This is a genomic window from Sphingopyxis sp., assembly GCF_035686825.1.
Taxonomy (GTDB): domain Bacteria; phylum Pseudomonadota; class Alphaproteobacteria; order Sphingomonadales; family Sphingomonadaceae; genus Sphingopyxis.
In genome coordinates, this window is sequence record NZ_DASRYZ010000001.1 from 1 (window position 1) to 230,686 (window position 230,686).

General features: G+C 64.8%; 199 protein-coding genes (1 of these 199 cut by a window edge). 112 read left to right on the forward strand and 87 right to left on the reverse strand.

The window, feature by feature from the left end; all coding sequences use genetic code 11:
- Nucleotides 1-140 precede the first annotated feature (140 nt).
- Nucleotides 141-2,141, forward strand: coding sequence for a TonB-dependent receptor (locus VFG17_RS00005; protein WP_325027635.1), 2,001 nt, complete (start codon nucleotides 141-143; stop codon nucleotides 2,139-2,141).
- An 89-nt stretch (nucleotides 2,142-2,230) separates the two neighbouring features.
- Nucleotides 2,231-3,616: an MFS transporter gene (locus tag VFG17_RS00010; RefSeq protein ID WP_325027428.1), complete on the forward strand. Its 1,386-nt coding sequence runs from the start codon at nucleotides 2,231-2,233 to the stop codon at nucleotides 3,614-3,616.
- 204 nt (nucleotides 3,617-3,820) lie between these two features.
- Here VFG17_RS00010 and VFG17_RS00015 read toward each other — a convergent pair whose 3' ends face one another.
- The 3 genes from VFG17_RS00015 to VFG17_RS00025 are packed head-to-tail and all read right to left on the reverse strand — an operon-like array spanning nucleotide 3,821 to nucleotide 5,901.
- Nucleotides 3,821-4,603, reverse strand: a complete 783-nt coding sequence (locus VFG17_RS00015; RefSeq protein WP_325027429.1) for a molybdopterin-dependent oxidoreductase — start codon at nucleotides 4,601-4,603, stop codon at nucleotides 3,821-3,823.
- The gene (locus VFG17_RS00020; RefSeq protein WP_325027430.1) at nucleotides 4,600-5,502 is read right to left on the reverse strand and encodes a cytochrome b/b6 domain-containing protein; all 903 of its coding nucleotides are present in this window, start codon (nucleotides 5,500-5,502) and stop codon (nucleotides 4,600-4,602) included. The genes VFG17_RS00015 and VFG17_RS00020 overlap by 4 nt, the downstream gene beginning before the upstream one ends.
- Nucleotides 5,503-5,520: 18 nt before the next feature.
- A complete protein-coding gene (locus VFG17_RS00025) occupies nucleotides 5,521-5,901 on the reverse strand; it encodes an EthD domain-containing protein (protein ID WP_325027431.1) in 381 nt (126 codons plus the stop codon).
- 376 nt (nucleotides 5,902-6,277) lie between these two features.
- On the opposite strand from VFG17_RS00025, the gene VFG17_RS00030 reads away from it, so the two are divergent.
- The 11 genes from VFG17_RS00030 to VFG17_RS00080 all read left to right on the forward strand — a co-directional run bounded on the left by VFG17_RS00030 (nucleotide 6,278) and on the right by VFG17_RS00080 (nucleotide 21,785).
- Entirely contained in the window at nucleotides 6,278-7,036 is a 759-nt protein-coding gene (locus VFG17_RS00030) for a glucose 1-dehydrogenase (protein ID WP_325027432.1), read from the forward strand.
- 88 nt (nucleotides 7,037-7,124) lie between these two features.
- Complete coding sequence (locus tag VFG17_RS00035) at nucleotides 7,125-7,529, forward strand: hypothetical protein (RefSeq protein ID WP_325027433.1); 405 nt, start codon at nucleotides 7,125-7,127, stop codon at nucleotides 7,527-7,529.
- Nucleotides 7,526-8,374, forward strand: a complete 849-nt coding sequence (gene yghU / locus VFG17_RS00040) for a glutathione-dependent disulfide-bond oxidoreductase (protein WP_325027434.1) — start codon at nucleotides 7,526-7,528, stop codon at nucleotides 8,372-8,374. Before VFG17_RS00035 ends, yghU begins: the two co-directional genes overlap by 4 nt.
- A gap of 46 nt (nucleotides 8,375-8,420) precedes the next feature.
- Nucleotides 8,421-9,086, forward strand: coding sequence for a glutathione S-transferase family protein (locus VFG17_RS00045; RefSeq protein WP_325027435.1), 666 nt, complete (start codon nucleotides 8,421-8,423; stop codon nucleotides 9,084-9,086).
- A 22-nt stretch (nucleotides 9,087-9,108) separates the two neighbouring features.
- On the forward strand, nucleotides 9,109-10,524 hold the full coding sequence (locus VFG17_RS00050; RefSeq protein WP_325027436.1) for a glycine cleavage T C-terminal barrel domain-containing protein: 1,416 nt from the start codon (nucleotides 9,109-9,111) through the stop codon (nucleotides 10,522-10,524).
- Between the two features lie 467 nt (nucleotides 10,525-10,991).
- Nucleotides 10,992-12,584, forward strand: coding sequence for an FAD-dependent oxidoreductase (locus VFG17_RS00055; protein ID WP_325027437.1), 1,593 nt, complete (start codon nucleotides 10,992-10,994; stop codon nucleotides 12,582-12,584).
- A gap of 75 nt (nucleotides 12,585-12,659) precedes the next feature.
- Nucleotides 12,660-14,825 (forward strand): TonB-dependent receptor, encoded by a 2,166-nt coding sequence (locus VFG17_RS00060; RefSeq protein ID WP_325027438.1) that lies wholly within the window; start codon nucleotides 12,660-12,662, stop codon nucleotides 14,823-14,825.
- 66 nt (nucleotides 14,826-14,891) lie between these two features.
- Nucleotides 14,892-16,214 (forward strand): MFS transporter, encoded by a 1,323-nt coding sequence (locus VFG17_RS00065; protein WP_325027439.1) that lies wholly within the window; start codon nucleotides 14,892-14,894, stop codon nucleotides 16,212-16,214.
- Nucleotides 16,215-16,230: 16 nt separating this feature from the next.
- Nucleotides 16,231-17,223, forward strand: coding sequence for an ABC transporter substrate-binding protein (locus tag VFG17_RS00070; RefSeq protein WP_325027440.1), 993 nt, complete (start codon nucleotides 16,231-16,233; stop codon nucleotides 17,221-17,223).
- 408 nt (nucleotides 17,224-17,631) lie between these two features.
- On the forward strand, nucleotides 17,632-19,842 hold the full coding sequence (locus VFG17_RS00075) for a TonB-dependent receptor (RefSeq protein ID WP_325027441.1): 2,211 nt from the start codon (nucleotides 17,632-17,634) through the stop codon (nucleotides 19,840-19,842).
- Nucleotides 19,842-21,785 carry a glycoside hydrolase family 3 protein gene (locus VFG17_RS00080; RefSeq protein WP_325027442.1) on the forward strand — a complete coding sequence of 648 codons (1,944 nt, stop codon included), beginning with the start codon at nucleotides 19,842-19,844 and terminating at the stop codon, nucleotides 21,783-21,785. Before VFG17_RS00075 ends, VFG17_RS00080 begins: the two co-directional genes overlap by 1 nt.
- Before the next feature lie 59 nt (nucleotides 21,786-21,844).
- Here VFG17_RS00080 and VFG17_RS00085 read toward each other — a convergent pair whose 3' ends face one another.
- The 5 genes from VFG17_RS00085 to VFG17_RS00105 form a co-directional block, all read right to left on the reverse strand.
- Nucleotides 21,845-22,159, reverse strand: coding sequence for a transposase (locus tag VFG17_RS00085; protein WP_325027443.1), 315 nt, complete (start codon nucleotides 22,157-22,159; stop codon nucleotides 21,845-21,847).
- A gap of 51 nt (nucleotides 22,160-22,210) precedes the next feature.
- Entirely contained in the window at nucleotides 22,211-23,071 is an 861-nt protein-coding gene (locus tag VFG17_RS00090; protein ID WP_325027444.1) for a bifunctional methylenetetrahydrofolate dehydrogenase/methenyltetrahydrofolate cyclohydrolase FolD, read from the reverse strand.
- A gap of 1 nt (nucleotide 23,072) precedes the next feature.
- The gene (purU, locus tag VFG17_RS00095; protein ID WP_325027445.1) at nucleotides 23,073-23,927 is read right to left on the reverse strand and encodes a formyltetrahydrofolate deformylase; all 855 of its coding nucleotides are present in this window, start codon (nucleotides 23,925-23,927) and stop codon (nucleotides 23,073-23,075) included.
- A gap of 22 nt (nucleotides 23,928-23,949) precedes the next feature.
- Nucleotides 23,950-24,792: a methylenetetrahydrofolate reductase gene (locus VFG17_RS00100; protein ID WP_325027446.1), complete on the reverse strand. Its 843-nt coding sequence runs from the start codon at nucleotides 24,790-24,792 to the stop codon at nucleotides 23,950-23,952.
- A gap of 69 nt (nucleotides 24,793-24,861) precedes the next feature.
- Entirely contained in the window at nucleotides 24,862-26,295 is a 1,434-nt protein-coding gene (locus VFG17_RS00105) for an aminomethyl transferase family protein (RefSeq protein ID WP_325027447.1), read from the reverse strand.
- Nucleotides 26,296-26,664: 369 nt separating this feature from the next.
- Between VFG17_RS00105 and VFG17_RS00110 the strand changes: the two genes are divergently transcribed.
- The 5 genes from VFG17_RS00110 (at nucleotide 26,665) to VFG17_RS00130 (ending at nucleotide 32,623) form a co-directional block, all read left to right on the forward strand.
- Nucleotides 26,665-27,393, forward strand: a complete 729-nt coding sequence (locus VFG17_RS00110) for a class II aldolase/adducin family protein (RefSeq protein ID WP_325027448.1) — start codon at nucleotides 26,665-26,667, stop codon at nucleotides 27,391-27,393.
- Between the two features lie 195 nt (nucleotides 27,394-27,588).
- Nucleotides 27,589-28,809, forward strand: coding sequence for an aromatic ring-hydroxylating dioxygenase subunit alpha (locus VFG17_RS00115; RefSeq protein ID WP_325027449.1), 1,221 nt, complete (start codon nucleotides 27,589-27,591; stop codon nucleotides 28,807-28,809).
- A 201-nt stretch (nucleotides 28,810-29,010) separates the two neighbouring features.
- Entirely contained in the window at nucleotides 29,011-30,192 is a 1,182-nt protein-coding gene (locus VFG17_RS00120) for a multidrug effflux MFS transporter (RefSeq protein WP_325027450.1), read from the forward strand.
- A gap of 207 nt (nucleotides 30,193-30,399) precedes the next feature.
- The gene (locus VFG17_RS00125) at nucleotides 30,400-31,572 is read left to right on the forward strand and encodes a hypothetical protein (protein WP_325027451.1); all 1,173 of its coding nucleotides are present in this window, start codon (nucleotides 30,400-30,402) and stop codon (nucleotides 31,570-31,572) included.
- A 34-nt stretch (nucleotides 31,573-31,606) separates the two neighbouring features.
- Nucleotides 31,607-32,623 carry an aldo/keto reductase gene (locus VFG17_RS00130; protein WP_325027452.1) on the forward strand — a complete coding sequence of 339 codons (1,017 nt, stop codon included), beginning with the start codon at nucleotides 31,607-31,609 and terminating at the stop codon, nucleotides 32,621-32,623.
- Nucleotides 32,624-32,669: 46 nt separating this feature from the next.
- On the opposite strand, the gene VFG17_RS00135 is transcribed toward VFG17_RS00130, so the two are convergent.
- The gene (locus VFG17_RS00135; protein WP_325027453.1) at nucleotides 32,670-33,599 is read right to left on the reverse strand and encodes a LysR family transcriptional regulator; all 930 of its coding nucleotides are present in this window, start codon (nucleotides 33,597-33,599) and stop codon (nucleotides 32,670-32,672) included.
- 319 nt (nucleotides 33,600-33,918) lie between these two features.
- Between VFG17_RS00135 and VFG17_RS00140 the strand changes: the two genes are divergently transcribed.
- Both VFG17_RS00140 and VFG17_RS00145 read left to right on the forward strand, forming a co-directional pair.
- Complete coding sequence (locus VFG17_RS00140) at nucleotides 33,919-35,199, forward strand: hypothetical protein (protein WP_325027454.1); 1,281 nt, start codon at nucleotides 33,919-33,921, stop codon at nucleotides 35,197-35,199.
- Between the two features lie 90 nt (nucleotides 35,200-35,289).
- Nucleotides 35,290-35,649 carry a dihydroneopterin aldolase gene (locus VFG17_RS00145; RefSeq protein ID WP_325027455.1) on the forward strand — a complete coding sequence of 120 codons (360 nt, stop codon included), beginning with the start codon at nucleotides 35,290-35,292 and terminating at the stop codon, nucleotides 35,647-35,649.
- A 331-nt stretch (nucleotides 35,650-35,980) separates the two neighbouring features.
- Here VFG17_RS00145 and VFG17_RS00150 read toward each other — a convergent pair whose 3' ends face one another.
- The 9 genes from VFG17_RS00150 to VFG17_RS00190 all read right to left on the reverse strand — a co-directional run bounded on the left by VFG17_RS00150 (nucleotide 35,981) and on the right by VFG17_RS00190 (nucleotide 50,085).
- Nucleotides 35,981-36,919 (reverse strand): LysR family transcriptional regulator, encoded by a 939-nt coding sequence (locus VFG17_RS00150; protein ID WP_325027456.1) that lies wholly within the window; start codon nucleotides 36,917-36,919, stop codon nucleotides 35,981-35,983.
- Nucleotides 36,920-37,100: 181 nt separating this feature from the next.
- On the reverse strand, nucleotides 37,101-38,375 hold the full coding sequence (locus tag VFG17_RS00155; protein WP_325027457.1) for an MFS transporter: 1,275 nt from the start codon (nucleotides 38,373-38,375) through the stop codon (nucleotides 37,101-37,103).
- A gap of 108 nt (nucleotides 38,376-38,483) precedes the next feature.
- Nucleotides 38,484-39,761 carry a serine hydrolase domain-containing protein gene (locus tag VFG17_RS00160; protein WP_325027458.1) on the reverse strand — a complete coding sequence of 426 codons (1,278 nt, stop codon included), beginning with the start codon at nucleotides 39,759-39,761 and terminating at the stop codon, nucleotides 38,484-38,486.
- Nucleotides 39,762-39,908: 147 nt separating this feature from the next.
- Entirely contained in the window at nucleotides 39,909-41,129 is a 1,221-nt protein-coding gene (locus VFG17_RS00165; protein WP_325027459.1) for an aromatic ring-hydroxylating dioxygenase subunit alpha, read from the reverse strand.
- A gap of 436 nt (nucleotides 41,130-41,565) precedes the next feature.
- Nucleotides 41,566-42,903, reverse strand: coding sequence for a site-specific integrase (locus tag VFG17_RS00170; protein WP_325027460.1), 1,338 nt, complete (start codon nucleotides 42,901-42,903; stop codon nucleotides 41,566-41,568).
- 384 nt (nucleotides 42,904-43,287) lie between these two features.
- Complete coding sequence (kduI, locus tag VFG17_RS00175) at nucleotides 43,288-44,130, reverse strand: 5-dehydro-4-deoxy-D-glucuronate isomerase (protein ID WP_325027461.1); 843 nt, start codon at nucleotides 44,128-44,130, stop codon at nucleotides 43,288-43,290.
- A 115-nt stretch (nucleotides 44,131-44,245) separates the two neighbouring features.
- Entirely contained in the window at nucleotides 44,246-46,402 is a 2,157-nt protein-coding gene (locus VFG17_RS00180) for a hypothetical protein (RefSeq protein WP_325027462.1), read from the reverse strand.
- Between the two features lie 37 nt (nucleotides 46,403-46,439).
- Entirely contained in the window at nucleotides 46,440-49,145 is a 2,706-nt protein-coding gene (locus tag VFG17_RS00185) for a TonB-dependent receptor (protein WP_325027463.1), read from the reverse strand.
- Between the two features lie 166 nt (nucleotides 49,146-49,311).
- Nucleotides 49,312-50,085: a FadR/GntR family transcriptional regulator gene (locus VFG17_RS00190; protein WP_325027464.1), complete on the reverse strand. Its 774-nt coding sequence runs from the start codon at nucleotides 50,083-50,085 to the stop codon at nucleotides 49,312-49,314.
- A 210-nt stretch (nucleotides 50,086-50,295) separates the two neighbouring features.
- Between VFG17_RS00190 and VFG17_RS00195 the strand changes: the two genes are divergently transcribed.
- From VFG17_RS00195 to VFG17_RS00230, 8 genes are all read left to right on the forward strand, one after another.
- Entirely contained in the window at nucleotides 50,296-51,270 is a 975-nt protein-coding gene (locus tag VFG17_RS00195) for a DUF4861 family protein (protein WP_325027465.1), read from the forward strand.
- Between the two features lie 96 nt (nucleotides 51,271-51,366).
- Nucleotides 51,367-52,851: a carboxylesterase/lipase family protein gene (locus VFG17_RS00200; protein WP_325027466.1), complete on the forward strand. Its 1,485-nt coding sequence runs from the start codon at nucleotides 51,367-51,369 to the stop codon at nucleotides 52,849-52,851.
- Between the two features lie 4 nt (nucleotides 52,852-52,855).
- Complete coding sequence (locus tag VFG17_RS00205) at nucleotides 52,856-53,629, forward strand: SDR family NAD(P)-dependent oxidoreductase (protein ID WP_325027467.1); 774 nt, start codon at nucleotides 52,856-52,858, stop codon at nucleotides 53,627-53,629.
- Between the two features lie 118 nt (nucleotides 53,630-53,747).
- Nucleotides 53,748-55,889 carry a TonB-dependent receptor gene (locus VFG17_RS00210; protein WP_325027468.1) on the forward strand — a complete coding sequence of 714 codons (2,142 nt, stop codon included), beginning with the start codon at nucleotides 53,748-53,750 and terminating at the stop codon, nucleotides 55,887-55,889.
- Nucleotides 55,890-55,891: 2 nt separating this feature from the next.
- Complete coding sequence (locus tag VFG17_RS00215) at nucleotides 55,892-57,295, forward strand: FAD-binding oxidoreductase (protein ID WP_325027469.1); 1,404 nt, start codon at nucleotides 55,892-55,894, stop codon at nucleotides 57,293-57,295.
- Nucleotides 57,295-58,602, forward strand: coding sequence for an MFS transporter (locus VFG17_RS00220; protein ID WP_325027470.1), 1,308 nt, complete (start codon nucleotides 57,295-57,297; stop codon nucleotides 58,600-58,602). The genes VFG17_RS00215 and VFG17_RS00220 overlap by 1 nt, the downstream gene beginning before the upstream one ends.
- 50 nt (nucleotides 58,603-58,652) lie before the next feature.
- The gene (locus VFG17_RS00225; protein WP_325027471.1) at nucleotides 58,653-59,402 is read left to right on the forward strand and encodes an AraC family transcriptional regulator; all 750 of its coding nucleotides are present in this window, start codon (nucleotides 58,653-58,655) and stop codon (nucleotides 59,400-59,402) included.
- A 5-nt stretch (nucleotides 59,403-59,407) separates the two neighbouring features.
- Entirely contained in the window at nucleotides 59,408-60,106 is a 699-nt protein-coding gene (locus VFG17_RS00230) for a FadR/GntR family transcriptional regulator (protein WP_325027636.1), read from the forward strand.
- 255 nt (nucleotides 60,107-60,361) lie between these two features.
- Here the strand turns inward: VFG17_RS00230 and VFG17_RS00235 are convergent, their stop codons facing one another.
- On the reverse strand, nucleotides 60,362-61,378 hold the full coding sequence (locus VFG17_RS00235; protein ID WP_325027472.1) for a formylglycine-generating enzyme family protein: 1,017 nt from the start codon (nucleotides 61,376-61,378) through the stop codon (nucleotides 60,362-60,364).
- Nucleotides 61,379-61,452: 74 nt separating this feature from the next.
- Here VFG17_RS00235 and VFG17_RS00240 point away from each other — a divergent pair, with 74 nt between their 5' ends.
- The 4 genes from VFG17_RS00240 to VFG17_RS00255 all read left to right on the forward strand — a co-directional run bounded on the left by VFG17_RS00240 (nucleotide 61,453) and on the right by VFG17_RS00255 (nucleotide 65,970).
- A complete protein-coding gene (locus VFG17_RS00240) occupies nucleotides 61,453-61,788 on the forward strand; it encodes a hypothetical protein (RefSeq protein WP_325027473.1) in 336 nt (111 codons plus the stop codon).
- 160 nt (nucleotides 61,789-61,948) lie between these two features.
- Entirely contained in the window at nucleotides 61,949-63,157 is a 1,209-nt protein-coding gene (locus tag VFG17_RS00245) for a CoA transferase (protein WP_325027474.1), read from the forward strand.
- A gap of 3 nt (nucleotides 63,158-63,160) precedes the next feature.
- Entirely contained in the window at nucleotides 63,161-64,375 is a 1,215-nt protein-coding gene (locus tag VFG17_RS00250) for an acetyl-CoA C-acetyltransferase (RefSeq protein ID WP_325027475.1), read from the forward strand.
- 2 nt (nucleotides 64,376-64,377) lie between these two features.
- Nucleotides 64,378-65,970 (forward strand): acyl-CoA dehydrogenase family protein, encoded by a 1,593-nt coding sequence (locus VFG17_RS00255; protein ID WP_325027476.1) that lies wholly within the window; start codon nucleotides 64,378-64,380, stop codon nucleotides 65,968-65,970.
- Here VFG17_RS00255 and VFG17_RS00260 read toward each other — a convergent pair.
- From VFG17_RS00260 to VFG17_RS00275, 4 genes are all read right to left on the reverse strand, one after another.
- Complete coding sequence (locus VFG17_RS00260; RefSeq protein ID WP_325027477.1) at nucleotides 65,967-67,130, reverse strand: alginate lyase family protein; 1,164 nt, start codon at nucleotides 67,128-67,130, stop codon at nucleotides 65,967-65,969. The genes VFG17_RS00255 and VFG17_RS00260 overlap by 4 nt on opposite strands.
- Nucleotides 67,127-68,302 (reverse strand): alginate lyase family protein, encoded by a 1,176-nt coding sequence (locus tag VFG17_RS00265; RefSeq protein ID WP_325027478.1) that lies wholly within the window; start codon nucleotides 68,300-68,302, stop codon nucleotides 67,127-67,129. Before VFG17_RS00265 ends, VFG17_RS00260 begins: the two co-directional genes overlap by 4 nt.
- Before the next feature lie 77 nt (nucleotides 68,303-68,379).
- Nucleotides 68,380-71,301, reverse strand: a complete 2,922-nt coding sequence (locus tag VFG17_RS00270; protein ID WP_325027479.1) for a TonB-dependent receptor — start codon at nucleotides 71,299-71,301, stop codon at nucleotides 68,380-68,382.
- A 158-nt stretch (nucleotides 71,302-71,459) separates the two neighbouring features.
- A complete protein-coding gene (locus tag VFG17_RS00275) occupies nucleotides 71,460-72,614 on the reverse strand; it encodes a glycoside hydrolase family 88/105 protein (RefSeq protein ID WP_325027480.1) in 1,155 nt (384 codons plus the stop codon).
- A gap of 126 nt (nucleotides 72,615-72,740) precedes the next feature.
- On the opposite strand from VFG17_RS00275, the gene manD reads away from it, so the two are divergent.
- From manD to VFG17_RS00305, 6 genes are all read left to right on the forward strand, one after another.
- Nucleotides 72,741-73,952 (forward strand): D-mannonate dehydratase ManD, encoded by a 1,212-nt coding sequence (gene manD / locus VFG17_RS00280; RefSeq protein ID WP_325027481.1) that lies wholly within the window; start codon nucleotides 72,741-72,743, stop codon nucleotides 73,950-73,952.
- Between the two features lie 124 nt (nucleotides 73,953-74,076).
- Nucleotides 74,077-74,784: a FadR/GntR family transcriptional regulator gene (locus VFG17_RS00285; RefSeq protein ID WP_325027482.1), complete on the forward strand. Its 708-nt coding sequence runs from the start codon at nucleotides 74,077-74,079 to the stop codon at nucleotides 74,782-74,784.
- A 104-nt stretch (nucleotides 74,785-74,888) separates the two neighbouring features.
- Nucleotides 74,889-75,368 carry a helix-turn-helix transcriptional regulator gene (locus VFG17_RS00290; protein WP_325027483.1) on the forward strand — a complete coding sequence of 160 codons (480 nt, stop codon included), beginning with the start codon at nucleotides 74,889-74,891 and terminating at the stop codon, nucleotides 75,366-75,368.
- 58 nt (nucleotides 75,369-75,426) lie between these two features.
- Nucleotides 75,427-75,801: a hypothetical protein gene (locus VFG17_RS00295; protein ID WP_167920589.1), complete on the forward strand. Its 375-nt coding sequence runs from the start codon at nucleotides 75,427-75,429 to the stop codon at nucleotides 75,799-75,801.
- 25 nt (nucleotides 75,802-75,826) lie between these two features.
- Nucleotides 75,827-76,240: a hypothetical protein gene (locus VFG17_RS00300; RefSeq protein WP_325027484.1), complete on the forward strand. Its 414-nt coding sequence runs from the start codon at nucleotides 75,827-75,829 to the stop codon at nucleotides 76,238-76,240.
- A 27-nt stretch (nucleotides 76,241-76,267) separates the two neighbouring features.
- Entirely contained in the window at nucleotides 76,268-76,774 is a 507-nt protein-coding gene (locus VFG17_RS00305; protein WP_325027485.1) for a MarR family winged helix-turn-helix transcriptional regulator, read from the forward strand.
- Between the two features lie 70 nt (nucleotides 76,775-76,844).
- Here the strand turns inward: VFG17_RS00305 and VFG17_RS00310 are convergent, their stop codons facing one another.
- The 6 genes from VFG17_RS00310 to VFG17_RS00335 all read right to left on the reverse strand — a co-directional run bounded on the left by VFG17_RS00310 (nucleotide 76,845) and on the right by VFG17_RS00335 (nucleotide 81,892).
- Nucleotides 76,845-77,588, reverse strand: a complete 744-nt coding sequence (locus VFG17_RS00310) for a FliA/WhiG family RNA polymerase sigma factor (RefSeq protein ID WP_325027486.1) — start codon at nucleotides 77,586-77,588, stop codon at nucleotides 76,845-76,847.
- Nucleotides 77,578-79,701 carry a flagellar biosynthesis protein FlhA gene (gene flhA, locus VFG17_RS00315; protein WP_325027487.1) on the reverse strand — a complete coding sequence of 708 codons (2,124 nt, stop codon included), beginning with the start codon at nucleotides 79,699-79,701 and terminating at the stop codon, nucleotides 77,578-77,580. Before flhA ends, VFG17_RS00310 begins: the two co-directional genes overlap by 11 nt.
- Nucleotides 79,698-80,528 (reverse strand): transglycosylase SLT domain-containing protein, encoded by an 831-nt coding sequence (locus tag VFG17_RS00320; RefSeq protein WP_325027488.1) that lies wholly within the window; start codon nucleotides 80,526-80,528, stop codon nucleotides 79,698-79,700. The genes flhA and VFG17_RS00320 overlap by 4 nt, the downstream gene beginning before the upstream one ends.
- A gap of 79 nt (nucleotides 80,529-80,607) precedes the next feature.
- A complete protein-coding gene (locus tag VFG17_RS00325) occupies nucleotides 80,608-80,913 on the reverse strand; it encodes a hypothetical protein (protein ID WP_325027489.1) in 306 nt (101 codons plus the stop codon).
- Nucleotides 80,913-81,212 (reverse strand): flagellar biosynthesis anti-sigma factor FlgM, encoded by a 300-nt coding sequence (gene flgM, locus VFG17_RS00330; RefSeq protein ID WP_325027490.1) that lies wholly within the window; start codon nucleotides 81,210-81,212, stop codon nucleotides 80,913-80,915. The genes VFG17_RS00325 and flgM overlap by 1 nt, the downstream gene beginning before the upstream one ends.
- A gap of 170 nt (nucleotides 81,213-81,382) precedes the next feature.
- Nucleotides 81,383-81,892 carry a flagella basal body P-ring formation protein FlgA gene (locus VFG17_RS00335; protein ID WP_325027491.1) on the reverse strand — a complete coding sequence of 170 codons (510 nt, stop codon included), beginning with the start codon at nucleotides 81,890-81,892 and terminating at the stop codon, nucleotides 81,383-81,385.
- Between the two features lie 257 nt (nucleotides 81,893-82,149).
- On the opposite strand from VFG17_RS00335, the gene VFG17_RS00340 reads away from it, so the two are divergent.
- The 14 genes from VFG17_RS00340 (at nucleotide 82,150) to VFG17_RS00405 (ending at nucleotide 92,957) form a co-directional block, all read left to right on the forward strand.
- Nucleotides 82,150-82,491, forward strand: coding sequence for a flagellar basal body rod protein FlgB (locus VFG17_RS00340; RefSeq protein WP_325027492.1), 342 nt, complete (start codon nucleotides 82,150-82,152; stop codon nucleotides 82,489-82,491).
- On the forward strand, nucleotides 82,488-82,895 hold the full coding sequence (gene flgC, locus VFG17_RS00345) for a flagellar basal body rod protein FlgC (RefSeq protein WP_295321643.1): 408 nt from the start codon (nucleotides 82,488-82,490) through the stop codon (nucleotides 82,893-82,895). The genes VFG17_RS00340 and flgC overlap by 4 nt, the downstream gene beginning before the upstream one ends.
- 1 nt (nucleotide 82,896) lies before the next feature.
- Nucleotides 82,897-83,199: a flagellar hook assembly protein FlgD gene (locus tag VFG17_RS00350; RefSeq protein ID WP_037557408.1), complete on the forward strand. Its 303-nt coding sequence runs from the start codon at nucleotides 82,897-82,899 to the stop codon at nucleotides 83,197-83,199.
- A gap of 4 nt (nucleotides 83,200-83,203) precedes the next feature.
- Nucleotides 83,204-84,031, forward strand: a complete 828-nt coding sequence (locus tag VFG17_RS00355; RefSeq protein WP_325027493.1) for a flagellar hook basal-body protein — start codon at nucleotides 83,204-83,206, stop codon at nucleotides 84,029-84,031.
- Nucleotides 84,032-84,066: 35 nt separating this feature from the next.
- Nucleotides 84,067-84,810: a flagellar basal-body rod protein FlgF gene (flgF, locus tag VFG17_RS00360; protein WP_325027494.1), complete on the forward strand. Its 744-nt coding sequence runs from the start codon at nucleotides 84,067-84,069 to the stop codon at nucleotides 84,808-84,810.
- A gap of 12 nt (nucleotides 84,811-84,822) precedes the next feature.
- Complete coding sequence (flgG, locus tag VFG17_RS00365) at nucleotides 84,823-85,608, forward strand: flagellar basal-body rod protein FlgG (protein WP_037557404.1); 786 nt, start codon at nucleotides 84,823-84,825, stop codon at nucleotides 85,606-85,608.
- The gene (locus tag VFG17_RS00370) at nucleotides 85,589-86,263 is read left to right on the forward strand and encodes a flagellar basal body L-ring protein FlgH (RefSeq protein ID WP_325027495.1); all 675 of its coding nucleotides are present in this window, start codon (nucleotides 85,589-85,591) and stop codon (nucleotides 86,261-86,263) included. Before flgG ends, VFG17_RS00370 begins: the two co-directional genes overlap by 20 nt.
- Nucleotides 86,264-86,278: 15 nt before the next feature.
- Nucleotides 86,279-87,385, forward strand: a complete 1,107-nt coding sequence (locus tag VFG17_RS00375) for a flagellar basal body P-ring protein FlgI (RefSeq protein WP_414712914.1) — start codon at nucleotides 86,279-86,281, stop codon at nucleotides 87,383-87,385.
- On the forward strand, nucleotides 87,382-87,702 hold the full coding sequence (locus VFG17_RS00380) for a rod-binding protein (protein WP_325027497.1): 321 nt from the start codon (nucleotides 87,382-87,384) through the stop codon (nucleotides 87,700-87,702). The genes VFG17_RS00375 and VFG17_RS00380 overlap by 4 nt, the downstream gene beginning before the upstream one ends.
- The gene (gene flgK / locus VFG17_RS00385; RefSeq protein WP_325027498.1) at nucleotides 87,699-89,024 is read left to right on the forward strand and encodes a flagellar hook-associated protein FlgK; all 1,326 of its coding nucleotides are present in this window, start codon (nucleotides 87,699-87,701) and stop codon (nucleotides 89,022-89,024) included. The genes VFG17_RS00380 and flgK overlap by 4 nt, the downstream gene beginning before the upstream one ends.
- 15 nt (nucleotides 89,025-89,039) lie before the next feature.
- Nucleotides 89,040-89,870, forward strand: a complete 831-nt coding sequence (locus VFG17_RS00390; RefSeq protein ID WP_325027499.1) for a flagellin — start codon at nucleotides 89,040-89,042, stop codon at nucleotides 89,868-89,870.
- A gap of 102 nt (nucleotides 89,871-89,972) precedes the next feature.
- Nucleotides 89,973-90,836: a flagellar motor stator protein MotA gene (motA, locus tag VFG17_RS00395; RefSeq protein WP_037557399.1), complete on the forward strand. Its 864-nt coding sequence runs from the start codon at nucleotides 89,973-89,975 to the stop codon at nucleotides 90,834-90,836.
- A complete protein-coding gene (locus VFG17_RS00400) occupies nucleotides 90,836-91,702 on the forward strand; it encodes a flagellar motor protein MotB (RefSeq protein WP_325027500.1) in 867 nt (288 codons plus the stop codon). Before motA ends, VFG17_RS00400 begins: the two co-directional genes overlap by 1 nt.
- Before the next feature lie 181 nt (nucleotides 91,703-91,883).
- A complete protein-coding gene (locus VFG17_RS00405) occupies nucleotides 91,884-92,957 on the forward strand; it encodes a sigma-54 dependent transcriptional regulator (protein ID WP_325027501.1) in 1,074 nt (357 codons plus the stop codon).
- A gap of 182 nt (nucleotides 92,958-93,139) precedes the next feature.
- On the opposite strand, the gene fliS is transcribed toward VFG17_RS00405, so the two are convergent.
- The 17 genes from fliS to fliE form a co-directional block, all read right to left on the reverse strand.
- A complete protein-coding gene (gene fliS, locus VFG17_RS00410) occupies nucleotides 93,140-93,529 on the reverse strand; it encodes a flagellar protein FliS (protein ID WP_325027502.1) in 390 nt (129 codons plus the stop codon).
- 22 nt (nucleotides 93,530-93,551) lie between these two features.
- Nucleotides 93,552-94,922 (reverse strand): flagellar filament capping protein FliD, encoded by a 1,371-nt coding sequence (gene fliD / locus VFG17_RS00415; protein ID WP_325027503.1) that lies wholly within the window; start codon nucleotides 94,920-94,922, stop codon nucleotides 93,552-93,554.
- A gap of 44 nt (nucleotides 94,923-94,966) precedes the next feature.
- On the reverse strand, nucleotides 94,967-96,106 hold the full coding sequence (locus tag VFG17_RS00420) for a flagellar type III secretion system protein FlhB (protein ID WP_325027504.1): 1,140 nt from the start codon (nucleotides 96,104-96,106) through the stop codon (nucleotides 94,967-94,969).
- A 3-nt stretch (nucleotides 96,107-96,109) separates the two neighbouring features.
- Nucleotides 96,110-96,889 carry a flagellar biosynthetic protein FliR gene (gene fliR, locus VFG17_RS00425; protein ID WP_325027505.1) on the reverse strand — a complete coding sequence of 260 codons (780 nt, stop codon included), beginning with the start codon at nucleotides 96,887-96,889 and terminating at the stop codon, nucleotides 96,110-96,112.
- A gap of 16 nt (nucleotides 96,890-96,905) precedes the next feature.
- Nucleotides 96,906-97,175: a flagellar biosynthetic protein FliQ gene (locus tag VFG17_RS00430; RefSeq protein WP_037557392.1), complete on the reverse strand. Its 270-nt coding sequence runs from the start codon at nucleotides 97,173-97,175 to the stop codon at nucleotides 96,906-96,908.
- Between the two features lie 227 nt (nucleotides 97,176-97,402).
- A complete protein-coding gene (fliP, locus tag VFG17_RS00435; RefSeq protein WP_325027506.1) occupies nucleotides 97,403-98,173 on the reverse strand; it encodes a flagellar type III secretion system pore protein FliP in 771 nt (256 codons plus the stop codon).
- Nucleotides 98,163-98,441 carry a flagellar biosynthetic protein FliO gene (locus VFG17_RS00440; RefSeq protein ID WP_325027507.1) on the reverse strand — a complete coding sequence of 93 codons (279 nt, stop codon included), beginning with the start codon at nucleotides 98,439-98,441 and terminating at the stop codon, nucleotides 98,163-98,165. Before VFG17_RS00440 ends, fliP begins: the two co-directional genes overlap by 11 nt.
- A complete protein-coding gene (gene fliN, locus VFG17_RS00445) occupies nucleotides 98,441-98,776 on the reverse strand; it encodes a flagellar motor switch protein FliN (RefSeq protein WP_295321626.1) in 336 nt (111 codons plus the stop codon). Before fliN ends, VFG17_RS00440 begins: the two co-directional genes overlap by 1 nt.
- The gene (locus VFG17_RS00450) at nucleotides 98,769-99,713 is read right to left on the reverse strand and encodes a flagellar motor switch protein FliM (RefSeq protein WP_325027508.1); all 945 of its coding nucleotides are present in this window, start codon (nucleotides 99,711-99,713) and stop codon (nucleotides 98,769-98,771) included. Before VFG17_RS00450 ends, fliN begins: the two co-directional genes overlap by 8 nt.
- Nucleotides 99,710-100,318 carry a flagellar basal body-associated FliL family protein gene (locus VFG17_RS00455; RefSeq protein ID WP_325027509.1) on the reverse strand — a complete coding sequence of 203 codons (609 nt, stop codon included), beginning with the start codon at nucleotides 100,316-100,318 and terminating at the stop codon, nucleotides 99,710-99,712. The genes VFG17_RS00450 and VFG17_RS00455 overlap by 4 nt, the downstream gene beginning before the upstream one ends.
- 17 nt (nucleotides 100,319-100,335) lie before the next feature.
- Complete coding sequence (locus VFG17_RS00460) at nucleotides 100,336-101,514, reverse strand: flagellar hook-length control protein FliK (protein WP_325027510.1); 1,179 nt, start codon at nucleotides 101,512-101,514, stop codon at nucleotides 100,336-100,338.
- On the reverse strand, nucleotides 101,511-101,957 hold the full coding sequence (locus VFG17_RS00465) for a hypothetical protein (protein ID WP_325027511.1): 447 nt from the start codon (nucleotides 101,955-101,957) through the stop codon (nucleotides 101,511-101,513). Before VFG17_RS00465 ends, VFG17_RS00460 begins: the two co-directional genes overlap by 4 nt.
- Nucleotides 101,954-103,285, reverse strand: coding sequence for a FliI/YscN family ATPase (locus VFG17_RS00470; RefSeq protein ID WP_325027512.1), 1,332 nt, complete (start codon nucleotides 103,283-103,285; stop codon nucleotides 101,954-101,956). Before VFG17_RS00470 ends, VFG17_RS00465 begins: the two co-directional genes overlap by 4 nt.
- Nucleotides 103,282-103,881, reverse strand: a complete 600-nt coding sequence (locus VFG17_RS00475; RefSeq protein WP_325027513.1) for a FliH/SctL family protein — start codon at nucleotides 103,879-103,881, stop codon at nucleotides 103,282-103,284. The genes VFG17_RS00470 and VFG17_RS00475 overlap by 4 nt, the downstream gene beginning before the upstream one ends.
- On the reverse strand, nucleotides 103,874-104,905 hold the full coding sequence (gene fliG / locus VFG17_RS00480; protein ID WP_325027514.1) for a flagellar motor switch protein FliG: 1,032 nt from the start codon (nucleotides 104,903-104,905) through the stop codon (nucleotides 103,874-103,876). Before fliG ends, VFG17_RS00475 begins: the two co-directional genes overlap by 8 nt.
- Complete coding sequence (fliF, locus tag VFG17_RS00485) at nucleotides 104,898-106,553, reverse strand: flagellar basal-body MS-ring/collar protein FliF (RefSeq protein WP_325027515.1); 1,656 nt, start codon at nucleotides 106,551-106,553, stop codon at nucleotides 104,898-104,900. Before fliF ends, fliG begins: the two co-directional genes overlap by 8 nt.
- Nucleotides 106,554-106,556: 3 nt before the next feature.
- The gene (fliE, locus tag VFG17_RS00490; protein WP_325027517.1) at nucleotides 106,557-106,907 is read right to left on the reverse strand and encodes a flagellar hook-basal body complex protein FliE; all 351 of its coding nucleotides are present in this window, start codon (nucleotides 106,905-106,907) and stop codon (nucleotides 106,557-106,559) included.
- A 249-nt stretch (nucleotides 106,908-107,156) separates the two neighbouring features.
- Between fliE and VFG17_RS00495 the strand changes: the two genes are divergently transcribed.
- Nucleotides 107,157-107,975: a flagellin gene (locus tag VFG17_RS00495; protein WP_325027518.1), complete on the forward strand. Its 819-nt coding sequence runs from the start codon at nucleotides 107,157-107,159 to the stop codon at nucleotides 107,973-107,975.
- Between the two features lie 208 nt (nucleotides 107,976-108,183).
- On the opposite strand, the gene VFG17_RS00500 is transcribed toward VFG17_RS00495, so the two are convergent.
- The 6 genes from VFG17_RS00500 to VFG17_RS00525 form a co-directional block, all read right to left on the reverse strand.
- A complete protein-coding gene (locus VFG17_RS00500; RefSeq protein WP_325027519.1) occupies nucleotides 108,184-111,462 on the reverse strand; it encodes an error-prone DNA polymerase in 3,279 nt (1,092 codons plus the stop codon).
- Nucleotides 111,459-112,997, reverse strand: a complete 1,539-nt coding sequence (locus VFG17_RS00505) for a DNA polymerase Y family protein (protein WP_325027520.1) — start codon at nucleotides 112,995-112,997, stop codon at nucleotides 111,459-111,461. Before VFG17_RS00505 ends, VFG17_RS00500 begins: the two co-directional genes overlap by 4 nt.
- Nucleotides 112,900-113,688 (reverse strand): hypothetical protein, encoded by a 789-nt coding sequence (locus tag VFG17_RS00510; RefSeq protein ID WP_325027521.1) that lies wholly within the window; start codon nucleotides 113,686-113,688, stop codon nucleotides 112,900-112,902. The genes VFG17_RS00505 and VFG17_RS00510 overlap by 98 nt, the downstream gene beginning before the upstream one ends.
- Nucleotides 113,689-113,839: 151 nt before the next feature.
- On the reverse strand, nucleotides 113,840-115,267 hold the full coding sequence (locus VFG17_RS00515) for an efflux transporter outer membrane subunit (RefSeq protein WP_325027522.1): 1,428 nt from the start codon (nucleotides 115,265-115,267) through the stop codon (nucleotides 113,840-113,842).
- Nucleotides 115,264-118,464, reverse strand: coding sequence for an efflux RND transporter permease subunit (locus VFG17_RS00520; RefSeq protein WP_325027523.1), 3,201 nt, complete (start codon nucleotides 118,462-118,464; stop codon nucleotides 115,264-115,266). Before VFG17_RS00520 ends, VFG17_RS00515 begins: the two co-directional genes overlap by 4 nt.
- Before the next feature lie 6 nt (nucleotides 118,465-118,470).
- Complete coding sequence (locus VFG17_RS00525; protein ID WP_325027524.1) at nucleotides 118,471-119,649, reverse strand: efflux RND transporter periplasmic adaptor subunit; 1,179 nt, start codon at nucleotides 119,647-119,649, stop codon at nucleotides 118,471-118,473.
- Nucleotides 119,650-120,001: 352 nt separating this feature from the next.
- On the opposite strand from VFG17_RS00525, the gene VFG17_RS00530 reads away from it, so the two are divergent.
- Both VFG17_RS00530 and VFG17_RS00535 read left to right on the forward strand, forming a co-directional pair.
- The gene (locus VFG17_RS00530; RefSeq protein WP_325027526.1) at nucleotides 120,002-122,617 is read left to right on the forward strand and encodes a TonB-dependent receptor; all 2,616 of its coding nucleotides are present in this window, start codon (nucleotides 120,002-120,004) and stop codon (nucleotides 122,615-122,617) included.
- An 87-nt stretch (nucleotides 122,618-122,704) separates the two neighbouring features.
- Nucleotides 122,705-124,384 (forward strand): hypothetical protein, encoded by a 1,680-nt coding sequence (locus VFG17_RS00535; RefSeq protein WP_325027527.1) that lies wholly within the window; start codon nucleotides 122,705-122,707, stop codon nucleotides 124,382-124,384.
- 3 nt (nucleotides 124,385-124,387) lie between these two features.
- Here the strand turns inward: VFG17_RS00535 and VFG17_RS00540 are convergent, their stop codons facing one another.
- On the reverse strand, nucleotides 124,388-125,443 hold the full coding sequence (locus VFG17_RS00540; RefSeq protein WP_325027528.1) for a LacI family DNA-binding transcriptional regulator: 1,056 nt from the start codon (nucleotides 125,441-125,443) through the stop codon (nucleotides 124,388-124,390).
- Between the two features lie 172 nt (nucleotides 125,444-125,615).
- Here VFG17_RS00540 and kduI (VFG17_RS00545) point away from each other — a divergent pair, with 172 nt between their 5' ends.
- The 4 genes from kduI (VFG17_RS00545) to VFG17_RS00560 all read left to right on the forward strand — a co-directional run bounded on the left by kduI (VFG17_RS00545) (nucleotide 125,616) and on the right by VFG17_RS00560 (nucleotide 129,770).
- Nucleotides 125,616-126,458, forward strand: a complete 843-nt coding sequence (gene kduI, locus VFG17_RS00545) for a 5-dehydro-4-deoxy-D-glucuronate isomerase (RefSeq protein ID WP_325027529.1) — start codon at nucleotides 125,616-125,618, stop codon at nucleotides 126,456-126,458.
- A 117-nt stretch (nucleotides 126,459-126,575) separates the two neighbouring features.
- The gene (gene kduD, locus VFG17_RS00550) at nucleotides 126,576-127,328 is read left to right on the forward strand and encodes a 2-dehydro-3-deoxy-D-gluconate 5-dehydrogenase KduD (protein ID WP_325027530.1); all 753 of its coding nucleotides are present in this window, start codon (nucleotides 126,576-126,578) and stop codon (nucleotides 127,326-127,328) included.
- Nucleotides 127,325-128,344: a sugar kinase gene (locus VFG17_RS00555; RefSeq protein ID WP_325027531.1), complete on the forward strand. Its 1,020-nt coding sequence runs from the start codon at nucleotides 127,325-127,327 to the stop codon at nucleotides 128,342-128,344. The genes kduD and VFG17_RS00555 overlap by 4 nt, the downstream gene beginning before the upstream one ends.
- Nucleotides 128,331-129,770 (forward strand): carboxylesterase/lipase family protein, encoded by a 1,440-nt coding sequence (locus tag VFG17_RS00560; RefSeq protein WP_325027532.1) that lies wholly within the window; start codon nucleotides 128,331-128,333, stop codon nucleotides 129,768-129,770. The genes VFG17_RS00555 and VFG17_RS00560 overlap by 14 nt, the downstream gene beginning before the upstream one ends.
- Here the strand turns inward: VFG17_RS00560 and VFG17_RS00565 are convergent.
- The 3 genes from VFG17_RS00565 to VFG17_RS00575 are packed head-to-tail and all read right to left on the reverse strand — an operon-like array spanning nucleotide 129,767 to nucleotide 132,512.
- A complete protein-coding gene (locus VFG17_RS00565) occupies nucleotides 129,767-130,738 on the reverse strand; it encodes an alpha/beta hydrolase (RefSeq protein WP_325027533.1) in 972 nt (323 codons plus the stop codon). The two genes, VFG17_RS00560 and VFG17_RS00565, sit on opposite strands and share 4 nt — an antisense overlap.
- The gene (locus VFG17_RS00570) at nucleotides 130,735-131,136 is read right to left on the reverse strand and encodes a cupin domain-containing protein (RefSeq protein ID WP_325027534.1); all 402 of its coding nucleotides are present in this window, start codon (nucleotides 131,134-131,136) and stop codon (nucleotides 130,735-130,737) included. Before VFG17_RS00570 ends, VFG17_RS00565 begins: the two co-directional genes overlap by 4 nt.
- Complete coding sequence (locus VFG17_RS00575; protein WP_325027536.1) at nucleotides 131,133-132,512, reverse strand: pectate lyase; 1,380 nt, start codon at nucleotides 132,510-132,512, stop codon at nucleotides 131,133-131,135. Before VFG17_RS00575 ends, VFG17_RS00570 begins: the two co-directional genes overlap by 4 nt.
- Nucleotides 132,513-132,771: 259 nt before the next feature.
- On the opposite strand from VFG17_RS00575, the gene VFG17_RS00580 reads away from it, so the two are divergent.
- Both VFG17_RS00580 and VFG17_RS00585 read left to right on the forward strand, forming a co-directional pair.
- Nucleotides 132,772-135,567, forward strand: coding sequence for a TonB-dependent receptor (locus VFG17_RS00580; protein ID WP_325027537.1), 2,796 nt, complete (start codon nucleotides 132,772-132,774; stop codon nucleotides 135,565-135,567).
- A gap of 95 nt (nucleotides 135,568-135,662) precedes the next feature.
- Nucleotides 135,663-137,258: a family 43 glycosylhydrolase gene (locus tag VFG17_RS00585; RefSeq protein WP_325027637.1), complete on the forward strand. Its 1,596-nt coding sequence runs from the start codon at nucleotides 135,663-135,665 to the stop codon at nucleotides 137,256-137,258.
- On the opposite strand, the gene VFG17_RS00590 is transcribed toward VFG17_RS00585, so the two are convergent.
- Nucleotides 137,255-138,751, reverse strand: coding sequence for an altronate dehydratase family protein (locus tag VFG17_RS00590; RefSeq protein WP_325027538.1), 1,497 nt, complete (start codon nucleotides 138,749-138,751; stop codon nucleotides 137,255-137,257). The genes VFG17_RS00585 and VFG17_RS00590 overlap by 4 nt on opposite strands.
- 109 nt (nucleotides 138,752-138,860) lie before the next feature.
- On the opposite strand from VFG17_RS00590, the gene VFG17_RS00595 reads away from it, so the two are divergent.
- The 4 genes from VFG17_RS00595 to VFG17_RS00610 are packed head-to-tail and all read left to right on the forward strand — an operon-like array spanning nucleotide 138,861 to nucleotide 143,708.
- Nucleotides 138,861-139,643, forward strand: a complete 783-nt coding sequence (locus VFG17_RS00595) for a 2-keto-4-pentenoate hydratase (RefSeq protein WP_325027539.1) — start codon at nucleotides 138,861-138,863, stop codon at nucleotides 139,641-139,643.
- Between the two features lie 21 nt (nucleotides 139,644-139,664).
- The gene (locus tag VFG17_RS00600) at nucleotides 139,665-140,972 is read left to right on the forward strand and encodes an MFS transporter (protein WP_325027540.1); all 1,308 of its coding nucleotides are present in this window, start codon (nucleotides 139,665-139,667) and stop codon (nucleotides 140,970-140,972) included.
- Nucleotides 140,973-140,976: 4 nt separating this feature from the next.
- Complete coding sequence (gene uxaC, locus VFG17_RS00605; RefSeq protein ID WP_325027541.1) at nucleotides 140,977-142,389, forward strand: glucuronate isomerase; 1,413 nt, start codon at nucleotides 140,977-140,979, stop codon at nucleotides 142,387-142,389.
- Nucleotides 142,386-143,708, forward strand: a complete 1,323-nt coding sequence (locus VFG17_RS00610) for a mannitol dehydrogenase family protein (RefSeq protein WP_325027542.1) — start codon at nucleotides 142,386-142,388, stop codon at nucleotides 143,706-143,708. Before uxaC ends, VFG17_RS00610 begins: the two co-directional genes overlap by 4 nt.
- A gap of 7 nt (nucleotides 143,709-143,715) precedes the next feature.
- On the opposite strand, the gene VFG17_RS00615 is transcribed toward VFG17_RS00610, so the two are convergent.
- Entirely contained in the window at nucleotides 143,716-144,603 is an 888-nt protein-coding gene (locus VFG17_RS00615) for a LysR family transcriptional regulator (RefSeq protein ID WP_325027638.1), read from the reverse strand.
- Nucleotides 144,604-144,703: 100 nt separating this feature from the next.
- Here VFG17_RS00615 and VFG17_RS00620 point away from each other — a divergent pair, with 100 nt between their 5' ends.
- The 9 genes from VFG17_RS00620 to mmsB all read left to right on the forward strand — a co-directional run bounded on the left by VFG17_RS00620 (nucleotide 144,704) and on the right by mmsB (nucleotide 151,683).
- Nucleotides 144,704-146,197 carry a CoA-acylating methylmalonate-semialdehyde dehydrogenase gene (locus VFG17_RS00620; protein ID WP_325027543.1) on the forward strand — a complete coding sequence of 498 codons (1,494 nt, stop codon included), beginning with the start codon at nucleotides 144,704-144,706 and terminating at the stop codon, nucleotides 146,195-146,197.
- A 70-nt stretch (nucleotides 146,198-146,267) separates the two neighbouring features.
- Nucleotides 146,268-146,786 (forward strand): hypothetical protein, encoded by a 519-nt coding sequence (locus VFG17_RS00625; protein ID WP_325027544.1) that lies wholly within the window; start codon nucleotides 146,268-146,270, stop codon nucleotides 146,784-146,786.
- A 25-nt stretch (nucleotides 146,787-146,811) separates the two neighbouring features.
- Nucleotides 146,812-147,123: an I78 family peptidase inhibitor gene (locus tag VFG17_RS00630; protein ID WP_325027545.1), complete on the forward strand. Its 312-nt coding sequence runs from the start codon at nucleotides 146,812-146,814 to the stop codon at nucleotides 147,121-147,123.
- On the forward strand, nucleotides 147,116-147,511 hold the full coding sequence (locus tag VFG17_RS00635) for a RidA family protein (protein ID WP_325027546.1): 396 nt from the start codon (nucleotides 147,116-147,118) through the stop codon (nucleotides 147,509-147,511). Before VFG17_RS00630 ends, VFG17_RS00635 begins: the two co-directional genes overlap by 8 nt.
- A gap of 2 nt (nucleotides 147,512-147,513) precedes the next feature.
- Nucleotides 147,514-148,659: an acyl-CoA dehydrogenase family protein gene (locus VFG17_RS00640; RefSeq protein WP_325027547.1), complete on the forward strand. Its 1,146-nt coding sequence runs from the start codon at nucleotides 147,514-147,516 to the stop codon at nucleotides 148,657-148,659.
- Entirely contained in the window at nucleotides 148,656-149,702 is a 1,047-nt protein-coding gene (locus VFG17_RS00645; protein WP_325027548.1) for an enoyl-CoA hydratase/isomerase family protein, read from the forward strand. Before VFG17_RS00640 ends, VFG17_RS00645 begins: the two co-directional genes overlap by 4 nt.
- A 79-nt stretch (nucleotides 149,703-149,781) precedes the next feature.
- Nucleotides 149,782-150,564, forward strand: a complete 783-nt coding sequence (locus tag VFG17_RS00650) for an enoyl-CoA hydratase-related protein (RefSeq protein ID WP_325027549.1) — start codon at nucleotides 149,782-149,784, stop codon at nucleotides 150,562-150,564.
- Nucleotides 150,561-150,806: a hypothetical protein gene (locus VFG17_RS00655; RefSeq protein WP_325027550.1), complete on the forward strand. Its 246-nt coding sequence runs from the start codon at nucleotides 150,561-150,563 to the stop codon at nucleotides 150,804-150,806. Before VFG17_RS00650 ends, VFG17_RS00655 begins: the two co-directional genes overlap by 4 nt.
- Before the next feature lies 1 nt (nucleotide 150,807).
- A complete protein-coding gene (gene mmsB / locus VFG17_RS00660; RefSeq protein ID WP_325027551.1) occupies nucleotides 150,808-151,683 on the forward strand; it encodes a 3-hydroxyisobutyrate dehydrogenase in 876 nt (291 codons plus the stop codon).
- 114 nt (nucleotides 151,684-151,797) lie between these two features.
- On the opposite strand, the gene VFG17_RS00665 is transcribed toward mmsB, so the two are convergent.
- From VFG17_RS00665 to VFG17_RS00710, 10 genes are all read right to left on the reverse strand, one after another.
- Entirely contained in the window at nucleotides 151,798-152,025 is a 228-nt protein-coding gene (locus VFG17_RS00665; RefSeq protein ID WP_325027552.1) for a hypothetical protein, read from the reverse strand.
- A 152-nt stretch (nucleotides 152,026-152,177) separates the two neighbouring features.
- The gene (locus VFG17_RS00670; protein WP_325027553.1) at nucleotides 152,178-154,211 is read right to left on the reverse strand and encodes a 3-hydroxyacyl-CoA dehydrogenase NAD-binding domain-containing protein; all 2,034 of its coding nucleotides are present in this window, start codon (nucleotides 154,209-154,211) and stop codon (nucleotides 152,178-152,180) included.
- 23 nt (nucleotides 154,212-154,234) lie between these two features.
- Nucleotides 154,235-155,437, reverse strand: coding sequence for a serine hydrolase domain-containing protein (locus tag VFG17_RS00675; RefSeq protein ID WP_325027554.1), 1,203 nt, complete (start codon nucleotides 155,435-155,437; stop codon nucleotides 154,235-154,237).
- 13 nt (nucleotides 155,438-155,450) lie between these two features.
- The gene (locus tag VFG17_RS00680) at nucleotides 155,451-156,254 is read right to left on the reverse strand and encodes an SDR family NAD(P)-dependent oxidoreductase (RefSeq protein ID WP_325027555.1); all 804 of its coding nucleotides are present in this window, start codon (nucleotides 156,252-156,254) and stop codon (nucleotides 155,451-155,453) included.
- Nucleotides 156,254-157,030, reverse strand: coding sequence for an SDR family oxidoreductase (locus VFG17_RS00685; RefSeq protein WP_325027556.1), 777 nt, complete (start codon nucleotides 157,028-157,030; stop codon nucleotides 156,254-156,256). The genes VFG17_RS00680 and VFG17_RS00685 overlap by 1 nt, the downstream gene beginning before the upstream one ends.
- Nucleotides 157,027-158,094 (reverse strand): phosphotransferase family protein, encoded by a 1,068-nt coding sequence (locus tag VFG17_RS00690; RefSeq protein ID WP_325027557.1) that lies wholly within the window; start codon nucleotides 158,092-158,094, stop codon nucleotides 157,027-157,029. Before VFG17_RS00690 ends, VFG17_RS00685 begins: the two co-directional genes overlap by 4 nt.
- Complete coding sequence (locus VFG17_RS00695; RefSeq protein ID WP_325027558.1) at nucleotides 158,091-159,182, reverse strand: Zn-dependent alcohol dehydrogenase; 1,092 nt, start codon at nucleotides 159,180-159,182, stop codon at nucleotides 158,091-158,093. The genes VFG17_RS00690 and VFG17_RS00695 overlap by 4 nt, the downstream gene beginning before the upstream one ends.
- A gap of 21 nt (nucleotides 159,183-159,203) precedes the next feature.
- On the reverse strand, nucleotides 159,204-160,493 hold the full coding sequence (locus VFG17_RS00700) for an acyl-CoA dehydrogenase family protein (protein ID WP_325027559.1): 1,290 nt from the start codon (nucleotides 160,491-160,493) through the stop codon (nucleotides 159,204-159,206).
- A 110-nt stretch (nucleotides 160,494-160,603) separates the two neighbouring features.
- Nucleotides 160,604-162,064: an MFS transporter gene (locus tag VFG17_RS00705; RefSeq protein ID WP_325027560.1), complete on the reverse strand. Its 1,461-nt coding sequence runs from the start codon at nucleotides 162,062-162,064 to the stop codon at nucleotides 160,604-160,606.
- A complete protein-coding gene (locus VFG17_RS00710) occupies nucleotides 162,061-162,918 on the reverse strand; it encodes an SDR family oxidoreductase (RefSeq protein ID WP_325027561.1) in 858 nt (285 codons plus the stop codon). The genes VFG17_RS00705 and VFG17_RS00710 overlap by 4 nt, the downstream gene beginning before the upstream one ends.
- A 172-nt stretch (nucleotides 162,919-163,090) precedes the next feature.
- Here VFG17_RS00710 and VFG17_RS00715 point away from each other — a divergent pair, with 172 nt between their 5' ends.
- From VFG17_RS00715 to VFG17_RS00730, 4 genes are all read left to right on the forward strand, one after another.
- On the forward strand, nucleotides 163,091-164,272 hold the full coding sequence (locus VFG17_RS00715) for an acyl-CoA dehydrogenase family protein (protein ID WP_325027562.1): 1,182 nt from the start codon (nucleotides 163,091-163,093) through the stop codon (nucleotides 164,270-164,272).
- A gap of 3 nt (nucleotides 164,273-164,275) precedes the next feature.
- Nucleotides 164,276-165,394 (forward strand): acyl-CoA dehydrogenase family protein, encoded by a 1,119-nt coding sequence (locus VFG17_RS00720; RefSeq protein WP_325027563.1) that lies wholly within the window; start codon nucleotides 164,276-164,278, stop codon nucleotides 165,392-165,394.
- 120 nt (nucleotides 165,395-165,514) lie between these two features.
- Nucleotides 165,515-166,318 carry an SDR family oxidoreductase gene (locus tag VFG17_RS00725; RefSeq protein ID WP_325027564.1) on the forward strand — a complete coding sequence of 268 codons (804 nt, stop codon included), beginning with the start codon at nucleotides 165,515-165,517 and terminating at the stop codon, nucleotides 166,316-166,318.
- A gap of 162 nt (nucleotides 166,319-166,480) precedes the next feature.
- Nucleotides 166,481-166,999, forward strand: coding sequence for a hypothetical protein (locus tag VFG17_RS00730; protein WP_325027565.1), 519 nt, complete (start codon nucleotides 166,481-166,483; stop codon nucleotides 166,997-166,999).
- Between the two features lie 99 nt (nucleotides 167,000-167,098).
- On the opposite strand, the gene ppc is transcribed toward VFG17_RS00730, so the two are convergent.
- The 3 genes from ppc to VFG17_RS00745 all read right to left on the reverse strand — a co-directional run bounded on the left by ppc (nucleotide 167,099) and on the right by VFG17_RS00745 (nucleotide 170,916).
- Nucleotides 167,099-169,777, reverse strand: coding sequence for a phosphoenolpyruvate carboxylase (gene ppc, locus VFG17_RS00735; RefSeq protein WP_325027566.1), 2,679 nt, complete (start codon nucleotides 169,775-169,777; stop codon nucleotides 167,099-167,101).
- Between the two features lie 63 nt (nucleotides 169,778-169,840).
- Nucleotides 169,841-170,266 carry a YbaY family lipoprotein gene (locus VFG17_RS00740; protein ID WP_325027567.1) on the reverse strand — a complete coding sequence of 142 codons (426 nt, stop codon included), beginning with the start codon at nucleotides 170,264-170,266 and terminating at the stop codon, nucleotides 169,841-169,843.
- Between the two features lie 83 nt (nucleotides 170,267-170,349).
- Complete coding sequence (locus VFG17_RS00745) at nucleotides 170,350-170,916, reverse strand: HNH endonuclease (protein ID WP_037553138.1); 567 nt, start codon at nucleotides 170,914-170,916, stop codon at nucleotides 170,350-170,352.
- Between the two features lie 170 nt (nucleotides 170,917-171,086).
- Between VFG17_RS00745 and gluQRS the strand changes: the two genes are divergently transcribed.
- The 8 genes from gluQRS (at nucleotide 171,087) to VFG17_RS00785 (ending at nucleotide 177,296) form a co-directional block, all read left to right on the forward strand.
- Nucleotides 171,087-171,938: a tRNA glutamyl-Q(34) synthetase GluQRS gene (gene gluQRS, locus VFG17_RS00750; protein ID WP_325027569.1), complete on the forward strand. Its 852-nt coding sequence runs from the start codon at nucleotides 171,087-171,089 to the stop codon at nucleotides 171,936-171,938.
- Between the two features lie 9 nt (nucleotides 171,939-171,947).
- Nucleotides 171,948-172,172 carry an HIG1 domain-containing protein gene (locus VFG17_RS00755; RefSeq protein ID WP_325027570.1) on the forward strand — a complete coding sequence of 75 codons (225 nt, stop codon included), beginning with the start codon at nucleotides 171,948-171,950 and terminating at the stop codon, nucleotides 172,170-172,172.
- Nucleotides 172,173-172,181: 9 nt separating this feature from the next.
- Nucleotides 172,182-172,763 carry a cob(I)yrinic acid a,c-diamide adenosyltransferase gene (locus tag VFG17_RS00760; RefSeq protein ID WP_325027571.1) on the forward strand — a complete coding sequence of 194 codons (582 nt, stop codon included), beginning with the start codon at nucleotides 172,182-172,184 and terminating at the stop codon, nucleotides 172,761-172,763.
- Between the two features lie 177 nt (nucleotides 172,764-172,940).
- Nucleotides 172,941-174,206, forward strand: a complete 1,266-nt coding sequence (gene egtB / locus VFG17_RS00765; protein WP_325027572.1) for an ergothioneine biosynthesis protein EgtB — start codon at nucleotides 172,941-172,943, stop codon at nucleotides 174,204-174,206.
- A gap of 15 nt (nucleotides 174,207-174,221) precedes the next feature.
- Nucleotides 174,222-175,208 carry an L-histidine N(alpha)-methyltransferase gene (gene egtD, locus VFG17_RS00770; protein ID WP_325027573.1) on the forward strand — a complete coding sequence of 329 codons (987 nt, stop codon included), beginning with the start codon at nucleotides 174,222-174,224 and terminating at the stop codon, nucleotides 175,206-175,208.
- 68 nt (nucleotides 175,209-175,276) lie between these two features.
- The gene (locus VFG17_RS00775; RefSeq protein WP_325027574.1) at nucleotides 175,277-176,143 is read left to right on the forward strand and encodes a 3-hydroxyacyl-CoA dehydrogenase NAD-binding domain-containing protein; all 867 of its coding nucleotides are present in this window, start codon (nucleotides 175,277-175,279) and stop codon (nucleotides 176,141-176,143) included.
- Nucleotides 176,140-176,742: a class I SAM-dependent methyltransferase gene (locus VFG17_RS00780; protein ID WP_325027575.1), complete on the forward strand. Its 603-nt coding sequence runs from the start codon at nucleotides 176,140-176,142 to the stop codon at nucleotides 176,740-176,742. Before VFG17_RS00775 ends, VFG17_RS00780 begins: the two co-directional genes overlap by 4 nt.
- 155 nt (nucleotides 176,743-176,897) lie before the next feature.
- Complete coding sequence (locus VFG17_RS00785) at nucleotides 176,898-177,296, forward strand: hypothetical protein (protein WP_325027576.1); 399 nt, start codon at nucleotides 176,898-176,900, stop codon at nucleotides 177,294-177,296.
- A 12-nt stretch (nucleotides 177,297-177,308) separates the two neighbouring features.
- Here the strand turns inward: VFG17_RS00785 and VFG17_RS00790 are convergent, their stop codons facing one another.
- The 3 genes from VFG17_RS00790 to VFG17_RS00800 all read right to left on the reverse strand — a co-directional run bounded on the left by VFG17_RS00790 (nucleotide 177,309) and on the right by VFG17_RS00800 (nucleotide 179,723).
- Complete coding sequence (locus tag VFG17_RS00790) at nucleotides 177,309-177,626, reverse strand: MliC family protein (protein ID WP_325027577.1); 318 nt, start codon at nucleotides 177,624-177,626, stop codon at nucleotides 177,309-177,311.
- A gap of 13 nt (nucleotides 177,627-177,639) precedes the next feature.
- On the reverse strand, nucleotides 177,640-178,266 hold the full coding sequence (locus tag VFG17_RS00795) for a hypothetical protein (protein ID WP_325027578.1): 627 nt from the start codon (nucleotides 178,264-178,266) through the stop codon (nucleotides 177,640-177,642).
- Nucleotides 178,267-178,379: 113 nt separating this feature from the next.
- Nucleotides 178,380-179,723 (reverse strand): NupC/NupG family nucleoside CNT transporter, encoded by a 1,344-nt coding sequence (locus tag VFG17_RS00800; RefSeq protein WP_325027579.1) that lies wholly within the window; start codon nucleotides 179,721-179,723, stop codon nucleotides 178,380-178,382.
- Between the two features lie 125 nt (nucleotides 179,724-179,848).
- Here VFG17_RS00800 and VFG17_RS00805 point away from each other — a divergent pair, with 125 nt between their 5' ends.
- From VFG17_RS00805 to VFG17_RS00830, 6 genes are read left to right on the forward strand one after another with little or no spacing between them, the layout of a single operon-like run.
- Nucleotides 179,849-180,520 carry a queuosine precursor transporter gene (locus VFG17_RS00805; RefSeq protein WP_325027580.1) on the forward strand — a complete coding sequence of 224 codons (672 nt, stop codon included), beginning with the start codon at nucleotides 179,849-179,851 and terminating at the stop codon, nucleotides 180,518-180,520.
- Nucleotides 180,517-181,425, forward strand: a complete 909-nt coding sequence (gene argB / locus VFG17_RS00810) for an acetylglutamate kinase (protein WP_409581469.1) — start codon at nucleotides 180,517-180,519, stop codon at nucleotides 181,423-181,425. The genes VFG17_RS00805 and argB overlap by 4 nt, the downstream gene beginning before the upstream one ends.
- 44 nt (nucleotides 181,426-181,469) lie before the next feature.
- Nucleotides 181,470-181,769 carry a YggT family protein gene (locus tag VFG17_RS00815; RefSeq protein WP_325027639.1) on the forward strand — a complete coding sequence of 100 codons (300 nt, stop codon included), beginning with the start codon at nucleotides 181,470-181,472 and terminating at the stop codon, nucleotides 181,767-181,769.
- A 3-nt stretch (nucleotides 181,770-181,772) separates the two neighbouring features.
- Nucleotides 181,773-182,681 carry a bifunctional methylenetetrahydrofolate dehydrogenase/methenyltetrahydrofolate cyclohydrolase FolD gene (gene folD, locus VFG17_RS00820; RefSeq protein WP_325027581.1) on the forward strand — a complete coding sequence of 303 codons (909 nt, stop codon included), beginning with the start codon at nucleotides 181,773-181,775 and terminating at the stop codon, nucleotides 182,679-182,681.
- Complete coding sequence (locus tag VFG17_RS00825; protein ID WP_325027582.1) at nucleotides 182,681-183,349, forward strand: hypothetical protein; 669 nt, start codon at nucleotides 182,681-182,683, stop codon at nucleotides 183,347-183,349. The genes folD and VFG17_RS00825 overlap by 1 nt, the downstream gene beginning before the upstream one ends.
- Nucleotides 183,346-183,975: a MarC family protein gene (locus VFG17_RS00830; protein WP_325027583.1), complete on the forward strand. Its 630-nt coding sequence runs from the start codon at nucleotides 183,346-183,348 to the stop codon at nucleotides 183,973-183,975. Before VFG17_RS00825 ends, VFG17_RS00830 begins: the two co-directional genes overlap by 4 nt.
- 52 nt (nucleotides 183,976-184,027) lie before the next feature.
- On the opposite strand, the gene VFG17_RS00835 is transcribed toward VFG17_RS00830, so the two are convergent.
- Nucleotides 184,028-184,717 carry an OmpA family protein gene (locus VFG17_RS00835; protein ID WP_325027584.1) on the reverse strand — a complete coding sequence of 230 codons (690 nt, stop codon included), beginning with the start codon at nucleotides 184,715-184,717 and terminating at the stop codon, nucleotides 184,028-184,030.
- 216 nt (nucleotides 184,718-184,933) lie between these two features.
- Between VFG17_RS00835 and VFG17_RS00840 the strand changes: the two genes are divergently transcribed.
- Nucleotides 184,934-186,256: a hemolysin family protein gene (locus tag VFG17_RS00840; protein ID WP_325027585.1), complete on the forward strand. Its 1,323-nt coding sequence runs from the start codon at nucleotides 184,934-184,936 to the stop codon at nucleotides 186,254-186,256.
- 397 nt (nucleotides 186,257-186,653) lie between these two features.
- Here the strand turns inward: VFG17_RS00840 and VFG17_RS00845 are convergent, their stop codons facing one another.
- Both VFG17_RS00845 and purD read right to left on the reverse strand, forming a co-directional pair.
- Nucleotides 186,654-187,451 (reverse strand): hypothetical protein, encoded by a 798-nt coding sequence (locus tag VFG17_RS00845; protein WP_325027586.1) that lies wholly within the window; start codon nucleotides 187,449-187,451, stop codon nucleotides 186,654-186,656.
- A gap of 81 nt (nucleotides 187,452-187,532) precedes the next feature.
- A complete protein-coding gene (purD, locus tag VFG17_RS00850) occupies nucleotides 187,533-188,810 on the reverse strand; it encodes a phosphoribosylamine--glycine ligase (RefSeq protein WP_325027587.1) in 1,278 nt (425 codons plus the stop codon).
- Between purD and xseA the strand changes: the two genes are divergently transcribed.
- The 4 genes from xseA to VFG17_RS00870 all read left to right on the forward strand — a co-directional run bounded on the left by xseA (nucleotide 188,809) and on the right by VFG17_RS00870 (nucleotide 194,796).
- The gene (xseA, locus tag VFG17_RS00855; protein WP_325027588.1) at nucleotides 188,809-190,233 is read left to right on the forward strand and encodes an exodeoxyribonuclease VII large subunit; all 1,425 of its coding nucleotides are present in this window, start codon (nucleotides 188,809-188,811) and stop codon (nucleotides 190,231-190,233) included. The genes purD and xseA overlap by 2 nt on opposite strands.
- 103 nt (nucleotides 190,234-190,336) lie before the next feature.
- Entirely contained in the window at nucleotides 190,337-190,549 is a 213-nt protein-coding gene (locus tag VFG17_RS00860) for a DUF2093 domain-containing protein (RefSeq protein WP_136173049.1), read from the forward strand.
- Nucleotides 190,546-191,475, forward strand: coding sequence for a M23 family metallopeptidase (locus VFG17_RS00865; RefSeq protein WP_414712911.1), 930 nt, complete (start codon nucleotides 190,546-190,548; stop codon nucleotides 191,473-191,475). The genes VFG17_RS00860 and VFG17_RS00865 overlap by 4 nt, the downstream gene beginning before the upstream one ends.
- A 267-nt stretch (nucleotides 191,476-191,742) precedes the next feature.
- On the forward strand, nucleotides 191,743-194,796 hold the full coding sequence (locus VFG17_RS00870) for a TonB-dependent receptor domain-containing protein (RefSeq protein WP_325027590.1): 3,054 nt from the start codon (nucleotides 191,743-191,745) through the stop codon (nucleotides 194,794-194,796).
- Between the two features lie 255 nt (nucleotides 194,797-195,051).
- Here VFG17_RS00870 and VFG17_RS00875 read toward each other — a convergent pair whose 3' ends face one another.
- Nucleotides 195,052-196,077, reverse strand: coding sequence for a hypothetical protein (locus tag VFG17_RS00875; protein WP_325027591.1), 1,026 nt, complete (start codon nucleotides 196,075-196,077; stop codon nucleotides 195,052-195,054).
- Between the two features lie 43 nt (nucleotides 196,078-196,120).
- On the opposite strand from VFG17_RS00875, the gene VFG17_RS00880 reads away from it, so the two are divergent.
- The 4 genes from VFG17_RS00880 (at nucleotide 196,121) to VFG17_RS00895 (ending at nucleotide 198,478) form a co-directional block, all read left to right on the forward strand.
- Nucleotides 196,121-197,305: an aspartyl/asparaginyl beta-hydroxylase domain-containing protein gene (locus VFG17_RS00880; RefSeq protein ID WP_325027592.1), complete on the forward strand. Its 1,185-nt coding sequence runs from the start codon at nucleotides 196,121-196,123 to the stop codon at nucleotides 197,303-197,305.
- 124 nt (nucleotides 197,306-197,429) lie between these two features.
- Entirely contained in the window at nucleotides 197,430-197,759 is a 330-nt protein-coding gene (locus tag VFG17_RS00885; protein ID WP_325027593.1) for a hypothetical protein, read from the forward strand.
- Between the two features lie 28 nt (nucleotides 197,760-197,787).
- On the forward strand, nucleotides 197,788-198,147 hold the full coding sequence (locus tag VFG17_RS00890) for a hypothetical protein (RefSeq protein WP_325027594.1): 360 nt from the start codon (nucleotides 197,788-197,790) through the stop codon (nucleotides 198,145-198,147).
- Nucleotides 198,148-198,166: 19 nt separating this feature from the next.
- Nucleotides 198,167-198,478 carry a hypothetical protein gene (locus VFG17_RS00895; protein ID WP_325027595.1) on the forward strand — a complete coding sequence of 104 codons (312 nt, stop codon included), beginning with the start codon at nucleotides 198,167-198,169 and terminating at the stop codon, nucleotides 198,476-198,478.
- Nucleotides 198,479-198,504: 26 nt separating this feature from the next.
- On the opposite strand, the gene clpB is transcribed toward VFG17_RS00895, so the two are convergent.
- The gene (gene clpB, locus VFG17_RS00900; protein ID WP_325027596.1) at nucleotides 198,505-201,084 is read right to left on the reverse strand and encodes an ATP-dependent chaperone ClpB; all 2,580 of its coding nucleotides are present in this window, start codon (nucleotides 201,082-201,084) and stop codon (nucleotides 198,505-198,507) included.
- A gap of 79 nt (nucleotides 201,085-201,163) precedes the next feature.
- Nucleotides 201,164-202,732, reverse strand: a complete 1,569-nt coding sequence (locus VFG17_RS00905) for a leucyl aminopeptidase (RefSeq protein ID WP_325027597.1) — start codon at nucleotides 202,730-202,732, stop codon at nucleotides 201,164-201,166.
- A 156-nt stretch (nucleotides 202,733-202,888) separates the two neighbouring features.
- Here VFG17_RS00905 and VFG17_RS00910 point away from each other — a divergent pair, with 156 nt between their 5' ends.
- The 4 genes from VFG17_RS00910 (at nucleotide 202,889) to VFG17_RS00925 (ending at nucleotide 209,717) form a co-directional block, all read left to right on the forward strand.
- Entirely contained in the window at nucleotides 202,889-205,045 is a 2,157-nt protein-coding gene (locus VFG17_RS00910) for an acylase (protein WP_325027598.1), read from the forward strand.
- Between the two features lie 97 nt (nucleotides 205,046-205,142).
- Complete coding sequence (locus VFG17_RS00915) at nucleotides 205,143-208,022, forward strand: pitrilysin family protein (protein WP_325027599.1); 2,880 nt, start codon at nucleotides 205,143-205,145, stop codon at nucleotides 208,020-208,022.
- A gap of 26 nt (nucleotides 208,023-208,048) precedes the next feature.
- A complete protein-coding gene (locus VFG17_RS00920; RefSeq protein ID WP_037553171.1) occupies nucleotides 208,049-208,351 on the forward strand; it encodes a hypothetical protein in 303 nt (100 codons plus the stop codon).
- A gap of 121 nt (nucleotides 208,352-208,472) precedes the next feature.
- On the forward strand, nucleotides 208,473-209,717 hold the full coding sequence (locus VFG17_RS00925; protein ID WP_325027600.1) for a multidrug effflux MFS transporter: 1,245 nt from the start codon (nucleotides 208,473-208,475) through the stop codon (nucleotides 209,715-209,717).
- Nucleotides 209,718-209,831: 114 nt separating this feature from the next.
- On the opposite strand, the gene VFG17_RS21590 is transcribed toward VFG17_RS00925, so the two are convergent.
- The 6 genes from VFG17_RS21590 to VFG17_RS00950 all read right to left on the reverse strand — a co-directional run bounded on the left by VFG17_RS21590 (nucleotide 209,832) and on the right by VFG17_RS00950 (nucleotide 220,876).
- Entirely contained in the window at nucleotides 209,832-210,095 is a 264-nt protein-coding gene (locus VFG17_RS21590) for a DUF6980 family protein (RefSeq protein WP_414712912.1), read from the reverse strand.
- Between the two features lie 62 nt (nucleotides 210,096-210,157).
- Nucleotides 210,158-211,696, reverse strand: a complete 1,539-nt coding sequence (locus tag VFG17_RS00930; RefSeq protein WP_325027601.1) for an amino acid permease — start codon at nucleotides 211,694-211,696, stop codon at nucleotides 210,158-210,160.
- Nucleotides 211,697-211,797: 101 nt separating this feature from the next.
- On the reverse strand, nucleotides 211,798-213,951 hold the full coding sequence (pbpC, locus tag VFG17_RS00935) for a penicillin-binding protein 1C (RefSeq protein WP_325027602.1): 2,154 nt from the start codon (nucleotides 213,949-213,951) through the stop codon (nucleotides 211,798-211,800).
- A 233-nt stretch (nucleotides 213,952-214,184) separates the two neighbouring features.
- The gene (locus VFG17_RS00940; RefSeq protein ID WP_325027603.1) at nucleotides 214,185-220,028 is read right to left on the reverse strand and encodes an alpha-2-macroglobulin family protein; all 5,844 of its coding nucleotides are present in this window, start codon (nucleotides 220,026-220,028) and stop codon (nucleotides 214,185-214,187) included.
- A 138-nt stretch (nucleotides 220,029-220,166) separates the two neighbouring features.
- Nucleotides 220,167-220,544, reverse strand: a complete 378-nt coding sequence (locus VFG17_RS00945) for a histidine triad nucleotide-binding protein (RefSeq protein ID WP_325027604.1) — start codon at nucleotides 220,542-220,544, stop codon at nucleotides 220,167-220,169.
- Between the two features lie 11 nt (nucleotides 220,545-220,555).
- Nucleotides 220,556-220,876, reverse strand: a complete 321-nt coding sequence (locus tag VFG17_RS00950) for a phosphoribosyl-ATP diphosphatase (RefSeq protein ID WP_325027640.1) — start codon at nucleotides 220,874-220,876, stop codon at nucleotides 220,556-220,558.
- 178 nt (nucleotides 220,877-221,054) lie between these two features.
- On the opposite strand from VFG17_RS00950, the gene VFG17_RS00955 reads away from it, so the two are divergent.
- The 7 genes from VFG17_RS00955 to VFG17_RS00985 all read left to right on the forward strand — a co-directional run bounded on the left by VFG17_RS00955 (nucleotide 221,055) and on the right by VFG17_RS00985 (nucleotide 230,137).
- Nucleotides 221,055-224,144, forward strand: coding sequence for a TonB-dependent receptor domain-containing protein (locus VFG17_RS00955; RefSeq protein ID WP_325027605.1), 3,090 nt, complete (start codon nucleotides 221,055-221,057; stop codon nucleotides 224,142-224,144).
- A gap of 344 nt (nucleotides 224,145-224,488) precedes the next feature.
- Nucleotides 224,489-226,405, forward strand: a complete 1,917-nt coding sequence (locus tag VFG17_RS00960) for a proprotein convertase P-domain-containing protein (protein ID WP_325027606.1) — start codon at nucleotides 224,489-224,491, stop codon at nucleotides 226,403-226,405.
- Nucleotides 226,406-226,452: 47 nt separating this feature from the next.
- Entirely contained in the window at nucleotides 226,453-227,826 is a 1,374-nt protein-coding gene (locus VFG17_RS00965) for a glutamate--cysteine ligase (protein ID WP_325027607.1), read from the forward strand.
- Between the two features lie 53 nt (nucleotides 227,827-227,879).
- The gene (gene ung, locus VFG17_RS00970) at nucleotides 227,880-228,584 is read left to right on the forward strand and encodes a uracil-DNA glycosylase (RefSeq protein ID WP_325027608.1); all 705 of its coding nucleotides are present in this window, start codon (nucleotides 227,880-227,882) and stop codon (nucleotides 228,582-228,584) included.
- Nucleotides 228,581-229,339: a sulfite exporter TauE/SafE family protein gene (locus VFG17_RS00975; RefSeq protein ID WP_325027609.1), complete on the forward strand. Its 759-nt coding sequence runs from the start codon at nucleotides 228,581-228,583 to the stop codon at nucleotides 229,337-229,339. Before ung ends, VFG17_RS00975 begins: the two co-directional genes overlap by 4 nt.
- Entirely contained in the window at nucleotides 229,336-229,794 is a 459-nt protein-coding gene (locus VFG17_RS00980; RefSeq protein WP_325027610.1) for a YaiI/YqxD family protein, read from the forward strand. Before VFG17_RS00975 ends, VFG17_RS00980 begins: the two co-directional genes overlap by 4 nt.
- A 157-nt stretch (nucleotides 229,795-229,951) precedes the next feature.
- The gene (locus VFG17_RS00985; RefSeq protein ID WP_325027611.1) at nucleotides 229,952-230,137 is read left to right on the forward strand and encodes a hypothetical protein; all 186 of its coding nucleotides are present in this window, start codon (nucleotides 229,952-229,954) and stop codon (nucleotides 230,135-230,137) included.
- A gap of 102 nt (nucleotides 230,138-230,239) precedes the next feature.
- On the opposite strand, the gene VFG17_RS00990 is transcribed toward VFG17_RS00985, so the two are convergent.
- Nucleotides 230,240-230,686, reverse strand: the 3' portion of a protein-coding gene (locus VFG17_RS00990) for a glutathione S-transferase family protein (RefSeq protein ID WP_325027612.1). 192 nt of this gene lie beyond the right edge of the window; only the last 447 of its 639 coding nucleotides appear in the window; its start codon lies off the right edge, out of view — the gene reads right to left on this strand; it ends in the stop codon at nucleotides 230,240-230,242.

Here is a 230,686-nt window from a genome sequence, read left to right on the forward strand (position 1 = left end):
CATACGATTACTCATATGACCGGTCGTAAGAGCACTCGCTCCCGACGCTCCAACATCCTCGTTCATCACCGCTCCTCGCAAAGAGCGGCTATCAGCACCCCAGAGCAGCTTCCCGCAAGGCGGCCTTCAGGACACGGTTACTGTATGCCGCGGAAAGCAACGGTGCGTCCGCGCCGCGCTTCGGTATTCGCGGCGTAACGAGTTCCGACTTCGGCGCGTCGGCGACCTCGCCGGTGGCGATCTACATCGACGATGTGTATCAGGCCCTGAACTTCGGCATTGGTCAGCAGATTTACGACTTGCAGCGCGTCGAAATACTGCGTGGACCGCAAGGAACGACCTTCGGCAAGAACACGACCGCCGGGGCCGTTGCCTTTTTCTCGCAGACACCCACCAATGTCGTTGAGGGCTATGTGACGGGCCGCCTTGCTGGCGGCGACCAGAGCCGCCGCAGCATCGAAGGCGCCATCAACCTTCCCGTTGTCGATGACAAGCTCGCTATTCGCGTGAGCGGAAAGATCGAGGATTTGGGTAACTGGTATCGCGACATTGGCCTCAACCGCGGTCACGGCGGCCAAAATTCCGCTGCGGGAAGATTTCAACTGCGCTGGACTCCCGACGCAGATACATCCGTTAACTTCACGGCCTATGCGAATCGCCAGCGCGGCGATGCTTCGCTATTCTACCGTGGGTTCTTTAACATCGCCGATCCCTGCACCGGCGGCTTTGCCTATGGCACCTGCCCGGGCGGTGTGGCGCTGCCGACCCCGCCCCGGAACGCCAACGAAGTACGAATTAACGACTTCCCCACGAGCGAAACCGTCGACAATTATGGTCTGACGCTGCGAGTCGAGCATGACTTCGGGGATGTCAATCTTACCTCGATATCGCATTATCGTCGGAGCAAGTGGAACTCGATAACCGACCTCGACGGTACGCCGGCCGATCTATTCGTCACGACCAATCCCATCAAGTCGCAGCAATATGGGCAGGAACTGCGCCTGGCGGTCGATCCCACCAAGCCCTTGAGCGGTATTTTCGGTCTCTATTATCAGTCGGACCGGGCCGACGATGATGCGACGCTAAGCTCGTTCTTCAGCGAGCCTTTCGATTACCTTACGCGGTTCCAGACGCGTACGAAGACCCATACTTATGGCATTTTCGGCAACCTGACATACAAGATCACAGAGGATCTGTCGCTCACGGGCGGGCTACGCAAGTCTATCGAGAATAGGCGTCTCGCGGGCCTTACGGCTTATTATCTCGTGGGTACGGAAAACCCGGACATCTCGATCGGCAATGTCAATTCCGATGCGTTGATCCCGGGGGCAGACAACATTCTCAACTATGATGTGGGCGTAAAGGCCAAACCTTGGACATGGGATGCTACGGTAAATTATAATCCTCGCAAAAACTTGCTGATATATGCGCGCGTAGCAAAGGGCTTCCGGTCCGGCGGGTTCAATCTGGCGCAGTATCTGGAGCCCCTCGGCCCTTCGGCCTTCGGACCCGAGACCATCCAATCTTATGAGGGTGGTATCAAGGCTGACCTCTTTGACGGCATCCTGCGCGTTAACGCCTCGGTTTATTATTACGATTATTCCAATCAGCAGGTTACGTTCAGCATCGGTCCGGTATTTGCTACCGACAACGCAGGCAAATCGACGATCAAGGGCGGCGAACTGGAAGTCACGCTCAAGCCGACCCAAGGCCTCGAGCTGCGTGGCAACGTCGGCTATAGCGACGGCAAATATGACCGGTATTTGGATGTCGGAACCAACACGGACTATGCCGGCAATCGCCTGAGCTACACGCCTAAGTGGACTGTAAACGGCACCGCAGCTTATACCTTCCCCGTTACGAGTGGCTATGACTTGCGTGCGAGCACCACGTGGGCCTATCGTTCCAGGGTCTTCTTTTCGGCCGACAACAATCCCGACATTGGCGATCGTGCCCGCACCACGGGCAACCTGCGGCTCGGGCTGGAGCCGAGCGAAGGCCGTGGTTTCTCGCTCGCCGGGTTCGTGAACAACGTCACGAACCAGCACGCTGTCGGTTACAGCGTGCCGTGGATCGACTTTACGTCGAAGGTGCTGTCCCCGGGTATCAGCTATGGCATTGAGCTCGGCTACAGGTGGTAAGTAAAAAGGGGGGCGGTGCGCCCCCCTTTTCGTGGACTAAAGGCGCCGATGTCGGCGCGTCCCTTGAGGGCAACCCCGGGGAAAGCTGAATGAAATTCGCACCTCAATCCATAGCTACCAGCGACAATTTCATCGATCCCCTCCTTGCAAAGGGGAGCGCACTCCCTCCCGTCGGACCGTATCCGACCCGGCACACGGCTTGGCTGCTTTTGGCAGTTCTCACGCTCGGGGGCATGATTGTCTATATTCACCGGATGATCTTCAGCGTTGTCTCCGCATCGATCGGGCAGGAATTACATCTCAGCGACGTCCGTATCGGCCTGCTTCAGGGAGCGGGCTTTGCCTTTGTCTTTGTGCTGGCAGGAATTCCCCTCGGTCGCCTGGCGGATCATGTGCATCGGCTGCGCCTGATAACGGCTGGCTCGCTCTTCTTCATGGTAGGAACGCTTGCCTGTGGGCTGGCGGCTGGGTTTTGGGAACTCCTGTTCGCGCGGTGCATCGTAGGGATCGGAGAGGCGGCGTTTACGCCTGCAGCGGTATCTTTGATCGCTGATACTTTCCTCCCCCACCATCGAGGTAGGGCTATAGGCACGTTGTTTACCGGCATGGTGCTCGGCGGCCCCGCCGCGATTGCATTGGGCGGGGTGCTTCTGACTTCTGCACAGGCAGGAGAGTTTAGGACGTTAGCTTTGATTGGTGAGCTGGCGCCGTGGCGCATGGTTCTCGTGATCACGGCCGCAGGCAGCGTCATTTTGCCCCTGTTGACGCTGTTACTGCGCGAACCTGCGAGAAAGCAGTTCGGGACTGGCGTAGATTGCGGCGAAGCCCGTGAAGTCGGTGAGGCCGGCGACGTCAATTGGAGAATATTGGGACCACTTTTACTGTGCTGCGCGCTATTTGCGTTTGGAGATTATGGATTGTTCTCCTGGGGTCCGGTAGCTCTGGCCCGTGAACATGGCTGGAGTGCCAGCGAGGTCGGGCTCGCATTTGGAACTATATCCGGGATATGCGGTGCGCTCGGCACATTTTTTGGCGGAGTGCTTTCTGACGCCTTTGCTCGCCGCGCCGGCGAACCCGCGCGGCTAATCCCGACCGCGGGCGCAGCTTTCATCATAGCGGCCGGCGGCGCCATGTTCGCGACTGGTTCGCCTTTCCTCGCCCTCGCTGGCGTAGGCGTCTGGTGCCTTTTGGGGCAATTGGCGGGCACGAGCGCAATCATTTCGGTCCAGTCGTTTGTTCCCGGCCGCTTCCGAGCTACATCCATGTCCCTGGTCGCCTTGGGCAACGGCTTGCTCGGCATCGGGCTTGGCCCCCTTGCCATAGCGGTGGTGAGCGACACAATCGGTGGCCGCGCGGGGACGAGTCTCGCAATCGCAACGGTCATAGCACCGGCTGCGCTAGCTGCTGGCCTTCTGGCCATTTATGTGCTGCGATCGGCGAGGAAAGATCCGGGCGTTGCCGACAACCCCAACTGATTGCTGGTCGCCGCTGGCCGGCAAGTACATGCATTTTCCGCCGCGACCTCGGCCGGCTATTTCCGGATTATCTGCCCAGTTGGGCCAGCCCCAAGTGAGCGGGTGCAATAATATGGCGCTTGGCTGCGAGGCATTTATTGATATCCCAAGTCCAAGGCTCGGATGTTCGCCAAATCCACGTCGCTTGTGGATGTCGTTCCAGGCTTACATCCCTGCGTACCATTGATAGCCAAAATCCTCGGCAAAGCCTCCGTGGCCTTTTCCAAATCGCGAGAGGCTGTCCACCGCCACGATCCTCGCGAGGTGCTTGGCATTTTTATAGCCCACCTGCAATTCCGTGCGAAGGCGCAAAGGTGCACCATATTCGCGCGGCAGGACATCGCCATTCATCCCGTAGGCAAGAATCGTTTGAGGATGGAAGGCATCCAGAAGGTCGATGCTCGTATGATAATTTACCGGGAACCCGATATAGCGGTCCATCGCAAAGAAGAAGATGTAGCGCGCATTGTCCATCAGTCCGACATGCTGCAGCAGCCAGCCGAGTGGAACGCCGGTCCACTGGCCGATCGCGCTCCATCCCATGTCGCAGCAATGCATGGTGATCTGCGTGCGCTGCGGCATGGAGCGCAGTTCACGCAGGCTGAAGGAGGCCGGCCGTTTCACCAGACCCTCGACCTGCAATCTGTAGTCCAGAAAGCCGTTGCTCGCCATTTTGTCGAACGCGGGGTCGGGTTCTATATAGGATGCACCGAATCCGCCATTGGTGGGGAATTTGGCGGACATCTGGTCGAGCCGATATTCCGGAGCCAGGGGACGGTGCGCCAGAAACGCGCGTTGGACCTTGCGCCCGAGTGTATCGCCGAAGCGCAGCCATGGCTCAGCGCCCTCGGGGCTCGCCAACTGCCTCACGCCGAGGCCGGCCACCGTCGTTGCAGCCAGCCCCCCGGCACCCAACAGGATCTGGCGACGATGCAGCAATTTGGTCATTTCCGCTTCTCCGGAACGCGGAACCATCCTGTCAGGATAGACCGCATTTCATTCAGGAATCCCGCGACGAAAAGTTGAAAGATATGGATGACGACAAAACCGACGAGCAAACTGGCGCTGATAAAGTGGATGAGGCGGGCAGTCTGCCGCCCCGCAAACATGTCGATAAGCCAAGGAAAGGCGGCGACGAAGGAGGGGGACATCGTCATGCCCGTCAGCACCATGGAAGGCAGCAGCAGGAAGAGGACCAAAATATAGCTCGTCTTTTGCAGAAGATTATATCGTTCAGCCTCGGCGCCGGTGGCATGCTTCAGTCGGAGATGCATCCACAAATCGCGGGCGATCGATGACGCGCGAAGCTGATCGCGGTCGGGTACAAGGGTCCGTCGGAAGCGTCCGCTGGCAATCCCGTATATCAGGTAAGCAAATAGATTTGCCGCAAAAAAATACAGCGTCAGGAAGTGCCAGCCGCGGCCATCATGCAGGTCCATGGCCTTTTGCGGCAGGATCGCCCACGGCGGAAACGCGATGGTCTGAATGCCAAAAATGCCTTCGTCCCGCACCTCACCCAAGATGCCGGTCGTATCGAGAACCTCCCGGCCGTCAATTGCGATCCAGCTGCGAGGATTAGCGACGTCCCGGTTGCTCGCGATTTCAAACACAGCCGGCGTGTCATAATATCCAATCTGACCGACATGCAGGCGAGGGTAAGCGTTGAAGATTTGCAGACCGCTCATCAAGAGAATGATGAAGCAACAGACATTTACCCAGTGAAACAGTCGCACCGGCCAGGGGTGACGGTAGATCGTGATCCCGGCGGAAGGGGCGCGACCGGTGTCGCCACCGTCGGTTTCTGGCAAGGATAACGTCTCCGCGCTGTGCTGGAATTTCTCGTTCACCCGCCGGTCCTTTCCGGTCTAAAAACGCTCCTCGAGGCACGGCTCGCCGTTTGAGGTGACATGTTCCTCAAGCTCAAATGCATAGAGGAAGCGGTCTGCGGCAAAGATTTCGTCGGCGATCGAGTTCACTTCGGGAACATTGCTCTTCGCGAACCACTCGTCACTGGCCGCCTTGTCGGGAAAGCCGACTTCAGTGATCACATCGAACGGGAACTCGGTCATCGGTTCCGCATCGACGCCGTGCCCGCCGACCGGGCGAACGACATAGCTGCGGCGATACAAGAGCGGCTTGCCGGCCGCGGCAAGCATCGCCTGCACTTCGCCATTCTCGTAGCGATCGATGAATTCTTCGCGACTCAGCGCCGGATTTTTCCTGAGCAGGACGACAAGCTTATACATTGAACTTCCTCATGGCTGCACACGCAACGGACCGATGCACTGCTTCGCGTCGCGGAAATTCCGTCCGCTCTACGGATGCGATGCGCTAAAGCAACTTGGCCGAACAGGGATAAGACGCCGGGGCCGATCCAAAAGATGTCGCCAACATATATGCAGAGAGGGGTTCTGCTACCAATAAAACAATTGTCTGGCAGCCATATATTCTATCCTTCACCGGACGGCGTTCAAACAAGATTTGTATCGCGCTCATCGAAATTACGTTTGGCATGCGCGCTGGAATTCGCTTCGCGACCCGAATAATCTTGTTACACTCGCATGTGCGATGCAGCGAGTTTAGCTCATCTGGATATCCGGACAAGGAAGAGGCGAATAGAAGATGGCGATTCATTCACTCGACGGCAAAGTTGCTTTCGTGACCGGAGGCGGTGACGGGATGGGACGGGCGACGGCTCGGGCGCTGGTCGAGCATGGGGCTCGCGTGCTCGTGGTCGATATCAATGCCGAAAAGGCTGCGGAGACGGCAGAGATGATCGGCGGCGATGCCGTAGACTTTGTAGCGGCTGACGTCAGCAGCTTCGAGGCCATGGAGAACGCGGTTGAGAGGGTAGTGGCTAAATGGGGGCGACTTGATGTCGCTTTCAACAACGCTGGCATTGAGTCGCCGAACACGCTCCTTGCCGAAACCTCCGTCGAGACCTGGCAGAAGGTACTTGCCGTCAATCTGAGCGGCCCCTTCTACTGCATGAAGGCGCAAATTCCGGCCATGATCGCCGGCGGCGGCGGATCGATCGTCAACACATCCTCCGGCCTTGGCATGGTGGGTCTTTCAGGCGCCTCGCCTTATGTGGCTGCCAAGCATGGCCTGATCGGACTGACCAAGAATGCAGCCATCGAATATGGCCGATCCGGCATCCGGGTGAATACGCTTATTCCAGGCCTGATCATGACGCGCATGCTCAAGGAATCGCTCGACGCATTTCCCGATGTGATCGAGGGTTATATTCAGCAAATCCCCGTCGGTCGCGCCGGCGAGCCGAGTGAAATTGCCGATGCGATCGTGTGGCTGGCGTCGGATGCCTCCACCTTCGTCTCCGGTTCGACGGTCACCGTGGACGGCGGCTGGCTGGCACAATAGCGCGCGCTGCCCGAGCCATCATGGTGGCTGGTCACTAGACGCCAAAGGCGCAGCAAGTTCGCAGATTCTATTGAGGTGGAGAAGTCCCGTGTATTCGATGCTAGCCTGTTTCAGGAAACATCCCGACGTAAAGTCGAAAGACGAACTGATTGATCTGTACGAGAATGGGGAAATCCCGATCGTATTGGATTTGGGCGGCTATCCGCCGCTTTACCGTCGGAACTACATCGTTCGCCCGGTTGGAAAGCACGGTTCGGACGCCGAGGAAGCAAACTCGTTACCGTTCGACGTGGTGACCCAGGTCGAGTTTGACGATGCGGAGCGTGCTCGTGACTGGTTCGCGAAAGGCGATGTCCCGCAGGTCGAATCGCATTGGAAGCGTGCGTTTCATCCCGATCAGCACATCGCCTTCGCATACGAGGTCGACGTCTACGACACGTCGGCCGGCACAGCGGGGGCGGCACGCATATTGGATCAGGATGGCTCCGAGTGACCGCAGCTGAGCATTATGTTCCGCCGCGCGTATGGACGTGGGACGGCGAAGCGGAAGCTTCGCTCAGCGCCAACCGGCCCAGCGCCGGTCCCAATCATCAAAAGGTGATGCCTGTCGGCGAGCATGCACTGCAGCTCTACTCTTTGGCGACGCCCAATGGTCAGAAGGTAACCATCCTCCTCGAGGAACTTCTCGAACAGGGAATTTCGGGCGCAGAATATGACGCCTGGATCGTCGATATCCGGGACGGTACGCAGTTCAGTTCGGGTTTCACGGAAATCAATCCCAACTCAAAAATCCCCGCCCTGCTCGACCTCGGCGGCCCGGAACCCATCAGGGTCTTCGAATCGGGCGCTATTCTCGTGTATCTCGCCGAGAAATTCAGAGCCTTCCTGCCAAGTGAGGGGCCGAAGCGCGCATCCTGCCTGTCATGGTTGTTCTGGCAGGTCGGTAGCGCGCCTTTTGTCGGCGGCGGCTTTGGTCACTTCTACTCGGCCGCACCCGTCAAGCTGGAATATGCCATCAACCGTTTCGCAATGGAAACCAAGCGGCAACTCGATGTACTCGACAGGCGGCTCGGTGAGGCGGAATATCTTTGCGGCGATGACTATACCGTCGCCGATATGGCGGTCTGGCCCTGGTATGGAAGACTGGTCAACGAAGGGCTGTACGACGCCGCTGAGTTCCTCTCCGTAGGGGACTATAAAAATGTCCTTCGCTGGACCGAGCAAATCGGTCAGCGGCCTGCCGTTCAGCGGGGGCGGATCGTGAACGGCATTGCCGAAGGCCAGCTGCGCGAGCGCCATTCTGCATCGGATTTTGCGGAAATCTCATTCGGTCGCTGAGCTTTGCCGCGGGCACTTGGCGCGCGCGACCTAAAAAGAGCATATGATGAGCCTAAATGAACTGACCTTTTACCATGCGGCCAACACCAGGTCGTCGGCCTCGCTGATTCTTCTGGAAGAACTGGGCGCCAGCTACGATTTGCATGTGCTTGACATGGGCGCTGGTGAAAATCAGCGCGCAGCATATCGTGCGATCAATCCGCTGGGGAAGGTGCCTGCGCTTCGCCATGGCGACGTGCTGATTACCGAGCAGGTGGCGCTATATATTTATCTTGCCGATCTGTTCCCGGAACGCGGCCTGACGCCCATGGTCGGCGATCCCGAGCGCGGCTCTTATCTGCGCTGGCTTGTCTATTATGCCGCGGCCTATGAGCCGGCTTTTGTCGACAAGGCAATGAAGCGCGATCCAGCCCCGCATGCGCGTTCACCTTACGGTACGTTCGACGAAATGCTCGAGACCGTGTTCAATGAAATTCGCGCGAAGCCCTTTCTGCTTGGCGACCGGCTGTCTGCCGCGGACATTTTGTGGGGCACTGTGCTGAGTTGGGGCATGGGCGCGGGGCTCGTGCCAGAAGAACGGGCTGTCGGCGAATATGTGGCACGGATCACGCAGCGCCCCGCGTCGCTCAAGGTCGCGGCTTTGAACGACGCGATCGAAGCCGGCATCGTTACGGCCGGTCTCCGCCACTCATCGCAGCCCATACCCATCTAGGAACAGGTTTCGGAATCAATACATGACGAACTTCAAGAGCGAGGATTTTCGCGGCCGATATTGGAAGTCGCTGGAGACAGACAAGGCGTTCGCTGTCGAGCGCCCCGTTTGTTACGGACCCGCGATCGCGGCCCAGGAGCGGCAAAGCTCGCCCTTTTTGATGTTCAAGTTCATTTCGGAATGGATACCATATCAGTACACCGATTTTTTCGAAGAGAGCCAGTCCTTTCATGACAGCGCCTATTTGGGCGACTGGAGCCCGCTCCCGAAGCTCAAGATTTCCGGTCCGGACGCGCTGGATTTCCTTCAATATCATACGGTCAATAACCTCCGCAGCTTCCGCGACATGCAGATCAAGCACGCCATCCAGTTGAACGAGGACGGAAAAGTCGCAGGCGAAGGCATATTGTACAAAACCGCCGAAGACGAATTCAGATATATGGGCGGGGCGGTCTACTGGTTGCAGCACTGGTTTGACCGCGAGCCGCGCGATGCCCGTTGCGAAATATACTCACCCGACGAGTTCGTGTTCGTCGTGCAAGGGCCCAAATCGATTCACGTGGTCGAGGCGGCAATCGACAGTGGTCTACGCGACCTGAAATTCAATTATTGGACAGCGTGCCGGATCGGCATGCATGATGTGCGCATCCTGCGTACGGGTATCACCGGTGAATTGGGATATGAGGTCCACGGCCCGGTGGAAGCGGCCAATGATGTCTGGTTGGCTTTGACTGAAGCTGGCCAAGCATTCGGTCTGCGTCTGCTGGGTGGCCGGTCGATGATCGTCAGCCATGTCGAGGGATGCTTTCCCACCATCGGACGCGAATTCCTGCCGGCGACCTCGCCAAGTGTCGGTCATTCGCGAGCGCATTCGATCGACATCCGCGGGGGAAGCCTGGAATGGCACGATCCGAGTGAGCTTTTCCGGTCTCCATTCGACCTCAATTGGGACCGCGAGGTTTCGCTGGATTCGCACGATTTCATGGGGAAAGAGGCGCTGCAATGCGAAGTTGCCGCGGGCGGTCCGGCGCGGCGCCTGGTCGGACTGGTCTGGAACCCGGACGATGTTGTGGCGGTCTACGCCTCGCTGTTCCACGAAGGGCCGCGGCCTGCTTTCATGGAATTGCCGCGCGTCAGTCACAAGCATGCGATGGATCCGGATGCAGTGTTGCTCAACGGCAAGTGCATAGGCGTTTCCACATCACGGGTTTATAGTTCCGCGCTGCGGAAGATGATTTCGCTTTGCCATATCGATCGCGATCTCATGACGCCCGGCACAGAGGTCGCAGTCGTATGGGGCGACAAAGGCAAGGATCAGGTGCATATCCGTGCGACTGTCACCGATCTGCCGTTTAAGAGGGACAACCGCCGGACGGACGTGTCGCTCCTGCCGGATTTCCTGAGCAGCAAACGATCAGATGGTCCTGGCCTGACGTGACCTACTGAGCAGCGTGAGGCCGATCCGGCTGTTGGCTGCATAGATGCTGCGCAAAAGCGGCGTTGAGAAGCAGGCTGCCTGCCTAATATACCGCAAATTGATGATTTGTCTGGCTGCAGAACAGAGAATGTATTTGCCGAAAAAATCAGGTTCACTACACTTTCCAGCATAAAAGTATAACAAGAGGTGAGTTGAAGTGCTTTGGCGCGAACTTGTTTCGCTGGTTTCGGAACATTGCAAGTCCTAACTACGGAGAAATTACGTCTTGCGATCATGGGATAGATTACAAATTCGTTTGTTTTGGTCGCTGTAAGTGTTTTCGATGGCGTCTCGTGTCTTGCTCAATCCGCAAAGTCTTTTTCACCGACATGCATCGATTGTGCGATCGGGCTGATGCTGCGACGCCCGCAAGCCATTGTGGCCGCCGGCCGTCCGATCCATGCGCAAACGAATTAGGAGCTGCTTACGTGAGCGATACTCAACCCGCTTTGATGCAAGTCTCGCCACACCAGCCGGCGGCCAGGGACTGGGATTTTGACGTGGATGTCCTTGTCGCGGGTTCAGGCAACGGCGGAATGTCCGCGGCGCTTATGGCCGCTACTGGCGGCGCAGATACCCTCATGGTCGAGATCAGCTCCCAGATCGGTGGTAACACGCTCATGGGAGGCGGCGACCTGCATGTTGCCGGTTGCAAGACTTGGGAAGAATATAACAGTTTCACGGAAGGTCTTCACGATCCCGTGCTCGGAAGGGTTTATGTAGAAACTTTCCGGAACGAGTATGTCCCCTGGCTGCTGTCGCACGGTGCCTACATGCATCAACCGAACCCGGACGCACCTTATTGGCACGGGGATTGGAAACTTGGAAAAGGCGAACCGGGCCAGCTTGGAAACAAGCTATATTGCGATAGTTTGATGAAGGTTTACGCCGGGGCAGGCGGCAAGACATTGATGCAGACGCGGGTGGTTAATCTGATCGCCGACGACGAGGGTCGCGTAATCGGCGTGCGGGCCAAGACCTGGAAAAAATCCCCCAAGGAAGATGGTCAGACGTTCGTCAATATCCGTGCGTCCAAAACGATCATGGCAACCGGCGGCTGGCTCATCAATGGAGAGATGAAGCAAAGATATTTGGGTCAGGACGGGCATTTTTCACAAAATCACTGCGGTCCTTTTTCTTCAGGAGAGGGACTTAATATCTGTCAGGCCGCCGGCGCTGCACTAAGCCATCGGGGCTGGGCAGGGTTCGCCGGCGCCTTGGCGTGTGTGACTGCGACAACGCAGATGAACGCAGATGCCGATGCTATGCTCGAGATGTGGCGAGACCTGCCTCCGGCGGAGTGGAAGACGCCATATATGCAAGGGCGACTGAACCCGCCTCCCTATTCGGGCATTTGGGTGCCGGATGATGGCGAAGTCATGCGCGCCATTCTCGTCAATAATTATGGCGAGCGATACATTGATGAATCCAATCCGATCAACGCCAAATATTCGCGACTGCATCAAGCGACTATCAGGCAATATCGCGGATTTGTCTGGGTGATTGCCGACCAGCGAATCCACGACGAAACGCCAGGAGCCGACAAGGCCTTGGACGAGATCATTGCTGAGGGCGGCAACTGGGGGACGCATGGGAATGTCATCATTGCCAACAGCATTCAGGAGTTTGCCGAGGCCCTATCAAGGGCGGGTGTCTACAAGGGGGCCTTTCTCAAAACGATCGAAGAATATAATCTCGCTATTGAGGAAGGTCGCCAGGATCTATTGCCGATCCCGCGCAGCAGCAGCAACGGTTCAGGGGAATGGGCGATCGGCAAGCCGCCATTCTATGCCATACCGGTGCGCGTAAATCCCTATTTTACGATGGGCGGGCTGCGCATCAACGGGGACGCGCAAGTACTCGATGTCCAAGGCGCCGCGATCCCAAATCTCTATGCACCCCCGCCACTTGGCGGAGGCGTGCAGAGCGAAATCTATACAGGTGGTGTCGCCTGCGCTGGAACGTTCGGCTTCCGGGCGGCACGGCACGCCGTTTCGGCGCTCCGTGCAACGCGCACCTGATCTCGAATTTTCCAGGATTACCGAAACAAAGACCGCGCACCTCGATGAAAGAGGGCCGAAGGGAGAGGACATCGAATGAAGAATATTGTGGCATGGGCGCTGCAAGGGTCAGCCGCCGCGGCGCTGATCGTGCCATTTGAGGTCGCCGCCCAAGATCAGACAGTCTCTCCCACCTCCTCTGAAACCGCTTTAACCGCGGAAGCTGACGAAACCGCTCAAGACGGGATTCAGGATATCATCGTTACCGCGACGCGGCGCGAGGAACGCCTGCAGAATGTGCCCACCTCGATCACGGCGATCAGTGCGGGCTCGCTCCAGGGCGCTGGCATCGTTCAGCCGCGAGAATTGGGTTTGGTCGTGCCAAATCTCAACGTGGTCCAGGTTGGCTTTCTGACGCAGCCCGTGATCAGAGGCGTTGGCACCGTGAACCAATCGGCCGGCGACGAGCCCAATGTGTCAATCTATATCGACGGCATTTACCAGCCGGAAATGAGCGGGAACAATTTCGATCTGCTTGAAATCGAGCGGATAGAAGTGCTGCGCGGGCCGCAGGGTACGATTTTTGGACGCAACGCCACCGGCGGGCTAATAAACATCATCACGCCTGACCCATCGTTTGATACGTCGGGAAACGTCAGTGCGAGTTACGGTCGTTTCGACAGCGTTCAGCTGCGGGGTTACGTCACCACCGGTATAAGCGACAAACTCGCGATCGATATCGCCGGACTCTTTTATGACGATGATGGTTATGCTCGCAACGACTTCCAGAAGACCCGAATATCCGAGCGTTCGAGCCGGGCAGTCCGCAGCAAATTGCTGTTTCGCCCCTCCGACAGGGCCAAATTGACGGCAACCTTAACTTATAACCGCTTCCAGGGAACCGCGGGATTCGCGGCGCAGGCGCTCACTAATAACATGGCGGCGAACGCCCTGGATCCGTCACTCCTTTTGCCGACCCAACCCAATCATGCGGCCCTCGGTCCAGATACGCCACTTCCCGTCGGGACAGAGAACCGCCAATATGGAGCCTCGCTGCGTAGCGAGTTCGACTTGGGCGCGGTGCGTCTGGAGACTGCAACGGCGTGGAATGACAGCGACGGCCGCCAGATTTTCGATGCCGACGCCTCACCGCTGCTTCTCAGCCATTCCGATGTCACGATCCGGAGCCAGTATTACAGTCATGAAATGCGGCTGCTTTCGCAGACGGATGGGCCATTCAGCTGGCTGGCAGGCGTTTATGGTTTCTGGGGCAATCTGAGCTCCTTTGTGGATATCTATACGCCGACATCGGTAATCCAGGCGCGGCCGCGGTCGAGCACCGAAGCCTATGCTGCATTTGCGGAGGGAAACCTGGAGTTTGGCGACGGGCTGACGCTGACAGGAGGACTGCGCTACAGCCGCGAAACCAAGAAATTCCGCCAGATCTTCAATGGTGCTACTATTCCGCCCGCACAGGCAACTTTCGACCGGTGGACGCCCAAGGTTTCGCTGAGCTATAGGCCGAGCCAAGAGGTGAACCTCTATGCCACCTACAGCACCGGGTTCAAAAGCGGCCTCTTCAATGCGTTTGGCCCGTCGAATGTGCCGGTTCGACCCGAAACGATCACATCATATGAAATCGGTGCAAAAACCGACCTGTCGCGCTTCCTGCGCGCAAATTTTTCCGTATTCCACTACGATTATAAGGATCTGCAAGTCTCTGCGCGATTGCAGGTAAACACGTTGCTCAACGCAGCGCAGGCCAAAGTGGACGGCGCGGAGGCGGAAATCACGGCGCTGGTTGCTGACGGTTTGTCGACACGCTTCACTCTCGCCTATGTCGATGCGCGGTACAAAAGTTTCCCGGTCGCTCTCGTATTCACGCCGCTGCAGGGTGGCGGCAATGCGCAGGCGTCGCAGGACGTGGCTGGCAACCAGCTAGTCCGGTCCCCCGATCTGACATTTACGCTTGGCGCCGATTATCGGAAGGACTTCGGAGTCGGCAAACTGGGCGTATCGGCAAATTACTTCCATAGCAGTCGTGTCTACTATGACTTTTTGAACCGGGTGAGCCAGGCACCTTACGGCGTGCTCAATGGCGAGATTTCATGGACATTGCCGAACGACCTCCAGTTCACCGCTTGGGGTAAGAATATGACAAACGCTCATTATGCGCAGTTCATGAATACCTCGGTCCTTGGAGACTATATCGTTTATGAACGGCCCGTTTCCTACGGCGTAAGGCTGGATTACCGTTTCTGAGCGGCACTGGTGCCTGATGTGCATGCCTGCAGAGCGTCGTAGTCGCGATCAAATGAGGAGTGAATTTTGACAGAGGCGGTGATGACTTCCATACCCATCAGGGAGGTTATCGAGGGACAGCGAGTGTCCCGCGTTCAAATTTACGTTGCGATCGCCTGTGCCGCCATCCTCTTCTGCGACGCCTTCAGCTTGCAAGCAGTCGCGGTCGCTGGACCCGCGATACGCTCAGACCTCGAGATCGAGCCCAAGATGATGGGCATTGTCTTTTCACTTGGCCTCGTTGGCATGATGCTCGGAGCGATACTTGTCGGGCCACTGACGGAACGTTTTGGACATAAATGGCCGCTCGTATTTCTCGCCCTATGGTTTTCGTTTTGCACGATCCTGACCGTGCTTGCCGATAGCGCTTGGTCGCTTGCGGGCTTGCGCTTCCTGGATGGGCTCGGACTCGGCGCGGCAATTCCCAAAGCGCTAGCGCTCACATCGGAATATAGTGCAACGCGCGTTCGCCGCCTTACCGTATCGCTGACAATGGTTGGCTACGCCGCCGGCGGCGTAGCGGCAGGATTTATTGGCGCCAAGCTCGTGCCGCAAGGCGGCTGGCACATGGTATTCATCGTCAGCGGTATGCTCGGTATCGGAGCCTCGGCTCTTGTTGCCATTGTTGTGCCCGAATCTTTGAACCATCTTGTAAAAAAGCCGGACCGTATTCGAGAATTGCAGCAGATCGTTTCCGTTGTGGCGCCGCAATATGCGGATGCCAGCTCTTTTCAGGCAACACCATCTTCTCGCCGCTCGTCGATCTTTCGACTTTTCTCGCCCGAGCTTCTATTCCTGACCCTCGGCCTATGGGCGGTAGCGTTCCTGGCCCAGATGGACATGTTCCTGTATATCAACTGGACGCCAATCTTCGCCGAGGCGGCTGGTATACCATTAGACCAGTCCATCATGATCAACCTGTATTATAATGCGGGGGCGATGGCCGGGATTGTCCTCGTTGGTTGGGCAATGGATCGTGCCAATCCGGCTTTCATTATAGCTGCGGCATTAACTGTCGCGTGTCTGTCCCTTGGCGCGATGGCGATCGCGGGATTGCAGGCCAATCTTCTCATGGCAAGCAGCGCTGGCGTGGGCTTCGGTCTCGGCGGTGGAGCGACCGGCATAAGCCTCCTTGCCGCAACGCTCTACGACGGCGATGTCAAGGTCACGGGAATTGGCTGGGCCCTTGGCGTCGGGAGGATCGGCTCTGCGGTTGGTCCGTTGATCGGGGGAGGAAGCATGGGCAGCGGACTGTCGGTGCTCTTTGTTATGGCCGCCGTTCCCGCTCTCATGGCGGCCATCTTCGCGACAATGCTGGGATATCATCTGCGCCAGTCGCCACGCCCCTAACACCGAGGAAACGAAATTGTCCAAGCTGAATTTGTCGCTCGCTTGCTGGAGCTACGACCGCACGGAAGCCTTGCAGTCAGGCCTCGTGCGTCCGGAAGGTATTGATCTCAATTTTCTTGCACTCAGCGTGGAGGAAACCTTCTTTCGGATGCTCCGCAATCGAGAGTTCGACGTCGCCGAGCTTTCGCTTTCGTCCTACTGCCTCATGCTCGCAAAGGGCGTGACTGATTTCGTGGCAATTCCCATTTTCCCCTCCCGGTTTTTCCGCCATTCCTGCATATTCGTCTCGGCGCAGAGCCGTATATCTTCGCCGAGAGATCTGGCAGGCAGACGGGTCGGCGTCCCTGAGTACCAAATGACGGCACCGGTCTGGATCCGGGGAATATTGCAGGACGAATATGGCGTAGACATTTCCTCTATCGATTATCTGACAGGAGGCGAAGAAGAGCCGGGGCGGGAAGAGAAGATTGCACTCAGCCTCCCAGAACGGTTCAAGGTCTCACCAATCGGACCAGATCAAACGCTAGCACGGATGCTCGCGGACGGTGAGATCGACGCGCTGTTCACTGCACGTGCGCCGTCGACCTTTTATCAAGAGCCCGAGCGGGTCCTCAGACTATTTCCGAATTTTCAGGATATAGAAAAGGGCTATTTCGCTAAAACCGGGATATTCCCGATAATGCACGTCGTTGCGATCAGAAGAGACGTTTACGAACGGAATCGCTGGGTCGCGCAATCGCTGTTCAAGGCGTTCGAACGTGCCCAGCGGATAGCCTACGACCAGCTGGCGGTCTCCGCGTCACTCAAAACAATGCTTCCCTGGCAAATAGGCTCCGTCGAAGAGGTTATGAGGGAGCTAGGCGCCGATTGGTGGCCATATGGAATCGATCGAAACCGTCACGTACTCGAGACCTTCCTTCGCTACCATCATGAGCAGGGTCTCTCGGATCGGCTAATTGGTGTCGATGAACTCTTCGCACCAGAAACTCGCACGTCTTTCAAAATTTGACGGATGAGGGACAGACGCGCCTTCGCGCTCCACGATGCTGTATCGCATCGCTAACCGTGCTCTTCAACGGTCGGTCTGGCCGCCGACAGGTAAGCGGCGTTTTCAGGACACGGCTTTTCAGGGCAGGGCAGGAGTTCCGCCGACGGCGTTTGCGGGATGGCCGTTAGGCAGCTTGGCCACGATATCGGTCATCCCCCCGCCGAAGCCGAAACCAACGACTACGCAGCCGTTGAGACCCTCGATATGGTCGCATGGCTCAAATGAACATGCGTCCGGTCTGGCCGGGACGGTTCAGATCACGCTTCGCTCCTCAACATATTCCATATTGGAGCGGCAACGCGGTCCCTTCTAGAAAATTTCACCGAAGAGGCTGCGCCAAGCGGCCATTCCCATTGGGAGGGTGAGAAAATGAACATCAAAATGAAGCTTGCAACTGCCGGCTTTATCGCAGGCATTTGTTCGGTGGGGATGGGGTCCCAAGCCCTCGCCCAATCGCCGGAGGCCAATGGCGACATCATTGTTACGGCGCAGCGCACGGAAACTCTGGCGTCGAAAACGCCGGTCGCCATCACGGCCCTGTCGGGAGACACCCTGCGAGCGGCGGGCGTCACGAATCCGACGGAATTGCAGAATTTGGTTCCGAACTTTTCGATGGTGCGCGGCGATGGCCTGCAGATCACCATCCGAGGTATCACCAGTTCCGACACTACCGAAAAGGGAGATCCGTCGGCCGCCTTCCTGCTCGACGGCATCTATATCGCCCGTCCCCAGGCGCAGGAAGTCAGCTTCTTTGACATCGGCCGGATCGAAGTGCTGCGCGGACCGCAGGGAACGCTCTACGGTCGGAACACAACCGCCGGTGTTGTTAACGTGATCTCTAACCGTCCGAAGGACGAGTTCGAGGCCGCAGCAAATGCGACCGTCGCCAACTTCGACACGCGACAGGCCGACGGCATGATCAACGTTCCGGTCAGCGACCTGTTGAGCCTTCGTTTCGCTGGGTCGTATGACCGTCGCGACAGCTATCTGATCGCGCCTGAAGGCGAAACAACCAAGGACAATCCTTTCAAGGACAATTTGTCGGGCCGTGGCCAGGCGCTTTTCACATTCTTGCCTGACATGTCGCTTTTGCTGCGAGCTGAATATAGCCGAATGCGCGGTATCTCTCTGTCGGACACGCTGAACGGGCACTATTACGCGTCGCTCGATCCGGCCGATCCCGGCTACGCCGATCAGCGCTATATCGGCCACCAGTTTTCCTCCGGTGAACTGCGGGAGCGCCAGTCCCCCAACATCGCGCCGCGAACGCGGAACCATTCCCTTGTCTTGTCGGGCGAATATGTCTGGGACTTCGGTCCGATGACATTGACATATCTTGGGGCCTATCAGAAATTCCGTCGCAATGATGTGACTTCGCTCGGCGGCATCGCAAGCGGGGCCAAGGCGGATTACCGGCAGACGTCGCACGAACTGCGCTTCGCCACGAACAACATCGACAGGCTGACGCTCCAGTTCGGCGGATATTTCTTTGATGAGAAGGCGAAGATTGATGCCTATGCGCTCGACATCTTCGGCATCCCGTTCAACCGCTTCTATCAGAATCCGGTCAAATCCCAGAACTACGCCGCATTCGGTCAGGCCACCTATGAGGTTATGGACGGGCTGCGGCTGACGCTGGGCGGTCGCTATTCGCATGACAAGAAGTCGCGTGTCGGAACGACCTTCTTTCAGCAAAGCCCCGTTTTCGATCCGGACACCGATCTGGCGCTGGCAAATTCCGCCGCGATTTCGTCGAGCAAATTCACCTGGCGCGCCGGGCTCGATCATGATCTGAACGAGAGGACGCTGATCTATGGCAGTGTCGCCACCGGCTACAAGGCGGGCGGCTTCACCGATGGCTGTCTCGACGGCACGACCACGAACGGAGTCGTATGCAACCAGCCCGTTCCGGCCGATCTGCTGTTCTACAAGCCGGAAACGCTGAAGGCCTATGAAGTCGGCGTCAAGACGCGGATGCTCGATAACGCCATTCGGCTGAACGCGTCGGCCTTCTACTACGACTATACAAACATGCAGCTGTCGACCTTCAAGGTCGTCAATAATGCCGTCCTGTTCGTCATAGCCAATGCCAGCAGTTCCACTGTGAAGGGCATCGAAGTGGAAGCAAACATAGTTCCCAGCTCCAGGAACCGGGTCGATCTGTCGTTCAACTATCTTGACGCCAAGTTCGACAAATATTTTCCCTTGGGCGAAGGGTCCGAGCCCGATTTCGCCGGGCGCCCGCTGGACCGCAGCCCGAAGGTGACCGCGTCGGCCAGCTACACCTATACCTATCCCTTTATCAACGGGGCCAACCTGGCCTTCAACGTCCGCACCAGGTTGAGCGACAGCTATGTCCTTTCATCCTATGCGACGGGGCAGCAATTCCGGCAGCCATCCTACACGCAGTCGGACGCGAGCCTGCGCTATTCCGCGCTGGATGACCGCTGGTATGCAGAAGTTTTCGTCAAGAACATCGAGAACGAGATCGTAGTGACCAACGTCGTCAATTTTGCCGGCGTCGCGGTGACGCCGGGAGATCCGCGCACTTATGGCGCGCGCATGGGCTTCCGCTTTTGATGTTGTTTCCCCTGCTGTTGGCGGCTCATGCCGCCAGCCCGGCGGCAAAGGCTCCCGAGGCGCAGCCGGTGCTAGGCTCGCGCTCGGTGCCGCTGCTGAAATTGGGCGGCCTGACGTTCAAGGACATGAACCGGAACGGGAAGATTGATCCTTTCGAGGATTGGCGCCGCCCGCCGGTCGAGCGCGCACATGATCTCGTGAAACGGATGACCGCCGCGCAAAAGGCCGGGCTGGTCGTCCATCCGATGGCTCCAGGGGAGGGCGAGTTTCCTGCCTTTCACGGATTCAAGCGGAAGGAGATGCGGCAGCTGGTCGCGAAGGACAATATCCGCTTTTTCCTGAATACAATCAGTGCCGCTCCGAGCCAAATGGCGGAGATAGCCAATGACGTGCAGGCTATCGCGGAAGCCCAGCCACTAGCGATCCCGGTGACCTTCAGTTCCGATCCGCGCAACCAGCTTTCGGATGCAGTCGGACAAAGCGTAAATGCAGGCCAATTCTCGCAATGGCCCTTCCCGACGGGTCTGGCAGCGACGGGCGATGTCGGGCTGGTCCAGCAGGCTGCCCGCATCGCATCGGCGGAATACAGGGCGGTGGGCATCCGCATGACGATGTCGCCCCAAGCGGACGTCGCGTCCGAGCCGCGTTGGGGGCGCGCGAACGGCACATTCGGTTCCAGTCCGGACGCGAACGGAAAATTCGCCGCTGCCTATATAGAAGGATTCCAAGGCGGACCGGACGGTGTGACCCCCGACGGGGTCGCTTCCGTGGTCAAGCATTGGGTCGGCTATGGTGCGGTGCCCAATGGCGAAGACGCGCTGAACTATTATGGGCGGCAACTCGCTTTCCCGGGGGGCCGATTTGACGATCATGTCCGCCCGTTTCTGGAAGCCTTCGAGTCGAAACCCGCAGCGGTGATGCTGACCTATGGCGTGGCCCCGCCCAGCATCACGATCAATGGCAGGCCTGCCGAACAGGTGGGCGCCGGCTTCAGCAGGCAGATGGTAACCGAGCTGCTGAGGGAGCGCTATCGCTACCCCGGCATCGCCATGACCGACTTTGGCATATTCGACGATTGCGGCGAGGCGTGCCGCAAGGGCATGACCGATTTCAGCGCATTTGGCATGCCATGGGGCGTCGAAGATCTTACGCCCAAGCAACGGATCGCCAAGGCTTTCGACGCGGGCGTCGATCAACTGGGCGGCTATGGGAACAGCGCCGCGGTGCTTGAACTGGTGCGCAGCGGTCGTGTTGCGATCGCGCGGTTGGATCGTTCGGTCGAGCGTTTACTTACCGTCAAATTCCAGATGGGCGAGTTCGAGAATCCCTATGTCGATCCCGCGGCGGCCGACCGGATTGTCGGTTCCACCGAGTTCCGCGAAGCAGCTGCCGAAGCGCAACGGCGTTCGCTGGTCTTGCTGAAGGATGACGGCAAAGCACTGTCCGCTGCTCGCCGGGCACGCCATGTCTGGTTGGTCAACGCTTCGGCTGACGTTGCGCGCCAATATGGCTTCGACGTCGCGAAAGATCCCGCGGGAGCGGACTTCGCCTTCGTCCGCATCGCATCGCCGGCTCATAATCGGTCTGGCGATCTGATGGCAGACGTGATGAAACAGGGCGCGCTCAGCTTCGATCGCGACAATACGGACCTGCAGGCTGTGGAACGGGCCAGTGCCTCAGGCCTCCCCCTAATCGTCGTGGCGCATCTCGATCGGCCCGCCATATTAACGCCGATCGTCGCAAGGTCGGGCGCCGTCATCGGCGAATTCGGTGCCAGCGACGCGGTTCTATTCGACATGCTGAAGAAGGGATCGGAGTTCCAAGGGAAATTGCCCTTCGAGCTGCCGTCCACTGACGTCGCGGTGGAGGCGCAGCTGCCCGACGTCCCGGATGATTCGCATGATCCGCTCTTTCCCCGCGGTTTTGGTCTGACAGGAAAATAGCGGGACATCCTTGCGCGATCCGTTCACGAGCCTGATATCGTTGCAGTGCCCGGCCGCCATTAGAAGAGGGCCTTCCAGCGGGACATCGAAGCGGCGCCTGGCTGGAACTGGTCGGGATCAAGCTGCTCGGACTTGCGCCCGGACCGATGGCGCGTGAATGCGTCGACGATCGACTTAAACCACTCGATCTCTGCGTCGGCCTCGCTCGTGGCCACGATCACATTGGCCCGTTTGCGTGACTGCTCCAGTGCGAGCCCATGGAGCGCACCGACGTCGCCGGGCAGGTCCGCTTCCATGAGCATCAAAGGCGTGAAACAGTCGAAGAAAGCTCCGTAAACGGGCAATCTGCGAGGCGATCGGTCGGCGTCCGCCATGCACCCGGCGCCAGTCCAGACCTTGGAGCAAAGCAACCAGTTGCGCCGACGTCACGCTAGATGGGCCGCGGCCTTCATCGTATTGCTTAGCAAACACGCGATAGTCATTGGCCCGACACCGCCAGGTACGGGCGTGATTGCCTTTGCATGGCTCATCTCCGTTATCGCAACATCGCCAACGATTCGCGCCTTGCCGTCCTGCCCGGCCACGCGGTTGATTCCCACGTCGATGACAACCGCCCCTGCGCGCACCCAGTCGCCGCGAACCAGCTGCGCGCTTCCGGCGGCCGCCACGACGATATCGGCTCCTGACACGATATCCTTCAAATCGCGCGTATGCCTGTGGGTGATTGTGACCGTGCAGCCGCGTTCCAGCAGCAGCAGGGCTATCGGCTTGCCGACGATATTGGACTTGCCGATCACCACGGCATTCAACCCTCGAAAGTCAGCAACCACGCTTTCGAGGAGCATCATGCAACCAAGCGGCGTGCAAGGGACCAGCGCGGTGCTTCCGCCGCCACTGCTCAGACGCCCGACATTGACCGGATGAAACCCGTCGACATCCTTTTGCGGCGAGATAGCATCGAGAATCTTGGCTGCGTCGACTTGAGCGGGAAGTGGCAACTGGACGAGGATGCCATGCACGTCCGGCTTCGCGTTCAGCTCCTGGATCAAATCCAGGAGTTCTGTTTCACTGATTGAAGACGACAGCCGATATTCGAAGGAGTGCATGCCGACCTGCTTGGTCTGGATGACTTTTCTGGACACATAGACTTCGCTTGCTGGATCCGTTCCAACCAGGACGACCGCGAGCCCCGGCACGGTACCGGTCGAAAGTCTGTAGCTGTTTACCTTTTCGGTGACGCCGGCGAGAAGCTGTGCGGCCATGGTCTTGCCATCGATGACTTGCATATCAGCTCTGGAAGACAACAGTTTTGGTCCCGTTTACAAACACCCTCTCCTGGAGGTGCCAAGCGACCGCGCGCGCGAGAACACGTCGTTCGATGTCGCGCCCCTTCTGAACGAGCGATTCGGGGGAATCAGCGTGATTTATATGCTCGACGTCTTGCGCGATAATCGGGCCCTCATCCAAGTCCGCCGTGACATAATGCGCGGTTGCGCCGATCATCTTGACGCCGCGATCGAACGCTTGGTGGTAAGGCTTCGCGCCCTTGAAACCCGGTAAGAAAGAGTGGTGGATGTTAATACAGCGACCCGACAAAAATGCCGCCAGATCGTCCGAAAGGATCTGCATATAACGGGCCAGGATGACGAGATCGGCGCCCGTTTCGTTCACGATCTTTTTGATCTGAGCCTCCTGCTCCGCTTTCGTCTCGCGGGTCACCGGCAGGTGAAAAAAAGGGATGTCTCCCAAGCCGCCTAAGCGGAGGGCTGACCGTGGGTGGTTGCAGATCACCCCAACCACATCCATGCCGAGGTCGCCGATGCGATTGCGATAAAGCAAGTCTCCCAGGCAGTGATCGAATTTCGACACCAGGATCAGGACCTTCGGCTTTTCATCGCGCAACCTTAGCTTGGTCTCCGTCGAGAATGTCTTCGACAGATCGCTGATCTGGACCGAAAGCGCCTCGATATCGCCGCCTGCTTGAAACTCGACGCGCATGAAGAAGCGCTGGGTCGCGGCATCCTCGAACTGCCGGGATTCGATTATGTTCGCACCAGAGGCGAACAAGGCAGAAGTAACCGACGCAACGATGCCCGGTTGATCGGAGCATGTAAGCGTTAGAATGTAGCAATCGTCCGACACAAGCGTATCTCCAAGTTGATCGTCACGCGGCGTTCGAAACCAGCTGCGCCGAATGGTCTCTCGCCCAGTGGGCCGCTTTCGAAATTCCTCCGAAAGGATAGAGGTGGATCTTGACCTCCCCATGAGAGCTGGGGGCCATCTTGTCCGCGAGTTCCGTCAGATAGGCGTCAGGGGTCGCCGTCGAGAAAAGTTTGGTGATGGACGCACCATATTTGGAGATTACCTTGGCCGACGCGCCGACACCGCAACGCGTCGCGAAACGCAGCAACGCCTTGACGCTGGTAGGGCCAGCGATGCCGATCCGAACCGTACCCGCGAAGCCTTCGGCGCGAACGGCTGCCAGCCATTTGGCCGATGCTGCTGCGTCGAAGCCGAACTGCGTTACGACCTCACATCCCATACCCCGGGCACTGCACGCCATGCTCTTGTCTCGCATGGCGGCGCTCAATTCCTGATTGCCAATTGCCGGATGGCCTTCCGGATAGCCCGCGATCCCGACGTTCCGGACACCGTATCGCTCGAGCAGCCCGCTTTGAATGAGGGCCAGTGCATCGGCGTACGGACCAGATGCAACTGGAGAATCTCCAGCAATAACGAAGATATTTTCGCTCGCGCCAATCTCATGTAAGCTCCGCAGCGCCTCCTCCAGAACGGCTTCAGAGGACAAATGCCGGGCAGCGAGGTGCGGCACAGGAACGAATCCGCAATCGAGGGCTGCTTGCGCTGCCGCCACACGCGCCCCAAGCTCCTCATTCGGGAGAAACGTAATGGACACCCGGGTGCCGGCCGGCATCAGAGGGGCTGCTTCAACTAAAGCGTCCCTGTCCCGAGACGTAATCTCGAGTGAGTAGTCGTTCGTCAACATCGGCTATTTCCTAAATCTGTTCGGCGATGAACCGCTCGGCGGCGCCGCTCAACCTGCGTTAGCTTCCAATTACGCCGCCGCGATCACGTCGCTGTTGACGACGTTATGTTTGATCTGACGAACGGTATCGGCATAGGGCGCCGGAGCCACGGTCACCCGCACCTCGCACTGCCGGTGCGGTTCGACATGGGGCTTGCGCGACCCCCCATTGGGTTCGCCCCACGTCAGGACCAGTTCCGTACCTGGCTCGGCGTGCTCCAGATCCACCGAGGCAAGCGACAGCATCTTTCGTTCGTTCGAACTGTAGCCGACAAAGTTAGAGCGGGCCGCCAGCTTTCCATCGGTCGAACGGACTGCGTCATATTGCTGGAAGGCATAGGCGGCCGTCGGCATGCGAAGCATCTTGCAAGGCGTTCCGGGCTCGAGCAGCGAACGCATGATGCTGTCTACATCGTCGGGATTCCAGATCAGCGTCCGACGGGCGCGCTCTGGCTTCTGTGCTTTTGCCTCAAGCGCTTCGCGACCGATGAAGTCGTGGTCGAACCGGATGCGGCCATCGACGCCCAAATCCCACGGCGTCATGTAATAATCGTAGATGTTTTCCGAATAAAAGCTGCCGCCAAGCTGGGCGTTTGCCTCCCAGGAAGACGAAGGCAGCCAGTCGCGATAAGCCTTCAGGCCGGGGTCGGTATAGACGGCCGGAAAAGGAGACGCCATCCACCCGCTCTCGGCAACGGTGCTGAAATAAGCGAGCGTGCCGCCTTCCACCAGGCCGAATTCCTTACCCACACGATGCATTGCTTCGCGGATGGCGGGGCCATCCTCATAATCGCCCGACAGTTCGACGCCTTGATGGCCGGCCATGCCGTGCCGGAGGGCCATCACGTCTCGACCGGCGATGCGGACCTTGGCAGTGTGGAAAAACTTGATTTCCGGCACGTCGCCTTCAACCAGATTTGCGAAAATCTTCGCGGCGTTCGGGCCGTCCATGCCGAAGCGGAACTTGACACGGCGGCCGGACGGATTGGCGGCCGTGTGGTTATCGCGCAGAAGCTCGACATCATAACCACCGGTCCGGGCATTGAATTCGACCCAGTTCAGGCATGGCATACCGCTGACCATTTCGAACTCTTCTTCCGAATGGCAGTAGACCAACGACTCGCCGATGACATAACCCTCATGGTTGCAGACGATAAACTGCTTCGCCACACCCGGCTTGAACTTAGCGAAACTGTTGACGCCAAGGTTGCGCAGCAGGCGAAGCGCGTCCCGGCCGCGAACGAAGAGCTCGGGCATGTGATGCGATTGATCGAACATCACCGCGGCCTGACGCCAGGCATTCTGTTCGACGACCCAGTTCAGATTCTCGAACGGCACCGGGGTCAGGCCCGCTCGTGCCTTCACATGCGGCGCCTTGGTATCGTTGTAGAAATAATCGACAAGATCGACCTTCGATTGCAGGAGCTGGCCAAGGTTCTGGTCGGGCGTGCTGTTATTCGTCATCCTTGTCACCTGTGATATGGTCGCTGCAAATGGCCGCGACTTGAGATTTATGAAAGACGGTGCTGATCTGCCCGAATTCCGCGGTTTGCCTGTTGGCCGGTGACAATTAAATACGTGGACGGGCCATCGTTGCCAACCCGGTCGGTCGGTAGCTGAGACTGCTGAGACCTTATTTATATGTCTAAAAACAGTTAGTTATGTGTCAGTGGATAGCCGAGCGCATCAGCCGAATGCATGGCGGACATATGCTTTTGGCTGCCATTTGTTGCCCTGTGTCGCGTTCCTGCCTTAGACTTGGCAGGCACTCGCACAGCTGGCGGAACAAGCACGGCATGTGTCGATGACCTGATTTTCAGATGGGAATTAATCATGCCAGATGCACCAAGTGACGAAACGGCCGTCGCCTCTTTGCGCAATCTCATCATGCTGGGCAGTAGGATATTGAGCCGGCAAGGCGTGTTGGATAGCTTTGGACATGTCAGTGCTCGCCATCCTTTGCGTCCTGACAAGTTCCTACTCCCCATTCGCAAGGCGCCTGACCTGATCGAGCTCGGGGATCTCGCGGAGTTCGACATGCAAGGGAACGTCGCTGAGGGGGAACTGCGCCCGGTATTCCTTGAGCGCTTCATCCATGCAGCCATCTATGCAGCGCGGCCCGAGGTGAACAGCATCGTGCATAGTCACTCTCCCGCAATCGTGACCGCGAGCGTCGTGAAGAGCCAACCCCTGCGCGCCGTTTGTCATGTCTGCGCCTTCCTGGGAACATCTGTACCGAATTTCGAAATCCGTGACGTCGCCGGCGATCGTACCAATTTGCTGATAGGTGACATGGAACTGGCTAACGCTCTTGCGAAAGTCCTGGCACAACATGACGTCGTCCTGATGCGCGGCCATGGATCAACCACGGCAGGCGCTACGGTGCAGCAAGCGGTTTATCGCGCGATTTACGCAGAGAAGAACGCGAAGATACAGGCGGCCGCGATGGCAATGGGGGAGGTCACGTTCCTGAGCGAGGGCGAGATAGAGACAGCGGCACAAATGAGCGCCGTTCAGGATGAGCGCACATGGGCAAGCTGGGTTCGCGAACTTGGGTGCTGATCGCCATGCGACCAAAGACAATTCTCGATCCGGCGAAGGCGCACAGTGCCGTGTGCGATTTTCGCGCCGCAGAGATAGTCGATGCGATATCGCGGTGGCTACGCCATCGCCGGGCTGTTTGGCAGGTAAACGTCGAACCTATTGGCTAAGCGCTTGGAAATCGTGATATCAGCGGCGATACAGAAGGAGAACATTATGTGCGCCGCCACTGCTTCGACGATACTCCGCCCTGAAAGCGAGGCTGCTCAAGCCCGCGCTGAATATCGACGCGGCTACAGCCTCCCGCAATATTACTACTCGACCACCGACAGCTTCGATCGCGATATTGCGAGACTGCGCGAAACGATGTGGTTCATGGCAGGGCACGAGTCACAAGTCCCGAACCCAGGCGATTACAAAATCTTTGAAATTGCCGGCGAAAGCATCATCCTCTGCCGTGACACCGAGGGCAAAGTACACGCCTTCTACAATGTTTGCCGCCATCGCGGCTCGCCAATTTGCGTGGCGAATGAAGGCAATGCCAAAGCATTCGTCTGCCCTTACCACAGCTGGACCTACTTGCTTGACGGCACGCTGAAGCGTCCGCGCGCCATGGACCGCACGTTCGTCCCGAAGGATTGGAACCTCAAGCCTGTGCATCTTGGCAATTTGGAGGGGTTGCTGTTTGTCTGCCTTGCCCAAGGCGATGCCCCGGAATTCGAAGAATATGCGGGGCGTATTCGCCCCTTCATCCGGCAGTACGGGATCAAGGCAAGCAAGGCAGCCTATGTTCAAGATGATCTGATTGAAACCAATTGGAAGCTGCCGCTCGAAAACTTTCGTGAAAACTATCACATCTCGACCGTACACAAAGATTTGGGGCGCGTGATGGGTGGGGCAATGGAGCTCTCGAATGGTGAGACGCTGACGGAGCGGTTGGAACGTTTGGGACGCCAGCTTCCAATGGTCTATGACGAGCCCGGAGCCCCCTACCTGCAACAGGCAATTCAATTCATGATTGGACAGGGATTCCGCAGCGCATCGATGGACGGCCAGCCCGTTTCAAAGTTGATGAGTGACTTCACGGAATGGTCCGAGGCCTGGACCTATGTCAATTTCAGCCCCTTGTCGCATGTCAACATGTTCGACGACTTCACCATCATGATTTTCTTCACTCCCATCTCTGCTTTTCAAACAAAAACGAGCATGGTCTTCCTCGTCGCAGACGACGCGGAAGAGGGCAGGGATTATGATGTGAAGAAGCTGACCGAGCTTCTCACGATCACCATGGGGGAGGACAATGTCGTGCTGGAGCGGCATCAGAAGGGCATCAACTCTTCGGCCTATGAGCCTTGCCCGGTGGCACTTGAAGAAGAGCAAGTGACCTTGTTCCACGACTGGTATTTCAACAACGTGGTCGATCCGGCTCGGGCCTGAACCCATGCGGGAAGATAAACGCTTACCCTAGGGAGCCCTCCCTGAACGAACAGGGCCTGTCTTCGGTCAGGCTTTGTTACGTTCAAGGACAATCGAAAATCAGTAGCAAGTCGGCTTGTCCCCGGTCGCAATACTTCATGCGCGAAAGCAATTTGCACGATGCACGGCCGCCTGCCTCGACCCACAAGCACGGCATCCCCGATGAGCGCGCACGAATTTATCGGGATGATGGCTGCCATCATGTCGATTTATGCGTTGGGCGTGGATATGATGCTGCCCGCGCTGCCTGAGATGGCAGCCTCGCTAAAAATCACCGAGCAGAACGATCAGCAGTGGATTATCACCGCCTTTCTGATTGGCTTCGGGATCGGCCAGTTGTTCATGGGACCCCTCGCTGATCGGTTCGGGCGACGCCCGGTCATGCTGGGAAGCCTCCTGTTCTTTGCGGTCATCTGCGGTGCATCAACGCTAGCTTACGATCTCCCTACGATTGTCATCACTCGCATGCTTCAAGGTTTCGCGACGGCGGCTGCCCGCGTTGTGACGATCTCCATCATTCGTGACCGCTTCTCCGGTTCCCAGATGGCTCGCGTCATTTCTCTCATTTTCATCGTCTATCTTGCGGTTCCCGTTCTCGCTCCGCCTCTTGGTCAACTGGTGATAGCCGTCGCCCCGTGGCAATCGATTTTCGTCGCGCTTAGCGTCTATGCGTTGCTGATCTTCGCTTGGGGGGCCGTCCGCTTGCGCGAAACGCTAAACCCGAAGGACGTGCGCCACATTTCCGTATCCGAACTGACTTCGGCTGCGAGATTCATCCTGCGCGATCGCCATTTCGTTGCCTACACGCTGGCCGCAACGTTACTGATCGGCAGCATGATCGGCTTCATCAGCTCCGCGCAGCAGATCTTTTCGGACGTTTTCCACGCCGGTCACTATTTCACGATCGCCCTTGCCGGTATCTCGCTCTTCATGGCTGCTGCCGCCTTCCTCAACTCCCGCATCGTAGTTCGACTTGGTGCCCGGCGGGTTTCACATACCGCTCTGATTGTCATGGTCGTCGCTTGCGGCGTACATCTGGCGCTGGTCATGGGAGGAGTCGAAACGCTGCCGACTTTTCTAATCCTGCAAAGTTTCATCATGTTCTTCTATGCGCTGGCGAGCGGCAACTTCAACGCGCTCTGCATGGAGCCGGTCGGTCACATTGCCGGAGCAGCATCATCTATCCAAGGATTTCTGCAAACGGTCGGCGGCGCGGCCATCGGAATCATAATAGGACAAAGTTACAACCACAGCACGCTCCCGATCGCCGCGGGCTATCTGTGTCTTTCGCTCTTAGCGCTGGGAGTAGTGCTGATCGCCGAACGCGGAAAGCTTTTCGGTTGAGCGTGGCATTGCAGCGACGCCGAGCCCAGCCCCCGCCACCCACATCGAGCAGCTTCATGAGCTACCAGACAAAAATCCTTCTGGCCGCATTCGTTCCGTTGGTCTGTTATAGAAAGCACGTTGAGCGCTCCGGCCTCTGAGACTCGTCGCGCAATAACAGCGTCCGTCTTCGCAGACTGACGCACATTGAAACGGAGAAGGATGTCGATGACCAATTCAGGTTCGGTCCAGTATCATGACCTCACCATTCCGGACATGAGCGGAAAAGTGCTCACAGTTCTCGGCCCGATCGAGCCTGAGCAACTGGGCACGACGTTGATGCACGAGCATATGATATTCGATTTCGGCGTTAATCGACCTGATTTCTTCAAGCCGCATTTCTGGTCGCATACTTTTCAGAAGCCGTATCCCGGCGACGAGCAGGTCGAATTGCTATTGAAAAACTGGGATACGCGCATCAACTTGGAAAACGGCTATAAACTGATGAATTATCAGGATTTCAACTTTTTCATCCGAGATGAGTTCTGGTGCCGCGACGATATAGACGACGCTGTCGAAGAGATGCTCGCCTTCAAATCTCTGGGCGGCAAAACAGTGGTGGACCAAACGCCGACCGACCTCGGCCGCGATCCCGAAAAGCTTCGTGAAATATCGGTTGCGACGGATATGCATGTGGTGATGGGCACAGGCAGTTTTCTCCTGGCACCCAACAACCCTGCGGGAAAACCGATCGATGAAATCACCTATGCTATGGTTCGTGACGTGGCCATGGGGGTCGGCGAGAATAAAATACGTGCAGGGCTGCTCGGCGAGATATGCGGCGGCGTGTGCGAACATGACGATACAGAACTGACATTCCTTCGGGCGGCCGCCCGAGCGAGCCGACTGACCGGTGCGGCTCTGAGCATTCACACCGATTCCGAACAGAATGGTAATCGCCATCATTCCGTGCTCGACGTGATCGAGGAAGAGGGAGGCGATCTGACGCGTGTCATCATCTGCCACATCAGTGCTACGGAGTGCGAGGATCTCGACTTCCTTGAAGGCCTGATGCGCCGTGGCGCAATCCTGTCGTTTGACCATATCGGCTATCCTCTCACCTGGCACACGAAGGCCTACGATCAGAAAGAAATGGCAGATGGCATCATCGCCTTGATCAGGCGAGGCTATGCGTCGCAGATCATCGTCGGCCAAGACACCGCGCCGAAGGACACGTTGCGCAAATACGGCGGCCGCGGCTTTACCTACATCCAGGAAAAGCTGCTCCCCTATATGAAGAGCAAGGGTGTCTCCGAAGCCGCGATCACCACCCTGATGGTGACCAACCCTCAGCGCATTCTCGCCTTGGTTCCCCCCCAGCCGCTAGGCGGCAAGGGATAGCGGTCACCGCTTAAGTTGGGATAGGATCACTGCCATGAAGTATCGCTCGCTGGGCCGTACAGGTCTACAAGTATCAGCGCTGAGTTTCGGCGCGCTGACATTCAGCGATGGCATGGGTGCCGGATCCGTGGGCCGTACGTCGAGCAAGGATGCCGAGCGGATCGTTGGGCTTTGTCTGGACGCAGGCGTGAATCTGTTCGACACCGCTGACGCCTATTCGGACGGGCGGTCCGAAGAGATATTGGGTGAAGCGATCTGCAATCGGCGGAAAGAAGCGTTGATTGCTACGAAGGTTTTCGGGCGGATGGCACCGGGCGCAAACAACATGGGCGCGTCGCGCCACCACATAATTGACGCCTGCGATGCCAGCTTAAGGCGTCTGAAAACTGATTATATCGATCTCTACCAACTTCATGGTTTCGATAGCCTGACACCGCTCGAGGAGACATTGCGGGCATTGGACGATCTCGTACGGGCGGGCAAGGTCCGATATATCGGTGCATCCAACTATGCGGGCTGGCAGCTTATGAAAGCGCTCGGCATCTCGGACGCTCGCAATCTGGAACGTTACGCTTCGCAGCAAATCTATTATTCCCTCATCGGCCGCGACGGGGAGGCCGAACTGCTGCCCCTTGCGAGGGATCAGGGCGTCGGCGTGCTCGTCTTCAGCCCGCTCGCATTCGGCTTGCTGTCGGGCAAGTTTCGGCGGGGCAGACCCGATCCGGAGGGAGCGCGTGCGACAGCCTTTGGGGCGCCCATCAAGATCGATCGCGAGACAGTCGACAAAGTCACCGACTTGCTGGCGGAACTAGCGAGCAATCGAGGTGTCAGCGCCGCACAATGCGCGATCAATTGGCTGCTCTCCAAGCCGGCGGTGAGCTCGGTAATCGTGGGCGCGAGCAATGAGACGCAGCTAAACGACAATCTTGCCGCTGTACATTGGTCGCTGACGCCGGAAGAAGTTGCGCTACTGGATGAGGCGAGCGCCGTGCCGCTGCCTTATCCTCACCCCATTACACAGCAGTGGTTCGCTGAACGAAACCCCGCTTGACGCAAATGGCATAACCGCCTGCGTCAACAAGGATGGCGTTGCCCCCTCAGTCTCCCGCTGCATGCATGAACCGGCTGGCGATCGTCTGCCTCAGCCACCGACATCCGGGGTCACGATTGGTGCGCGCATGCCAGAACTGCATCATCGTAATTGGGGCAATATCGAATCCGCAGTCGATTTCTTCGATAAGACCGGTTCGGAGATGCTCCTCAACCACCGATCTGGGCAGCATCGCCACATAGTCCGTCCCGGCAAGAATCAAGGGCGCAGTCATATAATGGCGGATTACCGCCTTTATCTTGCGGCGCGAAGAGACTGCTCCCAGAGACCGTGCAACATATTGCTCTGCAATGGCTGGAGAATCCACGATCAGATGATCGCACTCCAGAAACTGCGCGATGCTCGCGTCGGCGGCTAGCGGGTGGCCAGGCCTTGCAACGCAGACGATCGCTTGGTTGAACAGGCGCTGCTGATAAAAATCGACGTGCAGAGTGGGTAACTGACCCAGCGCCAAATCAACTTGACCGCCTTCCAGCGCCTCCCGGTAATTGCTGCGTTCTCGCTGATGGACGACGACCCGAACCTTTGGCGCGACTTTCGATATATGCTTCAGCAGTTCGGGGAGAAAAATCATCTCTCCCGCATCCGTGCACAGGAGGTTGAAGGTTCTTGCCGATGTAAAAGGATCAAAGACCCGATCGCTAAATATTGCCGCCTCTATGCTGGCCAGCGCATGGCTGATCGGTTCGGCCAGCTGCTCCGCAAAAGGCGTCGGCTGCATGCCCGAGGTTGTTTTGACAAACAACGGATCCCCCAGAACCTTACGCAGCCGGGCGAGAGCGTGACTGATGGAAGACTGTGCCAAGTCCAGCTTGCGACCGGCCTCGGTGACGTTGCCTGTCGCAATGACGGCTGCGAACACCTTCATCAGGTTCAAATCGAGATCGCGAAACTCAGCCTTATGTTTAAGCGCCATGTAAAAACTCGATCCGACCCCATTCGCAGTGGATTTAATACGATGTGGCAGAAGGTCGCGATTGTCCAGCATATGCATGAGATTGATAAGGCCAATTCTCCTCATGCAACCGGGGAGATTGGCTCTAGCATACTGATATATATAAATATTATTTCAGGCCGTGTCGATGTCAGGGCCGGACGTCGATTTGACGGAACTCTGGGGCGTCCCTACGATATTGGCCAATCGACTTATCGCCGAGGCGATGAGAAATTCCCGTCAACCAACGGCCGATGCGCGAACCGACGCGACAGGTAGGCCGCCATTAAAGAGAAGCGACATGCCAAAGATTACTCCGGAGATGCGGCAGGCACCTGAAGGCTATTTTAATGTTCGGTTCGGGAAGCCGGAATACACGGACTGGATCGACGAGAGCAAATCATGGAAGGAGAGCGTCTACATCGGCGACTGGTCATTCCTCTGGGAACGCCGGATCAAGGGCCCGGACGCCGAGAAGCTACTTTCCGCAATTTCGGTCAATACCTTTACCAACTTCCCGGCGACTAAAGCCAAACACCTCATCCACACCGATCACAATGGGAAGGTGATCCACGAGGGCGTCCTCAACAAGGTCAGCGACGAAGAGTATGTCCTTTTTGGCCGCGGTGCTTTCTGGGCCGAATATCATGCCAAAAAGGGTGGATATGATGTCGAGGTAAAGGGTGAAGACTTTTTCAATTTCCAAGTTTCCGGACCCTTTGCGATTCACGTGGTCGAAAAGGCCGCAGGTCAGAGCCTACGCGACGTGAAGTTCATGCATTTCGGCGTGATCGAAATTGCGGGTGTCAAGCTCTGGGCGCTCCGGCAGGGGATGGCTGGCGAGATCGGTTATGAGCTGCAGGGCCCACGAGAGCATGGGCCGGAAGTCTACGCAGCCATTCTGGCAGCAGGCCAAGAATTTGGCATCCGCCGTATGGGTGCCCGTGTATCTGGCGTGAATCACCTCGAGGCTTGCTTCCCGACAATCGTAGTCGATTACCTTCCAGCTATCTTCGAGCCGAACATGGAATCCTATCGGGAGATGTTCACCTCGGCGATGCCGGGTTTTGCGATAACCTTCAACGTCGCTGGCAGTTTCGACGGACAGGAAGTCAGTGATTATTATCGAAGTCCCGTCGAGCTTGGCTGGGGCCGAAATATTAAGTTCGACCACGATTTCATCGGCGATGCCGCGCTAAAGGAAGAGCTGGCCGATCCGCGCCGGACCATCCGGACGCTCGTCTGGAATGCCGAGGACGTGCTCGAAGTCCAGGCATCCATGTTCCTCCCCGGCGAACCCTATCCATTCATGGACTATCCGCGCGACCAGCGTGGCTTCATGTGGTGTGACAAAGTAATGAGGGGGGGGCGGATGATCGGCACCGCTACGTCTCGCGGTTATAGCTTCCACTTCCGGGAAATGATCTCGCTGGCGACCCTGGACGTCGCCGATGCCGACATCGGCGGCGACGTCGTCGTGATATGGGGCAATCCCGGTGGACCCCAGAAGGAAATCCGCGCGAAAGTTGCACCCGCACCTTACAAAGCAGACAACCGCAGGGCGGACGTAAAAGCGATCTGACCTTCTTAGGTCATCGGCGCAAAAGCAGGGAATTGCCCGGCCGCGCGAGGCAGGATTCCGGTTGATGACCGAGCGAGAGAGATTTGCGTGATGGGTTCCAAGACCTTTTCCACTACCAAAGTTCGTGTTCGCGACTTGCCGCTTCTGGCCGACATTGGCATCAACCCGGACGAGATCGGGCGCCGACAGCCGCTTGTCATCAGCGTGGAGCTCACACTGCTGTCAGGCCCCGTGTCCATCATCGGCGAGACGGTTGACTATCGGCGGATTGTCAGCGCGGCGGAGAGGATCGCCGAAGTACATATTTCGTTATTGGAGATTTTTGCTCACGCGCTCGGCGAAGAATGCGTCAGTTGGCCTTCCGTGGTGAAAGCGTGCGTCAGCATCGACAAGCCGTTCGCGCTGATGCGCGGCATGGCAGGCGTCGAGGTGCTGGTGGCCCGCGAATAGCATTTTCCGACCTGCGCCGAAGGCCGCCACCTGATACCATCATTAACCGGACAAAATGGTCCTGGCAGACAATCCGCAGCGCTTATTCCAATAGGCGCGGGAAGCGGGTTGTCGGCCCCTCCAGATCTCCGAGCTCTTCTGAATGGTCGACGTAACGCCTTCACGTTCGACCCTTGGCGTAATCATGATCGATCACTTCGTGGGTGAATCAATCAACCTGTGCCGCGGATTACGTACCGGGCCGAAATAGCCAAGGACGAATATGGTTCCGACTGCGGAGGGAAGCGACACGGCGTTCAGTGGCGCCGCGCCCCTCAAGTGGGTCTTGCGTTTACTCTCCGGCGGAATTGTCCTCGTTTTCCGGATGATCTGCTCCATCCGTTGGCTTTCCTCGGAAAGTAGCCATCGTAAGCGCAAGGATCGCGTCGGCCGCCCGGGACAAGGGGCGGCGCTGCTTGTATATGATGCTCAGCACTGTCCGCAGGCTGGGGCCGGTGATAGCGCGAGCGGAAAGCATGCCCTGATCCAACTCCTCTTTCACCGCGCCCAGCGGCAGGATAGTCACACCCGTTCCGCTTTTCACCAGTTCCACGACCAACGATTGCGACTCCACTTCCACGAGCGGGTCGATTGTCGTTTCGGCTTCTGCGGCCGCCTCTTCAAGGGCCAGCCGCATGCCATGGGGGGAGGGAGGAATGATCAGGGGGAGATTCTCCAGGTCCCGGAACTCGATCGGTCCATCAGTTGGACTGAAACTGCCCGCCGGGCCCACCAGGTGAAGATCTTCTACCAGCAACGGAGTGACAACTAATCCACGATCGGACGACGCATTGAACACGCACGCGAGGTCCAGCTTATCTTCCAGCACCATCTCGACCAAGTCGTGAGATAGCGCCTGGACCACGTTCAGCTTAATATGAGGCATTTCGCTGAGACTTCGATGAACAAGCCGAGAGGACAACGCGGCGGTGGCCGGCGTAACGCCTAATGATACTCGGCCACGGGGGACTTCCGACAAATCCTGTACGGCCAGGCGCGCGTCTTGAAGACCTTGCAGAAGCTTTCGGCTGTGTTCAAGCAGCACGGCGCCGGCTTCGGTTGGCTCAACGCCGCGAGAGTGGCGGACAAGCAACTGCACGCGGAGGTCGGCTTCCAGGTTTCTGATCTGCCAACCGACGGCCGGCTGAGCGATGCGCAGCTGCTCAGCCGCCTTGGTAACGCTCTTCTCCTCAACTACCCGAACAAAATACAGGAGTTGTTTGAAATCCATTCCAGCAGCCTCTCAAGATTTTTATTTCCGGCAGTTTAACGCACCCGAGGGGATTATGCCAGCACGAGCCGAGCGAAAGTCGCGCCCATGCTGGTCGGGCGGTTCGTGAGCATCTCAAAGCCACCACGCGCTCGCGGTGAGGTTATCAAAAGACCGTGCTCTGCCGACGGGTCGATGCCGCTTAGGTTGCAACCATCCGGCGGTCTTTCGACCTTATTTTGCCGAAGACGATCAAAAACAGCCCCCCGCCAAAGCTGTAAAGCGCAGCGGAGGACGCAAAGGCTGGCGTCACATCGTTTTCGCCGACAACAAGTGACGCAAGAAGAGGACCTACCGCCAGTCCCAACATGGAAACCGGCTGCAGCAACAACGCGAGCCGGCGGCTGGGGTCGAGGCCGATCAGCATCTTCAAAGCATAGGTGATCAATCCGTTCCATAAGGCACCGAACAGGCACATTTCGGTGACATAGAGCGCGGGTGCATGACTATAGCACATGATCGCGACCGTGATTGCCTGGCAAAGGGCGCCCAGAGGAAGTACCACGCTCTCCTTCAGTTTCCAGCCGACCCACCCGACGATGAAGGCGCTGACCATTCCCGAAATGGTGAGGCCCGCCAAAGCGACTCCAACGGTTGCATCGGAAATGGACATCTCCTTGGCCAATTGAACCGCGTAGGTGAGAGCGGCTCCGGTGGCCGTAAATTGGACCAAGACGGCAAAGATGCCAAGCTTCGCCCACGGGGGAGCCAGCACGGCCGGGTCGCCGCGATGGTCCTGCGTCTGTACAGGAAAGCTCACAGGCAGTCTCAGACCTGCAAGTATGGAAACCACGCCAAAGCAGGCCAGTAGCGTGAAGGCATAATCGGGACCGCGCGCTGTCACTTCTGCCGGAAGGGCATAGCTGCACAATATCATCGGCACGACGCTGGCAGACATGAAGTAGGAGTTCATCTTTTCCGGATTCTTCGTGTAAGTTATCACCATCATCGACGCGGCGAGCAGGACTCCTTCCAGCAGCCCGGACGCGGTTCTCGCAAGCAGGAGTGGAATTTCTGCATCTATCGACCAGCAGATAATATTGATTGCGATCAGGAAGGCTGCAGCGGCCAATATCTTGAGGCGGAAACTGCCCCTTCGTAACAGGCCCGCGCCAAAGGCGGATCCGGTGGCCAGCCCCAGCATTTCACCCGTTGCGATCTGTCCGATCGCCCGGGTGTCGATCTTACCGGCGGAGACAAGCGCTGCCAGTAAAATAGGCAGAACTGAAATGGTTATTAGCGCCGTTGTTCCGAGGACCATCGCCGCGATAACGGCAGTAAGCGACATGTCTATATGAGCCGAGGGAGACGAAACTCTCATAGCATGAACGGCCGGATCGTACGCATCGGCATCGGGAAAAGTCTCATTTGCTGAGTGATTAAGTGCTGGATTATCGTCGATTGGGTTATTCACCATCTCTATCTCCCGGCCGCCGCTCAGCCTTCAAAGACCCGTCGTGGATCGAAATGCGCGAAGGCAGACTTTTTTCGCCGCGGGCAAGTCATATGACCCGCATTTCATCCCTCAACGAGCTGACAATAACTCCCTTTCAGCGGTTGCCCGGAAATGGGTCCGTGCACTTCCCGGTGCGTCACCGATCTGGCTGACCATCAGGATGCCGCGGTACCCTTTTTGCGGATTGACGAACCCGACCGTGCCAGCCGCGCCGTCCCAACCGAACGTTCCGGCCGATGGGCCGCTCAGCGTCACCATTCCGCCGGCGCCGAATCCATATCGAGTCGGCACACCGTCGCTGGCCGGCGGCTCCAATCCGTCGAACTTGACGCCCGCCGGCAGCAAATCCGACAATGCCATCCTTACAGTGTCCGCCTTCATGACCCGACGCCCTTCAAACGTTCCGCCGTTCTCGATCATTCGCAGGAAGCGGTCATAATCTTCCGCCGACGATACCAGCCCCGATCCGCCATAGGCAAAACTGGGGGCGCGCGAAAAAACGGACTTGTTGCCGGGATCGATGGCGACCTTTAGAAAACCTGCATAGGCGTAGGTGCTCGATAAATTTGCCGTATCCTGCGCGGAGACCGTCCAATGAGTATGAGTCATCCGGAGCGGGCCAAACAGGCGCTTTTCTAAAAATCGTTCAAACGGCATGCCGCTCGCCTTTTCGATTACCGCGCCGAGAACGTCCACGGAGATGGAGTAGGTCCAACTCGTGCCAGGATCGCTAAGCAGCGGCTGCCGCGCCGCTGCCTCGGCGAATTGCTGGAGGGACTTCGGGCGGCGGGGAGCATCCTCCGCCTCTCCCGTGAAGGAGTATTGCATCGGGACGAGACCGGCCTGCTCGTAAGAGGCGCGAAGGGCGGGTGGAAGCACGAATGCATATCCCAAGCCGGACGTATGGGTCAGCAGATGCCGGACGGTAATCGGGCGCGCCGCCGGCCGCGTGGTGAGATCGGAGGCGGGATCGAGCAGAACTTGCGATGATCGAAACGCGGGAATGAAGTCGCTGATCGGCTGATCCAGACCAAGTTTCCCGTCCTCGATCAGCATCATCGCGGCAATGCCTGTGATAGGCTTGGTCATTGAATAGATCCGCCAGAGGCTGTCTTTAGTGGCGGCCGGCGAGGCCGGAACGTGTGAAAGATGCCCCAGCTCATACCATGTGGAGTCGCAATCTTTTTCACCCAGTAGAGCAACCGCCCCGGGAAAGCCTTCCGTATCGACCAGTTGATGGAGGATCTGCTCCGTTTCCTTGAAGGATTTCGCGGGCTCGACTGTTTGAGCAGCCGCCGGCAGCGAGATAGTGACGCCGAGACATATCGCGACAAAATTTCTTTTCATACCGGATCCCCGATTTCATACGCAGAACATCTGTCCGGTTTCGCTCAGGCTTGTTCTTACGGACGGCCCTTCGACGCGACCAGCCGGAATAGCGCGGCCGGTGTTTTCTCTGCCCGGCCGCGACTGATCAAACTCTGCGGCGCTTCATCACGCCGTCGGAACACCGTGCACTCGATTGAAATACCAATCGTGGAACAAAACGATCTGATCTTCCTCCAGCGCCAGGGGAGCGGGCTCATAGGCGCCCGACTCGATACCCTTCTGATGGCGTCCAAGCACGACATTGTCCTCCGCCATAGTCACGACATACAGATCGATCAGCTTCTTGACGTCGAGGTCCTTGCCTTCAACGGCATCCTCATTGACCAGGAAAACCATGGAGGTCTTCGTGACGGTTTCAGAGACGGGTGTGAAGAAGACCATGATCGCATAGTCATCTTGCAGGTTGATATGCGACAGCGGATTGAAATTGATATAAGTCCAACCCTTGGACCATTCTGTGATGGTCGGCATAAGGCTCGATGCGGCCGAGCCATCCTGCGTGGCCGACACCTGGTCCTTCCCGAAGGCGAACTGGATGGCTTGTTGAAGATACAGGCTTTCGGCCTCGTCATAAACCATTGGAAGCGAGCGGCCGAGCCGCGACATGCGCTCGGCATGCGACTCGCCATTTGAGTGGTCCATCGCTGCGCCCATCACTCGACCAAGGTCCTGATGTACGCTCGAAATATGGTAATTTTCCCGGTAGTTCTCGAGCGGAAGCTTCCAGTTCGTGACGATCAGATCGTCCTGCACATATACAGGTTTCGCCTTAGTTAGGCCGTATTGAGAGATGAACGGGCGGATCCGGCCTGCAAACTCCTCAAAGCTCGGCGCTTCCCCTTTTGCCAAGCAAACGAAAAGAAGACCGTCCAGATTCCCCAGATGAGCGGCTTTGAGATTCCACTCCTTCGGGTCGAAGGAGGCGTCCATCGCACGCGGCCGCTTCAGCGTTCCATCCAGCATGAAGGTCCAGCTGTGATAGGGACAGGAGAACGCCTTGGCATTGCCTTCGTTAGTCACGCAGACTGGCGAACCCCGGTGGCGACAAACATTGTAAAATGCGTGGACGTCGCCCTGCAAGTCGCGGCAAAGGATGATGCTCTCGCCATCGATTTCGAACAGTTTGAAGTCGCCATTTTTGGGAATCTGCGACTCGTGGGCTGCCATCAGCCAAAGCTTGCTCCGAAGAAATTCCATCTCTTTCCGATAGAGTTCCGGCGACGTGTAGTAATATTGAGGCAAGCTGAATTTACGCTTGTAGTCGGGAGCCGACTCGCCCACGACTGCTGCTGACAGTCTGTTCCGCTCTTGCACGTCAACCGACATGTTACTCTCCTCGCTAGTTGCTTTTCCGTTACGATCGGATATGCGCGATCGCATATCGTACGGCCAGAAGGATTCCTGTTTGTCTGCCGAAGGAGGCCGGTTTACGGTCGAAGCCAAAGCAGATGACCAACCACCGTTGTGGTAGTGTTCTCGCGTCCACGAACCAAAAGGGAGGGCCGCTAAGGACCGTTTCTGTTTCGCGGCGAAAACGTGCCGATGTCCAGGTTGGCCGAGCCAAGATTGGCAGCGACATTTGTCGTCAGGCCAATCGATGCGCCGACCGGTTGTTTCGGGTCGGAATTTGAGCGGCCAGGGCGATGACAAGCAGTTCCGCCGGGCCAAGCGCCGACAGATGGACATGTTTGCGACACCACGCCCCAGCCTTGTCACGAAAAGTTCGCGGCGTCGTTGATGCCAGCACGCGGCGAATGCTCTTCTACTCAGCCTTCTTTTCCGGCCCTTCCTGCCGCGCGATAAAATCTGCAAGCGCCGCCCTGCGGGTATCGCGATCGAGCGAATAGGCACGCTGCTTGAAGACAGCTCCGTCGAGCAGGGCTGAAATATACCCCGCGAGTGTATCCGCAGCCATTATCAGCGCGGCATCGAGCGTATGAATATATTTGCTCGTCACCGTACCCTTTGCATGACCCATGAGTGCGGCGATCGTGATCTCAGTAAATCCAAGGTCGTTGCCGATGCTCGCGAAGCTGTGACGCAAGACGTGGGGCGTGACCCCTTCAAGCTGCGAACCGCGGAATATTTCGTTCCACTGATTCGGGAGGCCGCCGAACGCAGTGTCTTCACCGCGCGGCCCTGCAAAGACATAGGTGCGATTGTCGTCCCCGGCATAGGACTCCAGAAACTCGGCTACTGGCAAACCTATTGGCCGAATGGACTTTCCCTCCTTGCTTTCGGAAAGACGCAGGCAACTCCCATCGATATCGACGTCGCTCCATTTGAGGCTGATAATCTCGCCTCGACGACAGCCCGTCAAGGCGATCTGGCGAATGATGTCGACCGTGGTCCGGAAATTTTCGTTTTCGGCCGCCGCCTTGAGCATTCGCCCCAGGATCCGATATTCGCCATCGTTGAGGCGCCGCGAGCGAACATTGTCTTTGGGCCGTTTGATGCCGTGTGCAGGGTTGCTGTCGATGACGCCGAGATCTACCGCGTATGTCAATATTCCTCCAATGAGCCCAAGCGTCCGGGCCGCCGTTCCGGGGCCTCCGCGTACATTCGCGTGGCCACGCAGCTTTTCGGTTTTGATAAAGGCTCTTGTTTTTCCGGCCATGATATCGCGCATCACCTTCGTAAGAATAGCCTTGGACAGATCCTGAACCCGTCGTGATCCCAGTAGCGGAATGACAGGCCGCTCGATGCGGCCAAGATCGATATCCACTGTCGACTTCTTCTTCGGGCGACCCCCTTTCCCAAGGATCAGCCCGTCCTTGAGATCCTGTACATATTGTTCGCATAGCTCCTTCATCGTCATCGATTTGTTGAACTCGGCTCGGTCCTCCGCTGGGTCATCCCCTTGCGCGACACGCCCGAGTTGTGTCTTCGCCTCGCGTCGCGCCGTTTCCGGGGTCCAGACTCCGTGAACTCCGATCGTGTACCCGCGGGACCGACCGCGAGATCGATACTGGATAAGGTAACTGCGCTTGCCAGTGGGGAAAATCCGGAGACCAAAGCCAGGCAGGTCATCATCCCATAGGACATAATCCTTGGCGTCTGCTATTGCAGCTTCAACGACGCGCTTCGTGAGTTTGGCCATCTTCCGTCTCCCGACTTGGCCCCGTTTCACGTAAGCACCACGTAAGCACGCGGAAGGAAATCAGGGCGAATGCAAGGGTACGACAGCGCAGAAAGACAGATCAAGATTTTCGTGTAGTTAGAGTGAGTTAGAGGTTAAAAACTTGCTCTGGCGTAGGCTGGCGCAAACATGCTAGTACGCTCTCCGAAGGCAGAGGCCAGGGGTTCGAATCCCTTCGGGTGCGCCATTTCCTTTGCATTTCAAAATCTTGCATAGCCATTGCCCTGCCTGCCAAGAGCATGGGGCAGTCGGCCTGGCGCCTCACTGCCGTCGTCATGCGGTCGGCGCGGCGGCCGGGGCCGGTCGTGCGCCATTCCCGGCAATAACCGGTCGAATCTCGATGGATCAGCGGAGCTGACAGATGTCGAGGATGTTCATGTCGTCATAGTCCTGGTTCTCGCCCGCCATGACCCAGATGAAGGCATAGGCGCTGGTCCCCACGCCCATGTGGATCGACCAGGGCGGGGAGATCACCGCCTCGCCGTCCGTCATGACGATATGACGCGTGGCCTCGCCCTGGCCCATGAAGTGCATCACGCGGCTCTGCTCGGGATCGTCGAGATCGAAGTAGAAATAGATCTCGCTCCGGCGTTCGTGCACATGCGGCGGCATCGTGTTCCACACGCTTCCCGGCTTGAGGATCGTGAGGCCCATCGCCAGCTGAGCACTGTCGCACACGCCGGGGATGACGAGCTGGTGGATCGTCCGGTCGTTGGCCGTCTCCAGGCTGCCGCGCTCGAGCATCTTGGCGTCGGCGAGCGGCAGTTTGCGCGTGTCGAAGGCGCGATGCGCGGGGGACGAGGCGAGATAGAAGCGCGCGCCGTCGCCGGAAAAGCGGACGTCTTTCGCGCCCATCGTGACATACAGGCTGTCCTTCGCGCCGAGCGCGAACATCTCGCCATCGACGCTCACCGTCCCCTCGGCGCGGCCGACATTGACGATGCCGAGTTCGCGCCGCTCGAGGAACGGGTGGCCGGCTACCGACGCCGGCTCCGATTGGTCGGGTAGTTTGACGCTTCCGCTCTCGACCAGCACGCCGCCGATCACCAACCGATCGGCATGCGTATAGTTGAGCACGCACTCGTTCGGGCGGAACAGATTCTGAATGAGATAGCGATCGCGCAGTTCGTCGTTGGAGACGCACGCCATCATGTCGGGATGGGTGGCGTAATAGGTTCGGTCGAACATGGTTTCTCCAAAGAAGGGCCGGACCGGCACGCCGGCGAGCCCGCTCCAATTCAAAAGGGCCGCGTGCAGCCGTCAGAGCGCGAAGCGCTGACGGCCGCACGGGCAGGGGGGAGGGCTATTTCGTTTTCCGGAAGACCGGCGGGGTGAACGCGCCGTTCGTCGCGACGTCCCACACCTCGATGCGCGCCCATTTTCGGCCGCTGAGGTCGACGCGTTTTTCGATCGTGCGGCTTCCGAAGGGGGCGGCGCCGGTTAGGTCGATGCGCTCGCGATAGACCTTGCTGCCGTCGCCGCTGACGATCTCGGCGAAGGCGGGCGGGAAGGTCCATTCGATCCTCGCGCGCACGGTTGCGTTCCGTCCGAAGGCGGCTTCCCCGCCGCTCTTGGCGCCGTCGATCGTGAATTCGGGGATCAGCACTTCGCCGGTGGTGGTGAAGAAGTGCCCCCCGCGCAGCGCGTCGAGCACGCTCTGCCAGCCGTCGGAATAGCGCGGCAACGGCCCGTCGAGCCGGAGGTAGTTGATGTTCATATGCGCATAGAGCTCGCTCTCGTCGGAGAGCTGGAACACGTCGACCTCGCCCGGGGTGAACTTGCGCTCGGACGGTTTCGTCGCCCAGTTGTTCATGTCGTCGAGCGTGTCGAGCACGCGCCAACCGAGGCGCGGCTGCGAATAGTCCACCGGCATATTCTTCCACGCGCCGCCCAGGAAACGGTCGCTCTTGAAGAAGGCTGTGTCCTTGTGCTTGTCGGGGAAGCCCGTCGAGCCCTTGATCCGCGGGTGCGCGGTCCACATCAGGCCCTTCTCGTCCTGCATCAGCTTCAGGACATCTTCCTGCGAGCCGACATGATAGACCTTGCCCAGCTCGGGATCATTTTCGACGAACGGCTGTCCTTCCTTGCGGTCGAGCGTCCAATAGACCGGCTTGGGGAAGAAGCTGATCCAGTGCCCGCCGAGATGAACGTTGGGCTCCTCGCCCGGGAGCAGCAGCAGCTTGTCGTCCGACAGCCGCGCGGTCTCCGCGTGCATCGTCTTGAGCAGGGTCAGCCGGTCGCCGGCGCGATCGAGCGCCTCGCGGCCGAGGTGAAGCTCGGCGAGGTGGACGATCTCGACGTTCATATCCTTGAAGCGCTTGACGAACTCGGGCGACTCGAGCCCGTCGGGCACCCCCGTCGACTGCTGGAAGCGCTGCGTGTTCAGAAAGGCTTCGGTATGCTCGACATGATAGTGGCTGGTGAAGGTGCGGTGCCCGTCGAGCGCCTTGAAGCGGTCGCCGCGGGTATAGGCGAGCGCGGCCTTGGTGGCGCTCGCCGCATCGCCGCTGTCGGGCAGCAGGAACACGCCCATGTCCTGCATCGTCCCGGGCGGCGCGTTGACCCACGGCACGTAGCGCCGATCGCCCTCGAGCGTCTGGCGCACGCCGAAGCTCGTACGGCCGTCGAGGTTGCGATAGTCATTGCCGTACCAGGCCGAATTGTCGTTGTTGGCATAGTCGAGCGGATAGTAGAATTGGTGCGGCGGCGGGACGATGCCCAGCGAACCGCCGGCGGCGCCCTCGGCGACGATCATTCGCGCGCGCACCTTGGGAGACACGGCGGGTCCCCGCGAAGCATCGCCTTCCTTGCGCACCATCGTATCGCTGGTGTCGGTGAAGGCGATCGAGCGCCACGGCAAGGCGGCGGAGGAGGCGACGCCGAGGCCGGCATCGAAGGTGTAGGCGGTGGCCTCGCGCGCGGTCGACATCACCATCGCGGCGCGGACGAGCCGCGAGCCCGGATAGATGGTGAATTCATAGGTGCCCGAGAAGGGCCCGGCGGCGGCGCCGCCGACGATCACCTTGGTATTGCCACCCTCCGCGCGCACGCTGATGTCGCTGCGCGCCAGCGTGAGCGGGAAGCTTTCGAACGGACGCTTGCGGGGGTTGTCGAAGAAGATCGTCCAGCCCTGTTTGAGGTCGCGCGTGCCGACGGTGACGACGCCGGCGGGATCGACGCCGCCGAGCACCGGCTTGCCGGCGATCGAGACCGCCTCGATCAGCGGCTTGCCCGGGTCGAGCGACAGGGTGAGCTGCGCGCGCTCACCCTGCGCCGATGGCCAGTCGATCGTCACCTTATCCTGCGTCCGCGTGGCGCGCACGCCGCCGGGCAATGCCTTGCCGGGCTGGTTGAGAACCGTGGCCGCCGTCTGCGCGTGCGCCGCGCCCGCGAGGGCGAAGCTGCCGGCGGCCAAAGCCGTCGCCAGCCCGAGCGCCGCGAACATCCGTTTTCTGTTCAAGTCATCCTCCTTTTTGTTCCGGCATTCACGTTCAGGCTCAGAAGTTGAAGCGGACCCCGAGCGAATAGGTCGTGTCGTCATTCCGCACTTCGCGGACGAAATCCTCGCGCGATTCGAAGTTGCGCGTCTTCTGCCCCGTGATGTTCGTGCCCGCGAGGCTGACGGTGATGCCCGGCGCCACGTCGTAGTTCAGGCCGAAGTCGAGCCGTCCGGCGGCGCGGATGCCGTTGAGCCCCACCGGGATCGAAACCGGCCGCAGCGAAAGGCCATTGGTGATGTCGCCGTCGAAATATTGCGAGCGATAGGTGTAGATCATCCGCGCCGAAATGCCGTATTTCTCGTAAATCAGGCCGATGTTGTAATTATATTTGGAAACGCCGAGCAGCGGCAGGCCCTGAAGCCGGTCGCCGGGGGTCGTCACCTCGCTGTCGATGACGGTGAAATTTCCCATTACGCCCGCGCCATCGAGACCCTCCGGAAGGAAATCGAGGAACAGCTGGCCGCCGACTTCGACGCCCTTGATCTTGGCCGAACCCAGATTGCGGGGGGTCGAGATCACATATTGCAGACCGTCGATCGTCCGGACCTCGGTCCCGTTGATGATCCGATCCGTGATGTCGCGGTAGAAGGCGACCGCCGAGACATAATTGCTGCGACCGAAATAATATTCGAGCGACGCATCGAAGCTGTCGGCCTTTTGCGGCCGCAGGTCGGGGTTGCCGCCCGACCCCGAATTCTGGATCGTGTTGACGTAGGATACGACATAGCTGAGGCCCGGATTGAGCTGGCCGAAGCTGGGCCGCGAAAGCGTCTTCGAGTAATTGAAGCGCGACTGGAGGCCGCCGCCGAACTGGATGCGCGCGCTGGCGTTGGGCAGCAGGTCGGTGTCGCTGGTCGAGCGCCGGACGAGTACGACGCGCGATGTGCCCGTCACCGGATCGGTCACCCGGCCCGAACCCGCGATGTTGCGATCGGTGCGGGTCAGGCGGGCGCCGACCATCCCGTCGATCGAAATCGTATCGGTCAGCGCTATATCGTAACCCGCTTGCAGGAAGCCGGCATAGCTTTTTTCCTGCGCGTCATAGTCGCGCGTCGGATCGAATCCCGGCGTGTCGGGAGAGATGCCGTACAGCGTCCTGAGCTGCCGCTTGATCGATTCCTGCGTCAGATATTCGGGGTCGAGCTGCAGGAAGGAGGCGCCGTCGTTCATCTGCGGAACGCCGGGGGCCTGCGAAAGAATATCGCTGGGGAGACCCGCACCGTCGAGCGGCGTCACGAACGAGCCGCCCGGCGCCGGCGGGCCGCCGAGATACTGCTCGAATCCCGCCTTGCGCTTCGCAACGCGAACGCCGCCCTGAATATAGTCGAGCAAACCGGAGTCGAAGTCGTATTTCGCGTCGCTCATGACCGCCCACAACGTGCCCCGGCTGCGGTTGATATTTTCGCTCATGCCGTTGGCGAACGCCAGGCCTTCGGGGTCATTCATCGGATTGCCGGGCATCGTCGCCCGAACCTCGTGATCGACGTCGCGGACCAGGACCAGTTCGTCGATGCGCTTGCCTATGTCGACGCGGAAACTGTCGTTCCGGTTGGTCGAGGATTCATAGGAGATGTCGGTATTCCAGGTGAGCGCGCCGATCTCCTTGTTGAAGCCGGTGGCGATCACATAGATGTCGGTGCTCGACTTGTTCGCGACGGTCGCGGTGTAATATTCGATATTGCGCGCCGTATAGCCGGTCGCGTTGCAGAGCTCGCGGATCGTACCCGTACCCGTCGGATTGTCCGGGCCGCGCACATTTCCCGAATAATAGCCGTCGGGGCCGACCGCGAAATCCTCGCAGGTGTCGCCGGCGGTCGCCTCAAGCGACGTGCCGGTGAAGGCGCGGAAGGTCGGGCGCGCCTGGAAGACGTCGCCGCGATAGCCCGCGAACAGGCCCTCGAGATAGATTGTCGTGTCGCTGTCCGGCGCCCATTCGAGCGAGAAATTCGCCTGCGGGCGCTCGTAATGGCCGAACTCGATCGCGGCGGCGAAGCCGGTGGGCGCGTGCAAATTCTGCGGCGATCCGGCCGGCCCCGCGCTGGTCGCGCGCGTCCAGTCGTTCCACGCGACCGGCCGGGCATATTCGTTGCGCTGATAGGAAATACCGACCATCGCCGCTATCTCGCCCTCACCGGCGGACCAGCGATTGGCGACGAGCAGGCTCAGCGCCGGATTGATCGTGTTCTTCGAACCCGCTTCCTGAAGATAGGTCGCGCGCGCGCTGCCCGCGATGGTCAGGTCCTTGAAGTCGAGCGCACGGCGCAGGCGCAGATTCACGCCGCCCGCCACGCCGCCTTCGAGCCGCTCGGCCGAGCTGGACTTGTAAACGTCAACCCCCGCCAGCGCTTCGGCCGGGAGGTCCTGAAACGAGAAGCCGCGACCGACGCCGGTAAAAATCTCGCGCCCGTTGAGCGTGGTGACAATGTCGTCAAGGCCGCGGATACGCGCGCCGACGATCTCGTTATTGCCGCCGACGACGACCTGCACGCCCGGCACGCGCTGGAGCGCCGAGGCGGTGGTCAGGTCGGGAAGCTTGCCGATATCCTCGGCGACGATCGAATCGACCACGGCGGTCGACTCGCGCTTGATCTCGGCAGCGCGCGAAAGGCTCTGGCGGATGCCGGTGACGACGATGTCGCCCGACGTGTCCTGCCCTTCACCCGCGGCCGGATCGGCGGCTGGCGCGGTTTGCGCAATTGCCATGGGCGCACCCGTTACGAGTGCGATCAGCGCCACGGAGGCGCGAAGACTGACCTTCAATGGACCTCTCCCTATAAGACATCATACAAGTTTGACAGATTGATCTTATTATTCTGCCGGACGTAATTCGGTGCCTGAGTTCTCCCGCAGGTCTGTCTTTTGGTCTGGTTCAGCCGGTCGGGCTCGAGGACGACATGAAGTCGTGCAGTTCGCGGTGCCGCTTGAGGCTGCCGCTCATATGCGTTCGCGCCGCCACCCGCGCGGCGTCGGGGTCGCGGTGGATGATGGCATCGAGGATCGCCTCATGCTCGGCGCTGATCACCGCCTTGTAGCTGTCGCCGATATAGGCCTGGCCCTGCCGCAGATAGAGCGAGCGCGGCGGAACGAGGCGGACGCCGAGGAAATCTATCAGCTTGGCGTAATAGGTGTTCTTGCTCGCGCGGGCGATGGCGTTGTGGAACTCGACATCGGCCTTGACCGAATCTTCGAGGCCGACCGCGGCCTCACCAAGTATCCTGATCTGCTGGCGCATGTTCATCACATCGACCTCTGTGCGCCGTTCGGCGGCCAGCGCCGCCATCTCGGTTTCGACGCAGAGCCTGAGTTCGAGCAGCTGGATCACGTCGCTGAGATTCTCGACCTCGTCGCGCGTGATCTGGAACGCCTGGTAACGCGCGGTCTCGCTGACGAAGAGCCCTTTTCCCTGACGAGCCTCGACCAGGCCCGCCGCCGCGAGACGCGCGATCGCTTCGCGAATCACCGTTCGGCTCACGCCCAGCACATCGACGAATTCGGCCTCGGTAGGGAGCTGGGCGCCGGGCCGGTGCACGCCCGACATGATGCTGGTGCGGATATGCTCGCACGCGGCATCGACGAGGGACGGCCGCCGCTTGCGAAGCGCCAGCCTGTCGTCATGCACAGCGTCGGTGCCGCCCTGCCTCACGCGCCCATCCTCCCGTTGCCGGCACATAATGCACCATACCCGCTTGAGTGTAGCGATTATAAGTCATATGACAACTTAAATAATTTCATTTCATTTTAAAAATTTGATCCATCAAGTCCACGAGCCATATCCGCAAGGGTGCCGCACTGTCGCACAGCGTGACATAAGGCGGGTTCGGCGCCCGATCGGATCGCTGCCAGGGAGAGAGATATGACGCGGATTTCGACCATCTGGAAAAAGGGGCGCGCCCCGGCGACAATGGTGTTCTTGCTTGCGGTGGCCCCGGCGATACCCGCGGCGACACAAGAGGCCGAGGCGCCGGCCATGCCGGCGGTCGCGGGGGCGCTCCCGCCGCCGCCTGACCGGCAAGCTCAAGCCGCGGTGGTCCGCGCCGATTATCGCTACGACGATCTGCTTTGGGAGAATGATCGTACCGCGCACCGGATTTACGGCCACGCGCTCGAAGCGGCGGAACCGCCCTCGGGCTCGGGAATCGATTCGTGGGGCAAGAATGTGCGCTGGCCCTTCGCCGATCGCCAGCTGCGCAGCGGCGATCAGCACAGCTATCGCGGCGAAGGTCTCGACTTCTACAATGTCGGTTCGACGCGTGGCGCCGGCGGGCTCGGCATCTGGCACGACAACAAGTTGTGGACGTCGCGCAATTATGTCGGCCACCGTATTCTGTCCGCAAATGGGCAGGCCGCCGATTTCACCGTCGATTATGCGCCCTGGCCGGTCGATGTGGATCGCAAGGTCTGGGAGACGCGCCGCTTCACGCTTCCGCTCGGCACGCATTTCACCCGCATGGTCTCGACCATCTCGTCCGACAGCGACGAGCCGCTGCTCGTCGGGATCGGCATCGGCAAGCGGACCACGGGGCCGGGCGCCGGCGAACTGACGGTCGACCGGGCGAAAGGGCTGCTCTCGTGGTGGGGGCCCGCGAACGATGACCATGGCCGGATGGCGATCGCGATCCGGGTCGATCCCGCGATGATCGCCGAGATACGCGCCGACGCCGACAATCAGCTCGTCCTGCTGCGCGTCGTGCCCGGCAAGCCGTTCGTCTATTTTTCGGGCTCGGCCTGGGACAAGGGGCAAGGCGGCTTTCGCACGCGGCAGTCCTGGGATGCCTATGCGGCCGGCGAAAAGCTGGACTTCCGGGTCCCGAAAGGGCGGACGCCATAGAGGCATCGTGCGCGAGGTCGCGCGGCATATTTCTTTCGCCGCCGGGCACATTGACGATCGTGGGATGCTGACGGGCGGGCGTGATAAGCCGGCATAATGGTCGACGAACAATATAGCGCTGCGATCGAGATCGAAAGCGGGGCGATCCGCGGATGCGCCATCGGCTCCGTGATACGGTATCTTGGCGTTCCGTACGCTGCGCCGCCAACCCGCTTCGAATTGCCGGAATCGCCTCCCTCGTGGACGGGGGTACGCGATATGGAGTGCCCCGGTCCCGCGGCGCCACACCGGATCAGACCCTTTCCGATGATCGACCCGTCGCCGCTCGTCGGCCATGGGAGCGAAGGAAGCGACGGCGATTATCTCCGCCTCAATGTGTGGGCGCCGAAGGATGCCAAGGCCGCGCCCGTGATGATCTTCATCCACGGCGGCGGCTTCGTCGGCGGCTGCAAGGACGCGTCGGTCCACGACGGCAGTGCCTTTGCCGCGTCGGGCATCGTCTGCGTCGCGATCAACTACCGCATGGGCATCGACGGCTTTCTGCCCGTTCCAGGCGCTCCGACCAACCTTGGTCTTCGCGACATGCTCTTCGCGCTCGCATGGGTGCAGCGCAATATCGCGGCTTTCGGTGGCGATCCGGCAAATGTCACCGCTTTCGGTGAAAGCGCGGGCGCGATGGCTATCGCCGACCTCGTGACCTCGCCGTTTGCCAAGGGCCTGTTTCGCCGCGCGATCATTCAGAGCGGTCATGGCGCGATGGTGCGCGAGATCGATGTGGCGCAGCGGCTGGTGAAGAAGCTCGCGAAAATCCTCCGGGTGAGCCCCGACGCCGACGGCTTCCGCACCGTCTCGCACGCCGCGGCGATGGACGCGCTCGACAAGGTCGGAAAGCCATGGGCGCTTGATCTGCGCGACGGTGAGGGGCGCGAGCCGGTCTACGGAATCAGCCGCTTCATTCCCGTCTTTGGGGACGACGTGCTGCCCGAAAAGCCGCTCGATGCGCTGCGCAAGGGCGCCGGACGCGACGTGGAGATTCTCATCGGCACCAATTCGGAGGAGATGAACCTCTATTTCGTGCCGACGGGCGTGCGCGACAAGATCGGCGGACTCTTCGCGCGCTGGCTGCTCGGCCGCTCGCATCCGCAGGCGAAGGCGGTGCTCAGGGCCTATGGCTATCAGCAAAAGGGGGTACGCCCGGGTGAGGCGATGACCGACGCGATGAACGACCTCGTCTTTCGCTGGCCCGCGCGCCAATATGCCGAAGCGCACCAAGGCAAGACATGGATGTACGAGTTCGACTGGCGCTCGCCCGCGTGCGACGGCGAGCTTGGCGCGTGCCACGGGATCGAGATGCCGTTCGTGTTCAAAACACTGCCGAGCGTCACCGGGCCGCGGGGGCTTGCGGGGCTCGACCCGCCGCAGGCGCTCGCCGACGCGGTGCATGATTTGTGGGCGGGCTTCGCGCGAACCGGCACGATGCCCTGGCCCGAGATCGGCGACTACCGGATGGTCTATCAGGTGACGCGCGGCGAGGCGCTGCACGAGCCGGTGATGCCCGCCGCCGCCTTCGTACCGGAGTAGCCCAATGTATCTCGACAAGCTGCGCCTCGACGGGCGTACCGCCTTCGTCACGGGCGGCGCGCAGGGCATCGGTTTCGCGGCCGCCGAGGCGCTCGCCGAAGCCGGCGCGAAGGTGACGATTGCCGACAGGAATCGGGCAGCGCTCGACCGCGCGGTTACCGATCTCGCCGCGAAGGGCTATGCCGTCTTCGCGGAGGTGCTCGACGTCACCGACAGTGCCGCGGTCGATGCCGCCGCCACCGCGATGCTCACGCGCAATGGCCGGATCGATATTCTCGTCAACAACGCGGGGATCGCGCGCAGCGAGACCGCGGCCGAGGATGTCGCCGACGAGCATTGGCTGAACGTCATCGACGTCAATCTCAACGGAAGCTTCTGGTGCGCGCGCGCCTTCGGACGCCATATGCTCGCGGCTGGGCAGGGCAGCATCGTCAACGTCGGGTCGATGTCGGGCTTTATCGTGAACCGGCCGCAGCCGCAAAGCTATTACAACGCATCGAAGGCCGCGGTGCACCAGCTTACCAAGAGCCTCGCCGCCGAATGGGCGGGGAGGGGCGTGCGGGTCAATGCGGTCGCGCCGACCTATATCGCGACGCCGCTCAACATCTTTGCCGACAAACAGGGCGAAATGTATCGCCGCTGGATCGACGGAACGCCGCAGGCGCGGCTCGGTGAGCCCGAGGAGGTGGCGTCGGTAATCCTCTTCCTGGCGTCGGACATGGCGAGCTTGATGACGGGCAGCGTCGTCTTGGCGGACGGCGGATATAGCTGTTGGTGAGGACGCCCGGCAAAGCCCGACTGCGGATCGGCATAATCGCCATACCTTTCATATAGGTCCAAAAGCTGTCAGATAGGTTTCCACGGGCGGCCGAGACCGCCGTTTTTGGGGATGCCTGATGACCAAGTTCCGATTTGCCGCCGTTTCGACGCTTGTGCTCGCCGCCGCATTGGGCGCGACGCCCGTCTTTGCGCAGGATAGCGCGGCGACCCCCGCCGCTATCGAAGGCGAAGACGACGGCGCTATCGTCGTAACCGCGCGCAAGCGCGAAGAAACGCTGAACGACGTGCCGATCGCCGCCACCGCGATCACCGGCGACACGCTGATCGCGCGCGGAATCAATTCGGTGCGTGAGGCCGCGGTGCTGTCGCCGGGGCTCAACATCAACAGCGACGGCACCGGCCGCGCCTTCGTCTCGATCCGCGGTGTCGGGGTGACGCTCGTGCAGTCGGTGCAGCCGGGCGTCGGCCTGTTCATCGACGGCATCTATCAGCCGAACACCGCCTATCTCAATAACCCGCTGCTCGACGTCGAGCGCATCGAGGTGCTGCGCGGGCCGCAGGGCACGCTCTATGGCAAGAACACGATGGGTGGCGCGATCAACGTCATCACCCGCCAGCCGGGCAATGATTTCGAAGTGCGCGCGAACGCGAGCTATGCCGGTCCCGACGATGCCTGGATGGTGTCGGGGTCGGTTTCGGGCCCGATCGTCACCGACAAGGTGGCGCTTCGCGTTGCCGCTGCGCACCGCGAGCAGCGAGGTTTCCTGCGCAACAGCGTGATCGGCGGTAGCGCCAACCCGTTCAACACCGATTCTATCAACGCGACGCTGCGCGTAACGCCGTCCGAGGATTTCACGCTGACGATCAAGGGCTATTATGACTGGGTCGACGGAGTGAACACGCCCTATTCGCGCGTCACCGGGCCGAAGGATTATTCGCGCATCGTTCAGTTCAACACGCTGAATGCCGTGTCTTACAAATATCGCGGGATTAATGTGCGCGCCGAAGGCGATCTGGGCGGCGGGTCGAAACTCAGCGTCATCGGCGCCTATGACACGCGCAACGGCTTTACACCCGACGGCGAGGGCGATTTCGGGCCTGCCGATATCGTCCGAACGGTCGCCCGCGACAGCCTGCGCACGATGACGCTCGAATCGCGGCTCGACAGCGAATGGTCGGATCAGATTTCGACCTTGTTCGGCGTCTTCTACAGCAACGAGATGGTGCAGGCACAGGCGCGCGATACCATCTCGCTCGTCCACCCGGTGCTTGGTCCGATCAGCATCGTCCGCAACACGCGCGCAAAAAATGTCGCCGACACCTACGCCGCCTTCGGCACTGTCTTCTGGAAACCGAACCTCGACTGGGAAGTCGCGCTCGGGCTGCGTTACGATCATGAAGACCGCGTCGCCAACGGGTCGGTATCGGGCGCGATCGTGCCCACCGCGCGGATCAAGTCGAACGAGTGGCAGCCCAAGCTGTCGGTTACGCGCAAATGGACCCCCGACCTAATGACCTATGTGTCAGTTGCGCGCGGCTATCGCGGCGGCGGGTTCAACGCGCCGACCGCGCCGACCCGCACCTATCGCGGCGACTCTGCCTGGACCTATGAAGCGGGCGCCAAATATTCCTCCCCGGGATTCAACCTGTCGGGCAGCGTCTTCTATAGCGATTACAAGGACTATATCGGATTGAACTCGATCGCTCCGGCGGCGGGCGGCGGGCTTGTGACGGTCGATCTCAACACCGGTGACGTCGAAAGCTATGGCGTCGAACTCGAAGCGATGGTGCGCCCGGTCCGGGCTTGGACGCTGCGCGGCGGGCTGACGTGGATGCATGCGCGCATCACCGACGACAGCGCCTATACCGCGACGACCGGCCGCCGGCTCTCGTCCGATCGGCTGACCTTCCAGCCCGACTGGACCGCGAGCTTCGCCAGCGACTATCGGATCGAGACCGGCGGCGACAGCGACGTGACGCTGAGCGCGGGCCTCGTCGGCAAGGGCAAGCGCCTCGCCGCGACGCTCAACGAGACGACGCCGACCTTCCTCGACAGCTATTGGCTGACCAACGCGTCGATCGCGTACCGCACCGGCCCCGTCGAGGTCGCGCTGTTCGCGAACAACATCTTCAACACCGAATATTTCGAAAGCTATATCGAGAAGACGACGCTGGCGCTCGCGGGGCTGCCGGCCTCCGACCTCGGCATCACCGGCGACCGCCGCCGTTACGGCGTGCGCGCGAGCCTGAAATTCTGACCATGGCGGGCACGGCGCATCCGGGGGAACGCAAGCCGCTCCCCGCCAGTCTGTTAGGGGCGCTCGAGGAACGGTTCGGCGACCGTTTCCAGCGGGGCGATGCGGTGCTCGGGCAGCACGGATCGAGCGAGACCCATTTCGCGCCCGTGCTGCCCGACGCCGTCGTCTTCGCCAAATCGACCGACGATGTCGTCGCGTTGGTGACGCTCTGCGCGGCCGCCGATATTCCGATCGTGCCCTTTGGCGCGGGCACGTCGATCGAGGGCAACGCGCTCGCGGTCCACGGCGGCATCTCGCTCGACATGAGTTTGATGGATCGGGTCATCGCGGTGAATGCCGAGGATTTCGACTGCGTCGTCCAGCCCGGCGTGCGCCGCGAGGAACTCAACGTGCATCTGCGCGATCAGGGGCTGTTCTTTCCGATCGACCCCGGCGCCAATGCGACGATCGGCGGCATGGCGTCTACCCGCGCATCGGGGACCAATGCCGTGCGCTATGGCACGATGAAGGACGCCGTACTCAGCCTCGAGATAGTGACGCCGCAGGGCGAGGTGATCCGCACCGCGCGCCGCGCGCGCAAATCGGCGGCGGGATATGACTTGACGCGGCTCTATGTCGGATCCGAAGGAACGCTCGGCATCATCACCGAGGTGACGCTTCGCCTGCATCCGGTGCCCGACACGATTTCGGCGGCGGTGTGCAGTTTCGATACGCTGGGCGGCGCGGTCGATACCGTCGTCCAGTCGATTCAATGCGCGGTGCCGCTGGCGCGTGTCGAGATACTCGACGCGAAGCAAATGATCGCGGTCAACCGCTGGTCCAAGCTCGATTATCCCGAGGCACCGACGCTTTTCTTCGAATTCCACGGCAGCGCAGCCAATGTGGCCGAACAGGTCGAAATGGTAAAGTCGCTCGCCGAAGCCAATGGCGGCAGCGCCTTCAACTGGTCGAACCTGCCCGAGGAGCGCACCAAGCTGTGGCGCGCGCGGCACGAGGCCTATTATGCCGCGGTCAATATGCGCGCCGGCGCGATCGGCTGGGCGACCGACGTGTGCGTGCCGATGAGCCGGCTCGCCGAATGCATCGCCGAAACGCATGTCGATCTTGATGCGGCGAGCGTTCCCGCGACGATCCTCGGCCATGTCGGCGACGGCAATTTCCATGTCATCTTCTCGATCGATCCCGATGCGCCGGAAGAAATGACCGAGGTCGAGGCGATCAATGCCCGGCTCGTCGAACGCGCGCTCGCGATGGACGGCACCTGTACCGGCGAGCACGGCATCGGCATCGGCAAGCAGGACTGGCTCGTCGCCGAACTCGGCGGAGCGGTCGAGCAGATGCGAATGATCAAGCGCGCGCTCGATCCGCAGAATCTGCTGAACCCCGGCAAGATTTTCGCGCTGTGATGGCGACCCACGCCGAACCGCTCGCCGTACCGACGCAGCGCCTGACCGCGCCCGCGACGCTCGTCCCGCTGCTGCTGCTCGCGCTGGTGACGACGATGGGCTTCACCGCGCTCGGCAGCTTCGGCACGATCCAGGAAAGCGCCAAGGCCGAACTGGCGCTCAGCGACGATGCGCTCGCGCTGATCCAGGGGCTCGGCGCCGCGGTGCCGATGGTGCTTTTTTCCATCCCGATCGGTATCCTCGTCGATCGTCGGAATCGCGTGCGGCTGACGATCGGCCTCGCGCTCCTCTGGACCCTCGGCACCTTGCTCACCGCCTTCGCGCCGAGCGCGGAGTTGCTCACCGCGGCGCGCATGCTCGTCGGGATCGGGTCGACCGGCTCGCTCACCGCCGCGCTCTCGCTCTGCGCCGATTATTGCGCGCCCGAACAACGCGGCCGCGCGATGCTGATCGTCAATCTGGGGAAAGCGCTCGGCGTCGCGCTCGGCTTTGCGTTGACGGGCTGGCTGTTCGGCCTGCTCGCCGATTTTTCGGCGCCCGGCTGGCTCGCCGGTCTCGCGCCCTGGCGCGGCGCGCATGTGCTGCTCGCAGCGATCAGCGCGCTCTGCCTGCTTCCCTTGCTGTTCCTGCGCGAACCCGTGCGGCGCGAGGTCGAGGCGAGTCCCGACGCGCCCTTCCGCATCGTCGCCGCCGAACTCTGGGCGCGCCGCGCTTTCCTCGGCCCGCTCTTCGCCGGGCAGGTCGCGGTTGTGATGGCCGATGTCGCGGCGACCGTCTGGGTCGCACCCGTGCTGTCGCGCGATTTCGGACTCCAGCCGCAGCAATTCGCCGGCTGGGTCGGCGCATTGATGTTCGGCACCGGCGTCGCGGGTGCGGTGCTTGGCGGGCTTTCGGCCGATATGGGGCAGCGCAGCCGCCGCCGCGGCGGCATTCTTCTGGGCGCGGTCATCGCGGCGGGGGTGGGGGTTCCCGCGGCAATGTTCCCGCTGATGCCGAGCGTGGCCGGACTTGCGGTTGCATTGGGCGTCATGTCGCTCTGCGGCGCCGTTACCGGCCTCGTGGTGTCGGTCGCGCTCACCGTGCTGCTCCCCAACGAACTGCGCGGCCTCTGCATCGGCGCCTTCATCGCGATCGCGGGGCTGATCGGCTTCGGGCTCGCGCCGTGGGTGGTGACGCGCGTCAGCGCGTTGTTGGGTGGCGAGGCGATGCTGGCGGAGGCACTCGCGCTCGTCGGGGTTATCGTCAGTGCGCTCTCCTTCTTCGCCTTCCTCCTGGCGATGCGCCGCGCACCCCAACCTGTAAGATAGCTATTGTGAAAGCTATCATATAGGTTTAGGACGGCGATAGGGAGAGAATCATGCCGCCCAAGCATCCTGTCATCGTGTCACCCGAAATGACGACTTACGTTGGCCGCGGTTCGTGCGACCGGCTGCTGTTGCCGCCCGACGCATTGCTGCTCGGCTTCGGCGATATCGGCGAGCCCGTCGTCCGCACGCTGGCCTTTCGCGAGCTGGAGAATGAGGAGCACCTGCTCGTTTTCGCGGTCTCGCGCTGTGCGTGCCGCCGCCTGTTCGGCGATCTGCCCGATCCCGATGCGCGTTGGTATCTTCCGTCGGACCTTCGCGCGCTCGGACAGTCGATCGTCGCGCCCGACAGCGACGAAGGCGCCACCGATACGCTGCGCCTCGCCCGCAGCATCGAACTTCTCTGTCAGTTTTTCGCTGCGCTGCGCGCCGGACGGCTTGTCCCGGTCGAGGGGCAGCCGAGCCTTACCGAAAGCGACATCGCGCGGATCGCCGCCGCGCGGCGGATCGTCGACACCCGCTGGCAAGAGAAATTGACGATCGACGATATCGCGAAAAGCTGCGGCATCAATCGCGACAAGCTCACCCGCGGCTTCCGCGAACTCTATCAATGCAGCGTCGCCGAGGCGCTGAGCGAGCGACGGCTGCGCCAGGCGCGGCAGATGCTCGCAGCGAGCGACTTGCCGGTGGCGAGCATTGGATACCGTTGCGGCTATCTCAACAATGCCAGCTTCACGCGCGCCTTTTCGCGTCGTTTCGGTATGGCGCCGACCGCGATGCGCCGCGTTGGAGTCGCTGCGTGAGCGGGATGATAGACCCCGGCGTCCGCGGCTCGCTCGTCGAGCGCGCGGTTGAATCGGTGCGCGACTTCATCCGCGTCAACGACCTCAAGGTCGGCGACACGCTGCCTGGCGAAGGCAGTTTCGCGCAGCAGCTAGGCGTCAGCCGCCCGGTGATGCGCGAGGCGTTCGGCGCGCTCGCGGCGCTCCGCCTGGTCGACGTCGGAAATGGCCGAAAGCCCCGCGTCGGCGCGATCGACGGATCGGTAATGGCCGCCTCGATGGGCCATGCTGTCAACACCGCACAGGTCAGCCTCGCCGACGTGTGGGAGGTCCGCCGCACGCTCGAACTGCGAACCGCCGAGCTCGCCGCAATCAATCGCACCGACGAACAGGCGCGCGCAATCCTCGCTGCTGCGCACGGCCTGTCGGTCGGGCATGACGAGGCGGCGCGGACCGCGGCCGACACCGTCTTTCACCAGACGATCGCCGAGGCGAGCGGCAATCAGCTTTTTTACCAGATCGTCCGTTCGTTCGAGCAGTTGATGGCGGTCGCGATCCCGCGTGCCTGGGCGGGGCGCACGACTCACGAGGAGCGCGACGAAACGCTCGCGCTTCACCGCGAGGTCGCCGAGGCGATCGCCGATCGCGATCCCGCGCGCGCGCGCGCCGCGATGGAAAGCCATTTCAACAATTCGATCGGCGAGATGCTCAAGGATCAATTCTGATCGGCGCGGCCGTGCTCGCTGCGTAAACCTTCACCTCCCGGCGTCGACGCCGGTCTTTTTTCCACTGAACCCAAGAAAAGCAGACTGTCTGGAGCCTGCCAGAGTTCGCTTATGGTCGTGGATATAAGGTCGAGCGCCGATCGTAACGGCCCGAGTCAAGACAGGGACGGCTGTGTCTGACGGTCGGGACGAAGACCCGTTGCGCAAAGCGTCGCGCCCGCGGCGCTGCCGATGAAGCTACGGCGCGTCAGCATGTCAGGCCTTCGGCGTCTGGTCGTAGACGAGACGGAAGCCGACATTGCTCGTGCCGAGCCCCGGATCGCGGCCCTGCCGCGAGGCGGGGCGATAGCGCTGGCAATAATTGGGGGCGCACAGGTAGCTGCCGCCCTTCACCGTGCGCGACGGCATGCCGGGATTGAAAGGGTCATAGGCATTGTTTTCGCTGGGGCCCTTCGGATTGTCCCTGTCGTCGGGATCATGGCCGGGCTTGAAGAAGTCCGACGTCACTTCCCAGACATTGCCTACCATGTCGTAGAGGCCGTTCGGATTGGGCTGGTAGCAGCCGACCGGCGCCACACCCTTGAACCCGTCGCTTGCTTCATTGTAGTTCGGAAAGGCGCCCTGCCAGCTGTTCGCTTCGGTAGGTTGGACGTTCTTGGACCGTGCGCCCGCGCTCGCGGCATATTCCCATTCGGCCTCGGTCGGAATGCGCCCGCCCGCCCATTTGGCATAGGCGACCATATCGTCCCATGCGAGATGGACGACGGGCTCGTTCGCGATTTGATCGGGACCGGTCGGACCATAGGGTTTCTTCCAGTTCGCGCCGGGGACATATTTCCACCAGTCGGCATAATTGTTCGACGGGAAATCGGGCGGCGTGAACACCGCCGATCCCGCCTTCAGCATGTCGGCCGGGATTTGCTCGACGGGTACCTGGAACTGTTTGGGATCGACCGGCTTCTCCGCGACGGTGACATAGCCGGTCGCATCGACGAACTTCGCGAACTGGCGGTTGGTCACCTCGTGCGGATCGATCCAGAAGCCGGCGACCGTCGTCTTACGCACCGGCCCCTCTTCCTCATAGACATCCTCCTCGCCCATTTCGAACGTGCCGCCCGCCAGTTTCACCGGCGTATCGGCGACGCCCGGGCAGCTGCGCGCAACCTTGGCGCCGGTCGCGAGGCTGTCCGTTTCGGCGGCATCGTCGCCGCACGCGGAAAGCGCGAGCAGCGAGGCAATCGCAACAAAGGATAGCGAGGATATTCGGATCACATTGGGTCTCCACTCGGGAAGTCTTGATAGATAATCGCCGAAGCAGAGGCTGAACGGCCGAGCGCCGCCGGTCAATGCATCGCGACCGGCGTCCCTGTCCGCATCTTCGCGCCGCCGAAGCCCCGACTCCGGATGCTGTCCTGCATAGCCGCGGGCTGACCGTCAACGGCCGGTTCGCGCCCGGTAACTCGATCGGCACGCTCAATGTCGCGGGCAATCTCGCGCTCGTCGTCCTCGATGCGTCGCTGCGCTACACCGGGACCGCGGTCCAGCTTCATATCGTGCGCAACCTCGATGCGAAGGATCATGTCGAAAGCCGGTTGCGGAGCCCGCTCTCCGCTAGAAAGTTTCGACCAAGCGTTCGGCAATCCTGGCCACGGCGCAATCCGCATTTCAGCTTTATTCACTGATAATAATGGCTTAGAGTATTAAAACGGGCTCTGGTATAGAATGGCGCGGGCTGTTAGTACCGATTCCGAAGGTAGAGGCCGGGGTTGGAATCCCTTCGGGGGGTGCCGGATAGCTTCGATCGGCCGTTCGGGCCAGGGACCTTGGGGAGACAGGCGCCGGATGTACGACTTGCTGGCCGGCCTGTCGGTGATCGAAGCTTCGTCCTTTGTCGCCTCTCCGACCGCCGGGCTTTACTGCGCGCAAATGGGCGCCGAAGTGATCCGCGTCGACCAGATCGGCGGCGGTCCCGATTTCCGGCGCTGGCCGGTGACCGCGTCCAACGACTCGCTCTATTGGGAAAATCTCAACCGCGCGAAAAAGTCGGTCGCGCTTGATCTCGGCCGGCCCGAAGGGCGCGAGCTTTTGCAGGAACTGGTGCGCGCGACCGGGCAGTTCGTCACCAATTTTCCTGTCGGCGGCTTCCTGTCGCACGACAAGCTCGCCGAGGGGCGCGCCGACCTGATCACCGTGCGCGTGATGGGCTGGGCCGACGGCTCGCCCGCGCTCGACTATACGGTGAACAACAGCGTCGGTTATCCGATGCTGACCGGGGCGGGACCCGATCCGGTCAATCATGTGCTGCCCGCATGGGATTTGCTGACCGGCGCTTATGCCGCCTTCGCGTTGCTCGCGGCGATCCAGCGGCGGAGTGTCAGCGGCGAAGGCGGCGAGGTGCGCATTCCGCTCTCCGATGTCGCGATCGGCACCGTCGCCAATCTCGGCGGGGTAGCGGAAATGCTCTATTCGGGCGAAAACCGGCCGCGGCTCGGCAATGCGGTTTATGGCCTGTTCGGGCGCGATTTCGTGACGCGCGACGGGCGCCGCACGATGATCGTCGTCGTGACGCCGCGCCAATGGGCGAACCTCATCGCCGCGCTGAACCTCGGCGAAGCGGTTGCGCGAATCGAGGCGGAACGCGGCGTCTCTTTCGCGGCCGACGACGGGCTGCGCTTCGAACACCGCGACGCGCTCTATCCGCTGTTCGAGGCGGCGATCGCGGCGCGCGACCATGACGATCTGGCCGCCGCCTTCGACGCCGGGGGGATCGTCCATTCGCCCTATCGCACCATGGTTGAGGCGGTCGAGGACCCCGCGCTCGTCGCCGGCAATCCGATCTTCGGCAACGCCCACAACCCTAGCGGTTTCGCCTATCCCGCCGCGGGCGCCTTTGCGACATTGCCGCAGCGGGATCGCCAGCCGCCGCGCGCCGCACCGCGCAACGGCGAGCATAGCGAGGAAATATTGGCAGATCGCCTGTCGCTTTCGAGCGCCGAGCTTGCCCGCCTGATCGATGCCGGTATCGTCGGCATCGCAAACTATGGAGATTAAAGAATGACCCTGCGCCGCGCCGCCATCGTCGCCCCGATCCGGACCGCCGTCGGCAAGTTCGGCGGCGCGCTTTCTTCGATGACCGCGGGCGAACTCGGCGCGGTGATTTTGAAGGCGCTGGTCGAGCGGACGAAGATCGACCCGGCGCGCGTCGACGATGTCGTTTTCAGCCAAGGCTATGGCAATGGCGAGGCGCCCGCGATCGGCCACTGGTCGTGGCTCGCGGCGGGCTTGCCGCTCGAGGTGCCGGGCTATCAGCTCGACCGCCGCTGCGGTTCGGGGCTGCAGGCGGTGATCAACGCCGCGATGATGGTGCAGACGGGCATGTCCGACGTCGTCGTCGCGGGCGGCGTCGAATCGATGTCGAACGTCGAGCATTATTCGACCGAGATTCGTAAAGGTGTTCGCGCGGGCAACTTGACGCTGCACGACCGGCTGACGCGCGGGCGGTTGATGTCGCAGCCGGTCGAGCGGTTCGGGGTGATCAGCGGCATGATCGAGACCGCCGAGAATCTGGCGAAGGATTATGGCATCACGCGCGAGGCGGCCGATGCCTATGCGGTGCAGAGCCACCAGCGCGCGGCGTCGGCGTGGGCGAAGGGGCTGTTCGACGACGAGCTGGTGCCGGTCGAGGTGCCGCAGAAGAAGGGCGAAGCGATCGTCTTCGCGCATGACGAGGGGTATCGCGCCGATGCGACGATGGAGACGCTCGGCAAGCTGCGTCCGCTCGAAGGCGGCGTCGTCACCGCGGGCAATGCGAGCCAGCAGAATGACGCGGCGGCGGCGTGCCTTGTTGTCGCCGAGGACAAGCTCGGCGAACTCGGATTGGAACCGATCGCCTGGTATCACAGCTCGGCGGCGGCGGGCTGCGACCCGAGCCGAATGGGAATCGGGCCGGTGCCCGCGGTCGAACGGCTGTTCGCGCGCAGCGGGCTCGGCTGGAGCGACATCGACCTCGTCGAACTCAACGAAGCCTTCGCGCCGCAGGTGCTCGCGGTGCTGAAGGGCTGGGGTTGGTCGGACGACGACAGCCGGGGCGAGATTTTGAACGTCAACGGCTCGGGCATCTCGCTCGGCCACCCGATCGGCGCGACCGGCGGGCGCATTCTCGCCAATCTGACGCGCGAGCTGGTGCGCCGCGACGGGCGTTACGGGCTCGAGACGATGTGCATCGGCGGCGGGCAGGGCATCGCCGCGATCTTCGAGCGCGCCGCCTGAGCATGGCCGATTTGCGCGAGGCGCTGGCGGCGGCGCAAGCCTATCGCGGCGCGGCGCGGGCGGCGCTGGCCGACCGGCTGGCGGCGCGGCCGATCGACGGCGAGCAACGCGCGGCGCATGGTTTCGCTTGGGTCGCGACGACGGTCGCGGCGCTCGAAGCGACGCTCGGCTGGTGCGATTCCGGCTCGGACTCGAACCCGCTCGATGCGAAGATCACCACCGTCGCTTTTGCCGAAAGCATCGGCCAGCTCGTCGGGGGTCTGCCGATGGGGCAGAATGAGATGTTCCGTCCCGCCGACCTCGGGCTCGGCGCGGCGGCGCGCACGCTCGCCGATGCCTGCGCGAGCCTGCTCGACGTCGACCATGGTGCGAGCCGCGCCGAGGTTGCGTCCGCGCTCGCCGCTGGGCAGTGGCCGAGCGAGACGCTGCACGATGCCGATCTCGACGCGATCCGCGAGCAATATCGCCGCTTCACCGACGCCGCGATCGTGCCCAACGCGCACGGCTGGCACCTCGCCAACGCGCTGATCCCCGACGCCACGGTTCAGGCGATGGCCGACCTCGGCACCTTCGGCGTGTGCATCCCCGAAGACTATGGCGGGCTCGGGCTCGGCAAGCTCGTGATGTGCATCGTCACCGAGGAATTGTCGCGCGGCTGGATCGGCGCGGGATCGCTCGGCACACGGTCGGAGATCGCCGGCGAATTGATCGCGACGGGCGGCACCGACGCGCAAAAGGCCGAATGGCTGCCGAGGATCGCGAGCGGCGAAATATTGCCCACCGCGGTGTTCACCGAGCCCGACGTCGGGTCGGACCTGGGCTCGCTCCAGACCCGCGCCCGGCGGAAGGGCGATCAGTGGGTGATCGACGGCGCGAAGAACTGGATCACCCACGCCGCGCGCTCGGATCTGATGACCTTGCTCGCGCGCACGCTTCCGCAAGCGAAGGGCTACGCGGGGCTGTCGATGCTGCTCGTGCCCAAGCCGCGCGGGACCGACGCCGACCCCTTCCCCGCCGACGGAATGAGCGGCAGCGAGATCGAGGTGCTCGGCTATCGCGGGATGCGCGAATATGCGCTGCAATTCGATGCGATGTCCGCCCCCGCCGATGCGCTGCTCGGCGGCGCGGAGGGGCAGGGGTTCAAGCAATTGATGCGCACCTTCGAGGGCGCGCGGATCCAGACCGCGGCGCGCGCGGTGGGGGTGGCGCGGCGCGCGATCGAGCTCGGGCTCGATTATGCGCTCGCCCGCAAGCAGTTCGGCAGGGCGATCATCGACTTCCCGCGCGTGGCCGACAAGCTGGCGATGAGCCTCGTCGATTTCGTGATGGCGCGCGAACTGAGCTACGCCGCCGCGCGCGCCAAGGACAGCGGCAAACGCTGCGATATCGAAGCGGGGATGGCGAAGCTGCTCGCCGCGCGCGCCGCCTGGTCGAACGCCGATGCGAGCCTGCAGATCCACGGCGGCAACGGCTATGCGCTCGAATATGAGATCAGCCGGATTCTGTGCGACGCGCGCATCCTCAATATTTTCGAAGGCGCCGCCGAGATTCAGGCGCAGGTGATCGCGCGCGGACTGGTTGAGGGTCGCAACTAGAGCCAGAGCAAAGGCTGGCGGACGGGGAAGTTGCGCACGACCTCCCCGATCGCGGGGTCGGGGTCCAGCCGCTGCCAGAGCGCCAGCCAGTCGCCGCGTGCCTGCGCGAGGCCGCCGAAGAGCAGGCTCGGCTGGCGCACCGGGAAGCCGTCCCAATATTCGATGTCGGGGGGCAGCGGCCATTTTTCCTTGTCGGCGATATAAGGCGCCATCCACGCGATCGCGCCGCCGATCGAGCGGCCGTCGGCGGTCTGCCAGCCGATGAGGTCGCCGCCGCCGAGCAGCCACGCCGACGCGGCGAGCACGTCGAGGTTGAAGAGCGAATAGGCGTAGGGCTTGGTGCGTGCGAGTTCGAGCGGCTGGCGGCCGTCGGGGTCGATCTGCGTCGGGATGATGATCGACTTGAGCCGGGTGCGGGCATCGGCGAGGATGTCGTCGCGCCCGAGCAGTGCGGCGAAGCTTGCCGCCTGCAACAGCCAGCAGGTGCCGTGGTTGTTTTCCTCGTCGCGTTCCTCGGTGCCGAAGCGCGAGGTGGTGAGCCAACTCAGATAAGAGGCGAACCAGCCCTCGACGCCCGCGCGGATCGCGGCATAGCCCGGCGCGCCGTGCCGCGCGAACAGCGCCGCGGCGCGCGCGACCTCGACGATCTGCAGCGTGTCGATCACCCCGATCGCGCGGCCCGTGTTGACGCCGATGATCGCCTGCGCATGGTCGAGGTTCGGGTTCATCCGCGTCGTCGGATCGACGAACCACGCCGCGAGGTGGCGCATCGCGGCGTCGGCGAAATGCCGCTCGCGAGTGAGATCCCACAGCGCGGCGAGCGCGGGGACGGTGCGCCCGAAAGCGATCAGCGCGTCGCGGTGGCCGTCGAACTTGTCGGGGTTCGAGCGGCCGTCGCGGCGTATATAGGCGCCGCCGGGGTTCGCCGGATCGGGCCACCAATAATCGCCCTCCGAATAATAGTCCTGCCGTCCGGCGGGGCTGCGCGGTGCTGCGATCGCCGCGATGGTGCGCGGTTCTGCACCAAGCAGGGCTTCGGCCTGCGGCAGCAGGCGGCGGCGCTCGATCGCGCGAATGTCGAGTGTGCCGGGCCGCGGGCGCGCCCATGCGACGGGCGCGGCGAGCAGCGCGGTGAGGAGCAGGGCGCGGCGGGCGATCATGGGGCACCCTTTGGGGAGACTTGGCGGCGCAACAACAGGTCGTCGCCAACGACGCGCGGATAGGCGCCCGGACCCCAGGCATCGTCGGCGTGCACGAGCAGTTCGTCGAGCACCGCGGCGGGCCAGCCCTGTTCCTTGTACGGCCAGTCGGCGGCGCGGCCGCGCCAGGCGGCGACATAATCGGTCGCCTTGCGCAGCGAGCGGCCGCGTTCGTCGGCGCGATAGAGGTCGACGCCGAGGCACGCCGCGCTGTCGGCGACAGTATAGGCGGCGGAGAGCGCATAGAGCGAATAATGGAAGCTGCGCGTTCGCGTCAGCTCCTCGGGCAAGGCGCCCGAGCGATCGACTTGCCGCGCAAGGCGCGTTCTGGGAAAGGCGGCGGCGATCCGACGTGCGACATCGGGGCGCCGCGCGAACAGCGCGAAGCGCGCGACCTGCGCGTCGTACCAGAGGCCATGGTTGTTCGAAGCTTGGCCCTCCGCCCTGCCGTTCGGACTCGTCAGCATCCAGTCGACATAGCGCGAAAACCAGCCTTCGAGCGCTGAGGTTTCGGCCGGGGTCAGCGCCCCCGAAGGCACGATCAGCCCTGCCGCGTCGATCACCGCGATGAAGCCCGCGCCGTCGAGCACGCCTTCGGCGCGGCCGTTCGACACGCCGGGCACGGCCTGCGCGAAGTTCATATTCGGGTTCATCATCGTCGCGGGGTCGAGGAACCAGGTTCGGATGACGCGCGCCGCGCCGTCAGCATATTTTCGATCGCCGCTGTAATAATAAGCGAGGCCGAGCGTGTCGGCATCGCGCACCATGCGCGCGAGCGCGGCGCGGTCGAAGCGGTCGCTTTCGATTTCGGGATTGGTGTCGCCGTCGCGGCGGACATAGGCGCCTTTCGGATTGGCGGGGTTCGGCCACCAATAGCGCGCGAGGCTGACATAGTCGTGGCGGTCGCCCGATACGGGGACGCTGCGCTTGCCGGTCACCGACGCGGGTTTGGCCGCGAGCGCCTTGTCGGCGCGGGCGATCAGGTCGCGATAAGCGGCGCCGATCGCCGGATCGTTCGGCAGCGCCGCCTTGATCGCTTCGAGATCGGCGGGGCGCAGTGCGAAGGTGCGGCGGCCGTCAAAGGATGCCGAATAGCCTTCGCTCGCGTCGCAAACGGGCGCCCCCGGCGGCAAGGAAAAAGCCGCCGCCGCGGACGGAGTCGCGGCGGCGGCTAGGATAGCCCAAGGGAGTCGGGCTAAAGTCGATGGCTTCACAGGCGGACCCGGAAGCCGAAGAAATATTGCGTGCCGCTGCGCGACACCTCGGCGATGCTGTCGTATCCGCCCTTGTACATGATGTCGTTGGTGCCGGTGACGTTGAGCGCCTGCAGCTTCAGCTGGACATTGTCGGTGAGATTATATTGCGCCGACAGGTTGATATAGGTCGCGCCGCGGATCTCGCGGTTGGTGCCGCCGTTCGGCTTGTAATAGCCCGAGCGGTAGCGAAGATTGGCGCGCAGCGAGAGGCCCCATTTTTCGAACCACAAAGATCCGCTCGCGGTCCATTTAGACAGCCCGATCAGGTTCGCCGGATCGACATAATCGGCGATCGGCGAGGTGTCGGGATATTCGAAATTGGCGAAGGCGCGGTTGACCGATCCCTGGATGCCGAGGCCGTCGAGCGGGTCGGGAAGCCAGGTGAAGGCGTGGCTCGCGGTCGCCTCGATCCCGTAAAGATGCCGCGTTTCGCCGTCGTTGGTCGGCGCGACCGGCGCGATGGTGACGGTCTCGGTCACCGGCGCGCCGCCGTCGCGGATCGTCGTGATCGTGATGTCGGAGGGGATCGGCTCCTCGGCGCTGATCACCGTGCCCTTCGCCCATTTATAATAGCCGGCGATCGAGAGCAAAGTGTCCTGCGACGCATAGAGCTCGAGGCTCGCGTCGAGGTTCCACGCGCGCAGCGGCTTGAGGTTCGGGTTGCCGGTCGTGGCGTCGAAGATGATATTGTCGAGCCCGGTCCCCGCGGAGGGGTTGAGCCGGATGCCCGCGCCGAAGCTCTCGATTCCCGACCGTGCGATCGCACGATAGGCGGCGAGGCGCAGCTTGACCTCTTGCGACAGGTCGAAGGAGATGTTCGCGCTCGGCAGGAAATAATTATAGCTGCCCTTGGCGCGGTTGGTCAGCAGCTCGCCATTCGGATCGGGGTCGACGCTATAGCTGTCGCCGGCGGTGTCGATCGTGATCACATAGGGCTGGCGATAGCCGATCGAGGTGATGTCGGTCTTGACCCAGCGCAGCCCGATATTGCCGCTGAACGGCACGCTGCCCGCCTGCGATTCGAAATTGGCGAGGCCGTAGAGCGCATAGATGCGTTCGGTGACGTCGATGTCGCTCGGATCGCGGCCGTCGGTCGGATAGGGCAGCGCGTCGTCGCCGCCGGTGAAGGTGCGGAACAGGCAGTCGTTGTCGAAGGTCGCCCAGCGTGTGACGTTGGTGCCCATGCCCTGCATGTAGCTGGTGGTGGTGAAGGGCACGCGGCAGTTCCGGTTCGCCTGCGCGATCAGCTCGGCCGGGGTCGTGCCGTCGATTGCGGCCAAAGTATTGAGGTCGTTGTTGCGCGCATTGTCGTTGGTGCGGTGATGGTCCGAATAGCGGCCGCCGACCTTGACCGAGGTGATGAAGCCGTCGAGCTCGCGCTCGATATCGAGCCGCCCGGCCCAGATCCGGTCGCGGCGGTCGGTGACGAACCGGTTGCGCGCATAGACCGAATTGGCGGCGGTGGTCAGGAACAGGTCGTGGTCGGTGATGTCGAAATCCTCGAACTCGACGACCGGCACGACATCGTCGTCGAGATAAGTCAGCGTGTAACCGACGCGGCGGTTCGAGCGCATGCGCGTCGCCTTCTGCGTCTCGGTGCGGTGGCTGTCCGAATAGGATCCGTCGAAGCTGACCGTCCAGCGATCGGGGGTCCAGATCAGATTGAGGCCGCCGCCCTTGTAGGTTTCGTTGCGCTGGCGCGTTTCGAGCTGATTCTCGATATTCGAATTGCCGCGATAGCTGATCAGCGCGCCGGGCGAATAGCCGTTGCTGCCGTTGCCGATGACCAGCGGCTCGAGGCCGCGCAGCCCTTCGGGAATGCCGAGCACGTTGCGGTCCTCGAGGCTGCGGCGCTTCGAATATTGGCCGTCGATCGCGATCTCGAACTCGGGTGACGGGCGCCACTGAATCGCGCCGATCAGCCCGTCGCGGATTTCCGAGGTTTTCTGCGTGCGGAAGCTGCGCGACGAGGTCGGGAAATAATAGTCGCCGATCGTCTCACCTACGGTCACGCCATTGGCGGTGCGCGGCCCCTCGGCAAAGGTGCAATTGACATTGGCGCCCGCCGCCGCCTGCGTCGCGGAATTGCCCGTCAGCTGCCAGGGATTGTCCGCCGACGTGTTGCAGAGCTGAAAGGTCGAATTGCCGTTGTAATAATCCTCGGGCGCGGTCGTGTCCTGACGCTGATATCCGATCGACACGCCGATGTCGCCGAGCCCGGTTTCATATTGGTCGGTGTAGGAGAAATTGGCGCGATAGCCGAGCCCGTCGTGCTGATAGACGTCGTCGTCCTGCGGCTGGAAATCGCCGCGCACCTCGAACTGAATGCGGCGCTTGCCATAATCGAGCGGCTTCATCGAGCGAAGCTCGATCACCCCGCCGACGCCGCCCTCGAGGAAGTCGGCGCGCTGGGTCTTGTAGACGAGAACGCCGTTGACCAGCTCGGACGGGAACTGCTGGAAGGCGACCGAGCGGTCGGGCCCCGCGGTCGATACCTCGCGGCCGTTGAAGGTTGAAAAGCTCAAGGTCGGGCCGAGCCCGCGCACCGACAGTTCGTTGGCATTGCCCTTGAAGCGGTCGGCCGAGACGCCGACGATGCGTTCGAGCGTGTCGCCGACCGAATTGTCGGGGGTCGCGCCGATCTCTTCGCTGACGAGGCCGTCGACGACGACATCGGCGGCGCGCTTGAACTCGATCGAGCTGCGCTGCGTCGCGCGCGTGCCGGTGACGAGGATCTCGTCGCCGCCATCGACCGCTGCCGCCGGCTCGCCTTCGATTTCGGCGGGTGCTTCCTGCGCCCATGCGGGCATGGCGGCGAATAGCGCCGCGGACGCCAGCAAGGCGGCGCGGGTCGGCAGGACCGATGGTGACTTCATTTCCCTCTCCTTTTTTGCCGCCCCTGAACTTGCGGCGCGGACCCGGTTGATACCGGTGTCAATTTCAGTTGTTATACAACTTGTGAGATGTATTACAACTTTAAAAGGAGAAGTCAATCATCCGCGCTGACGGCCGGGATGAACCGAAAACGCCGCGTTTATCGCGGATTTGCGCGCTTTTTCGCCAGATCGTACATCGCGGTTCCCGCGAGCAGATAGGCGCCGCTGCCGTAGAATTGTGTCTCCTTTGCCGAGACGCTGTCGGGGCGGTCGCCGACCTGCTGGACCCAGCCGAGCATCCCGTCGGGCTGGACCGCGCGGCCGAGCGCCGCCCAGCCGCGCACTGCGGCGGGCTGGTAGGTCGCGCGGTCGAGCAGGCCATTATCGACCCCCCACGCGAAGGCATAGGTGAAGAAGGCCGTGCCGCTCGTTTCGGGCGGCGTGCCGGGGTCGTTGTCTAGCAGCGAGGCGGGCCAATAGCCGTCGGCCTTTTGCAATGTCACGATCTTCGCCGCGATGTCCTTGAACAATTTCTCATAATAGGGGCGCTGCGGATCGCTTTTGCCCAGCACCTGCAGGACGCGGACGAGACCGCCCATCACCCAGCCGTTGCCGCGGCTCCAGAACAGCTTGCGTCCCTTCGCGTCGCGCATGTCGAAAAAGCGGCTGTCGCGAAAATAGAGTTTTTCCGAGGGGTCGAACAGATAGTCGGTCGTCGCCTTCCACTCTTCGTGGACGAAATCGGCGTAACGCTTGTCGCTCGTTGCCTTGGCGAGCCGGAGCATCGTCGGCGGCGCCATGAAGAGCGCGTCGCACCAGCACCAGCGATCGGTGCAGGTCGACGTGCCCTTGCCGGGCGCGACGGGGATGAATTCGAGCCCGATCGTCGGCCGGTTGGCGAGCACATGGTCGAAATAGGCGCGCATCGGGGCGATCGCTTTCTTGCCCTCGCCATTTCGCGCCGCCCACAGCCACGCCTGCCCGATCAGCTGGTCGTCGGCGTGGAAGGGAAGGTAGCCCATCCGCCATTGTTCGGCGCGGCCGAGGTCGAGCAGCGGCTTCGCATATCGCCTGTCGCGGTTCGCGAGTTCGGTCAGCGCGACCCAGAAGGTCGCCTGCTGCCAGTCGCGCACCTCCTGCACGCTCTTGCGCGCGGCGGGCATCGTCGCCCAGTTGGTGCGGTTCGCGAGCTGCCAGTCGGCGACGCGGCGCGTATCGGCGAGGATCGCGGCGGGCTGCGGCACCACCGGCTCGGCGGGTGCCGCCAAGGCGGCGGGAGCGGTCATCATCATGGAAAACAGGCTCAGCGACATGGCATATCCTCTCCCTTTCAACCCGGCGGGCTTTTCGCCTTGACACCGGTGACATTTCTCTTTTCTTTTCGGTCGTGTGTCAATAATGTTGTCACACAACTAGCGCATTTGGCCAAAGGGGATGGAATGCCGAAGATCGTGTCAGCCCGGGTTATCCTGACCTCGCCGGGCCGGAATTTCACGACGCTGAAGATCGAATGCGACGACGGCACGACCGGCGTCGGCGATGCGACGCTCAACGGCCGCGAGCTTGCGGTGGCGGCCTATCTTTCGGAGCATGTCGTCCCTTGTCTGATCGGGCGCGACGCGCACCGGATCGAGGATATCTGGCAATTTCTCTACAAGGGCGCCTATTGGCGTCGCGGGCCGGTGACGATGGCGGCGATCGCGGCGGTCGACATGGCGCTGTGGGACATCAAGGGAAAGATCGCGGGGCTGCCGGTCTATCAATTGCTCGGCGGCGCGGCACGTGAGGGCTGCATGGTCTATGGCCATGCCAATGGTACGACGATCGCCGACACGATCGAGGCGGCGCTCGATTACCAGCGGCAGGGTTACAAGGCGATTCGCCTGCAATGCGGGGTGCCGGGGATGGCGTCGACCTATGGCGTCAGCAAGGACCGCTATTTCTACGAGCCCGCCGACAATGATCTGCCGACCGAGAATAGCTGGTCGACCGCGAAATATATGCGCGTCGTCCCCGACCTTTTCGCCGCGGCGCGCGAGGCGCTCGGCTGGGACGTGCATCTGCTCCACGACATCCATCACCGGCTGACCCCGATCGAGGCGGCGCGGCTCGGCAAGGATCTCGAGCCTTATCGCCCCTTCTGGATCGAGGATGCGACCCCGTCGGAGGATCAAGAGGCGTTCCGCCTGATCCGCCAGCACACGACGACGCCGCTCGCGGTCGGCGAGATCTTTTCGTCGGTCTGGGACTGCAAGCATCTGATCGAGAACCGGCTGATCGACTATATCCGCGCGACCGTGCTCCACGCGGGCGGCATTACCCATATGCGCCAGATCGCCGCGCTCGCCGACCTGCATCAGGTCCGCACCGGCTGCCACGGCGCGACCGACCTGTCGCCGGTGACGATGGCGGCGGCGCTGCACCTCGGGCTCGCGATCCCCAATTTCGGCATTCAGGAATATATGCGCCACACGGCCGAGACCGACGCGGTCTTTCCGCACGCCTGGCGCTTCGCGGACGGCATGCTCCACCCGGGCGAGGCGCCCGGTCTCGGCGTCGAGATCGACGAGACGCTCGCTGAAAGCTTTCCCTATGCCCGCGCCTATCTGCCGGTGAACCGGCTCGAGGACGGCACGATGTGGAGCTGGTGATGCGGCCGACGATCCTTGCGGTCCTTGCCTTCCCGTACCGGACAAAATCGCTTCGAACCTCGAACGCGTAATTCGTGGGTACGGGCCCTAGCCAGCTTCGCGGTGCGATGATAACGCAGCATCCATGGCGGTAACCAAGGCGGCATCGCTGGCCGATGATCTGGTCCAGCGTTTCGAGGAACAGATCGAAACGGGCGAAATGCCCGTCGGATCGCGTTTCCCGACCGAAAAAGAGATCACCGAGACGTTCGGCGTCAGCCGCACCGTCGTGCGCGAGGCCTATTCGCGGCTCGCGGCGCGCGGCCTGCTGGTGTCGCGGCGCGGATCGGGCGCCTATGTGCCGGATGGCGCGCAATATCGCGCCTTCCAGGTCACCGCCGAGGAAATCGGCGAGATCGACGATGTGCTGCGGCTGCTCGAAATGCGCATGGGGTTCGAGGTCGAGATGGCCGACCTCGCGGCGCGGCGGCGGACCGACGCCGACCTCGCGGCGCTGCGCCGGACGCTCGACGCGATGGAGGAAAGCCGCGACGTCGATGCGTCTGTCGCCGCCGACGCCGCCTTTCACGCCGCGATCGCCAGCGCGACCGGCAATCCCTATTTCCTGCGCTTTACCCAGTTTCTTGGCGTGCGGCTCGTGCCGTCGCGGCGGCTCTATCTGCAGGGCGACGATCCGGACCGGCACCAGCGTTACGCGCACACGATCAACCGCGATCACGAGGCGATCGTCGTCGCGATCGAGGCGAGCGATCCTGTCGCCGCGCGCCGCGCCGCGCGCCGGCACATCGAAAAATCGATCCAGCGCTATCGGACGCTCAAGGAGAGCCGCTAGCGCCGGCGAATCGGGCGCCGCAGCGGTGGCCGAATATGGGGCGGACGGGAAATTAGCTAGCTACCGACCTTGATTTCGACTCGTGATGCTCTATTCCAACCCCCGTGCAAGGCGACCCCGACAATTATCTCAGCCTGCTGTCCGCCGCGCAGATCGAGACGCTGCGGCACGTTTACGAGCATAAAAATTCCAAGCAGATCGCGCGCCTGATGAATGTGTCGCCGCACACCGTCGATGAGCGCGTTCGGCGCGTGTTGAAAAAGCTCAATGTTTCCAACAGGATCGAGGCAGCGCGAATTCTGGCTGTTAACGGTGTCTTCGACAATGTTACCCCTTATCAGCCTTTGACATATCAATTGATCGACCTAGGCGAGGTTCCCCCGGCCGCCGATGGCGAACCGGGGCGCAGTTCGTTTCGGCGATTTTTCGACATTGGTTCGCCATTTCCTACCGCGTCCCAGCCGGCCAACCGGCATGGGTTGATGGAACGGATAATCTGGCCGATCCTGATCGCAGTAGCGACGATTTTGGCTTTCTCCGCCCTCTATTCGATCCTTGTCGGACTCGGTCGCGTTCTGACCTGAAGTTCGAACGAATGCTGCGGGGGGGAACCGGTAGCATTCTTTTTCAAGGAAAAAGATGATGCTGAATCAACGAGTTTCTGCGGCGAAGAAGATCGCTTCCGAGCTGCATCTGGCCGAAGACGCCATCGACGAAGCGATGATCCGAATCGCGCAGCTCGCCGCGACGCTGCCCACCGCGCGCCGCGAGACGAACATGTCGGCGATCGTCGGCCAGGAAGCGATGGCGAAGGTCGCGCAGGCGCTCGCCGCCGCCGGCGAGGTTCGCCAGCTTTTGACCGACGCGCATCTCGCGCTGACCGTGACGCAGAAGGAAGTCGGCCTCGGCACGCGCATGTTCGGCGCGGGCGTCAAGCCGGCGAGCGCGAAGCTGGTCGACGAAGGCAGCAACGACCGCCAGGGCGCCGACGCGCCGGCGTTCGCGAAGGCCGGTTGATCCGCAAGAAAGGTTGACTGCCACAATGTGGTCCGTGGCGATCTATTATGCCGTTCTGCTCATCACCGTGGCCGTCGCGATCCGACGCGGCGGACCGCTCGAACGCTGGGCAGCCTATACGGCATTGATCGCCTCGGTCCTCACGACGGCCGTGACGCCTTTCCCGACCTGGACGAACATCGAGATCAATATCTTCATCATCGACGTACTGGTTCTGATGAGCTTCTGGTTCATCGCCATGCGGACGCAGAGTTTCTGGCCTTACTGGATCACCGGATGGCAGCTGATCGCCATTTTCGGGCATATCCAGAAGCTCATGTTCTCGGAGATATTGGCGCGGCCCTATTCGCTGCTCTCGGTTTATATATCCTATCCGATCCTGTTGCTGATCATCTACGCATCGGGGTCCTACAGTCGGCGGAATGACGTTACGGCCTGAGATGTGGCTCCCCAGGGGCATCGTCACATGCAGCCATTTTCGAATGAAGAAATCGCCGAGCTGAAATCGCGGGTCGATCAGATCCACGAGCTGCTCGCGAGCCGCGGCGAAGAATCGCCGCCCGTCGCCGCGCGCGGCGGCGAGCGTGTTCGCGGCGACGCGCCAGCCGGCGGCGCGGGTCTGCTCGACCAGCTGTCGCTCAGCATCCAGATCCGGCGCATTCGCCGCAGCCATTTCGGCACTGCCGAAATATCGGGAGCCGTCTGGGACATGATGCTCGACCTGATGCTCGCGGGCGCCCACGGCCGCGTGCTCAGCGCGAGCGATCTCGCGACCGGTGCGGGGGTTCCGCTGTCGTCGGGGCTGCGCATGATCGCATCGCTCGAACAGCGCGGGCTGGTGCACCGCTCGATCGACGAGCGCGATCGCCGCCGCACGATCGTGCGCCTGAGCGAAAACGGAACCGAGCGCATGGCGAGCTATTTCGAAAAGATCGGCGGCGTCCGCCAGGCTCTTCCCCCGCTGGCGGCATAGGGCGCCTGCTCCAACCCCTTGGGATCGGGTGCGCAGGGCGACTGGTCGCGCGCACCGCATCCGGTCCCTCCTATTCGGTCATTTCCTTCATCATGCGATCGACCTTGATCATCGCCTCGCGCTTGATCTGGCAGATGCGCGCGGCGCTGACGTCGAGCGTCAGGCCGATTTCGTGCAGGTTGAGCTCTTCGAAGAAGTAGAGTTGGAGCACCATCTGCTCGCGCTCGGACAGGCGGCCAACGCACTGGCGCAGCGCCCCCATCAGATCCTCCTGCTCGCAGCGTTCGTCGGCGCCGGCATCCTCGTCGGCCGCGAGGAAGGCGCCGATTTCGGTCAGCTCGTCGAGCGAGGTCGAGCGGCCGTGCGTCGCATTGCGTTCGAGCGCGAAATAATCCTCGGCCGACATGTCGAACGCGACCGCCATCTCGGCGGCGGTCGGCGCGCGCATCAGTTGCTGTTCGAGCGCGCCGCGCATCGCCTGGATTCGCTTCGCGGCGACCATCGCCGAGCGGCCGACGTCGGCCTCGCGGCGCAACTGGTCGATCATCGCGCCGCGGATGCGCGTCGTCGCATAGGTCGCAAAGGCGAAGCCGCGCTCCTCATAATGGCGGCTCGCTTCGATCAGCGCGATCAGCCCGGTCTGGATCAGATCGTCGAGCTCGCTCGTCCGCGACACGCGCGAAAAGACCTGCCACGCGATCTTGCGCACCAGCGGCGCATATTCCGCGACCAGCGCCTCGACGCTTTCGCCATAGCCACGCGTACCCGGCGCTCGGCCGCTCGCGGCAAATTGCTCGGCGGGCTCAATTCTCATGCACTTGGTCCTCCATGTGGCCGTCGGGCCCGGACGCGAGGCGCGGCACTTCGGCGCCGATCGTCGCGACGATTTCGGTCTGCTTGGTCGCCGGAATCTCGAGGTAGGAGATGACCGCGACGTCGGGGAAAGTGGCTCGCACGAGGCGCGAGAGCGCCGAGCGGCAGATCGGCGAGGCGACGAGCGCGAAGCTGCGCGTCTGGAGCAGCAGCGGCTCGACCGCCTGCCCGACCTGTTCGATGATCGTCATCGCCATGCCATGTTCGAACGGCCATTCGGCGGCGGGATTGGCGCGCACCGCCTGGTTGAGCAGCATCTCGATCTCGGGGCTGAAGGTGACGACGGGCAGCGGCATCCGGCTCGGCACGATCGTCTGGACGATTAGCGCGCCGACGCGCTGGCGCACCGCTTCGACGAGGTCGATTTCGCCGAGCTGCTGGCCCGACAGCGCGACCATCGCCTCGGCGATCTTGCGGAAATCGCGTAGCGGCACGCGCTCGACGAGCAGCGATTTGCAGAGGCTCGCGACGCGCGGCAGCGAATAGCCCTGTGGACTGAGATTCTGCGCGAGCTGCGGATAATGCGTCTTGAGATTGTCGATCAGCGCCTGCGCGTCGTCGATGCCGAACAGCTCGGCCGCCGATCCGACGATGCTGTTGTTGAGGTGGGTCGCGACGACGGTGGCGGGGTCGACGACGGTATAGCCCGCCGCGATCGCGTCATTCTGCATCGCCTTCGGAATCCACAGCGCGTCAAGGCCGAAGGTCGGATCCTTGCACGGTCGCCCGGTCACCTTGGTGACGAGGTCGCCCGAATCGAGCGCGAGCATTTCGTTGGGGAAGACCTCGTCCTCGCCGACGATCACGCCGGCGACCGAGATGCGATAGACGTTGCCGGGCAGCGACAGGTCGTCGCTGACCTTCACCGGCGGAACGACGAAGCCGAGTTCCTTCGACAATTGGCGGCGGATGCCGGTGATGCGCGTCATCAGCGGCGATCCCTTGCGTTCGTCGACGAGGGTGACGAGCGCATAGCCGATCTCGAGCTGGCACGCGCTCGCGTCGCTGACGTCGGCCCATTCGATGAGCGACGGGTCGGGCGCGGGGGCGGCGGGTTCGGGCAAGTCGGCGACCGCGGCCTCGGCGCGGCGAAGTTGCCAGCCGATCGCGAAGGACAGCGCGGCGGCGGGCAGGATCAGCATCTGCGGCATCGCGGGGACGAGGCCGAGGATGAAGAGGATGCCGCCGACCGCCATCCAGATGACGGGCGAGGAGAATTGGCTGCCGATCTGGCCGCTGAGGTCGAAGGGCGAGGATACGCGGGTGACGATCGCGGCGGCGGCGATCGAGAGCAAGAGGGCGGGGATCTGCGCGACGAGCGCGTCGCCGATCGCCAGCGTGATATAGGTGCTGCCGGCTTCGGACAGGCTGAGCCCGTGGCTGAAGATGCCGAGGATCAAGCCGCCGACGATGTTGACGAACAGGATCAGGAGGCCCGCGACCGCGTCGCCCTTCACGAATTTCGAGGCGCCGTCCATCGAGCCGTAGAAATCGGCTTCGGTGCCGACTTCGACGCGGCGCGCCTTCGCTTCTTCGGGGGTGAGCAGCCCGGCGTTGAGGTCGGCGTCGATCGCCATCTGCTTGCCGGGCAGCGCGTCGAGGGTGAAGCGCGCCGACACTTCGGACACGCGGCCCGCGCCCTTGGTGATCACGATCAGGTTGATGATCATCAGCACGAAAAACACGAACAGGCCGACGATATAGTCGCCGCCGATCAGCACCTGGCCGAACGCTTCGATGACGTGGCCCGCCGCCGCGGTGCCTTCGTGGCCGTGGACGAGCACGACGCGCGTCGAGGCGACGTTCAATGCGAGACGGAATAGGGTCGCGAGCAGCAGAACGGTCGGGAAGGCCGAGAAATCGAGCGGCTTCGACGCCTGCAACGCGACCATCAGGATCAGGAGGCTGATCATGATGTTGGCGACGAAGCTGATGTCGAGGATCAGCGGCGAGACTGGGATCACCATCAGCCCGACGACAATCAGCATCCCCGCCGGCAGCGCCGAAACGCTGGCGAAACGCGAGAAATTGCGGATGTTGAAGCCGGCGGTCATGCCGCGCCTCCCGAAAGCGAGGCGAGCCGCCGATAGGCATCGGCGGCAAAGCCCATCGAGAGCTTTTTGGGCATAGGCTGGATATCCATCATCTGGAGCGGCGGGCGCCCGCCACCGGCGGGGCTCGCGAGGCCGCTCGAGCTGCTCGCCTGCGCGTGCCAGCTCGAAGGAGCGAAAGGCTTCATATTTTCGGTCTTGCCGCCCTCTTCGAGCTTCACGCGAAAACGTTCGCGGATCTCGGCGAGGCTGCGCATGCTGCCGTCGCCGGCATAAAAGACCGACCGGTTCGCGGCCGCCGCCTCGGGCATCATCGACGCGCCGGGCTGGTCGGGATTGGCTGCGAGCGCCGTCAGGAATTTGGCGGCGCCGCCGCTCCCCAGGAAGTGCGCGAGATAGAGGTCGACCGGCTCGGCGCTGCGGCCGATCCGGCTTTCGAGATAGGCGCGATTGTCGCCGGTCAGCGCGGCGGCCATGTTCGATGAGGCGGCGGGATCGTCGCGCAGGTCGAAGATCTGCTGGCGAAGCGCGGGATCGGCGACGCTCAGCCTGCCCGACGCGTCGCGGCCGATCGCATCCGCCGCCCAGGCGAGGCCATGGTTGGCGCCGTGGCGGTCGAGGGTCGCGAGCCAGGTCTGCTTGGTGAACTGATAGAGGCCGCGCGCCGATGAGGTCGACGCCCGGGCAGCCGGATTATAGGCGCTCTCGACGCGCGCGACGTCGAACAGATAGTCGAAATCGATTCCCGACCGCGCCGACGCATTCTGCACCGCGTCGAGCACGGGGGCGGCGATGCGGTTGGCGCCCTGGGGATTGTTGATTGCGTTCATGGCTCTGGTTCCGCTTGTTCAGCAGACCAAAAGCAATCATCGTGCCATTTCCCGTAAGTGCGCGGAAATTGTCTGGTTATCAGTAGCTTAAAGCCGCCCCGCGCGGCCGCGTGCCGCGGATTTCGTGGCTCTTGTCAATCCTCTGACGCGTCCAGTTCTTCAATATGTTGACGCGCACCGCAGCGGCTTCGAGCTGGTTCAGCGTCTGCCCGATCAGCGCGCGCGCGCGGTGCTCGCTGCCCGCGGGGATCGCCGCGCCGCGAAACAGGATCACCGCGGTGGCGAGTTCCTCGGTCGCGGCGATGATCGCGCCGGCATCATGGCCGTCGAGCGCGCCGACGAGCGCATTGAGCCGCGACTGAACCTCGTCCATCTGCGCCAGCATCATTCGGCCCCGCGGCCGTGAAAGTCGAGCATCGCGCTCGCAATGATCGCGGGGTGGACGCCATAGCTGCCGTTGGCGATCGCGGTGCGCAGCGCGGCGACGCGCGCGACGTCGACTGGCGGCGCCTGGTCGGCAAGGCTGTTCGCGAGGCGCGTCAGCTTCGCGGTCGGGAGATTTTCCTGCGCCGGCTGGAGCTGTGCGGGGGTGCGCATCGCCGCGACATTTTCGCCGGCGATCCGGCGCAACGGGCCGGTGCGGCCGACGCCGCCCACTGGTCCGATCTTGCTGTCACCCGACATAAAAGCCTCCATCCGGTGCCGTCAGAAAAGTGACGGCGCGGTTCACGAAGGCTTTAACGGACGGTGCTTGCGGCGATTAAGGCGGCCGATCGCAAAAAAACAAAAGAAAGGCCCGGCGCCGTCGGAAAGCCGACAGGCCGGGCCCGATGGGTGGGTTGTGAGGGCGAGGATCAGTCTTGCAGGACGGCCCGGCCGGGACCGGTGACGGTGGCGCTGAGCTTCGACCTGTTGTCCTCGCCCTTGAGCGTGATGGTCTCGCCGACGCGGCCGTCCTCGGCGGCGATCGCGGCATAGCTGATCGAATAGCTTTGCGTGTCGATCGTGACGCGGACATTGTCGCCGCGGCGGATCACCGGTGCGCTCTGCGCGGGTCGGGCATAGCTTGCCGCCGCAGGCACGGCGTCGACGGGGCCGGTCATCGGCACACGCAGGCGCCAACCGAGCGGGGCGCAGCGCACCGCGAGCGTGTGCGCGTCGATCGCGGTGATCGACGCCTGTTCGGGACAGCGGGCGAGCTTGATGCGGCGGTCGATCGGGGTCGCCGTGCGGCCCAGGGCATTGGCGACCGTCGCGGTTAGCGTGTCGATCATTTGCCAGTCCTCGGTCGCCGGTTGGGCTTCGGCGGAACTCGGGGCGGCGATGGCGCAGGCGGCAAGGCCGGCAAGAATTTTGCGGGACAAGGTCGATCTCCTTCGGTCCGGTTGTTCGCCCGATAAAGTGCAGGAAGCGTGCCAGTCGCCGTTCGCTGCGGGGTTTTCGCGAGAAAGGCAGCGCATCGTCGGTTTTTTGACGAGCACCAACGCGCCTCGCTTCGGATCATATGTAACCATCTGAATTACTTAGATAAAATCATTTTGGCACGCCCATTGCATCCTGCCTTGGTGTTTTTCCGCGCGTCCGGGCCAGCCGGCCGGATAGCGGCAAATGAAGGAACGGGATGATGGCATCCGAGAAACTCTTTGGCCTGCATGCGACGGCGCTCCAGCTGCGCAGCCAGCGCATGATGATGCTCGCGTCGAACATCGCCAATGCCGCGACGCCGAATTACAAGGCGCGCGACATTGACTTCGCCAAGGCGCTCGACCTCGCGCAGCAGGGCGCCTCGACCGACGGCGCGATTTCGTATCGCGTTCCCGTCCAGGCGTCGCTCGACGGCAACACCGTCGAGATGGCGACCGAGCAGACCGCCTATGCCGAAAACGCGCTCGCCTACCGGTCGAGCCTTTCTTTCCTCAGCGGCCGCATCAACACGCTGTCGCGCGCACTGAAGGGCGAATGACGATGAGCAATTTCTCGGTCTTCGATATCAGCGGCCGCGCGATGTCGGCGCAGCTCGTCCGGCTGAACACGACGGCATCGAACCTTGCCAACGCGGGGACGGTCGCGGGCAGCGAGGCGGGTGCCTTCCGCTCGCTGAAGCCGGTGTTTCGCACCGTGATGGACGACCATGGCCGCGCGACGGTCCAGATCGACCAGGTCACGACCTCGAAAATGGCGCCGTCGAAACGCCACGACCCGTCGAACCCGCTCGCCGATGCCGACGGCAATGTCTGGGAAGCCGCGGTCGATAGCGCCGCCGAGCTGGTCGAGATGGTCGAGACCGCGCGCCAGTATCAGAACAATGTCCAGGTCCTCGAAACCGCGAAGGGCCTGATCAACGAAACTCTCAGGATGGGACAGTAAGATGGGCGTCAACAGCATCACCAACAACAACCCCGTGATCCACCCCAAAGGCACCAGCCAGCAGATGGATCAGAGCGATTTCCTTCGCCTGATGACCGCGCAGCTGTCGCAGCAGGACCCGTTCAACCCGGTCGATAATCAGCAGATGGTCGCCCAGATGGCGCAATTCTCGAGCCTCGCCGGGATCAGCGAGACCAACAATGTGCTCGCCCAGATTTCGGAACAGCTGACCGCGCAGACGCAGCTGCTCAAAGACATCAAGGCCGCCACCCCGGCGCCCGCCCCCACCACCCAGGAAGGATAAGTCCATGTCATTCTTTACCTCGCTTTCGGGCCTCAAGGCTTCGCAGACCGATATGTCGGTCATCTCGAACAATATCGCGAACGCCGGTTCGGTCGGTTTCAAGCGCAGCAAGGCGCAGTTCGGCGACATCTTCGCCTCGTCGCCGACGCAGTCGACGAAGACGATCGCGGGCCAGGGCACGCGCCTCAACGGCATCACCCAGCAGTTCACGCAGGGCTCGTACGAAGCGAGCGAAAAGACGCTCGACATGGCGATCGTCGGCGAGGGCCTGTTCGTCGTGAAGGGCAATCCGCCGACCGAGGCGATCACCTATACGCGCAACGGCTCGTTCGAACCGACGCCCGACGGCTATGTCATCGACACGACGGGTTCGAAGCTGCAGCTGCTGCCCGTCGACGCCGACGGCAATGTCACCAACAACACGCTCGCCGGGGCATTCGACATGCAACTGCCCACGGGCGCGCCGTCCGACCCGGCCTCTTCGCTGGTCAATGTGTCGATCGGCCTCGACGGCCTCGTCACCGCGACCTTCGCGAACGGGGAAGACCAGAAGCTCGGCAAGGTCGCGATGGCGACCTTCCCGACGATGTCGGGCCTGCGTCCGACCGGCGACGCGCACTGGCAGTCGACGGGCGAAAGCGGCCCGCCGACCATCGACGGCCCGACCAGCGGCTCGATGGGCGCGGTCCGTTCGGGTGCGCTCGAACGCTCGAACGTCGATATCACCGAGGAACTGGTGATGCTGATGTCGGCGCAGCGCAATTTCCAGGCGAATGCCAAGGCGATCGAGGGCGCGTCGCAGCTGACCCAGACGATCATCGGCATGCGCTGACGCCACGCTGACCGCCGCCTGCCGGGAGTATCCAGATGGACCGCCTCATCTATACCAGCCTCACCGCGATGCGGGGCAGCATGTCCCGGCAGACGGCGATCGCCAACAATCTGGCGAACGCGCAGACGCCGGGCTTCCGCGCCGACATCGCCAATGCGCAGTCGCTGTGGCTCGACGGCAGCGGACTCGACGCGCGTGCCATGGCGTCCGAGGAAGTGCTCGGCGCCGACATGCGCGCCGGCACCGTCACCCAGACGGGCCGCGACCTCGATATCGCGATGCAGGGCGACGCGCTGCTCGTCGTGCAGGCCGAGAACGGCGAAGAGGCCTATACGCGGCGCGGCGATTTGCAGATCTCGCCGAGCGGGCTGCTGACCACCGGCGACGGCCACCCCGTCCAAGGCGGCCAGGGGCCGGTGACGATCCCGCCCGCCGACGCGATCAGCATCGACCAGGAAGGCCGCGTGTGGGTCGTGCCGCAGGGCGGCGACCCCGAAAATCCGCAGGAAGTCGACCGGCTGCGGCTCGCGACCCCGGCGGGGTCGGAGATCGCCAAGGGGCTCGACGGCCTGTTCCGCGTGAAGGGCGGCGGCATATTGCCCGACGATCCCGAAGCGCGGCTGCTCACCCGTTCGATCGAAGGATCGAACGTCACCGCCACCAGCGCGCTCGTCGAAATGATCGAGGCGAGCCGCAGCTGGGACACCCAATTGAAGATGATCAGCGACGTGCGCGACATGGACAGCGCGACGGCCAATCTGATGCAGCTCCCCCGTTAAGGAGAATATGAAATGAGTATCGGTGCCTTGCACGTCGCGCGGACCGGTCTGGATGCCCAGGGCTTCCGGATGCAGGTGATCGCCAACAACCTCGCCAACGTCAACACGACGGGCTTCAAGCGCGACCGCGCGAGCTTCGAGACGCTGAGCTATCAATTGATGACGCAGGCCGGCGCGCCTTCGACGGCGGAAAACCGCTATGCGACGGGGCTCAACCTCGGCACCGGGGTCGCTTTGAACGGCACCGCGCGCATCGATACGCAGGGCGCGTTCCAGACGACGGGCAACGGGCTCGACGTCGCGATCGACGGCGCCGGCTATTTCCAGGTCGAAATGCCCGACGGGCGGATCGGCTATACCCGCGCGGGCAATTTCGGCCGCGCCCCCGACGGCACGATCGTGACCTCGGACGGCAAGCCGCTGACCCCCGCGATCCAGCTTCCCGAAGATGCGAGCAATGTGACGATCGGGCTCGACGGCACCGTTTCGGCGACCGCCGCCGACGGCACCGCGCTCGAACTCGGCCGGATCGAAATCGCGCGCTTCGCCAACCCGGCGGGGCTGCAGGCGATCGGCGGCAACATGCTCGTCGAAACGCAGGCCTCGGGCGCGCCGCTGGTCGGCGGTGCGGGCGAGGAAGGCCGCGGCTCGCTTCGCGGCGGGATGCTCGAGGGATCGAACGTCAATGTCGTCGAGGAACTCGTCGACATGATCGAGACGCAGCGCGCCTATGAGGTCAATTCGAAGATGATCTCCGCGACCGACGAGATGATGAAAAATGCGTCGCAGACTCTCTAAGCTGGCGATACCCGGGCTGGCGATGCTTGCTCTGGCGTTTGTGCCCATTGCGGCGCAGGCGAAGGACAAGCTGCCGCTCGACGCCTTTTCGGCGTCGATGCCGCTGCCGCCGCCTCCGCCGCCGGCGAACGGCTCGATCTTTCAGGGCGCCTATGTGCCGCTGACGTCGGGCGGGCGCGCGGGCGCCGTCGGCGACATCATCACGATCCAGCTCGTCGAGCGCACCGCCGCGACCAAAAGCAACGCCGCGGGAACGCAGCGCGACGGCGATATCGGCCTGAGCCCGCCGACCACCGGCCCGCTCTCGCTGTTCAACCCCAGCGACATCGGCATGGGCGGCGGCCAGCAGTTCAAGGGCAAGGGCGAAGCGTCGCAGTCGAACGCGCTGTCGGGCGAGGTCAGCGTGACCGTCGCCGCCGTCTATCCCAACGGCACGATGCTGGTGAAGGGCGAGAAATTCCTGACCCTCAACCGCGGCGACGAGCGCGTCCAGATTTCGGGGATCGTGCGCGCGATCGACATCAGCCCCGACAACCGCATCCTGTCGACGCGCGTCGCCAATGCGCACATCCGCTACGTCGGCAAGGGCGAGATCGCCCGCGCGAGCCGCCAAGGCTGGCTGCAGCGCTTCTTCTCGATGATCAGCCCCTTCTAAGAGGAATTTGAAGTGATCCAGCGTCCGACCCTGTTCACCCTTTTCGCGCTGCTGCTCGCGGGCCTCGCCTTCGCGGCGCCCGCGCACGCCGAGCGCATCAAGGACATGGGCCAGTTCCAGGGACTGCGCGCGAACCAGCTGACGGGCTATGGCCTGGTCGTCGGGCTCGCGGGCACCGGCGACGACAGCCTCGATTATTCGACGCTGGGCATGCGGGGCGCGGTGTCGCGTTTCGGCCTGACGCTGCCGCCCGGAGTGAACCCGGCGCTCAAGAATGCCGCGGCGGTGATGATCACCGCCGAACTGCCGCCCTTCGCCAAGCCCGGCCAGCGTCTTGACGTCACCGTATCGGCGATCGGCAAGGCGAAAAGCCTGCGCGGCGGCACGCTCGTGCTCGCGCCGCTCTATGGCGCCGACGGACAGATTTACGCGATGGTGCAGGGCAATCTGGTGATCGGCGGGCTCGGCGTCGATGCCGCCGACGGGTCGAAGCTGACGGTCAATGTGCCGTCGAGCGGACGCATCGCGGGCGGCGCCACGGTCGAACGCGCGGTCGACACCGGCTTCGCATCCGCGAGCTACCTGACCTTCAACCTCCACCAGTTCGACGCGACCAACGCCAAGCGCGTCACCGACGCGATCAACGCGGCGATCCCGGGCACCGCATCGATGATCGACGGCGCGAGCATCGCGATCCGCGCTAGCGGAAACGGCGACGATCGTATGCGGCTGATGTCGCAGATCGAGAATCTCGGCGTGACGCGTGCCGAGCCGCCGGCGAAGGTGATCGTCAACGCGCGCACCGGCACGGTGGTGATCAACGGCGCGGTCCGCGTCGGCACCGCCGCGGTCAGCCACGGCAAGCTCACCGTGTCGATCAAGGAAGCGCCGATGGTCGTCCAGCCCGCGCCGTTCAGTCGGGGGCAGACCGCGATCGAGCCGTCGAGCGAGATCGAAGTCACCGAAGATTATCGCCCGGCCTTCCTGATGAACCCCAATGCCTCGCTCTCCGATCTGGTCGATTCGATCAACCGGCTGGGCGTTCCTCCCGGCGACCTCGTCGCCATCCTCGAGGCGCTGAGCCAGGCCGGCGCGCTCACTGCGGAACTGGTGATCATATGACGAGCCCCATTTCTTCCGTTTCGGCGACGCCCACCCCCGCAGCTGCGGGCGGCGGCGACGGCGGGCTGCGCAAGGCGGCCGAGGCGTTCGAAGCCGTGATCCTGCGCCAGCTGATGGCGTCGATGCGGCAGGCAAAGCTCGCCGACGACATCTTCGGGTCGAGCGCGACCGACAATTTCCGCGAAATGGCCGACGCGCGCACCGCCGACAGCCTCGCCGCGATGCGTCAGTTCGGCATCGCCGACATGGTCGAGCGGCAGTTCCGCGGTCAGCTCGGCGGCATGCCCGCCGGCCGCTTTGGCGGAGGCGTGCAATGAGCGACCTGCTCGGCATCGGCTACAGCGGGCTCAAGGCCTATTCGCGCGCGCTCTCGACGATCGGCGACAATATCGCCAACGCCCAGACGCCCGGCTATGCACGGCGCCGGCTCGAGATGATGGAAGCCGTCGGCGGCGGCAATTCGATCTTCTATCGCGGTAACACCAATCCGGGCGGCGTCGACATCCGCGGTCTCGACCGTTCGGTCGACGCGTGGCTGATCGAGGATTCGCGCCTCACCTCGGGCGATGCCGAGCGCGCGGCGACGAAACTCGACTGGCTGGGCAAGGTCGAAGGGGCGCTCAGCGACGAGACGAACGGCATCAAGACCGGCCTCACCAACCTCTACACGACCGCCGACCAGCTGACCTCCGACCCGTCGAACCGGACGCTGCGCGCCCAGTTCCTGCAGTCGGTCGACGATATCGCTTCGGGCTTCCGCACCGCCGCGAACGAACTCGACAAGATGGGCGAGGGGATCGAGGGCGCCGCCACGAGCGAGGTCGACACATTCAACGCCAACCTCGATGCGCTCGAACAGATCAACATCGGGCTGCGCAAGGCGCGCCCCGGGTCGACGAACGAGGCGAGCCTGCTCGACGAGCGCGACCGGCTGCTCGACAAATTGTCGTCGCAGGCGGGCGTGAGCACGAGTTTTGATAATAATGGCGCGGTGACGCTGCGCGCTGCCGGATCGGGCGAGCTGCTCGTCGGCGGCGGGGTCGTGAACCCGATCTCGGTGACCGCCGCCGCCGACGGGCGTCTGTCGTACAGCGTCGGCGGTTCGCCGCTCGCGATCTCGACCGGCTCGCTCGCCGGGCTGGCCGAGGGGGCGGGCCATGTCGCCGACCAGCGCGCCGCGCTCGACACGATGGCGAGCGATTTCGCGGCCGAGCTCAACGCCGCGCACCAGGCGGGCACCGATGCCGGCGGCAATCCGGGCCAGCCGTTGTTCACCGGCACGAGCGCCGCGACCTTGACCGCCACGGCGCTGACCCCCGATCAGGTGGCCGCCGCCGACGCGTCGGGCAGCAACGGCAATATGCTGGCGTTCGGCACGATGCGCGGGGCGGACGATCCCGAGGCGCGCTGGTCGGGCCATATGGCGTCGCAGGCACAGACGGTGGCGTCGGCGCGCGCGCAGGATGCCGCCGCCGCGACGCGCGCCGATGCTTCGGCCGCCGCGCGCGACGGGGTCAGCCAGGTCGATCTCGACACCGAGGCGGCCGAATTGCTGCGTTTCCAGCAAGCCTATTCGGCGGCCGCGCGCACCATCCAGGTCGCGCGCGAAACGATGCAGACATTGCTCAGCTCGCTCTAAGGAAGGGGCACCATCATGATCAACGCCGTGGGCAATCGCATGACGCGCGAAATCGCGCGCCAACAAAAGCTCGCCGAACAGCTCGAGCGGACGCAGATCCAGATTTCGGGCGGCAAGAAATTGCTGCGCATGTCCGACGATCCCGTCGCGGCGCGGCGGATCGCGACGATCGGCACGACGCAGGCGAGCATGACCGCCTGGTCGTCGAACATCAACGCGGCCTCGGCGCTCGTGTCGCAGGCCGACGGGGTGATGAAATCGGTGAGCGACCTGATGTCGCGCGCGCGCGAACTGACGCTTGCGGCATCGAGCGATACGGCGAACCCCGGCGACCGCGCCACGATCGCCGCCGAACTCGGGACGATCGCCGACGAGCTCGATGCGCTGGCGGCGACCCGCGATTCGAACGGCGAGCCGGTGTTCGCCGCCGGCGCCGCGCGCGTGATGCGCTTCGATTCGGACGTCACCTTTGCGCCGGTGCCCTCGGCCGCCGATATATTCGTCGTCGGCGGCAACAGCCTGTCGACGGGCATCCGCGACGCCGCGACGGCGGTCGCGGCGAACGACAAGGCGGGAATGAACGCATCGCTCGGCGCGCTCGACACCGCGATCAGCCACGTCGCCGACGAACATGCCAAGATCGGCCTGTCGGGCGGCCGCCTCGACCGCATCGGTGATAGCCTCGCGTCGCGCGGGATCACGCTCAAGGACGAACGCTCGGTGGTCGAGGATACAGATCTGTCGGTCGCTATCGCCGAACTCAACGCCCAGGAACTGACGCTCAGCGCCGCGCAGGCGGCCTTCGCCAAGATCAACCGACAGACCTTGTTCGATATTTTGAGCTGACGGCCCTCAATCTTGCGGCGCCGCTGCCGTTAATCATCAAGACGTCCCTGAGTTTGCGGGGGCCGGCCTCGACAGCCGGGTCCCGAATGGAGTTGCGCACACATGTTTCCCGTTGTCGGCATCGTCGTCTTGATCCTGCTGGTCTTCGGGGGCTTTGCGCTGACCGGCGGCAATCTTGGCCCCGTCATGCACGCGCTGCCGCACGAGATGCTGATCATCGGCGGCGCGGCGCTCGGCTCGCTGATCATCGGCAATTCGGGCGCCGACCTGAAGGCGCTCGCCGGCGGGCTCGGCAAGGTGTTCAAGGGACCGCAGTACAAGAAGCAGGACTATCTCGATTGCATCCTGCTCGTCTCGACGCTGATGAAGATGATGCGCACCGAAGGCCCGGTCGCGGTCGAGCCGCACATCGAGGATCCGAAAAACTCGACGATCTTCCAGCAATATCCCAAGCTTTTGAAGGACGACACGCTCGTCCACCTGATCTGCGACACGCTGCGTCTGGTGGTGGTGTCGTCGGGAACGCTCGATCCCCATGCGGTCGAGGAGGTGATGGACAATGCGCTGAAGAGCCATCATCATCATAGCCTGAAGCCCGCCGAAGGCTTGCAGAGCCTCGCCGACGCGCTCCCAGCGCTCGGCATCGTCGCGGCGGTGCTCGGCGTCGTCAAGACGATGGGTTCGATCGACCAACCGCCGGCGATACTCGGCGCAATGATCGGCTCGGCGCTCGTCGGCACCTTCCTCGGCGTGCTGCTCGCCTATGGCCTGGTCGGGCCGTTCGCGACGCGCGCCAAGACCGTGATCGAAAGCGATGGCGCCATCTATCACACGGTGAAGCAGCTGATCATCGCCTCGCTCCACGGCCATCCGCAGCCGCTGGTGATCGAGGCGGCGCGCTCGGGCGTCGACCATCATAACCAGCCGAGCTTCGCCGAAGTCTTCGACGGGATGCGGGGCCGCTGATGGCCGCCCGCCCGAACACCCCGCCGCGGCCGATCATCGTCAAAAAGGTGATCCAGGAAGCGCATGGCGGCCATCACGGCGGCGCATGGAAAGTCGCCTATGCCGACTTCGTCACCGCGATGATGGCGTTCTTTCTTTTGATGTGGCTGCTCGGCGCGACGAACGAAAAGCAGCGCAAGGCGCTCGCCGACTATTTCGCGCCGACGATCGTGCAGACGAAAACCGACAGCGCGGGGTCGACCGGCCTGTTCGGCGGCGATTCGCTGGTGGCGGCCGACCGCTATCCGCATGGCGCCGCGCAAACGGGCACGCGCGCGATGACGATCCCGCGCGACGCGGTCGGCGGGCCGCGCGAGGCGTCGGGGCGCGAGCGCGAAGCCGAATCGAAGAAGTTCAACCTGCTCGCCCAGTCGCTGAAGCAGCGGCTCCAGAGCCGGGCCGACCTCAAGCGCCTCGCGCGGAACCTGCGGTTCACCGAAACGCTGGAAGGGCTGCGCATCGACATCGTCGATGATGCCGATGTCTCGATGTTCGCGATCGGCACCAGCCAGCTGACTCCGTCCGGCGCGAAGCTGTTCGGCGAGGTCGCGGCGCTGGTCGCCGAAGTGCCCAACCGGGTGATGGTCCGCGGGCACACCGATGCCGCGCCCTGGTCGGCGAAGTCGGGCACGAACAATTGGCGTCTGTCGGTCGACCGCGCCGAGGTCACGCGCCACTATCTCGAGTTCCGCGGCATCGCTTCGGAGCGCTTTTCGCGAATCGAGGGGGTCGCCGATCGCGAGCCCTATGTCCCCTCCGACCGATTCGATCCGCGCAATCGCCGCATCTCGATCACGCTCGGATGGCGGGGGGCTGGCGGGAATTAGTGCCAGTTTGGCAGTATATCGGAGATAGTTAACGCGTTTGCGCCGCCAATACTTCCATATTGGCAATATCCATTTATTTTGAAGGACTTAGTGAACGGGCGATAAGCTTTTGTTTACCAGTTTCGTCAATTGCTGAGTCCATCGAAGGGGGCACCGAGCGGGCGGTGCGGTGGAGACCAAAATGACACTGGGGCACAATGAAAATGCAGCGCTCGAAGCGCTGATCATCGGGTCGAGCCCGGCAACCTGCCGGCTGCGCGAGATGATCCGCCGCGTGGCGCGCTCGAACGCTTCGGTGATGCTCTGCGGACCGTCGGGATCGGGCAAGGAACTGGTCGCTCGTGCGATCCACGACGAAGGCGTCCGTGCGGGCAAGGCCTTTTCGGCGATCAACTGCGGCGCGATTCCCGGCGAACTCATCGAATCCGAATTGTTCGGGCATGAAAAGGGCAGCTTCACCGGCGCCCATGCCCGCCGCATCGGCCATTTCGAAGCGAGCGAGGGCGGCACGCTCTTCCTCGACGAAATCGGCGACATGCGCTTCGACATGCAGGTGAAACTGCTCCGCGTGCTCGAAGACCGGACGATCGTCCGCGTCGGCAGCAGCGAGGTAAAGGCCGTCGACGTTCGCGTTATTTCGGCGACCCATCAGGATCTCGGCGCTGCGATCGCCGAAGGCAAGTTCCGCGAAGATCTGTTCTTCCGGCTCGGCGTGGTTGTGCTCCAGGTCCCCAGCCTGGCCAGCCGCGTCGAGGATATTCCGGCGCTCGTCCGCCACTTCCAGCGCCAGATGCCGGCCGACGCCAAATGCCGCTATGACGATGCCGCGATGGCGCTCCTCATGCAGCACGCCTGGCCGGGCAATGTCCGCGAACTCAGGAATTTCGTCGAACGCGCCAGCGTTCTTCATGGCGGCGAGACGCTCGGCGCCGACGATGTCGCGATGCTTTTGAACCCCACCGCAGCGCTTGCGCCGCGGCTGGCTGTCCCCAGCAGCCCCGCCGAGGTGCAGGCCAGCGCGGACGATTTCGCCGCAGTGCCCTTCGCTTCAGCCGCACCGACGGCGAAGACGCCGGCGCCGGGCCGTCCGATCGACCTCAAGCGCGAGATCGAAACGATCGAACTCGAGCAGATCCATGTCGCGCTCGACCTTGCCGACGGTATCATTTCGGAGGCCGCGCGCCTGCTGACGCTGAAGCGTACCACGCTGATCGAGAAGATGCGCAAATATGGCGTTCACCAGCAGGCCGCTTGACGGTCTGACATACACAAGTTTCAGCACCCGCTGAAAAAAGGGGGCTCTGGTCCGCTCCCGCACCACCCGGCCGCCCGTCCCCACCTAGGGCGGCCGGGTACCCAGCGGGTTTTTTGAATGGATACCGCACCGGCCCGCTCCTCCTTCGAGGGGCGGGCCGTTTGCCATCCCTGATTTGCGGATTAGCGCAGTTGGCGCCAGGCCGAACTGATCGTCAAAATCCCCTCGAGCAGGTCGGCGAGCGCCTCGGCGTTGTTCGCCGCCACGGCGTCGTCGAGCTTGCGGCGCATGCTGCGGTAGACGCGCGACAACGCGGTCGCGACGTCGCCGCCCTTGTCGCGGTCGAGATTGACGTCGAGGCCGATCAGGATCGCGCGCGCGCGGTGCGCGGGTTCGGTCGCCGAAATGCGCTGTCCCTGCCGCACCATCGCCGCGAGGACGCCCACGGCGGTTTCCAGCTCGTCGTAAAGCATCGTCACCAGCTCGACGGGGTCGGCCGCGGCGGCGCGGCTTTCGTTCTGCAATCGGCGATAAAGCCCGGTCGCCCGGACGGTCGAAGCGGTAGCGGTCACGGTCCTGGTCCCCACGCTCTAGTTAGTCATTGCCCTGATTCGACCAGAGCTTGATCTGCTGTTCGAGATAGGATTGCGTCGCCTTGAACGCCGCAAGCTTCGCTTCGAGCGCGCCATATTGCTTCTCGAGGCGCTTCTTGTACGCGTCCTCGCGTTCCTCGATCTTCTCGAGCTGGTCGGCGAGATTTTCCTTTTTGGTGTCGAGCGATTTCGACACGCGATCGATCGCGCCATTGATACCGACCGCCTTGTCGCGGATCGCGTCGAGCGCAAAGGCGATGCCGGGGTCGCTCTGTTCGGTGTGGGTGGCGTCGCGGCGCGGGTTGAACAGCGCCTCGACCGCGCCGGCGTCGGTTTCGAGCGCCTTGTCGAGCTTTTTATTGTCGACCGACAGCAGGCCTTCCTTAGTTACCGAAATGCCGATGTCGGACAGCTGGTTGACGCTGCCGTGGCTCGAAACCACCTTGTGGATGAGCCCGCCGAGTTCGCGTTCGAGTTCGCGCAAGCCTGTCGTCGGACCCGACAGGCTCGACGCGGCGACAAGGCTCTTCTTGAGTTGGTTATAGACCGCGACGAAATCGCCGACGGTCTGTTTGATCATGTCGAGCGGGCGGCTCGCGCCGATGTCGACGGGCTGGCCCGGGGCCGCCTTTTTGAGCGTCAGCGACATGCCCGGCACGACGTCGTCGATGATGTTGGTCGCGCGGCTGAAGGCGACGCCGTCGATCGTGAATTCGGCGTTGGCGGCGCTTTGACCCTCGGTCATGCCGCCGCCAGTGGCAAAGGCGGAGAGGCCCGGATCGGCGCCGGCATCGGCGGTAAGGGTGAAGGCGCCCGCTTCGCCGGTCGGGCCTTTCAGGATCAGGCGGTGCCCGCCTTCGTCGGCGATGATCGAGGCGGTGACGCCCGCGCCGCTCGCGTTGATTGCGTTCGCAAGCCCGTCGAGGCTGTTGTTCGTCGCGTCGATCGTGATCGTCTTGGCGACGCCGCCGACGGTCAGCGTCATCGTGCCCGCGCCGATCGCGGCGGTCTTGTCGGTGACAACACCCGAATAATTCGTCTGTGCGCGCGCGAGCTGGTTCACGACGACCGTAGCGGCAAAGCTGTCGGCGGAGAGGCCCGCGCGGCTGGTCGCGCCGAGCACGCTTTCGTCCGACACGGTGGGCGTGCTGCGCAGCGTGCCGTCATTGACCATCTGGCTCAGCGAATCGGCAAATCCGTCGAGATCGGCGCGCGCCTGCGCGAGCGCGCTGATCCGCGCCTGGTTCGTCTGGGTCAGTTCCGCCATGCGCGCGATCTTGGGCTCGCGCGACGCGTTCGACAGGTCGGTGACGAGCTGCTTGACGTCGAGGCCGGAGCCGAAACCGAGGCTGTTGGCGATTGAGCTGACCATGGCAAATATCCTTCGCACTGCTTAACGGCGGCGCGCGCGAAAGATTAAGCCTGACGCCGCCCTTCGGGATCGAAGCGGTGCGAGGGCGGCACGTCGATGGCGGGCTGGCTGAGCCCGTCGGCGACCGCGCGCTCGAGCTGGAAGACGAAGGCGAGCACGGTCGCGACCGCGACGAACAATTCCTCGGGGATCACGCGCCCGGCGCGCGCGGTGAAATAGATGGCGCGGGTGAGCTGCGGATATTCGAGCATCGGGACGCTGGCGGCGCGCGCGAGTTCGCGGATCGACAGCGCAACGTCGCCGCGCCCGCGCGCGACGACGACCGGCGCGGCGTCGGTCCCGGGACGATAACGCAGCGCGACCGAGAAATGCGTCGGATTGGTCAGCACGACGGTCGCCTCGGACACCGCCTTGCGCGCCGATCCGCTCAAAATCTCGTGCGCGCGCTGGCGCTGCGCCTGCTTGAGTTCGGGGGCGCCGTCGGACTGGCGCATCTCCTCCTTGATCTCCTGCTTGCTCATCATCAGCCGCTTGTTGCGCTGGAACCATTGCACCGGCACGTCGATCAGCGCGATGACGACCAGCCCGCCGGCGAGCGTCAGCATCGCGTGACCGATCGCCTTTCCGGCAAGGCCGATCGCGGCGATCAGGTCGGTCGACGCCATCGTCATGATCGCCGGCAGGCTGGTGGCGACCAGCCAATAGCCGATTGTCCCGAGCAGCAGCACTTTCGCGATCGCCTTGCCGAGTTCGGTCGCGCCCTGCATGCCGAACATGCGCTTGAGCCCGCTCATCGGGTTCATCCGGTTGCCCTTGAAGTGCAGCGCCTTGCCGCGCCAGCCCATCGAGCCGAGCATCGCGGGGCCCGCGACCGCGGCGCCGAGCGCGAGCGCGAACAGGCTCGCGAGCGGCAGCAGGATTTCGACGCCGTTGCGCATCAGCGCCTCGGCGGGCGCGAAATCGGAAACGTCGGCGGCGGTCAGCGTCAGCCCGCGGCGAACGAGGTCGCCCGCCGACTGGACGAACCAGCCGCCCGCGGCGACGATCCAGCCCGCGGCGGCGAGCATCATCAGCGCGGTCGCGAGTTCGCGCGACATCAGCACATCGCCCTCGCGCGCCGAATCGGCGAGCTTCTTCGCGGTCGGCTGTTCGGTTTTCTGGTCCTTGTCGCTGCCTTCGGCCATGGCTCAGACGCCCGCGACCATGCGCGCGGCGTCGAGCGCTTCGGAGAGGAAGCGCGCGATCGCCTCGGCCATCGCGGGCGTCGCGACGCCGAGCAGCACGATCCCGGCGAGCAGGGTCGCGGGGATGCCGACCGCGAACAGGTTGAGCGCGGGCGCCGAGCGGCCAATCACGCCCATGATGATCTGGACGAGGATGAGCACGAAGCCGACCGGCATCGCGATCGTCAGCCCCGCCGCGAACATCAGGCTGCCGAAGCGGATGAGGCCGCCGATCGCGTCCCACGAGGGAAAAGCGTTGCCGGGGGGCAGCGCGTCATAGCTGCCCACGATGATGTCGATGAGCAGAAGATGGCCGTCGGCGGCGAGGAAGAGCGCGGTCGCCATCATCGAAAGAAACTGCCCGATCGCCGAACTCGACGCGCCGCTCAGCGGATCGACCATCGACGCGAAGCCGAGGCCCATCGCATTGCTGATCACTTCGCCCGCGAGCAAGGCGGCGGCGAGCCCCATCTGGAGCACGAAGCCGATCGCGAGCCCGATCACGACCTCGCCGATGATGAAGAAAAAGCCCGGGACCGACACGATGCCTTCGGGCGGCAGCGCCATGCCCGACGCCGCGACCGCGGGCACCCCGACCGCAAGCGCGATCACGAGGCGGAGCTGCACCGGCACGTTCGCCGCGCCGAACACCGGCGCGGCGATGAACGCGGCACCGGGGCGGATCATCCCCAGCATCCACAGCTGGAGCATCGCCTCGATATTCGGGATGTCGGCAGGGTTCATCGGCGTGTCGCGTGCCCTAGCGGACGAGCGCCGGAATCTGCGCGAACAGCTCGCGGGTGAAGTCGGTGAGCAGCACGAGGATGCTGCCGCCGAAGATCGCGAGACAGATCGCGGCCACGATCAGCTTGGGCACGAAGGTCAAGGTCTGTTCGTTGATCGAGGTCGCCGCCTGCACCATGCCGAGCAGCACGCCGATGACGAGCACCGGCAGCAGCAGCGGCGCCGACGCGAGCGCGAGGATCCACAGCGACTGCTGCGCGACTCCGATGAAATAGTCGGCTTCCATGGCCTCAGTGCCTGCTGTCGGGCGACTGGCCTGCCTTGACCGGTTCGATTTTGTCCCGGTGCAGGGCAGGCAAGGCGCCGCGATGCGATATGTCCCGCTCGGGGACCAAAGTGACAATGGGCCAAAAGCGGCCGGTTCCGAAGGGGCTCCCGCGCCGCGCCGCGCCGCGTTCCCCCGAAGCCTGCTCCACGGCGTGATCCAGATGTATCAACCCCATCGTATCGACCCTAACCCACGAAGGAAGAAGCGAGCGATCCCATCGTCAGCGCCCAGCCGTCGACGAGGACGAAGAGCAACAGCTTGAACGGCATCGATATGATCGTCGGCGACAGCATCATCATACCCAGCGACATCAGCGCCGATGCGACGATCAGGTCGATGACGAGGAAGGGCAGGAAGATGAGGAAGCCGATCTGGAACGCGGTCTTGAGCTCGCTGGTGACGAAGGCGGGGAGCAGGATCGAGAAGGGGACGTCCTTCGGGCTCGCGTAGCTCGGCGCCTTGGCGATCTTGGCGAACATCATCAGGTCGGTCTTGCGCGTCTGCTTCATCATGAAGCCGTGCAGCGCGACGCCCGAGCGCGACACCGCTTCGCCGATGTCGATCTGTTCCTGACCATAAGGCTCGATCGCGACGCGGTTCACTTCGCTGATCACCGGCGCCATCACGAACAGCGACAGAAAGAGGCTGAGGCCGACGAGCACCTGGTTCGGTGGCGTTTGTTGCAAGCCCAATGCGTGGCGCAGGATCGACAGCACGATGATGATCCGCGTGAAGCTCGTCATCATCAGAAGCAGCGACGGCAGCACCGTCAAGAGGCTCATCAGGACGAGAATCTGGAGCGACAGGCTCAAGGGCCGGCCGTCGCCGCCGATTTCATTCACCGCGCGGCTGAGGCCGTCGGCCGCCTGTGCGTAGGCTGCGGGCGCGGCGCAGAGCAGCGCGGCGCCGCCGGCGAGCGCCGCGGCGCGCAGCCAGAAGCGGCGATCAGTCGGCATGGAAATCCCCCTGGCTGTCGTCGGCGATCCGCGTGATGCCGTTGCGCGACACCGCGATCAGCACCCGCTGCCCGGCGAATTCGACGACCGCGAGCTTCGATCCCGGACCGAGCGGCAGCACGTCGACCATTTCGACCGCGCGCGCCTTGGTCGCGCCGCCGACGAGCGGCACGCCCATCTGGACGCGCTTCCACAGCCACAGGCTGCCCCACGCCATGCCGCCGACGATCGGCAGCAGGATGAGCAGGCGGAGGATATATTCGAACATCAGGCTCTCCGTTCGAAGCCTTCGAGCCCGCGCGCCGGCGCGACGACTTCGGCGACCTGGATGCCATAGCGGCCGTCGACGCTGACGATTTCGCCCTTCGCGATCAGCGTGCCGTTGGCATAGATGTCGAGCAGGTCGGTCGCGGCGCGGTCGAGTTCGATCACGCTGCCTTCACCCAAGGCGAGCAGTTCGGACAGCGTCATCGAGGTCGAGCCGACCTCGACCGACACGCGCAGCGAGACGCCGGCGAGCAGGTCGAAATTGGGCGCGGCGGCGATGCTCTTGTCGCGCCGGTCGGCGCGCGCGGCCTTCGGGGCTTCGGCGATGTCAGTCATTGTCGGGTCCTTTTTCGATATGTTCGATCATGATCGCGGCGTTGCCATTGGCCTCGCCGATGCTGCCGAACGCGAAGCTGCGCCCGGCGACGGTCACCGGCACATGACGCGGCATGGAAAGTGGAATGATGTCGCCGACCTCGAGCGCGAGCAGCTTGACGAGGCTGATCTCGGGACGCGCGAGCACCGAACGCACGGGCATGCGCACGTCGCGCAGCGCCTTGTCGAGCGCGCCCGACCAGGCGGGATCGCCGCCGCCGTGCGCCTGCATGTCGGGAAGCAGCTCGTCCCCCGCGATCCCGCGCAGCGCGGCGACGGGGTAAGCGCACATGATCATCCGCCCGTCGAAGGGCGCGCCGCGCAGCGTGAAGCGCTGGACGAACAGTTCGTCGTCGGCGCGCACCGCGGCGAGCTTGGCCGGGTCGGCGGTGACGCTGTCGAGTTCGGGTTCGATCGCCAACTTGCCGCGCCATGCGGCGGCGAGCTGCATCCCGATGTCGCGGCCGAGGCGCGCGGCGAAGCGATCCTCGGCGTCGGTCAGCTCTTCGCGTTCGGCGGCGAGCTTGCCCTGGCCGCCATAGAAAATGTCGACGAGCTGGAGCAGCAACGCGCGCGATCCGGCGAGCAGCACGGGCCCCTTGAGCGGCGGCGCGTGATAGCGCCAGAAAATGGCGGGTGTCGCGGACGCGCTCCACTCGGCAAAGCTCATCTGTTCGGCGCCGGCGCGTTCGATCTGGATCGCCGGCGCGCCGAGCGCGCGGATGAGGTCGCGCAAGCTGCGCGCGAACTGGTTCGCGACGCCCTCGAGCGCGGGAAAGGCATAGCCGCCCTCCGCCTTGCGCAGCAGCAGCGACTCCTTGCTGTCCGCAGGCGCGCTTGTCGGCGCCGGAGCGGCCGGCGCCTTCACGGCTTTGACCGATTTCGTGCTGGTGGTCACTGGATCACCAGACTCGTGAAATAGACATTGTCGATACCCCCGAAACCTTCCTTCTCGCGCAGCACATCGTTGATCGCGGCGGTCAACTGGCGTTGAAGCCGCTGTTTCCCCTGCGATGTGGAGAGCAGAGCCGGATCCTGTTCGGCGAGCACCATAAGCACCACCGAGCGGATCGGCACCGCCTGTCGTTTGATATTATTGATAACCTTGCCGTCGTAGAAGGTCGAAAGGCTGATACCGATTTGCAGAAAGCCCGATCCATCGGCGAGGTTCGTCGTGAAGCTGTCGGTGATCGGATAATAGGTGATCTCATACTTGCGCGGATCGACCTTGAACTTGTCGTTCGGGACCGACACCGTGCCGACCTTCGGCGGCGCTTCCTTGTCGTCGCCCTCGGCGGCGGGTTCGGCGTCTTCCTCGCTGCGCACGACGAGCTTCGGATATTTATCCTCGGGCTTCGCTTCATGCGCCTGCAGCGCGCCGAAATAGATGCCCGCGCCCGCGCCGGCGCCAATCAGCGCGACCGCGGCGACCCCGATCAGCAGCAGCTTCTTGAACTTGCCCTTTTTCTTGGGGGCGCCTTCGACGACATTATCCTTGGCCATGATGGGACCCTTTCTGATCAGGCGAAGCGGCCGCGGCGGTCCGCGGCGCGCGCTTCGTCGCGCGGCTCGGCGCGTTCGGTAGCGGTTTCGATGAGGTGGGCGGGGTCAGGTGCGGCGGCGCGGCCCTGGCCCTGGTTTTGGCCCGGCGACTGGCGGCCGGCCTCGCCCGGCGTGCAGGTCACTTCGGCGCCGGCAACGCGGACGCCCTGCTGGCGGAGCTCTTCGACGAGGCGGCCCTGCGCCGCTGTCACGATCGTCGCGGTCGCTTCATGATGCGTGTCCATCTTCAGCGCGACACCCTCGTCGCCTTGTCGCATCGCGACGTCGAGCCGGCCGAGGTGGCGCGGCATCAGGCGAAAGCTGATGTCGCCGCTGTCCGATTTGGTCGCAGCGATGTCGCGCGCGAGCTGATCGATCCACGCGCCGTCGCTGTCCATATCGAGTACGCGTTCGGCGAGCACGACGGGCGCGGCGGCGTCGGCCACCATGGCCGTGCCCTGCGCCGCGGGCTGGGCGAAGAGGATCGTCATCGACGGGGCGGCGTCGACGGGCTTTGCGATCGGCGCGTCGGCGCCGGTGAGGATCGGCAGCGGCACCTTGGCGTCGCGGGGCTGCGCGGCAACCGGCGCTGCGGGCGCCTCGCTGTCGGTCCGGGCCTGAGGTGCTTCGACCGATTTGGTGGGCTTCGCGGCGGCCGGAATGGCGGCGGTCACGACCGCGGCTAAATTGGTCCCAGGGATGGCTGTGGGGACGGTTTCGCCCGGTTCCGCCGTATCGGTAGCGGCGTCGGTTTCGGCTTCGACCGGTGCCGGCTTGCCGGGCGTGGGCGCCGTGCCTGGCACGCTGCCGCTCAGCGCGACCAGCAGGGTCGCGGCCAGCGCGGCAGGGTCGGTTTCGGCGGGCGTAGCTTTGGCCGGCTCGGCCGGGACGGCCGGGACGTCTGCACCGGCCGGCGCTTCGAGCGACGGGGTATTGCTTTGCGGGGCCGCGGCTGCGGCCGTCAGCGCGGGATCGACCTTGATCGTCACGGCGGCGTTGGTCGCCGGGGCGGCGGCAACCGGCGCTGCGGCGAGCAGCTGGTCGAAACCGCCGCCTTCGCCGCCTCCCTCGGGAAGCTGGCCGATATTGGCAAGGAAGGTCGCGAAGCCCGCGGGCATCGCGCCCTGCGGCGTGGGAAGGGATGGCGCGCCCATCATGCCGCGCCGCCTTCGATCAGGCGCAGCCGCATGCCCGTGCGCGGGCGGTGCGGGCGGTTCGCGTCGTCGCGGCGTTCCTGTTCGGCCTCGGCCGATTTGCGGCTGCGCTCATAGAGGCGCACCGCCGATTCTTCCCGGACCATCGCGTTCTGCGCGAGCGCACCCATCTGGTCGCGGCGTTGGCTCGCATTGCTCAGCGGCGTGGTCAGGCTTTCCTGCGCGATGTCGAGCCGCATCGCGAGCTCGCCGATCGTGTTGAGCGCGCGGCCCGCGACCGCGCCCTTCGCCATCGCGAGGTCGACGCGCAGCGTTTCGAGCCGCTTGGCGAGTTCGACCAGATTCGCCAGCTCGCCATTGGCGCGCGCCAGATTGGCCTCGGCCAGCTGATGTTCGACGGAGCGCACGCGGATAATGCGTTTGCGGCGTGCGGTGCGGGCGTTCATGCGGAATATCCTTCGATCAGGGCTTGGCGGGAAATGTCGAAATCGACCTGCGCTTTCGCAGGCTGCGAAACATAGGCGAGCTGGTCGGCGTGGCGGGCGATCGCGGTGTCGAGCACCGGATCGGCGCCGGCGACATAAGCGCCCATCAGCATCAGATCGCGATTCTCTTCATAGAGCGACCAGAGCTGGCGGAAGCGCGCGGCGGCGGCGGCATGTTCGGGGTCGACCGAGTCGACCATCGTGCGCGACAGCGAGCGCGCGACGTCGATCGCGGGATAGACGCCCTGTTCGGCGAGCTGGCGCGACAGGATGATATGGCCGTCGACGATCGCGCGCGCGCTGTCGACGACGGGGTCGTCGATGTCACCGCCGTCGGCGAGCACGGTATAGAGCGCGGTGACCGAGCCGCCCGTTTCGCGGTCGATGCCGGCGCGCTCGCACAGCGAGGGGATGAGCGCGAAGACCGACGGCGGATAACCTTTCATCGTCGGCGGCTCGCCCAAGGTCAGGCCGATCTCGCGTTGCGCATGCGCGACGCGGGTCAGGCTGTCGATCAGCAGCAGCACCTTCTTGCCCTCGGCGCGAAAGGCTTCGGCGATCGCGGTCGCGCGCATAGCGGCGCGCAGGCGAAGCAAGGGCGGATGGTCGGCGGGCACCGCGACGACGACCGATTTCTTGCGCACCTCGGGGGGCAGCTTGGTTTCGACGAAGTCGCTGACTTCGCGGCTGCGCTCGCCGATCAGCCCGACGACGATGACGTCGCATTCGGTGCCGGCGATCATCTGGCCCATCAGCACCGACTTGCCGACGCCCGAGCCCGCGATGATCGCGACGCGCTGGCCTTCGCCGACGGTGAGCAGGCCGTTGATCGCGCGCACGCCCATGTTGAGCGCGCGCGTGACGCGGCCGCGGCGCAGCGGATTGACCTTGCGGCCGGCGAGCGGCCACTGGAATTGCGACTTGATCGCCGGGCGCCCGTCGAGCGGGTTGCCCTGCGCATCCATGATGCGGCCGAGCAAAGCCTTGCCGACCGGAACCATGCTCGACGCGCCGTGCGGTTCGACGGGCGCTCCGGTGACGAGCGGTTTGCCCGAGTCGAAGGGGAGGACGAGGCTGCGGTGACCGCGAAAGCCGACGACCTCGCCATAGACATAATCATTGTCGGCCGACCGGATGCGGACATTGCTGCCGAGCGGCATCGGGAAACCCGACACTTCGAGCATGATGCCTTCGTGCGAGACGAGCGTGCCGATGCGGCGCGGGCTCGCGTGCGCCAGGTCGACGGGCTCGAGCAACTGCTGTGCCGACAGGGCGAGACGGCGCGTCATGCCGCTTCGCTTTCGCCGAGCGCCGCGCGCAATTCCTCAAGATAGACCGCGCGGCCATGCTCGATCCAGCCGGTCGAGGTTTCGATGCGCACGGTGCCGCGCATCATCGCCGTATCGCTCTCGACCGCCATCGAAAGCGGGCAATCCGCGAGCAAGGCGGCGTCGTCGGGATGGACCCACAAGGTGCGGGCCTTGTCGGCGTCGGCGATCATCGCTGCGGCGGTCTCGACCTGCGCCTGCAGCCATTCGGCATCGATCGGCGCGGTAGCGACGATCTGGCGGACGAGGCGTTCGACCGTCGTGGCGATCAGCTGCGCCAGCTCTTCGCTCGGTTCGTCCTGCAGCGCCTCGGCGCCGGCGAGCAGCGCGAGCAGCTGGTGGCGTTCGGCGACGAAGGCGGCTTCGGCCAGGCGCTGGCCTTCGGCAAGGCCGAGCGCGAAAGGGTCGTCGAGGTCGATTTCGTCGAGGCCTTCGGGCTCCTCCGGCGCGGCCTGCTGGGCGGACGCGAAGGACAGGGGGCGAAAGCCGCCGCCGCGCGCCATGGCATCGGCCAGGCGCACGGGCGCGAAACCCGTTTCGGCGGTGCGATCAGACATAATCGTCGCCTCCGCCCGCGATCATGATTTCGCCGGCCGCCGCCATCTGGCGCACGATCTGCATCACGCTCTTCTGCGCGTCGTCGACGTCGGCGCGCTTGACCATCGTCATCTCGTCCATCTCGTCGCGGATCGTTTCGGCCGCGCGCTGCGACATGGTGGCAAGGCACATGTCGACCATATCCTCGTCGGCGCCCTTGAGCGCGATCGCGAGCTGGGCGGCATCGACCGAGCGGAGCACGCTGCTGAGGCTCTTCTTGTCGAGGTCGCGCAGATTTTCGAAGATGAACATCTCTTCCTCGATCGTCTGCGCGAGGATGCGGTCGTGCTTCTTGAGCGAACGGAGCGTGCGCTCCGAAAGCTGCTTCGGCATTTTCTTCATGATCTTGGCGACGTCGCTCGGGCCGCCGATCGCCTGCTTGGCGACGCGCTGGCCGTCGACATTCGCGCTCGCGAGCACCGATTCGAGATCCTCGATCGCCGCGGCGGGCACCGAGGTCAGCATCGCGGCACGCAGCACCAGATCGGCCTGCAGCACTTCGTCGAGCGTCTCGATCGCGCGCGCGGCGACCTCGGGGACGAGCACCGAAAGGATCAGCGCGCCGACCTGCGGATGCTCGCTCGCGAGCAGGCCGCTGATCGCATCGACGTCCATCCAGCGCAGCATTTCGAGCGACGCGGCGCTCCGTTGCGGCGCGACGGCAGCTAGAATATTGTCGGCGCGGACGTTGCCGACCGCCTCATTGATCACGGTGCGGATGCGTGTGTCGGCGCCGATCGCGAGCGCGCTGACGTCGCGGCTGCGCGTGACGAAGCGGTCGAGCGCCTGCCCGATCTGCTGTTCGCTGGCATTGGCGGTGTCGAACATCGCCTTCGCCAGCTGGCGCACTTCGTCGGGATCGAGCTGCTTCAGGATCGTCGCGGCTTCGCTTTCGTCGAGCAGCATCAGCAGGATCGCGGCGGCGGACGATCCTTCGATCGCCGGCAGCGCGGGCATATTGTCCAGTTCGGCGACCTCAGGCACGGGCGCCCTCCTGCATCAGGTGGCGGACGACGAGCGCGGCGCGCGCCGAATCCTGGCGGACGAAGGCGCGGACGAGGTTGGCGCGCGCTTCATAGCTCGGCGCCTGTTCGATCATCTCGAGCGTGATCTCGCGGCCGCCCTGACCGCTGGCGAGTGCCGGGCGGTCGGTGGCGGCGAGCAGCGATGCTTCAAGCTCCTGATTCTGTTCGGCGCGCCTGGCTGCGCGTTCCTTGGCGGCGCGGATCATCGGGCGGCCGATGAACAGGAAGGCGAGCAGTGCGGCGAGGATCGCGCCGACCTGCTTGACCAGCGGCAGGAACCAGCCTTGATCATAAAAGGCGGGCGCCGTGTCTTCGACCACGACGAACGGGCGCTGGTTGATCGCGACGAGGTCGCCGCGCGCCGCGTCATAGCCGATCGCGCCCTTCACCAAGCTGTCGATCTTGGTCAGGTCGGCCTGCGTCAGCGCCTTCTTGCCCTGGTTGAGCGCGACGGCGACCGAGACGCGGCGCAGCCTGCCCTGCGGCGAGTGCGTGACCGAAATCTCGCGGCCGACCTCATAGGCGCGCGCGGCGTTTTCGTTGCTTTCGATACCGGGCGCCGGCGCTGCGCCGGGCGCGGCGGGCTGCGGCCCGTCGGCGGTGACCGTCGTCGCCTGCGGCGGCTGGTTCGACAGCGCGCCCGGAATGCCGACGGCGGGGGCGCTCGTGCCGCTGGTCGAGCGGGTGATCCGTTCGCTGGTCAGCGCACGGTCATTCTCGGGGAAGCTTTCGCGCGTCGCCTGGCTTTCGGACATGTCGACGTCGGCGTGGACCTCGACGGTATAATTGCCGGCGCCGAGCATCGGGCCGAGCAGCGTGTCGAGCGCGCGGCGGAAGCGTTCCTCGACCTGCAATTGCAGCTGAAAAGCCTTCATGTCGCTGCCGCTCGCGGTGTCGGAGAGCAGCGCGCCGCGCTGGTCGATCACCGACACTTGGTCGGCGTTCATGCCGGGAACCGAAGAGGCGACGAGGAAGCGGATCGCCTGCACTTGACCGTCCGACAGCGAACGGCCGTTCTGCAGCGTCAGCATCACCGAAGCGGTGGCGGGCTTGTCGTCGCGGACGAAGAGGCTGGGTTCGGCGGCGGCGACGTGGACGCGCGCGCTCTTGACCGCGTCGATCGTCTCGATCGTGCGCGACAGATCGGCTTCGCGCGCCGAGCGCAGCGCCTCCCCCTCGATCGCGCGGCTCGACCCCATGGGGAGCGAAGCGATCAGGCTGTCGCCGCTCGGCGCCGCCTTGGGCAGGCCCTGTCCTGCAAGCGCGATGCGCGCCTGGTGGAGCTTGTCGGCGTCGACGGTCAGCGCGCCGGTCGAGGCGTCGATGTTATGCGCGATGCCCTGCGACTGCAGCGCCTCGGCGACCGCCGCCTTGTCGGTGTCGTCGAGCCCGGCGAATAGCTGCGCCTGCGGCGCCGCCTGCATCGTGAAATAGGCGAGCGCGGCGATGCCGATCGCCGAGGTCATCGCGATCGCGGGCAGCGCGCGCTGGACGGCGGGCTGGCGGATGAATTGCGTGAAGGGTGCGAGGCGGCCGCCGAGGACGGGGGCGGGCAGGCGGTTCGCGGTCCCGTCGTCGACGGGGGTCAGGATCTGGGCTTCGGCCATGGATTACACCGGCATGTTCATGATGTCGCGGTACGCGGACAGCAGCTTGTTGCGGACTTGCAGGGTGGTTTCGAAGCCGAGCGAGGCCTTCTGGCGCTCGATCATCACGCTGACGATGTCGTGCGTGTCGCCGCGCTCATAGGCTTCGGTGATCTGGCTCGCCTTCGTCTGCTGGGCATTGACCTGCTGCAGCGCATTGTTGATCGCGGCACCGAAATCGGGGCTCCCGGCGCCTTCAGCGCCGCCTTCGGCCGCGCCGATTCCGCCGCGACCGGCGGCGCGCTGGAGCGCCTGGTTCTGATTGAGGATCGAACTGCGCATCTGCAGCAGCCGGCTCGGGTCAATCGTGCTCATTGCTTCTTCATCCGTCCTGATGCGCGGCGGTCTGCCGCACGCACAAAGAAGAATGCAAAGCTCGTGCCAAAAAAATTAAACTAATATTTTCGGTGGTTTAGATCGTCACGAGGATGGCTGTCGGAGGCCTTCGGCATTTTTTTGACGGGCGGGCTTAAGCGTCGGCGCGTCTCGCCGTTACTGCATTCGTGACCGCTCCTCGAGCCCTCACATCACGGGAATGGCCATCGAGGCCGGAAAGGAACAAAGATGACTGTCATCAACACCAATGTGAGCGCGCTGCGCGCCCAGAATAACTCGCGTGTCGCGAGCCAAATGCAGTCGCAGGCGATGGAACGCCTGTCGAGCGGCAAGCGCATCAACAGCGCGAAGGACGACGCCGCCGGCCTCGCCATCGCGACCCGCATGGACGCCAGCGCGCGCGGCCTGACCCAGGCGATCCGTAATGCCAACGACGGTATTTCGCTCGCGCAGACCGCCGATAGCGCCGCCGGCAGCATTTCGGACATCCTCGTCCGTATGCGCGAACTGGCGATGCAGGCCTCGACGGGCACGCTGAGCGACGACGACCGTACGCTGGTGCAGGAAGAAGTCACCGCGCTGATTTCGCAGATCGGCGACGTCGCGACCCGCACTACGTTCAACGACAATGTGCTGCTCAACGGCAGCGTCGCCGCGGGCTTCGACATTCAGACGGGTCTCGATACCGGCCAGGTCGTGAACATCACGATTGCCGATCTGCAGGCCACCGCGCTTGGCGTCGACACGCTCGACTTCTCGACCGCGGCGGGTGCGCAGGGCGCGCTTGCGACGCTCGACACGGCGATCGACACGGTCGCGACCGAACGCGCCAACCTCGGTGCCCAGCAGAACCGCCTGTCGTCGGCTGTCGACAATTTGACGTCGAGCGTCACGAATCTGTCGGAATCGAAGTCGCGCATCGAAGACGCCGATTTCTCGGTCGAATCGACGAACCTCGCCGCCGCCGGCATTCTGGCGCAGGCATCGACCGCGATGCTCGCCCAGGCGAACCAGAGCTCGCAGGGCGTGATGAACCTGCTCCGCTAAGTTCTACGAAAATTTCAGGCTATATTCGGTTGGTCCCTTAGATAGCCTGATTGGATGCCCCGGCCCCCACAGCCGGGGCATCTTCTTTTTGCGCGAAGGCGCGGCACCGGCCCGCTCCCCCACCCGGCCTCCCATAGAATACTATGTCGGGAGGCCGGGTGGGGGAGCGGGCCGGTGCCGCTTCCGGCGTCAGCCGGAAAACGATCCATCAATGAAAATCCCGCGACTTGGGCAGGATGCGGACGTTGCGCGGATGGCCGTGCTGCGCCGCATGCCCGCGCGGCAGCTGCGGATGCCTGACCTCGTCGGCGCGGCAGACGTCGGGGTCGAAGCGCCGGTCGCTCCCCAGCGTATCGAGCATCGCCGTCCGGTCGACGATCCGCGTCGCCATCAGGTGGATGACCCCCTCCTTGCTCCGCTGCACCTCGCCCTCGGCGAGCATCAGCCGCGACGCCATGACGGCGCGGCGATAGCGTTCGAAATGGCGCGCCCAGAGCAGGATGTTGACGATCCCGCCCTCGTCCTCGAGCGTGATGAAGATCGCATTGCCCTTGCCCGGCCGCTGACGGATCAGCACGACCCCCGCGGTGCGGACGATCGCGCCATTCTTCGCGGCGACGACCTGGGTGGCACTCAGCACCCTCTCGCGTTCGAAATCGCGGCGCAGGAACGCCATCGGATGGCCTTTCAGCGACAGCCGCGTCGTCTGATAATCGGTGAGCACATGCTCGACGAGCGGCGTCGGCGGCAACTGTGCATCTTCCTCGGCGCCGAGCTCATCGGTTTCGGCCGCGCCGAACAGCGGCAGCACGCCCTGCCGCACCCGCCGCGCATCCCACAGCGCCGGGCGCCGATCGAGCCCCATCGAACGGCACGCATCGGCATCGGCGAGCAGCCGCAGCGCGCGCGACGGCAGCTTGGCCCGCCGCGCGAGTTCCTCGACCGAGGCAAAGCGCGTGGCGCGCGCATCGGCGATCTGTGCCGCCCATTCCTCGCGAAACCCGTCGACCTGCCGGAAGCCGAGCCGCAGCGCGAGGCTGCCGTCGGCCTTGGGTTCGAGACTGTTGTCCCAGCCGCTCGCATTGACGTCGACCTCACGCACCTCGACCCCATGCTCCTGCGCATCGCGCACAAGTTGCGCAGGAGCGTAGAAGCCCATCGGCTGCGAATTGAGGATGCCGCACGCGAAGACGGCGGGATGATGGCATTTCAGCCATGACGAAACATAGACGAGTTTGGCGAACGACTGGGCATGGCTTTCGGGAAAGCCATAGCTACCGAACCCCTCGATCTGCTTGAAGCAGCGCGCCGCGAAATCGGGTTCGTAGCCGCGCCGGACCATCCCGCCGATCATCTTCTCCTTATATTGATAGATCGTCCCGGCATTGCGGAAGGTCGCCATTGCGCGCCGCAGGCCATTGGCCTCGTCCGGCGTAAACTCGGCGGCGACGATGGCGAGTTTCATCGCCTGCTCCTGAAACAGGGGGACGCCGCATGTCCTGCGAAGCAAATTATAGAGCTCCTTGGGATCGTGCGGCGGCGCGGGCGAAGGATAGTCCACCGCTTCCTCGCCAGCGCGACGCTTCAGATATGGGTGAACCATGTCCCCCTCGATCGGACCGGGACGAACGATCGCCACTTGGATGACCAAGTCGTAAAGTTCCCTTGGCCGCAGGCGTGGTAACATGTTGATCTGTGCGCGGCTTTCGACCTGAAAGACACCGATGCTGTCGCCTTCGCACAGCATGTCGTAAACGTCGGAATCCTCCTCCGGAACATTCCTGAGGTCGTGATCGCCAAGATCGTGCAGCCGCATCAGGTCGAAACATTTGCGGATGCAGGTCAGCATCCCGAGCGCGAGCACATCGACCTTCATTAGTCGCAGTTCATCAATGTCGTCCTTGTCCCATTCGATGAAGGTGCGGTCTTCCATCGCGGCATTGTGGATCGGCACCGTCTCGTCGAGCCGGTCCTCGGTCAGCACATAGCCGCCGACATGCTGCGACAGGTGGCGCGGGAAAGTGAGCAGTTGCGCGACGATCAATTGCAGCCGGGCAATATCGTCCAGTTCGGGGTCCAATCCGGCTTCAACGAAGCGTTCGATAGGCATCTCACTGCCCCAACTGCCCCAGGTCGTGTCGGCGAGCCGCTGGGTGACATCCTCGCTGAGTCCCAATGCCTTTCCGACTTCGCGTACCGCGCTGCGTGGGCGGTAATGGATCACAGTCGCGGCGATTCCTGCGCGCCTCCGCGTGTAGCGGCGATAGACATATTGCATCACCTCTTCGCGCCGCTCGTGCTCGAAATCGACATCAATGTCGGGAGGCTCGCGTCGTTCTTCGGACAGGAAGCGCGTGAAGAGCAGATTATTGTGGATGGGGTCGATCGAGGTGATTTCGAGCAGATAACAGACCAGCGAATTGGCTGCCGAGCCCCGTCCCTGACAAAGGATGGGCGGGTCACGGGTGCGGGCGAAATTGACGATGTCGTGGACGGTCAGGAAATAGCAGGCGAATTTGCATTTGCGGATGAGGGAAAGCTCCTCATCGAGCACCTCCCGCCAACGTTTTGGCAGTCCACCGGGATGGAGCCTGTTCGCAGCCTCCGTCACCATATGTTCGAGCCAGCTTTGCGGCTCCCAGCCTTCGGGAACCGGCTCGTGCGGATATTCATATTCCAGATCACGCAGCGAAAAGCCGATGCGATCGAGGATCTTCGCGCTTTCATCGACCGCTTCGGGACAGGTCCGAAACAAGCGCCGCATCTCCTGCGGTGACTTCAGATGGCGCTCGCCATTGGCGCGCAGCAAGCGCCCGGCATCATTGAGGTTCGTGCCCTCGCGAATGCAGGTGACGACATCGTGAAGTGGCCGCTGCGCGCGGGTCGCGTAAAGGGCGTCGTTGGTGGCGAGCATCGGAATGCCGACACGGTCCGCCAGCGATTCCAGCCGGGCGAGACGCCGGCGATCGCTGCCGCCTCTGGGCATCGTTGCGCCCAGCCATAGCGAATCCGGTGCGACTTCAGCGAGGCGGTGAAGGACGGGTTCATCCTTTTCGGTCGCCATCGCGATCAGGATCATGTCCTCGCAATGGATCAGCAGGTTTTTGAGCTTCATCACGCAGTCGCCCTTTTGGGTGCGGCGATTGCCGATGGTCAGCATGCGGGTGAGGCGACCCCAACCATGGCGCGTGGTCGGATAGGCGATGATGTCGGGCGTGCCGTCGTCGAAGACCAGCCGCGCGCCGACGACGAGTTTAAACGGCGGAAGCTCGATTCCTTCTTCGGCGGCATCCTCGCCCAGCTTGCGCAGGCCGGTCAGCGCCCGCACCACCCCCGCCACACTGTTGCGGTCGGCAATGCCGATGCCGGGCATGCCGAGCGCCATAGCTTCGGCAACCATGTCGGCGGGATGCGAGGCGCCGCGCAGGAAGCTGTAATTGGTTGCCGCCACCAGTTCGGCGAAGCCGGGTTGGGTTTCCTCGCTCATGCGAAGACCCCGTGGATATACCAGCGCGGGTCGGGCTTTTCGTCGTAGAGGCCGTGGCGGAAGAGCCAGAAGCGGCGACCCTGCGCATCCTCGACGCGGTAATAGTCGCGCGTCAGCCCGCCATTGTCGCGGCGGCGCCACCATTCGGCGGCGATGCGTTCGGGGCCTTCGTAGCGGCGGATCGCATGGAAGGCGCGGCGCCAGCGGAAACGCTGCGGCGGGCCGTCGGGGACCTCGGCGATCACCTCGATCGGCTGCGGCGGGTCGAAGAGGTGGAAGGGACGCGTCGGCGGCTCGCCGGGCTCGGGCGCTTGCCAGGGCAGCGGCGCGGGCGCGTCGATCGCGGGCAGTTCGAGCTGCGCCTGTTCGGGGATATGCGTGTCGGCGGGACGCAGCCGTCGCACCCGCCCGCGCCCGAGCCGCGTCGCGAGCCGGTCGGCGAGTTCGTCGATCGCGGCCTCCTTGACCGTGCCGCCCTCGAGCTTGAGCTGGCTCGCCCCGAGCGCCTCGACCCGCGGCACCGCGAGGCGGATCATGTCGAAGCCGAAGCCGGGGTCGAGCGGGTCGGCGAGGCTGTCCATGCGCTCGGCGAAAAGCCGCATGACGAGGCCGGCGTCGCGCGTCGGATGCCCCGTTTCGATCGCGATCGTCCGCGCGAGGCCGTCGCTGCGAAAGAAGGTGGCGCGGAAATGGCGTCCGCCCTTGCCGCGTTCGCCAAGCTCTTCGATCGCTTCGGTGGCGAGTGCGGCAAGTATTTTGGTGGCGTGCGCCGTGCTTCCGAGCGGCTCGGCGAAGCGGCGTTCGGCGGCGACCGGGGGCGGGGTGACGCGCGGGTCGAGCGGGCTCGGCGCATCGCCCAATAGGCGGCGCAGCGCCATCGCGGCGTCGGCGCCGAAGCGCGCGGCGAGGTTCGCCATCGGGCGGCTCGCCAGGTCGCCGATCGTCTTGAGCCCCGCGCGGACGAGTGCGGTTGTCGCTTCGGGCTCGAGTTCGAGCGCGGCGACGGGCAAGCGGCGGATCGCGCTGGCTTCGTCGGGCGCGGGGCGCACCTGATAGCGCGCGAGCGCACGCGCGGCGTCGGCGGTCGGGCCGAGCGCGTGGCGGAGCGTCATGCCGAGCCGCGACAGGCGCATCTCGACATCGGCGATCAGCCCCGCCTCGCCGCCGAAGAGATGCTCGGTCCCCGCGATGTCGAGGATCAGCCCGTCGGGCGCGTCGAGCGCGACAAGCGGGGTATAGCGCGCGCAGCCCTGCGCGAGCCGGTCGAGCCAGTCCTGATCGAGCACCGGATCGTGCGGCACGACGATAAGCTCGCCGACCTGCGCGCGCGCGTCGGCGAGCGGCATGCCGGGACGCAGCCCGATGGCGAGCGCCGCCGCATCGACGCTCGCGAGGCGCATCGCGCCGCGTCGCTTCTCGGCGAAGACGAGCGGGGCGTCAGGCGGCAGCGGCGCCGTGCGAAGCCATCGCTCGGCGGGCAGGAAGGGGAAGAAGAGCGCCAGATAGCGCCGCCTCCCCGAAAGCTTGTTCGTCATGGTTCCAGTCCAGTCGCCAGCGCGTCCCTGCGGGGCCGCCGCGCCAGCGCAGCAGTTCGAGGTCGAAGGCGGGCGCGCCGGGGGCGTTAGCTTCGAGCGCGCGCGAGGCGGCGGCGGCGACGCTCCAGCGCGTTTCGGCGACGCTCGGCGTCGGCGCGGCGTTGAGGCGGAGCATCAGCAGCGTGGTTCCCGCGTCGCGCGCGCCGAGCGCGAGGCGCCGCCCCGCGGTGAGGTCGAGCAAAGGAAACTTGCCCCAGCTTTCGACGATCACCGCCGCCGATCCCGCGCAGCGAATCGCATCGTTCGCGCAGGCGAGCAGCATCTTGGGATCGGCCGTCTCGACGAGGAGCAACCGATCGGGGTCGCCGCCGAGTTCGGCGATGCCGGGGGCGTAGATATGGCCGCTGCGCTTGCCGGCGTCGCTCGTGCGGAGCCAGATCAGCGGCGCCTTGCCCGGCGTGCGCAGCGCGACGAGCGCGGCGAAAGCGGCGGCGCTCGTCGCGTCGAGCGCGTCGGCGGCGAAAAATTCATGGGTGCGCCCCGCGGCGAGCCCGCCGCCGAGCGCCGCGTCGAAGGGCACGTGGCCGCTCGCCAGCCAGCCTTCGGCTCGGCGGCTTTCGACGCCGTCGCTGGCGGCGATCCGGGCGATGCGTTGGCGCAGCCCGGCGAGAGGGTGAGACGACTCGCGCATCATTTGTTCCTGATATGTTCTATTAGCGCGCGAGCGGGGGCGATTGTCAAGCAGAGTCAGCCATTGCCGAGATCGTCACCACGGACTCGATCCGGGGTCCATCTTCCGCCGCCGCGGTGGATGCTGGATCAAGTCCGGCATGACGAAGATGTCAGGGCGCGGGTTGGCTTCCCGCGCTGCTGTCGCCGCCCAAGGCGCGGAACAGCGCGATCCGCGTCTGGACGAGCAAAAGCTGCGTCGCGATCTCGCTCCGCCGCGCCGTATAGAGGCTGCGCTGGGCGTCGAGGCTGGCGAGGAAGCTGTCGACCCCGCCCTTGTAGCGCGCGTCGGTCAGCGTCGCGGTGTCGGCGGCGGCTTCGCTGTTGGCGGCGGCGGCGCGCACGCGTTCGGAAATCGTGCCCTGCACCGCGAGCGCGTCGGCGACCTCGCGAAAGGCGGTCTGGATCGCGCCTTCATAGCCCGCGAGCGTGGCGTCGCGCTGCGCCTCGCTGACCGCGACCCCCGCGCGCCGGCCGCCGGCGTCGAAGATCGTCGCCGTCGCATCGCCGCCCGCCGACCAGCTGAACGATCCGCTGTCGAACAGGCTGGAGAGCGCGTTGCTCGCGAAGCCGAGTAGCCCGGTGAGCGAGATCGACGGGAAGAGCCGCGCGCGCGCGACGCCGATGTCGGCATTGGCGGCGCGCAGATCATATTCGGCCTCGATCACATCGGGGCGGCGCAGAAGGATTTCGGAGCTGACCCCTGCGGGCAGTGCTACGACCGACGGCGTGACTTCGGTCAGGCTCGCGGGCAGCAGCGCGCGGTCGACGTCGCCGCCGACGAGCAGGCGAATGAGGTTCTCGTCCTGCGCGAGCGCGGTCCGTTGCTGCGCGATCGAATCCTCGGCGGTCGCGAGAATCTGTTCGGCCTGGCGCAGGTCGGTGCGCGGCGCGACGCCGCCGTCGAGCCGCGCCTGGGTGAGCCGCACGCTTTCGCGCGCGTTGGCGGCGGTGTCTTCAGCGATTTTCAGCAGGTCGCGGTCGGCGCCATAGGCCGCCCACGCCTCGGCGAGACCGGCGATCAGCGCGAGGCGCACCGTGCGCGACGCGGCCTCGGTCGCGAGCGCGCGGTTGCGGTCGGCCTCGGTCGCATTGGCGAGGCGGCCGAAGAGGTCGAGTTCGAAGGCGGTGACGCCGCCGCGCAGCGAGAAATCGCCGCTGCCTCCGCTATTCCCCCCGCCATTTCCGGCGCCGTTGCCGCCGCCGTCCGAATAGCCCGCCCCCGCGGTCACGCCGATTTCGGGGAATTGTCCCGACCGCGTGACGCGCACCTGCGCGCGCGCCGCGGCGACATTGGCATAGGCGGTGCGCAGGTCGCGGTTGCCGCTCAGCGCCTGCTCGGTCAGCGCCTGCAGCCGCGGGTCGGTAAAGACGCTTTTGTAAGAGAGGATCGGCAGCGCCGCTTCGCTTTGCAGCAGATAGGCGTCGCCGACCGGCCAGCTTTGCGGGACCGGCGGCGCGGGCAGCACCGTCTTGGGCGCGAGCGAGCAGCCGGCGAGCGCGAGCGTGCTCGCGATCAGGAGGGCGCGCGCGCCGGTCATGTCGGCACCTCGGCCGTCCCGCCGTCCTTCTTCTTGCCGAAGCGCGCGCGCATCGCGGCGAGCCCGTCGCGCACGCCGCGGCGGACGAGGACGAAGAAGAGCGGGATGAAGAAGATCGCGAGGAAGGCGGCGGTGAGCATGCCGCCGATCACCGAGGTCCCGATCGCGACGCGGCTGTTCGCGCCGGCGCCGGTCGCGATCGCGAGCGGCAGCACCCCGAAGATGAAGGCGAAGCTCGTCATCAGGATCGGCCGCAGGCGGATTCGCGCCGCCTCGACCGCGGCCTCGATCACCCGCTTGCCCTTGCGCTCCTCCTGCTCGGCGAATTCGATCATCAGGATCGCATTTTTCGCCGCGAGTCCCATCGTCGTGAGCAGGCCGATCTGGAGATAGACGTCGTTTTCGAGCCCGCGCAGATTCACCGCGAATACCGCGCCGATCAACCCCAAGGGGATGACGCACAGCACCGCGATCGGGATCGACCAGCTTTCGTAGAGCGCGGCGAGGCAGAGGAAGATGACGAGCAGCGACAGGCTGTAAAGCAGGGGCGCCTGTCCCGACGAGAGGCGCTCCTGATAGGAGGAGCCCGACCAGGCGACGCTGGTGCCGGGGATTTCGCTTGCCATGCGCTCCATCTCGTCCATCGCCTCGCCCGAGCTGGTGCCGGCGGCGGGTTGGCCCGAGATTTCGAAGGCGGGCACGCCCTGAAAGCGCGAGCTGCTGCTCGGCGTCGTCGACCAGCCGGTCCGGGCAAAGGCCGAGAAGGGCGACATTTCGCCGTCGGCCGAGCGGACAAACCATTGGCCGAGATCCTCGGGCTTGGCGCGATAGGGGGCATCGCCCTGCACATAGACGCGCTTGACGCGCCCCTTGTCGATGAAGTCGTTGACATATCGGCCGCCCCACGCGGTCGCGAGCGTCGAATTCACATCGGCATTGTCGATGCCATAGGCGGTCAGCCGCTGCGTATCGACGTCGATCTTGAGCGTCGCGACGTCGGGCAGGTCGGATAGGCGCATCGACGTGAGCTTGGGATTTTCGTTCGCCATCGCGAGCAGGCGGTCGCGCGCTTCGGCGAATTCGGCGCGGCTCATCCCGCTGCGGTTCTGGAACTGCATCGTGAAGCCCGACGAATCGCCGAGGCCGCGCACCGCGCCGGGGACGAGCGCGAAGATCTGCGCGTCGCGCAGGCCGCTCAGCGCCTTGCGCGCCCGCTCGACAATCGCATCGGCGGTATTTTGCTTGCCCGGCCGGTCGTCCCAATGGGTGAGGTTGACATAGCCCTGGCCGGTGTTCTGGCCCGCCGCCGCGCCGCCGCCGCCGCCCGCGATGAGGAACAGCGTCTGTGTGTTCGCTTTCTCTTGCGTCAGCAGATATTTCTCGATTTCGTCGCGCACCTCGAGCGTGCGCGCCTGCGTTGCGCCGGCGGGCAGGCGGAACTGGACCGAAACGCGCCCCTGATCCTCGTTGGGCAGGAAGCCGCTGGGCAGACGGAGAAAGAGGAAAGCGAGCGCGGCGAGCAGCACGAGATAAATGCCGAGGAAGAGCCATTTGCGGTCGACCACCTTGGTCACGCTGCCAACATAGCGTTCAACCGCGTGGTCGAAGCGCGTGTTGAAGCCGTTTTTCGCGCGTTCGAGGAAAGCGTGGGCGCGCGGAAAGCGCCCGCCGCCAGAGGCCGCGTCGCCATGGTTCTTCGGTTTGAGCAGGGTCGAAGTCAGCGCGGGGCTGAGGATCAGCGCGACGAGCACCGACAGCATCATCGCCGAGATGATGGTGACCGAGAATTGCCGGTAGATGACGCCGGTCGACCCGCCGAAAAAGGCCATCGGCAGGAACACCGCCGACAGCACGAGCGCTATCGCGATCAGCGCGACCTGTAATTCCTGCATCGACTGGATCGTCGCTTCGCGCGCCGACATGCCGGGATTTTCTTCCATCAATCGCTCGACATTCTCGACCACGACGATCGCGTCGTCGACGAGCAGGCCGATCGCGAGCGTCAGCCCGAACAGGGTCAGCGTGTTGATGCTGAATCCCAATATATAGAAGATGCCGAAGGTACCGAGCAGCACGACGGGAACCGCGATCGCGGGGATCAGCACCGCGCGCCAGCTTTGCAGGAAGACGAACATCACGAGGATGACGAGCAGGATCGCCTCGAACAGCGATTTCTGCACCTCGCTGACCGACAGCTTGATGAAGGCGGTCGCATCATTGGCGTAAGAGTAGGTGAGGCCGTCGGGGAAGTCGGCGGCGAGTTCCTCCATCCGCGCCTTGACCCGGTCGGCGGTCTCGAGCGCGTCCGACCCCGGCGACAGCGAGATCGACATGCCGGCGCCCGGATGCCCGTTGATCCGAACGATCGCGCTGTAACTCTCGGCGCCGATCTCCACCCGCGCGACATCCTTGATGCGTACCGTCGATCCGTCGGGCAGCGTCTTCAGGACGATATTTTCGAACTCTTCGACCGTCTGCATTCGTGACTGGGCGGTTACCGTCGCATTGAGCATCTGGCCCTCGGGCGCCGGCAGGCCGCCGACGTCGCCCGCGGCGACTTCGCTATTTTGCGCGGTGATCGCCGAAATCACATCATTTGGCATCAGCGACACGGCGGCGAGACGCCGCGGATCGAGCCAGATGCGCATCGCGTGCGGCGATCCGAACACATTGACCTCGCCGACACCCTCGACGCGCGACAAGGGATCCTGGATGTTCGACGACAGAAAATCGGCCACATCGGGGAAGGACCGGGTGTCGGTCGTATCATAGACGCCGACGAGCAGCAGCGTGTCCGAGTTCGATTTGGTGACGCGCACACCCTGCGCCTGCACCTGTTGCGGGAGCCGCGAGATCGCCGACTGGATCTGATTCTGGACCTGCACCTGCGCGATGTCGGGGTCGGTGCCCTTTTCGAAGATCGCGGTGATGTCCGCGCGCCCGCGCGAGCTCGACTGCGAGCTGAAATAAAGGAGGCCGTCGATCCCCGTCAGCTGCTGTTCGAGCACTTGCGTGACGCTGTTCTCGATCGTTTCGGCCGACGCGCCGGGGTAGGAGGCGCGGATATTGACCTGCGCCGGCGCGATGTCGGGATATTGCTCGATCGGCAACGAAAAAAGCGCGCCCACGCCGCCGAGCATGACGATGATCGCCAGCACCCAGGCAAAGATTGGCCGGTTGATGAAAAGGCGCGACATGGGGCGCTACTTGCCCTTCGTTCCGGCGGCCGCGCCTTTAGGCGGCCCCACGCGCTGCGGGCTGTTCGCGGGCACCGGCCGGATCGACGCACCCTGCCGCAGATTGCCGATCCCCTGCGTGATCACGCGCTCGCCGGGTTTCAGCCCGTCGGTGACGACCCAGTTCGCGCCCGAGGTGCGGTCGGCGACGATCTTGCGCCGCACCGCCTTGTTATCCTTGCCGACGAGATAGACGAAGGCCGAACCGTCGAAGTCGCGCTGCACCGCGGCCTGCGGCAGCAGGATCGCCGACGGGTTCACCGCCTGATCGAACATCGCGGTCACGAACATGCCGGGCAGCAACACGCCCTTCGGATTGGGAAAGCGCGCGCGCAGCGTCACCGTGCCGGTCGCCTCGTTGACGGTGACGTCCGAAAACTGGACCGTCCCGGCAAAGCCGTAATTGCTGCCGTCCTCAAGGCGCAGGCGCACCGACGTGCTGCCGGCGGTGACTCCGCCGCTTTCGATCGCCTGACGCAGCGTAGTGAGCTCGGCGCTCGACTGCTGCATGTCGACGAACATCGGATCGGTTTGCTGGATCACCGCGAGCGGGGTCGCCTGGCTCGCACTGACCAGCCCGCCGGGCGTCACGAGGCTGCGTCCGATGCGGCCGCTGATCGGCGCGGTGATCGTCGCGAAGCGCAGGTTGATGCGCGCGGTTTCGAGCGCGGCGCTATTCTGCGCGACCGCGGCGCGCGCCATCCGCGCCTGTGCGAGCGCGTCGGTATAATCCTGCTCGGCGACCGCCTGCATCTTGGCAAGCGGTTCGAGGCGGCGCGCGCGTTCGTCGGCCGCCTCTGCGCTCGCACGCGCACTCGCGACGTTCGCGGCGGCCTGGTCGACCCCTGCCTGATAGAGGCGCGCGTCGATCTGATAGAGCGGCGCGCCGGCGCGCACGAAGCTTCCCTCGGTGAACAGCCGGCGGCGGATCAGGCCGTTCACCTGCGGGCGCACTTCGCTCGTTTCATAGGCGACGGTGCGTCCGCCGAGCGAGGTGGTGACGGGCACCGGCTGGACCGCGGCGGTGACATAGCCGACCTCGGGCGCGCTACGCCCGCCCTTCTCCTCTGTGGCGGAGCAGGCGGCAAGCGACAGCGCGATGGCACACATGGCTCCGGCACGAAGCAGCGGCCTCTTGTCCAGCATGGATTATCTCGTTTCAAATCGGAACGGGGGAGTTTTGCGCCTATTCAGCCCATTGCCCCCGCGCTGGCAAGCCCTCTGGACGCGATGCGACAATTTGCGACAATTTTTCTAACCGACGGCCGACCAGCCAAACGCGGCCCAAAGTTGTCATACTAATGGGATAGTTGTCATACAATTTTTTGCTTGACAGTGGCTCGCTCTTGCCCGCATCATCGTGACACCGGTTACCAAAGCCGGATAACGAAATAGAAATAGATGGGCGACCGAGTGGCTCCGAAAGGCGGCATTGGTCGCAATCCGTGGAAAACGGGCGCTCGGGCGGCAAGTCCTGCGCCCGGGTGGGAGGATGGATATGGCTATTCAGGCAAGACGAGGCATCGGGATAGTGGCGAAGCTCGCGGGCGGCGCGTCGCTGGTCGCGCTGGCGATGACGCCGGCTCATGCGCAGGACGCGGCCGCCGCGCCCGCCGAAGAGGATGCGATCGTCGTGACCGGCATCCGCGCATCGCTCGAACAGGCGGCCGACATCAAGCGCGAGGCCGATCAGGTGCTCGACGTTATCACCGCCGAGGATGTGGGCAAACTTCCCGACGCGAACGTCGCCGAGGCGCTGCAGCGCGTCACCGGCGTCCAGATCACCCGCGTCTTCGGCGAAGGCCAGTCGGTGTCGGTGCGCGGGCTGCAGCAGGTCCGCGTCGAGGTCGACGGGCGCACTTTGCTCGGCTGGTCGGCGCGGCTGTCGCCGCCCGAGAATGACCAGCTCGGCCGCTCGTCGGGGCTCGACTCGGTGCCGTCGAGCCTGTTCGGGCGTCTGGAGGTGCGCAAATCGCCGCTCGCGAGCCAGGCCGAGGGCGGGCTCGGTGGCACGGTCAACCTCGTCACGCCGAAGCCGCTGTCGTTCAAGGAGCCGACGGTGTCGCTGCGCGCGCAGGGTGTCTATTCGGAAAATTCGGACAAGTTCGAACCCGCGATCACCGGTTTCGCGACCACCAAATTCGCCGACGACCGCATCGGCGTCATGCTCGCGGGCGAATATCAGAAGCGCACCTCGACGACGCAGGCGTTCGAACGCAACAATTTCCTCGACCGCAATTACACCGCCGGCGGGACGACGACCGTCCAGCAGACGCCGGTGCTGCTCCAATATGAACAGTTCACCGTCGACCGCTCGCGGCTCGGCCTCAACGGCGCGATCCAGTTCGCGGTGACGCCCGAGTTCACGGTCACCGCCGACGCGCTCTATTCGAAGCTCAAGACCGGGCGCCGCCAGGATTTCTTCGCCTTCCGCCTGCCCACTGGCACCAATCCGGTGACGAACGCGGTCGTCGAGGATGACATGGTCGTCGCGGGCAATGCGAACGGCACCGTCACCACCGCGGGGCAGATCCGCAACGAGCCGACCGAAAGCTTCCTCTACGGGCTCAACGGCAAATATGAAAGCGACGGGCTGACGATCGAGGCCGACGGTTATTACAGCAAGGGGACGATCGACCAGACGATCCAGATCATCACGCTGCAGGCGGCCGCGCCGGTTCCGGGCGCCTTCGATTTCCGCGATCAGACGATCCCGTCGCTGACGCTCGGCGGGACGTTCGACCCGGCCGATTACGCCTCCTACAACCCCGCGAACAACGGCGTGCGCAGCAACCGCCTGCTCGGCCTGCTCGAGGAATGGACGGGCAAGCTCGACGTCGCTTACGAAACCGCGGGCGGGGTCACGATCGCGGCGGGGGTGCGCTATACCGACCTCCACGCGCGCTCGAACGCCTTCCGTAGCCAGGTCACCCCGACCCGCGAGGAGATCGAGCCCTATCTGAAGCGCGTCGACGCGGGCGATTTCCTCTCGGACATTCCGGGCACTTTCCCGAACAGCTTCCTGAGCACCGCGCCGACCTACGATTATGTCTTCAACCGTGCGCAGGCGGCCGAACCCAATCCCGATCCCGACGGCCGCTCGACGCTGCTGCCCAACCTCCAGCGCGATTATGACTTCAGCGAAAAGACGCTCGCCGGCTATCTGATGGTGTCGGGCGAGGGCGAGATCGCCGGCATGTCATACAAGGCCAATGCCGGCGTGCGCATCGCATCGACCCGCCTGTCGGTCGATAGCTATGTCAATGTCGGGGCGGTCAGCACGCTGCGCAACGACAGGAATCGCTATACCAACGTCCTGCCGAGCGCGAATATCGCGTTCAACGTCACCGACGATTTCCTCGTCCGCGTGTCGGGATCGCAGACGATGCAGCGCGCCTCGATCGCCGATCTGGCTCCCTCGACCTTCTTCAACGCGACCAACCTGTCGGTCACCGGCGGCAATGTGAATCTCGAACCGCCGATCGCGACGCAGGCCGATATCAGCTTCGAATATTATACGGGGAAAAGCTCGCTGATTTCGGGCGCGGTCTTCTACAAGGACGTCAGGAATTTCATCGCGAGCTTCGTGACCACCGGGATCGATCTCGAGCTCGACGATCAGGGCCGCGAGCTGACCTTCTCGCGTCCCGAAAATCTCGCGAGCGCGAAGATCAAGGGCTTCGAGATCGGCATCCAGCAATTCATGGACTTCCTGCCTTCGCCGCTCGACGGCTTCGGCGTGATCGCCAACTACACCTATTCGGATGCCGAGGATAACGCCGGCTTCCCGCTCGTCGCGGTGTCGAAGAACAGCTACAACCTCGTCGGCCTCTATGAGAAGGGGCCTTTCTCGGCGCGCATCGCCTATAATTATCGCGACGAGGCGGTGTTCGAATTTTCGCAAGGGCGGCCGAGCTTCATCGGCGCGCGCTCGCAGCTCGACGCGCAGCTCGGTGTCGACATCACGCAGAATATCGCGCTGTCGCTGCAGGCGCAGAATCTGCTGCCGAAAAAATCGGCGACGAGCGAATATAGCAATTTCAACACCACCGCGCTCAACAGCTATGCCTTGTCCGAACGGCGCTTTTCGGTCGGCGTGCGCGCGAAGTTTTAAAAAAGGGGCCCCCGGCATGGCGGCGCCCCCGACCCTCCACTGGTCGCGCGCCGCCATGCCACCGGGCCCGCAAGGAGTAATCGGGTGATGATTTCGGGTAATCGGCGTGCGCGCCTTGTTTCCATTCTGGCGCTCGGCGCGGCGCTGATTTTTCCCGCGCAGGCGCAGCCGGCGAAACTGCCCAAAATCCTGTCGGACCCCGCGACGGCGGCGGCGAACCCGCTCCCCGATTTTTCCTATGCGGGCTATGGTTTCGGTCTCGCGCCGATTCCCGCCGATGCCGGGACAATCATCGACGTGACCGATCATGGAGCGATCCCCGACGACGGGCTCGACGACAGCAAGGCGGTGCTCCGCGCGCTCGCTGCGGCCAATGCGGTGAAGGGCAAGGTGACGCTGCGCTTCCCCAAGGGGCGCACGCAGATCACCGAAATATTGCGCATCACGCGCAGCGACATCATCCTCGACGGCGCGGGCGACGGCCCGGGCGGCAGCGAGCTCTGGTTTCCGCGCCCGCTCAAGCTGATCGACAAAAGCCACGATTACGACGAGCTGCGCGCATATCTGGTGCGCGAGAAGAAGCAGCAGGTCGAGCCCGAGCATAATATCGACTATCTCTTCACCGAATATACCTGGGCGGGCGGGATGATCACTGTCGCGCCCGCAGGCAGCCGTCCGGTCTCCTACGACGGGACGAAGGATGTGCGCGACCCGGTGCTGGCGACCGGGGTATCGGGCAAGCAGTTCGCTCGCACGCTGACGGTCGACGATCCGTCAAAGCTCAAGGTCGGCGACGTCGTCCAGCTGCAATGGTTTTCGGTCGACGGGCCGAAGAGCAAGATTCTGAAATCGCTTTACGGCGACACCGACCTGCCGATCGGCTCGCACCACTGGACCTTCCCGAACCGTCCGGTGGTCGCGCAGGCGACGCGCGTCGCGGCGATCCGCGGCAAGACGGTGACGCTGGGCGATCCGCTGCTCCACGACATCCGCGCCGACCAGCCTGCGGTGGTCGCCGACTGGAAGCATCTGACCAACGTCGGCATCCAGAATCTGCGGCTGCAATTTCCCGAAGCGCCCGCCTTCGGCCATCATCTCGAGCAGGGCTATAACGGCATCTATATGACCGGCGTGTTCGATGGTTGGATCCGCGGACTGACGATCGACCGGGCGGACAGCGGTATCCTCACCGACAATGCCGCGAACCTGACGATTTCCGACATCATAACGACGGGCGACCGCCGCGCGCATTATTCGGTGCATGTCGGCGCGGTGCACAATGTGCTGGTCAAGGATCTGAAGGTCGAAAATCCTGTCGTCCACCCGCTCAGCATCAACACGCGCTCGACACGCTCGGTGTTCCTGCGCTCGGTCGTCGACCGCGACGCGATCATCGACCAGCACAGCGGGTCGAACCACCAGAATCTGTTCGATCAGGTCGAGATGCACATCGACCCGAAGCGGGGCGAGGACGGTTGGCAGTATCAGCTCTGGGTCGGCGGCGGCGCGCCTTACTGGAAACCCGGACACGGCCTCTACAACACGCTGTGGAACGCGAAGCTGGTGATGCCGGGCAGCGTGCCCGCCGACGCGACGGTGACGATCACGAGCGGGCTCGAAGGGCCGGGCGAGCGGATCGTCGGGCTGCACGCGAATCGGAAGATCCGGGTCAGCTACAATCCTACGCCCTATATCGAGGGCACAGGGCAGGCGGTCGGCGCCGCGCCGTCGCTCTACGAATATCAGCTCGCGCGCCGGCGGCGCTGAGGGTCAGCGCCCGGGTGGTGCGGCGACCGATTGCCGCTCGACAAAGGTCGAGGCGAGCACATTGCTTTCGTCGCCCGCCGCCTTGGCGCCCGGCCCGAGGAAGTCGGGAACCAGCGTCTGCGCGGCGCGGATACCCATCTCGCGGATCGGCCAGCGCACGGTGCTGAGCGCGGGCCAGATATGCGTCGCGGTCGGGCTGTCGTCGAAGCCGATGATCGACAGCTCGCCCGGCACCTTGATGCCCTTGCCATGCGCGACGCTCATCAACCCCGCCGCCATCTCGTCGTTCGAGCAGAAGACCGCGGTCGGCGGCGCGGCGAGCGAGAGTAAGGCCTCGCCCGCCTCGATCCCCGCAGTGTAACGGTAATTGCCAGGCGCATAAAGTTCGGGGGGGAGATCGAGGCCGGCTTCGGCGAGCGCCTCGCGGAACCCCTCTTCGCGCTCGGCGGCCGAGCGGAAACCGACGGGGCCGCGCACGAAGCCGATGCGGCGGTGGCCGAGCGCGACGAGCCCGCGCACCGCCTCGGCGACCACCTCGCGGTCGTTCGACGAGATGCAGCGCTTCGCATCGTCGATCCGCGCCGACCCGATGCGGACATAGCGCACGCCAAGATCCTCGCAGAGCGCGGCGAGATCGTCATTCTCCGAGATCGGGGGCAGCAGCATCGCGCCGATCGGCCGCTGCTTTTCAAGGAAGGTGCGGACGTCGTCGAGCATCTTGTCCGACCCGCGGTCGACGGGGCGGACGAGCAGCGCCAAGTCGCTGTCCTTGATCGCGTCGAGCACCCCGCGCTGGAAGTTGAGCACGGTCTGCGCGTTCGGATTGTCGTGGAGCAAAGCGATCAGGAAGTTGCGGCGAAAGGCAAGCGCGCGCGCCTGCGGATTTGGGACGAAGCCGAGCTGCTCGATCGCCTTTTCGACCGCCGCGCGCGTCTTGTCGGTCAGGAATTCGGACCGGTTGATCACCCGGCTCACCGTCTTCTTCGACACTCCCGCCAGCGCCGCGACATCGTTGATCGTCGGCTGCTTGCCCCCCGGCCCCTTATTTTGTGCCGCCATATTCGCTCTTTCCCCTGCGGGGCCTCTGGCCAGGCTCGCGCTTTCCTATGCTGATGGGCGCTCGAAAGCGTAAAATCAACGCCCGGCGGGGTTGCCAACACCTCTTGACACCGGTTACCATAAAAACTAGCAAGGCGGCAAGCCCAGAAATATCGAGCGAGGATGCGATCCCATGTTTTCCAAGACCTATTACGCCACCCATCCCGTGATGATGGAGGAGGTGTCGAATGCGGAGCTGCGCGATCGCTACCTGATCCAGAATCTGTTCCGCACCGGCGAATGCGTCCTCAATTACACCCACGCCGACCGTTTCGTGATCGGCGGCGTCGCGGTCGGTGCGGCGCCGGTCAAGCTGCCGGCGCAGACCGAGCCGCCGTCGGCCGCGGGGCATCCCTTCCTCGAACGCCGTGAACTCGCGATCGTCAACGTCTCGTCGGTCGAAGGCACGGTGACCGTCGACGGCGAGAGCTTCACGCTCGGCAACAAGGATTGCCTCTATGTGACGATGGGCGCGAAGGACGTCAGCTTCGCGGGCGAGGGCGCACGCTACTATCTGGCGTCGTGCCCGGCGCACAAGGCGTTCACCACGCGCAAGCTCGGCATCGCCGATGCCAATGCGCTCGACCGCGGCAGCCTCGCCGAATCGAACGAGCGCACGATCTTCCAGCTCGTCATCCCCGGCGTATGCGACAGCGCGCAGCTCGTCATGGGCCTGACCGTGCTCAAGGAAGGCAGCGTCTGGAACACGATGCCGCCGCACATCCACGAGCGGCGCAGCGAGATCTATTTCTATTTCGAACTCGACAATGTCGACACCGACCGCGTCATGCACTTCATGGGCGAGGGCGAGGCGACGCGCCACATCGTCATGCAGAATGAGGAAGCGGTGATCTCGCCGCCCTGGTCGATCCACATGGGCGCGGGCACGAAATCCTACGCCTTCATCTGGGCGATGGCGGGCGAGAATCAGGATTATACCGACATGAACGTCCTCGACATCTGTCAGCTGAGCTAGAGCCGTCTTTGCTTCCTTCGTCACCCCGGACTTGATCCGGGATCCATTGGGGAGCGAGGCGCAGCAAGTCATGGACCCCGGATCAAGTCCGGGGTGACGAAAGGATAAGACGGAACGATGAAGATGTTCGACCTCACAGGAAAAGTCGCGCTCGTCACCGGCGCCAACACCGGCATCGGGCAGGGGATCGCGGTCGCGCTCGCCGAAGCCGGGGCCGACATCGCCGCCGCGGGCCGCTCGCCCGCCGACGAGACCGTTGGCAAGGTCCGCGGGCTCGGGCGCAGGGCCGAGAATTTCTCCGCCGACCTGTCGAGCGTCGGCGCGGTGCAGCCGCTCGTCGATGCGGTGCTCGCCGAGTTCGGCCGCATCGATATCCTCGTCAACAATGCCGGCATCATCCGCCGCGCCGACGCGGTCGACTTCACCGAAGCCGACTGGGACGCGGTGATGGACACCAATTTGAAGACGCTCTTCTTTCTCTGCCAGAGCGTCGGCCGCCACATGATTGCGCGCGGTTCGGGCAAGATCGTCAACATCGCCTCGATGCTGACCTTTCAGGGCGGCATCCGTGTGCCGAGCTACACCGCGTCGAAATCGGGGGTCGGCGGGCTGACCAAGCTGCTCGCGAACGAATGGGCCGCAAAAGGCGTGCAGGTCAACGCGATCGCGCCCGGCTATATCGCGACGAACAACACCGCCGCACTGCAATCGGACGAGACGCGCAACCGCCAGATCATGGAGCGCATCCCCGCCGGGCGCTGGGGCGATCCCAGCGACATCGGCGGCGCCGCTGTCTTCCTCGCCTCGTCGGCATCGGACTATGTCCAGGGCCATATCCTCGCCGTCGACGGCGGCTGGCTGGCGCGGTGAGCGGCACCGAGGGCAAGCTGGTCTTTTTCGGCGAACTGCTGATCCGCCTGACCGCGCCGGGCAACGAGCTGCTGATGCAATCGCCGTCGCTGTCGCTCCACGTCGGCGGCGCCGAGGCGAATGTCGCGATCGGCCTCGCGCATCTCGGTCACGACTGCGCGATGGTCAGCAAGATTCCTTCGAACGCACTGGGTCGCGGTGCGGTGGCGGCGGTGCGCGGTGCAGGCGTCGACTGCGCCGCCGTCACGCTTCATCCGGGGCGCATGGGGCTCTATTTCCTCAGCGTCGGCGCCGGGCTGCGCGCGTCGGAGATCGTCTACGACCGCGCCGGATCGAGCTTCGCGGCGACCGGGCCCGAAGATTATGACTTCGACCAATTGCTCGCGGGCGCCGGCCTGCTGCACCTGTCGGGCATCACCCCCGCGCTCGGGCCACGCTCGGCCGAAGCGGCGCTCGGCGCGGCGCGCGCGGCGAAGCGGCTCGGCGTGCCTGTCAGCTTCGACGGCAATTACCGCGCGATGCTGTGGGAAGCCTGGGACAGCGATCCGCGCAGGGTCCTCTCCGAACTGATCGGCAGCGCGGACATCCTCTTCGGCAACCACCGCGATCTGTCGCTCGTCCTCGGGCAGGAATTCAGCGGCGAAGGTGAGGACCGGCGCCGCGAAGCGGCTGAGGCGGGCTTCGCGGCTTTCCCGGCGCTCAAGCTCATCGCCTCGACCGCGCGTCACACGGCCACTGCCGACCATCACCGGATCGCGGCGCGCGTCGACCTCCGCGACTCCTGCCACCAGACCGCCGAGATCGACGTCACCGGCATCGTCGACCGCATCGGCGCGGGCGACGCTTTTGCCGCGGGCGTGCTCCACGCACACCTCGGCGGCGGCGATGCGCGCGCGATGGCCGAATCGGGTCTCGCGCTCACCTGCCTCAAACATTCGCTGCCGGGCGATGCGAGCCGCTTCGGACAGGCCGACATCGACGCCTTCCACGGCGGCGGGCTCGATGTCCGGCGCTGAGCTGACACGGCGCACACTTCTGGCGGCGGGCGCCGCCGTCGCGCTGTCGCCGCCGCTTCTCGCGCGAACCAGCAGCGAGGTGCGCACGTTCAAAGGCATACGCTATGGCAGCGCAAAGCGCTTCGAAGCGCCGGTCCCGCTGCTCGACAACCGCATTGCGCTCGGCGGTTTCGGCCCCGCTTGCCCGCAGCGCGGCGACCGCTATCGGCCGCAATCCGAGGACTGCCTGTTTCTCAACGTCTGGACGCCCGACATCGAGCAATCGGCGAAGCGTCCGGTCATGGTCTATTTTCACGGCGGCGCCTATTCGACCGGCAGCGTCACCGACCCGGTCAACGATGGTGCGGCGCTCGCGGCGCGCGGCGACGTCGTCGTGGTCACCGTCAACCACCGCCTCAACGCGCTCGGCTATCTCTATCTCGCGCGGCTCGACCCGCGCTTCCTCGACAGCGGCAATGCCGGGCAGCTCGACCTGATCGCGGCGCTGCAATGGATCGAGCGAAACATCGCGGCCTTTGGCGGCGATCCCGGCAATGTCACCGTCTTCGGCCAGTCGGGTGGCGGCGCGAAGATCGCGACCTTGATGGCGATGCCGGGGGCCAAGGGCTTGTTCCACAAGGCGATCACGATGAGCGGGCAGCAGGTCACCGCCTCGGGCCCGCTCAACGCGACCAGGCGCGCGGAGGCGTTCCTCGCCAAGCTCGGCAAGGATGTCGATCCAGCGACAGCTCCCGTCGAGCAACTCGTTGCGGCGCTGTCGGCGACCGACCCGATCCTCGGCGGCGGCGTCTATATGGGACCGGTGCTCGACATGAAGCATCTGACGCGCCATCCCTTCTGGCCCGACGCCGCGCCGCAGTCGCTCGGCATTCCGATGATGCTCGGCAACACGGTGATGGAGACGCGCGCCTTTTATGCGCCGGACGGCAAGCAGCTCGCGGGGCTCGATTTCGACAACCTCGCGGCACGGATCGCGCCCGAGATGCGGATCGATATCCACCCCGAATGGGCGGTGGCAGAGTTTCGCACGCGCTACCCGAAAGCCGAACCGCTCGAACTCTTCCACCGCATCGTCACCGCGGCGCGTAGCTGGCGCGGGCAGGTCGAGGAAGCCGAAGCGCGCGCCCGCGCCGGGGCGCCTGCTTTCGTCTATCAGCTCGATTTCGAGGACGCGAAGCACACCGATGACATCGGCCTCAGCTTCGGCACGGTGCCCGATCCGACCCCGGCGCAGCAGGCGATGAGCGAGCGCGTCATGGACGCCTTCGTCCGCTTCGCCCGCACCGGCCATCCGGGCTGGCCCGCCTATGATCTCGCCCGGCGGCAAACGATGATCTTCGATATCGAGAGCCGCATCGAACACGACCCGCGCCAGTGGGAACGCGAGCTGTTCGCGCGCGTGCCCTATATCCAGCCCGGCAGCTAAACGATCTCGTGCGAGGCGAGCCAGTTCCACAGCAGCTCGGGCCAGATCGCGACGGGTAGCCCCGCACTCTTCATCAACCCGAAACCATGCCCGCCGCGCTCGAAGAAATGCGTCTCGACCGGCGCGCCGATGCCGCGCGTCGCTTCGCGTAGCCGCACGCTGTTTTCGACCTTCACGACCTCGTCATCCTCGGCGTGGAGCAGCCAGAGCGGCGGCTGGTCGGCGCGGACATTGCGTTCGGGGGAGTAGAGTTTTTCGCGCGCCGCATCGGGACTCGCGCCGATCAGCTTCTCGCGGCTCATCGCATGCGCGATCGCGGGGTCCATCGACACCACCGGATAGATGGCCGCGAGCGCATCGGGGCGCGCCGCCAGCGCGTCGACGGCGTCGACCGGAGCGTAAACTTTCGCATCGAAGCGCGTGAGCAGGCTCGTCGCGACCTGTCCGCCGGCCGAGAAGCCGCCGAAGGCGACGCGCGCCGGGTCGATGCGGTCTGTCTTCGCGCGGCTGCGCACGAGCCGCACCGCGCGCTGCGCGTCGGCGAGTGGGACATCGGCGCCGTTGGTCCAGCCGTCGCCGGGCAGGCGATAGAAAAGGACATAGACGGTGACGCCGCGCGCCGTCAGCCAGCGCGCGAGTTCATAGCCTTCCTTGTCGACCACGACATAGCGATAGCCGCCGCCGGGCGCGAGGATCACCGCCGCGCCATTGGGTTTGGCCGGGCGGAAGATGTCGAGCCGCGGACGCGTGATGCCCTCGAGCATCCGGTCGCTGGCATTGGGGTCGTCGCTGCGCTGAACGACCCGTTCGATCAGGCCCGCAGGCGGCTCGATATGGCCCTCGGACCAGAGCATTACGCTCGCATCGGGGGTCAGGCCCGCGGGCCGCGTCCACGCCGCGCGCGCCGCCGCGCTCGCAAGGGGCAGGGCGAGGCTCGCGGTCAGCAGCGCGCGGCGGCCGACGGTCATTGCCCGGCCGCCTGGTTCGGATAGGCGATGATCAGCACCAGCGGCTCGCTGCCCGTCTGGCGGATGCCGACCTTCGCGCCCTTGTAGAGCCACGCCGCGGTTCCGGCTTTCAGCGCCTTCTCCTCGCCGTCCGAATGGACGATGCCGGTGCCCGAGAGGACATAATAAATCTCGTCATGGCCGATGGGGTGGATGCCGATCGCGGCGCCGATGTGCAGCGCGCGCTTGCGGAATTCGAAGCTGCGCGGCGCCGGGACCGCATCGCTGATCCGGTAAGCGGTCGACATGCCGATCGCGCCATGTGGCGGCGCTTCTTCGCGTAGCGTCGCGGCTTCGTCGATCACGACCATCGCGGGGGCGGCGGCGTTCGCGAGCAGGATCGCGAGCAGCGCGGTCATTGTCCCTCTCCGCGCGACGCGCGATCGCGCGCCGACAGATGCTCCTGCGGCAGCGGCGCGGTCTGGCCGGGGTAGCGGCCAGACTTCGGTTCCATCGTCGTGAGGTCCCAATCCTTCTCGACGAAGGGCGCGCGCACCGGCGCTTCGACCTTGGGATAGGCGCTGACCTGCTTTTCGTCGTCGATGACGTCGCCGCGCCCCTCGGCGACGAAGAAGAGGATGCGGATCTCCTCGGCATCGCGCGCCCAGGGACGCGCGCCGGCGGTCGCCAGCACCGAGGTTTCGACCTCGCGCACCGGCAGAATACGATAACTGTCGGTCGGCGCGAGCGGCGCTTTCGCGCGGATGAGCTTCGCCTGTGTTTCGCCATAGCGGCCGAATTCGGGAAGCGCGTTGCCGTGGCGGTCCACCGCCAGATTGTCCCGGCCATAATATTCGAGGTCGCCGTCGCCGCCGAGCATCAGAAAGGGCAGGCCTTCGTCGGTGTCGTTACCGCCGCGCAGGACATTGCCGATCGCGGTGATCTGGCCGGTGACATAATCATGGCCGACCCATTCGAGGTTCATGAGGTTGTAGTGCACTGCGCGGTGCTGCGGGTTGTAGATCAGATTGTTGATCATCAGCGCCTGCCCGCCGCCCTTGATCAGCGGATTGCGCTCGACATTATGCGCCCAGACGTTGCGGTAGAAGACGATGCCCGTCGCATTGTCGTGGATCAGCGATCCCTTGCTGTGCTCGCCCTTGGGATGGCTCGCGTCGGCGAGCCCTTCGGCGGCGAGATTGTTCGAAAAGCTGATGTTGTGGCTCGTTCCCTTGCGCCACTCCGCGACGCTCTTGCCGGTGAAGCGCGGGCCCGACGCCGACATATTCTCGTCGATCCCCCACAGGAAGGTGCAATGATCGACGACGACATTCTGCGCCGCGACGGTCGAGAAGGTATCGGCTTCCCACCCGCTGCGCTTGGGCTGGCCGTCGGCGCCGGTATAGACGCGCAGGTGGCGCATCACGACGTCGTGCGTCTTCACATCGATGCCGGTGCGGATCAGGGTGATCCCCGGTCCCGGCGCGGTCTGGCCGGCGATCGTCAGATAGGGATGTTTGATCTCGATCGTCTTGCGGCCCATGTCGATCACCCCGCCGACCTCGAACACGACGATGCGCGGCCCCGGCGTCTCGATCGCCGCCTTCAGCGACCCCGGGCCATCGGGGGCGAGCGTCGTCACGCGCAGGATCTTGCCGCCGCGTCCGCCCGGGGTCGCGGCCGCCGGACCGACCGCGCCGGGGAAAGCCGACGGCGCGGCATCGGCGGCCGACGCCGGTGCGGCCGGCATCGCAAGCGCCAGTAAAAGCGCGGTTATCCAAGGTTTCCGGCGCATCTCTCTCTCCCTATTCTTTGGGTATTGACACGGCTACCCATATCCTTCAATCTTCCTGACACCGGTTACCCCAATCGGTCAACGAGAAAATATTTCCAAGGGAGAGGGTCTGATCCGGTTCGTCGCGTCCAGCGGCGGCCTGTCATCACTCTCTGAAAAATCGACGGATGAAGCGGTCAGCCAAATCGTTTTATCCAGCAAAGTAACCGGTGTCATTTCTTGCGCAGGCGGGGGCAACGGGCGATAAGGGAGGATGATAATGGCAATTTATGCAACGCGGAGCGCTCGCGCTTTGACCCGGCTGGCGTGCGGCGCCTCGCTTGCCGCGCTGGCGCTGGCACCGGCCCACGCACAGGACGCCGCCACCGAAGCCGTCGCGAGCGAGGACGAGATCGTCGTCACCGGCTTCCGCGCCTCGCTCGACAAGGCGCTCGATCAGAAGCGCGACTCGATCGCGGCGGTCGACGTCATCGTCGCCGAGGATATCGCCAAATTCCCCGACCAGAATCTCGCCGAATCGCTTCAGCGCATCCCTGGCATATCGATCCAGCGCGACGCCGGCGAAGGCCGCGCGATCACCGTACGCGGGCTCGGCGCGCAATTCACCCGCGTCCGTCTCAACGGGATGGAAACGATCGCGACCTCGACCGACGGCGCTTCGGCGAACCGCGACCGCGCGTTCGACTTCAACGTTTTCGCGTCCGAACTCTTCACCTCGCTCGTCGTCCACAAGACGGCGTCGGCCTCGCTCGACGAAGGCTCGTTGGGGGCGGTCGTCGATCTCAACACCGGCAATCCGCTCGGCGGCAAGGAGGGCTTCACCGCCGTCGCCTCGGTTCAGGGGCGCTACAACGACCTGACCAAGGACGTCGATCCGCGCCTCGCGGGCCTTATCGCCTGGACCAATGCCGACCGGACCTTCGGCGTCTCCGCCTCGGTCGCCTGGGCCGATTACAAGACGCACGAACTCGGCAACAACAGCGTGCGCTGGGCGCAGGCGCCGTTCCGCAGCGTCGACGGTGTCACCTGCCTCGCCGGATCGAGCTTCGTCGCCAACCCGTCGGACGGCTGCATCGAGGTCGCCGAAGCCTTTCACCCGCGCATCCCGCGCTACGGCCTCGTCAGCCACGACCGCGAGCGCCTCGGCGCGACCGCGTCAATCCAGTGGGAACCGAGCGAAAACACCAAAATCTCGATCGACGGCCTTTATTCGACCTTCAAGGAGACGCGCGACGAATTTTGGGGCGAGGTGCTGCTGCGCAGCGAAGAGGACGCGATCGACGTGTCGAACTACACGATCGACGGCGACAACAACCTCATCGCCGCCGACCTCGACAATGTCTATGTCCGCACCGAACGCTATTCGCGCCAGAGCAAGACCGAATTCTACCAGATTTCGGGCCGCCTCGAACAGCGCCTGACCGACACCCTCGCGGTCAATCTTCTCGGCGGCATCTCCAAGTCGCAGGCCGACATTCCGGTCGAAACGACGCTCGCCTTCGACGATGTCGACGCGACCGGCTATCGCTACGATTATACGAATATGAAATATCCGCTGCTGACCTTCGGTGCCGGCATCGACGACCCCTCGTCTTTCGTGCTCGCCGAATTCCGCGACCGCCCGTCTTTCCTGACGAACAAGTTCAAGACCTTCGCGGCCGATTTCGACTGGGATGTCGCCGACCGGTTCAAGATGCGCGGCGGCGGTTTCTATCGCCAGTTCGATTTCGACACCGTCGGTTATCGCCGCGACAGCACCTATTGCAGCGCCTTCACCTGCGCGCCCGGCACCGGCGGGCTACCCGTCACGTCGGATATCGCGGACCTGTTCGAACTCGGCGACGCCGGGCAGCCGTCGGGCAACACCAACGCCTGGATCGTGCCCGATCTCGACGCGGGCACCGCGCTGATCGATCTCTATGGCCGCCCCGCGCAGCTTCAGCAGGGCGAACAGCGTGGCGTCACCGAAAAAACCTATGGCGGCTGGTTCATGGCGGAGTTCGAGACCGACGTGCTCGGCATGCGGATGACGGGCAATGCGGGCGTCCGCTATGCCAAGACCGATCAGTCGTCGTCGGGCTTCACCAGCGGCACCTTCGTCACGGTCGATCGGACCTATGACGACTGGCTGCCCTCGTTCAACGTCAATCTGCACCCGAGCGACAGCATCATCCTGCGCGGCGCTATCGCCAAGGTGATCACGCGTCCGACGCTGGGCAGCCTGACCCCGGGCGGTTCGGTCGACCAGTTCAATTTCCGGATCACCTCGGGCAACCCGTTCCTCGAACCCTATCGCGCGACCACCTTCGACCTCACAGCCGAATGGTATTTCGCACCGGGAGCGATCGCGTCGGTGGCGCTGTTCGCCAAGGATATCGAAAGCTTCCCGCTCTCGGACAGCTTCCAGGGCACCTATGCGTCGAGCGGCCTGCCGCTCGCGCTGCTGACGCCCGGGACGCCGGCCTATCAGGCGATCGTCGAGGGCGGCAATCCGGGCCGAGAGTTCGAATTCCGGACCACCGTCAACGGGCCCGGCGCCAGCCTGAAGGGCGTCGAGCTTTCGCTGCAACTGCCCTTCTCGGTCTTTTCGGATTCGCTGCGCCACTTCGGCGTGCTCGGCAACACGACCTTCGTGAAGAGCGACGTCGATTATACCGTTGCGGGTCCCCTGGCCTATGATCCTGCCGACAATCGGCTCGAAGCGCAGCCGGCTGGCACCTATACCCAGCCGCTGCTCGGTCTCGCCAAGCGCGCGTGGAATGCCACCATCTATTATGACGACGGCAAATTCTCGGTCCGCACTTCGGCGGCTTGGCGCAGCGGCTACAACGACAGCACCAGCGGCAACAACAATATCTTCGAAGGCTATGGCAGCTCGTTCAACGTCGACGCGTCGATCCGCTATGCGCTGACCGACAATATCGAACTGTCGATCGAGGGCACCAACCTGACCGACGATTACCGCTATCGCTTCACCGATCTCGACGCGAACCGCAATTACGAGAATAACCATTATGGCCGCACCTTCCTGTTCGGTGCGCGCCTCAAAATCTGACACGAACCAGTTCGTCCCGGTGAGGCCCGGCCTTCGCTTGCGGGGGCCGGGCCTTTCTTTTTTCCAAGGAGAGAAATGTGACCGATCGGCGCGATATGCTGAAACTGGCTGGAGCGGGATTGTTCGGGACGGGGCTGTCGGGCTTCGGCGCGTCGGCCGCCTTGGCCGGCGCGGCGCCCGCTTCACCCGGCCCCGCGCCAGCGTGGGCCAAAGGCTTCGATGGCCAGCGCAAGGCCGACCTTGGCGACGGGCGTTTCCTCAACCCGATCATGGCGGGCGACCATCCCGATCCGTCGATCCTGAAGGACGGCGCCGACTATTATATGACCTTCTCGACCTTCGATAGCTATCCGGGCCTGGTCATCTGGCATTCGCGCGATCTGGTGAACTGGCGCCCGATCGGCCCCGCGCTGACCCGCAATATCGGTTCGGTCTGGGCACCCGAACTCGTGAAGCATGAGGGCCGCTATTATCTCTACATTCCCACCAAGGGCCCGAACACCAGCTGGGTGATATGGGCCGACCGGATCGAGGGACCGTGGAGCGACCCCGTCGATCTCAATCTGCCGAACCATATCGACCCCGGTCATGCGGTTGGCGAGGACGGGTCGCGCTGGCTCTTCCTGTCGGGCGGCGACCGCGTCCGCCTCTCGGACGATGGCCTGTCGCGCATCGGCGAGCCCGAGCATGTCTATGACCCGTGGCGCTATCCGTCCGACTGGGTCGTCGAAGGCTTCGCGCCCGAAGGGCCGAAGATCACGCGGCGCGGCGACTATTATTACATGATCACCGCGGTCGGCGGCACCGCGGGACCGCCGACCGGCCATATGGTGATCGCCGCACGCTCGAAATCGATCCACGGTCCGTGGGAAAATTGCCCCGCCAACCCGCTCGTCCGCACCCGCTCGTCCGCCGAAAAATGGTGGTCGCGCGGCCATGCCACGCTCGTCGAAGGCCCGGCGGGCGACTGGTGGAGCGTCTATCACGGTTATGAAAATGGCTATTGGACGCTCGGGCGGCAGGCGCTGCTCGATCCCGTCGAATGGACCGATGACGGCTGGTTCCGGATGAAGGGCGGCGACCTGTCGCAGCCGCTCGCGAAGCCCGAGGGCGGCATGATCGCGGGACCGCATGGCATGGCGCTGTCGGATGATTTCAGCACGCTGGCGCTCGGCGCGAAATGGAATTTCTTCAAGCCCGCCCCCGACGAACGCAGCCGCGCGCGCGTCGAGGACGGCGCGCTGGTGCTGGCTGCGCGCGGCAAGGCGCCGGTAGACTCCGCGCCGCTACTCTTGATTGCGGGCGATCAGGCGTACCGCTTCGAATGCGATATCGAGATCGCGCCGGGCGGGACGGCGGGGCTGATCCTCTTCTATGACGAGAAGCTCTATTGCGGACTCGGCTTCGACGGCGCGCGGTTCGTGACCCACCAATATGGCATCGAGCGCGCGCGGCCCGTCAATCCGCACGGGAGCCGGATGCGGATGCGCGTCACCAACGACCGTCATATCGTCACCTATGACACGAGCGGCGACCGCGGAAAGACGTGGGTCCGCTTCGACCGCGGCATGGAGGTGTCGGGATACCACCATAATGTGCGCGGCGGATTCCTGATGCTGCGCCCCGGCCTCTATTCGGCGGGGGCGGGGGAGGCGCGCTTCCGCAACTTCACCTTCGCGGCGCTCGATTAAAGCGTCACGCCCGATTTCCAGATCGCGATATCGCGCTCTTCATTGGCTTCGGCCTTGGTCGGCGCGCCCGAGGCGGTGGCGGCGATCAGGTCGAGCAGCGCATCCGCGGTGTCGTCGAAGCCGGTATCGAGAACCTGCCCGGCGTCGAAGTCGATCCAGCCAGCCTTGCGCTGGGCCAGCGAGCTGTTCGACGCGATCTTCAGCGTCGGCGCCGGAAAGCCGAGCGGCGTGCCGCGCCCGGTCGTGAAGAGGATGACCGTCGCGCCCGCCGCGGTCAGCGCGGTCGACGACACCGCGTCGTTCCCGGGCGCTTCGAGCAGGGAGAGGCCGGGAAGCACCGCCTCGCCGCCATAACGACGGACATCGACGAGTGGCACCTTGCCGCCCTTCTGCACCGCGCCCAATGACTTTTCCTCGAGCGTGGTGATCCCGCCCGCGATATTGCCGGGCGAGGGATTTTCGCTCACCGGCTCGCCGTGGCGGATGAAATATTGCTTGAAATCGCGAACGAGCGCGACGGCGTCGTCGAACACCGCGCGCGACACCGCGCGGTCCATCAACATTTGTTCGGCGCCGAAGATTTCGGGAATTTCGGTCAGCACCACCTTGCCGCCCGCCGCCGCGACGGCATCGGCCATGCGCCCGACGAGCGGATTGGCGGTCAGCCCCGACAGGCCGTCCGACCCGCCGCATTTCACCCCGAGCACCAGCTTCGCCAGCGACACCTCGGTGCGCGGCGCGCCGGCGCAGCCTTGAGCCAGCTCGTCGACCAGCGCGAGGCAGGCGGCCTCGTCATCCTCGACCGCCTGCGCCGACAGTGTTCGGATATTCGTGCGGCGCTCGGCCGGGATCAAATCGAGCAGCGCGCCGAGCTGGTTGCTCTCGCACCCCAATCCGACGATCAGCACCCCGCCCGCATTGGGATGCTGCGCGAGCGCCGCGAGCAGCGCGCGCGTATGGCAGAGGTCGTCGCCGAGCTGCGAGCAGCCGAAGGGATGCTTGAAGGCATGGACGCCGTCGACACGCCCCGCATGGCGTTCGCCCGCGATTCGCGCGACGCGCGCGGCGAGATTGCCGACGCAGCCGACGGTCGGCAGAATCCAGATTTCGTTGCGCGTTCCGACGCGGCCGTCGGGGCGGAGATAGCCCGAAAAGGTCGGGGAGGGCGCGGCGGCGGGCGCCGCGCCGGCGGGTGAGGGCGCATAAAGATAGTCGCCGTCGCTACCGAGCGCGGTCGCCAGATTGTGGCTGTGCACATGCTCGCCGGGCGCGATGTCGGCGGTCGCGGTGCCGATCGGAAAGCCGTATTTGACCACCGCCGCGCCCCGCGCGATCGGCGCTATCGCAATCTTGTGCCCGCGTTCGATGGCGACCGATGCGCGAGGACCGCTATCGCCGAAGAGCACCTCGCCCGCAGCGATATCGGCAATCGCGGTCGCGACATTGTCCGCGTCGTGGACGCGGATCGCATGGATTTTGCCAACGCCGGTCATCGTCGCTTAGCATCCGGCAGGGCGAAGCAATTTGTCATACATCCGATATTCACTTGCCTTTGACACCGGTGTCTCTTACACCGCATCGCGAAATAGGGAAATGGGAAAGATGCTGGCGACAAGCGATCACGATAATATAGCGCGGGCCCTGATCGAGGCGCGTGCGCGAAAGACACCGCTTACCGCCTATCCCGGCGCGATGCCGCAGACGATGGCCGAGGCTTATGCGATCCAGGATCGCGCGATCGCGCTCGACGGCCGCCGCGTCGGCGGATGGAAGGTCGGGCGAATCGCGGCCGATCTCGTTGCCCGCTATGGCGGCAACCGCCTGACCGGTCCGATCTTCGCCGACGAAATTGTGGATGCCGCCGAACAGCCGGCGATGCCCGTCTATGCCGACGGCTTCGCCGCGGCCGAGGCCGAAGTGCTGCTCTGCTTCGGCGAGGTCGGCACGCGCGCTTATGATATCGACAGCGTGAAGGACTGCATCGCCGACGTCCGCACCGGCATCGAGATCGCGAGCTCGCCCTTCGCCGAAATCAACCGCCACGGCCCCGCGGTCACCGCGTCGGACTATGGCAACAACAAGGGGCTGATCCTCGGCCCGCCGATCGCCGACTGGCGGGGCGCCGATCTGATCCGCATGCCGGTCGCAATGGCGCTCGACGGCGAAACCGTCGGCACGGCGACGATGGAGGCCATGCTCGATGGGCCCTTTGGCTCTGCGCTGTTCCTGATCGACGTCTTGCGCGCGCGCGGCATAGCTATTCCACCCGGAACATGGGTGTCCGCGGGGGCGATCACCGGTATTCATGAAATCAGGCCGGGCCAGCGTGCCGAAGCAATCTTCGACGGAAAAATCCGCGTCGGCTGCTCGATCAGAAGCTTTTAGAGCAAATAACAGGAGAGGATTATGGCACAGGCATTCGCGGACGGAGGGACGGCGGCGCCGGTGCCTCGGTCGGGGCGTTACCGCTGGCTGATCGTCGCGGTGCTGTTCGCCGCGACCACGGTCAACTACATCGACCGCACCATGCTCGGGCTGCTCGCGCCGACCCTCGGCGACGAGCTCAAGTGGACCGAGAACGACTATGGCAACATCGTCTCCGCTTTCCAGTTCGCCTATGCGCTGGGCTTTCTCCTCATGGGCTGGCTGATCGACCGCTTCGGACCCAAGATCGGCTATGCGATCGCGATCTCGATCTGGACCGTCGGCCATGTCGCGCATGGCTTCGCATCCTCGATCGTCTCCTTCATGCTCGCGCGCGTCATCCTCGGCGTCGGCGAGGCGGGGCATTTCCCCTCGGTCGTCCGCGCTTCGAGCGAATGGTTCCCGCAAAAGGAACGCTCCTACGCGATCGGCTGGGTCAACAGCGCGACGACGATCGGCGTCATCCTGACTGCGCCGACGGTCGCGTTGTTCATGCGCGTGCTCGGCTTCGACTGGCGCGAAACCTTCATCTACACCGGCGCCTTCGGCGTCCTGCTGCTGATCCTCTGGCTCTGGCTCTACAGCAACCCGCGCGAGAGCGGAAAGGTCAGCGAGGCCGAGCTCGCATGGATCGAACATGATCCGCCCGAAAAGGTCGAGCGGCTCGGCTGGGGCGCCATCGTCACCAAGCGCGAGGCGTGGGCGTTCGCGGCCGCCAAATTCCTGACCGACCCGGTGTGGTTCCTGATGCTCTTCTGGCTGCCCAAATATTTCAGCACCACCTATGACGTCGATCTGAAGATCGTGCTGCTGCCGATGATCATCATGTATCTGCTCTCCGACGTCGGCAGCATTCTCGGCGGCTGGGTGTCGTCGAAGTTGATCCAGGCGGGCCACAGCGTCAATTTCGCGCGCAAGGTCACGATGATCGGGGCCGGCCTCTGCGTGCTGCCGCTGCTGTTCGTCACCGGGCTCGAGAATATGTGGCTCGCGGTCGTGCTGATCGGCATCGCGCTGGCCGGGCACCAGGCCTTTTCGTCGACGATCCTCTCGATCCCGCCCGACATGTTCCCCAAACGCGCGGTGGGGTCGGTGATCGGGCTCGGCGGCTTTATGGGCGGCGTCGGCGGCATGATCATGGCGAAGTCGACCGGGCTCGTGCTCGACGCGACGGGGGGCAATTACACGCTCATCTTCGCCGCCTGCACGACCGTCTATTTCCTTGCCGTGCTCGCGGTCCACATCCTCAGCCCGCGCCTTGCGCCGGTCAGCGTAGAAGGAGCAAAATAAGCCGATGCCGCGTCCGCTGCTTCTCTCCCCCGACCGCCTCTTTCCATCCGATTCGGCGCAGCGCGACATCGCGCGCCGGCTCTATAGGGAGGTGGCGGGCCTGCCGATCGTCAGCCCGCACGGGCACACCGATCCGGCGTGGTTCGCGGGCAACGCGTCCTTCGGCAATGCCGCGGAGCTGCTGCTCCACCCCGACCATTATGTGTTCCGCATGCTCTATTCGCAGGGCATTCCCCTAGACGCGCTCGGCATTCGAAACCGGGGCGCCGACCCGCGCGAAAGCTGGCGGTTGTTTGCGCAGAATTACCATCTCTTTCGCGGCACTCCGTCGCGGATGTGGATGGACTGGGTGTTCGCCGAGGCGTTCGGCTTCGACGTGCAATTTTCGGCCGAAACGTCGGACCTTTATTACGACCGCATCACCGAGGCGCTGGCGACGGACGCCTTCCGCCCGCGCGCGCTGTTCGACCGCTTCGGGATCGAGGTGATCGCGACCACCGAAAGCCCGCTCGACACGCTCGAGCATCATGCCGCGATCCGCGCCGCCAACGAAAGCGGCGAATGGGGCGGGCGCGTGATCACCGCCTACCGTCCCGACCCGGTCGTCGACCCCGAGTTCGAAGGCTTCCGCGACAACCTCAGGCGCTTTTCCGAGATGTCGGGCGAGGACGCCTTCAGCTACGCCGGCTATCTCGCCGCGCACCGCAATCGCCGCCGCTTCTTCGCCGAAATGGGCGCGACCTCGACCGACCACGGGCATCCCACGGCGGCGACCGCCGATCTGTCGGAGGCCGAAGCCGAGGCCTTGTTCACCCGCGTCACCGGAACGAACGCCAGCGCCGCCGATGCCGAGCTTTTCCGCGCGCATATGCTGACCGTGATGGCGGGGATGAGCCTCGACGACGGGCTCGTCATGCAGATCCACCCCGGCGCCTTCCGCAACCATAACCCTTGGCTGTTCGCCAACTATGGCCGCGACAAGGGCGCCGATATTCCGATGGCGACCGACTATGTCCACGCGCTGCGTCCATTGCTCGGCAAATATGGCAATGAAGCTGCGCTGACGATCATCCTCTTCACGCTCGACGAGACGAGCTATGCGCGCGAACTCGCGCCGCTCGCGGGCCATTACCCCGCGCTGAAGCTCGGCCCCGCTTGGTGGTTCCACGACAGCCCCGAAGGCATGCGTCGCTTTCGCGGGACAATGACCGAGACCGCGGGCTTCTACAACAGCGTCGGTTTCAACGACGACACGCGCGCCTTCCTCTCGATCCCCGCGCGCCACGACGTCGCGCGCCGCATCGACTGCGGCTTCCTCGCGCAGCTTGTCGCCGAACACCGGATGGAGGAATGGGAGGCGGCCGAGCTGGCGACCGACCTCAGCTACAATCTCGCGAAAGCGGCCTACAAGCTGTGAGACTGTCCGCACAAACACCGCTGCCCGCGTCGGTTCAGGCGCCGGGATACGACCGCGCCGCCCAGGCGGCGGGCATCGTCCATATCGGCATCGGCGCCTTCCACCGCGCGCATCAGGCGGTGTACACCGACGATGCGATGGGGGCGGGCGACCGCGACTGGGGCATCGTCGGCGTGTCGCTGCGCTCGGGCGACGTCGCGGCGCAGCTGGGTCCGCAGGACGGGCTCTATACCGTCAGCACGCGCAGCGCCGCGGGCACGCGGCTCCGCCTGATCGGCGCGGTCCAGAAAGTTCTTGTGGCAGCCGACGACAGCCAGGCGGTGATCGATGCGATCGCGGCGCCATGCACGCATATCGTCAGCTTCACCGTCACCGAAAAAGGCTATCTGCGCCGCGCCGACGGCTCGCTCGACCTCGCCGCAGCGGTCGGGAAGCCAAGCCTCTATCGTTTCCTCGCCGCCGGGCTTGCCGCGCGCAAGGCGGCGGGGCTCGGCGGGCTCACCCTGCTCAGCTGCGATAATCTCGCGGGCAATGGCGCGGTGCTGCGCCGTTTGATGCGCGAATATCTCGTCGCCTATCACCCCGACCTGTCGGCGTGGTTCGATGGCGAATGCACCTGCCCCGCGACGATGATCGACCGCATCGTCCCCGCCACGACCGATGCCGACCGCGCCGCGGTCGAAGCCGCGCTCGGCGCGCGTGACGAGGGGGCGGTGTTCACCGAAGGCTTCAGCCAGTGGGTGATCGAGGATGATTTCGTCGGCCCGCGCCCGCGCTGGGAAAAGGTCGGCGCCGAGATCGTCGCCGATGTCGCGCCCTATGAGACCGCGAAGCTGCGCATGCTCAACGGCGCGCATTCGGCGCTCGCCTATATCGGGCTGGGGAGGGGGCATGAATTTGTCCATCAGGCGATCGCCGATCCTGAAATCCGCCCGGTCATCGAACGGCTGATGCTGGGCGAAGCCGCGCCGACGATCGACGCCGCGCCCGGGCAGGATCTCGCCGCCTATGCCGATGCGTTGCTGGGCCGCTTCGCCAACCCCGCGCTCGACCACCGGCTGATCCAGATCGCGATGGACGGCAGCCAGAAGATTCCGCAGCGCTGGCTCGAAACGCTGGCATGGCATCAGAAGCGCGGCGCGCGCTGTTCGTCGCTCGAAGCCGCAATCGCGGCGTGGGTCGCCTTCCTGCGCAGCGAGCATCCGGTCGACGACCCGCTCGCCGATAATCTGCGCGAAGCCGTAGCGGGCCCGGATGCGATGGAGAGGCTGTTCGGCGAAGGCGGGCTGATCGCCTCCGACTGGCGGCCGCCTTCTTGATCTCCCGTCAGCCCGGAACCAGCAGCCCCCGGCTCTCGCGCACCTCCGCATCGAGCCAGTCGATAAACGCGCGGATGCGCGGCTGCGGCGCGACGTCGCGGTGGAGCGCGAGCCAGAAGGCGCGCGCGACCACCTGATCGCCCCGCACGCGCACCAGTTCCGGATCGCCTGCCGCGAGGAAGCAGGGCAGCACGCCGACGCCCGCACCGCCCGCTATCATCCGCCGCTGCGCGAGGATCGACGACGATCGCACATTCGCCCGTAATCCCGGCTCGATTTCGCCCAGATAGTCGAGTTCGGGCGCATAAAGGATGTCGGGCATATATCCGATCACCGGAATGCCCGCGCGCGACAGCGGCGCGGCGGCGACCGCTTCCTGCCAGTCGGGCCGGCCGGCGGGGGCATAGAGGCCGAGGCTGTAGTCCGACAGCTTGCGCGTGATCAGCGGGCCTTTGCGCGGCCGCGCGAGCAACACCGCCATATCGGCCTCGCGCCGCGACGGGTTGAGGAAGCCCGACGAAGCGACGAGGTCGATCTCGAGCTCGGGATGCGCCGCGACGAACCGCGCCAGACGTGGCGCGATGAAGCTGTTGCCGAAGCCTTCGGAGACGCTCACCCGCAATTGCCCCGACAACCCCGACTCGCCCTCGCGCCCCGCATGGATGCGCGCCGCCGCCGCCGCCATCGCTTCGGCGTGCGGAACGAGCGCCCGGCCCGCGGCGGTCAGAACGAATCCGGTCGGCGCGCGTTCGAACAAGGTCTGCTGGAGCGCGGCTTCGAGCGCGCTCACTTGACGGCTGACCGTCGTCGCATCGACATGCAGCGCCGCTCCCGCGCGCGCGAGCGTGCCGTGGCGCGCGACGAACAGGAAATATTGCAGCTTGTCCCAGTCCATAAGCTGCAAATATGCAGGATGATCCTGCAAGTCTATCCCTTGCAATCGCGCCGCAACTGGTCTGTGGCAGCGGCAAGACTTTACGGGAGACTCAAGAGCCATGCGACAGATCGACCATCACATCGTCGGCGGTGCCGGCGGCAGCGGCCGCTTCGGCGATGTCCTCGACCCCAACAACGGCGGCGTGCAGGCAAAGGTCGCGCTCGGCGACCGCGCCGTCCTCGACCGCGCCGTTGCCGCCGCGAAGGCCGCGCAGCCCGCATGGGCCGCGACCAACCCGCAGCGCCGCGCGCGCGTGATGTTCGAATTCAAGCGCCTCGTCGAAGCCAATATGGACGAACTCGCGCAGATGCTGTCGGCCGAACATGGCAAGGTGATCGCCGATGCCAAGGGCGACGTGCAGCGCGGGCTCGACGTCGTCGAATTCGCCTGTGCCGCGCCGCATGTGCTGAAGGGCGACTATACGATCGGCGCCGGTCCCGGCATCGACGTCTATTCGATGCGCCAGCCGATCGGCATCGGGGCGGGGATCACGCCGTTCAACTTCCCCGCGATGATCCCGCTGTGGATGGGCGCGATCGCGACCGTCGTCGGCAACGCCTTCATCTTGAAGCCCAGCGAGCGCGATCCGTCGGTGCCGGTGCGTCTGTCGGAACTCTTCCTCGAAGCCGGCATGCCCGAGGGGATTTTCCAGACCGTCCACGGCGACAAGGAAATGGTCGACGCGATCCTCGACCATCCCGACATCGGCGCGGTCAGCTTCGTCGGTTCGTCGGACATCGCGCATTATGTCTACAACCGCGGCGTCGCCAACGGAAAGCGCGTCCAGGCGATGGGCGGCGCGAAGAACCATGGCATCGTCATGCCCGACGCCGACCTCGATCAGGTTGTGAACGACCTGACCGGCGCCGCCTTCGGCTCGGCGGGCGAACGCTGCATGGCGCTGCCCGTCGTCGTCCCCGTCGGCGAGGACACCGCGAACCGGCTGCGCGAAAAGCTCGTCCCCGCGATCGAGGCGCTGCGCGTCGGCGTGTCGACCGATGCCGAGGCGCATTACGGCCCCGTCGTGACGCAGGCGCACAAGGAAAAGGTCGAAGGCTGGATCGCGAAATGCGCCGATGAAGGCGCCGAGCTGGTCGTCGACGGCCGCGGTTTCACACTGCAGGGCCACGAAAAGGGCTTTTTCGTCGGCCCGACCCTGTTCGACCATGTCACCCCCGACATGGAAAGCTACAAGGAAGAAATCTTCGGCCCCGTGCTGCAGATCGTCCGCGCCGCCGATTTCGAAACCGCGCTCGAACTGCCGTCGAAGCACCAGTACGGCAATGGCGTCGCGATCTTCACGCGCAACGGCCACGCCGCGCGCGAATTCGCCGCGCGCGTGCAAGTGGGCATGGTCGGGATCAACGTGCCGATCCCGGTGCCCGTCGCCTATCACACCTTCGGCGGCTGGAAACGGTCGGCGTTCGGCGACACCAACCAGCACGGCATGGAAGGCGTCAAATTCTGGACCAAGGTCAAGACCATCACCGCGCGCTGGCCCGATGGCGCGCCGGACGGCGGCAACGCCTTCGTGATCCCGACGATGGGATGATGCCCCGATCGGGCGCAGCGGTGAAACCTCTGTGCCCGATCGAACATTTCTCCCGCGAAGGAGAATGACGATGATGCGATGGACGATGCCTGCCGCGCTGTTGATGCTCGCCGCGTGCAGCGGCGGACAGGATGAGGAAACGGGGCCCGAAGCCAGCTCGGATATCGGCCCGCTGCAAAAGGCCGAGCGCCCGGCGCCCGCCGAAACGCCCGCGCCCGACGCGGAACCCGAAACGCCCGCAAAGGCCGAGGCGGGCGGTCAGGTCGACGGCAAGACCATCCCGCCCGCGATCCGCGGCCGCTGGGCGCTGAAGGCGGCCGATTGCGCGGCGAAGAGGGGCACCGACCTCACCGCGCTGACGATCGATGCGACCAACCTGCGCTTCTTCGAATCGCATGGCGAGCTCGCGCGCGTGCAAAAGAGTGACGCGAGCGGCATCGTCGCCGACTATAAATTCAGCGGCGAGGGCGAAGAATGGGATCGCCGGATGCAGCTCGACCTTGCCGACGGCGGCAAGGCGCTCGTTCGCCGCGATTCGGGTGAGGGTGCCGCGGCGGGCGCGATGCGCTATACGCGCTGCGCCGGATGACGGTTTATTGAAAGGGAGATTATCGATGGACATTCGCTTGGCCGTACTTGCCGCCGTTTTGCCGCTCGCCGCCTGCTCGAGCAGCGAGACCCCCGTCGAATCGACCCCGACCCCGCCGCCCGCCGAGGCCGAGATGACGTGCAACGCCGAGGCGGTGCAGAGCTATGTCGGCCAGTCCGTCACCCCCGATCTCGGCGCCGCGATCCTCAAGGCATCGGGTGCGCGCACGCTGCGCTGGGGCCCGCCGCGCTCGGCGATGACGATGGATTACCGTGTCGACCGCGTGAACATCATGTACGACGACGCGTCCAAGATCACGCAGGTCACCTGTGGCTGACGCGCCCCGGCGCAATCACTCCTCGGCGTCCCCGTTCGAACCGATCTACGGCTACAGCCGCGCGGTTCGGGTGGGGAACCGCATCGACGTGGGGGGCTGTGCGCCGATCGAGGCCGACGGCAGTTCGACCGTCGGCGATGCGGGGGTTCAGGCGGCGCGCTGCCTGACGATCGTCGGCGAGGCGCTCGAAGCGCTCGGCGGCAGTTTCGCCGACGTCGTGCGCACGCGCATGTATATCACCGACCCCGCCGATGCCGACCTCGTCGGCCGCGCGCACGGATCGGCATTCAAAAATGTCCGTCCGGCATCGACAATGCTGGTTGTGCCCGCGCTGATCCGGCCCGAGTGGAAAGTCGAAATCGAAGCCGAAGCCATTCTAGAGAAATGACCATGACCGACCAGTTCCAGCTTACCGACGATCAGCTCGCCATTCAGGATATGGCGCGCAAATTCACTGCCGACCGCATTACGCCCTTCGCCGGCGAATGGGACGAGACGCATCATTATCCCGTCGACGTGTGGAAGGCGGCGGGCGAGCTCGGCTTCGGCGCCATTTACGTCGCCGAGGAATCGGGCGGCATCGGGCTCGGCCGGCTCGAGGCGGCGCTGATCATGGAGGCGATGGCCTATGGCTGCCCTGCGACCAGCGCCTATGTCTCGATCCACAATATGGCGACCTGGATGATCGACCGCTTCGGCGGGGCCGAGATCAAGGCGCGCTTTCTGCCCCAGCTCGTCAGCATGGAGAAAATCGCGAGCTATTGCCTCACCGAGCCCGGCTCGGGATCGGACGCCGCGGCGCTCAAGACCACGGCCAAACGCGACGGCGACCATTATGTCTTGAACGGCACCAAGCAGTTCATCTCGGGCGCCGGCTATAACGACATCTATGTCTGCATGGTCCGCACCGGCGACGAGAAGTCGAAAGGCATCAGCTGCCTCGTCGTCGAAAAGGACACGCCGGGCCTCAGCTTCGGCGCGCCCGAGAAGAAGCTCGGCTGGAATGCTTCGCCTACGGCACAAGTGATCTTCGAGGATTGCCGCGTGCCCGCGGAAAATCTGGTCGGCGCCGAGGGCGACGGCTTCCGCTTCGCGATGGCGGGGCTCGACGGCGGCCGGCTCAACATCGGCGCTTGCTCCTTGGGCGGCGCGCAGCGCTGTCTCGACGAAGCGATCGCCTACACCAAGGATCGCCAGCAGTTCGGGCAACCGATCGCCGATTTCCAGAACACCCAGTTCACGCTCGCCGACATGGCGACCGACCTCGAAGCATCGCGCGCGCTCCTTTACATGGCGGCCGCCAAGGTCACCGCGAACGCCCCCGACAAGTCGCGCTTTTCGGCGATGGCGAAGCGGCTCGCGACCGATAACGGCAGCAAGATCGTCAACGACGCGCTCCAGCTGTTCGGCGGCTATGGCTATCTCCGCGACTATCCGATCGAGCGCTTCTGGCGCGACCTGCGCGTCCATTCGATCCTCGAAGGCACCAACCAGGTGATGCGGATGATCGTCGGAAGGGACCTGCTGCGCCAATGACAGACGATGTTTTGATCTCGACCGACGTCCGCGTCGGCCGCATTTCGCTCAACCGCCCCAAGGCGATCCATGCGCTCAACCACGCCATGTGCGAAGCGATGATCGACGCGCTCGTGAAATGGCGCGACGACGACGCGGTCGAGGCGGTGATCATCGACCATAGCGAGGGGCGCGGCTTCTGCGCCGGCGGTGACATCCGCATGCTCGCGGAAAGCGGTGCGAAGGACGGCAAGGAAGCGCGCGCCTTCTTCCACACCGAATATCGCCTCAACCATCTGCTCTTCACCTATCCCAAGCCTGTCGTCGCCTTCATGGACGGCATCACGATGGGCGGGGGGGTCGGAATTTCGCAGCCGGCGAAATATCGCGTCGCGACCGAGCATACACGCTTCGCGATGCCCGAAACCGGCATCGGCCTGTTCCCCGACGTCGGCGGCGGCTGGTATCTGCCGCGGCTCGAAGGGCGCGTCGGGGCATTTCTTGCGCTCACCGGCGCGCGGCTCGATGGAGCGGAATGTTTGGCGCTCGGCCTCGCAACGCATTATCTGCCGTCGGAGAAGCTCGCCGAGGCCAAGGCGCGCATCGCGGTCGACCCGGACCGCATCGGCGGCATTTTGGGTGAGCTTTCGGTCACCGCGCCGCCCGCCGCGATCACCCAGCATCTGGACAAGATCAACCGTCTGTTCGCGAGCGACAGCTATGAGGATATCCTCGCCGCGCTCGAAGCCGACGGCGGCGAATGGGCCGAAAAGGAGCTCGCGACGCTCCACGGCAAATCGCCGCAGACCTGCAAGGTCGCGCTCCGCCAATTGCAGGAAGGCGGCGAGATGCACGACTTCGCGGCGCAGATGACGCAGGAATATGCGATCGGCAGCCGCGTCGTCGCGATGCACGACTTCATCGAAGGCGTGCGCGCGCTGATCATCGACAAGGACAATAGCCCCAAATGGGATCCGCCGACTCCCGAAGCGGTCACCGACGACTGGATCGACGCGATTTTCGAACCGCTTCCCGAAAATGAGAAATGGACGCCGCTTAGCTGATCGTCGCCCCCGCGAAGGCGGGGGCCGCCAGACTTTAACGCCAACGGCCCCCGCCTCCGCGGGGGCGACGGAGAAAAAGATGACCTACGAAACCCTCCTCGTCGAACAGCGCGGCGCCGTCACTTTGGTGACATTGAACCGCCCGCAGGCGCTCAACGCGCTCAACTCCAGCGTTCTCGATGATCTGATCGCCGCCTTCGCCGCCTTCGAAGCCGACCCCAGCCAGCGCTGCGCCGTCCTCACCGGTTCGGGCGACAAGGCCTTCGCCGCGGGCGCCGACATCAAGGAAATGGCCGACAAGCCGGCTTCCGATTTCTACCTCGAGGATTTCTTCTCGAAATGGACGAGCGATTTCGTGAAGAAGGTCCGCAAGCCGTGGATCGCCGCGGTCAACGGCTTCGCGCTCGGCGGCGGCTGCGAGCTCGCGATGATGGCCGACTTCATCATCGCGTCGGACAAGGCGAAATTCGGCCAGCCCGAAATCAAGCTCGGCGTCGCGCCGGGCATGGGCGGATCGCAGCGGCTGACGCGCGCGATCGGCAAGGCGAAAGCGATGGAAATGTGCCTCACCGGCCGGATGATGGACGCCGCCGAAGCCGAACGCTCGGGCCTCGTCGCACGCGTCGTCGAACATGCGGCGCTGGTCGACGAAGCGGTGAGGACCGCGACGGTGATCGCATCGATGCCGCCGATGGCCGCGATGGTGAACAAGGACATGGTCAATGCCGCGTTCGAAACGACGCTCGACCAAGGGCTGATCTACGAACGCCGCCTGTTCCAGATCCTCGCCGCGACCGAGGACAAGGCCGAAGGCATGGCCGCCTTCATCGAAAAGCGCGAAGGCGTGTGGAAGGGGCGGTGAGTCCCGCCCGGAGGCAGCTGGTTTCAAAGCGAGCGATATACGCTGCCGCGATCCTGACCGGCCTCCACTTACTCGCTTATGCCTATGTCGTGGATCAGCGCATTTTATATGATCAGGGCGACCTGGAAGGATTGCTCTGGTGGCTCGTTGCCTTCCTCGTCTTGCCGGCCGCTGCTTTGCTGACGCTTGCAATCAGTCTGGTTGCGCAATGGCTTAAATCGAAAAATCCCCCGGGAGAATGACATGAAAATCGCCTTCATCGGACTCGGCAATATGGGCGGCGGCATGGCCGCGAACCTCGCGAAGGCTGGCCATGACGTCCGCGCGTTCGACCTTAGCGAAGAGGCGCTCGCGCGCGCCGTCGAAGCGGGCTGCGCGCGCGCCGCATCGGCCGCCGAAGCCGTCACCGGCGCCGAAGCCGTGGTGACGATGCTCCCCGCGGGCAAGCATGTCGCCTCGGTCTATGACGCTGACGTCTTTCCGAACGCCGCGCCCGGCACCCTGCTCCTCGACTGCTCGACGATCGACGTCGCCACCGCGCGCGCCAATATCGAGGCGGCGACCGCCACGGGCCTCGTCGCGGTCGACGCGCCGGTGTCGGGCGGCATCGCCGCCGCCAATGCGGGCACGCTCACCTTCATGGTCGGGGGCACCAGTGATGGCTTCGCGCGTGCCGAACCGGTCCTCGCCAGGATGGGCAAGGCGGTGATCCACGCCGGCGACGCGGGCGCGGGGCAGGGCGCGAAGATCTGCAACAACATGCTGCTCGGCGCCTCGATGGTCGCGACGTGCGAAACGCTCGCGCTCGCGCAGAAGCTCGGGCTCGATCCGCAGAAATTCTTCGACATCGCGAGCGTCTCGTCGGGCCAGTGCTGGTCGCTGACGAGCTATGCGCCGCTCCCCGGCGTCGGCCCGACCACGCCCGCCGACAATGATTACAAGGGCGGGTTCGCCGCCGCGCTGATGCTCAAGGATCTGCGCCTCGCGATGGAGGCGGCCGCCAGCGTCGACGCTGACGTCCCGATGGGAACGAAGGCGCGCGAACTCTACGAAGCCTTTGTCGAGGCCGACAAGGACGGCCGCGACTTCTCGGCGATCATCAAGACGTTGCAGGGATAGGCCGCCCCTTCCATCCGTTCGCCCTGAGCTTGTCGAAGGGCCGTTCTTTCTTTCGCGCGTCGAAGGAGAAAGGACGGTGCTTCGACAAGCTCAGCACGAACGGGTTTAGGCCATTCAGTAAAAATCCGCCGTCTCGCCGCCGTCCTTGCGCTCGGTGCGGTGGACCTGCGTCGGCGCCTTGCGCTCGCCGGTGCGCACCTCGATCCGTCCAGCAACGCGGCGCACCTCGGCTGGCGCCAATATCCGTGCGCGCGCCACCCCCACAGCGCTGACCTGGGGCGCCGCCACGGGCACGGCAACCGGCGCGCTGCCGGCGAGCAACAGGAGGGCAAGGGCGGACATGGCGTTCATGCTCTGCCGTAACGGCGGGTCTTGCCAGCGCTTTAACCCTGAATCGCAAGTTTTCGCTCACGCCTGCGGCCGCCACCGGGCAAAGAAAAGGCCGCCTGCCCCGCAGCGGGACAGACGGCCTCCTTTTCGTGAGCGTGCGCGGGTCAGAAGCCCGACTTCGCCTCCGCCTTTTCCTTGAGCAGCGGCGCAATCTCGAAACCATGTTTTTCGAGCGCCGCGACGATCTTGTCGGTGCCTTCGAGCCCCGCCCAGAACATCGGACCGCCGCGATAGACCGGCCAGCCATAGCCATAGATCCACACGACATCGATGTCGCTCGCGCGCTGCGCCTTGCCTTCGGAGAGGATCAGCGCGCCTTCGTTGACCATCGGATAAAGCGTGCGCTCGATGATCTCCTGATCGGTGATCTCGCGCTTCTCGACGCCGGCCTTCGCCCGGAATTCCTCGATGATCTCGGCGACGCGCGGGCTTTCCGACGGATTGCGCTTCTCGTCATAGTCATAGAAGCCCGCCTGCTTCTTCTGCCCCCAGCGGCCCTCGGCGGCGAGCGCGTCGCGGATGCTTTCGATGCGGTTCGGGTCGCGGTGCCAGCCGATGTCGACGCCCGCGAGGTCGCTCATCTGGAACGGCCCCATCGGCATGCCGAACTCGACATGCACCTTGTCGACCTGCGCCGGGGTCGCGCCTTCGAGCAGCAGCTTCATCGCCTCCATCTGGCGCGGCTTGAGCATGCGGTTGCCGATGAAGCCGTCGCACACGCCCGCGACCACCGCGACCTTGCCGATCTTCTTACCCGTAGCCATCGCTGTCGCCAGCGCGTCGGGCGCGGTCTTGTCGCCGCGCACGACCTCGAGCAGCTTCATCACATTGGCGGGCGAGAAGAAGTGCATGCCGAGCACGTCGCCGGGGCGGCTCGTCGCGGTCGCGATCTCGTCGACGTCGAGGTAGCTGGTGTTCGACGCGAGGATCGCGCCCGGTTTCGCGATCTTGTCGAGCTTGCCGAAGATGTCCTTCTTGACGTCCATATTTTCATAGACCGCCTCGATGATCAGGTCGCAGTCGGCAAGGTCGTCGAGGCTCAGGCTCGGCGTCAGCAGGCCCATCATCTGGTCGACCTGCTCGGGCTTGAAGCGGCCCTTGGCCGCCGACGCGTCGTAATTCTTGCGGACCACGCCGACGCCGCGGTCGAGCGCGTCCTGCGCCATCTCGACTATCGTGACGGGCACGCCCTTCTGGAGGAAGTTCATGCTGATGCCGCCGCCCATCGTGCCGGCGCCGATCACGCCGACCTTCTTGATATCGCGGAGCTGGGTATCCTTGGGTAGCCCGTCGATCTTCGCTGCTTGACGCTCGGCGAAGAAGATGTGGCGCTGCGCCGCCGACTGGCTGCCGAACATCAGCTTCATGAACTGCTCGCGCTCGAAGGCGAGCCCTTCGTCGAACGGCAGGCGCGTTGCCGCCTCGACGCAGGCGAGGTTGGCATAGGGCGCCTCGAACCCGCGCCAGCGCTTGGCGTTCTTCGCCGTCAATTGCTCGATCACGCCGACATCGCCGAACACTTCGCGTTCGCGCGTCGGGCGCGGGCCGTCGGCGATCTTCGCGCGCGCAAAGGCGATCGCGTCGGCGGCAAGGCTATCCTCGCCGGCGAGTTCGTCGACGAGGCCGAGTTCCTTCGCCTTCGATGCGGGCAGCGGATCGCCGGTCGAGGTCATCGTCGCCGCGGCTTCGACGCCGACGACGCGCGGCAGGCGCTGGGTGCCGCCCGCGCCGGGCAGCAGGCCGAGCTTCACCTCGGGCACGCCGAGCTTCGCCGAGGGCACCGCGATGCGATAGTGGCAGACGAGCGCGGTCTCTAACCCGCCGCCGAGCGCTGTGCCGTGGATCGCGGCGACGACTGGCTTCGATGCCGCTTCGATGCTGTTGAGCACCGCGTTGAAATCGGGCCCGCGCGGCGGCTTGCCGAATTCGCTGATGTCGGCGCCCGCGATGAAGGTCGCGCCGTCGCAGCGCAGCACGATCGCCTTGACGCTGTCATCGGCGAGCGCGGCGCCGAAATTGTCCTCAAGGCCCTGGCGGACGTGCCAGCTCAGCGCGTTGACGGGCGGGTTGTTGACGATGATGACGGCGACTTCGCCATCCTTTTCCATCGTGACGGAAATCGGGGTGTCTTCGGACATGGGAGAACTCCTTGGTCTAAATGTCAGTCGTCGAGCGCGGCGTGGACAAGCGTCTTGACCTCGCGCCGCACGGGATAGGTGGAGGAGGGCATGAGCTGGGTCATGAAGACCATGCAGATCTCTTCGACCGGATCGACGAAGAAGCCGGTCGAGAACATGCCGCCCCAGTAGAAATCTCCCGCCGAGCCGGGAATGCCCGCGCGCGCCGGGTCGAGCGTGACCGCGAAGCCGAGCCCGAAGCCGACCCCCGCATTCTCGTCCTCGGAAAAAATGCCGACGCTATGCTGCGTCAGGTCGCCGCCGCCGGGCAAATGGTTCGAGGTCATCAGGTCGAGCGTCTTGCGGCTGACGATCCGCACATCGCCGAGCTTGCCGCCGCCGAGCAGCATCAGGCAGAAGCGGTGATAGTCGTGAAGCGTCGAGGCGAGCCCGCCGCCGCCCGAATGAAAGCTGCGGTCCTTCGCCCAGCGGCTGCGCGCGCCTTCGTCGAAACCCTGCTTCACTTCCTTCGGATGAAAGGCATAGGCGTCGGCGAGCCGGTGTTGCTGGTCGGCGGGTACCTTGAACCCCGTGTCGACCATGCCGAGCGGGCCGAAAATGCGCTCCTGCAAAACCTCGCCGAACGGTTTGCCCTCGACCCGTTCGATCACCGCGCCGAGCACGTCGGTCGCCATCGAATAATTCCAGTGCGCGCCGGGGTCGAACTGCAGCGGGATCTTCGCAAGATCGGCGATGAAGCTGTCCATTGTGTAATCGGCGTCGAAATCGTCGATGCGCGCCTTGCGATAAGCCGCGTCGACCGGGGTACGCTCCTGAAAACCATAGGTCAGCCCCGCGGTATGGCGCAGCAGGTCGACCATGCGGACCGGCGACGCGGGCGGCCGCGTCAGAAAGGGCACATTGCCGCCGCCCGCGACGAAGACGCCGGTGTCGCGAAACTCAGGGCAGAACTTCACCAGAGGGTCCGACAGCGCGACCTTGCCCTCCTCGACCAGCATCATGAAGGCGATGCTGGTGATCGGCTTGGTCATGCTAGCGATGCGGAAGATCGCATCCTCTTTCAGCGCCTCGCCCGGCCGGCCCCCGCCGATGCATGACTGATGCGCGATCTCGCCGCGCCGCGACACGAGCGTCGCGGCGTGCGGCAAGCGGCCGGTGTCGACATATTTGGCGGCGAGAAAGGCGGGGATGCGGTCCAGCCGCGCGAGGTCGAATCCATGGGTCATAGGACGGGACCTATCAGTGCGAGGTCTGGCCAAGCAACTGGCGTGTCACCGGATGCGAGCTGGTGAGGCCGCCGTCGACCGCGATCGCCTGCCCATTGACGTAGCTCGCCTGATCGCTGGCGAGGAACAGCGCGACATTGGCGAGTTCCTCGGGCTGTGCCGCGCGGCGCAGCGGGTTCAATTGGCCGAGCTTGTGCGTGACCTCCTTGGCCTTCGCATAATCGAAGGTCGGCTTGGTCATCCCCGTTTCGGTGAGGCCGGGACACACGGCGTTGACACGCACGCCGCTGGTCGAGAGCTGCTGCGCCGCGACCTTGGCGAGATTGATCACCCCCGCCTTCGACGCCGAATAAGCCCCCGGACCCGCGCCCGAATTGATCCCCGCAACGCTCGCGGTGAGCACGATCGCGCCGCCGCGGCCCTGATCGACCATCGCCTTGCCGGCGTGTTTCACCATCAGCGCGGGGCCGATCAGGTTGACGCGCAGCGTCTCGGCCCAGGCGATGGGGTCGAAATCGAAAATGCCGCCCATGTCGCCGATGATCCCGGCGTTGGCGAAGGCGATATCGAGCGCGCCATAGGTTTCTTTTGCGGCCGCCACGAGCTTCGCGACATCGGCCTCGACGCCCGCGTCGATCTCGAGCGCCACGACCTCGCCGCCCGCGTCCTTCACCAGCTTCGCGGTGTCGTGCACCGCCTCCGTCTTGTCGCCGATGACGAGCTTCGCGCCCTCGACGGCAAAGCGCAGCGCGCTCGCGCGTCCGATGCCCGAACCGGCACCCGTGATGATCGCAACCTTGCCATCCAACGCGCCCATCATGCGCCTCCCGAAATCGTGGCCCCGCCATCGCACACGATGGTCTGGCCGGTGGTGAATGCCCCCGCCTTGCTGGCGAGGAAGACCGCGGCGCCCGCGATCTCGTGCGGCTCGCCGATGCGCTTCAAGGTCGAGGCGGCGGTCGATCGTTTGAGGTTGTCGGGATTTTCCCACAGCGCGCGCGCCATGTCGGTGCGCACCAGCCCCGGCGCGATGCAATTGACGCGCACCCCGCGCGGGCCGAACTCGACTGCGAAATTGCGCGCGACCTGCATGTCGGCGGCCTTGGAAATCCCGTAGGCGCCGATGATCGGCGATCCTTTCAGCCCGCCGATCGAGCTAATGATGATGATCGATCCGTCGCCGCGTTCGAGCATTTCGGGCGCGACCATGCTGATCAGCCAGTGGTTGGACAATATGTTATTGTCCATGATCTTGCGGAACTGATCGTCGCTGATCCCGAGCCCGGGGCCATAATAGGGGTTCGACGCGGCGTTGCAGACGAGCGTGGTGATCTTGCCGAAAGCCGCGCGCGTTTCATCGACGAGGTTCTGGAGGTCGTCCTTCGACGAGATGTTCGCTGCGATCGCAATCGCGGTGCCTTCGCCGAACTTCGCATTGATCTCGGCCGCGGTGGTGTCGCATGCGTCCTGTTTTCGGCTCGAAATCACGACCTTCGCACCCTGCTCGGCCATCGCCTCGGCGGTCGCCTTGCCGATGCCACGCGACGATCCGGTGATCAGCGCGACCTGCCCGCTCATGTCGAACAGGCTCATGCGCCCGCCTTCTTCGCGAAGTCCCACGCGCGCTCGGCGAGCGGCAGGACGCGTTCGGACATCGCTTTCGCATGCGCGGAAGAAGCGGTGCCGTCGATGACGCGCTTCTTGATCCCCTGCATGATGCCGGCGAGGCGGAAGAAGTTGTACGCGAAATACCAGTTCATGTCGGGCACGCCGTCGCGGCCGGTGGCCGCGCAATAGCGTTCGACCACCTCGTCGAGTTCGGGAATGCCGAGGTCCTTGCGGTCGAGATCCATGACTCCCGAGCGGCCGCCATTTTCGGTAACCCACGCCATCGCGACATAGGTAAAATCGGCGAGCGGATCGCCCAATGTCGACAGCTCCCAGTCGAGGACCGCGAGCACTTCGGGCCGGTCCTTGGCAAAGATCATGTTGTCGATGCGATAGTCGCCATGGACGACGCTGGTCCGCGTCTGTTCGGGCAGCGTTGCCGGCAGCCATTCGATCAGCCGCTCCATCTCGTCCATCGTCTCGGTTTCGGAAAGCTTATACTGCTTCGTCCAGCGGTCGACCTGGCGACCGAAATAATTGCCGGGCTTGCCGAAGTCCGAAAGCCCCGCCGCCTCGACGTCGACGCTGTGCAAGGCAGCGAGCGTGTCGATCATCGCGTCGTAGGTCGCGCGGCGGTTCGCGGGTGTCGACCCGGGCATCGACCCGTCCCAGATCGTCTGCCCGTCGACCATGCCCATGACGTAAAACCAGCTCCCCACGACATCGTCGTCGGTGCAGAGGCCGTACTGGCGTGCGACGGGGAAGCCCGTCTTGTGGAGCCCCGCCTGCACCTTGTATTCGCGGTCGACCGCATGCGCCGACGGGAGCAGCGGGCCAAACGGCTTGCGCCGCAGCACATAATTGCCCGACGGCGCGCTGATCTTGTACGTCGGGTTCGACTGGCCGCCGGCGAATTTGCCCTGCGTCAGCGGACCCTCGAAACCCTCGACATTGGCTTCCATCCACGCGGTCAGCTTCGCCTCGTCGAGCACATCGGCGCCTTCGGGCGCGACGGTGCCGCTGAACGCCTTTTGCGCGTCGAGCGTCATTGGTCGAACACGATCACCGACCGCGCGGCGTCGCCTTTCCTCATCTTGTCGAACCCTTCGTTGACCTTCGCGAGCGGGATCGTTTCGGCGACGATCGAGTCTAGGTCGAGCAGCCCGCGCAGGTAGAAATCGACGAGGCGCGGGATGTCGACCGGGAAGCGGTTGCCGCCCATGATCGCGCCCTGCAATTTCTTGCCCGAGAGCAGGTCCATCGCGCTCAATCCGACCTTTTCGGCGAGCGGCATCATGCCGAGGATCGTCGCCGTGCCGCCGCGGCGCAGTGACGCCACCGCGAGGCTCGCCGAAGCGGGACGGCCCACGGCTTCGATCGCATGGTCGACGCCGCCCTTGGTCAGCTCGACGATCTGCTTCGCGGCATCGTCGGCGAGCGCGTCGACAACGTCGGTCGCGCCGAGCTTCACCGCCAGCGCGCGCTTCTCGGGAACCGGGTCGGCGGCGATGATCCGCCCCGCGCCCGCGATCTTCGCGGCGTTGATCGTCGCGAGCCCGACGCCGCCGCAGCCGACCACCGCGACCGTCTCGCCGGGGGTCACCTTGCACGCGTTGAAGATCGTCCCCGCGCCCGTCGTCACCGCGCAACCGATCACCGCCGCGCGGTCGAGCGGCATCTCGGGGTCGATCGCGACGCACGCATGTTCGTGGACGAGCATCGTCTCGGAGAAAGCCGAGAGGTTGAGCATCTGGTTCACCGGCGATCCGTCGGGCCGCGTGATGCGCGGCGCCGCGCCCGCCGGCCGGCGCGTGTCGCCGCCCATGCACAGCGACATGCGGCCCGACACGCAGAATTCGCAGTGGCCGCAGAAGGCGCTGAGGCAGGTCACGACCGCGTCGCCGACCTTCACCGTGCGCACTTCGCTGCCGACCGCCTCGACGATGCCCGCGGCCTCGTGGCCGGGAATAGCCGGAAGGGGATGCGGGTAGGCGCCGTCGATGAAATGCAGGTCCGAATGACAGAGCCCACACGCCGCGGTGCGGATGCGCACCTCGTGCGGGCCGCAATCGGCAACGACGACATCTTCGATCGACAGCGGCTTTCCGGGCTCGATCAGAATCGCGGCTTTGGTCACACTATCTCTCCGGTTTCTGGTTTAACGCGAAACGCCGATGTCGCCCGACGAAAAGCCGGGCTCGCTTGCCTCGCTATGCCTGGCGAATTCGATCCGCGCGATCGCGCGTTCGTGGACCTCGTCGGGTCCGTCGGCAAGGCGCAGGGTGCGCTGGTGCGCATAGGCCTTGGCGAGCCCGAAATCCTCCGACACGCCGGCGCCGCCATGCGCCTGGATCGCATCGTCGATGATCTTGAGCGCCATGTTCGGCGCCTGCACCTTGATCATCGCGATCTCGGCGGCGGCGGTCTTGTTGCCGACCTTGTCCATCATGTCGGCGGCCTTGAGGCAGAGCAGGCGCGTCATCTCGATATCGATGCGCGCGCGCGCGAGGCGGTGCTCCCAGATGCTATATTCGGCGACCTTCTTGCCGAACGCGACGCGTGACTGCAGCCGCTTCGCCATCTTGGCGATCGCTTCCTCGGCGACGCCGATCGTACGCATACAATGATGGATGCGCCCGGGCCCGAGCCGCCCCTGCGCGATCTCGAACCCGCGCCCCTCGCCAAGCAGCATCGCTTCCTCGGCATTGACGCGCACATCCTTGAGCTCGATTTCCATATGGCCGTGCGGCGCATCGTCATAGCCGAAGACGGGCAGGTGGCGGAGGATGTTCACCCCGGGGGCGTCGAGCGGCATCAGCACCATCGACTGCTGCGCATGGCGCTTCGCGGCGAAATCGGTCTTGCCCATCACGATCGCGACCTCGCAGCGCGGATCGCCCGCACCCGACGACCACCATTTGCGGCCGTTGATCACATAATCGTCGCCGTCGCGCTCGATCCGCGTCTCGATATTCGTCGCGTCGGACGAGGCGACGCGCGGCTCGGTCATCAGGAAGGCCGAACGGATCTCGCCGTTCATCAGCCGGCCGAGATATTTGTCCTTCTGCGCGCGCGTCCCGTAACGGTGGAACACCTCCATATTGCCGGTGTCGGGCGCCGAGCAGTTGAACACCTCGCTCGCAAAGCCGACGCGGCCCATTTCCTCGGCGCAGAGCGCATATTCGAGGTTGGTGAGGCCGGGGCCTGCAAATTCGAACGTCTCGTCGACATGGTGATGCGCGGCGCTGCGCGGCGGCATGAACAGGTTCCAGATGCCGGCGTCCTTCGCCTCGGCCTTCAGATCCTCGACGATCTGGATGACCTTCCAGCGGTCGCCGGCCTTGTCCTGCTCGTTGTAGGTCGGGACGGCGGGGCGGACCTTGCGCTCGATGAAGTCGCGCACCCGGTCGCGCCAATAGACCTGCCGGTCGGTGAGATCGAAATCCATCTCCGCATCCTTCCCTTTACGTTCACGTAAACCCTTGGACCGATTCGCCGGCCTTGCCAAGTCCTGCGGTCCGAAAATTACCCCATTTGGTCATGGCGCGCATTTTTCGCTTAGGGGTGCGCTCCGCTCGCGTCGGGTTCGGCGCGCGCCGCGTCGCCCAGCAGCGCCAGCCGCGCCTCGTGATCGGCGCGCGAGATCGGGAAGCGCCGCATCACGATCAGCCCGACGATCCCGATGACGAGCACCGAAAGCATGTAGCCGAGCGCCAGATCGCCGAGCACCGCGTTGCTGACCTGTCCCGGCTCGGCCCCGGCCGGAAAGGCGGCGAAGGACAGGATCATCCCCGCGACGAAGATGCCGATGCCCGTCGCGCATTTCTGCATGAAGAAATATCCGGCGAAGAACAGCCCCTCCGACCGGCGGCCCGTTTCGCTTTGCGAAGCTTCGACGACGTCGGCCATCATCGACGAGGAGAGGATCATCAGGATGATCGAGAAGGTGTTGGAAACGAAAACCAGCCCGAACATCCATGCGACGCTCGGCTTGCCGGGCAGGCCGGGGAAAAACCCCTGGATCCACGCGAAATAGATGCCGCTGTTGACGATCAGCGAGATCGCGCCGGCCAAAATCGCGCCGTCGCGCTTGCCGAGCTTTGCCGATAGCGGCGCGACGAGCAGGAAGGCCGCGATCATCGTCCCGAACAGCAGAAAGACATAAGCGACCATCTCGCCCTGCGTGAACTGCCAGAAAAAGCTCAGCAGATAATTGTTCATCGAAAAGGTGATGCCCTGATTGACGAAGCCGAAAAGCGCCGCGAACACCAGCCACAGGAAGGCGCGGTTCGACAGCGTGTCGCGCATGTCGCGCAGGATATGCGACAGGCTCATTGCGGGCTTGTGGTCGGCGAGGTTCGACACCGCGATCCGCTTGTGCTGGCCCGCCGCCGAGATGACGACCGCGCCGAGCATGACGAGCGCGCCCGTCAGCGCATAGGGGAAATAGCCCGCCGGATCGACCAGCCCTTTGGCGCCGCCGAAAAACACGCCATAGGCGAGGACGAGGATCACCAGCCCGCCGCCCCAGCCGAACAGGAAGCGGTAGCGCATCACCGCGGTGCGCTCGTCATAATCGGCGGTGAGTTCGGGGACGATCGCCACCGACGGCACTTCGCACATCGACACCAGCGCGCGGACGATGATCGCAAAGCCGATCAGCCAGGCGACGGTCGCCGCATCGCTCATTTCGGGCGGGCTCCACAGCGCCATCCACGCGAGCGCGAGCGGGAAGGGCGCGACATACAGCCAGGGCAGGCGGCGTCCCCAGCGGCTGCGCGTGCGGTCGGTCAGCTCGCCGATCACCGGGTCGATGAACGCATCGAAGATCAGCGCGACCATGATCGCAATGCCGACGATACCGGCGTCGAGGCCAATGACCTGATTGTAGAACAGCAGGAGGAAGGTCGAAAAGCCGTTTTCCTTGACGCCGTAAGCGATGCTGCCGAGCCCGTGCACCAGCTTCAGCCAGACCGGCAGCCGTTCGGGGCGCGGGGGCGCGGCGGTAGCCGCGCTCACGCGGCGGCTCCGGCCTTCGCCGCTTCCTCCATCGCGAGCAGGGCGTCGAATATGCCCGGCGTTTCCTTGTCCCACGCGTGGCGCTGACCGATCGTCAGCCCGCCGTCGACGAGCAGGTGGGTGCCTGTCATGAAGCTCGATTCCTCGCTCGCGAGATAGGCGACCGCGTTGGCGATATCCTCGGGCTGGCCGCCGCGCGCGACGGGCTGCGCGTTCGCGCTCATCTCGGCGATCACCGCATTCGCCTGCGTCTTGAGCTCGCCCGGCACCTCGAGCGAGGCGGTGAAGATATTGGTGTTGATGAAGCCCGGGCAGATCGCGTTCACGCGGATGCCATATTGCGCGAGGTCGGTCGCCGCGACCTTGGAGAGGTGCAGCACGCCCGCCTTCGCGACCGCATAGGCGATCGGCGAATAGCCCGCGCCGAGCGCCGCGACGCTTGCGGTATTGATGATCGACGCGCCCTTGCGCCCCTTCATATGCGGCGCGGCATAGCGGATGCCCATCGCGACCGACTTCAGCACCAGATCCATCGTCCGGTCCCAGCCATCGGGCGTGATCTCGTCGATCGGCGCGCGGTCGCCGCCCGCGGCGGCGTTATTGAAGACGATGTCGATCCCGCTGGCCTTCGCCGCGGCGGCGTCCATCAGCGCCTCGATATCCGAGGGCCTCGTCACGTCGCAGCGGACGAAGTCGACCTTGCCGTTCGATGCTTCGGCGAGCGCTTTCCCGCCCACTTCGTCGATGTCGGCGGCGAAGACATGCGCGCCTTCGCCCGCCAGCTTCAGCACCGTGGCTTTGCCGATACCCGACGCCGCGCCGGTGACGACGGCAACCTTGCCTGCGAATCGCATGACCCATTCTCCCGTTTTCTTTTGCCACTTAGCTTAGGCGCCAAAGGTGACGCGTCAACGGCGGTCAATCCGACGCTACGGCGCCGTAACGGCAGGGGCGCGGTGCCAAGTTGACGCTTGCGTAAAGCAGCGAAGCGGACGTAGATTTGGCCGCAGAAGAGGAGCCAAAAGGATGAGCGAACTGGACGCGTTCCGCACCGAAGTGCGCGAATGGCTGGAGGCCAATTGCCCCCCCGAAATGCGCGAGCCCGTGCGCGACGAGGGCGACGTGTGCTGGGGCGGCCGCAACTGGGTGTTTAAGAATGACGCCCAGAAGCAATGGCTCGAAGCGTGTGTGGCGAAGGGCTATACCGTGCCCGACTGGCCGAAGCCCTATGGCGGCGCGGGGCTCACCCCCGAGCAGACCAAGATCCTCAAACAGGAAATGAAGCGCATCCACGCGCGCTCGCCGCTCGACAGCTTCGGCATCTGGATGCTCGGCCCCGCGCTGCTGCAATTCGGCACCGAGGAGCAGAAGGTCCAATATCTGAACCCGATCGCGCGCGGCGAAATCCGCTGGTGTCAAGGCTATTCCGAACCCGGCTCGGGCAGCGACCTCGTGTCCTTGCAGACCTTCGGCGAGGACAAGGGCGATCATTGGGTCGTCAACGGGTCGAAGATCTGGACCAGCTACGCCGACAAGGCCGACTGGATTTTCTGCCTCGTCCGCACCGACAAGATGAACAAATATCAGGGCATCACCTTCATGCTCTTCGACATGGAGAGCAAGGGCGTCACGACCAAGCCGATCCTGCTGATCAGCGGCAATTCGCCCTTCTGCGAAACCTTCTTCGACGATGTCGAAGTGCCCAAGACGCAGTTCATCGGCGAAATCAACCGCGGCTGGGACGTCGCCAAATATCTGCTCGGCCACGAACGCGAGATGATCTCGGGCGGCGGCGCGGGCGGCGACATGGTCAGCATCGGCGGCGCCTTTGCCAAGGCGTTCGGCAAGAATGCGGCGGGCGAGCTCGATGACCCGATCCTGCGCGCCGAAATGGCGGCGTTCGACGTCGACGTCTTTGCCTATCGCGCGATGGGCGAGCGTTTCATGGATATGTGGAAGACCGGGCGCGCGCATCCTGCGTCGTCGAACATGATGAAATATGTCGGCACCGAACTCAACAAGCGCCGGCACGAGCTGGTGATGTCGGGCGGCGGCAGCGAAGCGCTCGAATGGGACAGCGAAGAGACCAAGGGCGGCGCAAGGGCACGCGGATGGTTGCGCACCAAGGCCAATTCGATCGAAGGCGGGACGAGCGAAGTCATGCTCAACGTCATCGCCAAGCGTATCCTCGACCTGCCCGGAGCCTGACCCATGCCTTTGTATCACAATGACGACCAGGCGATGCTCAAGGACAGCGTCGCCCCCTTCGTGGCCGAACAGGCGCCGGTGTCGCACCTGCGCAAACTCCGCGACTCTGCCGACGCCACCGGCTTCTCGCGCGACCTCTGGGCACAGTTCACCGAAATGGGCCTGCCCGGCATGCTCGTTCCCGAGGCGCATGGCGGCCTCGGCATGGGGCATATGGAAGCGGGCATCGTGCTCGAGGAAATCGGCCGCAACCTGACCCCGTCGCCCTTCCTGTCGACCGGCGTCGGCGCCGTCGCCGCGCTGGCCAAGGCGGGCGGTGCGCAGGCGGGGCGCTGGCTCCCCGCCATCGCTTCCGGTGAAGCGATCATCGCGCTCGCGATCGACGAAGGCGCCAAGCACCGCCCCGAGCGCATCGCGACCACCGCGACGCGCGCCGGCAACGGGTTTCGGTTGGACGGCAAGAAGAGCTTCGTCCTCCACGGCCATGTCGCCGACATGAGCATCGTCGCGGCAAAGACCGACGGCGGGATCACCCTGTTCGCGGTGCCAAAGGATGCGAAGGGTCTGACCGCCGACCCGCGCCGTCTCGTCGACAGCAGCTTGGCCAGCCATGTCACGCTCGACGGCGTCGAAGTCGACGCCGACGCGGTGATCGGCGAGGTCGATGCGGGCGGCGAAATCCTCGATGCCTTGCTCGCCGCCACCCGCACCGGTGCCGCCGCCGAAATGGTCGGCGTCGGGCAGGGCGCGATGGACATGACCGTCACCTACCTCAAGGAACGCAAGCAGTTCGGCAAGCTGATCGGCGAGTTCCAGGGACTCCAGCACCGCGCCGCGCATCTCTATGGCGAGATGGAAGTCGCGCGCGCGACGGTGATGAAGGCGCAGCAGCTGCTCGACGAAGGCAGCGATGGCGCGAAGCTGATGGTCTCGGTCGCGAAAGCCAAGGCTGGCCGCGCCGCCAATCTTGCGGTGCGCGAAGGCGTCCAGATGCACGGCGGCATTGGCATGACCGACGAATATGACATCGGCCTCTACATGAAACGCGACCGCGCGCTCGCCGAGTTCATGGGCGATGTGCATTATCACATCGATCAGGTCGCGCGGATGAACGGCTATTGAGCCAAGCATTTCCAAACCCGTTCGCCCTGAGCTTGTCGAAGGGCCGTCCTCTCTTTCGGACGTCGCGGGGAAGAACGGTCCTTCGACAAGCTCGGGACGAACGGAAAAAGGGATAGCGTTATGAACCTCCAGAACATGTTCGGCCTCGACGGCCGCATCGCACTCGTCACCGGCGGCTCGCGCGGCATCGGCAAGATGATCGTCGAGGGCTATCTCGCCGCGGGCGCGGCGCGCGTCTATATCTCGGCGCGCAAGACCGCGCAGATCGAGGAAGCCGTCGCCGATTTCGAGACGCGCTACCCGGGCAAGGTCATCGGCCTCCCCGTCGACCTTTCGACCGTCGAAGGCTGCCGCGCGCTCGCCAAGGAACTCGAAGCGCGCGAGGAACGCCTCGACATCCTCGTCAACAACGCCGGCGCCGCCTGGGGCGAACCCTTCGAGGGCTTCCCCGAGGCGGGCTGGGACAAGGTGATGGACATCAATGTCAAATCGCCCTTCTTCCTGACGCAGGCGCTCCACGGGCTGCTCAAGGCCGGCGGCAGCGCCGACCGCCCCGCGAAGGTGATCAACATCGGCTCGATCGACGGCCAGCGTTTGAACCCGTGGGAAACCTACAGCTATCACGCGTCGAAGGCCGCGATCCTCTACCTCACCAAACGGCTCGCGGCGCGGCTGGTCAGCGATCATATCCTCGTCACCGCGATCGCCCCCGGCGCCTTCCAGTCGGACATGAACAAGGCCGCGCGCGACCATGGCGACGCGGTCGCGAAGAGCATCCCCGTCAAGCGCATCGGCGTGCCCGAGGATATGGCGGGCGCCGCGATCTTCCTCGCGTCGAAGGCGGGCGATTATATCGTCGGCGACACGATCACCGTCGACGGCGGTCTCGTCCACGGCGACGTTCGGACGAGCATCGACGCCTGACGCCTCCTCTCCTGCATCGTCACCCCGGACTTGATCCGGGGTCCCGCTACGCGACGTCAAAAAAGCGGGATGCCGGATCAAGTCCGGCATGACGAACGAGGATAGATTGACTCACTAATCTCCAAGGTGTATTATATAACTAACGCACCAAGGAGATTGACCATGCGTCTGGCGTTCCTGATTCCCCCGATGATGCTCCTCGCCGCGTGCGGGTCGAACGAGAAGGCGGCCGGCGACGCCACCGAAGTCTCGATCAACGCCGAAGGCGACGGCGGCGGCGTCAAGATCCGCACCGGCAAGGACGGCGGCAAGATCAGCATCGGCGGCGAAGGGGCCGCGATCAACATCGACGTCCCCGACTTCGTCGACCTCGACATCGAGGGCGATTTCGATATCGACGGGGTCAAGCTCTACCCCGGCAGCAACGTGACGACGGTCAACGTCGACGCGAACGACAAGGGGGGCGTCGACAAGGCGCGGGTCGAACTCGGCTTCACCTCGCCCGCCGCGCCCGCGAAGGCGGCCGACTGGATGGCGAGCGAATTCGCCAAAAACGGCGTCAAGGTCACGCGCAGCGGCGACACGCTCGCGGGCAAGACGAAGGATGGCGAGGATTTCACGATCAACTTCGGCCCCGACGGCGCGAACGCCAAAGGCAAGGTGCTGATCACCAAGGGTTGAGGTAACCGTCGCCCCCGCGAAGGCGGGGCCGCTGGATGCCTTGATCTTCCTCGCCACGCAAACCGATTGCGGCCCCCGCCTTCGCGGGGGCGACGAGTCTCAGCCGCTATTCCGCAGCGCCGTCGCGATCGCGTTGATCGTCAGCTGGATGCCCTCTGCGATGCGCGGATCGGTTTCGCCCGCGCGGTGGCGCTTCATCAGCTCGATCTGCAGCAGGTTGAGCGGCTCGATATAGGGCAGTCGCAGCCGGATCGATGCTTCGAGCGCCGGATTCCTCTCGAGCAACCGTGTCTGTCCGGTGATGTCGAGCAAGCCGTCGTGCGCGCGGTGCCACCCGTCGCGGATACGCGTAAACAGCTCGGCGTGCCCGTCGATCCCCGCCGCCAATTCGGCATAGCGCGCCGCGATCCCCATGTCGGATTTCGCGAGCACCATCTCCATATTGCCGAGCAGCGCGGCGAAGAAGGGCCAGCTTTGCGCCATGTCGGTCAGCAGCGCCTTGTCGCCGAAGCCCGCGAACGCCTCGCCCGTCCCGTACCAGCCGGGCAGCATCGCGCGCGACTGCGCCCAGCTGAACACCCACGGGATCGCGCGCAGATCCTCGATCGCGCTCGACTTCGTCCGGCTCGACGGCCGTGACCCGATCTTGAGCCCCGCGATCTCGGCGATCGGGGTCATCGCGCGGAAGAAATCCCGGAACGCCGGCGTGTCATAGACAAGCCCGCGATACGCCCCGAACGCGGTGTCCGACAGCGCGTCCATCGCTTCGGCGAAGCGCGCGCCGTCGGCGTCGCTCTTCGCCTCGGGCTCGAGGCTCGCGAGCAGGCTCGCCGAAACCATCGCCTCGAGGTTCGTCGCGGCGCCGTCGATCGTGCCATATTTCGCCGCGATCACCTCGCCCTGTTCGGTGATGCGGATGCGGCCCTGCACCGTGCCCGCGGGCTGCGCGCGGATCGCGGCAAAGGCGCTGCCGCCGCCGCGCCCGACCGCACCGCCGCGGCCGTGGAACAATTGCATCGCCGTACCCGCTTCCTCGAACACCGGGGTCAGCGCCTGCGACGCTTGATGCAGCCCCCAGGTCGAAGTCAGATAGCCGCCATCCTTGTTCGAATCCGAATAGCCGATCATCACTTCCTGATGCCCGCGCTGGCCGATCTGCGGGCCGATTTCGGGCATCGCGAAATAACGCGCCATGATCGCGGGCGCACGATCGAGATCGGCGATCGTCTCGAACAGGGGCACGACCATCAGGTTCGATTTGCCTGCGGCATCGCCGCTCCGCCACAGCCCCGCCTCGCGCGCGAGCAGATGGACTTCGAGCAGGTCGGACAATTCCTGCGACATCGAGATGATCCACTGGCAGATCGCATCCTGCCCCAGCCGCGCGCGGACATCGGCAGCGGCATGAACGATCGCCAGTTCGCCCGCGGTTTCGTCGCTCCATTGGTGCCAGGGCGCGGCGAGCGGCCGGTCGCTTTGCAGCTCGGCGGTCAGCAGCGCGACGCGGGCTTCCTCGTCCAGCGCCAGATAATCGGCGCACACGCCCGATACCGCCAGCAGCTCGGCGAGCACGCGTTCGTGCACCGCGCTGTTCTGCCGCATGTCGAGCGTCGCGAGGTGGAAACCGAACACCTCGACCGCGCGGATCAGCCGCCCGAGCGCGCCGATGCCCGCGAGCTGGCCCTTGCCGCTCGCCGACAGGCCGTTCGCGATGGTGACGAGGTCGCGGCGAAAATCGGCGGGGGCTCGATAGGCTTCGCCCTTCAGCGCGGCAGGCCGCGGCGGCGCCTTGCCGGTGATCGCGAGATAAGTCGCCGACAGCCGCGCATAAATGCCCGACAATGCGCGGCGATAGGGTTCGTCGCCACGGCTCGGCGCACCGTCGCCGCTCGCTTCCGCCAGCGCTTCGACCGCCTCGGGCACCGGCGCGAGGCTCGACGACACGGACAGTTCGGCGCCGAGCGCGTGGACCTGGTCGATATAATGGCCGATCACCGCCGCCGCGTTGCGCGCCGTCGCCTGCTGCAGCGTCTCGGCGGTGACGAAGGGATTGCCGTCGCGGTCGCCGCCGATCCAGCTCCCGACGCGCAGGAAGCTCGCCGGGCGCGTCCCCAGTTCCTTCTCCCAGCGCGCATAAAGCTTGGGCACCACAGGCAGGAAGACGTCGCGCAAATAGGTCAGCGCATTGTCGATCTCGTCGGCGACGAACAATTTCTGCGTGCGCAGCGGGCGCGTTTGCCAGAGGAGAACGACCTGCCGCCGGATCGCGTCCTCGATCACGTCGCCCTCGGGGGTCTCTTCGAGCCCGGCATCGCGCAGCCGCATCAACTCGGCGACGCGATTCTTGTGGTCGAGCACCGACTTGCGCCGCACCTCGGTCGGGTGCGCGGTGAGCACGGGGGCGACGAGCGAGGCGCCGAGCAGCGCCGCGACCGCCTCGCCGTCGATGCCGTCGCCCTTCAATTTCTCGATCGCCGCCGCGACCGTGGCTTCGGGTTCGGCGGCGACGCCCTGCCGGTCCTCGGCAAGGTTGGCGAGCATCGAAAACAGCATGAAGCCGCGCACGAACGCGATCGTGTCGTCGAGGCCGAGCGCATCGAGCCCCGGATCGATCGCCTCGGCCCCCGCGATCCCGCGGTGCCGGTCGACGCTCGACGAGCGGATATATTCGGTCTGGCGGAACAATTTGTCGCCGCCATAGGCGCGGATGACGTCGCCGAGAATCCGCCCCAAATAGCGGATGTCGGGATTTTGCGAGATCTGGATAGGCGGGCCCATGCGCCGCTTGCTGCACCTGCGAAGGTGCAGGGTCAAGCGGCGCATAGCTATGCGCCTATACGATCAGTTCGTCTTGACGAGGGTCAGCATGCCCAGATCGATTGCGCGGCGGCCATCGAACGTAACAGAGTTGCGCGTGTCGGTGATGAACATCAACCTGCCCGACGCGTCGGTGATGCGCGCCGACACCGCATAGCTGTGGCGCGGATCGAGCTGCCGCTGATCGACGGTCAGCGAAAAGGCAAAGGGCACCTGCCGGCCGTCGGCGGTGAACGACTGCCGCGCGATCGTCTTCGACGGCGCGTCCATCAGGCTGACGTCGGCGAGCGTGACTTCGACCTGCGCCGTCGGCGGCAACGCCATGCGCTCGCGATAGGTGATGCTGCCGGTGACCGACACCGGCTCTTCGGCGGGCGGGATCGTCGCGCAGGCGGCGAGCAGCGGGGCGGCGATCGCGCCGACGGCGAGCATGCGGGTGATGCGAACCATGATGTTTCTCCTTTTTTCGATGGCTGGCGGCCGCCTAGTGCCATCGAGGTGAACCCATGCTGTCGCGCTCGCTCATGCGCCCGTCAGCCTTCGAGTTCGACATCCCAATAGAGCCAGTCGATCCAGCTCGTGTGCAGATAATTGGGCGGAAACGCCCGGCCATTGTCCTGCAACTGCCAGCTCGTCGGGCGCCAGGGTTGGCGATAGAGCGGCATATGCGCCTGTTGCGGCGTCCGGCCGCCTTTTTTCAGATTGCACGGCGCGCAGGCGGTCGCGACATTTTCCCACGTCGTGCGCCCGCCGAGCCGGCGCGGCACGACATGGTCAAAGGTCAGATCCTTGCCCGACCCGCAATATTGGCACGCGAAGCGGTCGCGCAGGAACAGGTTGAAGCGCGTGAAGGCCGGATGCTCCGACGGCTTCACATATTGGCGCAGCGCGATGACGCTCGGGATCGGCATCGTCCGCGTCGGCGAATGGATTTCGCGCTCGTAATTCTCGACGATCGTGACCCGGTCGAGAAAAACCGCCTTCACCGCGGTCTGCCAGGGCCAGAGGCTCAGCGGATAATAGCTCAGCGGCGTGTAATCGGCGTTGAGGACGAGCGCCGGACAGCTATCGGGGTGCCGGGCAAGATCGGGATGGAACATGGCTAAATAACGCTGCCCCCATTGCTTCACGGGATGGCGCGCCACTGCCTCCCGCGCGTGACACCATCATTACATGCCGCATCAGATTCTGACGTCAAGGGGCTTGTGCCCGCAAGATATGGAATGATTGGCTTTGACTCGGCACAGTATATGGATTCATGGGGGTGCCGATGCTGACGCGTTTCGCTCCCAGCCCGACCGGCGACCTGCACTTGGGACACGCCTATAGCGCTGTGCTCGCGCACCATGCCGCGCGCGCCGCCGGCGGGAAATGCCGCATCCGTATCGACGACATCGACGGCAGCCGTTCGCGCGAAGAGTTTGTCGCGGCCTCGCTCGCCGACCTCGCATGGCTCGGGATCGACTGGGACGGCGACCCGGTGCGCCAGTCGGACCGGCTCGGCGACTATGCCGCCGCGCTCGAAAATTTGCGCGCGCGCGGCCTCGTCTATCCCTGCTTCTGCACGCGCGCCGACATCGCCGCGAGCCTGTCGGCGCCGCACGGTCCGTCCGGGGCGACCTATCCCGGAACCTGCCGCGGCCTGTCCGCCGCGACACGCGAACGGCGCATGGCGGCCGAACCGCATTGCTGGCGCCTCGACATGGCGCGCGCGCTCGCCGACAATGGCGATCTGCAATGGGAAGAGGCGGGGCAGGGACTTCGGTCTGCCGACCCGCTCGCGCACGGCGATATCGTCCTCGCGCGCAAGGACGCTCCCGCGAGCTATCATCTCGCGAGCACGCTCGACGACGCCGATATGGGGGTGACGCATGTGATCCGCGGCGCCGACCTGATCGCCTCGACCGACGTCCACCGGCTGCTCCAGGCCTTGCTCGGCTTGCCGACGCCGGTCTACCGTCACCACGCGCTCGTCTGCGGCGCCGACGGCAAGCGGCTCGCCAAGCGCGACGCGGCGGCGTCGCTCGCCTCGCTCCGCGCGGCGGGGGTCGACGGCCGCGCGCTCGCCGCCGATCTCGCCGCCGACCGGCTTCCTGCTGGCTATTCGCTCCAGAACGCCTAAATAAGGGTTATGGAAATCCTGCTCATCCTTGGTGTCGTCATCGCCGCCGGCTTCGTCCTCTTCTCGCTCGCGCGGGGGCTCTTCTATTTCTCGCAAGGGCACAAGGCCCAGGTGGAGGGCACCGTCCAGGAAAATCAGGTGATGCAGAACAAGATGATGATGGCCCGCGTGAAGTGGCAGGCGATCACCATCATCCTGCTCGTGCTGATCGGCGTCTTTGCTGCCGGAAGCTAAGGCCCGGCGATGGTTAAACTGAACAAGATCTATACGCGCACCGGCGACGACGGCACTACCGGTCTCGTCGACGGCTCGCGCATCGCCAAATCCGACGCGCTGATGGCGGCGATCGGCGACGTCGATGAAGCGAACAGCGCGATCGGGATCGCCGCCGCGGCGATCGACGCCGCGAGCGACGAGGCGGCGATGCTGTCGCGCATCCAGAACGAGCTGTTCGACCTCGGCGCCGACCTCGCGACCCCGCCCGACATCCAGTTCGGCTTCGGTCCGCACGAAATGGCGCTGCGCATCGTGCCGAGCCAGATCGCGCGGCTGGAGGACGAGATCGACGCGATGAACGCGGCGCTCGACGCGCTCAAAAGCTTCATCCTGCCCGGCGGCACCGAAGCCGCGGCGCGCCTCCACCTCGCGCGCGCGGTCACGCGCCGCGCCGAACGCGCTGCGGTCGCGGCGGGGGCGGCGCGCAAGCTCAACCCGCTCGCGCTCAATTACCTCAACCGCCTGTCGGACCATCTCTTCGTGCTCACGCGCCAGCTCAACGCCGCCGCGGGCGGCGATATCCTCTGGAAACCCGGCGCGACGCGCTAAAACCGTCGCCCCCGCGCAGGCGGGGGGCGCTGGAGAGGTGGCGCAAGGCCGAGGGCTGCAGTCACCCGCGCGCCGCCGACGACCAATGTTCCCTAAATGTTCTAGACAATCGATCGCGCCGTAACCATAATCCGACGAACCGCGAAACCGAATCGCACCCCGGGGGATTGTCTCGACATGGCCAGCCGCACCGACGCTTCGACCCGCGCCGACCCGATCGAGGCGTTGATCCGGCGCTTCGCCGCGACCCGCCGTCTCTCGCTCGATCTCGTGGCGACGCTCTCCGACGCCGACGCGAGCGCGCAGTCGATGCCCGACGCGTCGCCCGCCAAATGGCACCTCGCGCACACGACCTGGTTTTTCGAAACCTTCATCCTGCGCGATCATGTGCCGGGCTATGCGCTCTTCGACGCGCGCTATCCCTATCTTTTCAACTCCTATTATGAGGCCGAAGGGCCGCGCCACGCGCGTCCGCAGCGCGGTCTGCTGACGCGCCCCTCGCTCGACGAGATTTGCGTCTGGCGCGCGCATGTCGATGCGGCGGTGCAGAGCGCCTTGCCCGACCTGCCGCCCGCTGCGCTGGCGCTCGTCACCCTCGGCATCCATCACGAGCAGCAGCATCAGGAATTGCTGCTCACCGACATCAAGCATCTTTTCGCGCAAAACCCGCTCGGCCCGGCGGTGTGGGATACGCGAATCGCGAGTGAAGTTCGGCAGTTTTCCGCCATGAAATGGGTGAGGGGCGCCGAAGGCATCGCCGCGGTCGGTCATGGCGGCGACGGCTTCGCCTTCGATTGCGAGGGACCGCGCCACGAGGTGCTGCTGACGCCGCACGCGCTCGCCAGCCGCCCGGTCAGCAACGGCGAATGGCAGGAATTCATCGCCGACGGCGGCTATCACACCCCCGCGCTCTGGCTCAGCGACGGCTGGGCGTGGGCGCAGGGCGAAGATGTCGAGGCGCCCGCCTATTGGCGCGACGGCCAATATTTCACCCTCTCGGGCTGGCAGGATATCGACCCTGCCGCGCCGGTGACGCACATCAGCTTCTTCGAGGCCGACGCCTTCGCGAGCTGGGCCGGCGCGCGCCTGCCGACCGAACAGGAATGGGAAGCGGCGGCTACGGGGCTCGATCCCGAGGAGGGGCAGCAGCTCGATGCCGCCGGCCCGGCGCAGCCCGCCCCGGCCGCCGATGCAACCGACCTGCAACAGATGTTCGGCAGCGTGTGGGAATGGACCGGCAGCGCCTATCGCCCCTATCCCGGCTTCCGCGCCGCGCCGGGCGCGGTGGGCGAATATAATGGCAAGTTCATGAGCGGCCAGTTCGTCCTGCGCGGCGGCAGCTGCGCGACCCCGCGCGGCCATCTGCGCGCCTCCTACCGCAACTTCTTCTACCCCCACCAGCGCTGGCAATTCACCGGTCTGCGTCTCGCAAAGGATCTTTGACATGGCCCCCCAATCATGGGCGTAGTGCGCAACCTTCGTCAGGTTTCGGCCGATGATGCCGGCATCGACATCGCCTTTCGTGCCGACGTCCACGCCGGCCTCGCGCAGCGGCAAAAGGCGATTCCGGCGCGCTGGTTCTACGATGCGACCGGCTCGGCGCTGTTCGAAGACATCACCGCGCTCCCCGAATATTATCCGACGCGCAGCGAAACCGATCTGCTGACGCGCCATGCCGCCGACATCGCCGCGGCGATCGGCCCCGGCCGCGCGGTCGTCGAGCTCGGTTCGGGCAGCTCGACCAAGACGCCGTTGCTCCTCGATGCCATCGCGCCCGCCGCCTATGTCCCGGTCGATATTTCGGGCGATTTCCTTCGCGACAGCGCGCAGGCGCTCGCGGCGCGCTTCCCGGCGGTGCCGATCTATCCGGTTGAAGCCGATTTCACCCAGCGCGTCGAATTGCCGCGCGAAATCTGCCTGCTCCCGAAACTCGGCTTTTTCCCGGGCTCGACGATCGGCAACATGGTCGCGCGCACCGCGATCGACCTCTTGCGCAACTGGCGCGCGACGCTCGGCGACGGGTCGCTGATGCTGATCGGCATCGACCGGATCAAGGATATTGGCATACTCGAAATCGCCTATGACGATCCGGCGGGAGTGACCGCGGCGTTCAATCTCAACCTCCTCGAACGGATCAATCGCGAACTCGGCGGCGACATGGCGGTCGGGAATTTCAGCCACCGCGCGGTCTGGGACGACGTCCATGCGCGCATCGAAATGCATCTCGTCGCCGCCTGCGACATGGATTTCACGATCGACGGCCGCGCCTATCATATGGCGAAGGGCGAAACGATCCACAGCGAGAACAGCCATAAATATGGCCCGCGCGACGCGAATCTGCTGCTCCGCGCCGGCGGCTGGACCCCGGTCGCGACATGGGATGACGCCAGCCCCGCCTTTGCGCTGATCCTCGCCGAAGCGACCGAGTTCCGCTCCGCCCCCTGACGCCCGCTCTTGACGCCCCTGCCCGAAGCCGTAGGGCCACGGGCAGATTTTCAGCGAAAGGGCAGGATATGATCGTCGGCGTTATCGGAGCGGGGCAGATGGGCGCGGGGATCGCGCAGGTGTCGGCGGCCGCCGGCCACGACGTGCTCTTGTCCGACATCGACATCGCCCGCGCCGAAGCGGGCAAGGCGGGCATCGCGAAGGCGCTCGGCCGCCTCGTGGCGAAAGAGAAGATGAGTCAGGCCGACGCTGACGCGCTGCTCGCGCGGATCACGCCCGTTGCCGACTATGCCGCCTTCGCCCCCGCCGATCTTGTCATTGAGGCGGCGACCGAGCGCGAGGAAATCAAGCGCGCGATCTTCGCGAGCGTCGGCGAACATCTCTCGGCAACCGCGATCCTCGCTTCGAACACCAGCTCGATCCCGATCACCCGCCTCGCGCAGGCGGCACCCGACCCGGCGCGCTTCATCGGCGTCCATTTCTTCAACCCGGTGCCGGTGATGGGGCTGATCGAACTGATCCGCGGGCTAGCGACGAACGACGAAACGCTCGCTGCGGTCGAGGCCTATGGCCGCGGTCTCGGCAAGGAAATCGTCCACGCCAACGACGCGCCCGGCTTCATCGTCAACCGCGTGCTGATGCCGCTGATCAACGAGGCGGTCTTTGCACTGGGTGAAGGCGTCGCGACGATGCAGGACATCGACACCGGTTGTCGGTTGGGCCTCAACCATCCGATGGGACCGATCACGCTCGCCGACTTCATCGGTCTCGACACCTGCCTCGAAATCATCCGCGTGCTCTATAGCGGCACGGGCGACCCCAAATTCCGCCCCGCGCCCCTGCTCGTCCAATATGTCGACGCCGGCTGGGTGGGCAAAAAGGCCGGCCGCGGCTTCTACGACTGGAGCGGTGCCGAGCCTGTGCCGACGCGGTGAGCGGCTACGACGCCCGAACCCTCGCTTTCTACGCGGCCGAAGCGCCGGTTTATACAGCGTCGGGCCAATCGGGCGTGTCGCGCCACCTCGACCGCTTCCTAGATCGGCTGTCCGACGGAGCGGAGATTCTCGAACTCGGCTGCGGCGGCGGGCGCGATGCGGCGCATATGATCGTGCGCGGTTTTGCGGTCGACCCGACCGACGGGGTGGCCGAGGTCGCGGCCAAGGCCGAAGCCAGGATCGGTAGACCGGTTCGGGTGATGCGTTTCGACGAACTCGCTGCCGCCGACCGCTACGACGCCATATGGGCATCGGCCAGCCTGCTCCACGTACCGCGCGACGATCTTCCCGGCGTGCTTGCGCGTATCCATCGCGCGCTGAAACCCGGCGGACTGCATTTCGCGAGCTACAAGGGTGGCGGACGCGAAGGGCGAGACCGTTTCGGGCGATATTTCAACTATTTTGCACGCGAAGAGATTGAAGCCATCTATCACGAAGCCGCACGCTGGGATTGGCTCGATCTCGCCGAAAGCCTCGGCGGCGGTTATGATGGAGTGCAGGGGCCATGGGTTCAAATCACCGTGCGCCGCCCGAGATAGCGCCACATGGAGCCGAAAGGCCTCGGGTGCGTTGAATCGGCGAGAAGCTAGGGGATGATATAATTATGCGAAACAAGGCCTTATTCGCTCTTGCGGCAGCCCTGCTTGCCGGAACCGCATCCGCTCACGCCCAACAGGGCGCGCCCGAAGAGTCGATGATCAAGGGCACGGCCAATTCGGTGACCGAACCCTTCGACGGCAAGGAGGTCCCGCCCAAGCTGCTCGAAATTCAGGAAGACCCCTATTCTCTGGCGGGTCTGGGCAAATGCGCCGCGATCATCGCGGAGGTGAACGAACTCAACGCCGTGCTCGGTGCCGACGTCAATGAGCAGGTCGACAAGGATCGCGCCAAGAAGCGCGAGGAAACCGCCGGCCGGGTTGCCGGCACGGTCGCGGGAGGAATCATCCCCTTTCGCGGGCTGATCGGCGAGGTCACCGGCGCCAATGCCGAACGGCGGCGCTATGCGCTCGCGGTCTATGCCGGAACGGTGCGTCGAGGGTTCCTCAAGGGCGTCGGGCTCGAACGCGGTTGCAAGGCGCCCGCCCGGCCCTGACATCTTGTCCCGTCAGAGCGGCGTATAGACGGCGCGGCAGCTTTCAGGCGCCGATCGCGCCGCGGTGTTCCACGTCACGCTGTTGCCATTTCGTTGCAGCCGCGCCCCGCTCTTGTTTTCGTAAATCTGGCCGCGGTTCGCCGGGGTCGCTTTGAGCGCCATCGTCCGGCCGCCATTGACGCGCACGATCGCGCCGTCGCCGACATAATCGACCTTGAGCCGCGTGCCGCCGCTGCATTCATAGCTAGTGCCCGTGTTACGCGGCACCGACGAGCAGGCGGCAAGCGCGAACATCGCGGCGCCCGCCGCGACAACAGATGTCGTTTTCATACTGCCCTCCCCCTCAATAGCCCGAGCGGACGCACAGCACATCGGCGAGGTAGACGCGCCGGTTCACCGTTTCCATATGCTCGCGCGCCGACCCGTTCCAGCCGATCGAGCGGCACCAGCTGTCGGCGGTGCTCGCGGCGCAACTGGCGGTCGCCGAGCCGCGGGTGCAGGCGAGCACGCGATAGTTGCTTGTCGCCGGCTGCGTATGGAATTCAGCGAAATTGCCGCGTGCGACCTGATCGTTGGCGGGCGGATTGGGGTTCCCGCCCCCGCCGCCGCCCGAACCGACCGGACGGATCGACTGGACCGTGACGCCGCGCAGGACATTGTTCAGCATCGGCGTATCGCGATCGACCGTCCGGCAATTGCCGCGATAACGCGTCCTTTCGCAAAGCTCCCAGCGCCCGTTCGGCACGCGGACCGAATTGACCGGCCACGCGAGGCCGAGGTTCGGTTTGGCTTCGCCGATGAACACGGCCGGGCCGCGATAGCCGGCGTCGCGATAAATCGTCGCCTCGGGCGGACGATCGGGACGATAGCGCTCGGTTTCGACGGTCTGGGCGTAGGAGGTGGCGAGGAGCCCCGCCCCTATCGACGCCGCGGCCGCGGCAAGGATCGACAAACGATAAGCGGTTTTCATAACAGCCTCCCATTTTGCGAACGCGACCCGGATTCATTATGTCGCTAAGTTTACGCCATTCGCTGGGGGCTTGCAAATTCTCCCATATCGTCAGCGCGATGGGAGGCCACGCGTTACGGCGTCTTTGCGGGGGGCGTTGTCGAGCCCGTCGTTTCGGGCCCTGAAGTGGGCGCCGGCAGAGGCGCAGCCGGTTCGGCAGCCGGTGCCGCGAGCGGCGGCGCGATCCCGAGCATCAGCCCCGCGAGCGCCGCCGACATCAGGTTCGACAGGCTGCCCGCGAGCAGCGCCTTCAGTCCGAGCTTGGCGATCATCGGACGCTGGTTCGGCGCGAGCCCGCCGGTCACCGCCATCTGGATCGCGATCGAGCTGAAATTGGCGAAGCCGCACAGCGCAAAGGTGGCGATCGCGACCGCCGCCAGCGACATGTCGGCCTGCGCCCTGCCCAGGTCGATGAAGGCTACGAATTCGTTGAGCACGACCTTGCTGCCGAACAGGCCGCCGACCGTCGCGCTTTCCTCCCACGGCACTCCCATCAGCCACATCACCGGGCGGAAGATCGCGCCGATGATCGCCTGGAACGACAGATCGGGATAGCCGAACCAGCCGCCAATGCCGGCAAGCAGCCCGTTGGCGAGCGCGACGAGCGCGACGAAGGCGAGCACCATCGCGCCGACCGCGACCGCCAGCTTGACCCCCGTCTGCGCGCCCTGTGCTGCCGCCATGATGATGTTGGCGGGCTTTTCCTCGTCGTGGCTGGCCTCGGGCATGATCACGGGCTCGATGCCGAGGTCCTTGGGATCGTCGGGCATCATGATCTTGGCCATCAATATGCCCCCCGGCGCGGACATGAAGCTCGCCGCGAGGAGGTAGGGCAGGAGCTGCTCGCCAATCATGCTCGCATAGGCGCCGAGGATCGTACCCGCGACGCCCGCCATGCCGACCGTCATCACCGTGAAGAGCTGCGACGGGGTGAGCCCGGCGAGATAGGGGCGGATGACGAGCGGCGATTCGGACTGGCCGACGAAGATATTCGCCGCCGCGCCGAGGCTTTCGACCTTGGTGATACCCGTGATCTTCTGGATCGCCCCGCCGACCCATTTGATCACCAGCTGCATGATGCCGAGATAATAGAGGATCGAGATGAGCGAGGCGAAGAAGATGATGACCGGCAGCGCGGCGATCGCGAAGCTGTTCGCCCCCATTTCGGGCGAGGCCAGCGGGCCGAAGATGAAATCGGTGCCGGCCTTGGCATAGCCGAGGAGATTCGAGACGGCGTTCGACATTGCCTGGATCACCGCGCGGCCCCACGGCGTGCCGATGACGAGCACGGCGAAGCCGGCCTGGAGCAGGAAGGCGGGGATGACGACGCGCAGCCGAATCCACCGCCGGTTCGACGAAAAAAGCACGGCAATCGCAAGCAATGCGACGATCCCAAGCAGACCGATCAGGCGTTCCATGATGTAAATGCGTCCCCCGCAGGTTAATGGGCCTGAATAACGGGCTTTGGCGGCGGGGCAAGAGCCGCGCGTCGAGCCGTGCTTCTCGGACTTTCCACCCTGCGCAAAACCGACTATCGGGCGGCATGACCGAACCCACCTCGGCGGCGTTGCCGCGCACGCTTTCACCGTCGCTCTTTCTCTTTTCGATCGTCTATGGCGGCATGGTCGTGCTCGCGGGCGTGCTCGGGAACAAGCAGGTCGCGCTGGGAAGCTGGCTCGCGGTCGAGGCGGGTATCTTCGCCTTTCTGCTGCTCGTCGCGTTGTCGAGCGCCGTGTCCGAACTGCACGGACAATCTGTCGCCAACCGGCTGGTGCTTTGGGGCTTCGTTCCGCTCGTCCTGTCGATCATGCTGACCGCGCTCGTCCTCGCGCTTCCGGCATCGCCCGAGATGCAGCCCGAACGGCTCGCCGCCTTCGACATGATCCTCGGCCAAAGCCCGCGCCTGATGGCGGCGGGCATCGTCGCCTATGGCACATCGCAATTCCTCAACGTCACGATCTTCAGCAAGCTTCGCGGCCGCGACGGAGCGGGCACGACCTGGCTCGCGATCCGCGGCGCGATCGCCAGCGCCCTGAGCCAGATCGTCGACACGTTGCTGTTCGTCACGATCGCCTTTTACGGCGTGTTCCCGATCGCCAACCTGATGGGCGGGCAGATGCTCGCCAAGGTCGCGCTGTCGGTGCTCGTCATTCCTTTCGTCATCACCGGGCTGGTCGCACTCGGCCGCAGCCTCGATGCGAAGAACGCCGGATGATATCGATGACCGACCCCTCGCAAATGCCCGACCTCCTCGCCAAAGCCGAAACGCTCGTCGAGGCGCTGCCCTATCTGCAGCGCTATGCCGGCGAGACCTTCGTGATCAAATATGGCGGCCATGCGATGGGCGATCCCGAGGCGCAGCGCGACTTCGCCGAAGATGTCGTGCTCTTGAAGGCCGTCGGGATCAATCCGGTGGTCGTGCACGGCGGCGGGCCGCAGATCGGCGCGATGCTGAAACAACTCGGGATCGAATCGACCTTCGTAGGCGGGCTTCGCGTCACCGACGCCGCGACCGCAGAGGTCGCCGAAATGGTCCTCGCGGGCAAGATCAACAAGGAAATCGTCAGCTGGATCGCCGGGCTCGGCGGCCGCGCGGTCGGCATTTCGGGCAAGGACGCGAACCTTGTGCTCGCCGAAAAGGTCGCACGCACCGAGCCCGATCCCAATTCGGGCATCGAACGCCACGTCGACCTCGGCTTCGTCGGCGAGCCCGTCGCGGTCGATCCGACGATCCTCGTCAACCTGACGAACGACAATTTCATCCCCGTCGTCGCACCTGTCGCGCTTGGAGCCGATGGTGCGACCTATAATATCAACGCCGACACGATGGCGGGCGCGATCGCCGGTGCACTCGGCGCGAAACGCTTCTTCCTGCTCACCGACGTTGCCGGAGTGCTCGACAAATCGGGGGCGCTGCTCACCGATCTCGACCGCACCGCGATCGACGGGTTGAAGGGCGACGGCACGATCACCGGGGGCATGATCCCGAAAGTCGAAACCTGCGTCGCGGCGGTCGATGCGGGGGTCGAGGCGGCGGTCATCCTCGACGGGCGCATCCCGCACGCGATGCTGCTCGAAATTTTCACCGCCAGGGGTGCGGGGACGCTCATTCACCGCTAAGACCAAGCCAGCGACCTTTGGCCGGAGACCTTGCCTTGTATTTCATGTTTCTCGATATTCTGTCGATCCTGCTCAACATCCTGTGGTGGATCATCATCGTCCAGGCGGTGATGTCGTGGCTGATCGCGTTCAACGTCATCAACACGCACAATGATTTCGTCGGGCAGCTCTGGCATGTGCTCGACCGGATCACCGAGCCGCTCTATCGTCCGTTCCGGCGTATCATGCCCGATTTCGGAGGCATCGACCTGACGCCGATGGTGGTGCTGATCCTGCTCATCATCATCCAGGGTCCGGTGATGTCCTATCTCTACCGGCTCGGCGTCCAGACCGGGATGGCCTGAGGAATGGCCGGTTCGGTTCCCGCGACCAAAGTGATCGACGGCAAGGCCTTCGCCGCGGGGCTGCGCGCGCGGATCGCCGACGCGGTTCCGGCCTTTCATGCGGCGACGGGACGCGCGCCTGGGCTCGCCGTCGTCCTTGTCGGCGACGATCCGGCAAGCGCGGTCTATGTCGGGTCGAAGGGCAAGGCGACGGTCGGCGCGGGTATGGAAAGCTTTGAGCACCGCCTGCCCGCGACGGCGACGCAGGATGAGGTCGAAGCACTGCTCGCAACGCTCAACGCCGACGAGGCGGTCGACGGCATCCTCCTGCAATTGCCGCTGCCGGGCCATCTCGACGAACAGGCGGCGGTCGCGACGATCGATCCCGACAAGGACGTCGACGGGCTGACCCCGGTCAGCGCCGGGCGTCTCGCGCTTGGCATCCCGGGCATGGTGCCGTGCACGCCCTATGGCTGCCTGCTACTGTTGCAGGACCGGCTCGGCGACCTGTCGGGCAAGGACGCGATCGTCGTCGGACGCTCGATCCTCGTCGGCAAGCCGATGGGGCAATTGCTGCTCGGCGCCAATTGCACCGTGACGATGGCGCATAGCCGGACGAAGGATCTGCCCGATATCGTGCGCCGCGCCGATATCGTCGTCGCCGCGGTCGGGCGCGCCGAAATGGTGAAGGGCGACTGGATCAAGCCCGGTGCGGTCGTGATCGACGTCGGTATCAACCGCCTGCCCCCCGCGGAGGGCGAGGCGAAGGGACGGCTGGTGGGCGACGTCGATTATGCCGACGCCGCAAGCGTTGCGGACGCGATCACGCCGGTGCCCGGCGGCGTCGGCCCGATGACCATCGCCTGCCTGTTGCGCAACACGCTCGTCGCCGCGCATCGCCGCGCGGGGCTTGCCGATCCGGAGGGTTTTTGATGCGCCAGTTGCTCGTTCCCGCGCTTGCCCTGATGCTCGCGGGCTGCGGGGGATCGCCCGACGATTTCCGCAACCGGCCGCTCGCCGCGAACCCCAGCGCCTTCATCGCCGCCGAGATCGGTTTCGCGCAGCTCGCGCAGGAAAAGGGGCAGTGGACGGCGTTCCGCGAAACCGCGCACCCCGACGCCGTGATGTTCGTGCCCGAGCGGGTGAACGCGCGCGACTGGCTGAAGTCGCAAAAGGATCCCGCCGAGGCGGTGAGGTGGCAGCCGCACGCCGTCTATGTCAGCTGCGACGGCAATAGCGGCGTCACCACCGGCGCCTGGCAGAAGGGGCCGGCGAACGGCTTTTTCACCACCGTCTGGGCGCGCGACAAGAAGGGACGGCTGAGCTGGGTCCTCGACCATGGCGACGCGCTGACGACGCCGCGCGAGGCACCCGAGTTTATCGCGTCGAAACTGGCGGTCTGCGGTTCGCGGCCCGCGGTGCCGATCGAGGCGGCGGGCGAAGGCGAGGATAGGGCGGTCGGCCTGTCGGCCGACCAGACGCTGAGCTGGACCTCGACCGTCCGCGCCGACAAGTCGCGCCGCGTCACGATCCGCCTGTGGGACGGCAAGGAAATGGCGACCGTGATCGATGACCGGGTCGCGGCGCCGAAGCAGCCATGATCGACCTTTTCATCTCGGCCTTCGTCACGCTGTTCGTCGTCATCGATCCGCCGGGCTGCGCGCCGATCTATGCCAGCCTGACGACGGGCGCGAGCGCGCAGCAGCGCCGTTCGATGGCGATCCGCGCGACGATCATTGCCGGGTTAATCCTCGTCTTCTTCGCGATGTTCGGCGAAGCGCTGCTCAGCTTCCTCCACATCGATCTCGACAGTTTCCGCATCGCGGGCGGGATCATGCTGTTCATCATCGCGATCGACATGGTGTTCGAGAAGCGCACCGAACGCCGCGAACAGCGGGCGGAAAAGGTGATGGCGACCCCCGAAATCGAGGATGTCTCGGTCTTTCCGATGGCGATGCCGATGCTCGCCGGGCCGGGGTCGATCGCCTCGGTGATGCTGCTCGTGTCGCAGAACAACGGCCTCGACCGGGCTTTCGTCATCTTCGGCGCCCTGCTCCTCGTGCTGTTGCTCACGCTCGCGGCGCTGCTCGCCGCGGGCCCGCTGATGCGGCTGATCGGCAACAAGGGCGAAGCGGTGATCACGCGCCTGCTCGGCGTGCTGCTCGCCGCACTCGCCGCGCAATTCGTGATCGACGGGCTGAAGGCGAGCTTCCCGAGCCTCGCGTAAAAGGGGCGCCGCCTTCCGGCGACGCCCTTTCATTCCACGGGAATGGAAACTCTTACCGCGCCGCGTTGACGTCGTTCTGGGTGACCGGCGCGATGCGGATCTCGACGCGGCGGTTGCACTGATAATCGGCCTCGCCGCGCTCGGGCGAGCATTTGAGCTGCGATTCGCCGTAGCCGAGCGTCGCCATGCGCGCGCGCTGGATGCCGCGGCCTGCGAGATAGTCGGCGACCGAGGCGGCGCGGCGTTCGGACAGGCCCTGGTTATAGCTGTCGCTGCCGGTCGAATCGGTGTGGCCATAGACGTCGATATAGGTGCTCGGATATTCGGCGAGCGTCGAGGCGACATTGTCGAGCGCGCTGCGGAACTGCGACTTCACCATCGCGCTGTTGAGGTCGAAGGTCACGTCGCCGGGCATGTTGAGCACGAGCTGGTCGCCCTGGCGTTCGACGTCGATGCCGGTGCCGGCGGTGCGTTCGCGCAGCTTCTTTTCCTGCTGATCCATATAATAGCCGACGCCTGCGCCCGCGACTGCGCCGATGCCCGCGCCGACGATTTCCTCGGTGCGGCTGTTGCGGCCGCCGATCAGGTCGCCGAGCAGATAGCCGCCGAGCGCGCCGCCGACGCCGCCGATCGCGGCCTTCGATATCTTGCGTTCGCCGGTCACCGGATCGGTGACGCAGCCCGTCAGCGCGATCGCGCCGATGCTGGTGAGAATGGTGAGCTTGATCGTCTTGCTGTTCATTTTTCGCTCCCTTTATCCGGCGGATACCCGATCTTCGGCATGCCGCGCCCGTGTGCCGATAACATATGGCCGGCGATCTGGTTCCCGAATAGGGCTGAACCGCGGCTGAGCGAGCCCGCGATCGTGCGCCATTGTGTAGTGTGCCGGCTTTCGCCTATAGGGAGGCATGACCGAAGCTGACAGGGGCCGGGCGCCGACGCGCCGTACGACCGCCCGATGACCCCTTTTCCCTGGTCGGATGTTGTGATCATCCTGGTCCTCATCCTCCTCAATGGCGTTTTCGCCATGTCCGAACTCGCGATCGTTTCCTCGCGCGACCCGCGCCTCCAGGCAGCCGAAAAGCGCGGCAGCCGGGGCGCGAAGATAGCGCGTCAACTCGCTTCCGACCCAGGCCGCTTTCTGTCGACGGTGCAGGTCGGCATTACCCTGATCGGCGTCCTGACCGGCGCCTATTCGGGCGCGAGCCTGGGCCAGCCCGTCGCCGAGCGGCTGCAGGCGGCATTCGGTCTCGAGCCGGAGACCGCCTTGTCGACGGCGTTCGCGCTCGTCATCGCGCTCACCACCTATGCGTCGCTGATCGCCGGCGAGCTGGTGCCCAAGCAGTTCGCGTTGCGCGCGCCCGAACGGATCGCGATCATCGTCGCGCCGATGATGTACTGGCTGTCGCGGATCGCGGCGCCGCTGGTGTGGCTGCTCGACAATAGTTCGGCGCTGGTGTTCCGCATCCTCGGCCTCAACCGCGAATCGGAGGACCGGGTGACCGCCGAGGAATTGCACCTGATCGTCGCCGAGGCGTCGAAATCGGGGGTGATCGAGGAAAGCGAACGCGCGATCATTTCGGGCGTCGTGCGGCTCGCCGACCGGCCGGTGCGCGAGGTGATGACGCCGCGCAAGGATGTCGACTGGGTCGATATCTCGCTCGACGCGCGCGGGGTGCGCGACAAATTGCTCGAAACGCCGCACAGCCGCCTGCCCGTCGCGCGCGGGTCGGTCGACGACATCGTCGGCGTCGTGCAGGCGCGCGACATCGCCGCGGCGCTGTTTCGGGGCGAGACGCTCGATCTCGAACAGCTGATGCGGCCGGCGAAAGTCATCCACGACCAGATCGACGCGATGGACGCGCTCGAGGCGCTGCGCGTCGCCGAAGTGCCGATGTTGCTCGTCCACGACGAATATGGCCATTTCGACGGGCTGGTGACGCCCGCCGACCTGCTTTCGGCGATCGCGGGCGAATTCGCGTCGGACCAGGATATCGGCAGCGAGCCCTTCGTCGTCGAGCGCGACGACGGCAGCCTGCTCATCGCGGGATCGATGCCCGCCGACCAGATGGCCGAGCGGCTCGGCATCGAACTCGGCGAAGACCGCGACTATGCGACCGCGGCGGGTCACGTCCTCGCGATTCTGAAACATCTGCCGACCGAGGGCGAAAAGTTCACCGACCGCGGCTGGCGCTTCGAAATCATCGACATGGACGGGCGCAAGATCGACAAATTGCTCGTCACCGAGGTTCGCAAGCCGAAGGATGATGGGGACGCGTAGCGCGCCGCGTCCGCGCAATTTACTTCCGAAGTTGTCAAACTTGTCATTCCCCTCGGGTAAAATGATACCCGTCGCCGGGTGAGCCCACCGTAATGACGCGCCGGCGGCCGACGCCGACGAGCAGGCGGGATGGGAGAGGAAGGGATGTCATCCGCCAGTTTGAAGCATGGCGGAGGAATGTAGGAAAGGATTTTTCGCGGGCGCGCTGAAGTCCGTTTCGGGGTGGGGAGCGGACGTTGCTACACCACCCTCGTCATCCCGGGCTCGACCCGGGACCCGCCTTTTCTTCCTGACGACGGCGAAAAGGCAAGGCAGGCCCCGGGTCAAGCCCGGGGTGACGGTAAAGGGAACGTCCGCTTCCGGCCGTTCCCTGCCATTCGGCCGGCGGCTCAGCCGATCAGAGTTCGCCCCCGAGCGCGCCATATTTGGCTTCGAACCCTGCCTTGTCGCCGCGCGCGAGATAGCCCGCTTGGTCGACGACATTGTCGCGCGCGATGCGGCCCTGGAAGGCGCCAAGCTGCGCGTCGACCCGCGCGATGTCGGCGTCGGTCCAGTCGGCGATCTGCTGGAAGCTGGTGACGCCGAGGCCGTTCAGCAGCACGACGAGCTTCGGGCCTACACCCTTCAGCAATTGCAGATTGTCGGCCTTCGCCGCCGACGGTGCCGGGGCGGGTTTGGCCGCGGGCGGGGGGGGAACAGTCGGTTCTTCGGGAATCGCGGCGGCGCCGGCCGCTGCCGGTTTGGCCGCCGCTTTTTTTGCCGCGGACTTGGTGGCCGTCTTCGTTGCCGGCTTCGCCGCCGGTTCCTTGGCCGCGGCTTTCTTCGCTGCGGGCTTTGCGGCCGTCTTGGGCTTGGCTGCGGCTTTGGGCGCCGGAGGGGTTGTTGCAGCGACCGGCTCGACGACGGGTGCCGGCTCCGGCGCAGGCGGGGGCGCTTCGGCGGCCGGCGCGGGCGCAGGCGGCGGAGCCGCGGGCGGGGCGGGTTGCGGCGCCCGCTCGACCGGTTTGAAGCGCGCAGGTTCGGCGGCGACGATCTCGGGCTTTGCCGGTTCGAGCGGTTTGGCGGGCTTCGCCGGCTCGACCGTCGGCGGCGCAATCTTGGCGGGCTTGGCGCGTCCGAACAGCCACCACAACAGGACGACGGCAACGACGAGGCCGACGACCGCGATAATCCAGTTTTCCTGAAGCCAGATCATGATCTTCTCCGCTTGTGAGTTTGGGTCAGCCTATGCGTGAGCGTCTCCTGCGTCCAGCCGCCCGCCACACAAGGTTGGGTTTTATTCCGCCTCGCGCGCGACTTCGCGCCAGCCGATGTCGCGGCGGCAGAAGCCGCTCGGGAAATCGAGCCTGTCGACCGCGGCATAGGCGTGCGCCTGCGCTTCGGTGACGCTCTTGCCTGTCGCGGTGACGTTGAGCACGCGCCCGCCCGTGGCGACGAGAGTGCGATCCTCGCGTGCCGTTCCGGCGTGGAAGACGCGCACGCCGCCCGCCTCGGCGTCGGCGATACCGCGGATCGCGCCGCCCTTTTCGGGCGTGCCCGGATAACCCTGCGCCGCCATGACGACGGTCAGCGCATAGTCGTGCGAAAAGGCCGGCGCTTCGGCTGTGGTGAGCGCCCCGGTCGCGGCGGCGTGGAGCAGCGCGGCGAAGTCGCCCTTGAAGCGCATCATCAGCACCTGGCATTCGGGATCGCCGAAGCGGCAATTATATTCGATCAGCTTCGGGCCTTCGGCGGTGAGCATCAGCCCCGCGAACAGCACGCCGACATAGGGCGTGCCCTCGGCTGCGAGCGTCGCGACCGTCGGCCGGATGATGCGGTCCATCACTTGGGCTTCGAGGTCGGCGGTGAGCACCGGGGCGGGGCTGTAGGCGCCCATGCCGCCGGTGTTCGGACCCGTGTCGCCGTCGCCGACGCGCTTGTGATCCTGCGCGCTGCCGAAGGCGATGACGTCCTTGCCGTCGGAGAGCGCGAAGAAACTCGCTTCCTCGCCGGTCATAAACTCCTCGATCACCACCTCGGCGCCCGCGCCGCCGAAGGCACCGTCGAACATGTCCTCGACTGCCGCCGCGGCCGCTTCGCGCGTTTCGGCGATGATCACGCCCTTGCCCGCGGCGAGGCCGTCGGCCTTGATCACGACGGGAATCGCAAAACCTTCTAGCACCGCATGCGCTTCCTCGGCGCTGGTGCAGCGGACATAGGCGGCGGTCGGGATCGACGCGCGCGCGCAAAGATCCTTGGTGAAGCCCTTCGAGCCTTCGAGCCGTGCCGCCGCGGCGCTCGGACCAAAGGCAGGAATGCCGATGTCGCGAAGCTGGTCGGCGAGGCCTGCGACAAGCGGCGCTTCGGGGCCGACGACGACGAAGTCGATCGCGTGCGCCTTCACGAAGGCGATCAGACCGTCGATGTCGTCGACCGAAATCGGCACGCATTCGGCGTAGAGTTCGATCCCCGGGTTGCCCGGCGCGGCATAGAGCTTGGCGCAGCTTGGCGATTGTGCCAACTGCCAGCTGAGCGCATGTTCGCGCCCCCCCGATCCGACCAGCAGGATATTCATGTCAGTCCCTTTTCCCGATACGGCGTCCGACGATGGCACCGAAGCGCGGCTGTTAGCCGAGGCTTCGCCCGGGGACAATGTTCCGCCGCTGTCGGTCAGCCAGTTATCGGCGGCGATCAAGCGGACGGTCGAGGACGGCTTCGCGCGCGTGCGCGTGAGGGGTGAATTGTCGGGCGCCAAGCGCGCGGCGTCGGGGCATTTCTATGCGGCGCTCAAGGACGACAATGCGCTGATCGACATGGTGATGTGGAAGGGGCAGGCGGGACGGCTCGCCTTCCGCCCCGAGGACGGGATCGAGGTGATCGCGACCGGCAAGCTCACCACCTATCCGGGGCGCTCCAAATATCAGCTCGTCGTCGATACGCTCGAGGTCGCGGGCGAAGGCGCATTGATGCTGCTCTTCGAGAAATTGAAGGCGCGGCTCGGCGCCGAGGGGCTGTTCGACCGCGAGCGCAAATATGACCGGCTGCCCTATCTGCCGCGCACCATCGGCGTCGTGACCTCGCCGACGGGGGCGGTGATCCGCGACATCCTGCATCGCCTCGCCGACCGCTGCCCGACGCACGTCATCGTCTGGCCGGTGCTGGTGCAGGGCGACGGCGCGGCGGCGCAGGTCGCGAATGCGATTCGCGGCTTCGATGCGATTGCGCCCGGCGGGCCGGTTCCGCGCCCCGATCTGGTGATTGTTGCGCGCGGCGGCGGGTCGATCGAGGATCTGTGGGCGTTCAACGAAGAGGTGGTCGTGCGCGCGATCGCCGACTGCCGCATCCCGACGATCAGCGCGGTGGGGCACGAGACCGACGTGACGCTCGCCGACTATGCCGCCGACTTCCGCGCGCCGACCCCGACCGCCGCCGCGGAGATGGCGGTGCCGGTGCGCGCCGAATTGCAGGCGCAGCTCGCGACGTGGAACGGCCGCGTCATCGGGGCGGCGAACCGGCATCAGCGGCTGGCGGGCGAGCGGCTGACTGCGCTCGCGCGCCACCTGCCGAAGCGCGAGGCGCTTTACGCGCCGCAGCGCCAGCGGCTCGACGATGCGGGCGAGCGGCTCGACCGCAGCCAGCGCCACCGGCTGACGATGATTTCGGAGCGGCTCGCGGCGCGCGGCGCGGCGCTGCGGCCCGCGCTGCTCGCGCGGCGCTGGGACCGTGACCGCGCGCTGCTCGAAGGGCTGGGGCGGCTGCTGACGTCGCTCGATCCGCGCGCGCTCCTGTCGCGCGGCTATGCGATGGTGCGCGACGGCGGCGGCGCGATCATCGCATCGGCCGGCAAGGCGAAGGATGCCGGGCATTTGCGGCTGCAGTTCGCCGACGGCGACGTGCCGGTGCAGGTCGCCGGTAGCGATGCGCCGCCGCCCGCGCCCAAGCCGCAGCGCAAAACGCCGCCCGCCGAGCCGAAGCGCGGGCAGGGCGAGCTCTTCTGAAGCCGCCCAAAGGACCCGGCCAAAGGATCGGGGTGGGGGGTGGCCGCATCGCGCGATGCTGTTATAACCGGGCCATGACCTGCCGCCTTATGGATAGAGAATCATGCTGATCGCCAGCCGCAACCGCCTTGCCCGCCTGCAATATGGACCGAACGGCTTTCGCGTCCTCGCGCCCGGCGACCATGTGCTGTGCGCGGTGACCGGCGCGCCGATCGGGCTCGACGAGCTGCGCTATTGGTCGGTCGCGCGGCAGGAACCCTATGCGAGCGCCGCGCTGTCGGTGCAGGCCGCACTGGATACCGCGCGTAAGGCATGAGGTCGACGGCGGCGGATCGGTTTCGACGCGGCGGGACCCTGGCGCTCGTCGCCTTGCTTGCCGGCTGCGTGCCGCCTGTCGATACGGGAAGGGCGCCGGTGCCCCATACGCCGGTTCGGCCCGATCCCGCGCCGCCGCCGGCTCCGCCGCGTCCGCCGGTGCGTGCCGATTTCGCGCTGCAGGGCATCGCCGAGCAGGGCGCTGTGATGGTCGGACGGGTGCCGGACGGGACGCGCAGCCTGACCTTCGATGGGCAGGCGATCCCGGTCGCCCCCGATGGGCGTTTCCTGATCGCCTTCGATCGCGACGCGGGGGCCAAGGCGCGGCTGGTCGCGACGCTCGCCGACGGGCGCGAGGCCGTCCGTCCGATAGCGGTTGCGCCCGGTAGCTGGCGGCTCGAGCATATCAACGCGCCTTATCGTGGCAGCGCGCGGAGCGACGCCGATTTCGAGCGCCGCCGTCCCGCCGAGCTGGCACAGATCGCGGCGGCGCGGAACAGGCAGATCGAATCCGACGGCTGGCGGCAGGCGTTCCGCTGGCCGGTGACGGGGCGATTGTCGGGCTTCTTCGGCTCGCAGCGCGTCTATCAGGGCAAGCCCGGCAGCTATCATAGCGGGACCGATGTCGCGGTTCCCGCGGGAACGCCCTTCGTGGCGCCCGCCGACGGTGTCGTCGTGCTCGCGGCGGACGCGCCCTTCACGCTCGAGGGCAATCTGTTGATCGTCGATCACGGCATGGGACTGTCGAGCGCCTTCCTCCACTGCCAGCGCCTCGACGTGAAGCTCGGCGACCGCGTCGTGCAGGGGCAGCGGCTCGGCACCGTCGGTCGGACCGGGCGCGCGACGGGGCCGCATATGCACTGGGGCCTCAAATGGCGCGACGCGCGCCTCGACCCCGGCAAGCTGGCGGGACCGATTGGCGGGTGAGCGCCATGGCCGCCACCTGCATTTCGTAACCAGTGAAACAAAATGTCGCGAATGACGCGATGCAGCATATTGTATTTCGTCGCTTTCCGAGTTTGTTGCAAATACGTCACAATGCGCCGCGAAACGGCCCTTTGCGGCGGGAATTAGCTTTACTCGACATGAACGAAGTTTCATCCCGCACGCTATCGGGGCATCTGCGCGTCGGCTTTGGCCTGTCGCGCTGGGGGTCCGGGTAATTTCAATCCACCAGTAGCAAGGGACTGCACTGTGAAGAAAACCCACTATTCCAAGCTGAAGCTGGGCGCTGCGCCGTTCGTGATGAGCGTCGCCCTGGTTTCGGCTCCTGCCTATGCGCAGGACGCAGCCGTAGAGGGCGCGGCGCCGGGCGAGGAAATCGTCGTCACCGGTACGCTGATCCGTAACCCCAACCTCGAACAGTCGACGCCGGTCAACGTCACGACCGCCGACACGATCGAGCTGAAGCAGTCGAACGTCGCCGAAGAAGTTCTACGCGAACTGCCCGGCGTGGTCGCCAACATCGGTTCGGCGGTCAACAACGGTAACGGCGGCGCGTCGTACGTCGACCTTCGCGGCCTCGGCTCGACCCGCAACATCGTCCTTCTGAACGGCAACCGCGTCGCTCCGTCGGACGTCAACGGCCGCGTCGACCTCAACAACATCCCGCTCGCGCTGATCGAGCGCGTCGACGCGCAGACCGGCGCGGCGGTGACCACCTATGGCGCGGACGCCATCACCGGCGTTATCAACTTCATCACCAAGCGCGATTTCGCCGGCCTTGAAGTTACCGCTTCGGAGCAGCTGACCGAACAGGGCGACGGCAACATCTTCCGCGTCGACGCCACGATCGGCGCCAACTTCGACGACGGCCGCGGTAACGCAGTGCTCAGCGTCGGTTATCAGCAGGCCGACGCCGTCTATCAGGGCGCGCGCCCCTTCTCGATCGATCAGGTCGACAGCTACACCGGCGGCACCGGCGGTTCGGGCACGGCGGTTCCGTCGCGCTTCTCGGGCACGCGTCCGATCGATCCGCTGACCGGTCTGCCGAGCACCGATCCGACGGTCGCGAACAATGGCGTGTTCCAGGTCGATCCGGCCACGGGCACGGCGGTTCCGACCTTCTCGACCTTTAACTTCAACCCGTTCAACATCTTCCAGACGCCGTTCGAACGCTTCAACATCTATGGCCAGGCCAATTACGAAGTCTCGGACGCGCTCGAAGTCTATACGCGCGGCATGTTCTCGAAGCAGACTGTGTCGACGATCATCGCTCCGTCGGGTTCGTTCGGGGGCTCGGTCGCGATCAACCTGAACAACCCGTTCCTGCCCGCCAACCTGCGTAACCAGTTCTGCGGTTTCAACACGACGCAGGCCGACGGCATCTATACGCCGCTCTTCTCGCAGGCCGAGTGCGACGCCGCGGCGACCGCGGTGGACGCGGATGATCCGAACTATCGCGAAGTCACGACCGCGCTGTCACGTCGTACCCCCGAAGTCGGGCCGCGTATCAGCGACTATCAGACGACCTTCTTCGACTATCGCGTCGGCGCCCGCGGCGGCATCACCGACACGCTCGAGTGGAGCGTCGAAGGTGCTTATGGCGAATCGGAAAATATCCAGACGATCCAGGGCTACACCCTGCAGTCGCGCTGGCGCGAAGCGGCGCTGTCGAACGACGGCGTGACCTGCTCGAGCGGCAACACCGATTGCGTTCCCGTCGACATGTTCGGCCCCGAAGGTTCGATCACGCCCGAAATGGCAGATTACCTTCAGGAAAACAGCACCTCGGTCAACCGCACCTCGCTGGCACAGGTTCGCGGCATCCTCTCGGGTGACCTCGGCTTCGCGTCGCCGCTGGCGGTGCAGCCGATCGGCTTCGCGCTCGGCGGCGAATATCGCAGCTACAAGGCGCAGCAGCAGTCGGATCTCCTTGCCAAGACGGCGGGTGAACTCGGCGGCGCCGGCGGTGCGGCTCCCGACATCGACGGCGCGTATGACGTGTATGAGGCTTATGCCGAAGTCGTCGCGCCGCTGATCGAGGACAAGCCTTTCTTCGAAAGCCTGACCCTCGAAGCGGGTGTCCGTTATTCGGATTACAGCATCCGTGGTGCCGGCGGATACGACACCTGGACCTGGAAGGCCGGCGGTAGCTGGGAACCGGGTGCGGGCGTCAAGTTCCGCGGTAACTACAGCCGCGCGGTCCGCGCGCCGAACATCGGCGAGCTGTTCACGCCGACTTCGACGGTGCTTACCAACCTTGGTATCGATCCGTGCGCGGGCGGTGCTCCGGTTGCCGACGCCAACCTGCGCGCCATCTGTATCGCGCAGGGCGCTCCCGCCGGGACGATCGGTGTCATCACCAATCCGACCGCGGCGCAGGCGAACATCACCGCTGGTGGTAACCTGAACCTGCAGCCCGAAAAGGCCGATACCTGGACGCTCGGCGTGGTGTTCCAGCCGGACTTCCTGCCGCGTTTCAACCTGTCGCTTGATTATTACAACATCAAGATCAACGACGTGTTGGGCACGCCGCTTCCGGGTGACATCATCGCGGCTTGCTTCGACAACATCACGGCGGCAAGCGCGAGCGACCCGGCCTGTACGTCGATCCGCCGCAACCCGCTCACCGGCGGCCTCGACGGCGATCCGGCGACCACTCCGGGTCTGTTCGGTCTGACCAACAACCTCGGCCGCCTGTACACGGATGGTTTCGACCTTCTGATGAACTACAGCACCGATGTTGGCTTCGCGAGCCTCGACTGGTCGTTCGTCGGCAACTGGACCCGCCACTCGAAGTTCAACGCCAATGTCGCCAGCGCGGATTCGCTTAACCGCGAATGCGTCGGCTACTACAGCGTGAACTGCTCGTTCACGGGTTCGATCCAGCCGGAGTTCCAGTTCTCGAACCGCTTCACGCTCGGCTTCGACACCGTCGACATCTCGCTGCTGTGGCGCTGGATCGATGGCGTTCAGTTCGAACCCCAGCAGCTGCAGGACGACCTCGACTTCGCGTTGGCCAATCCCGGCGATTGCGCCGATCCGACGGGCGCCGATCCCGACGGTTGCGTCGTCGATCCGGCGTTCCGCAAGGTCAAGGCGCAGAACTATTTCGACCTGACGGCGCGTTTCAACGTCAGCGAGAATCTGGTGTTCACGGCGACCGTGCAGAACCTGCTCGACAACAAGCCGCCGATCCTCGGCAACACGATCGGTTCGACCACCTACAACAGCGGCAACACCTTCCCGTCGACCTACGACGCGCTGGGCCGCCGTTACGCGGTGTCGGCGAAGCTGAAGTTCTAGTCGCTTCACGCTTCGGCAAGAATTGGGGGCGGACAGCGATGTCCGCCCCTTTTTCTATGCGGATGGCGAAGCCGGTTTGACGACCGTTTCGGGGTGGGAGCGGACGATCCCCCTTTCGTCATCCCGGACTTGATCCGGGATCCCGCTTTTTGACGCACTCATTTGCCTTCGACCGCAAGCGGGACCCCGGATCAAGTTCGGGGTGACGAGTATGGATGGGTCCGCTTTCGGTAGAAACTGGTCTTTCCGGGCGCGTCAGCGCACGGGCAACGCCCCAGGAAGCGTCAGCGGGATGTTCGCCTGCCCGGCAACGGTTTCGGCCCAGCCGACGACCTGCGAAATTTCTTCGCCATAGGCGGCCTCGGCGGTCGCGAGGTCGCGCTGCCGTTCCCCTTCGGCGAAGGCGGCGCCCGATTTGCTGTTGCGCGCCAGTGCGGGATGATCGGCGACCATCGAACGATCGCCCGCGAGGTCCAGATGGTCCATCGCCGCCGCGACCGCCGCGACGGGATCGCGCGTCAAAGTCTCGCTGTCGAGCGACGCGATTCGCGTGGGCGCCCAGTCGAGCAGCGCGGCGAACGCCTGTTGCTGGGCGAGCCAGCCGACCGCCGCGACCTGCAGGTCCGACTGACGGAAATAATCGCGCGGCTCGAAACCGAGCCCGACGAAGCCGTCGGCGAGATAGGATTCGAGCAATTCACGGCACCACAGACGGCACCACATGCCCTTGCGCGCGACCGACAGCAAAAAGGCGCGGAGCGGCGCGTAGAGCAGGATCGCGCGTGCCTGCGGCCGCAGCATCAGCGCCCCACGCGCGAGCGGATTGAAGATGTTCGACGGCTTGACGATCATCGCCTCGCCGCGCTCGAAGCCGCGCCCCAGCATCGCGAGCGCGCCGTCCATCACCCGGCCGTGATCGCGCGGCGCCGCACCGCGACGGCGCCAGCCGACCAAGTCGTTGAGCAGCACGGGTTCGGAGAGGCTGGCTGCGACGCCCGGCTGGTCGAGGGCGTGGGTCAGCATCGTCGAGGCGCAATAGGCCGAATGAAAGATGAAATGGAGCGGCGCGGGTGCGGCGCCCATCGCGCCGAGGCAGTCGCTGCGGCGCAATATCACCGGCGCCGCCTCTTCGCCCAGATGCGCGTCGATGAGGAACGGAACCGCGGAGCGCGTTTGCCGTCCAACCCGGCGAAAGTGGAAGGCGTCGTGTCCCGGATCATATCGATGTGCGAGCCATTCGGCGTCGTCGACAATGGCGGACACGGAGGGCGCTGCGGTCATCAATCGACCTTGCCGATTGGTCCTGTCGATGGCAAGCATGGGCATGACCAGCACATCTCCACCGCTAACGGCGGTTGAAGCGAACCGGCTCGGCATCGCAGCCCTGCAAGCCGGCGACAATGAAGCGGCCGCGCGCCATTTCGGCGCAGCAACCGAGGCCGATCCGCATTCGGGCGCATTGCAGCGCAACCTCGCCTCCGCATGGCGCGCGCTGGACGATGACGTGCGCGAGCTAGAGGCGCTCGACGCCGCGCTCGCGATCGATCGCCGCGACCTGATGGCATGGATCCGCAAGGGCGAACGGCACGAAGCGCGCGGCGAAATGGGCGCGGCGCTCGCTGCATGGAGCGCGGCGATCGCGCTCGGTGCGCAGCTCGATCCGGTTCCGCCGCCGCTTGCGCCGTTCCTCGCGCATGGCCGGGACTTCGTGACGGCGGCCACCGATACGATGTTCACGGCGGCGTCAGGCGCGTTCGAGGACATGCGCGGCGACCTGTCGGAAATGGAAGCGCGGCGCGGCGAGGCTTTCATCGCGAGCGCGCTCGGCCGGCGCCGCATCTATCAAAATGAATGCGCGGGGGTCCGTTATCCCTTCCTGCCCGCCGACGAATTCTTCGACCGCAGCCATTTTCCCTGGCTCGCCGAAATCGAGGCGCAGACCCCTGCGATCCGCACCGAATTGCAGGCGCTGCTCGACGATCCGGGCGAGGCGCTGCGGCCCTATGTGCGGATGGAGGCGGGGACGCCCGAAACGATCTGGTCGGGTCTCGACAACCGGCTCGATTGGGGCGCCTGTTTCCTGTGGGAATATGGCGAGCCGAACCAGCCGGTGCTCGACCGCTGCCCCGCGACCGCCGCCGCGCTCGCGGCCGTCCCGGGCGTGCATATTCCCGGCCGCGCGCCGAGTGCCTTCTTCTCGATGCTGAAACCGCACACGCGCATCCCGCCGCACACCGGGGTCACCAACACGCGCGCGATCGTGCATCTGCCGCTGATCGTCCCTTCGGGTTGTGGCTTTCGGGTGGGGGGAGAGACGCGCGAATGGAAGGAAGGCACCGCCTTCGCCTTCGACGACACGATCGAGCATGAAGCGTGGAACGACAGCGACGAGCTGCGCGCGGTGCTGATTTTCGACGTCTGGAACCCGCATATGACCGCCGGCGAACGCGAGCTGCTGCTGCGCTATTTCGCGTCGGCCGACACGTCGGGCTACGCCGTGCCGCGCTAGTGCGACGGGGGGGGCCGTGGCTTCGCGTTTTCCCGCAGAAATTCAGCTTTGCGAAAGCCTCGGGGGCACATAAGATGCGGGGCATGAGGCTGCGGGCGATGCCCGCGGTAGGAGGACTACTAGCATGAACCGGATTTTGCCTGCTTTCATGGCCGTCACGCTGCTCGCCACGCCGGCTTTCGCCGCCGAGAGCGCGGCGCCCGCCGATCACGCGCCGCCGCCCAAGGCGCCGTCGGCGATGACCCCGACCGAGATCAAGGCGCATAACGAGGGGCTGGCGCAGACCCACCCCTATTATATCAAATGCCGCAAGACGCTCGAAATCGGCTCTCTCGTGAAGAAAAATCGCGTTTGCTACACCAACGAAAAGTGGAAGCAAGTGATCGCCCAAGGCAACCAGAACGCGCGCGACACCGCCGAAGCAATGGTGGGCAAGGGGTTGAACCAGAACTGATCGTTCACTCACGCTTTCTGGGGGAAAGATGCGGACGACCATCACCAGCATCGCACTCATCGCCAGTCTGGCCGCGGGTCCGGGAGGCGCGCAAGAAAGCGAGCCTCGCCTCGCCCGGGCGCCGTCGGACATGTCGGGTGCGGAAATCGACGCCTATAACGAAGGGCGGATAGCGAGCGACCCCGACTATATCCGCTGCCGACGGATCGAGCAGATCGGCTCGCTCGTCAAGAAGCTGCGGGTCTGCAACACCAATTCCGAATGGAAGCGGATCGTCGACAAGGGCAATCAGGACGCCCGCGATTCGATGGAAACGCTCGCGCGCGGGTGGAGCGTTTCGCAGGAACCGCAGGATCAGTTGGTGCGGATGCCGAACCGGCCGCAATGAACCGAAGGAGATCTCGTCGATGCTGCAGATCGTGACCGCACTGGCGCTTGCCGCCGCCCCTGCGACGGCCGAAACCGAAAACCGCCGCGCGCTCGACAAGGCGCCGTCGGCGATGACCAATGCCGAGATCAAGGCGTATAACGAAGGGCTGGCGATGACCCATCCCGACTATATCAAATGCCGCAAGATCGACGAGATCGGCTCGTGGGTCAAAAAGGCGCGCGTTTGCCGGACCAACGAGCAATGGAAACAGTCGTGGGCGCAGGGCAACCAGAACGCGCGCGACACCGCCGAAGCGATGACGCGCGCACCCGTCAATCACGCCAACTGACCGCAGCGGGCGCGGGCTGATGCGGCTCAGACCGGCGTCAGCTTCAGCGCGCCGTCGCCCTCGTCGACCTTGATGGTGGATCCGTCCTTGACCTCGCCCTTCAGGATCAGGTCGGCGAGCGGGTCCTGCAGATATTTCTGCACCGCGCGCTTGAGCGGCCGCGCGCCATAGACCGGATCATAGCCGACGCGGCCGAGCCACGCGCGCGCGGCATCGGTGAGGTCGAGCGTCACCTTGCGGTCGGCGAGCAATTTCTGGACGCGCGCCACCTGGATGTCGACGATGCCGCCCATATGCTGCTGCGCGAGGCGGTTGAAGAGCACGATCTCGTCGAGCCGGTTCAGGAATTCGGGCCGGAAATGCGCGCGCACGACCTCCATCACCGCGGGCTCGGCCTGCTCGACCGGCGCGTCGTCGGGGAGCGCGGCGATCGCCTGGCTGCCGAGGTTCGAGGTCAGGATGATCAGCGTGTTGGTGAAATCGACCGTGCGGCCCTGCCCGTCGGTGAGGCGGCCGTCGTCGAGCACTTGCAAGAGGATGTTGAAGACGTCGGGATGGGCTTTCTCGACCTCGTCGAACAGCACGACCTGATAGGGGCGGCGGCGCACCGCTTCGGTCAGCGTGCCGCCCTCCTCATAGCCGACATAGCCCGGCGGCGCGCCGACGAGGCGCGCGACGCTGTGCTTTTCCATGAATTCGGACATGTCGATGCGCACCATCGCATTGTCGTCGTCGAACAGGAAACGTGCGAGCGCCTTGGTGAGCTCGGTCTTGCCGACTCCCGTGGGGCCGAGGAAGAGGAACGAGCCCAAGGGCCGGTTGGGGTCCTGCAGCCCGGCGCGCGCGCGGCGTACCGCGGTCGAGACGGCGCGCACCGCCTCGTCCTGGCCGATCACGCGCTGGCCCAGCGTGTCCTCCATGCCGAGCAATTTCTCGCGTTCGCCTTCCATCATCCGGTCGACGGGGATGCCGGTCCATTTGCTCACGACCGCGGCGATGTCGTCGGCGGTGACTTCCTCGCGCAGCATCGCATTGCCCGCGGCGGCCTGTGCTTCCTCGAGCCTCTTTTCGAGGCCGGGGATGGTGCCGTAGCTGAGCTCGCCCGCCTTGGCGAGGTCGCCGGCGCGCTGCGCCTGATCGAGCGCCGAGCGCGCGGCGTCGAGCTCCTCCTTGATCTTCGCCTCGGCGTGAATCTTGTCCTTCTCGGCCTGCCACTTCTGCGTGAGTTCGGCCGACTGCTGTTCGAGATTGGCGAGTTCGGACTGGAGCGTGGCGAGCCGGTCCTTCGACGCGGCGTCGCTTTCCTTGCCGAGCGCGGCCTCCTCGATCTTCATCTGGATGATGCGGCGGTCGAGGCTCTCGATCGCCTCGGGCTTCGATTCGACCTCCATGCGGATGCGGCTCGCCGCCTCGTCCATCAGGTCGATCGCCTTGTCGGGCAGGAAGCGGTCGGAGATATAGCGGTTCGATAGCGTCGCCGCGGCGACGATCGCAGCGTCGGTGATTCGCACGCCATGGTGCAACTCATATTTCTCCTTGATCCCGCGCAGGATCGAGATCGAATCCTCGACCGTCGGCTCGCCGACAAAGACGGGCTGGAAGCGCCGCTGGAGCGCGGGGTCCTTTTCGACATGCTTGCGATATTCGTCGAGCGTCGTTGCGCCGATGCAATGGAGTTCGCCGCGTGCGAGCGCGGGCTTCAAGAGGTTCGACGCGTCCATCGCGCCCTCGCCCTTGCCCGCGCCGACGAGCGTGTGCATCTCGTCGATGAACAGGATGATCTCGCCCTCGGCGGCCTTCACATCGTCGAGCACGCCCTTGAGCCGCTCCTCGAACTCGCCGCGATATTTCGCACCCGCGATCAGCGCGCCCATGTCGAGCGACAGCAGGCGGCGGTCTTTCAGACTGTCGGGCACATCGCCGTTGACGATGCGCAGCGCGAGCCCTTCGGCGATCGCGGTCTTGCCGACGCCGGGCTCGCCGATCAGCACCGGGTTGTTCTTGGTGCGGCGCGCGAGAATCTGCACCGTGCGGCGGATTTCCTCGTCGCGGCCGATAACCGGATCGAGCTTGCCCTCGCGCGCGACCTCGGTGAGGTCGCGGGCGAATTTCTGAAGCGCGTCGTAGCGGTCCTCGGCCGAGGCACTGTCGGCGGTGCGCCCGCCGGTCAGCTTGGCGATCGCGGCATTGAGCGCTTCGGGCTTCACGCCCGCATCGGCCAAAGCCTTGCCGACAGGCGTGCTCGGAGCGAGCACCATCGCGAGCAGGATGTTCTGGACGGCGACGAATTCGCTGCCGGCCTTTGCCGCGACCTGTTCGGCCTGATCGAGCAGGCGCACGGCGTCATTGTCGAGGCCCGGCGTCGCCTGCGCGCCCGATCCCGACACGGCGGGGAGCTTGGCGAGCAGTGCGTCGATGCCGGCCACCGCGCGCGCGGTGTCGCCGCCGCTGTTCGCGATCAGCCCCGCGGCCATGCCCTGATTGTCTTCGAGCAGCGCCTTGGCGATATGCTCGGGCGCGATCCGCTGATGGTTCATGCGGATCGCGATCGTCTGCGCCGCCTGCAAAAAGCCCTTGGCGCGGTCGGTAAATTTTTCGAGGTTCATTCAGAAAGCCCCTTTCTCGCCGGGCAAGATAGTGTTGCACTTGTGCAACACAAGGGGCGTTGCGAGGTTCCGCAAGACTCTATTCGCTGCCCCGCGCGAGTTGGTCGAGCAGGCGAACGCCAAAGCCGGTCATCCCCTTGGGAACGAGCGGCGTCGCTTTGTCGGCCTGGTTCACCCCGGCGATATCGAGATGCGCCCAAGGAGTCGCCTCGTCGACGAAGAAGCCGATAGCGTGCGCGCCGAGGCTGGCGCCCGGCCCCTGGCTCGGCGCGATGTTGCGGATGTCGGCGATGTCGGATTTGAGCTTCTCGGCGTAATTTTTGTGGAGCGGCATCCGCCACAGTTCCTCGCCGCTCGCGGCGCCGGCGGCGAGCAAGGCGTCGGCGAGCTTTTCGTCGCGCGCGAAGAGGCCTGCATATTGGTCATCGAGCGCGCCAACGATCGACCCCGTGAGCGTCGCGATGTTGACGATCGCGCGCGGCTTGTAGGTCGCAGCGACATATTCATTGGCATCGGCAAGGACGAGACGGCCTTCGGCGTCGGCGTTGAGCATCTCGATCGTCTTGCCCGACATGGTGCGCGTGACGTCGCCGGGGCGCTGGGCATTGCCGTCGGGCATATTTTCGGCCAGCGCGGCAACCGCGACGATATGGACCGGCGCGCGCGATTTCGCGAGCGACAGCGCCGCGCCGACGACTGAGGCGGCGCCCGACATGTCACCCTTCATGTTCCACATGCCGTTTCCGGGCTTCAAAGAAATGCCGCCCGAATCGAAGGTGATGCCCTTGCCGACGAAAGCGATCGGCGCGTCGGATGCGCCCGCGCCGCGATAGCGGACCGCGAGCAGGCGCGATCCGCGCGGGCTGCCCTGTCCGACGCCGACGAGCGTTCCCATGCCGAGCTTGCGCATCGCCGCTTCGTCGAGCACCTCGATGCTGACGCCCGGCGCTCCGGCAAAGGCTTGGCGGACGCGCGCGACGAAGCTTTCGGGATAGATGATGTTCGCGGGCTCGTTCGCGAGGTCGCGCGACAGGCGCACGCCGTCGGCGAGCGGCTTCCAGCGGTTGGCGAAGGCGGTTTCGGCGCCGGCGGGGTTGACGCCGACGAACGTCACCGCGCCCGTCGGCGGTGTCTTTTTGTCGACCGTTTTGTACCGGTCAAAGCGATATTGGCCGAGCGCGAAACCATAGGCGACGTTGGCCGCGCTTGTGTCGCCGAAAGCGCCCGCGATGGTCACCGGATGGCCTTCGCTCCTGAGTTCCTGCGCCGCCTTGCCGCCCGCTTCTGCGAGCGCGAGCGACGAGGGCGTGGCGCCCGCGCCGACAAGCAGGATGCGCGGGTGCGCGCCAATGCCGCGCAGCGACAGCGTCGATCCGGCCTTGCCGTCGAAGCCCGCCGCGGTGGTCGCTGCGGCGACTGCCTGACGCTCGGCCGCGCCCAGCGCCACGCCGTCGAGCGGCGGCAGCGTGGCGTCGGTCATTATGACGATGAGCGCGGCACCTGCGGGTGCGGTCGCGGCAAAGCCGATCGCGCGCTCGGCGCTGTTCGCGGCGGTCGCCGGGACGACGCCCGATCCGGTGACAGTCTGCGCCATCGCGGCGGGTGCGGGCGCCAGCGTCAGGCAGGCGGAAAGGAGCAGGCTCTTCATGCGCATCGTTCGAAATTCCCCGTTGTTCAAAGACCTGCATCCTGCATAGCGGCGCTCGGCCCACCCGCAAATCCGCCTCGACGAACGACAGCCGCTTGCCATCGGACGACATGGCGGTCACAGATGCGCCCGGACCGGCGACGAAGAGGACCCACAATGCTACGACGGATTTTACTGGGCTTTCTGGCTCTGGTCGTCGTTGCCGCCGTATCGCTCGCTTTCTGGGAGCCGCTGACCGCCGAAGCGCCGCCGGCGCCGGCCTTCAAGCCGACCGAGGTCCGCATCGCGCGCGACAATTTCGGTGTGCCGCATATCTTCGGAAAGACCGACGCCGACGTCGCCTATGGCGTCGCCTATGCGCATGCCGAGGATGATTTTTCGACGCTCCAGGAAGTGCTCGCAATGACGCGCGGGCGTGCCGGCGCGATGCTCGGCGAGGATGGGGCGAAGGTCGACTATGCCGCGGCGCTGCTCGATGTCCGCGCGACGACGCGGCGCGACTGGCCGCGGCTGCCCGAGGACGTGAAAAAGCTGTTCACGGCTTATGCCGCGGGGCTCAACCGTTATGCCGACAAGCATCCGGGCGAGGTGCGGCTGGCGGGGCTGTTCCCGGTCACCGGCGAGGATGTCGTCGCGGGCTTCGTGCTGCGCTCGCCCTTTTTCTTCGGGCTCGATTCGGTGCTCGGTTCGCTCACCGAAGGCACCGAGATCGGGCGCGAGGGCGGTCCCGCGCTCGACAAGTCGGGCAAGCTCGTCCCGCGCGAGCTGACGCCGGTCGGCACCGACCCGGCCGACAATGGCTCCAATGCGATGGCGGTTGCCCCGGCGCGATCGACCGACGGCGCGACGCGACTCGTCTCCAACTCGCACCAGCCATGGACCGGCGGCGTTGCCTGGTACGAACTGGTCGTCCATTCGGAAGAGGGCTGGGATTTCGCGGGGGCGAACTTCCCCGGCTCGCCCTATCCCTTCCTCGGCCACAATAAATATCTCGGCTGGACCAACACGGTGAACCGGCCCGACCTGATCGACGTTTACAAGCTGGTGCTCGACGACAGCGGCAAGAATTACCGCTTCGACGGCGCGTGGCGGCCGCTCGAGGAAAAGCGCATCTGGCTGAAGGTCCGCTTCGGGCCGTTCGTGCTGCCGGTGCCGCGCACCATCTGGCGTTCGGTCCACGGGCCGGTCGTGAAGAATGAAAAGGGCGCCTTCGCGATCCGCTACGCCGGGATCGATCAGGCGAATATGGTCACCCAATATTACCGGCTCAACAAGGCGAAGAGTTTCGCCGAATGGCGCGCGGCGATGGCGGGGCAGGGCGTGCCTGCGACCAATTTCATCTATGCCGATGCAAAGGGCAATATCGGGCTTTTCTACAACGCCATGTTCCCCGACCGCCCCGCGGGTTTCAACTGGCGCGGGGTGCTGCCCGGCGACACATCGGCGGACCTCTGGACGAAGACGCTGCCGTTCGACCGCGTGCCCGCGCTCGTCAATCCGCGCTCGGGCTATGTGATGAACGCGAACAACACGCCGTGGGTCGCGGCGGGGCCGGGCGACGAACTCGACGCGGCCGCCTTTTCGCCGCTGCTCGGGATCGAGGACGATATGACCAACCGCGCGGTGCGGTTGATCGCGCTGTTCGAAGCGTCGGGGCAGATCGACGAAGCGCGGCTGAAAGCGATCAAATATGACACCGCTTATGCGAAAACCGGCTATGCGAAGGCGTGGATGGACCGGCTGCTCGCGCTCGACACCGAGGGCGATCCGGCGCTCGCCGAAGCGCAGCGGCTGCTGCGCAAATGGGACTGGAATCTCGACGGCCGGGGCAAGGGCGACGCGCTCGCACTGATGGTGCTGCGCCCGGCGAACGGCCGCCATTATCAGCGCCGCGCCGCGCCCGACCCGCGCACGGTGCTGAAGGAGACGGTCGCGCATCTGCAGGAGCATTTCAACGGGCTCGATCCGAAGCTCGGCACGGTGCTGCGCCTCCGCCACGGCGAAGGCGCGAACCGCGTCGACCTGCCGCTCGACGGCGGCAACGACACGGTGCGTGCCTCGACCCTGTGGGACGAGGAGCCCGACGGGCGGCTGAAGGTGCGCCACGGCGATAGCTTCATCATGTTCGTGACGTGGGACCGGAACGGCCGCGTGCGCTCCGAATCGATCCAGCCGTTCGGTGCGGCGACGACGCGCCCCGACAGCCCGCATTACAATGATCAGGCGCCGCTGTTCGTCGCGCACAAGCTCAAGCCCGTGCTGTTCGACCCCGCGGCGCTGAAGGCGAGCGGGGCGCGTTTCTATCGGCCTTGAAAGCCCCCGACCACTGTCCTAAACCATTGATACAGTGCCGTCCGGCACCCGATTTTGAGCAGGCGTTCGCCTGCGCGCCTTGATCTAGGGGATTTTCATGGCTCGTTTCCATCGTTTCGCTGTCGCCCTTGCGCTGTCGACCTCGCTCGTCGCCGCCGCTCCGGCCCTTGCCAAAACCGCGGCGCCCGCGCCGACCGCCGACCTCGTCAAGGCGGTCGATATTCCGTACGAAGCCTTCACGCTCGACAATGGCCTGCGCGTGATCGTGCACGAGGATCGCAAGGCGCCGGTGGTCGCGGTGTCGGTGTGGTACCGCGTCGGGTCGAAGCACGAGCCCGCGGGCAAGACGGGCTTTGCCCATCTGTTCGAGCATCTGATGTTCAACGGCTCCGAAAACGCCCCCAATGATTTCTTCGAGCCGCTGCGCCAGGTCGGCGCGACCGATTTCAACGGCACGACCTTCCTCGACCGCACCAATTATTTCGAGACGGTGCCGACCGGCGCGCTCGACCTCGCGCTGTTCCTCGAAAGCGACCGCATGGGGCATCTGCTCGGCGCGGTGACGCAGGAAAAGCTCGATAACCAGCGCGGTGTCGTCCAGAATGAAAAAAGGCAGGGCGACAACAATCCCTATGGCCTGCTCCGCTATGAGATTTTCGAGAATCTCTTTCCCAAGGGGCACCCCTATCATCACAGCACGATCGGTTCGATGGCCGACCTCGACGCGGCGAGCCTCGATGATGTGAAGAAATGGTTCGCCGACAATTACGGTCCGAACAATGCGGTGCTCGTCCTCGCGGGTGACATCGACGTGCCGACGGCCCGCGCGAAAGTGGGCGAATGGTTCGGCGACATCCCGCGCGGTCCCGAGATCACGGCGCCCGCGACATCGCTGCCGACGCTGCCCGCTCCGCTGGCGAAGGAGGTCAAGGACCTGATCCCGACGACGCGCATCTATCGCATGTGGACGATGCCGGGGCTGAACGATGCCGAATCGGTGCCGCTGCAGATGGCGATGTCGGTGCTCGGCGGGCTGTCCTCGTCGCGGCTCGACAATGCCCTCGTGCGCAAGGACCCCATCGCGGTCAGCGTCTCGGCGGGCGCCTCGCCGTTCGAGGATGCGGGGATCGTGCTGGTCCAGGCCGACGTCAAGCAAGGCGTCGACCCCGCGCATGTCGCCAAGCGGCTCGACGAGGAAATCGCGGCCTTCCTCGCGAGCGGGCCGACCGCCGACGAGTTGCAGCGTGCGACCGCCAGCTATCTCGGCGGCGCGATCTCGCAGCTCGAATCGGTCGGCGGTTTCGGCGGCAAGGCGGTGACGCTCGCCGAGGGCGCGCTCTATTCGAACGATCCCGCTTATTATAAAGTCGAGCTCGAGCGTCTCGCCAAGGCGACGCCCGAACAGGTGCGCGACGCGGCGCGCAAATGGTTGTCGCGCCCGGCCTTCTCGCTGACCTACACCCCCGGCGAGCGCACCGAAGGCGGCGAGAACCGCGGCGGCGCCGTCGTCGCGGCGAAGGGCGCGCCGGCGGTCCAGCCCGACCATTACTGGAATCCGGCGCTCGGCGATGTCGGTCCCGACAGCGGGATCGGCGCGGCGACCTCGATCGCCGACCGCTCGCAATTTCCGAGCGTCACGGGCCTGAAGGCGCTCGAATTTCCCGAGATCGAGCGCGCCAAGCTCAAGAACGGGATCGAGGTGGTGTTCGCGCGCCGCACGACGGTGCCGACGGTCAATGTCCAGGTCAGCTTCGACGCCGGCTATGCCGCCGACCCGCGCAGCGCGCTCGGCACCCAGTCGCTGATGCTCAGCCTGATGGACGAGGGCACGACGAGCCTCGATTCGATCGCCTTCGCCGAAGCGAAGGAGCGGCTCGGCGCGCAGACCTATGGCTATGCCGACGCCGACGAAACCGCGCTCGGGCTGTTCGCGCTCAAGCCGAATTTGCGCGCGTCGCTCGCACTGCTCGCCGACTATGTGCGCAACCCGGCCTTCGATGCGAAGGAACTGGAACGCGTGCGTGCGCAGCAGCTCAACCGGCTGAAGGCCGAACTCAACGAGCCGCGCGCGATCGCCAGCCGCGTGCTGATGCCCGCGCTCTACGGCGCCGAGCATCCCTATGGCATTCCGCCCTCGGGCCTCGGCAATGCCGAAGCGGTCACCGCAGCGACGCGCGACCAGCTCGCGGCCTTTCATTCGGCGTGGATCCGCCCCGACAATGCGCGGATCTTCGTCGTCGGCGACACGACGCTCGCCGAAGTGAAGAAGGAGCTCGACACGGCGTTCGGCGACTGGAAAGCGCCGGCAACGCCGAAGCCGACGAAGCATTTCGAGGTCGCGGTTCCGAAGCCGCAGCCGCGCATCCTGCTCGTCGACCGGCCCAAATCGCCGCAATCGGTGATCCTCGCGGGCAAGGTGCTCGACGCCAAGGGCGGCGACGGGCTGGAAGTGCTGCGCGCGGCGAACGACATCTTCGGCGGCAATTTCCTGTCGCGCTTCAACATGAACCTGCGCGAGACGAAGGGCTGGTCCTATGGCGTGCGCACGCAGGTGTCGGGCGAAAAGAACCGCGTCAGCTGGATCGCTTCGGCGCCGGTGCAGGCCGACCGCACCGGCGATTCGATCAAGGAACTGCAAAGCGACCTCAAGGCCTTCCTCGGCGAGAAGGGCGTGACCAAAGAGGAATTGCAGCGCACCGTGAACGGCAGCGTCCGCGAACTGCCCGGCAGTTTCGAAACGTCGAGCGACGTGCTCGGCGGGCTGCGCGCGATCGAGAAGTTCGATCGTCCCGACGATTATTACGAAAAACTGCCCGCGACCTATGAGGCGATGACGCCGGAAGCACTGGATGCGGCAGCACGCAAGGCGCTGAGCACCGACGATCTCGTCTTTGTCGTCGTCGGCGATGCCGCGGTGGTGAAACCGCAGCTTGACGGATTGGGTCTGCCCGTGGAAACGGTGTCTCCCGCTAACTAACATCAGTTTCAGTAAGGAGAGCGCAGATGTCCCAAGTCGATGGCAGCTATGATTGCGTCACCAAGTCGCCGATGGGCGATCAGAAGTCGGTTTTCACCGTCGCCAGCAACGGCGACAGCTTCACCGGCCAGAATGCCGGCGCGATGGGGTCGCTCGATGTCGAAAATGGCAAGGTCGACGGCAACAAGCTGAGCTGGACCATGAACATGAAGGTGCCGATGCCGATGACGCTCGAATGCGAAGCGACGATCGACGGCGACGCGCTGACCGGCACGATCAAGGCCGGCGCGTTCGGTTCGATGGCGATGACGGGCACGCGTCAGGGCTGACCCGCCAGCGCGAAACAAGCGAAGGGCCGTCCGGACCGGGCGGCCCTTTTGCTTTGCATAGCAATGCCCTTTCACCTTGGGGGCTATCCAAAGCGGCGGCTTGGGCGCATAGGCTGCTGCCATGCACAAGCCGGCCCAATCCCCCCAACGGAGCCTGCCGGGCGACCGTGAAATGGTGGTCATGATGGCGATGGTCATGGCGCTCAACGCGCTCGCCATCGATTCGATGCTGCCCGCGCTGCCCGCGATCGGCGAGGCGCTGGGCGTCACCGTCGCCAACGACCGCCAGCATGTCATCTCGATCTATCTGCTCGGAATCGGTTTCGGGTCGCTGCTTTACGGGCCGCTTTCGGACCGCTTCGGGCGCAAGGGCGTGCTCGTCCCGGCGCTTTTCGCCTATCTGGCGCTGTCGATCGGCTGCGGGCTCGCGACGAGTTTCGCAATGCTGCTCGCGCTGCGCTTCGTCCACGGGCTGGTCAGCGCCGCGCTCGGCGTGATCGTCGTCGCGGTGATCCGCGACCTGTTTTCGGGCGACGCGATGGCGAAGCGGCTGTCCTTGATCTTCCTCGTCTTCATGATCGTGCCGATCATCGCCCCGACGATCGGCGCGGGCATCGCCGCGGTGGCGGGCTGGCGCGCGATCTTCATCGTGCTTGCGGTGATGTCGATCGTGATGCTGCTCTGGCTCCGCCGCCTGCCCGAGACGCTCGATCCCGCCGATGTGCGGCCGCTCGACCTCAAGACGATGGTCGCGGGCTGGGCGACGGTGACGCGGCACCGCCGCGCTGCGGGCTATATGATCGCGTCGGGCATGATGCAGGGCGCGCTCTACGGCTATCTCAACAGCAGCGAGCAGATCATCGCCGAAGTGTTCGGCGCGCGGGCGATGTTCCCGCTGATCTTCGCTATCGTGGCGGTGGGCATCGCGATCGCCAATTTCTCGAACGCCGCGATCGTCGAACGCTTCGGGGCGCGGCGCGTGTCGCAGTCGGCGGTCTTCGCCTTCATGGCGACTTCGATCCTGCAGATCGTCGCGGCGCTTAGCGGCGCCGAGACCTTGTGGATGTTCACCGCGCTGATGATGGTCAACGTCGGCCTCGTCGGCTTCATCGGCAGCAATTTCGGTTCGATCGCGATGGAGGATTTCGGCCATATGGCGGGCGTCGCCTCCTCCTATCAGAGCTTCGCCAAGACGCTGCTCGCGGCGACCGTCGGCGCGACGATCGGGCAGCAATATGACGGCACGACGCTGCCGCTCGCTTATGCTTTCCTGATCAGCGCCGTGGTCGGCCTCGCACTCGTCTTCTGGGCCGAGCGCGGCAAGCTGTTCACCCGCCCGGGAACCGCGCCGCGCACGCCCTTCTGACGCGGCGGGCGGCTGCCGCGATAACGGCCGCTTTGGGGTGGGGGAGCAGACGTTTCCATAATCGTCGTCCCCGCAAAAGCGAGGGCGACGGCGGCTTCCGGTCGGGTTGCTGCCTCAGTCAAGACCATTCGGGAGCTTCGTATTGCACCATGGGCAATATGAGATTGTGATTGTCGAACTTCCTCCGTCATGAATGATTAGCCCGTAGCGATCCGGATCGGTAGAATAGTGGAGGAGGCAATCGGGGCAATCAAAGCGGTCTTCATGCGCGTCGCAGCTATTCTCGACATTCGAGCGCATCATTTCACAACAGTGTTGAGCCATGCAGCCAACTCCCGCATTCGCCGACCTCCGCAATCGGTCGATCGCTGCCATCATCTTATCGGATAAGCCAAAAAGAAAGGGGGCCGAAGCCCCCTTTCCCTTTGTCGGTCGAGCCGTCAGTTGAACGACGGAGCCGGCGGGACCGGCGGCGGCGGTGCGTCGGGATCGTCTTCGTGCACTTCGACATGCCCCAGGCCCACATGGCTGCGCTTGCGGCTGTAGACGAAGTAGACCACCAGGCCGACGGCGGCCCAGATCAGGAAGAGGTTGATGCTCTTCTGGTCGAGATTGAAGAAGAGATAGAGGCAGCCGAGGATCGCGATCGGCGCCGTGATATAGATCAGCGGCGTCTTGAACGGGCGGTGGCGGCCGGGGTCGGTGCGGCGGATCACCATCACCGCGATCGACACCGCGGCAAAGGCGAAGAGCGTGCCCGAGTTCGAGATGTTCGCCAGCTGCCCCACGGGGAAGAAGGCGGCGAACAGCGCGACCGCGATGCCCGTGATGATCGTGATCACGTGCGGCGTGTTGAACTTCGGATGGATCTTCGAGAAAGCTTGCGGCAGCAGGCCGTCGCGGCTCATCACGAAGAAGATGCGGGTCTGGCCGAACATCATCATCAGGATGACCGACGGCAGCGCAAGGCCGGCGGCGAGGCCGATCAGGTTACCGATCTGCGGCCAGCCGATTTCGCGCATCGTCCATGCCAGCGCTTCCTTCGAGCAGACCACCGCCTGATCGCCCATCGCGCCGCACGCCGCGGCAAGTTCGCGGCTGCCGGGTTCGAGCGCATGGCCGGTCGCGGCATCGATGCCGACCGGTTGCGCGCCGACGGTGCCGATGACGCCCGCCGCGACGAGCAGGTAGAAGATGGTGCAGATCGCGAGGCTGCCGATCAGGCCGATCGGCATGTTGCGCTGCGGATTCTTGGTCTCTTCGGCCGCGGTGGAAACCGCATCGAAGCCGACATAGGCGAAGAAGATCGACGCCGCGGCGGCGCCGATGCCGCCGATGCCGAGCGGAGCGAAGGGTTCGAATTTCTCCATGTTCATCACCGGCAGGGCGAGGACGATGAAGAGCGTCAGCGCGGCGACCTTGACCACGACGAGGAAGGCATTGACCGTCGCGGATTCGCGCGTCCCGATGACGAGAAGCATGGTGACCAGCCCGGCGATGAACATCGCGGGCAGGTTGATCATGCCGCCGTCGAACGGCCCGAGCACGAATTTCGCGGGTATATCTATCCCGAAACTATGCTCGATCAGCCCGACGACATAGCCTGACCAGCCCACCGAAACGGCGCCCGCGGCGACCGCATATTCGAGGATCAGCGCCCAGCCGACCATCCACGCGATCAGCTCGCCCATCACGGCATAGCTATAGGTGTAAGCCGAGCCCGAAACGGGCACCATCGACGCCATTTCGGCGTAGCAGAGCGCGGCGAAAGCGCAGACGAAACCGGCGATGATGAAGCTGATCATCATGCCGGGGCCCGCCTTTTGCGCGGCTTCGGCGGTCAGCACGAAAATCCCGGTGCCGATCACGGCGCCGATCCCCAGCATGGTGAGCTGGAAAGCGCCGAGCGTGCGCGTAAGCGACTTTTTCTCCGCTGTCGCCAAAATGGCATCCAACGGCTTTACGCGGTCAAATAGCATAGTCATCCCCTTGGGAGCGGCTGAACTGCCGCCCGTCTCATGGCGGGGCAGACTAGACGCTCCACGCGTCAGCGCAACTTAATTTCACGGGCGAAGGCGGCCTACCGTACCGTAAAGCGCACACGGTCGATCATTCGGCCGCCTGGATCAACCAGCGCGAGCATATGCGCGCCCGGGCGGGGCAGGATTTGCTGCCCGGCATCGGCATCGCCGAGCGGCTTTTTGTCGAGGATCAGTCGGTATCCGGCGACCGAGCCGCTGACGATGACCGCGAGCCGCTGGCGGTCGATCGGGATGTCGGGGTCGAGCGCATAGACGCTGCCGCTGACCGGGCTGGTGATGCGCGGGCGGCGCGCGGCCTGCGGCGCGGCCGCCATCTCGGTTTGCGCGGTGCCGGCGAGGAAATATTCGCGGCGTGGCGGCTCGCGCGTGCCGGGGAGGCTGACCTGCCGCACCTCGACGCCGTTCGGCATTTTCGGCGGCTTGCCCGGGTTTCCGGCATGGAGCGCCATCATCACGTCGCGCCAGACGGGCGCCGCGCCCGAGGTGCCCGACACCGCGCGCATCGAATCGCCCTCGAGATTGCCGACCCACACCGCGACCGTGAAGCGGTCGGTAAAGCCGATGCACCAATTGTCGCGCATGCCTTTCGACGTGCCGGTCTTGGCCGCGGCCCAGAAGGGGAGGCGGAGTGCGCTGTCGGCGCCGAAGGCGTCGGCGCGCGCGGAGGCGTCGGCGAGGATGTCGCCGACGATGAAGGCGGCGGCGGGGTTGACGATCGCGCGCGCTTCTTCACCATCTTTGCGCATATCGCCGAAGTGGACGGGCGACCACTTGCCCATATTGGCCAATGTTCTGAAGGCGTTGGCCTGTTCGACAAGCGACACTTCGGCCGAGCCGAGCGCGAGCGAGAAGCCGTAATATTCGCCGTCCTCGACCAGGCCGTGATAGCCGAGTGCCCACAGGCGGTCGCGGAACTGCTGGACGTCGTCGATGATGAGCGTGCGGACGGCGGGGACGTTGAGCGACGAGGCGAGCGCGTGGCGGACGCTGACCGGCCCCTTGAAGCTGCGGTCGTAATTTTTGGGGACGTAGAGCCCCGAGGCGGTGTCGAGCTGGACCGGGCTGTCATCGAGGATCGACGCGGCGGTGAGCCAGCCATGCTCGATCACCTGCGCGTAGAGATGGGGTTTGAGCGTCGAACCCGCCTGCCGCCGCGCGTTGGCGCCGTCGACCTGCGCGGCGGTCGATCCGAGGCCGACGCCGCCGACATAGGCGAGCACCTCGCCGGTCGCATTGTCGAGCACGACGACCGCGCCGTCGCGGACGCGGTTCGCGCCGAGCCCCGACAGCTGGCGGCGTAGCGCGACGATCGCGGCGGTCTGGATGCGGCGATCGATGGTGGTGGTGACGCGCTTGCCCGGCTTGTCGAGCAGGCGGACGGCGAGGTGCGGCGCGAGGCCGGGGTCGAAGCGCGCGGCATGCTCGCCCGAGACGAGCGTCGCGGCGGCGGCGCGGATCGCGGTGCAATCCTTGGCGCGCCGCTCACTATTTTGCGCGATGCGGCAGGCGCGGCGGCCGAGCGCTTCGGCATCGGCGGCGGGGTTGGGGAGGAGGCCGGCGAAGAGCGCGGCGTCGGTGCGGCTCATTTGCGCGGGCTTCTTGCCGAACAGGCTTTGCGCGCCCGCGCCGATGCCCTGCGCCTCGCCGCGCAGCGGCACGAGGTTGAAATAGGCCTCGAGCATTTCTTCGTGCGACCAGTTCGATGCGAGCGCCTGACCCGCGCGCATCTGGCGGATCTTGGTGCGCCAGTCGCGCTGGCCCGGCTGCGCGAGGCCGGGGTCGAGGAAGGCGGCGAGCTGCATCGCGAGCGTCGAAGCGCCGCGCGAACGGTCGCGGGTCGCTCCCAGGCGCGCGCGCGCCGCGCTCGCGACCGCGAGCCAGTCGACCCCGCCGTGCGACCAGAAACGCCGGTCCTCGCTTTGCACGACGGCGTCGCGGACGGCGGGACTGATGTCGCCGAGCGGCACCCACGCGAGGCGGCGGCGCGCGAAATCGACGCGTTCGCTGTCGAGGAGTTGGCCGTCGCGGTCGTAAAGCCAGGCTTCGCTGGCGCGCCAGTCGGCGCGGACCTCGGCATAATCGGGCATCGCGGGAGGGCGGGTGAGGAGGTGGGCGACGGTGACGAGGATGAGCGCCGCGAGGGCGAGCCATGCGAGCGCGTCGAGCCAGCTGCGTTTACGGGGTAAATCCATCGACTAAATTAGCGTGTGCTCCCGCGAAGGCGGGAGCCCATCTCCTGCCGGTGCGAGTTTGAACCGTCCGGAGATGGGTCCCCGCCTTCGCGGGGACACGGGGTTCTTGAGGCGGAACTTTTCATTCCCGTTCGCATCGAGCGAATTCGAGATGCCCATCGGTAGTGCGCGCCTTCGGGGTGTCTCGACTTCGCTCGACACGAACGGAAACAGGGGGCGGTGGCAGGTAAGCATCACGACCCCACGTTCGCCACCGTCAGCGGGGCGTTCGGCCACTGGCCGCGGATCGCGGGCGAGTACATCGCCTCGACGCGCGTCGGGGGCAGGGTGAAGCGGCCCGAGCCATTCAAGCGCACGACATATTCGACCGCGTGGGTGCCCGCGGGCATCCAGCCGAAATAACCGCGCCAGCTGTCCTTGCCGCGCTCGACATAGCTCGGCTGCGCGCCCGATCCGCTCGCTTGGCTGCCGAGCATTTCGGACTGGCCGCCGAGGTTGCCGACGATCGTCGCGCCCGGGGCGACCGGATCGCTCACCACGACCCATGTCCGGCCCGCCGCCGCGACGACCTCGATCCGCACCTTGATCACGTCGCCGCGCGTCAGCCGGTCCTTGTTCGCCGCCTTGACGATGCTGACCGAGCGCTTGATCCGGTAGCCGGCGTTGAGCGGTTCCTTGAGCGGGACGGCCGCCTTGACGCTGACCGTCGCCCACGGCGCGCCGGTGCCGTCATGCTGAAGGCTCATCGTCGCGGCGTTGAGCGCGACGCGGAGCGGCGAGACGGGTTCGGCCGGCAGCGGCCAGCTTTGCGACGCGGTATCACCCGCGAGGCCGATGTTGGTGACGCCGGTGATCGCGCTTGCCGGATAAAGAGCGGCGAAGCGGCGGACGGTGACCGCGCCCCACGCGTTCGCGGGGGTGGTGTCCCAATGGCCCTTGCGCTGGCGCTGCGCGACGCCGACCATCAGCTTGCCCGCGTCATCCTCCCAGCCCTTGCGGCCGAGCACGGCTTCCAAGGCCTTGATCGCCATTTCGTCGCCGCTGGTCATCATCCACCAGGGCGCCCTGGCATCGTCGACGAGGTCGAGGCGCGTGCCTTCATAGACGAGGCGCTTCCTGAGTTCGGCTTCGGCCGCGGTGCGGAGGCCTGCGGCGTTCCGCACGCCCGGCGTCTTTTCGAGCGCGACGAGCCAGTCGGCGAGCGTGCCCGTCGCCATGTCGGCGGGCGCGACGTCGATCGCCGCGACGAGGCTCGCGCTCGACGCCTTGTTCCGCGCGAGCGCCGCCAAGGCCGCGATACGCACCGGGCGGATATCCCACGGACCATAGCCCTGGCGCGTCAGGCGTCCTTCGACGACCGCCTGCAGCGCCTTCACCATCTTTTCCCGCGATGCTTCGGGGATCGCGAAGCCGTTCGCGGCGGTCACGCTCATCACATAGGCGGTGAGCTCGATCGACCCGGTGAGCCGCTCGTTCGGCCAGTAGCGGAGCAGCCCGTCGTCATCGAGATAGGTCGGCATCGCGCCCGCGAGCGCCTGCCAGCGCCCGATGTCGCCCAAGGCCACGGCGCGCGACGTCTGCTGTTCGAAGCAGGTATAGGGATAGGCGCTCATATAGTCGCGCACCCCGGTGAGCGGCGGCGCGAGCGTGCCCGCGAGCGCGATATCGACATAGCCGCCGGGGAGCGCGCCCGCCGGGATCGCGATCGGCAACGTCGTCGCGGGGCCGACGCGGAACAGGCTCGCGGCCCAGGTCTCGATCGGCACCGCGGGTTCGATCGTCTGTTCGAAGACGAGGCGGTCGCGCGCCTTGCCGCCCTTGGCGACGGCTTCGACGGTCCATTCGATCGGGCCGGTCCGGTCGGGCGCGGTCATCGACCAGCTGATCGGCACCGCGCCCCCCGCGGGGATGGTGACGGTGAGCGGCGGCGCGGTCGCGATCGCGGGCGACAGCGTCGGGGTCGCGGTGACCTCCATCGGCTTGTCGGTGCCGTTGCGCAGCGTGAAGCGCGCGTCATAGGTATCGCCGGTGCGCACCAGTTCGGGCATGCCCGCGAAGACGCCGAGATCCTGCACGGTGCGCACACTCGTTTCGCCGGTGCCGAAATATTGCGAGCCGTCGGTCGCGATCGCGACGAGGCGGAAGCCTGAGAGATTGTCGCTGAGCGGCACGTCGACGGTGGCGCGGCCCTTGGTGTCGAGCGGGACGTTGCCTTTCCACAGCAGCACGGGGCGGAAATCCTCGCGCGTCAGCCCCGACAGGTCGCCGCCGCCCCCGCCACCGGGTTCGAGCGCCTTGCGGCCATAGTGGCGCTTGCCGACCACCTGCATCTGCGCGGTCGAGGTGAGCACGTCGAGCGTGCGTTCGCCCATCATCGCCGAGAGGATTTCCCAGCTTTCGTTGGGCGCGAGCTGAAGCAAAGCTTCGTCGACCGCGACGAAAGCGACATCGGCGTTTTTCGGCGCCTTGCCGCCCGGCGTCTCGACCTCGATCGCGACCTTCGCGGTTTCGCGGACCGAATATTTCTCCTTGTCGGCCTTCACCTTGACGCCGAGCTTATGGCCCTCCCAGCCGACCTTGATGCGCGCGATGCCCATGCGGTAGGCGGGCTTGGCGAGGTCGACCAGGGCGGTCGGCGGCGCGCCCTCGCTATTCTCGATCTTGAAGCCGGCCGCGCGCTTCAGCTTGCGGAACCAGCTTTCGCCCCCGGTGACGCGGCCGCGCACCGCCATCACCGAGACATAGACGTCGGGGGCATAGGTCGCGGGCAGCTTGACCTTGACGACCGGGTTGGTGCCCTTCAGCGGCACGACGAAGCTGGAGAGGACGCCTTCGCGCTCGACGGTGACGAGCGCGGTCGCTTCGCGGAACGGCATGCGGACCTGGAATTTCGCGGTGTCGCCCGCGTCGTAGCGCGGCTGTTCGGCGATCACGTCCATGCGGTCGCCATTGTCGCCGCCGAACCACCAATCGTCGTCGCCCGCGAGCCACACCGAGCGCACCGCGCGCGCCTCGTTACCGTCGGCATCCTGCGTGGTCGCAACGACGGTGACTTCGCCCGAAATGCCGGGCGCCATCGCGCAGCTCGCGCGGCCGAGCTTGTCGGTGGTCGCGCCGCACGTCGCGCCGAGGCGCGTCGTGCGCATCTGGTTGTCATAGGCGTAGAAGCCGCCGATCAGGCGCCGCCGCGCGGTGATGATCTCGCGGTTGTAGAGCGCGACGTCGACGCGCTGGCCGCGGATCGGCTTGCCATCGAGGTCGAGCGCGATGAAATTGAGCCTGAGGTCGTTGTCGCGCATCAGCCAGCCGTCGGTCTTGAGCCCGAGCCGGACCGCCGACGGGTAGAGGGTGATGCGGCGGCTCGAGGTCAGCGTCTCGCCATTCGCATCCTCATAATCCATTTCGGCGGCCATCAGCGTCGGCTCGGTGATCGGCTGGTCGACCGTGACGCTGGTCGTGGCGCTGCCATTGGCGTCGAGGGTGAGCGGGACCGAGCGCGCGAGCGGCAGGTCGGCCGACGGCGTATCGCCGCTGTCGTCGAGCTGGACGGTGCCTTCCTTGACCGGCTGGCCGTCGAAATCCCAGTCGCGATAATCCTCGGGCGGCGACCAGGTCGCGCGGAAATTGGTGCGCAGCTCGACGGGCATATTGGGGGCGGGGCCGCCCGAAAGATAGCCGACGAAGAGATTGAGCGGCACCGCGGCGGGGCGCACGAGCGCGGTTTTCGGGCCGGTGATCGTCGCCTTCATCGTCGGCAGACGATATTCGTCGACGCGGACCGACTGATTCGACCAGATCGTCTTGTCCTCGCCCTTCTTGTCTTTCGTCACGAAGACGAGTTCATAATCGCCCATCGGCGCCGAGGCGGGGACGTTCCAGACCGTCTCGCCGCTGCCGGTGGCGGGAATCGCGAACGGCATCTCGAATTCGGTGTCCGAGCCGCGGTGGACGAGGCGGAGCTTGCCCGCGAGCGGTTCGGGGGTGCGGAAGCCCAGCCCGACCGGGCGGCGCAGGATATGCTTCATGTGGACCGTTTCGCCCGCCTTGACGAGCGCGCGGTCGAAGACGGTGTGGAGGATGTCCGCCCGCTCCGACCAGCCATAGGGGAGGTCGAAGTCATAGGGACGGATCCCGTCCCCCCAGTCGGTGAGCGTGAAGCTGAAATCGTCGCCCGCGCGCGCGCTGACCATCAGGGCATGGCCTTCGCTTTTCGCCATGTCGGGATTTTCTTCGCAGCTCGAATAGGTTTCGGGCTCGGGCAGCGCCGACGGGAAGGCGAGGCGGCCCGCCTTGTCGGCGGTGCCGCGCGCGAGCAGGCGGCCGGTGCAGCTGTCGGTGACGCGGATTTCGGCGCCGCCGACGGGAAGGCCGGTGTCGAGCTCGGTCACCCACGCGAGCGAGCCTTCGCGGCCCCATTTGAAATGCACCGCCATATTGGTGACGAGCGCGGCGGTCGCGACATAGCGCGTCTCGCGGCGGCCGAGCAGCGCGGCGCCCAACTCGGGACTCGCGATCTCGACGACGTGGAAACCCTTTTCGGCGAGCGGGATGCCGGCGACCTCGAACGCCTTGCCGCCGCCCGGCGGGGTCAGTTGCAGGTTGCGGCGTTCGCCGCCCGCCGGGGCGCCGACGAACACCGATTTGGTGCCGGTGTAGTTGACGGTGACGTCCTTGCCCGCGGCATTCTTTTCCTCGCGATAGTCGGTGTCGTCGGCGTCGTCGACGCGGCGAAGCCAGCGCGCGATCGCGGCATCGTCGTCGCCGACGCGGAGCGCGGCCACGGGCATTTTGAGGTTCGACTGGACGAGGCTGGCTTCGACCCCGCGCACGGTGACGGGCAGGACGCCGCCCTCGCCCGCTTCGAGGATGCCGAATTCGGCGGCGAATTTGACCAGCGGCGGGGCGCGGTCGATGTGGAATTTCAGCGGGAAATTCGACTGGTTCTGCAGCTTGCGGCCGCTCTGGTCGGTGATGTCCGCGGGCAGCACGAGCGTCGCGTCGACATTCTGCGGCAGCGGGCCGGCGAAGCGCACGGTGGTCAGCCAGGCGTCGTTCTTGTCGTCGTCGTCGATTTTGGGCGCGAGTGTCTTGCCGTCGGAGGTGCTCAGCGTCGCGGCGAGGACGCTCTCGCGCCGCACGGGCGAGGCGAAGCTCAGCACGACATCCTTGATCGGGTTGCACCCCGCCTGCGGGTTGACGCGGCTGCACGACATTTTGGCGGTGAAGGCGGGGCGCACGTCATAATCGAAACGCTGGTCGCGGCCCGCGGTGCGGCCCGGGACGCCGGCTTGGCTGATGCGCGCGTCCCAGACGAGCGCCATCTCGCGTCCCGGCGGCAATGGCCGGCGGCATTTGACGGGGACGATGCGGTCGAGCGCGGCTTCGCGGTCGGCGCCCGCGGCGGGGAAACGCTGCGGCAGCCCGGCGTCGTAGGTGAAGGACTGGCGCGACCAATTATTGTCGCCCAGCCCGGTCAATATTTCGGTCGCGGTTTCGCGCGGCAGGACGTCGAGCGGAATCTTCTCGCCGATGCCGTCGACCGCGCAATAGCCGTAGCGGCCGACCGAGGCGCGGTTGGCGGCGACGTTGGTCGCGACGAGGAAGATCTGCTCTTCCTCGATCCCGCCACCCATGCCGCCGACGAGCACCGCGCGCGCCGAGGGGCCGCCGGTGTCGAGCGCGAAGCGGCTGTTGCCCGCGACCGCGACGCCGCGCGCGGTGGTGAGCCCGTCGCGCAGCTCGACATGACAGGCGAGCCCGCCGGGGAGCGGCTTGTCGAATTCGAGCACCCAGGTGCGCGTGTCGACCCAGCGGCCGGTCGACGGAAGTTTGCAGTCGTTGGTCGCGGGCGCGGGTGCGCGCGGATCGCCGAGCGGGACCATGTCCTCGGAGAAACGCAGCGTGAAGCGCGTGATCGTGCCGTCGCCGGTGCCCGAACTGCCGGGCGTCGCGAGCGTGACCTGCGGCACCGTGTCGGCGGTCGCGGTCGCGGCCATCGCGAGGGTGAGCGGCAGGATCAGCGCCAGTTTCGTCTTACCGGCCAAGCTTGTAGCCAGCGCGCGCCATGCCTTGCCCATCGCTTCGTCTCCCCGTTCTGGCCCGGACATCTATCCTGCTGGAAACAGGGGCAAGAGTCCACCCGTCGCCGCGCATCGCGCACGCTTAGTCGCGGATGGGGAAAATGCTGTGACCGGGGTCACAGACGGAGCGGGGTATCAGCGCGCGAGCATCGGGCCGAGCGGCTGGCCGGCGAAGATGTGGACGTGGAGGTGGGGGATTTCCTGATGGCTGTCGAGGCCGGTGTTGGCGAGCAGGCGGTAGCCGGGGGCGACGAGACCCTGATCGCGTGCGATCTTGCCCACCGCGCGGACGAAACCCGCGATTTCGGCGTCGCTGGCGCGCTCCGAAAAATCGTCCCAGCTCACGTAAGCGCCCTTGGGAATCACCAGGATGTGCAGCGGCGCCTGCGGGTTGATGTCGTGGAAGGCGAGGGCATATTCGTCCTCGTAAACGGTCTTCGACGGCAGCTCGCCGCGCAGGATGCGCGCGAAGATGTTGCTGTCGTCATAGGGGAGGGTGGCGTCGATCGGCATGCGGAAAGCTCCTATTGGGGTCGGCCGGCCTTTTCGGCGTGGCCCGAGGTGCCGTGGCGGCGCGCCAGCTCGGCGGCGATGTCGTCCCACGACAGGCCGCGTGTCGCAAGCAGGATGGTGAGGTGGAAGACGAGGTCGGCGGCCTCGCCGGTCAGCGCGGTATCGTCCTCGGTGAGCGCCGCGATCACGGTCTCGACCGCTTCCTCGCCCAGCTTTTGCGCGATCTTGCCGCGGCCCTTGGCGGCGAGGCTCGCGACGTAGGAAGCCTCGGCGTCGCCCGCCGCGAGACGGTCGCGGACGACCGATTCCAGCCGGTCCAATGCTTCGCCCATCGCGCTCACCATCATCCGATCCTTTCGGACGCGTGCGTAGCGGCGCGCGCCGGTCGCGGCAAGCGGGCGCGAGGCCCAAAAAATTACCGCTGCGTAAACCATATCGAAACGCCCCGCGGCTAATTTCGGGCGCGCCGGGGGGCGAGATCAACTTCTATTCGAACAAGGATGATGAAAAATGGGCACCCGTTCCCAGGTGTTTTCGGCCCAGGTGTTTCTGGCTGCAACAGCCTCGGCGATTGCTTTATCGGCGAGCCCCGCGATGGCGCAGGACGACGGCGACGAAATCATCGTCACCGGCTCGCGCATCGCGAAGAGCGAATTCACCAGCGCCGACCCGATACAGGTGATCGACCCCGAGACGGCTAAGCTGCAGGGGCAGGTCCAGCTCGCCGACATACTGCAGCAGGTCCCCGCGGCGCAGGGGTCGATCCAGATCACCTCGGCGATCTCGAACCGTTTCGTCGCCAATGGTGGCAATGATGTGCAGACGGTGTCGCTGCGCGGGCTCGGTGCCGAGCGGACATTGGTGCTGATCAACGGCCGCCGCGCGGGGCCGGCGGGGATTCGCGGTTCGGTCGCGCCGTTCGACCTCAATGTGCTGCCGTTGTCGGTGGTGCGCCAGGTCGAAATACTCAAGACCGGCGCTTCGTCGATCTACGGTTCCGATGCCGTAGCGGGCGTGGTCAACATCCTGACCCGCGACGATCTCGATGGTTTCGAGGCGGGCGGCTTTTCGTCGATCACCGAGCATGGCGGCGGCGAAAGCTATGGCGCCGACGCGAGCTTCGGCAAAAAATTCGATCGCGGCCATTTGTTCGCGACGGTCGATATTTTCCACCAGCAGAATCTGACGCGCCGCGACCGCGGCTTCCTCTTCTGCTCCGAGGAATATCTCAAGCGCGAGGCCGACGGCAGCCGCGCCGACATCGTCGATTTCCGCACGGGACGCCCGGCGTGCAACAGCACCCAGGCGAACATGATCGTGTTCAGCGACTTTTCGGGGGTCGACGAAAATGGTTTCCCGACCTTCGGCCCCGGGCTGATCGCGCCGAACGGGCAGGCGATTTTCGCGGGCCAATATGGCGCCGAATTTGCGGGCGTCGGCATCCCGATCAATGCCTATAATCCGATCGGCGTGTTCGGACCCGCCGATTTCTTCGGAGTCAATTTCGACGGTCCCTCGACCGGCGCGCTCAACCAGTTCGAGCCCGCCGAGCAGGATATGGACGTCTTCTCGGGCGTGCGCCGGGTCAGCACTTTCGTCGAGGGGGCTTACGACGTCACCGACGGGATTACCGCTTATGGCGAATTCCTGTTCAGCAACCGCAAGTCGCACAACAACGGCGTCCAGCGGATCGAGCTTCAGCAGTTCACCGGCGCGTCGATGCTACCCTTCTTCCTCTGCGATCCGACGGCGTATAATTGCGACCCGGGTGACATGGGCGATCCGCTCAACGGGGAGTTCGGCGGCAACCTGATCCTGCGCCCGCGCGTGCTGGTGAAGTCGGAAAGCGAGGCCGACGTCGATTATTATCGCGGCGTGCTGGGCTTGCGCGGCGAGCTGGGCGGCGGCTGGAAATGGGATGTCCACGGCCAGCACAGCCGTTCCGACGCGAGCTATACGCAGGATGTCATCTATCAGGACGCGCTCGCGTCGCAGACCTTGCGCACGCGTTCGTGCGTCGGCACGACGACCGCGATCCGCGGCGCGGAGTGCATCGACATCGACTTCACCGATCCGCGCGTGCTGCGCGGCGATTTCACACCCGCCGAGCGCGCCTTCCTGACGGGGCGCGAGACGGGGCGGACCTTGTTCAAGCAGACATCGGCCGAGGCGCTGCTGACCGGCAAGCTGTTCGATCTGCCCGCGGGACCCGTCGGCGTGGCGTTCGGCGCGAACATCCGCCGCGACGAAATCAACGATACGCCGGGCGAGGCGACGCGCGCGGGCAATGTCGCCAATTTCACAACCTCGGGCGTCACCGCGGGGCGCACGGTGTCGAAGGAGGTCTTCGGCGAGGTCGAGCTGCCTTTGCTCGAAGGTCTGCCGATGATCGAGCGGCTGACGCTGTCGGGCGCGGCGCGCTACACGCATGTCGAGGCGACGGCGCGCGGCGGCGCGCAGGACAGTTTCAGCGATACGACGTGGAAGGTCGGCGCCGACTGGGCGGTGACCGACTGGCTGCGGTTCCGCGGCACCTGGGGGACTTCGTTCCGCGCGCCTGCGCTGTTCGAGCTTTTCCTTCAGGACCAGACGGGCTTCCTCGGCCAGTCCGACATCGATCCGTGCATCCAGAGCGCGGCACGGCTCGCGGCGGGCGCGATCAGCCAGCGCGTCTTCGACAATTGCGCCGCGGCGGGCATCGCGCCCGACTATGCCGGCGGCATCGGCCCGGCGACGATCACCTCGGGCGGCGGGCTTGGGCGGCTCAAACCCGAAACCTCGACCGCGAAGACGGTGTCGGTCATCCTGACCCCCGATCTGTCGGGCGCGCTATGGGGCGGGCTCAAGACGCGGCTCGCGGTCGATTATTTCGATATCAAGGTGAAGGACGAGATCGCGCTGCTCGGCGCGGGCAATATCCTCACCGGCTGCTATGATTCGGACAATTTCGCGACCGAACCCTTCTGCGGCCTGTTCACGCGCACCGCCGCCGGCCCCGACGCGCAGAGCGTCGCGACCGTCACCGACCGCTATGTCAACATCAGCCGTCAGCGCAATCGCGGCGTCGACCTGTCGCTCGCGATCGATCAGGACCTCGGCAATCTCGGCGCGCTGACGTTCCGCGCGCAGATGACCTGGCAAATCGAGGACAAGGTCGCGCTCTTCCCCGGCACCGAGATCGACGACAATGGCAAGATCGGCAATCCGAAATGGGTCGGCGATTTCAACCTCGGCTGGACGAAGGACAAGTGGACGCTCTTCTACGGGCTCGACGTCACCGGCGCCGCGTCGAACGAGGAAGATCTGCTGCGCGCGCAGGGCGGCGATCCGTGCCGCACATCGAGCTTCCGTCCCGGCGGGCGCTTCTGCCCCGACGTCAGCGTGCCCGCGACCTTCTATCATTCGCTGTCGCTGAGCCGCGACGTCGCCGACCGCTTCCGCATCACGCTGGGCGTCGCGAACCTTTTCGATACGCCCCCGCCGCGCGTGTCGACCGTCGTCACCGCGACGCCGGTGGTGATCGGGCAGGCGCCGGCGTTCGGGACGCAGTACGACTATCTCGGGCGGCGCTTCTTCCTCGGCGTGCGCGGGAAGATTTAGAGGCGGGGTTCGAGCTTGGCGGGTGGGGAGTTGCCATTGCTACCTCCATCTTTGTCATCCCGGGCTTGACCCGGGACCCGCCTTTTCTTCCTGACGACGGCGAAAAGGCAAGGCAGGCCCCGGGTCAAGCCCGGGGTGACGGTAAAGGGAACGTCCGCAATTAGCCGAAACCGGACGTCCTTGCTTTCCATTCTGTCCCGAAACCGGACAGAATCACCGCCAACGCCGTCGTTTTAACCCGATATTAGCTATCCCGCGTCCATAGCGGCGCCATGCAACGGCGGGACCAGAGCCGATACCGCTGGCGTGGGGGCCAGTGTTTACAGTCTGCGCGAGCCTGTATCATGCTCGTCTGGCTGGCGTTCGCGCTTGCCGCAAATCCCGCCGCCGCGCAGACGACCACGACCTACAGCAATAGCACCGCCGGCACGATCAATGCCGCCACGACCTGCACCGCGCCGCTCGTCCGCAATGTCTCGGTGAGCGCCAGCTATATCGTCGGCGACGTCGATCTCGGCCTGCTCGCGACGCACAGCTGGCGCGGCGACCTGCGTGTCACGCTGCAATCGCCCGCGGGAACGCGCGTCCAGCTCGTCGACGGCGATACCGGTTCGATCGACGGCAATAATTTCAACGCCCGCCTCGACGACGACGCAGCGCAGACGGTCAATACCGACGGCAACGGCACCAATCATTCGAATAGCGCGCCGCCCTATCAGAACAATTTCCGTCCCAATTCGCCGCTATCGGCCTTCAACGGCCAGAACAGCGCCGGGACCTGGCGGATCGAGATTTGCGACCAATATCCGTCGGCCGACAACGGCAATTTTGTGCGTGCCGACCTTTATCTCACCAGCGTGCCGTCGAACTATGCCGACCTGTCGCTGACCAAATCGGTCAGCAACGCGGCGCCGGCGTTCGGCGCGAGCATCAACTATGTGCTGAGCGTCACCAATGCGAGCGGGTCGACGCTGACCGCGACCGGCGTGACGGTGCAGGACAACCTGCCCGCGGGGTTCAACTTCACGGGCGCGTCGGGCTTCGGCAGCTATAACAGCGCGACCGGGGTATGGACGGTCGGCAGCATTCCGGCGGGGGTGACGCGGACGCTGACGATCAGCGGGACCGTCGCGGCGACCGCGGGCGCGAGCGTCACCAACATCGCCGAAGTCAGCGCCTCCTCGGCGTTCGACTTCGATTCGACCCCCGGCAATGGCGCGGCGGGCGAGGATGACTACGACAGCGCGAGCTTCACCGTATCGGGGACGCGCGTCGCGGGGACGCCGCCGACGCTCGTCTGCCCGGTCGGGTCGACGCTGCACGATTGGGACGGCGTCAGCTGGCCCGCGGGCACGACGAGCGGCAGCGCAGCACTGACCGCGATCGGCACGGCAAATTTCAACATCGCGATCAGCGGGGGCAGTTTCCTCAGCAATGCGACCTATGGCGGCCAGTCGCCGACGCGGCAGAATGTCGTCACCGGGGGGCTGGCGCCGGCGCAATATTCGATCTTCGAGCTCGTCGATTTCACCGGCCAGACGGGGACCGTCACCTCGACGATCACGCTGCCGACCGCGGTGCCCGGCGCGCAGTTCCGGCTGTTCGACGTCGATTATTCGTCGGGCCAGTTCGCCGACCGCGTCACCGTCACCGGCACCTATAATGGCGCCGCCGTTATGCCCATACTCACCAACGGCACCGCCAATTATGTGATCGGGAACAGCGCTTATGGCGACGCGCTATCGGCCGACGGCAGCGCCGACGGCACCGTCACCGTGACCTTCAACGCGCCGGTGGACAGCATCACCATCGAATATGGCAGCCACAGCCTCGCCCCCGCCAATCCGGGGCAGCAGGGCATGGCGCTCCACGACATCATCTTCTGCCGCCCGACCACCAACCTGACGATCGCGAAGACGAGCAGCGTCGTCAGCGATCCGGTCAACGGCACGACCAATCCCAAGGCGATTCCCGGCGCCCGGATGCGATACTGCATCCTCGTCACCAACAATGGCAGCGGCACCGCGACGGGCATCGCCCTCGCCGATCCGCTGCCCGCCGGAACGAGCTTTGTCGCCGGATCGCTGCGCAGCGGGACGAACTGCGCGGGCGCGACGAGCGTGGAAGACGACAATGCGAGCGGCGCCGACGAGAGCGACCCGTTCGGCGCGTCGGTCGCGGGCACGACCGTCGCCGCGGCCACCGCGACGCTGTTGCCCGCCGCCGCGATGGCGATCGCGTTCGACGTCGTAATCAACTGACGATCGGCCCCGATTGCATTCTATACCGGATAGTCTAAATGCGCGGCATGAGCACGCGCACCGCCTCCGACAGTAACGATCCCATCGTCGAAACCCGCGACCAGCTCGCGGCGCCCATGATCAAGGGCGAAAAGCCCAGGGACCGCTGGCGCATCGGCACCGAGCACGAGAAATTCGTCTATCGCACCGCCGATCATCGCGCGCCCTCCTATGACGAACCCGGGGGCATCCACGACCTGCTCATGGCGCTGACGCGCTTCGGCTGGGAGCCGGTGATCGAGGGCGGCAAGGTGATCGCGCTGGCGGGCAGCGACGGCACCGTCAGCCTCGAACCCGCGGGCCAATTGGAACTTTCCGGCGCGCCGCTCGAAAATCTCCACCAGACCTGCGCCGAGACCGGGCGGCACCTCAAGCAGGTGAAGGAAGTCGGTGCCGAACTCGGGCTCGGTTTCCTCGGGCTCGGCATGTGGCCCGACAAGACGCGCGAAGAACTGCCGATCATGCCCAAGGGGCGTTACAAGATCATGCTCGACCATATGCCGCGCGTCGGCAGCCTCGGGCTCGACATGATGCTGCGCACCTGCACGATCCAGACCAACCTCGACTATGCGAGCGAGGCCGACATGGTGCAGAAATTCCGCGTCAGCCTCGCCCTGCAACCGCTCGCGACTGCGCTCTTCGCCTCCTCGCCCTTCACCGAAGGGCGGCCCAACTCCTATATGTCGTACCGCAGCCATATCTGGACCGACACCGATCCCGCGCGCACCGGCATGCTGCCCTTCGTGTTCGACGAGGGTTTCGGCTACGAACGCTATGTCGACTATATGCTCGACGTGCCGATGTATTTCGTCTTTCGCGACGGCAAATATATCGACGCCGCGGGGCAGAGCTTCCGCGACTTTCTGAAGGGCGAGCTGCCTGCGCTTCCGGGCGAGAAGCCGCGCCTCTCCGACTGGAACGACCATCTTTCGACCGCCTTTCCCGAAGTGCGGCTCAAAAGCTTCCTCGAAATGCGCGGCGCCGACGGCGGGCCGTGGAACCGCATCTGCGCGCTGCCGGCGCTGTGGGTCGGGCTGCTCTACGACCAGGGCGCGCTCGACGCCGCCTGGGATCTCGTCAAGGGCTGGAGCATTGCGGAGCAGCAGAGCCTGCGCGACGCGGTGCCCCGCGACGGACTCTGCGCCCCCGCGCCCGGCGGCGGCACCGTCGGCGATCTCGCGCATCATGTGCTCGACATCGCGGCGGCGGGCCTCAAGGCGCGCGGCGAGGTCAATTCGATGGGCGACAACGAGGTCGGCTTCCTCGAACCGCTCCGCCGCATCGCCAAAAGCGGCAAATCGCCCGCGCACGACCTGCTCGACCGCTATGAGGGGCCGTGGAACCACGATCTTTCGAAAATCTACGACGAGCTGAGCTTCTGACGGCAGGGATAGAAAGCTGGACAAGCCCGCCGCGCTCTGGTGAAGCCGCGGGCATGGCCGAGGTCAAATTGCATCCCGACTGGCTCGCCCGCATCGGCGGCGAGTTCGAGCAGCCCTATATGGCGGCGTTGAAGCAATTCCTGGCGGGTGAGCGCGACAAGGGGAAGGCGATCTTTCCGCGCCCGCGCGACTGGTTCGCCGCGCTCGACGCGACGCCGCCCCAGGATGTGCGCGTGGTGATCCTGGGGCAGGACCCCTATCACGGGCCGGGGCAGGCGCACGGGCTCTGTTTTTCGGTGCAGCCCGGCGTGCGAACGCCGCCGAGCCTCGTCAACATCTACAAGGAAATGAAGAGCGACCTCGGCATCCCGCCCGCTTCGCACGGTTACCTCAAACATTGGGCCGAGCAGGGTGTGCTGCTGCTCAACAATTGCCTGACGGTCGAGAGCGGCATGGCCGCGTCGCATCAGGGCAAGGGGTGGGAGAAGTTCACCGACGCCGCGGTCGCCGCGGTCGCCGCCGATCCGGCGCCCAAGGTCTTCATCCTGTGGGGCAGCCATGCGCAGAAGAAGGCGGCGAACGTGCCGGGGCTGGGGCCCGACGCCCCGCACCTGATCCTGCGCGCGCCGCATCCCTCGCCGCTGTCGGCGCATAACGGCTTTTTCGGGTCGCGGCCGTTCAGCCAGGCGAACGCCTTTCTGGAGGCGCAGGGGCGCGGCGCCATCGACTGGCGCCTGCCGGAGAAGCCCGAAGCGTGAGCATATTGGCCGATCCGGCGACGCTGGCGATTCTGGTCGTCGCGGTCGTGCTGCTCGGCATGGCGAAGGGCGGGCTCGCCGGGGTCGGCGCGCTCGCGACACCGCTCGCGGCACTGGTGCTGCCGCCGGCGACCGCGGCGGCGCTGCTGCTGCCGGTCCTGATCGTGCAGGACGTGATCAGCGTCTGGTCGTTCCGCAAGACGTGGGACGGCTGGATCATCGGCTGGATGCTGCCCGGCGCCGCGCTCGGCATCCTCGCGGGCTGGTATTATGCCGAACGGGTGAACGAGGCGCAGTTGATGGCGGCGCTGGGCGCGATCACGCTCGCCTTCGGGCTTTACCGCCTGTGGGTCGAACGCGGCGGGCGGATCGTCGCCGCGTCGCGGTCGCCGGGCTGGGTCGGCAGCCTGTTCGGCTTCGCGACCGGGCTGACGAGTCAGATCGCGCACGCCGGCGGGCCGCCGTTCCAGATGTGGGTGACGCCGCGCCGCCTGCCGCACCTTTTCTTCATCGGAACGAGTTCGGTCCTCTTCGCGCTGATCAACTGGATGAAGGTGCCCGCCTATCTGGCGCTCGGCGCCTTTCCGCACGAGGTCGTCGTCGCGGCGCTGCTGCTGATGCCGCTCGCGATCGTCTCGACGCTGCTGACGGTGCGCTGGATGAAGCGGATGAACCCCGAACGCTTCTATGTGCTCATCTATGCGCTGATGGTGTTGCTCGGCGCCAAGCTGCTCTGGGACGGGCTCGCGGGATGAGCGCGCCGGTCATCCTCGTCGATGCCGACGCCTGCCCGGTGAAGGACGAAATCTATCGCGTCGCCTGGCGGCACGAGGTGCCGGTCAAGGTCGTGAGCAACAGCCGGCTGCGCGTCCCCGAGCATCCGTTGATCGAGCGGGTGGTCGTCTCGGACGGCTTCGACGCCGCCGACGACTGGATCGCCGAAGCGGCGGATGCGCGGAGTATCGTGATCACCGCCGACATATTGCTCGCCGACCGTGCATTGAAAGCAGGCGCGACGGTGCTCGGCCCGAACGGCAAGCCCTTCACCGCGGCGTCGATCGGCCCCGCGATCGCGACGCGTGCGATTATGGCCGACCTGCGCGCGGGCATGGACGGCCGGGTCGGCGGACCACCGCCCTTTTCGAAGGCCGATCGCTCGCAATTTCTGCAGGCGCTCGATACGGCGCTGGTGCGGCTGAAGCGCGGATAGAAAGTTTCTTTCTTTTCTTTTCAAGTCTTTGTGAGTTTTTCTCCGGCGAGTGATGGCGATCACCGCCGGGCGCGCCGCCGCGCGGCATAAGTCGGGTCATCGGGAAAGACCCGAGCCCCATTCGAAACATACCGAACCACTTTGGAAAGGAATGACGATGACCAGGAAGATGATTCTCGCCCCCGCTCTCGCCCTCACCATCCTCATGTCGGTGACCCCCGCGATGGCTCAGTCGGCGCAGCCCGTGCAGGGCGGCATGACGCTGACCTCGAACCCGATCCAGATTCTGATCGGCCTGCTGCTGCCCGCGGTGCAGAAGGTCCGCGAAGCCGCAGCGCGCTAGGCCCGACCGGTTTCCTATCCGGGCCGCCCCACCACGGCGGTCCGGAACCACAGCCCTCCCGCCCCTGCGACCCAGGCGGGAGGGCTGTCTCGTTTTCACGCGCTAGCCCGCGGTGCCCGCCGCCTGCATCTCGGCGATCAGCGCGTTGTCGATTTCCTTCGCGCGCTGATAGGCCGGGCGTTCGCGAAGCCCGGCGGCATAGGCCTCGAACGCCGGGCGCGGCGCGATCGTGCCGAACTGCAGTCCCCAGTCGATCTGGCTGCCGACATAGACGTCGGCGGCGCTGAAACGATCGCCCGCGACGAAGGCCTTGTCCGCGACCGCGCTTTCGAGCGTGTCGAGCGCCGCGGCGAGCGAGCCGAAGCCCGCCATGCGCTGCTGGTCGACATCGGGTTCGATCCCGAAATGCTTGGCGGTGATCGCCTGCTCGACGGGGCCCGCGGTGAAAAAGAGCCAGCGATAATAATCGGCGCGGCCGGCCGGGTCGGGCGCGAGGCCCTTTTCGGGGAAGGCGTCGGCGAGATAGGCGCAGATCGCGGCGCATTCGGT

Bases quoted from the DNA above. Each gene is read 5' to 3' on its own strand.
- ung (WP_325027608.1), top strand. From the start codon at position 227,880: ATGGCCGAGGTCAAATTGCATCCCGACTGGCTCGCCCGCATCGGCGGC.
- flgG (WP_037557404.1), top strand. From the start codon at position 84,823: ATGAGTATCGGTGCCTTGCACGTCGCGCGGACCGGTCTGGATGCCCAG.
- VFG17_RS00725 (WP_325027564.1), top strand. From the start codon at position 165,515: ATGAACCTCCAGAACATGTTCGGCCTCGACGGCCGCATCGCACTCGTC.
- VFG17_RS00575 (WP_325027536.1), bottom strand. From the start codon at position 132,512: ATGCGCCGGAAACCTTGGATAACCGCGCTTTTACTGGCGCTTGCGATG.
- VFG17_RS00085 (WP_325027443.1), bottom strand. From the start codon at position 22,159: ATGGCGGACGCCGACCGATCGCCTCGCAGATTGCCCGTTTACGGAGCT.
- gluQRS (WP_325027569.1), top strand. From the start codon at position 171,087: ATGCTGACGCGTTTCGCTCCCAGCCCGACCGGCGACCTGCACTTGGGA.
- manD (WP_325027481.1), top strand. From the start codon at position 72,741: ATGCCGAAGATCGTGTCAGCCCGGGTTATCCTGACCTCGCCGGGCCGG.
- VFG17_RS00505 (WP_325027520.1), bottom strand. From the start codon at position 112,997: ATGACGAACAAGCTTTCGGGGAGGCGGCGCTATCTGGCGCTCTTCTTC.
- VFG17_RS00240 (WP_325027473.1), top strand. From the start codon at position 61,453: ATGCATCGCGACCGGCGTCCCTGTCCGCATCTTCGCGCCGCCGAAGCC.
- VFG17_RS00225 (WP_325027471.1), top strand. From the start codon at position 58,653: ATGCCGCCCAAGCATCCTGTCATCGTGTCACCCGAAATGACGACTTAC.
- VFG17_RS00535 (WP_325027527.1), top strand. From the start codon at position 122,705: ATGATTTCGGGTAATCGGCGTGCGCGCCTTGTTTCCATTCTGGCGCTC.
- egtB (WP_325027572.1), top strand. From the start codon at position 172,941: ATGGCCAGCCGCACCGACGCTTCGACCCGCGCCGACCCGATCGAGGCG.
- VFG17_RS00930 (WP_325027601.1), bottom strand. From the start codon at position 211,696: ATGCTATTTGACCGCGTAAAGCCGTTGGATGCCATTTTGGCGACAGCG.
- VFG17_RS00665 (WP_325027552.1), bottom strand. From the start codon at position 152,025: ATGTCCGCCCTTGCCCTCCTGTTGCTCGCCGGCAGCGCGCCGGTTGCC.
- VFG17_RS00965 (WP_325027607.1), top strand. From the start codon at position 226,453: ATGAGCACGCGCACCGCCTCCGACAGTAACGATCCCATCGTCGAAACC.
- motA (WP_037557399.1), top strand. From the start codon at position 89,973: ATGTTTCCCGTTGTCGGCATCGTCGTCTTGATCCTGCTGGTCTTCGGG.
- egtD (WP_325027573.1), top strand. From the start codon at position 174,222: ATGGGCGTAGTGCGCAACCTTCGTCAGGTTTCGGCCGATGATGCCGGC.
- VFG17_RS00170 (WP_325027460.1), bottom strand. From the start codon at position 42,903: ATGGCCAAACTCACGAAGCGCGTCGTTGAAGCTGCAATAGCAGACGCC.
- VFG17_RS00685 (WP_325027556.1), bottom strand. From the start codon at position 157,030: ATGAGCCTGTTCGACATGAGCGGGCAGGTCGCGCTGATCACCGGATCG.
- VFG17_RS00010 (WP_325027428.1), top strand. From the start codon at position 2,231: ATGAAATTCGCACCTCAATCCATAGCTACCAGCGACAATTTCATCGAT.
- VFG17_RS00075 (WP_325027441.1), top strand. From the start codon at position 17,632: ATGAACATCAAAATGAAGCTTGCAACTGCCGGCTTTATCGCAGGCATT.
- VFG17_RS00015 (WP_325027429.1), bottom strand. From the start codon at position 4,603: ATGACCAAATTGCTGCATCGTCGCCAGATCCTGTTGGGTGCCGGGGGG.
- VFG17_RS00525 (WP_325027524.1), bottom strand. From the start codon at position 119,649: ATGCTGGACAAGAGGCCGCTGCTTCGTGCCGGAGCCATGTGTGCCATC.
- VFG17_RS00260 (WP_325027477.1), bottom strand. From the start codon at position 67,130: ATGATCGCCCGCCGCGCCCTGCTCCTCACCGCGCTGCTCGCCGCGCCC.
- VFG17_RS00355 (WP_325027493.1), top strand. From the start codon at position 83,204: ATGTCATTCTTTACCTCGCTTTCGGGCCTCAAGGCTTCGCAGACCGAT.
- VFG17_RS00905 (WP_325027597.1), bottom strand. From the start codon at position 202,732: ATGAAGAGCCTGCTCCTTTCCGCCTGCCTGACGCTGGCGCCCGCACCC.
- flgK (WP_325027498.1), top strand. From the start codon at position 87,699: ATGAGCGACCTGCTCGGCATCGGCTACAGCGGGCTCAAGGCCTATTCG.
- VFG17_RS00615 (WP_325027638.1), bottom strand. From the start codon at position 144,603: ATGGACTGGGACAAGCTGCAATATTTCCTGTTCGTCGCGCGCCACGGC.
- VFG17_RS00740 (WP_325027567.1), bottom strand. From the start codon at position 170,266: ATGGTTCGCATCACCCGCATGCTCGCCGTCGGCGCGATCGCCGCCCCG.
- mmsB (WP_325027551.1), top strand. From the start codon at position 150,808: ATGAAAATCGCCTTCATCGGACTCGGCAATATGGGCGGCGGCATGGCC.
- VFG17_RS00510 (WP_325027521.1), bottom strand. From the start codon at position 113,688: ATGCGCGAGTCGTCTCACCCTCTCGCCGGGCTGCGCCAACGCATCGCC.
- VFG17_RS00690 (WP_325027557.1), bottom strand. From the start codon at position 158,094: ATGACGCTCGACGCGCAAAAGGCGTTCAGCGGCACCGTCGCGCCCGAA.
- VFG17_RS00460 (WP_325027510.1), bottom strand. From the start codon at position 101,514: ATGATGGGCGCGCCATCCCTTCCCACGCCGCAGGGCGCGATGCCCGCG.
- fliD (WP_325027503.1), bottom strand. From the start codon at position 94,922: ATGGTCAGCTCAATCGCCAACAGCCTCGGTTTCGGCTCCGGCCTCGAC.
- xseA (WP_325027588.1), top strand. From the start codon at position 188,809: ATGTCAGTCCCTTTTCCCGATACGGCGTCCGACGATGGCACCGAAGCG.
- VFG17_RS00570 (WP_325027534.1), bottom strand. From the start codon at position 131,136: ATGACCGCGCTGCTCGCGATCCTGCTCGCGAACGCCGCCGCCCCCGCG.
- VFG17_RS00430 (WP_037557392.1), bottom strand. From the start codon at position 97,175: ATGGAAGCCGACTATTTCATCGGAGTCGCGCAGCAGTCGCTGTGGATC.
- VFG17_RS00540 (WP_325027528.1), bottom strand. From the start codon at position 125,443: ATGGCGGCACAAAATAAGGGGCCGGGGGGCAAGCAGCCGACGATCAAC.
- VFG17_RS00275 (WP_325027480.1), bottom strand. From the start codon at position 72,614: ATGTCGCTGAGCCTGTTTTCCATGATGATGACCGCTCCCGCCGCCTTG.
- VFG17_RS00945 (WP_325027604.1), bottom strand. From the start codon at position 220,544: ATGCCGATCGACGCCACCCTCCCCTATGACGACAGCAACATCTTCGCG.
- VFG17_RS00890 (WP_325027594.1), top strand. From the start codon at position 197,788: ATGCGGACGACCATCACCAGCATCGCACTCATCGCCAGTCTGGCCGCG.
- VFG17_RS00875 (WP_325027591.1), bottom strand. From the start codon at position 196,077: ATGACCGCAGCGCCCTCCGTGTCCGCCATTGTCGACGACGCCGAATGG.
- VFG17_RS00185 (WP_325027463.1), bottom strand. From the start codon at position 49,145: ATGGCAATTGCGCAAACCGCGCCAGCCGCCGATCCGGCCGCGGGTGAA.
- VFG17_RS21590 (WP_414712912.1), bottom strand. From the start codon at position 210,095: ATGATGGCAGCGATCGACCGATTGCGGAGGTCGGCGAATGCGGGAGTT.
- VFG17_RS00595 (WP_325027539.1), top strand. From the start codon at position 138,861: ATGCTGGCGACAAGCGATCACGATAATATAGCGCGGGCCCTGATCGAG.
- VFG17_RS00680 (WP_325027555.1), bottom strand. From the start codon at position 156,254: ATGGGCGCGTTGGATGGCAAGGTTGCGATCATCACGGGTGCCGGTTCG.
- VFG17_RS00630 (WP_325027545.1), top strand. From the start codon at position 146,812: ATGGACATTCGCTTGGCCGTACTTGCCGCCGTTTTGCCGCTCGCCGCC.
- VFG17_RS00925 (WP_325027600.1), top strand. From the start codon at position 208,473: ATGCACAAGCCGGCCCAATCCCCCCAACGGAGCCTGCCGGGCGACCGT.
- VFG17_RS00150 (WP_325027456.1), bottom strand. From the start codon at position 36,919: ATGGATTTCAAACAACTCCTGTATTTTGTTCGGGTAGTTGAGGAGAAG.
- VFG17_RS00885 (WP_325027593.1), top strand. From the start codon at position 197,430: ATGAACCGGATTTTGCCTGCTTTCATGGCCGTCACGCTGCTCGCCACG.
- VFG17_RS00140 (WP_325027454.1), top strand. From the start codon at position 33,919: ATGCCAAAGATTACTCCGGAGATGCGGCAGGCACCTGAAGGCTATTTT.
- VFG17_RS00840 (WP_325027585.1), top strand. From the start codon at position 184,934: ATGACCCCTTTTCCCTGGTCGGATGTTGTGATCATCCTGGTCCTCATC.
- VFG17_RS00255 (WP_325027476.1), top strand. From the start codon at position 64,378: ATGGCCGATTTGCGCGAGGCGCTGGCGGCGGCGCAAGCCTATCGCGGC.
- VFG17_RS00675 (WP_325027554.1), bottom strand. From the start codon at position 155,437: ATGACCCATGGATTCGACCTCGCGCGGCTGGACCGCATCCCCGCCTTT.
- VFG17_RS00475 (WP_325027513.1), bottom strand. From the start codon at position 103,881: ATGTCTGATCGCACCGCCGAAACGGGTTTCGCGCCCGTGCGCCTGGCC.
- VFG17_RS00325 (WP_325027489.1), bottom strand. From the start codon at position 80,913: ATGCTGGCGCAGATGGACGAGGTTCAGTCGCGGCTCAATGCGCTCGTC.
- VFG17_RS00405 (WP_325027501.1), top strand. From the start codon at position 91,884: ATGACACTGGGGCACAATGAAAATGCAGCGCTCGAAGCGCTGATCATC.
- VFG17_RS00580 (WP_325027537.1), top strand. From the start codon at position 132,772: ATGGCAATTTATGCAACGCGGAGCGCTCGCGCTTTGACCCGGCTGGCG.
- ppc (WP_325027566.1), bottom strand. From the start codon at position 169,777: ATGGGCCCGCCTATCCAGATCTCGCAAAATCCCGACATCCGCTATTTG.
- VFG17_RS00585 (WP_325027637.1), top strand. From the start codon at position 135,663: ATGCTGAAACTGGCTGGAGCGGGATTGTTCGGGACGGGGCTGTCGGGC.
- VFG17_RS00760 (WP_325027571.1), top strand. From the start codon at position 172,182: ATGGTTAAACTGAACAAGATCTATACGCGCACCGGCGACGACGGCACT.
- VFG17_RS00915 (WP_325027599.1), top strand. From the start codon at position 205,143: ATGGCTCGTTTCCATCGTTTCGCTGTCGCCCTTGCGCTGTCGACCTCG.
- VFG17_RS00830 (WP_325027583.1), top strand. From the start codon at position 183,346: ATGATCGACCTTTTCATCTCGGCCTTCGTCACGCTGTTCGTCGTCATC.
- VFG17_RS00650 (WP_325027549.1), top strand. From the start codon at position 149,782: ATGACCTACGAAACCCTCCTCGTCGAACAGCGCGGCGCCGTCACTTTG.
- VFG17_RS00620 (WP_325027543.1), top strand. From the start codon at position 144,704: ATGCGACAGATCGACCATCACATCGTCGGCGGTGCCGGCGGCAGCGGC.
- VFG17_RS00230 (WP_325027636.1), top strand. From the start codon at position 59,408: ATGATAGACCCCGGCGTCCGCGGCTCGCTCGTCGAGCGCGCGGTTGAA.
- VFG17_RS00700 (WP_325027559.1), bottom strand. From the start codon at position 160,493: ATGGATTTCGATCTCACCGACCGGCAGGTCTATTGGCGCGACCGGGTG.
- VFG17_RS00215 (WP_325027469.1), top strand. From the start codon at position 55,892: ATGGCGGGCACGGCGCATCCGGGGGAACGCAAGCCGCTCCCCGCCAGT.
- VFG17_RS00730 (WP_325027565.1), top strand. From the start codon at position 166,481: ATGCGTCTGGCGTTCCTGATTCCCCCGATGATGCTCCTCGCCGCGTGC.
- VFG17_RS00045 (WP_325027435.1), top strand. From the start codon at position 8,421: ATGAGCCTAAATGAACTGACCTTTTACCATGCGGCCAACACCAGGTCG.
- fliN (WP_295321626.1), bottom strand. From the start codon at position 98,776: ATGACTGACATCGCCGAAGCCCCGAAGGCCGCGCGCGCCGACCGGCGC.
- VFG17_RS00080 (WP_325027442.1), top strand. From the start codon at position 19,842: ATGTTGTTTCCCCTGCTGTTGGCGGCTCATGCCGCCAGCCCGGCGGCA.
- VFG17_RS00440 (WP_325027507.1), bottom strand. From the start codon at position 98,441: ATGTTCGAATATATCCTCCGCCTGCTCATCCTGCTGCCGATCGTCGGC.
- VFG17_RS00340 (WP_325027492.1), top strand. From the start codon at position 82,150: ATGATGGCATCCGAGAAACTCTTTGGCCTGCATGCGACGGCGCTCCAG.
- VFG17_RS00030 (WP_325027432.1), top strand. From the start codon at position 6,278: ATGGCGATTCATTCACTCGACGGCAAAGTTGCTTTCGTGACCGGAGGC.
- VFG17_RS00125 (WP_325027451.1), top strand. From the start codon at position 30,400: ATGACCAATTCAGGTTCGGTCCAGTATCATGACCTCACCATTCCGGAC.
- VFG17_RS00600 (WP_325027540.1), top strand. From the start codon at position 139,665: ATGGCACAGGCATTCGCGGACGGAGGGACGGCGGCGCCGGTGCCTCGG.
- VFG17_RS00565 (WP_325027533.1), bottom strand. From the start codon at position 130,738: ATGACCGTCGGCCGCCGCGCGCTGCTGACCGCGAGCCTCGCCCTGCCC.
- VFG17_RS00305 (WP_325027485.1), top strand. From the start codon at position 76,268: ATGCAGCCATTTTCGAATGAAGAAATCGCCGAGCTGAAATCGCGGGTC.
- VFG17_RS00910 (WP_325027598.1), top strand. From the start codon at position 202,889: ATGCTACGACGGATTTTACTGGGCTTTCTGGCTCTGGTCGTCGTTGCC.
- VFG17_RS00985 (WP_325027611.1), top strand. From the start codon at position 229,952: ATGACCAGGAAGATGATTCTCGCCCCCGCTCTCGCCCTCACCATCCTC.
- VFG17_RS00950 (WP_325027640.1), bottom strand. From the start codon at position 220,876: ATGGGCGAAGCATTGGACCGGCTGGAATCGGTCGTCCGCGACCGTCTC.
- VFG17_RS00210 (WP_325027468.1), top strand. From the start codon at position 53,748: ATGACCAAGTTCCGATTTGCCGCCGTTTCGACGCTTGTGCTCGCCGCC.
- VFG17_RS00470 (WP_325027512.1), bottom strand. From the start codon at position 103,285: ATGACGCGCCGTCTCGCCCTGTCGGCACAGCAGTTGCTCGAGCCCGTC.
- VFG17_RS00380 (WP_325027497.1), top strand. From the start codon at position 87,382: ATGACGAGCCCCATTTCTTCCGTTTCGGCGACGCCCACCCCCGCAGCT.
- VFG17_RS00795 (WP_325027578.1), bottom strand. From the start codon at position 178,266: ATGAAAACCGCTTATCGTTTGTCGATCCTTGCCGCGGCCGCGGCGTCG.
- VFG17_RS00135 (WP_325027453.1), bottom strand. From the start codon at position 33,599: ATGGCGCTTAAACATAAGGCTGAGTTTCGCGATCTCGATTTGAACCTG.
- VFG17_RS00720 (WP_325027563.1), top strand. From the start codon at position 164,276: ATGCCTTTGTATCACAATGACGACCAGGCGATGCTCAAGGACAGCGTC.
- VFG17_RS00640 (WP_325027547.1), top strand. From the start codon at position 147,514: ATGACCGACCAGTTCCAGCTTACCGACGATCAGCTCGCCATTCAGGAT.
- VFG17_RS00710 (WP_325027561.1), bottom strand. From the start codon at position 162,918: ATGCGATTCGCAGGCAAGGTTGCCGTCGTCACCGGCGCGGCGTCGGGT.
- VFG17_RS00805 (WP_325027580.1), top strand. From the start codon at position 179,849: ATGACCGAACCCACCTCGGCGGCGTTGCCGCGCACGCTTTCACCGTCG.
- VFG17_RS00815 (WP_325027639.1), top strand. From the start codon at position 181,470: ATGTTTCTCGATATTCTGTCGATCCTGCTCAACATCCTGTGGTGGATC.
- uxaC (WP_325027541.1), top strand. From the start codon at position 140,977: ATGCCGCGTCCGCTGCTTCTCTCCCCCGACCGCCTCTTTCCATCCGAT.
- fliR (WP_325027505.1), bottom strand. From the start codon at position 96,889: ATGAACCCTGCCGACATCCCGAATATCGAGGCGATGCTCCAGCTGTGG.
- VFG17_RS00800 (WP_325027579.1), bottom strand. From the start codon at position 179,723: ATGGAACGCCTGATCGGTCTGCTTGGGATCGTCGCATTGCTTGCGATT.
- purD (WP_325027587.1), bottom strand. From the start codon at position 188,810: ATGAATATCCTGCTGGTCGGATCGGGGGGGCGCGAACATGCGCTCAGC.
- VFG17_RS00865 (WP_414712911.1), top strand. From the start codon at position 190,546: ATGAGGTCGACGGCGGCGGATCGGTTTCGACGCGGCGGGACCCTGGCG.
- VFG17_RS00755 (WP_325027570.1), top strand. From the start codon at position 171,948: ATGGAAATCCTGCTCATCCTTGGTGTCGTCATCGCCGCCGGCTTCGTC.
- VFG17_RS00110 (WP_325027448.1), top strand. From the start codon at position 26,665: ATGCCAGATGCACCAAGTGACGAAACGGCCGTCGCCTCTTTGCGCAAT.
- fliP (WP_325027506.1), bottom strand. From the start codon at position 98,173: ATGCCGACTGATCGCCGCTTCTGGCTGCGCGCCGCGGCGCTCGCCGGC.
- VFG17_RS00455 (WP_325027509.1), bottom strand. From the start codon at position 100,318: ATGGCCAAGGATAATGTCGTCGAAGGCGCCCCCAAGAAAAAGGGCAAG.
- VFG17_RS00130 (WP_325027452.1), top strand. From the start codon at position 31,607: ATGAAGTATCGCTCGCTGGGCCGTACAGGTCTACAAGTATCAGCGCTG.
- VFG17_RS00825 (WP_325027582.1), top strand. From the start codon at position 182,681: ATGCGCCAGTTGCTCGTTCCCGCGCTTGCCCTGATGCTCGCGGGCTGC.
- pbpC (WP_325027602.1), bottom strand. From the start codon at position 213,951: ATGGATTTACCCCGTAAACGCAGCTGGCTCGACGCGCTCGCATGGCTC.
- VFG17_RS00960 (WP_325027606.1), top strand. From the start codon at position 224,489: ATGCTCGTCTGGCTGGCGTTCGCGCTTGCCGCAAATCCCGCCGCCGCG.
- VFG17_RS00160 (WP_325027458.1), bottom strand. From the start codon at position 39,761: ATGAAAAGAAATTTTGTCGCGATATGTCTCGGCGTCACTATCTCGCTG.
- VFG17_RS00775 (WP_325027574.1), top strand. From the start codon at position 175,277: ATGATCGTCGGCGTTATCGGAGCGGGGCAGATGGGCGCGGGGATCGCG.
- VFG17_RS00920 (WP_037553171.1), top strand. From the start codon at position 208,049: ATGTCCCAAGTCGATGGCAGCTATGATTGCGTCACCAAGTCGCCGATG.
- VFG17_RS00120 (WP_325027450.1), top strand. From the start codon at position 29,011: ATGAGCGCGCACGAATTTATCGGGATGATGGCTGCCATCATGTCGATT.
- VFG17_RS00295 (WP_167920589.1), top strand. From the start codon at position 75,427: ATGCTGAATCAACGAGTTTCTGCGGCGAAGAAGATCGCTTCCGAGCTG.
- VFG17_RS00060 (WP_325027438.1), top strand. From the start codon at position 12,660: ATGAAGAATATTGTGGCATGGGCGCTGCAAGGGTCAGCCGCCGCGGCG.
- VFG17_RS00645 (WP_325027548.1), top strand. From the start codon at position 148,656: ATGACAGACGATGTTTTGATCTCGACCGACGTCCGCGTCGGCCGCATT.
- VFG17_RS00500 (WP_325027519.1), bottom strand. From the start codon at position 111,462: ATGAGCGAGGAAACCCAACCCGGCTTCGCCGAACTGGTGGCGGCAACC.
- VFG17_RS00515 (WP_325027522.1), bottom strand. From the start codon at position 115,267: ATGACCGGCGCGCGCGCCCTCCTGATCGCGAGCACGCTCGCGCTCGCC.
- clpB (WP_325027596.1), bottom strand. From the start codon at position 201,084: ATGAACCTCGAAAAATTTACCGACCGCGCCAAGGGCTTTTTGCAGGCG.
- kduI (WP_325027529.1), top strand. From the start codon at position 125,616: ATGTTTTCCAAGACCTATTACGCCACCCATCCCGTGATGATGGAGGAG.
- VFG17_RS00670 (WP_325027553.1), bottom strand. From the start codon at position 154,211: ATGTCCGAAGACACCCCGATTTCCGTCACGATGGAAAAGGATGGCGAA.
- VFG17_RS00465 (WP_325027511.1), bottom strand. From the start codon at position 101,957: ATGAACGCCCGCACCGCACGCCGCAAACGCATTATCCGCGTGCGCTCC.
- VFG17_RS00940 (WP_325027603.1), bottom strand. From the start codon at position 220,028: ATGGGCAAGGCATGGCGCGCGCTGGCTACAAGCTTGGCCGGTAAGACG.
- VFG17_RS00205 (WP_325027467.1), top strand. From the start codon at position 52,856: ATGTATCTCGACAAGCTGCGCCTCGACGGGCGTACCGCCTTCGTCACG.
- kduD (WP_325027530.1), top strand. From the start codon at position 126,576: ATGAAGATGTTCGACCTCACAGGAAAAGTCGCGCTCGTCACCGGCGCC.
- VFG17_RS00560 (WP_325027532.1), top strand. From the start codon at position 128,331: ATGTCCGGCGCTGAGCTGACACGGCGCACACTTCTGGCGGCGGGCGCC.
- VFG17_RS00165 (WP_325027459.1), bottom strand. From the start codon at position 41,129: ATGTCGGTTGACGTGCAAGAGCGGAACAGACTGTCAGCAGCAGTCGTG.
- VFG17_RS00980 (WP_325027610.1), top strand. From the start codon at position 229,336: ATGAGCGCGCCGGTCATCCTCGTCGATGCCGACGCCTGCCCGGTGAAG.
- VFG17_RS00370 (WP_325027495.1), top strand. From the start codon at position 85,589: ATGCGTCGCAGACTCTCTAAGCTGGCGATACCCGGGCTGGCGATGCTT.
- VFG17_RS00145 (WP_325027455.1), top strand. From the start codon at position 35,290: ATGGGTTCCAAGACCTTTTCCACTACCAAAGTTCGTGTTCGCGACTTG.
- VFG17_RS00860 (WP_136173049.1), top strand. From the start codon at position 190,337: ATGCTGATCGCCAGCCGCAACCGCCTTGCCCGCCTGCAATATGGACCG.
- VFG17_RS00520 (WP_325027523.1), bottom strand. From the start codon at position 118,464: ATGTCGCGCCTTTTCATCAACCGGCCAATCTTTGCCTGGGTGCTGGCG.
- VFG17_RS00245 (WP_325027474.1), top strand. From the start codon at position 61,949: ATGTACGACTTGCTGGCCGGCCTGTCGGTGATCGAAGCTTCGTCCTTT.
- VFG17_RS00050 (WP_325027436.1), top strand. From the start codon at position 9,109: ATGACGAACTTCAAGAGCGAGGATTTTCGCGGCCGATATTGGAAGTCG.
- flgC (WP_295321643.1), top strand. From the start codon at position 82,488: ATGACGATGAGCAATTTCTCGGTCTTCGATATCAGCGGCCGCGCGATG.
- argB (WP_409581469.1), top strand. From the start codon at position 180,517: ATGATATCGATGACCGACCCCTCGCAAATGCCCGACCTCCTCGCCAAA.
- VFG17_RS00420 (WP_325027504.1), bottom strand. From the start codon at position 96,106: ATGGCCGAAGGCAGCGACAAGGACCAGAAAACCGAACAGCCGACCGCG.
- VFG17_RS00955 (WP_325027605.1), top strand. From the start codon at position 221,055: ATGGGCACCCGTTCCCAGGTGTTTTCGGCCCAGGTGTTTCTGGCTGCA.
- VFG17_RS00790 (WP_325027577.1), bottom strand. From the start codon at position 177,626: ATGAAAACGACATCTGTTGTCGCGGCGGGCGCCGCGATGTTCGCGCTT.
- VFG17_RS00350 (WP_037557408.1), top strand. From the start codon at position 82,897: ATGGGCGTCAACAGCATCACCAACAACAACCCCGTGATCCACCCCAAA.
- VFG17_RS00115 (WP_325027449.1), top strand. From the start codon at position 27,589: ATGTGCGCCGCCACTGCTTCGACGATACTCCGCCCTGAAAGCGAGGCT.
- VFG17_RS00880 (WP_325027592.1), top strand. From the start codon at position 196,121: ATGACCAGCACATCTCCACCGCTAACGGCGGTTGAAGCGAACCGGCTC.
- VFG17_RS00300 (WP_325027484.1), top strand. From the start codon at position 75,827: ATGTGGTCCGTGGCGATCTATTATGCCGTTCTGCTCATCACCGTGGCC.
- VFG17_RS00025 (WP_325027431.1), bottom strand. From the start codon at position 5,901: ATGTATAAGCTTGTCGTCCTGCTCAGGAAAAATCCGGCGCTGAGTCGC.
- VFG17_RS00105 (WP_325027447.1), bottom strand. From the start codon at position 26,295: ATGACGAATAACAGCACGCCCGACCAGAACCTTGGCCAGCTCCTGCAA.
- VFG17_RS00530 (WP_325027526.1), top strand. From the start codon at position 120,002: ATGGCTATTCAGGCAAGACGAGGCATCGGGATAGTGGCGAAGCTCGCG.
- folD (WP_325027581.1), top strand. From the start codon at position 181,773: ATGGCCGGTTCGGTTCCCGCGACCAAAGTGATCGACGGCAAGGCCTTC.
- flgM (WP_325027490.1), bottom strand. From the start codon at position 81,212: ATGTCGGGTGACAGCAAGATCGGACCAGTGGGCGGCGTCGGCCGCACC.
- flhA (WP_325027487.1), bottom strand. From the start codon at position 79,701: ATGACCGCCGGCTTCAACATCCGCAATTTCTCGCGTTTCGCCAGCGTT.
- VFG17_RS00625 (WP_325027544.1), top strand. From the start codon at position 146,268: ATGATGCGATGGACGATGCCTGCCGCGCTGTTGATGCTCGCCGCGTGC.
- VFG17_RS00195 (WP_325027465.1), top strand. From the start codon at position 50,296: ATGACGCGGATTTCGACCATCTGGAAAAAGGGGCGCGCCCCGGCGACA.
- VFG17_RS00090 (WP_325027444.1), bottom strand. From the start codon at position 23,071: ATGCAAGTCATCGATGGCAAGACCATGGCCGCACAGCTTCTCGCCGGC.
- VFG17_RS00390 (WP_325027499.1), top strand. From the start codon at position 89,040: ATGATCAACGCCGTGGGCAATCGCATGACGCGCGAAATCGCGCGCCAA.
- kduI (WP_325027461.1), bottom strand. From the start codon at position 44,130: ATGTTCGACCGAACCTATTACGCCACCCATCCCGACATGATGGCGTGC.
- VFG17_RS00250 (WP_325027475.1), top strand. From the start codon at position 63,161: ATGACCCTGCGCCGCGCCGCCATCGTCGCCCCGATCCGGACCGCCGTC.
- VFG17_RS00715 (WP_325027562.1), top strand. From the start codon at position 163,091: ATGAGCGAACTGGACGCGTTCCGCACCGAAGTGCGCGAATGGCTGGAG.
- flgF (WP_325027494.1), top strand. From the start codon at position 84,067: ATGGACCGCCTCATCTATACCAGCCTCACCGCGATGCGGGGCAGCATG.
- VFG17_RS00495 (WP_325027518.1), top strand. From the start codon at position 107,157: ATGACTGTCATCAACACCAATGTGAGCGCGCTGCGCGCCCAGAATAAC.
- VFG17_RS00220 (WP_325027470.1), top strand. From the start codon at position 57,295: ATGGCGACCCACGCCGAACCGCTCGCCGTACCGACGCAGCGCCTGACC.
- VFG17_RS00270 (WP_325027479.1), bottom strand. From the start codon at position 71,301: ATGAAGTCACCATCGGTCCTGCCGACCCGCGCCGCCTTGCTGGCGTCC.
- VFG17_RS00310 (WP_325027486.1), bottom strand. From the start codon at position 77,588: ATGAGAATTGAGCCCGCCGAGCAATTTGCCGCGAGCGGCCGAGCGCCG.
- VFG17_RS00590 (WP_325027538.1), bottom strand. From the start codon at position 138,751: ATGACCGGCGTTGGCAAAATCCATGCGATCCGCGTCCACGACGCGGAC.
- VFG17_RS00285 (WP_325027482.1), top strand. From the start codon at position 74,077: ATGGCGGTAACCAAGGCGGCATCGCTGGCCGATGATCTGGTCCAGCGT.
- VFG17_RS00745 (WP_037553138.1), bottom strand. From the start codon at position 170,916: ATGTTCCATCCCGATCTTGCCCGGCACCCCGATAGCTGTCCGGCGCTC.
- fliE (WP_325027517.1), bottom strand. From the start codon at position 106,907: ATGAGCACGATTGACCCGAGCCGGCTGCTGCAGATGCGCAGTTCGATC.
- VFG17_RS00835 (WP_325027584.1), bottom strand. From the start codon at position 184,717: ATGAACAGCAAGACGATCAAGCTCACCATTCTCACCAGCATCGGCGCG.
- VFG17_RS00100 (WP_325027446.1), bottom strand. From the start codon at position 24,792: ATGTTGACGAACGACTACTCACTCGAGATTACGTCTCGGGACAGGGAC.
- VFG17_RS00400 (WP_325027500.1), top strand. From the start codon at position 90,836: ATGGCCGCCCGCCCGAACACCCCGCCGCGGCCGATCATCGTCAAAAAG.
- VFG17_RS00785 (WP_325027576.1), top strand. From the start codon at position 176,898: ATGATCAAGGGCACGGCCAATTCGGTGACCGAACCCTTCGACGGCAAG.
- VFG17_RS00200 (WP_325027466.1), top strand. From the start codon at position 51,367: ATGGTCGACGAACAATATAGCGCTGCGATCGAGATCGAAAGCGGGGCG.
- VFG17_RS00155 (WP_325027457.1), bottom strand. From the start codon at position 38,375: ATGGTGAATAACCCAATCGACGATAATCCAGCACTTAATCACTCAGCA.
- VFG17_RS00320 (WP_325027488.1), bottom strand. From the start codon at position 80,528: ATGAACGCAATCAACAATCCCCAGGGCGCCAACCGCATCGCCGCCCCC.
- VFG17_RS00845 (WP_325027586.1), bottom strand. From the start codon at position 187,451: ATGATCTGGCTTCAGGAAAACTGGATTATCGCGGTCGTCGGCCTCGTC.
- fliF (WP_325027515.1), bottom strand. From the start codon at position 106,553: ATGGCCGAAGCCCAGATCCTGACCCCCGTCGACGACGGGACCGCGAAC.
- VFG17_RS00895 (WP_325027595.1), top strand. From the start codon at position 198,167: ATGCTGCAGATCGTGACCGCACTGGCGCTTGCCGCCGCCCCTGCGACG.